The sequence below is a fragment of the Streptomyces sp. NPDC004539 genome (assembly GCF_040610055.1).
GTDB lineage: Bacteria > Actinomycetota > Actinomycetes > Streptomycetales > Streptomycetaceae > Streptomyces.
Genome location: NZ_JBEXLS010000012.1, coordinates 55812 through 286497 on the forward strand (window position 1 = coordinate 55812; position 230686 = coordinate 286497).

General features: G+C 72.3%; 158 protein-coding genes and 3 pseudogenes (2 of these 161 only partly in view). 111 read left to right on the plus strand and 50 right to left on the minus strand.

Annotated features, from left to right (window positions below):
* A protein-coding gene (locus ABZX85_RS24745; RefSeq protein WP_355872473.1) for an SDR family oxidoreductase crosses the window boundary here: on the minus strand, positions 1 to 222 show its start. It extends 540 nt beyond the left edge of the window; only the first 222 of its 762 coding nucleotides appear in the window; it begins with the start codon at positions 220 to 222; its stop codon lies beyond the left edge, outside the window.
* A gap of 3 nt (positions 223 to 225) precedes the next feature.
* Positions 226 to 1746 (minus strand): long-chain fatty acid--CoA ligase, encoded by a 1521-nt coding sequence (locus ABZX85_RS24750; protein ID WP_355872475.1) that lies wholly within the window; start codon positions 1744 to 1746, stop codon positions 226 to 228.
* A 243-nt stretch (positions 1747 to 1989) separates the two neighbouring features.
* Here ABZX85_RS24750 and ABZX85_RS24755 point away from each other — a divergent pair, with 243 nt between their 5' ends.
* From ABZX85_RS24755 to ABZX85_RS24765, 3 genes are read left to right on the plus strand one after another with little or no spacing between them, the layout of a single operon-like run.
* Entirely contained in the window at positions 1990 to 2697 is a 708-nt protein-coding gene (locus ABZX85_RS24755) for an enoyl-CoA hydratase-related protein (RefSeq protein WP_355872944.1), read from the plus strand.
* Positions 2698 to 2728: 31 nt separating this feature from the next.
* Entirely contained in the window at positions 2729 to 3787 is a 1059-nt protein-coding gene (locus ABZX85_RS24760) for an alcohol dehydrogenase catalytic domain-containing protein (protein ID WP_355872478.1), read from the plus strand.
* Between the two features lies 1 nt (position 3788).
* Entirely contained in the window at positions 3789 to 4943 is a 1155-nt protein-coding gene (locus ABZX85_RS24765) for an acyl-CoA dehydrogenase family protein (protein WP_355872481.1), read from the plus strand.
* Here ABZX85_RS24765 and ABZX85_RS24770 read toward each other — a convergent pair.
* The gene (locus ABZX85_RS24770; protein WP_355872483.1) at positions 4912 to 5661 is read right to left on the minus strand and encodes a TetR/AcrR family transcriptional regulator; all 750 of its coding nucleotides are present in this window, start codon (positions 5659 to 5661) and stop codon (positions 4912 to 4914) included. The two genes, ABZX85_RS24765 and ABZX85_RS24770, sit on opposite strands and share 32 nt — an antisense overlap.
* Positions 5662 to 5766: 105 nt before the next feature.
* Here ABZX85_RS24770 and ABZX85_RS24775 point away from each other — a divergent pair, with 105 nt between their 5' ends.
* Positions 5767 to 7764 (plus strand): dehydrogenase E1 component subunit alpha/beta, encoded by a 1998-nt coding sequence (locus tag ABZX85_RS24775; protein ID WP_355872486.1) that lies wholly within the window; start codon positions 5767 to 5769, stop codon positions 7762 to 7764.
* A 154-nt stretch (positions 7765 to 7918) separates the two neighbouring features.
* Here ABZX85_RS24775 and ABZX85_RS24780 read toward each other — a convergent pair whose 3' ends face one another.
* Complete coding sequence (locus ABZX85_RS24780; RefSeq protein WP_355872489.1) at positions 7919 to 8965, minus strand: cyclase family protein; 1047 nt, start codon at positions 8963 to 8965, stop codon at positions 7919 to 7921.
* 164 nt (positions 8966 to 9129) lie between these two features.
* Between ABZX85_RS24780 and ABZX85_RS24785 the strand changes: the two genes are divergently transcribed.
* Both ABZX85_RS24785 and ABZX85_RS24790 read left to right on the plus strand, forming a co-directional pair.
* Positions 9130 to 9528, plus strand: a complete 399-nt coding sequence (locus ABZX85_RS24785) for a nuclear transport factor 2 family protein (RefSeq protein ID WP_355872491.1) — start codon at positions 9130 to 9132, stop codon at positions 9526 to 9528.
* Positions 9529 to 9558: 30 nt separating this feature from the next.
* Complete coding sequence (locus tag ABZX85_RS24790) at positions 9559 to 9951, plus strand: nuclear transport factor 2 family protein (RefSeq protein ID WP_355872494.1); 393 nt, start codon at positions 9559 to 9561, stop codon at positions 9949 to 9951.
* 68 nt (positions 9952 to 10019) lie between these two features.
* Here the strand turns inward: ABZX85_RS24790 and ABZX85_RS24795 are convergent, their stop codons facing one another.
* Positions 10020 to 11648, minus strand: a complete 1629-nt coding sequence (locus tag ABZX85_RS24795; protein WP_355872497.1) for an NAD(P)/FAD-dependent oxidoreductase — start codon at positions 11646 to 11648, stop codon at positions 10020 to 10022.
* 179 nt (positions 11649 to 11827) lie between these two features.
* Here ABZX85_RS24795 and ABZX85_RS24800 point away from each other — a divergent pair, with 179 nt between their 5' ends.
* The 6 genes from ABZX85_RS24800 (at position 11828) to ABZX85_RS24825 (ending at position 16672) form a co-directional block, all read left to right on the plus strand.
* On the plus strand, positions 11828 to 12220 hold the full coding sequence (locus ABZX85_RS24800; protein ID WP_355872500.1) for a carboxymuconolactone decarboxylase family protein: 393 nt from the start codon (positions 11828 to 11830) through the stop codon (positions 12218 to 12220).
* Between the two features lie 63 nt (positions 12221 to 12283).
* A complete protein-coding gene (locus tag ABZX85_RS24805) occupies positions 12284 to 13024 on the plus strand; it encodes an SDR family NAD(P)-dependent oxidoreductase (RefSeq protein ID WP_355872503.1) in 741 nt (246 codons plus the stop codon).
* The gene (locus ABZX85_RS24810; protein WP_355872506.1) at positions 13021 to 14205 is read left to right on the plus strand and encodes an FAD-dependent oxidoreductase; all 1185 of its coding nucleotides are present in this window, start codon (positions 13021 to 13023) and stop codon (positions 14203 to 14205) included. Before ABZX85_RS24805 ends, ABZX85_RS24810 begins: the two co-directional genes overlap by 4 nt.
* Positions 14206 to 14224: 19 nt before the next feature.
* Positions 14225 to 14419 (plus strand): ferredoxin, encoded by a 195-nt coding sequence (locus ABZX85_RS24815; RefSeq protein ID WP_355872509.1) that lies wholly within the window; start codon positions 14225 to 14227, stop codon positions 14417 to 14419.
* Positions 14420 to 14468: 49 nt separating this feature from the next.
* Positions 14469 to 15686 (plus strand): cytochrome P450, encoded by a 1218-nt coding sequence (locus ABZX85_RS24820; RefSeq protein ID WP_355872512.1) that lies wholly within the window; start codon positions 14469 to 14471, stop codon positions 15684 to 15686.
* A gap of 74 nt (positions 15687 to 15760) precedes the next feature.
* The gene (locus ABZX85_RS24825) at positions 15761 to 16672 is read left to right on the plus strand and encodes an SDR family NAD(P)-dependent oxidoreductase (protein ID WP_355872515.1); all 912 of its coding nucleotides are present in this window, start codon (positions 15761 to 15763) and stop codon (positions 16670 to 16672) included.
* A gap of 72 nt (positions 16673 to 16744) precedes the next feature.
* Here the strand turns inward: ABZX85_RS24825 and ABZX85_RS24830 are convergent, their stop codons facing one another.
* Positions 16745 to 18187 carry an MFS transporter gene (locus ABZX85_RS24830; protein WP_355872518.1) on the minus strand — a complete coding sequence of 481 codons (1443 nt, stop codon included), beginning with the start codon at positions 18185 to 18187 and terminating at the stop codon, positions 16745 to 16747.
* 248 nt (positions 18188 to 18435) lie between these two features.
* Here ABZX85_RS24830 and ABZX85_RS24835 point away from each other — a divergent pair, with 248 nt between their 5' ends.
* Entirely contained in the window at positions 18436 to 19836 is a 1401-nt protein-coding gene (locus tag ABZX85_RS24835; protein ID WP_355872521.1) for a carboxylesterase family protein, read from the plus strand.
* Between the two features lie 65 nt (positions 19837 to 19901).
* On the opposite strand, the gene ABZX85_RS24840 is transcribed toward ABZX85_RS24835, so the two are convergent.
* Positions 19902 to 20891, minus strand: a complete 990-nt coding sequence (locus tag ABZX85_RS24840) for a pentalenene synthase (protein ID WP_355872523.1) — start codon at positions 20889 to 20891, stop codon at positions 19902 to 19904.
* A gap of 332 nt (positions 20892 to 21223) precedes the next feature.
* On the opposite strand from ABZX85_RS24840, the gene ABZX85_RS24845 reads away from it, so the two are divergent.
* The 13 genes from ABZX85_RS24845 (at position 21224) to ABZX85_RS24905 (ending at position 34125) form a co-directional block, all read left to right on the plus strand.
* Complete coding sequence (locus ABZX85_RS24845) at positions 21224 to 21934, plus strand: cupin domain-containing protein (RefSeq protein WP_355872526.1); 711 nt, start codon at positions 21224 to 21226, stop codon at positions 21932 to 21934.
* Positions 21931 to 22920: a hypothetical protein gene (locus tag ABZX85_RS24850; RefSeq protein ID WP_355872528.1), complete on the plus strand. Its 990-nt coding sequence runs from the start codon at positions 21931 to 21933 to the stop codon at positions 22918 to 22920. Before ABZX85_RS24845 ends, ABZX85_RS24850 begins: the two co-directional genes overlap by 4 nt.
* Positions 22917 to 24200 carry a hypothetical protein gene (locus ABZX85_RS24855; protein WP_355872531.1) on the plus strand — a complete coding sequence of 428 codons (1284 nt, stop codon included), beginning with the start codon at positions 22917 to 22919 and terminating at the stop codon, positions 24198 to 24200. The genes ABZX85_RS24850 and ABZX85_RS24855 overlap by 4 nt, the downstream gene beginning before the upstream one ends.
* A gap of 1 nt (position 24201) precedes the next feature.
* Positions 24202 to 25023 carry a hypothetical protein gene (locus tag ABZX85_RS24860; protein WP_355872534.1) on the plus strand — a complete coding sequence of 274 codons (822 nt, stop codon included), beginning with the start codon at positions 24202 to 24204 and terminating at the stop codon, positions 25021 to 25023.
* A 35-nt stretch (positions 25024 to 25058) separates the two neighbouring features.
* The gene (locus tag ABZX85_RS24865) at positions 25059 to 25565 is read left to right on the plus strand and encodes a hypothetical protein (protein ID WP_355872537.1); all 507 of its coding nucleotides are present in this window, start codon (positions 25059 to 25061) and stop codon (positions 25563 to 25565) included.
* A gap of 84 nt (positions 25566 to 25649) precedes the next feature.
* Positions 25650 to 27362, plus strand: a complete 1713-nt coding sequence (locus ABZX85_RS24870) for an asparagine synthase-related protein (protein ID WP_355872540.1) — start codon at positions 25650 to 25652, stop codon at positions 27360 to 27362.
* Positions 27363 to 27377: 15 nt separating this feature from the next.
* A complete protein-coding gene (locus ABZX85_RS24875; RefSeq protein ID WP_355872543.1) occupies positions 27378 to 28727 on the plus strand; it encodes an aldehyde dehydrogenase family protein in 1350 nt (449 codons plus the stop codon).
* Positions 28724 to 28918, plus strand: coding sequence for a hypothetical protein (locus ABZX85_RS24880; protein WP_355872546.1), 195 nt, complete (start codon positions 28724 to 28726; stop codon positions 28916 to 28918). Before ABZX85_RS24875 ends, ABZX85_RS24880 begins: the two co-directional genes overlap by 4 nt.
* 74 nt (positions 28919 to 28992) lie before the next feature.
* Positions 28993 to 30186: a prolyl oligopeptidase family serine peptidase gene (locus ABZX85_RS24885; RefSeq protein ID WP_355872548.1), complete on the plus strand. Its 1194-nt coding sequence runs from the start codon at positions 28993 to 28995 to the stop codon at positions 30184 to 30186.
* A 132-nt stretch (positions 30187 to 30318) separates the two neighbouring features.
* A complete protein-coding gene (locus ABZX85_RS24890; protein WP_355872550.1) occupies positions 30319 to 31434 on the plus strand; it encodes a hypothetical protein in 1116 nt (371 codons plus the stop codon).
* 50 nt (positions 31435 to 31484) lie between these two features.
* Positions 31485 to 32843: a histidine kinase gene (locus ABZX85_RS24895; protein WP_355872551.1), complete on the plus strand. Its 1359-nt coding sequence runs from the start codon at positions 31485 to 31487 to the stop codon at positions 32841 to 32843.
* Positions 32844 to 32887: 44 nt separating this feature from the next.
* Complete coding sequence (locus ABZX85_RS24900; protein ID WP_355872554.1) at positions 32888 to 33541, plus strand: response regulator transcription factor; 654 nt, start codon at positions 32888 to 32890, stop codon at positions 33539 to 33541.
* 74 nt (positions 33542 to 33615) lie between these two features.
* Positions 33616 to 34125 (plus strand): MarR family transcriptional regulator, encoded by a 510-nt coding sequence (locus ABZX85_RS24905; RefSeq protein WP_355872556.1) that lies wholly within the window; start codon positions 33616 to 33618, stop codon positions 34123 to 34125.
* Position 34126: 1 nt separating this feature from the next.
* On the opposite strand, the gene ABZX85_RS24910 is transcribed toward ABZX85_RS24905, so the two are convergent.
* Both ABZX85_RS24910 and ABZX85_RS24915 read right to left on the minus strand, forming a co-directional pair.
* On the minus strand, positions 34127 to 34804 hold the full coding sequence (locus tag ABZX85_RS24910; protein ID WP_355872558.1) for a response regulator: 678 nt from the start codon (positions 34802 to 34804) through the stop codon (positions 34127 to 34129).
* Positions 34801 to 36396 carry an ATP-binding protein gene (locus tag ABZX85_RS24915; RefSeq protein ID WP_355872560.1) on the minus strand — a complete coding sequence of 532 codons (1596 nt, stop codon included), beginning with the start codon at positions 36394 to 36396 and terminating at the stop codon, positions 34801 to 34803. The genes ABZX85_RS24910 and ABZX85_RS24915 overlap by 4 nt, the downstream gene beginning before the upstream one ends.
* A 92-nt stretch (positions 36397 to 36488) precedes the next feature.
* Between ABZX85_RS24915 and ABZX85_RS24920 the strand changes: the two genes are divergently transcribed.
* From ABZX85_RS24920 to ABZX85_RS24935, 4 genes are all read left to right on the plus strand, one after another.
* The gene (locus ABZX85_RS24920) at positions 36489 to 37445 is read left to right on the plus strand and encodes a tripartite tricarboxylate transporter substrate binding protein (RefSeq protein WP_355872562.1); all 957 of its coding nucleotides are present in this window, start codon (positions 36489 to 36491) and stop codon (positions 37443 to 37445) included.
* 118 nt (positions 37446 to 37563) lie between these two features.
* The gene (locus tag ABZX85_RS24925; RefSeq protein WP_355872947.1) at positions 37564 to 38547 is read left to right on the plus strand and encodes a tripartite tricarboxylate transporter substrate binding protein; all 984 of its coding nucleotides are present in this window, start codon (positions 37564 to 37566) and stop codon (positions 38545 to 38547) included.
* A complete protein-coding gene (locus tag ABZX85_RS24930; RefSeq protein WP_355872564.1) occupies positions 38544 to 39041 on the plus strand; it encodes a tripartite tricarboxylate transporter TctB family protein in 498 nt (165 codons plus the stop codon). Before ABZX85_RS24925 ends, ABZX85_RS24930 begins: the two co-directional genes overlap by 4 nt.
* 1 nt (position 39042) lies before the next feature.
* Positions 39043 to 40524: a tripartite tricarboxylate transporter permease gene (locus ABZX85_RS24935; RefSeq protein WP_355872566.1), complete on the plus strand. Its 1482-nt coding sequence runs from the start codon at positions 39043 to 39045 to the stop codon at positions 40522 to 40524.
* A gap of 70 nt (positions 40525 to 40594) precedes the next feature.
* Here ABZX85_RS24935 and ABZX85_RS24940 read toward each other — a convergent pair whose 3' ends face one another.
* A complete protein-coding gene (locus ABZX85_RS24940) occupies positions 40595 to 41932 on the minus strand; it encodes a jacalin-like lectin (protein WP_355872568.1) in 1338 nt (445 codons plus the stop codon).
* A gap of 246 nt (positions 41933 to 42178) precedes the next feature.
* Here ABZX85_RS24940 and ABZX85_RS24945 point away from each other — a divergent pair, with 246 nt between their 5' ends.
* Together ABZX85_RS24945 and ABZX85_RS24950 are read left to right on the plus strand one after the other, a co-directional pair.
* Positions 42179 to 42964 (plus strand): GNAT family N-acetyltransferase, encoded by a 786-nt coding sequence (locus ABZX85_RS24945; protein WP_355872949.1) that lies wholly within the window; start codon positions 42179 to 42181, stop codon positions 42962 to 42964.
* A 156-nt stretch (positions 42965 to 43120) separates the two neighbouring features.
* On the plus strand, positions 43121 to 44452 hold the full coding sequence (locus ABZX85_RS24950) for a glycosyltransferase 87 family protein (RefSeq protein ID WP_355872570.1): 1332 nt from the start codon (positions 43121 to 43123) through the stop codon (positions 44450 to 44452).
* A gap of 189 nt (positions 44453 to 44641) precedes the next feature.
* Here the strand turns inward: ABZX85_RS24950 and ABZX85_RS24955 are convergent, their stop codons facing one another.
* On the minus strand, positions 44642 to 45325 hold the full coding sequence (locus tag ABZX85_RS24955; RefSeq protein ID WP_355872572.1) for a LuxR C-terminal-related transcriptional regulator: 684 nt from the start codon (positions 45323 to 45325) through the stop codon (positions 44642 to 44644).
* A gap of 912 nt (positions 45326 to 46237) precedes the next feature.
* Between ABZX85_RS24955 and ABZX85_RS24960 the strand changes: the two genes are divergently transcribed.
* On the plus strand, positions 46238 to 48217 hold the full coding sequence (locus ABZX85_RS24960; protein WP_355872574.1) for a BTAD domain-containing putative transcriptional regulator: 1980 nt from the start codon (positions 46238 to 46240) through the stop codon (positions 48215 to 48217).
* An 80-nt stretch (positions 48218 to 48297) separates the two neighbouring features.
* Here the strand turns inward: ABZX85_RS24960 and ABZX85_RS24965 are convergent, their stop codons facing one another.
* Positions 48298 to 49290, minus strand: a complete 993-nt coding sequence (locus ABZX85_RS24965) for an FkbO/Hyg5 family chorismatase (protein ID WP_355872576.1) — start codon at positions 49288 to 49290, stop codon at positions 48298 to 48300.
* 251 nt (positions 49291 to 49541) lie between these two features.
* Between ABZX85_RS24965 and ABZX85_RS24970 the strand changes: the two genes are divergently transcribed.
* From ABZX85_RS24970 to ABZX85_RS25045, 16 genes are all read left to right on the plus strand, one after another.
* Positions 49542 to 62102, plus strand: a complete 12561-nt coding sequence (locus ABZX85_RS24970; protein ID WP_355872578.1) for a type I polyketide synthase — start codon at positions 49542 to 49544, stop codon at positions 62100 to 62102.
* A gap of 61 nt (positions 62103 to 62163) precedes the next feature.
* Positions 62164 to 68244, plus strand: coding sequence for a type I polyketide synthase (locus ABZX85_RS24975; protein WP_355872580.1), 6081 nt, complete (start codon positions 62164 to 62166; stop codon positions 68242 to 68244).
* A gap of 121 nt (positions 68245 to 68365) precedes the next feature.
* A complete protein-coding gene (locus tag ABZX85_RS24980; protein ID WP_355872582.1) occupies positions 68366 to 74341 on the plus strand; it encodes a beta-ketoacyl synthase N-terminal-like domain-containing protein in 5976 nt (1991 codons plus the stop codon).
* 38 nt (positions 74342 to 74379) lie between these two features.
* Positions 74380 to 80439: a beta-ketoacyl synthase N-terminal-like domain-containing protein gene (locus ABZX85_RS24985; protein ID WP_355872584.1), complete on the plus strand. Its 6060-nt coding sequence runs from the start codon at positions 74380 to 74382 to the stop codon at positions 80437 to 80439.
* A gap of 60 nt (positions 80440 to 80499) precedes the next feature.
* The gene (locus ABZX85_RS24990) at positions 80500 to 86763 is read left to right on the plus strand and encodes an SDR family NAD(P)-dependent oxidoreductase (protein WP_355872586.1); all 6264 of its coding nucleotides are present in this window, start codon (positions 80500 to 80502) and stop codon (positions 86761 to 86763) included.
* Between the two features lie 36 nt (positions 86764 to 86799).
* Positions 86800 to 95199, plus strand: a complete 8400-nt coding sequence (locus tag ABZX85_RS24995; RefSeq protein WP_355872588.1) for an SDR family NAD(P)-dependent oxidoreductase — start codon at positions 86800 to 86802, stop codon at positions 95197 to 95199.
* Between the two features lie 293 nt (positions 95200 to 95492).
* Positions 95493 to 104615 (plus strand): SDR family NAD(P)-dependent oxidoreductase, encoded by a 9123-nt coding sequence (locus ABZX85_RS25000; protein ID WP_355872590.1) that lies wholly within the window; start codon positions 95493 to 95495, stop codon positions 104613 to 104615.
* On the plus strand, positions 104612 to 108196 hold the full coding sequence (locus tag ABZX85_RS25005; protein WP_355872592.1) for an SDR family oxidoreductase: 3585 nt from the start codon (positions 104612 to 104614) through the stop codon (positions 108194 to 108196). The genes ABZX85_RS25000 and ABZX85_RS25005 overlap by 4 nt, the downstream gene beginning before the upstream one ends.
* Positions 108193 to 109059, plus strand: coding sequence for an FAD-dependent oxidoreductase (locus ABZX85_RS25010; protein WP_355872594.1), 867 nt, complete (start codon positions 108193 to 108195; stop codon positions 109057 to 109059). Before ABZX85_RS25005 ends, ABZX85_RS25010 begins: the two co-directional genes overlap by 4 nt.
* Positions 109060 to 109090: 31 nt before the next feature.
* Positions 109091 to 109351 (plus strand): phosphopantetheine-binding protein, encoded by a 261-nt coding sequence (locus ABZX85_RS25015; RefSeq protein ID WP_355872596.1) that lies wholly within the window; start codon positions 109091 to 109093, stop codon positions 109349 to 109351.
* Entirely contained in the window at positions 109348 to 110460 is a 1113-nt protein-coding gene (locus tag ABZX85_RS25020; RefSeq protein WP_355872599.1) for an acyl-CoA dehydrogenase family protein, read from the plus strand. The genes ABZX85_RS25015 and ABZX85_RS25020 overlap by 4 nt, the downstream gene beginning before the upstream one ends.
* Positions 110457 to 111491, plus strand: a complete 1035-nt coding sequence (locus ABZX85_RS25025) for an HAD-IIIC family phosphatase (protein ID WP_355872601.1) — start codon at positions 110457 to 110459, stop codon at positions 111489 to 111491. The genes ABZX85_RS25020 and ABZX85_RS25025 overlap by 4 nt, the downstream gene beginning before the upstream one ends.
* Positions 111488 to 112237, plus strand: a complete 750-nt coding sequence (locus ABZX85_RS25030) for a thioesterase domain-containing protein (protein WP_355872604.1) — start codon at positions 111488 to 111490, stop codon at positions 112235 to 112237. Before ABZX85_RS25025 ends, ABZX85_RS25030 begins: the two co-directional genes overlap by 4 nt.
* Positions 112238 to 112247: 10 nt before the next feature.
* Positions 112248 to 113441, plus strand: coding sequence for a glycosyltransferase (locus tag ABZX85_RS25035; RefSeq protein ID WP_355872606.1), 1194 nt, complete (start codon positions 112248 to 112250; stop codon positions 113439 to 113441).
* On the plus strand, positions 113438 to 114940 hold the full coding sequence (locus ABZX85_RS25040; protein WP_355872609.1) for a glycosyltransferase family 2 protein: 1503 nt from the start codon (positions 113438 to 113440) through the stop codon (positions 114938 to 114940). Before ABZX85_RS25035 ends, ABZX85_RS25040 begins: the two co-directional genes overlap by 4 nt.
* Before the next feature lie 8 nt (positions 114941 to 114948).
* Positions 114949 to 116232, plus strand: coding sequence for a UDP-glucose/GDP-mannose dehydrogenase family protein (locus ABZX85_RS25045; protein WP_355872612.1), 1284 nt, complete (start codon positions 114949 to 114951; stop codon positions 116230 to 116232).
* 50 nt (positions 116233 to 116282) lie between these two features.
* On the opposite strand, the gene ABZX85_RS25050 is transcribed toward ABZX85_RS25045, so the two are convergent.
* From ABZX85_RS25050 to ABZX85_RS25070, 5 genes are read right to left on the minus strand one after another with little or no spacing between them, the layout of a single operon-like run.
* Entirely contained in the window at positions 116283 to 117212 is a 930-nt protein-coding gene (locus ABZX85_RS25050) for an NAD-dependent epimerase/dehydratase family protein (RefSeq protein ID WP_355872615.1), read from the minus strand.
* Positions 117209 to 118354 (minus strand): FAD-dependent oxidoreductase, encoded by a 1146-nt coding sequence (locus ABZX85_RS25055; RefSeq protein WP_355872618.1) that lies wholly within the window; start codon positions 118352 to 118354, stop codon positions 117209 to 117211. The genes ABZX85_RS25050 and ABZX85_RS25055 overlap by 4 nt, the downstream gene beginning before the upstream one ends.
* Positions 118351 to 119358 (minus strand): UDP-glucuronic acid decarboxylase family protein, encoded by a 1008-nt coding sequence (locus tag ABZX85_RS25060; RefSeq protein ID WP_355872621.1) that lies wholly within the window; start codon positions 119356 to 119358, stop codon positions 118351 to 118353. Before ABZX85_RS25060 ends, ABZX85_RS25055 begins: the two co-directional genes overlap by 4 nt.
* A 37-nt stretch (positions 119359 to 119395) precedes the next feature.
* Complete coding sequence (locus ABZX85_RS25065; RefSeq protein ID WP_355872623.1) at positions 119396 to 120184, minus strand: ABC transporter permease; 789 nt, start codon at positions 120182 to 120184, stop codon at positions 119396 to 119398.
* On the minus strand, positions 120181 to 121182 hold the full coding sequence (locus ABZX85_RS25070; protein ID WP_355872625.1) for an ABC transporter ATP-binding protein: 1002 nt from the start codon (positions 121180 to 121182) through the stop codon (positions 120181 to 120183). The genes ABZX85_RS25065 and ABZX85_RS25070 overlap by 4 nt, the downstream gene beginning before the upstream one ends.
* 249 nt (positions 121183 to 121431) lie before the next feature.
* Here ABZX85_RS25070 and ABZX85_RS25075 point away from each other — a divergent pair, with 249 nt between their 5' ends.
* The 8 genes from ABZX85_RS25075 (at position 121432) to ABZX85_RS25110 (ending at position 131176) form a co-directional block, all read left to right on the plus strand.
* Positions 121432 to 122463: a winged helix-turn-helix domain-containing protein gene (locus ABZX85_RS25075; RefSeq protein WP_355872627.1), complete on the plus strand. Its 1032-nt coding sequence runs from the start codon at positions 121432 to 121434 to the stop codon at positions 122461 to 122463.
* 166 nt (positions 122464 to 122629) lie between these two features.
* Positions 122630 to 123688, plus strand: coding sequence for an amidohydrolase family protein (locus ABZX85_RS25080; RefSeq protein ID WP_355872629.1), 1059 nt, complete (start codon positions 122630 to 122632; stop codon positions 123686 to 123688).
* 114 nt (positions 123689 to 123802) lie between these two features.
* The gene (locus ABZX85_RS25085) at positions 123803 to 124879 is read left to right on the plus strand and encodes a hypothetical protein (protein WP_355872632.1); all 1077 of its coding nucleotides are present in this window, start codon (positions 123803 to 123805) and stop codon (positions 124877 to 124879) included.
* 27 nt (positions 124880 to 124906) lie between these two features.
* Positions 124907 to 127645: an AAA family ATPase gene (locus ABZX85_RS25090; protein ID WP_355872634.1), complete on the plus strand. Its 2739-nt coding sequence runs from the start codon at positions 124907 to 124909 to the stop codon at positions 127643 to 127645.
* A gap of 25 nt (positions 127646 to 127670) precedes the next feature.
* The gene (locus ABZX85_RS25095; protein WP_355872636.1) at positions 127671 to 128660 is read left to right on the plus strand and encodes an alpha/beta hydrolase; all 990 of its coding nucleotides are present in this window, start codon (positions 127671 to 127673) and stop codon (positions 128658 to 128660) included.
* A 66-nt stretch (positions 128661 to 128726) separates the two neighbouring features.
* Entirely contained in the window at positions 128727 to 129410 is a 684-nt protein-coding gene (locus ABZX85_RS25100; RefSeq protein WP_355872639.1) for a helix-turn-helix domain-containing protein, read from the plus strand.
* An 82-nt stretch (positions 129411 to 129492) separates the two neighbouring features.
* Entirely contained in the window at positions 129493 to 130452 is a 960-nt protein-coding gene (locus ABZX85_RS25105; protein WP_355872642.1) for an alpha/beta hydrolase, read from the plus strand.
* Between the two features lie 13 nt (positions 130453 to 130465).
* Positions 130466 to 131176, plus strand: coding sequence for an alpha/beta hydrolase (locus ABZX85_RS25110; RefSeq protein WP_355872645.1), 711 nt, complete (start codon positions 130466 to 130468; stop codon positions 131174 to 131176).
* A 76-nt stretch (positions 131177 to 131252) separates the two neighbouring features.
* On the opposite strand, the gene ABZX85_RS25115 is transcribed toward ABZX85_RS25110, so the two are convergent.
* Positions 131253 to 131957 carry an SDR family oxidoreductase gene (locus ABZX85_RS25115; RefSeq protein ID WP_355872648.1) on the minus strand — a complete coding sequence of 235 codons (705 nt, stop codon included), beginning with the start codon at positions 131955 to 131957 and terminating at the stop codon, positions 131253 to 131255.
* Between the two features lie 130 nt (positions 131958 to 132087).
* Here ABZX85_RS25115 and ABZX85_RS25120 point away from each other — a divergent pair, with 130 nt between their 5' ends.
* On the plus strand, positions 132088 to 132909 hold the full coding sequence (locus tag ABZX85_RS25120) for a helix-turn-helix transcriptional regulator (RefSeq protein WP_355872651.1): 822 nt from the start codon (positions 132088 to 132090) through the stop codon (positions 132907 to 132909).
* Here ABZX85_RS25120 and ABZX85_RS25125 read toward each other — a convergent pair.
* Positions 132869 to 133501, minus strand: coding sequence for a TetR/AcrR family transcriptional regulator (locus ABZX85_RS25125; RefSeq protein ID WP_355872654.1), 633 nt, complete (start codon positions 133499 to 133501; stop codon positions 132869 to 132871). The two genes, ABZX85_RS25120 and ABZX85_RS25125, sit on opposite strands and share 41 nt — an antisense overlap.
* Positions 133502 to 133594: 93 nt before the next feature.
* On the opposite strand from ABZX85_RS25125, the gene ABZX85_RS25130 reads away from it, so the two are divergent.
* The 5 genes from ABZX85_RS25130 (at position 133595) to ABZX85_RS25150 (ending at position 138327) form a co-directional block, all read left to right on the plus strand.
* On the plus strand, positions 133595 to 134434 hold the full coding sequence (locus tag ABZX85_RS25130; protein ID WP_355872657.1) for an ABC transporter ATP-binding protein: 840 nt from the start codon (positions 133595 to 133597) through the stop codon (positions 134432 to 134434).
* 26 nt (positions 134435 to 134460) lie between these two features.
* Complete coding sequence (locus ABZX85_RS25135; protein ID WP_355872660.1) at positions 134461 to 135219, plus strand: ABC transporter permease; 759 nt, start codon at positions 134461 to 134463, stop codon at positions 135217 to 135219.
* Between the two features lie 74 nt (positions 135220 to 135293).
* A complete protein-coding gene (locus ABZX85_RS25140) occupies positions 135294 to 135482 on the plus strand; it encodes a hypothetical protein (protein ID WP_355872663.1) in 189 nt (62 codons plus the stop codon).
* Positions 135483 to 135514: 32 nt separating this feature from the next.
* Positions 135515 to 136459: a nitronate monooxygenase gene (locus ABZX85_RS25145; protein ID WP_355872665.1), complete on the plus strand. Its 945-nt coding sequence runs from the start codon at positions 135515 to 135517 to the stop codon at positions 136457 to 136459.
* Between the two features lie 101 nt (positions 136460 to 136560).
* The gene (locus ABZX85_RS25150) at positions 136561 to 138327 is read left to right on the plus strand and encodes a sugar-binding protein (RefSeq protein ID WP_355872667.1); all 1767 of its coding nucleotides are present in this window, start codon (positions 136561 to 136563) and stop codon (positions 138325 to 138327) included.
* On the opposite strand, the gene ABZX85_RS25155 is transcribed toward ABZX85_RS25150, so the two are convergent.
* Together ABZX85_RS25155 and ABZX85_RS25160 are read right to left on the minus strand one after the other, a co-directional pair.
* Positions 138324 to 140555, minus strand: coding sequence for a zinc-dependent metalloprotease (locus tag ABZX85_RS25155; protein ID WP_355872670.1), 2232 nt, complete (start codon positions 140553 to 140555; stop codon positions 138324 to 138326). The genes ABZX85_RS25150 and ABZX85_RS25155 overlap by 4 nt on opposite strands.
* Before the next feature lie 31 nt (positions 140556 to 140586).
* Positions 140587 to 141282, minus strand: a complete 696-nt coding sequence (locus tag ABZX85_RS25160; protein ID WP_355872673.1) for a GntR family transcriptional regulator — start codon at positions 141280 to 141282, stop codon at positions 140587 to 140589.
* 130 nt (positions 141283 to 141412) lie between these two features.
* Here ABZX85_RS25160 and ABZX85_RS25165 point away from each other — a divergent pair, with 130 nt between their 5' ends.
* From ABZX85_RS25165 to ABZX85_RS25200, 8 genes are all read left to right on the plus strand, one after another.
* Complete coding sequence (locus ABZX85_RS25165; protein WP_355872675.1) at positions 141413 to 142762, plus strand: M20/M25/M40 family metallo-hydrolase; 1350 nt, start codon at positions 141413 to 141415, stop codon at positions 142760 to 142762.
* A complete protein-coding gene (locus ABZX85_RS25170) occupies positions 142759 to 143652 on the plus strand; it encodes a polysaccharide deacetylase (RefSeq protein WP_355872678.1) in 894 nt (297 codons plus the stop codon). The genes ABZX85_RS25165 and ABZX85_RS25170 overlap by 4 nt, the downstream gene beginning before the upstream one ends.
* On the plus strand, positions 143649 to 144461 hold the full coding sequence (locus tag ABZX85_RS25175; RefSeq protein WP_355872681.1) for an SDR family oxidoreductase: 813 nt from the start codon (positions 143649 to 143651) through the stop codon (positions 144459 to 144461). Before ABZX85_RS25170 ends, ABZX85_RS25175 begins: the two co-directional genes overlap by 4 nt.
* Positions 144458 to 145486, plus strand: a complete 1029-nt coding sequence (locus ABZX85_RS25180) for a 2-dehydropantoate 2-reductase N-terminal domain-containing protein (protein WP_355872683.1) — start codon at positions 144458 to 144460, stop codon at positions 145484 to 145486. The genes ABZX85_RS25175 and ABZX85_RS25180 overlap by 4 nt, the downstream gene beginning before the upstream one ends.
* Positions 145487 to 145622: 136 nt before the next feature.
* Complete coding sequence (locus tag ABZX85_RS25185; RefSeq protein WP_355872685.1) at positions 145623 to 147236, plus strand: ABC transporter substrate-binding protein; 1614 nt, start codon at positions 145623 to 145625, stop codon at positions 147234 to 147236.
* Positions 147236 to 148180 carry an ABC transporter permease gene (locus ABZX85_RS25190; RefSeq protein ID WP_355872688.1) on the plus strand — a complete coding sequence of 315 codons (945 nt, stop codon included), beginning with the start codon at positions 147236 to 147238 and terminating at the stop codon, positions 148178 to 148180. The genes ABZX85_RS25185 and ABZX85_RS25190 overlap by 1 nt, the downstream gene beginning before the upstream one ends.
* The gene (locus ABZX85_RS25195) at positions 148177 to 149007 is read left to right on the plus strand and encodes an ABC transporter permease (RefSeq protein WP_355872691.1); all 831 of its coding nucleotides are present in this window, start codon (positions 148177 to 148179) and stop codon (positions 149005 to 149007) included. Before ABZX85_RS25190 ends, ABZX85_RS25195 begins: the two co-directional genes overlap by 4 nt.
* Entirely contained in the window at positions 149004 to 150653 is a 1650-nt protein-coding gene (locus tag ABZX85_RS25200) for an ABC transporter ATP-binding protein (protein ID WP_355872694.1), read from the plus strand. The genes ABZX85_RS25195 and ABZX85_RS25200 overlap by 4 nt, the downstream gene beginning before the upstream one ends.
* A 40-nt stretch (positions 150654 to 150693) precedes the next feature.
* Here the strand turns inward: ABZX85_RS25200 and ABZX85_RS25205 are convergent, their stop codons facing one another.
* Complete coding sequence (locus ABZX85_RS25205; RefSeq protein WP_355872697.1) at positions 150694 to 151053, minus strand: MerR family transcriptional regulator; 360 nt, start codon at positions 151051 to 151053, stop codon at positions 150694 to 150696.
* A gap of 115 nt (positions 151054 to 151168) precedes the next feature.
* Between ABZX85_RS25205 and ABZX85_RS25210 the strand changes: the two genes are divergently transcribed.
* Positions 151169 to 152047, plus strand: a complete 879-nt coding sequence (locus ABZX85_RS25210; protein WP_355872699.1) for an NADP-dependent oxidoreductase — start codon at positions 151169 to 151171, stop codon at positions 152045 to 152047.
* Positions 152048 to 152181: 134 nt separating this feature from the next.
* Entirely contained in the window at positions 152182 to 153177 is a 996-nt protein-coding gene (locus ABZX85_RS25215; protein ID WP_355872702.1) for a Gfo/Idh/MocA family oxidoreductase, read from the plus strand.
* An 88-nt stretch (positions 153178 to 153265) separates the two neighbouring features.
* On the opposite strand, the gene ABZX85_RS25220 is transcribed toward ABZX85_RS25215, so the two are convergent.
* Positions 153266 to 154000: a TioE family transcriptional regulator gene (locus tag ABZX85_RS25220; protein WP_355872705.1), complete on the minus strand. Its 735-nt coding sequence runs from the start codon at positions 153998 to 154000 to the stop codon at positions 153266 to 153268.
* Positions 154001 to 154058: 58 nt separating this feature from the next.
* On the opposite strand from ABZX85_RS25220, the gene ABZX85_RS25225 reads away from it, so the two are divergent.
* From ABZX85_RS25225 to ABZX85_RS25235, 3 genes are all read left to right on the plus strand, one after another.
* Positions 154059 to 155198 carry an erythromycin esterase family protein gene (locus ABZX85_RS25225; RefSeq protein WP_355872708.1) on the plus strand — a complete coding sequence of 380 codons (1140 nt, stop codon included), beginning with the start codon at positions 154059 to 154061 and terminating at the stop codon, positions 155196 to 155198.
* A gap of 125 nt (positions 155199 to 155323) precedes the next feature.
* On the plus strand, positions 155324 to 156202 hold the full coding sequence (locus ABZX85_RS25230) for a hypothetical protein (protein WP_355872710.1): 879 nt from the start codon (positions 155324 to 155326) through the stop codon (positions 156200 to 156202).
* Positions 156203 to 156275: 73 nt separating this feature from the next.
* On the plus strand, positions 156276 to 156686 hold the full coding sequence (locus ABZX85_RS25235; protein WP_355872713.1) for a VOC family protein: 411 nt from the start codon (positions 156276 to 156278) through the stop codon (positions 156684 to 156686).
* Here ABZX85_RS25235 and ABZX85_RS25240 read toward each other — a convergent pair.
* Entirely contained in the window at positions 156669 to 157985 is a 1317-nt protein-coding gene (locus tag ABZX85_RS25240) for a hypothetical protein (protein ID WP_355872716.1), read from the minus strand. The two genes, ABZX85_RS25235 and ABZX85_RS25240, sit on opposite strands and share 18 nt — an antisense overlap.
* A gap of 322 nt (positions 157986 to 158307) precedes the next feature.
* On the opposite strand from ABZX85_RS25240, the gene ABZX85_RS25245 reads away from it, so the two are divergent.
* Positions 158308 to 159000 carry an alpha/beta hydrolase gene (locus ABZX85_RS25245; protein ID WP_355872718.1) on the plus strand — a complete coding sequence of 231 codons (693 nt, stop codon included), beginning with the start codon at positions 158308 to 158310 and terminating at the stop codon, positions 158998 to 159000.
* On the opposite strand, the gene ABZX85_RS25250 is transcribed toward ABZX85_RS25245, so the two are convergent.
* On the minus strand, positions 158980 to 159465 hold the full coding sequence (locus tag ABZX85_RS25250; protein ID WP_355872721.1) for a hypothetical protein: 486 nt from the start codon (positions 159463 to 159465) through the stop codon (positions 158980 to 158982). The genes ABZX85_RS25245 and ABZX85_RS25250 overlap by 21 nt on opposite strands.
* Positions 159466 to 159603: 138 nt before the next feature.
* Between ABZX85_RS25250 and ABZX85_RS25255 the strand changes: the two genes are divergently transcribed.
* The 3 genes from ABZX85_RS25255 to meaB are packed head-to-tail and all read left to right on the plus strand — an operon-like array spanning position 159604 to position 164551.
* Entirely contained in the window at positions 159604 to 161394 is a 1791-nt protein-coding gene (locus ABZX85_RS25255; RefSeq protein WP_355872724.1) for a methylmalonyl-CoA mutase family protein, read from the plus strand.
* A complete protein-coding gene (gene scpA, locus ABZX85_RS25260; RefSeq protein ID WP_355872726.1) occupies positions 161394 to 163568 on the plus strand; it encodes a methylmalonyl-CoA mutase in 2175 nt (724 codons plus the stop codon). The genes ABZX85_RS25255 and scpA overlap by 1 nt, the downstream gene beginning before the upstream one ends.
* Complete coding sequence (gene meaB, locus ABZX85_RS25265; RefSeq protein WP_355872731.1) at positions 163565 to 164551, plus strand: methylmalonyl Co-A mutase-associated GTPase MeaB; 987 nt, start codon at positions 163565 to 163567, stop codon at positions 164549 to 164551. Before scpA ends, meaB begins: the two co-directional genes overlap by 4 nt.
* 34 nt (positions 164552 to 164585) lie before the next feature.
* Here meaB and ABZX85_RS25270 read toward each other — a convergent pair whose 3' ends face one another.
* Both ABZX85_RS25270 and ABZX85_RS25275 read right to left on the minus strand, forming a co-directional pair.
* Positions 164586 to 166226, minus strand: coding sequence for an alpha-amylase family glycosyl hydrolase (locus tag ABZX85_RS25270; RefSeq protein ID WP_355872734.1), 1641 nt, complete (start codon positions 166224 to 166226; stop codon positions 164586 to 164588).
* Between the two features lie 110 nt (positions 166227 to 166336).
* Entirely contained in the window at positions 166337 to 168670 is a 2334-nt protein-coding gene (locus ABZX85_RS25275) for a hypothetical protein (RefSeq protein WP_355872737.1), read from the minus strand.
* Between the two features lie 169 nt (positions 168671 to 168839).
* Between ABZX85_RS25275 and ABZX85_RS25280 the strand changes: the two genes are divergently transcribed.
* The 8 genes from ABZX85_RS25280 (at position 168840) to ABZX85_RS25315 (ending at position 178014) form a co-directional block, all read left to right on the plus strand.
* Positions 168840 to 169880: a LacI family DNA-binding transcriptional regulator gene (locus ABZX85_RS25280; RefSeq protein WP_355872739.1), complete on the plus strand. Its 1041-nt coding sequence runs from the start codon at positions 168840 to 168842 to the stop codon at positions 169878 to 169880.
* Between the two features lie 5 nt (positions 169881 to 169885).
* Positions 169886 to 171472, plus strand: a complete 1587-nt coding sequence (locus tag ABZX85_RS25285; RefSeq protein WP_355872952.1) for an FAD-dependent oxidoreductase — start codon at positions 169886 to 169888, stop codon at positions 171470 to 171472.
* A 38-nt stretch (positions 171473 to 171510) separates the two neighbouring features.
* Entirely contained in the window at positions 171511 to 172773 is a 1263-nt protein-coding gene (locus ABZX85_RS25290; protein ID WP_355872742.1) for a sugar ABC transporter substrate-binding protein, read from the plus strand.
* The gene (locus ABZX85_RS25295) at positions 172770 to 173729 is read left to right on the plus strand and encodes a sugar ABC transporter permease (protein ID WP_355872744.1); all 960 of its coding nucleotides are present in this window, start codon (positions 172770 to 172772) and stop codon (positions 173727 to 173729) included. Before ABZX85_RS25290 ends, ABZX85_RS25295 begins: the two co-directional genes overlap by 4 nt.
* Positions 173719 to 174579 carry a carbohydrate ABC transporter permease gene (locus tag ABZX85_RS25300; protein ID WP_355872747.1) on the plus strand — a complete coding sequence of 287 codons (861 nt, stop codon included), beginning with the start codon at positions 173719 to 173721 and terminating at the stop codon, positions 174577 to 174579. Before ABZX85_RS25295 ends, ABZX85_RS25300 begins: the two co-directional genes overlap by 11 nt.
* A gap of 76 nt (positions 174580 to 174655) precedes the next feature.
* Positions 174656 to 176170 carry a M48 family metallopeptidase gene (locus tag ABZX85_RS25305; RefSeq protein ID WP_355872749.1) on the plus strand — a complete coding sequence of 505 codons (1515 nt, stop codon included), beginning with the start codon at positions 174656 to 174658 and terminating at the stop codon, positions 176168 to 176170.
* Positions 176167 to 177225 carry a hypothetical protein gene (locus ABZX85_RS25310; protein ID WP_355872752.1) on the plus strand — a complete coding sequence of 353 codons (1059 nt, stop codon included), beginning with the start codon at positions 176167 to 176169 and terminating at the stop codon, positions 177223 to 177225. The genes ABZX85_RS25305 and ABZX85_RS25310 overlap by 4 nt, the downstream gene beginning before the upstream one ends.
* Positions 177226 to 177471: 246 nt before the next feature.
* A complete protein-coding gene (locus ABZX85_RS25315) occupies positions 177472 to 178014 on the plus strand; it encodes a hypothetical protein (protein ID WP_355872755.1) in 543 nt (180 codons plus the stop codon).
* A gap of 151 nt (positions 178015 to 178165) precedes the next feature.
* Here the strand turns inward: ABZX85_RS25315 and ABZX85_RS25320 are convergent, their stop codons facing one another.
* Complete coding sequence (locus tag ABZX85_RS25320; protein ID WP_355872758.1) at positions 178166 to 178735, minus strand: hypothetical protein; 570 nt, start codon at positions 178733 to 178735, stop codon at positions 178166 to 178168.
* A gap of 228 nt (positions 178736 to 178963) precedes the next feature.
* Here ABZX85_RS25320 and ABZX85_RS25325 point away from each other — a divergent pair, with 228 nt between their 5' ends.
* The 3 genes and pseudogenes from ABZX85_RS25325 (at position 178964) to ABZX85_RS25335 (ending at position 181778) form a co-directional block, all read left to right on the plus strand.
* On the plus strand, positions 178964 to 180373 hold the full coding sequence (locus ABZX85_RS25325) for a hypothetical protein (protein ID WP_355872760.1): 1410 nt from the start codon (positions 178964 to 178966) through the stop codon (positions 180371 to 180373).
* Positions 180374 to 180973: 600 nt separating this feature from the next.
* A pseudogene (locus ABZX85_RS25330) lies at positions 180974 to 181348 on the plus strand (ATP-binding cassette domain-containing protein); the annotation flags it as partial.
* A 307-nt stretch (positions 181349 to 181655) separates the two neighbouring features.
* Positions 181656 to 181778 (plus strand): hypothetical protein, encoded by a 123-nt coding sequence (locus ABZX85_RS25335; RefSeq protein ID WP_355872956.1) that lies wholly within the window; start codon positions 181656 to 181658, stop codon positions 181776 to 181778.
* 486 nt (positions 181779 to 182264) lie between these two features.
* On the opposite strand, the pseudogene ABZX85_RS25340 reads toward ABZX85_RS25335, so the two are convergent.
* Positions 182265 to 182630, minus strand: a pseudogene (locus ABZX85_RS25340) (NAD(P)H-dependent oxidoreductase); the annotation flags it as partial.
* Between the two features lie 156 nt (positions 182631 to 182786).
* Between ABZX85_RS25340 and ABZX85_RS25345 the strand changes: the two are divergent.
* The gene (locus tag ABZX85_RS25345) at positions 182787 to 183563 is read left to right on the plus strand and encodes a TetR/AcrR family transcriptional regulator (RefSeq protein WP_355872763.1); all 777 of its coding nucleotides are present in this window, start codon (positions 182787 to 182789) and stop codon (positions 183561 to 183563) included.
* 135 nt (positions 183564 to 183698) lie between these two features.
* Here ABZX85_RS25345 and ABZX85_RS25350 read toward each other — a convergent pair whose 3' ends face one another.
* From ABZX85_RS25350 to ABZX85_RS25360, 3 genes are all read right to left on the minus strand, one after another.
* Entirely contained in the window at positions 183699 to 184529 is an 831-nt protein-coding gene (locus tag ABZX85_RS25350; RefSeq protein WP_355872766.1) for a class I SAM-dependent methyltransferase, read from the minus strand.
* Positions 184530 to 185110: 581 nt separating this feature from the next.
* Positions 185111 to 186229 (minus strand): acyl-CoA desaturase, encoded by a 1119-nt coding sequence (locus ABZX85_RS25355; RefSeq protein WP_355872768.1) that lies wholly within the window; start codon positions 186227 to 186229, stop codon positions 185111 to 185113.
* 7 nt (positions 186230 to 186236) lie between these two features.
* Entirely contained in the window at positions 186237 to 187301 is a 1065-nt protein-coding gene (locus ABZX85_RS25360) for a ferredoxin reductase (protein WP_355872770.1), read from the minus strand.
* Between the two features lie 542 nt (positions 187302 to 187843).
* Between ABZX85_RS25360 and ABZX85_RS25365 the strand changes: the two genes are divergently transcribed.
* The gene (locus ABZX85_RS25365) at positions 187844 to 188983 is read left to right on the plus strand and encodes a helix-turn-helix domain-containing protein (protein ID WP_355872772.1); all 1140 of its coding nucleotides are present in this window, start codon (positions 187844 to 187846) and stop codon (positions 188981 to 188983) included.
* Between the two features lie 1065 nt (positions 188984 to 190048).
* Here the strand turns inward: ABZX85_RS25365 and ABZX85_RS25370 are convergent.
* From ABZX85_RS25370 to ABZX85_RS25380, 3 genes are all read right to left on the minus strand, one after another.
* Positions 190049 to 190669, minus strand: a complete 621-nt coding sequence (locus tag ABZX85_RS25370; RefSeq protein ID WP_355872775.1) for a HEAT repeat domain-containing protein — start codon at positions 190667 to 190669, stop codon at positions 190049 to 190051.
* 396 nt (positions 190670 to 191065) lie between these two features.
* On the minus strand, positions 191066 to 192526 hold the full coding sequence (locus ABZX85_RS25375; RefSeq protein WP_355872778.1) for an NAD(P)/FAD-dependent oxidoreductase: 1461 nt from the start codon (positions 192524 to 192526) through the stop codon (positions 191066 to 191068).
* Positions 192516 to 193451 carry a patatin-like phospholipase family protein gene (locus ABZX85_RS25380; RefSeq protein WP_355872780.1) on the minus strand — a complete coding sequence of 312 codons (936 nt, stop codon included), beginning with the start codon at positions 193449 to 193451 and terminating at the stop codon, positions 192516 to 192518. Before ABZX85_RS25380 ends, ABZX85_RS25375 begins: the two co-directional genes overlap by 11 nt.
* A 125-nt stretch (positions 193452 to 193576) precedes the next feature.
* On the opposite strand from ABZX85_RS25380, the gene ABZX85_RS25385 reads away from it, so the two are divergent.
* Positions 193577 to 194167, plus strand: coding sequence for a TetR/AcrR family transcriptional regulator (locus tag ABZX85_RS25385; protein WP_355872783.1), 591 nt, complete (start codon positions 193577 to 193579; stop codon positions 194165 to 194167).
* A gap of 477 nt (positions 194168 to 194644) precedes the next feature.
* Here the strand turns inward: ABZX85_RS25385 and ABZX85_RS25390 are convergent, their stop codons facing one another.
* Positions 194645 to 195202, minus strand: coding sequence for a hypothetical protein (locus tag ABZX85_RS25390; protein WP_355872785.1), 558 nt, complete (start codon positions 195200 to 195202; stop codon positions 194645 to 194647).
* 448 nt (positions 195203 to 195650) lie between these two features.
* A complete protein-coding gene (locus ABZX85_RS25395) occupies positions 195651 to 196259 on the minus strand; it encodes an MBL fold metallo-hydrolase (RefSeq protein ID WP_355872788.1) in 609 nt (202 codons plus the stop codon).
* Positions 196260 to 196471: 212 nt separating this feature from the next.
* Here ABZX85_RS25395 and ABZX85_RS25400 point away from each other — a divergent pair, with 212 nt between their 5' ends.
* The 10 genes from ABZX85_RS25400 to ABZX85_RS25445 all read left to right on the plus strand — a co-directional run bounded on the left by ABZX85_RS25400 (position 196472) and on the right by ABZX85_RS25445 (position 205982).
* A complete protein-coding gene (locus ABZX85_RS25400; protein WP_355872791.1) occupies positions 196472 to 198025 on the plus strand; it encodes a helix-turn-helix transcriptional regulator in 1554 nt (517 codons plus the stop codon).
* A 9-nt stretch (positions 198026 to 198034) separates the two neighbouring features.
* On the plus strand, positions 198035 to 198604 hold the full coding sequence (locus ABZX85_RS25405) for a transcriptional regulator (RefSeq protein WP_355872794.1): 570 nt from the start codon (positions 198035 to 198037) through the stop codon (positions 198602 to 198604).
* Positions 198605 to 198684: 80 nt separating this feature from the next.
* Positions 198685 to 199185 carry a hypothetical protein gene (locus tag ABZX85_RS25410; protein WP_355872796.1) on the plus strand — a complete coding sequence of 167 codons (501 nt, stop codon included), beginning with the start codon at positions 198685 to 198687 and terminating at the stop codon, positions 199183 to 199185.
* Positions 199186 to 200658: 1473 nt separating this feature from the next.
* Entirely contained in the window at positions 200659 to 201609 is a 951-nt protein-coding gene (locus ABZX85_RS25415) for a hypothetical protein (RefSeq protein WP_355872799.1), read from the plus strand.
* An 80-nt stretch (positions 201610 to 201689) separates the two neighbouring features.
* Positions 201690 to 202598 carry a hypothetical protein gene (locus ABZX85_RS25420; RefSeq protein WP_355872801.1) on the plus strand — a complete coding sequence of 303 codons (909 nt, stop codon included), beginning with the start codon at positions 201690 to 201692 and terminating at the stop codon, positions 202596 to 202598.
* A gap of 11 nt (positions 202599 to 202609) precedes the next feature.
* Positions 202610 to 203635: an ImmA/IrrE family metallo-endopeptidase gene (locus tag ABZX85_RS25425; protein WP_355872803.1), complete on the plus strand. Its 1026-nt coding sequence runs from the start codon at positions 202610 to 202612 to the stop codon at positions 203633 to 203635.
* 145 nt (positions 203636 to 203780) lie between these two features.
* A complete protein-coding gene (locus ABZX85_RS25430; RefSeq protein WP_355872806.1) occupies positions 203781 to 204065 on the plus strand; it encodes a DUF3892 domain-containing protein in 285 nt (94 codons plus the stop codon).
* Positions 204066 to 204179: 114 nt separating this feature from the next.
* Entirely contained in the window at positions 204180 to 204440 is a 261-nt protein-coding gene (locus ABZX85_RS25435; protein WP_355872808.1) for a multiubiquitin domain-containing protein, read from the plus strand.
* Positions 204415 to 205584 carry a ThiF family adenylyltransferase gene (locus ABZX85_RS25440; protein WP_355872811.1) on the plus strand — a complete coding sequence of 390 codons (1170 nt, stop codon included), beginning with the start codon at positions 204415 to 204417 and terminating at the stop codon, positions 205582 to 205584. Before ABZX85_RS25435 ends, ABZX85_RS25440 begins: the two co-directional genes overlap by 26 nt.
* A complete protein-coding gene (locus tag ABZX85_RS25445; protein ID WP_355872813.1) occupies positions 205581 to 205982 on the plus strand; it encodes a DUF6527 family protein in 402 nt (133 codons plus the stop codon). The genes ABZX85_RS25440 and ABZX85_RS25445 overlap by 4 nt, the downstream gene beginning before the upstream one ends.
* 1436 nt (positions 205983 to 207418) lie before the next feature.
* Here ABZX85_RS25445 and ABZX85_RS25450 read toward each other — a convergent pair.
* On the minus strand, positions 207419 to 207628 hold the full coding sequence (locus ABZX85_RS25450) for a hypothetical protein (RefSeq protein ID WP_355872816.1): 210 nt from the start codon (positions 207626 to 207628) through the stop codon (positions 207419 to 207421).
* A gap of 285 nt (positions 207629 to 207913) precedes the next feature.
* Between ABZX85_RS25450 and ABZX85_RS25455 the strand changes: the two genes are divergently transcribed.
* Positions 207914 to 208873, plus strand: coding sequence for a restriction endonuclease (locus ABZX85_RS25455; protein WP_355872819.1), 960 nt, complete (start codon positions 207914 to 207916; stop codon positions 208871 to 208873).
* A gap of 562 nt (positions 208874 to 209435) precedes the next feature.
* Here the strand turns inward: ABZX85_RS25455 and ABZX85_RS25460 are convergent.
* The 6 genes and pseudogenes from ABZX85_RS25460 to ABZX85_RS25485 all read right to left on the minus strand — a co-directional run.
* Positions 209436 to 209816, minus strand: a complete 381-nt coding sequence (locus ABZX85_RS25460; protein WP_355872821.1) for a hypothetical protein — start codon at positions 209814 to 209816, stop codon at positions 209436 to 209438.
* A 241-nt stretch (positions 209817 to 210057) separates the two neighbouring features.
* On the minus strand, positions 210058 to 210291 hold the full coding sequence (locus tag ABZX85_RS25465) for a hypothetical protein (protein ID WP_355872824.1): 234 nt from the start codon (positions 210289 to 210291) through the stop codon (positions 210058 to 210060).
* A 336-nt stretch (positions 210292 to 210627) separates the two neighbouring features.
* The gene (gene istB, locus ABZX85_RS25470; RefSeq protein WP_355872826.1) at positions 210628 to 211398 is read right to left on the minus strand and encodes an IS21-like element helper ATPase IstB; all 771 of its coding nucleotides are present in this window, start codon (positions 211396 to 211398) and stop codon (positions 210628 to 210630) included.
* Entirely contained in the window at positions 211395 to 212813 is a 1419-nt protein-coding gene (gene istA / locus ABZX85_RS25475; RefSeq protein WP_355872828.1) for an IS21 family transposase, read from the minus strand. Before istA ends, istB begins: the two co-directional genes overlap by 4 nt.
* 58 nt (positions 212814 to 212871) lie before the next feature.
* Positions 212872 to 213093, minus strand: coding sequence for a hypothetical protein (locus ABZX85_RS25480; RefSeq protein ID WP_355872831.1), 222 nt, complete (start codon positions 213091 to 213093; stop codon positions 212872 to 212874).
* A 292-nt stretch (positions 213094 to 213385) separates the two neighbouring features.
* A pseudogene (locus ABZX85_RS25485) lies at positions 213386 to 213924 on the minus strand (ATP-binding protein); the annotation flags it as partial.
* 399 nt (positions 213925 to 214323) lie between these two features.
* Here ABZX85_RS25485 and ABZX85_RS25490 point away from each other — a divergent pair.
* Complete coding sequence (locus ABZX85_RS25490) at positions 214324 to 215475, plus strand: hypothetical protein (RefSeq protein ID WP_355872834.1); 1152 nt, start codon at positions 214324 to 214326, stop codon at positions 215473 to 215475.
* A gap of 137 nt (positions 215476 to 215612) precedes the next feature.
* Here the strand turns inward: ABZX85_RS25490 and ABZX85_RS25495 are convergent, their stop codons facing one another.
* Positions 215613 to 218021, minus strand: a complete 2409-nt coding sequence (locus ABZX85_RS25495) for a UvrD-helicase domain-containing protein (protein WP_355872837.1) — start codon at positions 218019 to 218021, stop codon at positions 215613 to 215615.
* Positions 218022 to 218543: 522 nt separating this feature from the next.
* Between ABZX85_RS25495 and ABZX85_RS25500 the strand changes: the two genes are divergently transcribed.
* From ABZX85_RS25500 to ABZX85_RS25520, 5 genes are all read left to right on the plus strand, one after another.
* A complete protein-coding gene (locus tag ABZX85_RS25500; protein ID WP_355872839.1) occupies positions 218544 to 219920 on the plus strand; it encodes a helix-turn-helix domain-containing protein in 1377 nt (458 codons plus the stop codon).
* 54 nt (positions 219921 to 219974) lie between these two features.
* A complete protein-coding gene (locus tag ABZX85_RS25505; protein ID WP_355872842.1) occupies positions 219975 to 220475 on the plus strand; it encodes a hypothetical protein in 501 nt (166 codons plus the stop codon).
* Positions 220476 to 220525: 50 nt separating this feature from the next.
* Positions 220526 to 221386, plus strand: a complete 861-nt coding sequence (locus ABZX85_RS25510; RefSeq protein WP_355872845.1) for a nucleotidyltransferase domain-containing protein — start codon at positions 220526 to 220528, stop codon at positions 221384 to 221386.
* A 91-nt stretch (positions 221387 to 221477) separates the two neighbouring features.
* The gene (locus ABZX85_RS25515; protein WP_355872848.1) at positions 221478 to 221891 is read left to right on the plus strand and encodes a hypothetical protein; all 414 of its coding nucleotides are present in this window, start codon (positions 221478 to 221480) and stop codon (positions 221889 to 221891) included.
* A 240-nt stretch (positions 221892 to 222131) separates the two neighbouring features.
* Entirely contained in the window at positions 222132 to 223817 is a 1686-nt protein-coding gene (locus ABZX85_RS25520) for a DUF6119 family protein (protein ID WP_355872851.1), read from the plus strand.
* 39 nt (positions 223818 to 223856) lie between these two features.
* On the opposite strand, the gene ABZX85_RS25525 is transcribed toward ABZX85_RS25520, so the two are convergent.
* The 5 genes from ABZX85_RS25525 to ABZX85_RS25545 all read right to left on the minus strand — a co-directional run.
* Entirely contained in the window at positions 223857 to 225704 is a 1848-nt protein-coding gene (locus ABZX85_RS25525) for a hypothetical protein (RefSeq protein ID WP_355872853.1), read from the minus strand.
* A gap of 275 nt (positions 225705 to 225979) precedes the next feature.
* Positions 225980 to 226915 (minus strand): hypothetical protein, encoded by a 936-nt coding sequence (locus tag ABZX85_RS25530; RefSeq protein WP_355872856.1) that lies wholly within the window; start codon positions 226913 to 226915, stop codon positions 225980 to 225982.
* 173 nt (positions 226916 to 227088) lie between these two features.
* Positions 227089 to 228288 (minus strand): endonuclease domain-containing protein, encoded by a 1200-nt coding sequence (locus ABZX85_RS25535; protein WP_355872858.1) that lies wholly within the window; start codon positions 228286 to 228288, stop codon positions 227089 to 227091.
* 144 nt (positions 228289 to 228432) lie between these two features.
* Positions 228433 to 229482, minus strand: coding sequence for a hypothetical protein (locus ABZX85_RS25540; RefSeq protein WP_355872860.1), 1050 nt, complete (start codon positions 229480 to 229482; stop codon positions 228433 to 228435).
* 258 nt (positions 229483 to 229740) lie between these two features.
* Positions 229741 to 230686, minus strand: partial view of an ATP-binding protein gene (locus ABZX85_RS25545; RefSeq protein ID WP_355872862.1) — the 3' portion only. The gene runs 89 nt beyond the window's last position; the window shows 946 of its 1035 coding nt (coding positions 90-1035); its start codon lies off the right edge, out of view; its stop codon occupies positions 229741 to 229743.

Genomic DNA, 230686 nt, shown 5'->3' on the forward strand with positions numbered 1-230686 from the left:
CCGCACGGTGTCCGCGTCCGCGACGGACCCCGGCACGACCAGCACGTCACCGCCGGCCTCCGCGCGCAGGCTCTCCAGGTCACGGGCCGTCCGCGCGGTCGCCGCGACGGTCGCTCCCGCCTGCGAGAGCGCGACGGCGATCGCCCGCCCGAGGCCCTTGCCCGCGCCCGTCACCCAGGCGACCTTCCCGTCCAGCCGCAGCGCGCTGTTGACGTCGGCCACGGCTCAGCCCTCCACGGGAAGGTCGCGCAGGGTCCGCTTGAGGACCTTGCCGGACGGCGTACGGGGCAGCTCGTCCACGAAGTCGAAACGCGCCGGCACCTTGAACCCGGCCAGCCGCTCCCGGCAGAACCCGCGCAGCTCCTCCGCGTCCGCCGAGGCACCCGGCCGCACCACGACGAACGCGCGCGGCACCTCGCCCCAGCGCGGATGCGCGAGCCCCACGACCGCCGCCTCCAGCACCCCCGGGTGCTCGTACAGCACCCGCTCCACCTCCGGCGTCGCGATGTTCTCGCCGCCGGAGACGATCATGTCCTTCTTGCGGTCGTCGACGTAGAGGAAGCCGTCCTTGTCGACGTGCCCGATGTCCCCGGTGTGGAACCAGCCGTCGCGCAGCGCCGCCGCCGTCGCCTTCTCGTCGCGCCAGTAGCCCGCGAACACCTTCGGGCCGCGCAGCGTGATCTCGCCCAGCTCCCCGGGCGGCGCCTCCCGGCCGGTGTCGTCGACGATCCGCACGCGCGTGTGCGGCACGGGACGGCCCACCGAACCGAGCTTGGACAGGGCGTGCTCCCGGTCGAGGAACGTGTCGCCGGAGACGGTCTCGGTGAGGCCGTAGGCGTCCGCGAACCAGGCGTTCGGGAACGCCGTCATGATCCGCCGCAGCACCGGCTCCGGGGTCTTCTCGCCGCCGCCGAGGACGAACCGCACTGAGGAGGTGTCGTACGACGCGCGGTCCGGGACCTCCAGGACCGCGTTCACCATCGCCGGGGCCAGCCACACGTTCGTCACCCCGTGGTCCTGGATCGCGCGTAGGGCGCCCGCCGCGTCGAAACGGCGCTGGAGGACGACGCCGCCGCCCGCGTAGAGCGTCGCCAGGGCGGGCATGTCGAGGCCGCCGACGTGGTAGAGCGGGCCGCACACCAGGGTCGTGTCGGCGGCGGTCAGGCCGAAGTGGACGATGTGCGCGAGGTTCTTGGCCTGCACGTTCCCGTGCGTGATCCGCACACCCTTGGGGCGTGAGGTGGTGCCCGAGGTGTACATCAGGCGCTGGAGGTCGTCGGGGGCCGCGTCCACGGTCTCCTCGTGTCCGGCGCCGAGGAGGTCCTCGTAGCCGGTCCAGCCCTCGGCGGTGTCGTCGTCCACGATCACCATGTGGTCCAGGGACGGGGTGCGCCCGGCGAGGCGGTCCACGGGGCGCACGAACTCCGGTTCCGTGACGATCGCCTTCGCCTCGGCGTTGTCCAGGATGTACGCCCACTCCTCCTCGGAGAGGCGGTAGTTGAGCGGCAGGAACACCGCCCCGATCCGGCTCGTCGCGTACAGCAGCTCCAGGAACTCCGGGCGGTTGTACAGCAGCAGCGCGACGACGTCGCCGCGCCCGACGCCCAGGTCGGTGAGACCGGCGGCGAGCCGGCCGACCCGGTCGTGGAGCTCCCGCACCGTCAGGCGGCGGTCGTCCTGGGTCACGGCCACGGCGTCGGGGCGCTGGGCCAGGTGGTAATCGAGGATGCTCGCGAAATTGTGCACGGCTCTCTCTCGGCTCTGCGGCGGGAATGTCCCGACCGGTCGGTTGCCTGCTCCCAAGATTTAGTGTACCTCTTGGTCTATAAAACTTGTCGCCGCACTGTACGACGGCGTGTACACATCGACAACCGTCCCCGCGGCACCCGACGCGGACCGCTCTCCGCAGCAGAGGAGGCCCCCGTGCCACCACGCATCCGCCTCGGCACCGAAGCGGGCGTCGCCACGCTCCGCCTCGACCACCCGCCGATGAACGCCTTCGACACCCTCCAGCGCAAGGAACTCGCCGCCCGGGTCCGCGAACTGGCCGACACCCGGGACGTCCGGGCCGTCGTCCTGTACGGCGGGGAGCGGCTCTTCGCGGCCGGCGCGGACGTCAAGGCGCTGGCCGCCATGGGCCCCGACGAGGTCCGCGGCTGGAACCGCGCCCTCCAGCGCACCTTCGACGAGGTCGCCCGTCTCCCGATGCCGGTCGTCGCCGCGATCACCGGGTACGCCCTCGGCGGCGGCCTCGAACTGGCCCTCACCGCCGACCACCGCATCGTCGCGGACGACGCGGTCCTCGGCCAGCCCGAGGTGCAGCTCGGCATCCTCCCCGGCTCCGGCGGCACCCAGCGCCTGACCCGGCTGATCGGCCCCTCGCGGGCCAAGAACCTCCTGATGACCGGACGCCGGGTGAGCGCCGCCGAGGCGCTGGCCCTGGGCCTCGTCGACGAGGTCGTCCCGGCCCCGGAGGTGTACGACACCGCCGTCGCCTACGCGCGCCGGCTCGCCGAGGGGCCCGCCGCCGCGCTGGAGGCGATCAAGGAGGCCGTGGACCACGGCGCCGACGCCGGCATGGCGGCCGGGCTCGCCCTCGAACGGTCGCTGTTCACAGGGGTGTTCGGGACGGCCGACGCGGCGCACGGCCTGCGGTCCTTCCTGGAGCACGGGCCCGGGAAGGCCCGGTTCGAGTGACGGCGACGACGACCGAGAGGGGTGGGCGGACATGCGGGCACTGAGATGGCACGGCGCGGGCGACCTGCGGCTCGAAGAGGTGGCCGAGCCGCCCGAGCCCGCACCGCACGAGGCCGTGGTGGAGGTGGCCTGGTGCGGGGTGTGCGGCACCGACCTGCACGAGTTCCTCGAAGGGCCGCACATGATCCGCACCGGGCCGCATCCGCTGACCGGGGCGCGTCCGCCGCTGGCCCTCGGGCACGAACTCAGCGGCACCGTCGTCGCGTTGGGCGCCGAGGTGCCCGGGATCGCGGTCGGGGACCGGGTGGCCGCCGACCCCGTGTGGCGGTGCGGGGTCTGCTTCTGGTGCGTGCGCGGCGAGTACCACATCTGTCCCAGGAGCGGGTCCGTGGGCCTCGCCTCACCCGGCGGCTTCGCGGACCGCGTCACCGTGCCGATCGCCGGTCTCACCAGGCTCCCCGACAACGTGAGTGACGAACTCGCCGCCGTCGCCGAGCCGATGGCCGTCGGCCTGCACGCCGTCACCCGTGCCGGGGTCCGCCCCGGAGACAACGTTCTCGTCGTCGGCGGCGGCCCCATCGGCGTCGCCGTCGTCCTCGCCGCGCGACTCGCGGGCGCCGCCGGGCTGTTCGTCAGCGAACCCGTCGCCGCCCGCCGCGAGACACTCCTCGGCATCGGCGTCACGAAGGCGTACGACCCGCGCGAGAGCGACGTACGCCGCGAGGTCTTCCTGCGCACCGGGCGCATCGGGCCCGACGTCGTCATCGACGCGACCGGGATTCCGGCGCTCGCCGCGCAGGCCGTCGCGACCGTGCGCAGGGGCGGGCGGGTCGTGCTCGCGGGCGTCGGGCACGGCAGCGTGGAGATCGACCTCGGCCAACTCGTCTTCTACGAGCGGTCCGTGCTCGGCACGCTCGGCTACAACTTCGACATCCCCCGCGTGATCGGCCTCATGAGCACCGGGCGCCTCGACGCCTCGCCGCTGATCACCGGACGCCTGCCGCTGGCGGACGGCGCCGGGGTCTTCGCCGACCTCGCCGCCGACCGCGCGAAGCACCTCAAGGTGCTGCTGACCCCGAAGGGACTGTGACATGGATTTCGACCTGCCCGAGGAGACCCGGGACCTCCAGGACATGGTCCGGGAGTTCGCGGCCAAGGAGATCACCCCGAACGCCGCCGAGTGGTCCGAGAACGAGCACTTCCCCACCCACGTCTTCACCAAGCTCGGCGAACTCGGCCTCATGGGCATGCTCGTCCCCGAGGAGTACGACGGCGCCGGCTCCGACACCGTCTCCTACGTCGCCGTCATGGAGGAACTCGGCGCCGCCGACCAGTCCGTGGCCTCCTCCTGGAACGCCCACTCGACGATCGCGACCCTCCCGCTCCTCGCCTACGGCACCGAGGAGCAGAAGCGCCGCTGGCTCGCCCCCCTCGCGCGCGGCGAGGCCATCGGCGCGTTCGGCCTGACCGAGCCCGGCGCCGGGTCCGACGCCGCCGGGATCGCCACCACCGCCCGCCGCGCGGACGGGGGCTGGCTGATCAACGGCACGAAGATGTTCATCACCAACGCCGGCACCGACATCAGCCAGGGCGTCACCCTGCTGGCCACCACCGGCAAGGGGGAGGACGGGCGGAAACGGTTCGCCACCTTCTACGTGCCGACCGGGACGCCCGGCTACACCTGCGGGGCCAAACTGCGCAAGCTCGGCTGGCACGCCATGGACACGCGCGAACTCGTCTTCGAGGACTGCTGGATCTCCGACGACCACCTCATCGGGGAGGAGGGCAACGGGCTGCGGCAGTTCCTCTCCGTCCTCGACAAGGGGCGCATCAGCGTCGCCGCGCTCGGGCTCTCCCTCGCCAAGGCGGCTCTGGGGCTCGCCGTCAAACACGCCACGGAACGGCACCAGTTCGGGCGTCCGCTCGCCGACTTCCAGGCCGTCGCGCACAAGATCGCCGACATCGGCACCGAATTCGAGGCCGCGCGCTGGATGGTGTACCGGGCCGCGTGGCTCGCCGACCGGGGGCGGCCGTACAGCACCGAGGCGGCGATGGCCAAGCTGTACGCCTCCGAGGTCGCGAACCGGGCCGCGTCGCAGGCCGTCCAGATCCACGGGGGCTACGGCTATGTGCGGGAGTCGGAGGTGTCGCGGTTCTACGCGGACGCCAAGATCCTGGAGATCGGGGAGGGGACGAACGAGATCCAGCGGGACGTCATCGCGCGGGCGTTGGTGCGGCGGGGGTAGCGGGGCCGGCGGGGCTGGGTTCGACGGGGTGCCGCCAGGGGGACTCGGGGTCGAGGGGGAGGCCGGGGTGGGCGCGTGTGAAGGCCGCCGCCTCCCGCTCGACGTCGGGCAGGACGGCGCCCGGGGTGCCGAAGCCGCGCATCAGGGTCTCGCAGTACTCGCGGGACAGATAGGCGGCGTCCCAGCGGCCCTCGGGCTTCACCCACTGATAGGTGTGGTTGTGGAGGTTCAGGAACTGCAAGGTGGCCACCCGCGGATCGACCGGACGGAAGCCGCCCGCGGCCACCGCCTCCTCGATCAGCCCCCGCACCACGCGCTCGAACTCGGCCCGCTGCCCGAGCAGGGTCGACAGGGCCTCCCCGGTCAGGCTGCGGTAGTCGTGCTCGTAGACCCAGATGTGGTCCAGACGGCGGAAGATGATCGTCAGGAGCGCCTCCGACAGCAGCCGCAGCCGCACCAGGGGACCGGCGTCCAGGGCCGCGATCTCCCGGGCCCGGGTCAGCAGCGGGGTCATCACCCGGCCCTGGATCTCGATCAGCAGGTTCTCCTTGGAGTCGATGTAGTAGTACAGCGCCCCCTTGGCGAGCCCGACCGCCCGGCCCAGGTCGTTCACCGAGGTCGCCGCGTAGCCCTGGCGGGCGAACAGCTCGGCGGCCGTGTCGATGATCTTCTGCCGCCGGACCTCGAACCCCGGCCCGTGCCCCGGTGGTCTGGGCATCGCCACACTCCCCGCCTCGATAGTTTGCTAGACCAGACGGTACATTAAAAGAACGACTCAGGCGGAGCGGTATGTACCGCCCGCGCGAGCATTGCGAGGACGCGCATGACGACCGAGGCACCGCGGCGCACGACGACGGAATTCGCCCTCCGTCCGGACGAACTCCTGGAGATGTACCGCCGGATGCGCCGCATCCGCCGGTTCGAGGAACGGGCCTCCGCGCTCTACAAGGCGACGGAGATCCCCGGCTTCGTCCACCTGTCGATCGGCCAGGAGGCCAGCGCCGTCGGCGCGTGCTGGCCGCTGCGGCCGGGCGACGGCATCACCTCCACCCACCGGGGCCACGGCCACGTCCTGGCCAAGGGCCTCGACACGGCGTCGATGATGGCCGAGCTGATGGGCAAGGAGGCCGGCACCAACCACGGCCGGGGCGGCTCGATGCACATCGCCGACCCGAACCTCGGCATCTACGGCGCCAACGGCATCGTCGGCGCCGGACTCCCCATCGCCGCGGGCGTCGCGACGGCCGCCCGGCTGCGCGGCGCCGGCGACGTCGTCGTGGCGTTCTTCGGGGACGGCGCGGTCGCCCAGGGCATGTTCCACGAGGCGGTCAACCTGGCCGCCGTCTGGGACCTGCCGGTGGTCTTCCTCTGCGAGAACAACCACTACTCCGAGTTCTCGCCCGCCGAGAAACAGCACCGCGCCCCCCTCTCCGCCCGCGCCGCCGGCTACGGCATCGGCTACGAGTACGCCGACGGCAACGACGTCGTCGCCGTCGCCCGGACCGTCTCCGCCGTCGTCGAACGGCTGCGCCGGGGCGAGGGGCCGGTGCTGGTGGAGGCCGAGACCTACCGCTGGCACGGCCACTACGAGGGCGACCCCGAGCGCTACCGCGACGAGTCCGAGGTCGCCGCCGCCAAAAAGCGCGACCCGCTGATCGTCGTCCGCCGCCACCTTGCCGAAGCGGGCGTCCCGGAGACCGCCGTCGCCGCCGTGGACGCCGAGATCGACCGGGAGATCGACGCCGCCGTCGACCGCGCGCGTGCTCTCCCCGACCCCGCCCCCGAGACCCTCCACGACCACGTCACGGCCCCCCGCCCCGCCCTCCCCGAACCGGCCGCGCCCACCGGTGAGGTGTTCCGCACCATGGACGCCGTACGGCTCGCCCTGGAGCACGAACTCACCACCGACCCGGACGTGTTCCTCGCCGGGATCGACGTCGGCGACGGCGGGAACGTCTTCGGGCTCACCCGGGGTCTCGCCCAGGCGTTCCCGGGACGCGTGCGGGACACGCCGATCAGCGAGAGCGCGATCGTCGGGACGGCCGTCGGGGCGGCCATGGCCGGGATGAAACCGGTCGTCGAGATCATGTACATGGACTTCATCGGCGTCTGCCTGGACATGCTCCTCAACCAGGCCGCGAAACTCCGCTTCATGACCGGCGGGCGGGCCTCGATGCCGCTCGTCGTGCGCACCCAGTTCGGCGCCGGGCGTTCCTCCGGCAGCCAGCACTCCCAGAGCCTGGAGGCGCTCCTCGCGCACATCCCCGGGCTCACCGTCGTCATGCCGTCCAACCCGGCCGACACGTACGGGCTGCTGCGCGCCGCGATCCAGGACCCGAACCCCGTGGTGTTCGTCGAGAACCGGCTCCAGTACGGCTTCAAGGGGCCCAGGCCGCCGGCCGACCACCTGGTGCCGCTCGGGAAGGCGAAGGTCGTGCGGGAGGGGATCGACGTCACGCTCGTCTCCTGGTCGCGGATGGTCCAGGACAGCCTGGCCGCCGCCGAACTCCTCGCCGCCGAGGGGATCAGCGTCGAGGTCGTCGACCTGCGGACCATCGCCCCGCTCGACCGGGAGACCGTCCTCGCCTCGCTCGCCAAGACCAACCGGCTCGTCATCGCCCACGAGGCGGTGCGGGACTTCGGGGTCGGCGCGGAGCTGTCCGCGCTCGCCGTGGACGAGGGGTTCTGGCACCTCGACGCGCCCGTCACCCGCGTCGCCGCACCGGCGATGCCGGCCCCCTACGCGCCGGCGCTGGAGAAGCTGTGGCTGCCGTCGCGGGACACCATCGCGGAGACGGTGCGGAGGATCGCGGCGGTGTGAGAGCGCCTCGGCGGCAGCGCCGGTGACGCCGGGCAGCAGAAGAGGGGTGGCCCCGGGGATCAGGTCCCGGGGCCACCCCTCGGTGCGGTCCGGCGCCGGTCCGACCAGGTCGGCAGGACGGGGCGTGGTCCGGCGGCGGACCGGGTCGGCGCGGTCAGACGGTCGCGACCGGGGTGAGCGGACTGCCCTGGGTGCCGGGCAGGTTGAGCGGGGGAGCGGTGAGAAGGAAGCGGCTGCGCCGGTGCTCGCGCAGCCAGGCCGCCAGCGGGCCCAGGTTCCACATCTCGCCCATCGGCACGCCCAGCTTGAACAGGCACAGGTGGTGCAGCGGGAGGAGGGTGTGCGGTCCCTGGGCCTGGGTGACGCCGACGCCCTCGATCGCGTAGTTGTCCGAGGCGATCGCGGAGATCTGCGAGTCCGCGACCCACTTGAGCAGGTCCGGGTCGTCCGCGTCGAGGTAGGCGGCGGTCTGGTGGATCGCGACCGGGTCGGGGTTCTTCTCCCAGGCGAGGACCTGCGTGGCGAACCCGGTGTGGATCAGCAGGATGTCGCCCGGCTCCACGACGACGTCGTCCGCCGTCATGATCTCCTGGAGCTGCTTGTACGTGACGCCCTGGTAGCCGGTGCCCAGGTGGTGCGCGATGTCGATCAGGACGCCCCGGCCCTGCACGCCGTGCTCCGCCATGTGCTCCAGGCCCAGGTGCCGCGCGAAGCTGAGGCTCCCGCTGCCGTCGCCCTTCGCGTCGTCCTGCGGGCCGACGAGGTCGGAGCCGGGACGGAAGCCGTTGTAGTAGACGGGCTCGGCGACGCCGTCGCCGTCCGCGTCGAACTCGGCGCCCTGGTGGGCGAGGGCGTCCCACTGGGTGGAGTACTGGAGCCAGAGAGTGACGACGTCGTCCGACCAGACGTCGATCAGGTCGGGGGAGAAGTGCTCGCTGGCCTTGATGTTGTAGAAGACGTCCTGCTGGTGCTGGAGGTCCTCGGTGGGCCGCAGGATCGGCGGGTAGCGGCGCTGGTTCAGCGCGGTCCCGCCGGGATAGTCGAGCGGCAGGCTCAGGCTGAAGGTGATGCCGTGCTCGACCTCGCGCACCCCCTGGAGGACCTTCTCGGGGGTCAGCAGGTTGATCCGCCCCAGCTCGTCGTCCTCACCGAAGTCGCCCCAGGTCGAGCCCGGCGGCCTCTGCTTCCAACGCTTCGTCATGACAAACGCCTCCTCAGGCGGACCGGTCCCCGTTGACAGCAATCGCAGCCTATTTAGATTGGACCGTCCGGTCAACAAAGTGGGAATCTCTGTATCGGACCTTCAAGTGAGTGCTCATCGAGTAATAGACTGAGTGGTCGAAACCGCTACCTCGTGGAGAGATGATGAGCGAATCCACACAGGCGTGGGTCGCCGCCGGTGTCCGGGCCGTGATCGGCGCGCACACCCAGGCCCAGGACGCCGGACGCACCGACGAGATCGTCGCCCTGTACACCCTCGACGGCACCCTCGAACTGCCCGGCTCGGACCCCGCCCAGGGCCACGACGCCCTGCGCAAGGCGTTCGAGGGCTGGGCGCCGGAGAAGCCCCAGCTGCACCTCGTCGCCAACACCGTCGTCACCCGCGCCTCCGAGGACGAGGCGGGAGCCGTCAGCGACGTCCTCTTCCTCCAGCGCGGCGAGGACGGCTGGGCACCCCAGGTCGTCGGCCACTACGAGGACACCTTCCACCGGGTCGACGGCGCCTGGCTGCTGCACCACCGCAGGACGACGTACCAGGTCTGACCCCCCATCCACCCTGAGGAGCAACGCCACATGACCATCTCCGCCGAAGCCGCCCTCACCGGCGTCCAGACCGCCATCGCCGCCTACACGCAGGCCCTCGACGCCGGCCGCACCGACGAGATACCCCCGCTGTTCACCGAGGACGGCGTCGCCGAGATCACCGGCCAGGGCACCTTCGAGGGCCGCGAGGCCATCGGCAAGGCGTACGGCGCCTTCACCCCGCAGACGCCCCAGCTGCACCTCGTCGGCAACACGATCCTGACCTCCCCGCCCGGCGAGGAGGTCACCGCCCGCAGCAACCTCGTCTTCCTCGCGCGCGGCGAGCAGGGCTGGACGGTCCAGCTCGTCGGCGCGTACGACGACACGCTCGTCCTCCAGGACGGCGCGTGGCTGTTCCGCAAGCGGGTCACGACGTTCGGCTGAGCGACCCGGGAACGCCGTGACGCCCGTACCGCCGCGCGCGGTACGGGCGTTTCCCACGGGCTCCGCGCTCAGCCCTGCGGCTTCGTGAACCCGAACGCGGGGAAGCCGTCCCCGACGGACTCCCGGATCAGCTCCTGGAGCTTGATGCGGCCCGTCGGGTTGAGGAGCTGGCGGATCGGCTTGCCGGGGATGTTGGCGCCGTAGAAGTAGCTGCTGCGCAGGAACGACGACTGGCCCGCGCTGTCGTTGACGAGGTCCGTCCACTCGTCCTCGGCCTCGACGGTGACCTCGACGACGTCGTGCCCGTTCTCGCGCGCGTGGACGAGGAGGTCCATCACGTACTCGACCTGGTCGCCGGAGTAGCGCGGGTTGTTGCCGAGGGCGCCGTGCGGACCGCCCGGGAACCAGAAGTTGGGGAAACCGGCGGTCGTCACGCCCAGGTAGGTCGAGGGGCCCGCCGCCCAGTGCTCCTCCAGGGCGAGCCCGGCACGGCCGCGCACACCGAGTCGGTTGAGGGCTCCGGTGCCGAAGTCGTAGCCGGTCGCCCAGATGACGATGTCGTACTCCTGGTGGCCCGCCGAGGTCTCGATGCCGGTCTCCGTGATCCGGGTGATCGGCGTCTCGTTGAGGTCGACCAGCTCGACCGTCGGCTTGTTGTACGCCTCGTAGTAGCCGGTGCCGAACGGGGGGCGCCGGCCGCCGTAGCCGTGGCCCTTGGGGATCAGCTTCTCGGCGGTCGCCGGGTCCTTCACGATCGAGCGGATCTTGTCCGCGATGAACGCGCACCACTCGTCGTTGACCTCGGTGTTCGTGGTCATGTCGTAGTAGTGCTCGGAGAGCTTGGTGAAGCCGGGGCCGTTCCACTTCTCCTCGAAGAAGTCCTGGCGCTGCCCGGGGGAGTCCTCCAGGCCCGACCGCATGGTGATCTGGTGCAGGAAGCCGCTCGGGGAGGTGTTCAGCGTCTCGCGGATCGACTCGAAGTCCGCCTTGAGGCGGGCCTGTTCCTCGGCGGTGATCGGCCGGTTGTTCAGCGGGGTCAGCCAGTCGGCGACCTTCTGGTAGACGGTCAGATGCGCGACCTGGTCGGCGATCGCGGGCACGATCTGGACGCCGCTGGAGCCGGTGCCGATCTGCGCGACGCGCTTGCCCGTGAAGTCCACCGGCGTCTTCGGCCAGCGGCCCGTGTGGTGCTGCTCGCCCCGGAAGGTGTCGTGGCCCTCGATCTCGGGGACGAACGGCACGGACAGGATGCCGGTCGCGGCGACGACGTGCCGGGCGCGGTGCTCGGTGCCGTCCTGGGCGGTCACGGTCCAGGTGCCGGAGGGCTCGTCCCACACGGCCGAGACGACCTTCGCGCCGAACACGATGTGCTCGCGCAGGCCGAAGCGGTCCACGACGTGGTTGAAGTACCGCTCGATCTCGGGCTGCCCGGCGAAGTGCTCGGACCACTCCCACTCCTCCCACAGCTCCTTGGAGAAGAGGTAGCCGTAGGTGTAGCTCTCGGAGTCGAAGCGGGCCTCGGGGTAGCGGTTCCAGAACCAGGTGCCGCCGACGCCGTCCCCCGCCTCCAGCAGCCGCACCGAGAACCCGGCCTCCCGGGCCTGGTGGAGCTGGTAGATGCCGGTGACCCCGGCGCCGATGACCAGTACGTCGACGATGCCCTGGTCCGCGCGGCTCTGCTTGGCCGTGTCGCTCATGGTGCTCTCCCGCTGAGCCTTGATTGATATGTCGACCGGTCGATCGAATATTGAGGGCGAGGGTAGAGGAGTGTGGCGAAACGTTCAACGGATGTGAAACTCGCCCTGGAGATTGATTGTACCGACCGCCTGGTCTAACTTTCATCCCAGAGACGCGAGGACGCTGTCAGGAGTCAGTCATGAGCGACGAAGACGTCGAGAAAACCACCGATCTGCGGGCCGCCGGCTGGAAGGCCATGCGCGCCGCACTGCCGGGAGTCTTCCCCGAAGGTGACCTGGACCTGAGGGACGGCCGCCTCGGCGAGGACCTCGTCGACATCGGTCTCACCAGCGTCTGGGGCGCCCTGTGGGGCCGCGAAGGACTCGCCCCGCGCGACCGGAGCCTCGTCACCCTCGGCATCCTCATCGCCCTCGGGGCGGAGACCGAGCTGAAGACCCACGTCAGGATCGCCCTGACCAACGGGCTCACCGAGGACGAGATCGCCGAGGTGATCTACCACTCCAGCGGCTACACCGGCTTCCCCAGGGCCGTCGCCGCCCGCACCGCCGCCCGAGAGGCACTGGAGGGCTGAGAACAGCCCCCGCAGCCGGAGCCTCGGGCGCCGGCTCCCCACGAGCACAACGAGGAGCACACCATGTCACTTCAGGGAAAGGTCGCCGTCGTCACCGGCGGGGCCCGGGGGATCGGCGCCGGCATCGCGAGAGTCCTCGCGGCCAAGGGCGCGGCCGTCGCCGTCTGGGACCTCAACACCGAGGGCGCCGAGAAGACCGCCGCGGAGATCAATGAGGCCGGCGGGAAGGCGATCGCCGTGGGCGGGGACGCCGCCGACGCCGTCGAGATCGCCGCCGCCGCGGCCCGCACCCGGGGCGAGCTCGGGCCCGTCACCATCCTGGTCAACAACGCGGGCACCACCGCCTACCAGCCGTTCACCGACATCACCGAGGACGCCTGGGACCGCATGATCGGCATCAACCTCAAGGGACCCTTCCTCGTCACCAAGGAACTCATCCCCGACATGCTCGCCGCCGGCTGGGGCCGGATCGTCAACATCTCCTCCTCGTCCGCGCAGACCGGCGCCCCCTCCATGGCCCACTACGCCTCCTCCAAGGGCGGCGTCATCGGCCTGACCCGCGCGCTCGCCGTCGAATACATCGAGAAGGGCATCACGGTCAACCACGTCCCGCCCGGCTTCATCGACACCCCCCTCGTCCGCCAGGGCCCCATCGACGTCGAGGCCGCCGCCGCCATGATGCCGATGAAACGCGCCGGCACCCCCGAGGACGTCGCCCACGCCGTCGCCTACCTCGCCTCCGAGGAGGCGAGCTACGTCACCGGCCAGACGCTGAGCACGAACGGCGGGCGCTACCTCGTATGAGCACCGACCACGTCCTGGTCGTCGGCGCCTCGGCGGCCGGACTCACCACCGTGGAGAGCCTGCGCCGCAAGGGACACACGGGACCGATCACCGTCCTCGGCGACGAACCGCACGCCCCCTACGACCGGCCCCCGCTCTCCAAACAGGTCCTCTCCGGGGCCTGGGAACCGCAGCGGGCGGCCCTGCGCCCCGCCGAGGCGCTCGCCGCCCTCGACGCCGAGTTCCTGCTCGGGGACCCGGCCGTCGGGCTCGACCCCGGCGCCCGGACCGTGCGCACCGGGTCCGGCAGGGAACTGCGCGCCGACGCCGTCGTCCTCGCCACCGGCGTACGCGTGCGGCGGCTTCCCGGGCAGGAGGGGATCGCCGGGGTGCACACGCTGCGCACCCTCGACGACGCGCTCGCGCTGCGGGCCGAACTGCGGCCCCACGTACGGCTGATCGTCGTCGGGGAAGGCGTCCTCGGCTCCGAGATCGCCGCGACCGCGCGCACCCTCGGACTGGACGTCACCCTCGTCGGGCCGCTGCCCGCGCCGATGGCGCTCCAGGTCGGCCCGCTGGTCTCGGCCGCGCTCGCCGGCCTGCACACCGGACACGGCGTCAAGCTGCGCCTCGGCGTCGGCGTCGCCGGGCTCACCGCGCACGACGACCGCGTCACCGGGGTCCGGCTCGCCACCGGCGAGGTCCTCCCCGCCGACGTCGTGGTCGTCTCCATCGGCGCCCTGCCCGCGACGGCATGGCTCGACGGCAGCGGCCTCACCCTCGACAACGGCGTCGTCTGCGACTCCCGCTGCCGCGCCGCCGACGGGGTGTACGCCGTCGGCGACGTCGCCCGCTGGCACCACGAGCACCTCGGGCACGCCGTCCGCCTGGAGAACCGCACCAACGCCACCGAGCAGGCCATGGCCGTCGCCGCGAACATCCTCGGCGACGACAGGCCGTACACACCGGTCCCGTACTTCTGGACCGACCAGTACGACGCCAAGCTCCAGGTCCACGGCTTCGTGCCGCCCGACGCCGAGACCGAGGTCGTCGAGGGCGACCGGGCGGCGGGCCGGTTCGTCGTCCGCTACCGCAGCGAGGGCCGGACCACCGGAGTCCTCGGCTGGAACATGCCCAAGCAGGCCCGCCTGCGCCGCCAGGAGATCGTGGACGGCCTCGGCTCTCCCGCCCCCGTCCACTGAACCACCAGGAGAGACCGTCATGAAGGTTGTCGTCGACGAGGACAAGTGTGTCGCCGCCGGACAGTGCGTGGCCGCCGCCATGGACGTGTTCGACCAGCGGGAGGACGACGGCATCGTCGTCCTGCTCGACGCGAACCCGGGCCCGGAGCTGGCCGACGACGTGCGCAACGCCGCCGCCGTCTGCCCCGCCCTCGCGATCCGCATCGAGGAATAGCCCCCGCCCGTCTCCCTCCCCCCTCTCCCCGCCGCTGGAGGAAACCCCCATGACCCAGGCAGAGCAGCTGTACCACTACCAGGACGACCGCGACGCGAAGTGTCCCTTCGCGCCACCGCCCGGACTGCGCGCCCTCAACGACAAGGCCCCCGTCACCAAGGCCCGCATCTGGGACGGCAGCACCCCCTGGCTCGTCACCGGCCACGCCGCGCAGCGCGCCATCCTCTCCGACCCGCGCGTCAGCTCCGACGACAAACAGCCCGGATTCCCCTACCCGAACCGGGCGATGGCCGAGAGCGCGCACCACCACCCGCTCACCATCTTCAACGCGGACGGCGCCGACCACACCCGTATCCGCCGCATGATGACCCGCCCCTTCACCCGGCCCCGGATGGAGGCGCTGCGCCCCCAGATCCAGCGGTTCACGGACGAACTCATCGACGAGATGCTGGCCGGCCCCAAGCCCGTCGACCTCGTCACCGCGCTCTCCCTGCCGCTGCCGTCGCTGATGATCTGCGCCCTGCTCGGCGTCCCCTACGACGACCACGCCTTCTTCCAGGAGCACGCCTCCTTCGCGACCCGCAGCGACAAGACCGCCGAGGAACAGCAGAACGCCAACCAGGCGCTCGGCGGCTACCTCGCGGGACTGCTCCAGAAGAAGATGGAGGAACCCGCCGAGGACGTCCTCTCCGACTTCGCCGTGCGCATCAACGACGGCGACCTCACGCTCCCCGAGGCGACGCTCCTCTCCATGATCCTGCTGATCGCCGGCCACGAGACCAGCGCCAACATGATCACCCTCGCCACCGGTCTGCTCCTCGACAACCCCGAGGAGATGGAGCGGCTGCGCGGCATGGAGGACAGCCGGGACGCGGCCGGCGCGGTCGAGGAGATCCTGCGCTACCTCACCGTCGCCACCTTCGGGCAGCGCCGCATCGCCGCCGAGGACTTCGAGTTCGAGGGCGTCCAGATCAAGGCCGGGGACGGCATCGTCGTCCCGCTGCCCGCCGGGAACTGGGACCCCGACGCGTTCCCCGAGCCCGAGAAGCTCGACCTCACCCGCAAGGCGAACCACCACCACGCCTTCGGCTGGGGCATCCACCAGTGCCTCGGCCAGCAGCTCGCGCGCATCGAGCTCCAGGTTGTCTACAGCACCCTCTACCGGCGTGTCCCCACGCTGCGCCTCGCCGTCGGCCGCGACGAACTCGCGTTCCGGCCGGCCGACGCGCTCGCCTTCGGCATCGGTGAGCTGCCGGTCACCTGGTAGCCCGCCGAAGGGGCGCCCACCGCAGCGGGCGCCCCTCTTCCGCATCCGCATCCGCAGTGCAACAGGAGTCAGGCATGAGTCAGTTCAGCTTCGAGGGACGCGTCGCGGTCGTCACCGGCGCGGGCCGGGGGATCGGCCGGGCACACGCCCTGCTCCTCGCGGAGCGCGGGGCGAAGGTCGTCGTCAACGACCTCGGCGGCTCGATGGAGGGCGACGGCTCCGACACCGGGCCCGCGCAGCAGGTCGTCGACGAGATCACCGGGGCGGGCGGCACCGCCGTCGCCGACACCCACGACGTGTCGACCCCGGAGGGCGGCGAGGCCATCGTCGCCGCCGCGCTGGAGCACTTCGGGCGCATCGACGTCCTCGTCAACAACGCGGGCATCATCCGGTACGCCGGGCTGCCCGGCATCGACGCGGAGAACCTGGAACGGCATCTCTCCGTCCACCTCATGGGCTCCTTCCACACGCTGCGCGCGGCCTGGCCGCACTTCGTGGAGCAGGGGTACGGGCGCGTCGTCCTCACCACCTCCAGCGGGATGCTCGGCCTCGACAACAACCTCGCCTACGCCGCCGCCAAGGCGGGCACGGTCGGCATGGCCCGCAGCGCGAAGCTCGCCGGGGAGCCGCACGACATCAAGGTCAACCTGATCGCGCCGGCCGCGATGACCCGGATGGGCGGCGGTTCCGGCGAGGAGGACCCGGCGATGCCGTCGGCGGCCGTGGCCCCGATGGTGGCCTTCCTCGCGCACGAGAACTGTCCGGTCAGCGGGGAGATCTACACGGCCGGGGCGGGGCGGTTCGCGCGGCTGTTCATCGGGTCGACCGAGGGCTACCTGCACGAGGGGGACGCACCCACGGTCGAGGACGTCGCGGCCAACTGGGACGCCGTCGGCGACGAGAAGGGCTACTACGTGCCGGCCGACCTGATGGCGTGGTCGGGGAACTTCCTCAAGCACCGGCTCGGGCCGGGCGCGGGGCAGTAGCGGGGGGGCGACGGGGGTACGACGGAGCCGGCGGCCGGGATCTCCCGGCCGCCGGCTCCGTCGCGTCGCGCCCTACGCGGGCTCGGTGTGCCGCACCGCCTTGGGGATCAGCGAGACGAGGACCGCGCCGAGCGCGCAGCAGCCGACGACCAGCCACAGGCCGTTCGTGAACCCCTTGTCCAGGTAGAACTGCGTCCCCTTGAGGACCGTCCCGTGCTGGGCCATCACCACGAACGCCAGCTGGGAGACGACGATCTGCGCGACCCCCTGGCCGAGGGTCTGGGCGCCGTTCGCGAGGGCCTGCTCCTCGGGGGAGACCGCCTCGATGATCATGATGGGGACGATCGCGGCGACCATCCCGGTGCCGACGCCCGCGATGAGCCCCATCTCGATGATCTGCGCGGCGCTGTGGTGCAGTTGCGTCCCGATGCCGTACCCGAGCACGGTCAGCGCGGACCCGGTGCCGAGCAGCACCCGGGTGTCGACGCGGCGCGCCAGCCAGCCCGTGCCGACGGCGGCCAGCAGGATCGCGGCGCTGATCGGGCTCGTCACGATCGCGTTGTGCGTACCGGACCAGCCGAGCCCGTCCGAGACGTGCGGGATGGCCGGCATGAGCACCAGGAGCTGGACGACGATCCCGACCGCGCTCAGCGACCCGGCCGCCACCGACGTCGCGAGCAGCACCGTCCACACCGGACGCCGCTTCGTCATCGACGGCGGGAACAGCGGCTCCGCGACACGCCGTTCGACGAACACGAAGACGAGGAGCACGACGGCGGCCCCGGCGACGTAGGTGAGGAACTTCCCGCTGGACCAGCCCCAGTGGGAACCCTGGCCGACGGCGTAGACGAGCGCGGTGATGCCGCCGCCGAGCAGGAGCCCGCCGAGCCAGTCCATCCGGCCGCCGGGCGTGCGCACCGCGCTCTCCGGCACGAACAGGGTGACCAGGACGAAGCTCACCGCGGTGCTGATCGCCATGAACCACAGGACACCGCGGAAACCGTGGTCGTCCAGGAGCCAGCCGGACAGGAACGGCCCGCCGAAGGCGACCAGCCCGATGCCGCCGGCCAGGATCGCGCTCGCGAGGCCGACCCAGCGGCGCGGGAAGATGTCGCGGGTGATGGCGTAGGCGAGCGGCGCGGTGGCCGCGTACACCCCCGCGATGCCGCGTCCGATCAGCAGCGTGCGGTAGTCGGTGGCGAGCGCGGCGACGAGGTCGCCCACGAAACCGAGGCCGGTCGCCACGAGCAGGACCTTCTTCTTGCCGAACAGTGCCGCGGCCTTCACCGCGAACGGCAGGAAGAACGTCCCGGTGAGCAGCGTCATCAGGGTGAACCAGGCGATCTCGGTGGTGCGGAAGTGGATCGCCACCTCGGCCTGCGCGACGCCGGACAGCGCGGCGACGAGCGAGACGAGCTGGACGGTCCACACGAGCGCGACCACCGCGAGGACGTTGCGCGCGGTCGAGGCGGATCTCTCGGGGACGGGGGGCGGTGCGGTCTGCGTGTCGGACATGACGGCCTTCCGGAGGGGAGCGGGGAAAGAGGCCGGTACGGGGAAGCCCGTGAGGAGGGCGGTCCGTGAGGCTGCCCGGTAAAATAGACCTGCCGTTCGGTACAATCAATGATTCGCGCACACCCGACCCCGCCGCCCCGGCTGACCTGCCCTTTCGGTGCCGGAACTTGACCATCGCCGTCCCGTTCAGCGGGATTCCGGACGGTACTCTCGACCGGCACGACAGGCGATCACGTCCGGAGGGCCCCATGACGAGGATCATCGACACCGCCGGCGGGAAGGTGCGCGGCGTCGAGACCGGCGACGGCGTCCTGTCCTGGCGCGGCATCCCCTACGCCGCCCCGCCGGTCGGCCCCGCCCGCTGGCGCCCGCCCCGGCCCGCCGACGCCTGGAGCGGCGTACGCGACGGAGCGCGGCCCGGCAGCTCCGCGATCCAGCCGCCGCCCCTGATACCGGGCGACACCGCGCCCCTCCCGAACGCGGAGGACTGCCTGTACCTCAACGTCACGGCCCCCGCCGACGCCGAGCGCGCCCCCGTCCTCGTCTGGCTGCACGGCGGCGGCTATCACGTGGGGCACGGGCAGGACATGGCCGGCGACGGCGCCGGCTTCGCCCGGGACTTCGGGACCGTCGTCGTCAGCCTCAACTACCGGCTCGGCGCGCTCGGTTTCCTCTCCCTGCCGGACGAGGACCACACCGGCGCGCACGGCACGCACGACCAGATCGCCGCCCTGCGCTGGGTGCACGCCAACATCGAGGCGTTCGGCGGCGACCCCGGCCGGGTCACCGTCTACGGGGTGTCGGCCGGCGCCAAGTCCGTCTCCAACCTGATCGCCTCCCCGCTCACCCGGGGCCTCGTGCACGCCGCCGCGACCAGCAGCGGCGGCGACCACGTCGCGAGCCCGGAGCAGAGCCGGGCCCTCGCCGCGCGCTTCCTGAAGGAACTCGGCGCGCGCGATCCCCGGGACGCGCCCGCCGACGCCGTCCTCGCCGCCCAGAACGCCGTCGCCCAGGGCATCGAGGCCACCTGGGTGTGGCGCCCGGCGATCGACGGGCTCGCCATCCCGCGCCGCCCCACCGACGCGATCGCCGCCGGGGCCGCCGCGGGCATCCGGCTCCTCGCCCAGCACTGCGTCAGCGAGTGCCTCCTCTTCGAACTGGGCGCACCCGGCTCCGCCGCCCGCGCGGTCCAGGTCCTGGAGGACGCCTTCGGCCCCGCGGCCCGGGACGAGATCCTCGCCGCCTATCCCCCCGGCGATCCACAGGCCGACCTCATGACCGACGAGCGCTACGCCGTCCCCACCACCCGCCTCGCCGACGCCCAGAGCGCCCACGCACCCGTCTGGCGCTCCCGGTACGACGGGCCCCTCGCGGTGTACGGGGGCCTGCCCGCGATCCACGGCTCCGACGCGCCGGGTGTCTGGAGCGGTGGGGAGGGGGCGGCCGGCGATCTCCATGCCGCCTGGGGTGCGTTCGTCACCACCGGGACGCCCGGATGGACGCCGTACACAGTGCCCGAACGGTCCACGATGCTGTTCACCGCTGACGGGCCGCGTTCGGAGAACGATCCTGACGCGGGGCGCCGGCGGGTGTGGGAGGGGCGGGAGTGGCAGGCGGGGACTTGGTACGAGGTCGGAGAGGGGTTCTGAGGGGAGGGAGCGGGGCGAGGTCGGGGGCTGGGCCTGGGGCGAGGAGAATCAGGTAGGGGCCGGCTCTAGCGGGCGGGCGGGGTGACCAGGTTCTCCAGGCCCAGGTCGCCGGGGTGGCCGTGGACCGTGTAGCGGGGGGCCGCCGCGCCCCAGTCGCGGTAGCCCGCGATCCATGCGGCGATCGCGTCGGCGTAACGCGCGAGTTCGGGGCCGCCGCCCACCGTCCGCGCGAGCCGGGGCAGTTCCGAGCGCAGCTCCAGGAACGACGCGGCGGCGAGCCGTACCGTCTCCCGGACCTGACGCAGCGCCTCCTCCTCGGACCGGCCCTGGTGGCGCATCAGGCCCAGCACCAGGTTGGGGTGACCGCCCGCCCGGTCCTTCTCGAAGGAGTGCACCTCGTTCATCGCGACGATCGCGTCGCAGGCCGCCACCCGCATCCCCTCGACCTGACTGGAGCACCAGGCCAGCGGCGGGACCTCGAACCGCCCCACCCGCTCCGCCGCCGCCAGCAGCGGACGGACCCCGATCGTCCGGCGCCGCGCCCGCAGGTGGACGTGCGGCTGAGGCATCAGACCGTGCACCCGGTCGGCCACCTTCACGGGCCAGCCGGCGAGATAGTCCACCCAGTCGTGGACCGTCCGGCGGCGCCACTGCGGCGACATCCCCGCGCTCATCCGCCCCCAGCAGTCCATGAACGCGGCCACGACCGGCGCCGACCCCTTTGCCCCGGACGCCCCCGACCTCAACAGGTCCACCAGCTCCCCGCACACGGCCAGCGCGTCGTCCATACGGCCGTCTTGCGCGTCGAACTGGTCGTCGAAGAGGAAGAACCAGCCCAGCAGGTCGAAACAGAGGTCGAGATCCTCCCCGGCCGCCTCCGGGAACCCGTACGCGGCACTGTCGGCGACGCGCGAGAACGCGTAACGGCGCAGCGCCTCCTCGCCGCGCACCAGCCCCGAGTCCCGCACCCACTCCAGGTTCCGCAGCCGGGCCCGCTCCAGTCCGGGGCTGACCCGGCCCTGCACGGGCACCTCGAACTCGACGTCCTGCGGCATGCGCACTCCTGAGACGGCCGGTCACCTCGACGGGTCCACTCTCGTCACAGGCGAACCACCGGCGACAGAGCGGACGGGAGCGTTCCGGTGCACCGAAGTGCGCCCCACACACCTCTCGAGGTGCGGGGCGTCGTCGGGACACGAGATCCGAGGGGGCCTGCATCGTGCTCACGGAGGCTTCGGTGGCGGACAGCGGTCCGTCCCGGCCGTTCACCCAGAGTTCGCCCCGGCGTAGGAAGTTGGTCCGTCCGCGACCTCGTCGCGTTGTGGATCAGCGGCTTACCATGCGCTTACCTGAGCGGCACATGGGGGAGGCGCGCTTGTCCGGTGGTATGCGTGAAAGTCTTGCGGGGGCGGGGGGACCGCCGTCCGGGGAACTGCCGTCCGGGGTGCGGCTGTACCGGCTCGGCGCGGACGGCGGGGTGGTGCTCGCCGACCGCGACGGCGTCCGTGAACTCGGCCCGGACAAGGACCTGTTGAGGTTCATCGACGACGGACAGTTCGCCCACTACCTCGTCGGCGACGCGAAGACGTCACCCGAACGCCCCTCCAACGCCACCGTCAAACTCGGCATCGTCGGCCCGCGCAGCGCCTTCACCCCGCACGCCCACGGCGGCGAGCACTACGTACTCAGCCTCGGCTACGCCTCCTGCGGCCTGTACGACGAACAACGCGGCCGGGTCACCGAAGTCCCCCTCGCACCAGGCGAGTTGATCCGCATCCCGGAGATGATGCCGCACTCCTTCGCCAACCGGAGCGCCGACCCGCTGACCATCCTCGCCGCGAACACCGGCTACGGCATCGACCACGAGGACTACGCGATCACCGCCGACGAGGCCGAACGCCGGGGCAGCGAGGGGTTCGGCCGACTCGCCGCCGCCCTGCGGGACATCGAACGCCACCAGGGCCTCCACGGCGTCGGCGCCACCACCGCCCGCGAACGCCTCGCCGCACGGCTGCGGCGGATCGCGCGGGGGCTGGAGAGCCGGCCGGGGCGGGGACCGGAGAGCCGTCCCGGGCGTGGAGCGGAGAGCCGGCCATGATCTGCCCGCACTGCGCACAGAGCCTCCTGCAGAAGGAGCGCCCCGACCGAAGGTGCAGCATCTGCGGACGCCGGTTCGCCTTCGACCCCAAGACGAACCCCCTGCGCCTCAACGACCTCAGGGTCCGCCGGATCGCCGACCGCCTCACGCAGAACGGTCAACTCCCCTGCACCACCGGCCAGTTGTGGTACGCCCTGTCACGCCGGACGCTGCGGCAACCGGGGGTCGATCTGGACTGGGCGTTCATCCTGCTCCTCGCCGGAGCAGCCGCCGGAGGGATCGGGCTCGCCGCCGGGGTGGGTTTCGCCCAGTTCATCGGACTCCTCGTGCTCCTGGTCGGCGCCGGATTCGTCGCGGCGCACCTCATGGGAGTGCGCCGGGGGCGGCCCAAGGTCGGACGGCAGGCGTTCCGTACCGACACGATGGCCGTCTGGCGGGACGTCTACCACCAGCTGCCGCCCGGTGTCCTCGACGACAGCCGCTACCCGCAGCCGGGGGAGGCGTCGGCCGACGCACCCGTCGTGATCTGCCCCGACCGGTCCATCGGCGTCTTCCTCCACAAGGCGGGCGTCGACGTCTTCGCCGACTGGTCGGGGCTGCCCGGCCGCGGACCCGTACTGGTCCTCCACGACGCCGACCCGGACGGGCTGCTGTTCGTCGACCGGGTCCGCGCCGCCGTCCCCGGGCGGGCCGTCGTCGACATCGGAGTGCCGGTGGACGCCGTGTTCGGGGTGACGAAAGCCGTACCTGTACGGGGGGACCGGCCGGGGCGTCATGTGATCGAGTCGCTCGCCGCGGGCGGGGAGTTGACCCCGGAGCAGCTCAAGTGGCTCGGGAAGGGGTGGGGGTTCCCGCTCGTCGGGGTGCCGCCCGCCAAGCTGCTCGCCGTCGTGAGGGGAGCCGTTGAGGACGCCGAGGCGCGGCGAGGGGCCGCTGCCGTCGGGTTCCTCACCTGGCCCGAGGAGAGGGGAGGGCGGTCCGCGTGATCTGCCCCCACTGCCAGGCGTCCCTCCTGCGCAAGGAACGCACGGGGAACGTGTGCGCCAGATGCTCGCACTCCTTCGCCCTCGACCCCAAGCTGCACGGCCGGGGCATGCACGACACCCGGATACGGCGCATCGCCGAACGCGCCACCGGCTCCGGCCGCCGCAAGGTCACCGTCACCCAGCTCGGGTACCTCGCCCGCACCGCCAACCGGACCTGGCCCGGCGGGCCCGCGAGCGGACGGCGACGCTGGATCGGCTGCTCCGTCGGGCTCCTCCTGTCCTTCGGACTCGTCCCCCTCGGCGTCGTCGCCTCGCGCCTGTCCGCCGGGGGGCTGGTCTGGTGGGCCGGGGTGGGGCTCGTGGTCCTCGGGTACGTCGTCGCGCGCGGCAAGCCGTACCGGCCCGCGTATCCGGCGGGCTCCCTGCTGGCGCCCTCGCCCGCGCACTTCCGGTCGCTGATGAGCGGCGACTGGGTACGGACCTACGGTGGACTGCCGCCCGGGATCGTCGACGACACGACGTACCGGGAACGGCTGCGCCGGCAGTCCGGGCGGGTCGAACTCCTCTGCCCCGACCAGGCCGTTCGCGTCTTCCTCACGGTCAACGGCATGCCGGGCCGCCTCGGCTTCCGCCTCGTCGCCGAGGCGGGCGCGTTGTCCGGGCGGGTGCCGGTGGTGGTGCTGCACGACGCGGGGGCGAAGGGGCTGCGGCTGGTCGCCGAGGTACGGGAGCGGTGGCCCGGGCAGATGGTGGTGGACGCGGGGGTGCCGGTGGGGGCTGTGGTGGGGAATCGGCGGGCGGTGGTGCTGCATGGTCCGGTGGACGAGTGGTTCAGCCAGTTGGCCGACGGGCTTGGGGCGGGTGCGGACGCGGGCGTGGGGGCTAGAGATGGGGCGGGAGCGGGAGTGGGGGCGAAGGCGGGAGTGGATGAGAGGCTGAGCCACTCGACCACCGGTCCACTCACGGAACAGGCCGAGAGGCTCAGCCACTCATCCATCGGACCACACGCCGAGGAGGCCCAGAGGCTCAGCCACTCGACCACCGCCGGCCCACCCGCCGAAGTGGCCGAGAGGCCGGACCACTCCGCCACCGCCCTCCCCGACTGGCTCAGCCACTTGACCACCGAACAGGTCCGCTGGCTCGGCCAAGGCTGGTACAGCCCCGTCGCCGCCGCGCCGCCGGCCCTCGTGGAGTCGGCCGTCGAACGCGCCGTGCGGCGAGCCCGACTCGTACCGCTCGGGTTCATGAGCTGGCCGACCTCCGAGAAAGACGGGAACTGACATGCCGAGGCCCCTCCTGCGCCGGGCGATCACCGAGGCCGCGCGCCGGGCCGCCACCCCCGGGAACCTGCGCTTCACCGAACGGCAGTTGTACTACGAGACGTGCCGCGTCCTGCGCCCCCGCCCGGCCGCCCTGCGCCGCGTCCCGTACAGCCCGCCCCCACCCCTGCGCCTGCCCCGCTTCACCGAGGCCCTCCACGGCCTGGACCTCCCCGGACTCCTCCCCGCCGCCACCCCCGCCCCCACGACCGGCGGCCCGACGAGCGAACCCGACCTGTACGACTACGGCGTACCCCGCCTCCTCGTCTGCCAGGACCGCGAGATCGCCGGCATGCTGCTCGCCAACCACGTCCACCTGGAAGCGGCCTGCCCCATCCTCACCGCACAGGACGACCTCCCCCTGGACCCCCGCCTCATCGGAGCCCTGGCACGCGCCGAGGGCGCCACCGTGCACGTCCTGCACGACGCGAGCCCCACCGGCATCACCCTCCCCGCGAAGGTCCGCGACGCACTCGGCCCGGTACCCGGCGTCAGGGTGGTGTCGCTGGGGATCGTGCCCCGGCACGCACAGACCCTGCACCTCGTCTCCGGCCGCAGGCCCGGCCGCGTACCGCCGATCGGCCCGCTGCCGCACGGCCTCAAGGCGGCCGAGGTGGACTGGCTGGCGCGCGGCCGGTTCGCGGAGGTCGCCGCCGTCCCACCGGCCCGGCTCGTGCGGGCGGTGCTGCGGCTGACCCGGGGCCCCCGCCCCGCCCGCGCCTCCGTCTGGAGCGAGCTGCGCGACCTGCGCACCGCCGGGTTCATGACCTGGCCCGATGCCTGACCCGACCCCGAACCGAGGACCGAGGACCGACACGCATGATCCGGCCACACGAAACCGGCTACACCGACGAGTTGCTCGCCGACGGCACCGTCCACCGCACCTACGAGGACGGCGGCCAGGAGTGGCGCCGCCGATGGCCGGACGGCGTGGTGCGGTGGCGCGACGAGCGGGGCGGCACCGGCACCGACGAACTGCTCGGCGGGGGGATCGTCAAGCGGGTCCTCGCCGACGGGACGGTCACCTACGGGCGGGAGATCGGCTACGGCCGCACGCTGTGGGGGAGGGGCGAGCGGCTCACCGTCAACCGGACGTCGTTCGGCGGGCGGATGGGCGCGGTGCTCGCCGGGATCGGCATCGCGAGCCTCGCCGTGACGGCCGCGCACCTCCCGCCGCTGTCGCTGACGCCGGAGGAGGAAGAGCAGCTCCGGCAGCAGGCGCAGAGTTCGAGCTCCGGCGGTGACGGCGGTGGCGGGGACGCCGGGTGGGACGGCGGTGACTGGGGGGACGACGACGGCGGGTGGAGCGACGACGACTTCGGGTGACACGCCCCGGCAGCGGCCGTCCACCGCACGCCTCGTACACGGCGAAGCCGTACCCCCTGGACCCCTGGAAAGGACCCACTCCCGATGGCGCGTTTCTGCGTCTGCGCGGCACCCGGCGCCGCGCACCTCACCGCGATGGGCGTCACCCCTCTCGCCCCGGGACTCGGCCTCGTACCGGGCGAACCCGGTCACGCGGACGGCCCGTTCGAGGCCGGCGGGCTGCGGGCCGTCGGTGAGGTCACCCTCCACAACCGCCCCGAACTCCGCGCCGCCCTGGCCGCCGACGGCGCCCCCACCGCGCCGGACGTCCCCGACGGCGAACTCCTCCTGCGCTGCTGGAGCCGCCTGGGCGCCCGGGGTGTCGCGCTCGCCGAGGGCATGTTCGCGCTGGCGGTGCTCGACGGGGACGACGTCGTCCTGATCCGTGACCACGTCGGCGCCCGCACCCTCTTCTACGCCCGCGCCGCCGGGACCTGGGCCGCCGCGACCTCGCTGCGCGCGCTGCGCCGCTGGCCCGCGCTCGGCACACGCGTGAACCTCTCCGCCGTCCGCTCCTTCCTCACCTTCGCCTACCTGCCGGGCGACGAGACGCTCCTGGAGGGCGTGCGGGAGGTGCTGCCGGGGCGGGTGCTGCGGCTCGCGGCCGACGGGAGCACGACGGAGACGGTGTTCTGGGAGCCGCGCGAGCGGATCGACGCCGCCGCCGACTCCGCCCCCGTCCTGACGCTGCGCACGCTCCTGGAGGAGGCCACCGCGCGGCGGCTCCCCGAGGCCGAGGCCGTCGCCGTCCTGCTCTCCGGCGGCGTCGACAGCTCCCTGGTCACCGCGCTCGCCGCGAAACTGCACGGCCACCCCGTGCACACCTACTCGATCAGCTTCGGCGACGAACTCCCCAACGAACTCGGCTACTCCGGGCTCGTCGCCGCCCACTGCCAGACCCGCCACCGGGTGCTCACCGTCTCCGGTACGGCCGTCGCCGCCCGGCTCGCCGAGACCGCCGGCCTCCTCGACAGCCCGGTCGGCGACCCGCTCACCGTCCCGAACCTGCTGCTCGCCGAGGCGGTCGCCGGGGACGGGCTGAGCGTCGTCCTCAACGGCGAGGGCGGCGACCCGGTGTTCGGCGGGCCGAAGAACCTCCCGATGCTGGTCCAGGAGATGCACGCTCGCGCCCCCTGGTCCGAGGACCGGGCCACCGCCTACCTCCGCTCGTACCGCAAATGCTGGACCGACCTCCCCGACCTGCTCACCGCCGACGCGCTCACCGCGCTGGAGACGGCACCGCCGCCGCAGCGCTTCGTCGAGCCCTACCTCACCGGCCCCGACCGCATGCCCCACCTCCTCAACCAGCTCCTCCACTGCAACCTCCGCACCAAAGGCGCCCACCACATCCTCACCAAGGTCGAACGCCTCACCGCCTCCCAAGGGCTCCAGGGCCGCGCACCCCTCTTCGACCGGCGCGTCATCGACCACGCCTTCGCCGTGCCGCCCACGCTCAAACTCCGTGGCACGGCCGAGAAATGGGTGCTCAAGGAAGCCGTGCGGGACCTGCTGCCCGAGACGGTCGTGGACCGGCCCAAGAGCGGCATGCGGGTCCCCGTTCAGCAGTGGCTGAGCGGGCCGCTGCGCGAACTCGGCACCGACCTGCTGCTCGGCAGGGAAGCCCGGGAGCGGGGCCTGTTCCGGGCCGACACCGTACGGACCTGGCTGCGCGGCGAGGGCACGCTCCTGCCCCGGCAGGGCGGCAAGTTGTGGCTCGTCCTCACCCTGGAGCTGTGGCTCCGGGCCTATGACCTGTAAGGGAGAACAGCGCACGTGAACACCACCCTCATCGACCCCCGCACCGGCCGCTCCCGAGGCACCTCGCCGATCGGACGGGAGCCCGAGGTCGCCGAAGCCGTCGGCAATGCCCGTACAACGCTGGCGAGTTGGCGGGCGCTCACGCCCAAGGAACGCTCACGGAAGCTGGAGCGGCTGGCCTCGCTGGTCGAGGAGAACGCGGCGGAGTACGTCGCCCGGGAGAACGCCGGGACGGGCAAGCCGGCGAGCGAGACGGCGGGGGAGGTGGAGCAGGTCGCGGATCTCTTCCGGTTCTACGCGTCCGCCGTGCGCGCCCAATCGGCGCCCGCCGCCGGGCGGTTGGTCGACGGGCACGAGAGCTGGGTGCGTTGGGAGCCGCTCGGTGTCGTCGGCGTCGTCGTGCCCTGGAACTACCCGCTGATGATGGCCGCTTGGCGCTGCGCTGCCGCGCTCGCCGCCGGGAACGTCGTCGTGGCCAAGCCCGCCGAGACGACCCCCGACTCCCTGGAACTGCTCGCCCGGCACGCCGCCGAGGCGCTGGGTCCGGGTGTCCTGACGGCCGTTGCGGGGGACCGTGAGACGGGGCGGCTCCTCGTCGCGGCCGACGTCGACATGGTCGCCTTCACCGGCAGCGCCCGCGCCGGCGCCGATGTCGCCGCCCGCGCGGGCGGACGCCGGGTGAGCCTCGAACTCGGCGGCAACGCACCCGCGTTGGTCCTCCCCGACGCCCCCGCCGACACCTGGACCCAGCTCGTCGACGCCTGCGCCTACAACGCGGGACAGAGCTGCGCCGCCCCCGCACGGGTCATCACCCTGCGCGAGAACTACGAACGGGCGGTCGCCGAACTCGCCGAAGCGGCCCGGCAACGCCTCGCAGGCCGTGACTTCGGCCCCCTCAACAACGTGGACCAGGCGGCCCGTTACGACCGGATCGTCAAGTCCTCGGCCGCGCGCCGGAGTCTGACGGGCGAGATCTCCGCCGGGGCGGGCGAGGAGGACGGCTTCTGGCGTCCCGTCCGCATCCTCGCCGACCTCCCCGACGACGATCCGGCGGTCGTGGAGGAGGTGTTCGGACCCCTCCTGACCGTCCAGCAGGCGGACGACCTGGACGCCGCCGTCCACCTCGCGAACGGAGTGCCACAGGCCCTCGCGGCAAGCGTCTGGACCCGGGACCTGACCACCGGCCTTGAACTGGCGGGCCGCCTCGACGCGGGCGAGACCTGGCTGAACTGCCACCTCGTCCAGACGGCCGAACTCCCGCACGGAGGCCGGGGGGCGTCGGGACACGGGACGGACCTCAGCGTGCTGGCGCTGCACGAGTACCAGCGGCCGAAGACGGTGACGGCGAGGCTGGTGCGGGGGTGAGGAAGGCTCTGATCGCCGGCGCACAGGTGGCCGTCGGGTCGACGCTCACGGCGCTGTTGCTCTTGGGAGAGATCACAGAGGTGCCGTACTCGGTCTTCGCCATCATGGTCGGTACGACCCTGATGGTGGACGGCTGCCGAAACCTGCACGCCCTGAGAGCCGACAGTAGGGATAGCCCCCGTGACCGCTGACCGGCCTGTCGGATGGTCGCGGCGGCCTTGATCCAGCAGGTTGGGGGGACACCTCGGACAAGGAGCCCCCCACCATGCTCACCCGCCGCACCGTCGTCCTCTCCGCAGCCGCCGCCACCCTCCTCGCCGCCGCGCGCCCCGCGAGCGCGGCGGCCGGCCTCCGGCTCACGCTGCCCGCGCCCAGCGGCCCCCACCCCGTGGGGACGACGTCGCTGCGCCTGATCGACCGCTCCCGCCGGGACCCGTGGCAGCCGGACCGCCCGTACCGGGAGCTGATGGTCGCCGTCCGCTACCCGGCGAGGACGACGGCAGGACATCCGGCCGCACCCCAGATGCTCCCCGGCGAGGCGGCGGGCTACGCCGCGCTGAACAGCCTCGCGGACATCCCCGCCGACCGGATCGACTGGTCGGCGACCCGCACCCACGCCCACGAGGACGCCCCGGCGGCCCCCGGCCCGCACCCGGTGATCTGCTACTCACCCGGCGCCGGCGACCCCCGCTCCCTGGGCACCACCCTCTGCGACGACCTCGCCTCCCGGGGATACGTCGTCGTCATGATCGACCACACCTACGACGGCCCGGCGGTCCAGTTCCCCGACGGCAGGGTCGAGAAGTCGGTGCTGCCGCAGGAGTACGGCGAGGCGTACCCCGACGAGGCCCGCATCACCGCGCTGCTGAAGAAGACCGTGGCCGTACGGGTCGCCGACACCCGGTGCGTCCTCGACGCACTGCCCCGGAGACTGCGGGGCACGATCGACCCGGACCGCATCGGCATGTTCGGCCACTCCGCGGGCGGCTTCACCGCGTTGCAGACGATGCACGACGACCCCCGGATCACGGCGGCGGCGAACCTCGACGGAGTCACCGCGTACGTCCAGGACGACAGCACCCCCGGCAACCTCTCCACCGTCGCCGCCGAAGGACTCGACCGCCCGTTCCTCCTGATGGGCGAGGACGGCAACGACCTCACGACGGTCCCGTCCTGGAACTCCCTGTGGCACCGCAGCACCGGCCCGCGCCGGGGCCTCACCCTGACGGGCGCCCGGCACGCGACGTTCACCGACGCCGAGACCCTCGTACCGCAGATCGCGCGCCGGCTCGGGCTGCCGCGCGAGACGGTCGTCAAGAACATCGGGACGATCGCCCCGTGGCGGGCGGTCATGGTCCAGCGGGAATGCCTCGCCGCCTTCTTCGACCGGTGGCTGCGCGACCGGCGGACGGAACTCCCGGACGTCCACCCCGAGACACGGCTCTGGCCGATCGGATGAGCCCGACCGCGTGAGAACCCCCTTCGCCCGAGCCGATCGGCACACCACGATGGCCGATCGGCCGATGCGGCGCCCGTTCCGCCCGCCCTAGCGTTGTGGGTGAACGAGGGACGCGTGAAAGGGGAGCCGCAGATGGGGCAGCAGACCGACGGGATGACGACGGAGTTCGGCGGGGACGTCGTGGAGTCGTTGGCACGGGCGCTGAAGGTGACGGTCAGGGTCGAACTGAAGGAGGTCGGCACCGACACGGTGCTGGAGGGCCTGCTGGGCGAGGCGGACTCCGGTGAGGCGATCGCCCAGGGCATGCGGAAGAACGGCTCGCTCGGCGGAGTGATCTGCGCGCTCTCCACCGGCGGGAGGTGGGTGAGCACGGACGAGGCCGAGGAGGTCGTGGACGCAGAGGTGGACGCCGCGTGGAACGAGGCGGTGTGGCAGTACCGCTCCGGCAAACCCCGGGCCGCCGAACTCCCCGGGATGACCGGGGCGTTGCGCGCCGTACTGCACCACGCCCTCGAAGCGGCCCGCGCCGAGGGCACGCTCTCCGTGCGCCGGACGCATGTGGCCCGCGCCCTGCTGGAGGTCCCCGGCACGCGTGCGCGGGAGGCGATGACGCTGGAGCGGATCGACACCGCCGCCGCCCTGGAGCGGCTCGCGGCCCTCGTGCCGGACGAGGCGCCGGAACCCTTCAGCATGCGCGTGCTGCGGATGGGCGGGGCGTTCGGCCGCAGGAGCAACCCCGTGATGCGCGTGCTCGGTTCGTGGATGTCGGGCAGCGGTGTCAACGGCTCGCCGGTCATGGCCGCCGTCAACTCCGAGGCCATGCGCCAGGCGGCCCGGCACGGCCGGGGTGTCTCCGGCCCCGTGGACCTCCTCGCGGGCATCCTCGCCCTCGACCGGACCCTCCACGTCCACGGCCGCACCCTCCCCGCCGAGCTGACGGCCGCCAACTCCGCGGGAGACCTGCTGCGCGGGCTTGGCGTCCGGCAGGCCACGCTCCAGGCCGCCGTCGCCGCCGCCCCGCCCGCCCCCGAGGACACCGGCACCACCGAGGAGGAGCCCTTGGCGCTGACCCCCGCCGCCCAGCGCGCCACCGACGTCGCCCGCCTCTCCGCCGCCGAACACGGCGCCCCCACCACCGGCACGGTCCACCTCCTGGCCGCCCTCCTCGACGACGAGACGGTCGTCGGCCTCCTCGACGTCGACGTCGTCGCGCTGCGGGCCGACCTGACTCCCCTGCTCGGCGCGTGACACCCGACGGCTACCGTTCCCCCTGGGAGAACCCCGCCGGAAGGGAGAACATGCGTCACCTGCTCACGGACGCACGGGTGTCGAGAATGCGCGACGAGGCCACCGCGATCAGGGCAGCCGTACGCGGCGCCGACCGCCGTACGGCCGTCCGCGAGAAGCTCCTCAGCGCGCTCGCCGCGCTCCTCTGCCTGATGCCGCTGTTCCTCGCACCCCCGGTCCAGCTGGTCTGGGCGGTCCTCGAAGCGCTCTGGGCCGTGCTCCTCGTGCCCGCCCGCCGGCTGCGGCCCGGTATCGCGATCATGGGGGCGTCGGTCCTGGTCGTCGGGGAGAACGTGTGGACTATGGCGGTCGCGCCGCTCGTCGTGCTCGCCGCCGCCCGCCGGGTGGAGCGGCTGTGGCGGGTGGTCGGGATCTCCTGCGGCCTCGTCGTTGCCCTCTCCCTGGTGAAGACGGCGTTCCGGCCCGAGGACTGGCTGCTGCAACTCGGCGGCGGCGCGGGCTCCGCGGTGATCCTGCTGGTGCTGCCCGCCCTCGCGGGCCGCATGCTCGGCCGGCGCCGGCCCCTCGTCAGACTGCTCAAGGAGCGCAACGCCTACCTCGAACAGGCCCGCGCCCTCAGCGACGAGTCGGCCCGCATGCAGGAGCGCCACCGGATCGCCGGCGAGATGCACGACCTCCTCGGCCACCGGCTCAGCCTCATCTCCGTGCACGCGGGAGCCCTCGAACTCGCCGCCGGCCGCCAGGCCCCCGGCCTCACCGGACAGGCCGAACTCCTGCGCACCACCGCGGGGACGGCCATGCAGGAACTCCGCGAGATCCTCGGCGTCCTGCGCCACACGGACCTCGCCGGGGAGGAGCGCGGCACCCGCGAGGACATCACCGCCCTCGTCACCGGCTCCCGGGACGCGGGGAGCGCCGTCGAGCTGGACTGGTCCGTGCCCGGCACGGCCGAGGTCGGGTTCCGGACCCGGCAGGCGATCCACCGGGTGGTCCGGGAAGGGCTCACCAACGTCCTGAAGCACGCGGCCGGCGCGGACACGTGGGTGGCCGTCAGGGAGGTGGGCGGCGCGGTCGAGGTGTCGGTCACGAACGCCGCCCCGCGCACGGGGGCGCGCTCGCAGGGCGGGAGCAGCAGCGGGCTGGTGGGGTGCCAGGAGCGGGTCTCGCTGCTGGGCGGCACGTTCGAGGCGGGCCCCCTGCCCGGCGGCGGCTTCCGGGTCGCCGCCCGGCTGCCCGGGGAGGGGACGGCGGTCCTCGCCGAGCCCGGTGGCCGCGAGACGTGGACGCCGGTGCCGGACCAGATCCTCACCTGGCCCCGCGTGCTGGGGTCGGGGTGCCTCGCGGCGACCGTCGTCCTGCCGACGATGGCGCTCCTCGTGATCCTGCTGATCGTGGAGGTCCTGAAATGACCACGCGCGGACGGCTCATGGCGCGCATCTCATAGACTGAGCCGATGATCCGAGTCCTGGTCGCCGACGACGAAGCGCTGATGCGGGCCGGAATCCGGCTGATCCTGGAGAACGCCGACGACATCAAGGTCGTCGCCGAGGCGGGTGACGGCCGCGAGGCCGCCGAGGCGTGCCGCACCCAGGAGATCGACGTCGCCCTCCTCGACATCCAGATGCCGGGCCGCGACGGCATCGCCGCCGCCGAGGACATCGCCCGCCTCGCGCCCCGCACCTGCGTCGTCATGCTGACCGCGTTCGGCGAGGAGGCGAGCGTCACCCGTGCCCTGCGGGCCGGCGCGAGCGGCTTCCTCCTCAAGGACACCGGCCCGGCCGACCTCATCCGCGCCGTCCAGCTCGCGGCCCGCGGCGAACCGGTCCTCGCCCCGCGCATCACCCGGCAGCTCCTCGACCGGCACGTCCGCTCCGGCCGCGACACCGAGACCGCCCACCGCCGCCTCGCCGACCTGACCCCCGCCGAGCTGGACGTCCTGCGCCTGCTCGCCGAAGGGCTCTCCAACGCCGAGATCGCCGACCGGCTCTACCTCAGCGCCGGCACGGTCAAGGCCCACATCAGCCGCATCCTCACCCGCACCGGCTGCGCGAACCGCGTCCAGGCGGCGGTCCTCGCGCACGACGCGGGCCTCGTCGACGAACACTGAGCCGTCACCGCCGACGGCCCTGACCGAACGCTGCCGGGAAAGCTATCCGGACAGCAATGGTCTACAGTGCGAAGGTGACGACGACACCCGACCCCGTGGACACCTGGATCGACGCCTGGCGCACGGAACTGCCCGAGTCCGTGTTCGCCTCGACGGAGCTGACCAAGCGGATTCTGTTCCTCTCCGCCGAACTGGAGGCCGTGATGCGCCGCCGGCTCGGCGACTTCCAGCTCACCCCCGCCGAGTTCGACGTCCTCACCGCGCTGCGCCGCTCCGGCGAGCCGTACCGCATGAAACCCAACCGCCTCGCCCGTGTCCTCATGCTCTCCACCGGTGGTACCACCAACGTCACCCACCGCCTCGTCGCCCGCGGCCTCGTCGAGCGCGAGGCCGACCCCGAGGACGCCCGCAGCACCTGGCTGCGCCTCACCCCCGAAGGCGTCGACACCGCCGAACGCGCCGTCGTCACCGTCGGACAGGCCACCCAGAGCGACCTCTTCGACGGCGCCCCGACGGAACTCGTCGACAAGGCCACCGACACCCTGCGAGAACTGTTCGCCGCCTCCCCCAGACTGCGCGAGTAGCTCACACCCGCCAGCCGTACCGCCGCTCCGGCCGCCCCGTCACCCCGTACCGCAACGACACCTCCGCGCTGCCCGCCGTGTGGAAGTACTCCAGATACCGCCGCGCGCTGACCCGCGAGATCCCGGTCAGCGCCGCGCACTCGGTGGCCGACAGCACCCCCTCGGCCTCCCGCAGCGTCCGCTCCACCAGCTCCGCGGTCTCCACGCTCATCCCCTTGGGCAGCGCCCCGCCGGTCGCCGACGACCCCGCGAGCACCCGGTCCACGTCCGCCTGACCACGGACCACGGCCGCCAGGAGACGCGTCCGGCGCGCCGCGTACCGCTCCAGACGCGGACGCAGGTCCTCGTACTCGAACGGCTTCAGCAGATAGTCCACGACGCCCTGGCGCACCGCGCCGCGCACCGTGTCCGCCTCGCGGGCCGCGCTGATGACCATCACGTCGCAGTCGTGACCGGCGGTCCGCAGCCGGGAGATCACGTCCAGGCCGAACACGTCCGGGAGGTACAGGTCGAGCAGGACCAGATCGGGACGCAGCGCCTCGACCGCCCGGACCGCCTCCTCGCCGGTGCCGACCGCCGCGACCACCCGGAACGGCTCGACCCGCTCGACGAACGTGCGGTGGACCTTGGCCACCATGAAGTCGTCGTCCACCACGAGGACATCGATGACTCGGCTCACAGGCCCGCTCCCTCCGCCGCCCTGACCGTCATACGGGCCGTGAACACCGCCCCGTCGACCTGGATCTCACCGCCGTGCCGCTCGCACACGAGCCGCGTCAGCGCCAGCCCGATCCCGCGCTCGCCACCCTCGGCGGCCTTCGTCGTGAACCCGTGCGTGAACACCTCGCGCGCCAGCTCCGGCGCCACCCCGGGCCCCGAGTCACGCACCACGATCTCGACCCCCGTCGCGTCCTGCCGCACCTCGACCTCCACCCACGGATCGTCGCCCTCCGAAGCCGCCGCGTCCACCGCGTTGTCCACCAGATTCCCCACCACGGTCGCCACATCGGCCGCGTCCTCCGGCGCCAGCCGCTCCAGCGACGTCCGCTCCGACACCCGCAGCGTCACCCTCCGCTCCGCCGCCAGCGACGCCTTCGCCGTCAGCAGCGCCGCGACCGCCGTGTCCCGCACCCGGCGGCTCAACGTCACGTCCAGGGACTGCCGGCGCTGGTTCAACGCCCGGATGTAGCGCACGACCTCCTCCTGCTCCCCGATCTGGATCAGCCCCGAGATCGTGTGCAACTGGTTCGCGAACTCGTGGGCCTGCGCCCGCAACAGCTCCGACGTACTGCGGAACGCCCCGATCTCCCGCTCCAGACGCGCCAGTTCCGTCCGGTCCCGCAACGTCGTCACCGACCCCAGCAGCCGCCCGTCCTTCGCCACCGCCATCCGGTTCAGCACCAGCACCCGCCCACGCCGTACGACGACCTCGTCCCGCCGCTCCGCGCCCTCCGCCAGCACGTCCCGCAGCCGCCCCTCCACCCCCAGCTCGGCCAGACTCTGCCCCACACAGTCCTCCGGCAGATCGAGCAGCCGCCGCCCCACCTCGTTCACCAGCGTCAGGCGGGCCTGCGGATCGAGCGCCACGACGCCCTCCGCGATCCCGTACAGCATGGCCTCCCGATGCTCCGCGAGCCCCGCGATCTCCCTCGGCTCCAGCCCCAGCGACTGCCGCTTCACCCGCCGCGCCAGCAGCCACGACCCGGCGATCCCGAGCACTCCCGCCACCCCGAGATAGGCCAGCAGGTACGACGACGCACCGCTGAGCCGCTGCCACACGGTAGGGGACGCCTCACCGATCATCACCGTCCCCAGATGCGCGCCGACATCGCTGCGCGTCTCCGCCAGCACCGGCACCTGCGCCACCAGCTCACGGCTCCCGTCCAGCGTCAGCGAACCCGACCAGCCCCGGCCCGCCGCCGCGCCCAGCGGCAGCATCCGCCCCACCAGCGTCGGGTTCGTGGCCGCGACGACCCGGCCGCCCGCGTCCGCGACCGTCACCGACGTCACCCCGGACTGCGCCTGCGTCGAGTGGACCAGCGGAGCGAGCGCCTCCTCCGGCGCGGGACGCGCGAGCCGGGAGCGCACCAGCGGGTTCGCGGCGAGCTGCTCCGCGAGCGCGCCGACCCGGCGACCCTCCACCCGGTGGAACGTCGCCTCCGACTGGGAGAGCGAGATCGCCGCCACCGCCAGCAGGACGACCACGACGATCGCCATCTGGAGCACCAGCATCTCGCCCGCGAGGGTGTGGCGACGAAACGTGGTACCCACCGTCCACTCGATCGCACCGGCTGCTCGTTTTCACCGGTTGGCGTGGCGCACAATCATGGCGCCCACCGGGCATGTCGCGGAAGAGAGGTGCCATGAGGAATCGGCTGCGGCTCACGCTGCCGGCGCTGCTGCTGGCCGCCGCGTGCGGCGACGGATCGCGCGACGGACTGCGCATCATGGTCCCCAACACGCCCGGCGGCGGCTACGACACCACCGCCCGCGTCATGGCCCGCGTCATGGACAGGACCGGCATCGCCCCCGACGTCCAGGTGTTCAACCTGCCCGGCGCCGGCGGCACCGTCGGACTGCGCCGCACCGTCAACGAACGCGGCAACGGACGGCTCGCCCTCCAGATGGGCCTCGGCGTCGTCGGCGCCTCCCACCTCACCCGGCCCGAGGCGACCGTCGCCGACACGACCCCGCTCGCCCGCCTCATCGAGGAGGCCAGCGCCGTCGTCGTACCCGACGCCTCCCCCTACCGGAGCGTCGGGGAACTCGTCGACGCCTGGCGCGCCGATCCCGCGCGGGTCACCGTCGGCGGCGGGTCGTCGCCCGGCGGGCCGGACCACCTGCTGCCGATGCGGCTCGCGAAGACGGTCGGGATCGTGCCGAAACGGGTGCGGTACGTGTCGTACGACGGGGGCGGGGGCGAACTGCTGCCCGCGCTCCTCGACGGGACGGTGTCCTTCGGGACCAGCGGGTTCGGGGAGTTCCTCCCGCAGATCGAGGCCGGACAGCTCAGGGTCCTCGCGGTGACCGGGGCCAGGCCGGTCGAGGCGCTGCCCGGGGTGCCGACGCTCAAGTCCGCCGGGATCGACCTGGAGTTCATCAACTGGCGCGGCATCGTCGCACCCCCGGGGATCAGCTCCGGTGACCGGAAACGGTGGGTCGAGGCGCTCACCGCACTGCACGAGACCCCGCAGTGGCGGGCCGAGTTGGCGCGGCGCGGGTGGACCGACGCGTTCTTGACGGGGGACGCGTTCCGGGTGTTCCTGGAGGAGCAGGACGCGTTCGTCGCGACGCTGGTCACACAGCTGGGCCTGGACTGACCACAAAGACCTAAACCTCCACTGCTTCCGCAAGCGCGACACACCCCCGCTGCGCGGGCACCCTGTGGGCACCCCAACTCCCGCACCCCTCCCGTACATCGAACAGGTGGTGGCACACGTGCGCCTGCGCACCCCGCTCGCCCTGCTCGGGGCCGCGATCCTGCTGCTCCTCGGCCCGCCGCTGCTGGCCACCGGCAGCGGCGACGACAGCGGCACCCAGATCCCGGGCCTGCGCTTCATGGTCCCCAACACGCCCGGCGGCGGCTACGACATCACCGCCCGCACGGCCGCCCGCAACGCCGAGGACGCCGGACTCACCCGCAACATCGAGGTGTTCAACCTCCCCGGCGCCGGCGGCACCGTCGGCCTCGCCCGCCTCGTCAGCGAACACGGCAACGGCAGGCTCGCGATGACCATGGGCCTCGGCGTCGTCGGCGCCGCCCGCTCCAACGACGCCCCCAAGACCCTCGCCGACACCACCCCGATCGCCCGCCTCACCGAGGAACAGGACGTCGTCGTGGTCGCCGCGGACTCCCCGTACAAGACCATCGGCGACCTCGTCGACGCCTGGCGGAAGAACCCCGGCAAGCTGCCGGTCGGCGGCGGCTCCTCGCCCGGCGGGCCCGACCACCTCGCCCCGATGCTGATGGCGCGCGCCGCCGGGATCACCCCGAAGGACGTCAACTACATCCCCTTCGACGGCGGCGGCGAACTCCTCGCCTCCATCCTCGGCAGCAAGGTCGCCTTCGGGGTCTCCGGCGTCGGCGAGTACCTCGACCAGATCAGGTCCGGCGAACTGCGTCTCCTCGCCGTCACCGGCCCGAAACGCGTGGCCGGACTGGACGCGCCCACCCTCAAGGAATCCGGATACGACGTGGAGTTCACCAACTGGCGCGGTGTCGTGGCCCCGCCGGGCATCTCCGACGAGGAGCGCGGCAAACTCGTCGCCCTCTTCGAGGAACTGCACGCCTCCGCCGAATGGAAGGAGTCCCTGGAACGCAACGGCTGGGACGACGCCTTCCTCACCGGTGACCCGTTCGGCACGTTCCTCGACGAGCAGGACGCGCGCGTCGTGTCCGTACTGAAGGAGCTGGGCCTGTGAACCGCACCTGGCTGCGCGAGCACTCCGAACTCGGCGTCTGCGCATTGCTGTTGGCCCTCGGCGGACTCGTCCTCACCGACGCGCTCACCATGCACGTCGACATCGCCCAGCGCGGACCCGTCGGCCCGAGGACCGTACCCGTCGTCGTCGGCGCCGCCCTCCTGCTGATCGCCGTCCTGCTCGCCGTGGACGTCCTGCGCGGCGGACGCGGCGAGGCGGAGTCCGGGGAGGACATCGACCTGTCCGAACCCGCCGACTGGCGTACGGTCCTCGGTCTCGCCGGGGTGTTCCTCGCCGCCGCCGTCCTCATCGAACCCGCCGGCTTCCCCGTCGCCGGAGCCCTGCTGTTCTGGGGCGCCGCGTTCGTCCTCGGCAGCAGGCGCTTCGACCGCGACCCGCTGATCGCCGCCGGACTCTCCTTCGGCACCTACATCCTCTTCGACCACCTGCTCGGCGTGCCGCTGCCCGGCGGCCCCCTCATGGGAGTGCTGTGACATGGATTCCCTCACCTCCCTCATGGACGGCTTCGGGACCGCACTGACCCCGGTCAACCTGCTGTGGGCCGCGCTCGGCGTGCTCCTCGGCACCGCGATCGGCGTCCTGCCCGGCATCGGCCCCGCGATGGCGGTCGCCCTGCTCCTGCCGGTCACCTACGGCCTGGAGCCGACCGGCGCGTTCATCATGTTCGCCGGGATCTACTACGGCGCCATGTTCGGCGGCTCGACGACGTCGATCCTGCTCAACACGCCCGGCGAGAGCGCCGCCGTCGTCGCCGCCATGGAGGGCAACCCCATGGCCAAGTCCGGCCGCGGCGCCCAGGCGCTCGCCGCCGCGGCCATCGGCCACTTCGCGGGCGGCATGATCGGCACGATCCTCCTCGTCGTCCTCGCGCCGACCGTCGCCGAACTCGCCGTCGACATCGGCGCCCCCGACTACTTCGCCATCATGGTCCTCGCGTTCATCGCCGTGACCTCCGTCCTCGGCGCCTCCCGGCTGCGCGGCCTCGCCTCGCTCCTGATCGGCCTCACCCTCGGACTCGTCGGCCTCGACCAGATGACCGGCCAGCAGCGCCTCACCTTCGGCTCCCTCCAGCTCGCCGACGGCATCGACGTGGTGATCGTCGCCGTCGGGCTCTTCGCGATCGGCGAGGCGCTGTGGGTGGCCGCGCACCTGAGACGGACGACGGGCAAGGCGATCCCCGTCGGACGGCCCTGGCTCGGCCGCGCCGACGTCAAGCGGACCTGGAAGTCCTGGCTGCGCGGGCCCTTCATCGGCTTCCCCTTCGGGGCGATCCCCGCGGGCGGCGCCGAGATCCCCACCTTCCTCTCGTACGTCACCGAGAAGCGCCTCTCCAAGCACAAGGACGAGTGGGGCAAGGGCGCCATCGAAGGCGTCGCCGGACCCGAGTCCGCCGCGTCCGCCTCCGCCGCCGGAACCCTCGTGTCCATGCTGACGCTGGGCCTGCCCACCACCGCCGTCGCCGCCGTCATGCTCGCCGCGTTCCAGCAGTACGGCATCCAGCCCGGGCCCCTGCTCTTCGAGAACGAACCCGACCTGGTCTGGGGCCTCATCGCGTCCCTGTTCGTCGGCATGGTCCTGCTGCTCGCGCTGAACCTGCCGCTCGCCCCGGTGTGGGCGAAACTCCTCCAGATCCCCCGCCCCTACCTCTACGCCGGCATCCTCTTCTTCGCGGCCGTCGGCGCCTACGCGGTCGGCGGGGAGGTCATCGACCTCGTGATCCTGCTGATCATCGGGCTGATCGGCTTCGGGATGCGGCGCTACGGGCTGCCGGTGCTGCCCGCCGTGATCGGCGTCATCCTCGGGCCCAACGCCGAGCAACAGCTGCGCCGGGCGCTCCAGATCAGCGACGGGAGCGTGTCCGGGCTGGTGAACACGCCGTTCTCGGTGACGGTGTACGCGGTCGTGGTGCTGGTGCTGGCGTGGCCGCTGCTGCGGAAGGTGCTGATCCGACGCTGATCGGTCGGACGGGCAAGAACGGGCAGGGCCTTGGTGGCCCTGCCCGTCCTGCGTAGTGGTGCCCGGTGTGTCAGCGCTTGGTGTAGATGAGGCCGACCTTGTCCAGCTCGTCCGCCGAACGCCCGTGGAAGCCGGCGATCTGCCAGCCGCTGGGCGCGGTGCGGGTCACGCAGTCGGAGGTGGTGGTGCCGCCCGCGAGGGTGCGACCGAGGTTGGTGGTGAACTTCGCGTAGAAGATCCGGGTGTGGTCGTCCTTCACGCCCTGGCAGAGGTTCGCCGACGTCACGTACTCGCCGGACGCCAGCGTGAGGGAGGAGGCGGTGCCGCCCGTACCGCCGTGGGTCAGGGTCGTGCCGTCCGAGAGGGTGAGACCGACCTGGTCGACGCGGGAACCGGCGCGCAGGGAGAGCGTCGTGGCGCGGGCGCCCGCCGCCACCTTCGGGAGGTCCTGGTAGTAGTCGCCGTGCGGGCCGCCGAACTGCTCGCTCAGCTGGAAGTCGGCGCTCTGCGACCAGGTGAACCCGACCGTGATCGGGTCGTGGTCGGAGAGCATCTTGCCGTCGGAGGTCAGGAACTTCGCGTGCTCGTTGTTGTACGAGGTCGCGTTCAGCGTCACCAGCTTGCTGCCGCGGTACAGGACCTTGTCGACGACCTCGCAGGTGTTCGGGACGGTCGCGCCGGTCTGGTCGCAGACCAGGGCGTCACTGCCCTTGGCGGGCGGGGTGCCGCCGCGTACGAGCTTGACCCAGGCGTCCGTGAGGCCGTTGGCGGCGGCGAACTCGCCGATCGTGTCGGCGGCGCGCGTGTACCGGGTGTTCGTGTCACCCATCACGACGACCGCGTTGCCCGCGGAGTGCGTGTTGATGAAGGACGTCAGTTGGCTGAGGTTGTCCGCGCGGGACGCCTCGTCGCCGTCGTTGGTGCCCGCGTTGGTGTGCAGGTTGTAGAAGTCGACGTACACGCCCTCGGCGAGCCGCTCCCGCATGAAGCTGAAGCCCTTGGGGGTCAGGCAGTCGCCCGAGTCGATCTGGCAGGAGTTCCACCGGACCCGCTCGAAGTCGTCGCCGTCCCACGCGTAGTTCGAGACGGTGTTCAGCCCGCTCCCGATCCCCGCGCCACCGCTGGTCGCCGTGCGGTAGGCGTGCGTGTCGGTCGAGTACAGGTAGGCGTGGTAGTTGAAGTCCTCCTGCACGTTCACGATGTCGTACGGCGCGATACGACGGCCGATCTCGGTGGTGCTCGTGTCACGCGGCGTCGAGGCGCTGGACAGCGACTCCGGCAGACCGGCGACGTTGTACGTGAGCACGCTGAAACTGCCCGAAGCCGCCGCCGAGGCGGGGGTGGTGGTCGCGGTGAGCGCGCCCACGGCCGCGGCTGCGGTCGCGAGACAGGCGAGGAGTCTGCGCATGGGAAGGGGCCTCCTGGGGGTGATCGACTGCGACAGTGTCGAGGGCATGTCAGAACGGGGCGACAAGATCGGATGACGAACGGGGCTGAGGTCTGTGAAGCGGAGGTTTCCTGACGGACGCGCGTTGCGGAAGTGCCACGGCACATCAATTGACGTGCGCTTTACCGACCGGCCGTGCTGTGATCGTCCGTCATGGACGCCCCTCTCCCCGCCCGCGCCGCCGCCGACCCCGACCTTCTGGACCGGATGGCCCGCAACCTCGCCGAACACGCCTGCCACCTGCACCGCACACTGCCCGGCGCGCGCGTCCTGGAGACCGCCGATCTCCTCGTCGCCGACAGCGGTCTGGACGACGACACGTTCAACGTCGTCACCTCGGCACGCTTCACCGACACGAACGCCTCGCAGCGCATCACCGAGACGCTGAAGGCGCTGCCGGAGCGGCCGTTCTCGTGGTGGGTGGGGCCCACGTCGACACCGGCCGATCTGGGGGAGCGGCTGGTGGCCGCGGGGGTGTCGGCGTCGGAGCACGAGAGCGCCATGTGGGCGGAGTTGGACGAGGCGCTGCTGGAGGAGAGGGCAGTGGACGGGGGGTCGCCGGACGACGGCTTGGTGCCGAGCGGGGGGCTCGACATCCGTTCGGTGACCACCCCCGCCCTCCTCTCCGACTACGCCCAGGTCCTCGCCGCGAACTGGACCCCTCCCTCGGCCACGGTCCCCCGCTTCTACGCCCGCGCGAACGCCCTCGCCCCGGACTCCCCGGCCCACTACCTGGTCGGACACGCGGACGGCGTTCCCGTCTGCACCGCCGAGGTCTTCCTGCACGCCGGGGTCGCCGGGATCTACAACATCAGCACCCTCGCGACGCACCGCCGACGCGGGTACGGCACGGCCGTCACCCTGGCGGCGCTGCGCACGGCCCTCGCCCGGGGGTACCGGGTCGCGGTCCTCCAGGCGTCCGCGGAGGGCGAACCGGTTTACCGGCGGCTCGGGTTCGAGGTGTGCGGCAGGTTCACCGAGTACGCGCTCTGACAGCACGCGGGGTCACTCCTGGGAGGTCGGTCATTCGGCCGAGGGGGAGACGGGAAACGGCTGCGGAGAGTGGCCGTTCGGCCGATCCGCGGTGACGTGCTGTGACGGGACAGTGGGAGCGGAACAGCCCACGTGTCTCGTCCGAGGAGTACGGCCATGTCGATCCCGTCGCTCGAAGCCCCGCCGGTGCGGGCGGGCGCCCGGCGGATACCCGTAGCCCTGTACTGGTGGGTGTGCGCGGGGTTCGCGCTGGGGCTGGCGTCGGTGACGACGCTGGAGTCGCACCGCATCTGGGGGCTGTGCGCGGCCGTCGGGTACGGGTGGGCGGCGCTGGCCGCGCGCAGGACGGGGCGTCCGTGGGGGTGGGCCGGTGCGGGGCCGGCGCTGATCGGGGCGGTGCTGGTGCCCCTCGCCGTGCTGCTGGTGGCCGGGATCGCCCAGTCCGAGGTGCGGGTGGTCGAGCAGTCGGGGCGTCTGCTGCTGAGCGGCGGAAGCCCGTACCTGGCGCATCCGGTCGAGGTCGGTGACTACAACCCGTATCTGCCGGGGATGGCGCTCTTCGGCCTGCCGCACGCGCTGTTGGGCGATGTCCCGCTCGCCGACGCCCGGTTGTGGTTCGCGGTGGTGTTCCTCGCGTCGTTGGGGCTGGCGGTCCGTGCGGGATCGGGGGCGGGGCCGGGGTCGAGATCCGGGTCGGGGTCGGTGGGGTGGGGGCTCGGGGCCGGGGGCCGCTTGAGGACGAGGTGGGGGATCGCCGGGGACGGTACGGCGATCGTGCCGCTGCTGGCCGCGTTCCCCGCCGTGGCGCTGCCGCTCGCCGTCGGCGGGGTTGACCTGCCGGTGATCGGGCTCATGTGCCTGGCGTTGACGTGGGCGGGCCGAAGGGGTTCGGGCGTCGGGGCGGGGGTGGCGATGGGGCTCGCGGCGGCGTTGAAGTGGACGGCGTGGCCGCTGCTGCCGGTGGGGCTGGTCCTGGTCGCGGCGGTGTCGGGGCGGCGGGCCGCGATCCGGGCCGGGTGGGTGTCGCTGGTGGTGGCGGGCGCGGTCGTGGTGCCGTCGGCGCTGGTCGATCCGAGGGCGTTCGTGGAGCAGGTGGTGATGTTCCCGCTGGGCGCGGGGCATGCGGGATCGCCCGCGGACAGCCCGCTGCCGGGGTACCTGCTGGCGACGTACGTGCCGGGCGGGCGGGTGATCGCCGTGGTCGCGCTGGCGGTGAGCGCCGTGGCCGTAGGGGTGTCGCTGGTGGTGCGCAGGCCGGTGACGGTCGTCGCGGCGGCGGACCGGCTGGCGCTGGGGCTCGGGCTCGCGATGTGCCTGATGCCGGCGACGCGGTTCGGGTACCTGGTCTATCCGATGGTGCTGCTGGTCTGGTTCAGGAGGGGGACGTGGGCGCGGTGGGCGGCGAGGCTGGTGCCCTTTTCCGGTGCGGCGGGCGTTCGCCGAGTTGTCGATCGTCCCGTCGGAGCGCCGGTTTTCGGCAAAAGGTGAGTGGTATCGAGGAGGGCCGGTGAGGATCTCGCGGAAGCCTCGAAAGAATTTTCGCCCGGAGCCTCGATTGATATATCACTCGGCAATTCCGCCGACTTCTCCGGGCGGCGGTTCATGGGGCCGCCACGGCGCATCGCCGGGCGAGCGGGCCGCGACAGGGGCTCGCGGAGGCGATGGGCCGGGACGACTTCAGGCCGGGTCCGTCGGGGCGGCGGCGAGGAGGGCCGGGCCGGGGAGGTCGGGAACGGGGGAGGTACGCGTGGAGTACTGCGGGCGAACCCGAGGCGGCCAGCAGTTGGGGACGAGGATGCCGAGGGCGTAGGCGCGGGCCACGAGGGCCGAGCGGTTGGGTGCCTTGAGCTTCCGGAGCATGCTGCTGACGTGGTACTCGACGCCGTGGCTGCTCAGGCCGAGGCGGGAGGCGAGCTGCTGGGTGGAGAGGCCGGCGGCGAGTCCTTCGAGGACGTGCGAGGGGACCTCGGCGAGCGCGGGTGGTGCCGGGAGCAGGGGCATCGTCGAGCCGTAGGGGGTGTCGGGGCGGATCGTGGCGAGCGCGATGCACTCGGTGCAGGAGAGGTGGACGGTCATGGACATCGCCACGCAGGAGACGAGGCAGTCGACGACCTCGCCCTTGGCGTCCACCATCGGCAGCGGGGCGCTGAACTGAGGCTGGCTGCCCGCGAGCAGTTGGGCGAAGTGCTCGCGGAGGTAGGGCTGGGCCGCCTCGTGGAAGTAGAGGGGGAACGGTCTGCCGACGGTCTCGGGGGAACCGTGCAGGAACAAGTCGCAGAACGGCTCGTTCGCGGCCACGACACGGAGCCGGGAGTCGACGTGGACGACGCCGACCGGGACGTCGGCGTGCTCGGGGGGCATCGGGGACGCTGCGGCTCCGCGGCTCGGACGAGCGGTGGTGTACCTGCCTTTGGGAGCGGTGGGCAAGGCGGTACCTCTTTCGCGGTGGTGGGGGGAAGGTGGGGGGTGCGGCCGGTTCCTCCGGAGTCCTGGGGGCCAGTTTCCACATTCTCGGTCGAGCGGGGCGATGGCTCCGGGATTCCGCGGTTCCTTTCCTTTGAGGTTCCTTTGAGGGTCTGGCCGAAACAGGCGGCATGCGGCCGAAACGGTGCGCCGCGAGCGGCGCCGCCCAGGTCAGTGTGCCTTGTCGTACGGGTGGTTGGTCAAGATCACGGAGAGTCACGCCGGGGTTCTTGGGGAGGAATTGGTCTCAGTCGCTCGGAGGTTCACACGTGTTCACTCTTGCGTGCGGCGAGTGTGTGACAGGTATGGTCGCACGGCTGGCGCGCGTCCAAAAAGTCGGACGACGAATCTCTTGGGCGCTTTTTCACTGAGTGGAATAACGGACACGCTTCAGCAAGGGGTGTTTGACAGTATTTGGGCGATTTGTTGCGGCGGACTACTGGTTCCCCTAGTCGACCGTTGTTGCTTGAACCTTGTAAGGTCAAATCGCCGGACGGACCGCTTCGCCGGTGAACAATTATTTCCCGCGAATTTCATGGAAAAAGGAGTGGTGGCGGTCACGGCCGGAGATATGAAGAATATCTGAACGACGGCACGCTGATTATTTCAGCAGGAACTCATGGAAAGTGCATGAATTTCTTACTGCTAGGACCGCTCCAGGTCCAGATAGACGGTGTAGATCTTCCCGTCGCCGGAAGCTGCCAACGCGCCGTGCTCAGCTGTCTCCTGTTGCACGACAACGAAGCCGTGGCGGTCAGCCGGCTCTTGAAGGCGATATGGGGCGACGACGCTCCACGCACCGCCCGGAAAATGCTCCAGAACGCCGCCTCGGGACTCCGGCAGCTCCTCGCCGCCGACACCGGCCCCGACGCCCCGCTGCTGCTGACGCACCCCCCGGGCTACCTCCTGCACACCGACCCCGCCCGCATCGACCGCCGCCGCTTCGAGGAACTCGCCGAGCGGGGCCGCGGCCTCCTGCGCGCCGGCCGCCCCGAAGAAGCGTCCGGCGTCCTGCGCGAGGCCCTCGCCCTGTGGCGCGGCGACCCGCTCGCCGACCTCGTCGAACTCGGCTACCGCTGGCCCGAGACCGAACTCCTCGCCGAGAGCCGCAGATCGGCCGAGGAGGACCGCTTCGAAGCCGACCTCTCCTGCGGCCGGCACCACGAGGTCATGGGCGAACTCACCCTCGCCGTCGCCGCCGAACCCCTCCGGGAACGGCTCTGCGGCCTCCTCATGCTCGCCGCCTACCGCTCCGGACGGCAGGGCGACGCCCTCGCCGCCTACCGCGGACTCCGCGCCCGCCTCGTCACCGAACTCGGCGTCGAACCCGCCGAGACGGTACGGACGCTGGAGTACGCCATCCTCAACCAGGACCCCTCCCTCCAGCTCGCGCCCCCCGCCCAGGCCCGCCTGAACCCCCCGGCCCCCGAGCCCCGCGCCCCCCTGGACCTCGTCCGCACCCCCGCCCCCGAACCCGCCCCGCAGCCCGCCCCCGCCCGGCCGCAGCCCGCCGCCGAGCACACCCCCGGCCGCGCCGAACGCCGCGACATCACGGTCGTCATGATCACCGCCGACGCCGCCACCGACGCCGTACGCACCTTCGTCCACGACGAGATCCGGCGCTGCGGCGGAGTCCCCGCCCCCGGCCCCGGCTCCACCTGGTGCGGCTACTTCGGAGCCACCCGGCGCCTGACCGACCACGCCGAACGGGCCCTCACCGCCGTCGGCGCCATCACCCGCTGGGCCGCCGACACCTGCCCCGAGGCCGCGATCCGGGTCGCCATGCACTCCGGGGAGGCCGTCGTCTCGCACAACGCCGACGGCCGCAGCGTCCCCTTCATCGAGGCCGGCGTCCTGGACGACTGCCGCCGCCTCGCCGCCGCCACCGTCCCCCGCCCCGTCGTCGTCGACGACACCGCCCCCGACCCGAACCCGCCGCGCCTCACCCTCGCGCCCCCCTCACCCCCACCGCCCACCCCCTTCGTCGGCCGCACCGCCGAACTCGACGTCCTCCAGGGCCTCATGGCCTGGGTCGCCCACAGCGGACGCCCCGCGCTCGCCACCCTCCTCGGCGCCCCCGGCATCGGCAAGACCCGGCTGCTCGCCGAACTCGCCCACCGCGTCGCCGACGAACCCACCCGCGCCCCGGCCGTGCTCACCGCCGCCCCACCGGCCGGCGGACACACCGACGCGACCACCGTCCTCGCCGAACTCGTCCGCTCCCGGACCGGCGTCACCACCCCGGCCGACGCCGACAGCCGGCTCACCGACCACGTCACCCGCCACCACCCCACCCGCCACGACCTCCTGCCCCGCCTCCGCCAGGCACTCGGCATCACCCCGGCCACCACCGGCCGCCGCGACCTCGCCGACGCCTGCCTCACCCTGCTCCGCGACCTCACCGCGGACACCCCCGTCCTGCTCCTCCTCGACGACGTGCACCGCGCCGACGACGACCTCGCGGACCTCCTCGCCGGCCTCACCGGACCGGTCCTCGTCGTGGCCGCCGCCGAACACGACTTCGCCCACCGCCTCCCGCGCTGGGAGACCGTCCACACCAACGCGATGCGCCTCGAACTCCCCCCGCTCGGCGACCAGGCGCTCACCCGCCTGCTCAAGAGACTCCTCTCCGCCACCCGCCGCACCGAGCACCACCCCGGCGACGAGAACTGGCACGCCCTCCTCGGCCACCTCCAGGGCAACCCCCGGCGCGCCGAGGAATTCGCCGCCCGCCTCGACGCCGCACCGGAGACCGCCCACGGCCTCTGGCGCAGGCCCACCTCCGCCTGACCCGTCCCCCCACCCGCACAACAGCCCCGCCCAGGTCACCACGACCGGAGCGGGGCTTCGACACGTACCGCCGCGCGACCTCAGTCCGCGACGCCCTCGATCTCCATCAGCAGATCCTCCCGGCACACGTCCGCGTGCAGATACACCACGGCCCCGTCCTCGGGAAGCACCTTCGAACAGATCTCCCGCACCACCGGAACGTCCTCGGCGTGCCGGACGTACACCTTCGCGCGCCGCAGGTCCGACAGCCCGTACGAGTGCGACACCCCGTAACCCGACAGGTTCTCCGGGCCGATCAGCAGCGACACGTTCTCCAGCGCCGTGTGCGTCTGCGCGCGCACGTCACCCACGTGGACCGTCTCGTGGCCGATGATGCTCGCCGTGCCCGACACGAACACCGTGCCACGGCCCAGCGGATCGTCCGCCGGCGGGACGTACGTCGCCCGCGCGAAGTTCGGGGAGCGCGGACCGTACCGGGGCGGGTAGTGGTAGGCGGGCGTCTGGCGCGGGTTCTCGACGTTCACCGGCTCCGCCTCCCGCGCCGCGAGCAGCGCGATCCCGATACCGTCGCCCTGCGCGCCGATCACCGTCGTCGCCGGCATCCCGTACAACATGCCGAGCTGCTCCAGCGCGTGACTGCGGCCCACACAGAAGTCCCGGTACACCTCCTGGCCGTGCGCGTTGCGGCCGTTGATGTCACCGATGTAGTTCCACACCCGCACCAGCCGCCTGTACCCCAGCCGCGCGAGCAGCGTGAACAGGTCCTCGTACGTCCGGTGCGTGGCCGCCGCGTACGCGCCCGCCTCATCGATCCGGCCGACGCAGAACACGAAGTCCCGGCAGCCCGTGTACCTCAGGCCCGCGTACGCGCCCCCGCACACCGGCTCCCCGGCCACCCACGTCTCCGTCAGAGCCTCGCCGGCCACCCCCATGCGCACCGACAGCTCGGTGCCCTCAGGGCCCTCGGGCACCGGGCCGTTCAGGTAGGTGAGGGCGCCGAGGCGTGGGCCGCCGACGCCTGGGGCGAGGAAACGCGAGGTCAGCGTGGGCGACGGCTGTACCGACGAGGTCATGGGGAGCCCCCAGGGCAGAGTGGACGATGCCGCTACCCGAGGCTAGGAACCCGGCCTGCGCCGCACAGTGCGGCCGTTCCAGCGCCGGCCCATCTGCCGGTAACCCCCCACCCCGGATTCCCCGCCGATGGCCGGTCAGTGGCCCTCTTCCCCTGCATCCGCGCGTGACCCTGTTCGTACGGTGGGCGACGGCCCGCCGCACCCGCGCGGGCCGCCTCGGATGACCGGCCCGAGCGAACGAGGTGTGGCCCGTGCCCCAGTCAGAGCTGATCCGCCCCGTCCACGAACTCCTGCGCGCGCACGCCGAGACCGCCCCCGGGCGCACGGCGTTCCGCGACGCGCGCAGGTCCGTCGACTACCGGCGGCTCGACGAACGGACCGCGCGGATCGCCACCGGACTCGCCGGGGCCGTCGGCGTCGAACCCGGCGACCGGGTACTGATCTGCCTCGGCAACGGCGTCACCATGGTCGAGGCGTACCTCTCCGTCGCCCGCGCCTCGGCGGTCGGCGTCCCGGTCAACCCCCTGTCCGCGGACCCCGAACTCGCCCACTTCCTCACCGACAGCGGAGCCCGCGCCGTCGTCACCGACCCCTCCCACGTCGACCAGCTCCGCCGCGTCGCACACCCGTCGGTCCAGCTCGTGGTGACCGAGGAGGGGGCCGAAGAAGGGTCCGGCGCCTGGTCGTTCGAGGAACTCGCGGCGGGCACGAACGCCCCCCGCGACGAACTCGGCCTCGACGAACCCGCGTTCATGCTCTACACCTCCGGCACCACCGGCCGCCCCAAAGGCGTCGTCTCCTCCGTCCGCAACTCCCTGTGGACCATCGCGGCCTGCTACGCCCCCCTCCTCGGCCTCAGCGGCGAGGACCGCGTCCTGTGGCCGCTGCCCCTGCACCACTGCCTCGGCCACCACCTGGGCACCCTCGGCACCCTCGCCGTCGGCGCCAGTACCCACGTCACCAGCGGATTCGCCCCCGAGGAGATCCTCGGCGAACTGCGCGACGGCGACTACACGTTCCTCGCCGGCGTCCCCGCCGTGTACCAGCAGCTCCTGACCGCCGCCCGCGACGAACCCGGCCTCGGCGGCGGACTGCGCATGTGCCTGACGGCCGGCGCGGTCGGCAGCGCCGCCCTGCGCACCGAGTTCGAGGACCACTTCGGCGTCCCCCTCCTCGACAGCTACGGCACCACCGAGACCTGCGGCCCCATCACCGCCAACACCCCCGACGGCGACCGCGTCCCCGGCTCCTGCGGACGCCCCGTCCCCGGCCTCGACGTCCGCCTCGTCGACCCCCGCAGCGGTGCGGCGGGGGACGCGGGCGAGGTGTGGGTACGCGGCCCCAACGTGATGGCCGGCTACCACGGACGGCCCGACGCGACCGCCGAGGTCCTCGTCGACGGCTGGTACCGCACCGGCGACCTCGCGACCCGCGCCACCACCGGGCACCTGACCATCGCCGGGCGGCTCTCCGAACTCATCGTGCGCGGCGGCGAGAACATCTACCCCGCCGAACTCGACGAGGTCCTGCGCGGCATACCGGAGCTGGCCGACGCGGCGGTGGCCGGCCGCCCCGACGAGATCCTCGGCGAGGTACCGGTCGCGTACGTCGTCCCCCGGGAGGCCGGCCTCGACGCGGACACCGTCCTGCGGCACTGCCGGGCACAGCTCGCGGCGTACAAGGTGCCGGTCGAGATCCGGGCGGTGGAGGCGGTGCCGCGCACGGCGTCCGGGAAGGCGGCGCGGCATTTGCTGGCGGGGGTGGCTTCCAGGGTGCTTGCGGGGGCTACCGGGGCTGCTGGGGCTGGGGCCGGGTCCGGGTCCGGGGCTGCTGGGGTTGCCGGGTCCGGAGAGCGGGGGGCGCGGGAGCGGGACGGCCGCGCGGATTCGGGGCCGGACGGCCGCGAAGGTTCGGGGCGGGACGGCCGTACGGCCCAACTTGTCCCCGCCCCTGCCGTCGGCCCCGCCCCCGACCCCGTCCGAGCCGCCGTCTTGCGTGAACGTCTCAGCTCCCTCTCCGGCGACGACCGGCACGCCGCCCTCGTCGAGCTCGTCCGTGAGGAGACCGCCCGTGTCCTCGACGCCCCCTTCGGGGAGGTCGGCTCCCGGCGGCCGTTCCGGGAGATGGGGCTGACCTCGGTCAACGCGATCGGGCTGCGGGACGCGCTGATCGGGCGCACCGGGTGCGCGCTGCGGGCGACGGTCGTCTTCGACCATCCGACGCCGGGGGCGCTGGCGCGGCTGCTGGGGGAGGTGTTGGGGGAGACGCTGGGGGAGGAGAAAGCGCGGTACGACAATATGCTCGCCACCGCCACCGCCACCGCCACCGCCACCGCCACCACGCCCGCGATTGACACCGCCACCACCACCTCCGCTCCCCCCACCCCCACCGAAGACGACCCCATCGTCATCGTCTCCATGAGCTGCCGCTACCCCGGCGACGTCACCACCCCCGAAGCCCTCTGGCACCTCGTCCGCGAAGGCGTCGACGCCAGCGGAGACTTCCCCGACGATCGAGGCTGGGACACCGACGCCCTCTACGACCCCGACCCGGAACGCACCGGCCACACCACCACCCGACGCGGCGGATTCCTGCGCGGTGCGGGCGAGTTCGACAACGAACTCTTCGGGATCTCCCCGCGCGAGGCCCTCGCGATGGACCCCCAGCAGCGCCTCCTCCTCGAACTCGCCTGGGAGACCCTGGAGCGCGCGGGCATCGCCCCCGACGCCCTGCACGGCGAGAGCGTCGGCGTCTTCACGGGCGTCATGCGCCACGAGTACGGCGCGGCCCTCGACCCCCTCCCGCCCGAGCTGGAGGGCTATCTCGACCTCGGGAAACTCGGCAGCGTCGCCTCGGGCCGCATCGCCTACGCCCTCGGCCTGCATGGCCCCGTGCTCACCGTCGACACCGCCTGCTCCTCCTCCCTCGTCGCCCTCCACCTCGCGGTGCGCGCGCTGCGCGCGGGAGAGTGCACGATGGCCCTCGCCGGGGCGGCGACCGTGATGGCGACGCCGCAGCTCTTCGTCGAGTTCTCCCGCCAGCGCGCCCTGTCCCCGGACGGCCGCTGCCGCGCGTTCTCGGCGGACGCCGACGGCACCGGCTGGGCCGAGGGCGCGGGCCTGCTGCTCCTGGAACGCCTGAGTGACGCCCGCCGCAACGGCCACCCCGTCCTCGCCGTCGTCCGGGGCAGCGCCCTCAACTCGGACGGCGCCTCCAACGGCCTCACCGCGCCCAACGGCCAGGCCCAGCAGGCGGTCATCCGCCTCGCCCTCGCCGACGCGGGGCTCACCCCGGACGAGGTCGACGCCGTCGAGGCGCACGGCACGGCGACCCGCCTCGGCGATCCCATCGAGGCGCACGCGCTCGCCGCGACCTACGGGACGGGCCGCCGAAGTCCCCTGTGGCTGGGCTCGTTGAAGTCCAACATCGGCCACACCCAGGCCGCCGCAGGAGTCGGCGGCGTCATCAAGACGGTGCTCGCGCTCGCCGCCGGCGAACTCCCGCCCACCCTGCACGCCGAGCACCCCTCGACCCACGTCGACTGGGACACCTCCGGCCTCGCCCTCCTCACCGAGGCCCTCCCCTGGCCGCAGACCGGCGACCGTCCCCGCAGGGCCGCCGTCTCGGCGTTCGGCATCAGCGGCACCAACGCGCACGTGATCCTGGAACAGGCTCCCGCGTACGACGCCGCCGAGAGCGGACACCGGCCGCTGGACGTCGTACCGCTCCCGCTCTCCGCGCGGACCGGGGACGCGCTGCGGGCGCAGGCCCGGCAGCTCGCCGGACTCGCCCTGGACAACGGCGACTTGGGGCTGTCGCTGGCGACCACGCGGGCGGCGCTGGACCAGCGGGCCGTCGTCGTCGGCGACCCGGCCGACGCCCTCAAGGCCCTCGCCGAAGGGGGCACCCACCCCGCTCTCGTGACCGGTGTCGCGGGCGAACCCGGCGCCGTGGCCTTCGTGTTCCCCGGTCAGGGCTCCCAGTGGCCCGGAATGGCGACGCGACTCCTGGAGACCTCGCCGGTCTTCCGCGACGCGGTCACGGCCTGCGCCCAAGTCCTCGACGCACACCTCGACTTCGCCGTCCTCGACGTCCTCACCGAGGCCGAGGGTGCGCCCCCGCTGGAGCGGGCCGAGGTCGTGCAGCCCGTGCTGTTCGCGGTGATGGTCGCGCTCGCCCGCACCTGGGAGTCCCTCGGGGTGCGGCCCAGCGCCGTGATCGGCCACTCCCAGGGCGAGTTGGCGGCCGTGCACATCGCGGGCGGCCTCGACCTCGCCGACGCCGCCCGGATCGTCGCCCTGCGCAGCAAGGCCCTCAGGGCGGCGGCCGGACTCGGCGGCATGGCGTCGGTACCGCTGCCCGCCGCCGAGGTGGAGACACGCCTTGGGGACGGTCTCGCCGTCGCCGCCGTCAACGGGCCCCGCAGCACGGTGATCTCGGGCGACGCGGACGCCCTCGAAGCCCTCGTCGACGCCTATCAGGCCGAGGGCGTACGGGCCCGTCGCATCCCCGTCGACTACGCCTCGCACTGCGCCCACATGGACCGACTCCGGGACGCCGTCCTGGAGATCGCCGCCCAGACCACTCCCCGCTCCTCCGGCACCGTCCGCTTCTACTCCACGGTCACCGGAACCCTCACCGACACGGCGACCCTCACCCCCGCCTACTGGTTCGACAACCTGCGCCGACCGGTGCGGTTCCAGGACGCGTTGGAGGCGATGCTCGCCGACGGACACCGGGTGTTCGTCGAGTCCAGCCCGCACCCCGTCCTCGCCGTCGGCCTCGCCGAGATCCTCGAACAGGCCGACACCGACGGCCTGGTGACCGGATCGCTGCGGCGCGGCGAGGACAGTGCGGCCGAACTCCTCGCGGCGGCGGCCCGGTTGTGGGTGCGGGGCGTCCCGGTCGACTGGAGCGCCCACTTCGCGGGCAGCACTGCCCGTAGGGTGCCGCTGCCGACCTACCCGTTCCAGCGCCGCCCCTACTGGCTTGCCCAGCGCGGCGGCGCCGGTGACCTCGCCGCCGTCGGCCTGCGCGCCGCCGCCCACCCGCTGCTCGGCGCCGTGGCCGACCTCCCCGACGGCGGCACGGTGTGCACGGCCCGTCTCGACGGCACGCACCCCGCCTGGCTGGCCGAGCACGCCGTCTCCGGCACCGTCCTCCTCCCCGGCGCCGCCCTCCTCGAACTCGCCGCGCACCAGGGCCGGATCACCGACCTGACGCTCACCGCCCCCGTCGTCCTCGGCGAGCAGCCCCTGACCCTGCGCGCGGTCGCCGGCCCCGCCGACGACACCGGCACCCGCCCCTTCACGGTCCACACCCGCGCCGACGCGGACACCGACTGGACCACCCACGCCACCGGCACCCTCGCAGCCCCTACCCCCAGCCCCGCCACGGCACCCCCGGCCTGGCCGCCGACCGGCGAGGAGCTTCCCCTCGACGGCGTCTACGACCGACTCGCCGACCAGGGCTACGAATACGGCCCCGCCTTCCAGGGCCTGCGCCGCCTGTGGCGCGGCACCGACGTGTACGCGGAGGCCGTACTCCCCGAGGACACCACCCCCGGCGACTTCCTCTGCCACCCCGCCCTCCTCGACGCCACGTTCCAGGCCATCGCCGCCGCCGGCATCGTCACCGGCGCCCCCGGCACCACCCCGCTGCCGTTCTCCTTCGAAGGCGTACACCTCCACGCCACCGCCTCCCGCGAACTGCGGGTCCGCGTCCGGGCCCGCACGAAGGACACCGTCCAACTGACCGCCTGGAACCCGGACGGCCGTCTCGTCGCCCACATCGACACCCTCACCCTCCGCGCCCAGACACCGAGTTCGGGCAACAGGCCGCCCTACCGCGTCGACTGGCTGCCCGTGGACCACGCCGAACCGGCCGCCGTCCGCACGGCGACCGTCGGCCCCCTCGACGTCCCCGGCTCCCCGGAGTACGCCACACTCGCCGACGCCACCGGCCACGACCTCGTCCTCACCACGCTCCCCCCGGCACAGGACCCGGAGACCACCGCCCGCGCAGCCCTCCTGCTCGCCCAGGACTGGCTGACCCAGGAGGAGGACGGCACTCTCGTCCTCGTCACCCGGCAGGCCCTCGACGACCCCGCCGCCGCACCCGCCTGGGGCATCCTGCGCACGGCGACGACCGAACACCCCGGCAGGTTCGCCCTGCTGGACCTCGACGGCACCGACACCCCCTGGGACCAGGTCACTTCGGCCCTGTACGCGGGCGAGCCCCAACTCGCCGTCCGTGACGGTTCGTTGTACGCCGCCCGCCTCCAGGCCGCCCCCACCCTCCCCTTCGACCACGAACCCTGGCTCCTCGAAGTCACCGGCTCCGGCGCCCTCGACGACCTCGCCCCCCGCCCCGCTCCGCACACCCTGCGCGACCTGGCCCCCGGCGAGGTACGCGTCGCGGTCCGCGCGGCCGGGGTCAACTTCCGTGACGTGCTGCTCGCACTCGGCATGGTCGAGGTCGCCGACGACGTACTCGGCGGCGAAGGCGCGGGCGTGATCCTGGAGACCGGCCCCGGGGTGACCGAACTCGCCGTCGGACAGCGGGTGTTCGGCGTGATCCACGGCGCCTTCGGCCCGGTCGCCGTAGCCGACGCGCGCATGCTCGCGCCGGTCCCCGACGGCTGGACGTTCGCCGAGGCGGCCGGGGTGCCGATCGCCTGGCTGACCGCCTGGCACGGCCTGTTCGACATCGCCGGCCTGAAAGCGGGCGACAAGGTCCTGATCCACTCGGCGGCCGGCGGCGTCGGCTCGGCTGCCGTCGCGCTCGCCCGGCACATCGGCGCCGAGGTCTTCGCGACCGCCGCCCCCAGCAAGCACGAACGACTGCGCGCCCTCGGCATCCCCGACGACCACATTGCCGGCAGCCGGGACCTGGAGTTCGAGGGCAGGTTCGGGCGCGTGGACGTCGTACTCAACTCCCTGGCCGGGGAGTTCACCGACGCCTCCCTGCGGCTGCTCGGGCCCGGTGGGCGGTTCGTGGAGATGGGGAAGACCGACATCCGGGACGCCGAGACCGTCGCCCAGCGGCATCCGGGGGTCCGCTACCGCGCGTTCGACCTGCTCGACGCCGGGCCCGAGCGGATCGGGGAGATGCTCGCCGCACTGCTCGCCACGGACGTACCCAAGACCCCGCACCGGGCCTGGGACATCCGGCACGCGCACGACGCGTTCCGGCACATGGCCGCCGCCCGGCACACCGGGAAGGTCGTCCTCACACTGCCCCGGCGGCTCGACCCGGACGGCACGGTCCTGGTCACCGGAGGCACCGGCACCCTCGGACGCCTCGTCGCCCGGCATCTGGTCACCGAGCACGGCGTCCGCAACCTCCTGCTCGTCAGCCGCAGCGGCGGCGACCCCGAACTCGGCGACCTGGACGCCGAGGTGACCGTGGCCGCCTGCGACACCGCCGACCGCGACGCGCTCGCCGCACTGCTCGACACGATCCCCGCCGACCGGCCGCTGACCGCCGTCATCCACGCGGCCGGTGTCCTCGACGACGCGACCGTGGAGGCCGCAGACCCCGACCGGCTGCCCCTCGTGTTCGCGCCGAAGACCCGGGCGGCCTGGCACCTCCACGAACTGACACTCCGTCACGACCTGGCCGCGTTCGTCCTGTTCTCCTCCATCGCCGGAGTCCTCGGCGGCGCCGGACAGGCCGGGTACGCCGCCGCGAACGTCTCCCTCGACGCGCTCGCCGCCCACCGCCGCGCCCTCGGACTGCCCGCCGTGTCCGTCGCGTGGGGCATGTGGGCACCGGACAGCGGCATGACCGGCCACCTCACGCAGGCCGACCGCGAACGCCTCGCCCGCAGCGGAGTCCTCCCCATGGAACCGGAGTTCGCCCTCGGACTCCTCGACGAAGCCATGGCAGGAGCCGAACCCGCCCTCACCGGCGCCCTGTTGGACGTCCGCGCCATGGAACCACTGCCGCCGCTCCTGCGCGCCCTCGCCACCACCAGGCCCCGCCCCCGACGAGCCGACGCCACCGCGGGACAGGCGCCGACCTCCCTGGACGAGGCGGTCCACCTGGTCCGCACGGCCGCCGCAGCCGTCCTCGGGCATGCCTCCGTGAACGCCGTCCCCGCCGAACGGGCCTTCTCCGACCAGGGATTCGACTCGCTGACCGCCGTCGAACTCCGCAACCGGCTGCGCGCGGCCACCGGACTCAGGCTCCCCACCACCGTCGTCTTCGAACACCCCACCCCGGCCGCCCTCGCCGCCCACCTGATCGGCGCCGCCGAACGCCCCGCCACCCCAACCCCCGTGCCCAGTACGGCCGTCGACGGCGACCCGATCGCGATCGTGGGCATGGCCTGCCGCTTCCCCGGCGGCGCAGACAGCCCCGAGGAGCTGTGGCGCCTCGTCGACCAGGAGCGGGATGTCGTCGGCCCCTTCCCCACCGACCGAGGCTGGGACCCCGAACGCCTCTTCGACCCCGACCCGGACCGCACCGGCACCAGCTACGTCCGCGAAGGCGCCTTCCTGCACGGCGCGGGCGACTTCGACGCCGCCTTCTTCGGGATCTCCCCGCGCGAGGCCCTCGCCATGGACCCCCAGCAGCGCCTCCTCCTGGAGACCGCGTGGGAGACCTTCGAGGACGCCGGCATCGACCCCGCCGGACTCAAGGGCACCCCGGTCGCCGTCTACGCCGGACAGATCCACCACGACTACATCGGCCGACTTTCCGACGTACCCGGCGAGTTGGAGGGCTACCTCGGACACGGCACGGCGGGCAGCGTCGCCTCCGGACGGATCGCCTACACCTTCGGACTGGAGGGCCCGGCCGTCACCGTCGACACCGCCTGCTCCTCCTCCCTCGTCGCCCTCCACCTCGCCGTACGCTCCCTGCGCGCCGGGGAGTGCACGATGGCGCTCGCGGGCGGGGTCAGCGTGATGGCCGCGCCGACACCGTTCGTCGAGTTCTCCCGGCAGCGCGGGCTCGCCCCCGACGGGCGCTGCAAGCCGTTCGCGGACGCCGCCGACGGCACCGGCTGGTCCGAGGGCGTCGGCCTGCTCCTCGTCGAGCGGCTCTCCGACGCCCGACGGCTCGGCCACCGGGTCCTCGCGCTCGTCCGGGGTACGGCCGTCAACCAGGACGGCGCCTCCAACGGCCTCACCGCGCCCAGCGGCCCCGCCCAGCAGCGCGTCATCCGAGCCGCGCTCGCGGACGCCGGACTCGACGGCTCCGACGTCCAGCTCGTCGAGGCCCACGGCACCGGCACCCGCCTCGGCGACCCGATCGAGGCCCAGGCCCTCCTCGCCACCTACGGCGCGGACCACCCCACAGACGCCCCGCTGTGGCTCGGCTCCGTCAAGTCCAACCTGGGCCACTCACAGGCCGCCGCAGGCGTCGCCGGACTCGTCAAACTCGTCATGGCGATGCGCAACGGACGCATGCCCCGCACCCTCCACGTGGACCGGCCCAGCCGGCACGTCGACTGGTCCTCGGGCGGGGTCCGCCTGCTCACCGAGGCCCGCGACTGGGACCCGGGAACCCGGCGCTGCGGGATCTCCTCCTTCGGAGTGAGCGGCACCAACGCCCACGTCGTCCTGGAGGAAGCACCCGCCACCGACATCCCCGAACCTGCCGAAGCCGACGGCACGCCCCCGCTGCTGCTGTCCGCACGAGACGCCGACGCCCTGCGCGCCACAGCCGGACGCCTCGCCGCACTTCTCGACTCCGACGAAGCGCCCCCGCTCACCGACACGGCCCGTGAACTCCTTCACCACCGCGCCCGGTTGGACCACCGAGCGGTCGTCCTCGCCGACCACCACCAGGCGTTGACCGCTCTCGCCACCGGCCGCACGACCCCCGGCACCGTCACCGGAACCGCCCTCCCGGACGCCAAGACCGTGTTCGTCTTCCCCGGACAGGGCGCCCAATGGGTCGGCATGGCACGTGAACTCCTGGACCAGAGCCCGGTGTTCGCCCGCCGCATGGCCGAGTGTGGACAGGCCCTCGCCCCGCACACCGACTGGCGGCTCGACGACGTCGTCCGCGACGGAACCGGCCTGGACCGAGTCGACGTCGTGCAGCCGGTGCTGTTCGCCGTCATGGTGTCGCTGGCCGCCCTCTGGGAGGAGCACGGCGTCCGTCCCGACGCGGTCCTCGGGCACTCCCAGGGCGAGATCGCCGCCGCCTGCGTGAGCGGCGCCCTCTCCCTGGCGGACGCCGCCCGCGTCGTCGCCCTGCGCAGCCGCGCCATCACCGCCCTCGCCGGAACCGGCGGCATGCTCTCCGTCGGCCTGCCCGCCGAGGCCGTGACCGCACGGCTGGAGGCATACGGCGAACGGGTCGCCGTCGCCGCCGTCAACGGGCCCCACTCCGTGGTCCTCGCCGGTGAGGGACCCGCCCTCGACGAACTCGCCGCCGACTTCACCGCCGCCGGAGCCCGCGCCAAACGCATCCCGGTCGACTACGCCTCCCACACCCGTGCCGTCGAGACCCTGCGAGACGAACTGGACCGGCAGTTGGCGCCCGTCCGCGCGGGCGCACCCGCCGTGCCGATGCTCTCCGCGTTCACCGGGGAGTGGGTCCAGGACGGCGAACTCGACGGCGGATACTGGTACTCCAACCTCCGGGGCACGGTCTCCTTCCAGCGGGCCACCGAAGCGCTCCTTGCCGCCGGGTACACCGCGTTCATCGAGGTGAGCCCCCACCCCGTACTGCTTCCGGCGATCGGAGAGACCGCCGAACTCGTCGGCGCCGACACCGCGTTGGTGGCGACCCTGCGCCGCGAGGACGGGGGCACGGACCGATTCCTCACGGCCGCCGCCGAGGCGTACGTCCGAGGGATCGACGTCAACTGGGCTGCCCTGATCGGCCCTTCGGGCAACCGGGTCGAGCTGCCGTCCTACCCCTTCCAGCGGCAGCGGTACTGGGCCGAACAGCCCACCGCACCGGCCGGGGACGACCGGCAGCGGGAGTTCTGGGACCGGGTCCAAGCCGGTGACACGGACGCCCTCGCGGCCCAACTCGGCCTCGAAGGGGCCTCCTTGGACGCGCTGCGGGCGGTGCTGCCCGCGCTGGCGTCCTGGCACCAGACCGACGCGGGGGACGCGCTGCGGTACAAGGTGAACTGGCAGCCTGTGAGCGGCCTCGACCGAGGAGCGCGGCTCGACGGGCGGTGGCTGACGGTCATACCGGAAGGGCTGGACCCTGATGGGCTGATCGACGGCACTGAGGTGCTGGTGGTCTCCGAGACGACGACCCGGCAGGAACTCGCGGCTCGACTCGGCCCGGCCGACGGGGTGGTGTCGCTGCTCGCACTTGGCGACACCGAAGACGGGGGGCTCGGCGTCACGCTCCGGTTCCTCCAAGCCCTCGGCGACGCCGGGGTGCACGCCCCGGTGTGGCTTGTGACGCGCGGCGCGGTCGCCGTGCGGGCCGGGGAGGTGGTTTCGTCGCCCGCGCAGGCTGCCCTGTGGGGGCTCGGACGGGTCGTCGCGGCGGAACGGCCTGAATCCTGGGGCGGGTTGATCGATCTGCCGGTGAACGGCCTGAGCGGAGGGCTTTCCGGCAACGGCTCTCCGGTCGATGGCGACTCCCTCGCCGCTCGACCCCCACTCCGACTTGACGACACCAGCAGCCGACGCCTGCTGTCCGCCCTCGCCGGTGCCACCGACGAGGACGAGATCGCCCTGCGTGCCGACCATGCCTGGACGCGTCGCCTGCGCCCCGCCCCGGCGTCTCCGGCCCGCCGCACGTGGAAGCCGACGGGCACGGCCCTGGTCACCGGCGGGGAGACCCCCGTCGGACGGCTGGTCGCCGACTGGCTCACCGAGAACGGGGCCCAGAACGTCGTTCTCCTCACGACCGATCCGGACGTCACGGGGGTCTTCTGCGACCCTGCCGACGACAGTGCCCTGCGTGCCGTACTCGCGGGTCTGCCGCCGGAGTTGCCGCTCCGGACCGTCGTTCATGCGGCGGGCATCCTCGACGACGCGACGATCGACACCGCCGACGAGGACCGTGCGCGCCGGGTGCTCCGCTCGCGGGCCGGTGCGGCGCTCGCCCTCGACCGGGTCACGCGTGAACTCGCCCCGGAACTGGACACGTTCGTACTGTTCTCCTCGCTCGGCGGGACCCTCGGGGCCGCCGGACACGCCACCTACGCGCCCGGCCACGCCGTGCTGGACGCCCTCGCCGCCGCCCGGCGTGCGCAGGGGCTGCCGGCGACGGCCGTGGCGTGGGGGCACTGGGCCGTGGCCGAGGAGGCGGGCGGGGTGACGCGGCCGGGGGTGCGGGACCTGGAGCCCAAGGCTGGACTGGCCGCGCTGCGCCGGGCGTTGGAGCAGGACGACACGGCGGTCGCCGTGTGCGACGTCGACTGGGCGGTGCTCGCCGGGCCCGTACCGCCGCCGCTGCTCACGGAGTTGGTGGAGACGAAGGAGGCCGAGGGGGAGGGGCCCGAGGCGCTGATGGCGCGGCTCGGCGAGGCCGACGGGCCGGGGCGGCGCAGGCTGCTCACCCAACTCGTCCTGGACCTCACCGCCGAGGTCCTGCGGCACGGCGACAGCACGGCCGTCGACCCCCGGCGCGGCTTCCGCGAACAGGGCTTCGACTCGCTGGCCGCCGTCCAGTTCCGCAACCGCCTGTGCGCCGTCACCGGACTGACCCTGCCCGTCACGACCGCCTTCGACCACCCCTCGCCCCGCGCCCTCGCCGACCTCCTGCTCGCCGAACTCGCCCCGCACGAGCCGGAGTCGGCACCGGACGACGTGAACGACGTGGAAGCTGCGACCGACGACGAACTGCTCGAACTCCTCGCCACCGAGTTCGGCATCTCCTGAGCCTGAGCCCGCGCCTCGAGCACGAGCCCGAGCGGCTCCTCACCACTGAAAGGAACACGACGTGGCGGACGACCGCATACGGCAGATGCTGAACAAGGTGACCGTCCAACTCCGTGAGGCCCGTGCCGCGTTGGAAGCGCAGCGCGAGCCGATCGCGGTCGTCGCGATGACCTGCCGCTACCCAGGACGCGCCAACTCACCGGAACAGCTCTGGCAGTTGGTGGCCGACGGCGCCGACGTCATCGGTGACTTCCCCACCGACCGCCACTGGGACGGCCGCGACCTCTACGACCCCGACCCGGACACGCGCGGCGGCATCACCTCCTGCCGGGGCGGCTTCCTCGACGACGTCGCCGGATTCGACGCCGACTTCTTCGGTATCTCCCCGCGCGAGGCCCAGGCCATGGACCCGCAGCAGCGCCTCCTCCTCGAACTCGCCTGGGAGGGCTTCGAACGCGCCGGCATCGACCCGGACACCCTGCGCGGCAAGGACGTCGGCGTCTTCACCGGCATCAGCGCCACCGAGTACGGCGCCCGCTACGCCGGCACCCCGCACGACCTGGAGGGCTACCTCGGCACCGGCAAGGCGGGCAGCGTCGTCTCCGGCCGCCTCTCCTACGTCTTCGGCTTCGAGGGCCCGGCGCTCACCGTCGACACCGCCTGCTCCTCCTCCCTCGTGGCCCTGCACCTCGCCGTGCGCGCCCTGCGTGCCGGGGAGTGCCGGACGGCGCTGGCCGCCGGGGTCGCCGTCATCACCGAACCGGCCGTGTTCGTCGAGTTCTCCCGCCAGCGCGGCCTGGCCGCCGACGGCCGCTGCAAGGCGTTCGCGGCGGCGGCCGACGGCACCGGCTTCAGCGAGGGCGCAGGGCTCCTCGTCCTGGAACGCCTCAGCGACGCCCGGCGCCTCGGACACCGGGTCCTCGGAGTGGTCCGGGGGACGGCCGTCAACCAGGACGGCGCCTCCAGCGGGCTCACCACACCCAACGGACCCTCCCAACAACGCGTCATCCGGGCCGCGTTGAAGGACGCCGGGCTCGGTCCGGCGGACGTCGACGCCGTCGAGGCCCACGGCACCGGCACCCGGCTCGGCGACCCCATCGAGGCGCAGGCGCTCCTCGCGACGTACGGGCAGGACCGGGAACGGCCGCTGTGGCTGGGCTCGGTCAAGTCCAACATCGGGCACTCCCAGGGCGCGGCGGGCATGGCCGGGGTCATCAAGACGCTGATGGCGATGCGGCACGGCGTCCTGCCCCGCACCCTCCACGTCGACGCGCCCACCCCCGACGTCGACTGGACGGCGGGCGCGGTCGAACTCCTCACCGAGGAACGCCCCTGGACGGGCGAGGTGCGCCGCGCGGCCGTCTCAGGGTTCGGCATGAGCGGCACCAACGCGCACGTGATCCTGGAGTCGGCGCCCGACGACGGACCACAGGCCACCGGAGCGACCCCGCCGGTGATCCCCTGGATCGTCTCCGGCCAGGGCCCCGCCGCCGTACGCGCCCAGGCCGCCGCCCTCCGCGACCACTTGGCCACCCACCCCCACCACCCCGAAGCGGCCCACACCCTCGCCACCCGCCGCGCCCTCCTCTCCCACCGGGCCGTCCTCACCCACCCCGACGAACTCGACGCCCTCGCGGCGGGCGACAGCGACGACCGCATCGAGCACGGCAACGGCGGCGGCATCGCGTTCGTGTTCACCGGCCAGGGCGCCCAACACCCCGGCATGGGCGCGGAGTTGTACCGCGCCTATCCGGTCTTCGCCGAGACCTTCGACAAGGTCTGCGCCGAACTCGACACCCACCTCGGCCTCGGCATCGCCGCCGCGATCTTCGGCGAGACGCCGGCCCGCCTCGACGACACCGCGTTCGCGCAGGCCGGTCTGTTCGCCGTGGAGACCGCCCTGTACCGGCTCCTCGAATCGTGGAACATCCGCCCCGACCTCCTGATCGGCCACTCCATCGGCGAACTCACCGCCGCCCACCTCGCCGGAGTCTGGTCCCTCACCGACGCCTGCGCCGTCGTCGCCGCCCGCGCCCGCGCGATGCAGGCACTGCCCCGGGGCGGGGCGATGAGCGCGATCGGCGCGCCCGAGGCGGAGGTGGCCGCGAGCCTCACCGGCGGTGTCGTGATCGCCGCCGTCAACTCCCCCCGCTCCGTGGTGATCTCCGGCGACGAGGCAGACGTCGAGACCGTCACCGCCCACTGGGCCGCCGAGGGCGTCCGGGTGAAACGCCTGCGCGTCTCCCACGCCTTCCACTCACCCCACATGGACGCCGCCCTCGCCCCCTTCCACGCGGTCCTGGAGACGGTCACCGCCCACCCCCCGCGCATCCCGGTCGTCTCGAACCGCACCGCCCGCCCCCTCACCCCCGCCGAAGCCGCCGACCCCGCCTACTGGACCGGCCAGCTCCGCGGAACGGTCCGCTTCGCCGACGGCATCGCGGAACTGGAGCGCCAGGGCGTCACCACCTACGTCGAAGTCGGCCCCGGCGGCGGCCTCGCCTCCCTGATCCCCGACTCGCTCACCCGCCCCACCCCGGCCGCCGTACCCCTCCTGCGCAAGGGGAGGCCGGAGGCGGCCACCACGGTCGCGGGCGTCGGACGGCTCGTCGCCCGGGGCCACGACGTACGCCTCGACGCCCTGTTCGCCGGTGTCGGCCACGCCGACCTCCCGACCTACGCCTTCCAGCGCCGCCCCTACTGGCTCGGCGACCCGCCCGGCGCCGCCCGCGCGGACCGCCTCGGCCTCGACACGACCGGACACCCCCTGCTCGGCGTGAGCGTGCCGCTGCCGGACGCCGGGGACGTCATGCTCGCGGGCCGCGTCTCCCTCACGGACCACCCCTGGCTCGCCGGACACCGGGTCCTCGACCGCGTCCTCCTCCCGGGCGCCGCCCTCGCCGAACTCGCGGTGCGCGCGGCGGACGAGGCGGACGCCGGGGACATCGAGGAACTCGTCCTGCACGCGCCGCTGGTCCTGCCGGACGAGGGGGGCGTACGGCTCAGGGCGATCGTCAACGGCGGCGACCTGCGGATACAAGCCCGCCCCGAGCTGCCGGGGGCGCCGTGGACCACCCACGCGACCGGGACCCTCGCACGAACCTCCGCGCCGGCCGCCGCACCGGCCGCCCCCTGGCCCCCCGCCGGCTCCGACGCCCTCGCCGCCCAGGACGTCTACCAGGCCCTCCGAGCCGTGGGCGTCGACTACGGCCCCGCCTTCCGCGCCCTGCGCGCCGTCTGGCGCAAGGAGGACGAGGTCTACGCCGAAGTCGAACTCCCCGCCGAGGCCGGCCCCGCCGGCCAGGGCTACGGCATCCACCCCGCCCTCCTCGACGCCTGCCTGCACGCCCTGCGGTTCAGCGGATTCCTCGACGCGGACGCCGCGTTCGTCCCGTTCTCCTTCGCCGGGGTCCGCCTGCACGCCTCCGGCGCCCGCGCCCTGCGCGTCACCCTCACCCACCTCGGCGGCTCCGCCGTACGCCTGCGCCTCACCGACCCCGAGGGCACCCCCGTCGCGGACGTCGACGCCCTGACCGTCCGCAAGGTCACCGGGGACCGCCTCATCGCCCGTGACCCCGCGCTGGACGCGCTGTACCGGCTCGACTGGACGCCGCTGACCGCGCCGACGGACGTACCGGACGAGCCGTGGACGCTCCTAGGGGAGGACCGCTTCGGCACCGGGCTGCCGCGAGGGACCGGCGGCGACACCGTCGTATGGTCACCGCCCGAAGGGACCCCGTACGAGGCGACGGCAGCCGCCCTCGAAGTGCTCCAGCGGCAGGCCGGGCGGCTGGTGGTACTCACGCGCGGGGCGCTCGGGGAGGATCTCGGGGCCGCCGCCGTGCACGGGCTCGTCGGGTCGGCGCAGTCGGAGAACCCCGGCCGGATCGCCCTCGTGGACCTCGCGGACGACACGCCGCTGGAGCTGGTGCGGGCCGCCGTCGCGACCGGCGAACCCCGCACCGCGCTGCGCGACGGCCAGATCCTCGCCCCCCGGCTCGCCCGGTACGACGGCCTCGACCCGCTGCCCGCCGAACCCGCCTGGCGGCTCGGCATGACCGGGACCGGGACCGTCGAGAACCTGCGGATCGTGCCGTGCCCGGAGGTACTGGAGCCGCTCGGCGCCGGACAGGTGCGGATCGGCGTGCGGGCGGCCGGGCTGAACTTCCGGGACGTGTTCACCGTCCTCGGTATGTTCCCCAGCATCACCGGCATGCTCGGCGGCGAGGCGGCCGGCGTCGTCACCGAGGTCGGCGCCGACGTCACCGACCTGAAGCCCGGCGACCGGGTCACCGGGCTCGTCTTCGGCGGATTCGGACCCGTCGCCGTAGCCGACCGGCGCATGGTCGTCCCCTTCCCCGACGACTGGACGTTCGCCCAGGCCGCCGCCGTCCCCCTCGTCTACCTGACCGCCTACCACGCCCTCATCGACCTCGCCGCCGTACGCCCCGGCGAGCGCGTCCTCGTGCACGCGGCGGCCGGAGGAGTCGGCACCGCCGCGACCCAGCTCGCCCACCACCTCGGCGCCGAGGTCCACGGCACCGCGCACCCCGCGAAATGGGACACCCTGCGTGCCGCAGGCATCCCCGACGAGCGGATCGCCTCCTCGCGCGACACCGAGTTCGGGAACCGCTTCGGACAGATGGACGTCGTCCTGAACTCGCTGACCGGCGAGTTCGTCGACACCTCGCTGCGCCTGCTCCGTGAGGGTGGACGGTTCCTGGAGATGGGCAAGGTCGACATCCGCGACAACGCGCCCAAGGGGGTGCGGTACCGGGCGTTCGACGTCCTCGAAGCGGGCGAGGACCACATCCAGCGCATGCTGGTCGAGCTGATGAACCTGTTCGGCACGGGCGCCCTCACCCTGCCCCGCGTCACCACCTGGGACGTCCACCGCGCCCCCGAGGCGTTCCGGCACCTGCGCGAGGCCCGCCACACCGGCAAGGTCGTCCTCACCCTCCCACGCCCCCTCGACGGCACCGTCCTCATCACGGGCGGCACCGGAGACCTCGGCGCGCTCACCGCCCGCCACCTCGCCGCCGAACGAGGAGTACGACACCTCGTCCTGACCTCACGCCGAGGCGCCGACACCCCCGGAGCCGCCGAACTCGCCGCAGAACTCCGTGACTTGGGCGCCGAGACACGGATCGTCGCCTGCGACGTGAGCGACCGCGAACAGGTACGCGCGCTGATCGCATCCATCCCGGACCTCACCGGCGTCGTCCACACCGCAGGCGTCGTCGAGGACGGCGTCGTCCCCTCCCTCACCCCCGGACAACTTCAGCGCGTCCTCGCACCCAAGGCGGACGCGGCCCTGCACCTGCACGAACTCACCGACGACCTCGCCCTGTTCGCCCTCTTCTCCTCGGCCGCCGCCGTCCTCGGCGGACCCGGGCAGGGCAACTACGCCGCCGCCAACGCCGTCCTCGACGCCCTCGCCGCCAAACGCCGGGCGCAGGGGCTCGCGGCGACCTCGCTGGCCTGGGGACTGTGGCGGCAGGACGGCGGGATCACCGGGCACCTCGGGGAGGCCGACCTCGCGAGGATGGCGCGGGCCGGGATGCGCCCGCTGGAGCGGGCCGAGGGGATGGCGCTGTTCGACCACGCCACCCTCACGGACGAGGCCCTCTACCTGCCGGTCAAACTCGACCTCGCCGGACTGGACGCGGCACCACCCGCCATGGCGGACCTGGTGCGCCGTACCCCACGCCCCACCGCAGCCGCCCCCACCGACGGCGCGCTGCCCGCACGGCTCGCCGGGCTCGCGCCGGCCGCCGCGCTGCGGGAGACCACCGACCTCGTGCGCAGGCACACTGCCGCCGTCCTCGGCCGCGACCGCGCCGAAGGGATCGACGGAGTCCCGCCGGAACGGCCGTTCAGCGAACTCGGCTTCGACTCCCTCACCGCCGTGGAACTCCGCAACCGGCTCGCCCAGACCGCCGGACTGCGGCTCTCCGCGACTGTCGTCTTCGACCACCCGACCCCGGAAGCCCTCGCCCGCCACCTCGTGACGGAACTCGTCGGAGAACCCCAGACGGCCGACGAGACCCCGGCCGGCGAGCCGGGCAGCGCCATCGACGACATGGACACGAGCGAACTGATCCGCCGGGCGCTCGCCACCTCGCCCGACCCCCTGGACTGACGCTCCGTCAGCCCAATTCGCGGCCAGTGCCCACACCGTGGACCCGCCCCATAAAAAACGCCCCCGCACCCTGCCTAACCTGCGGCTCAGATGTCCGGACCGCCGCCCGGAGGAGACCCGAATGGCTGATTCCCACGAGGAACTGGTGACCGCGCTGCGCGCCTCGCTCAAGGAGAACGAGCGGCTCGCGCGGCGCGTGCGCACGGCGACCGAACCCGTCGCCATCGTGGGCATGGGATGCCGGTTCCCCGGCGGAGTCGACTCGCCGGACGCCCTGTGGCGGCTCGTCGAGGAGGGCCGCGACACCGTCGGCGGCTTCCCCACGGACCGGGGCTGGCCCCTCGACACCCTCTTCGACCCCGACCCGGACACCCCCGGCACCTCCACCGTCGACCGAGGCAGCTTCCTCCAGGAGGCCGCCTCCTTCGACGCGGGCCTCTTCGGGATCTCCCCGCGCGAGGCCCTCGCCATGGACCCCCAGCAGCGCGTCCTCCTGGAGACCGCCTGGGAGACCTTCGAACACGCCGGCATCGACCCGGCCACCCTGCGCGGCAGCCGCACCGGCGTCTACCTCGGCATCTCCGGCCAGGACTACGACCGCGACGCCCGACACGGCGACCCCCGCGTCGAGGGCCTCCTCCTCACCGGCAACACCCCGAGCGTCGCCTCCGGCCGCCTCGCCTACGTCTTCGGCCTCGAAGGCCCCGCCGTCTCCGTCGACACCGCCTGCTCCTCCTCCCTCGTCGCCCTCCACCACGCGATCCGCGCCCTGCGCGCGGGGGAGTGCACGACGGCCCTGGTGGGAGGCGTCACCATCCTCACCTCCCCCCACCTCTTCGTGGAGTTCTCCCGCCAGCGGGGCCTCGCCCCCGACGGCCGCTGCAAGTCCTTCTCGGACGACGCCGACGGCACCGGCTGGTCCGAGGGCGCCGGCCTCCTCCTCGTCGAACGCCTCTCCGACGCCCGCCGCCTCGGCCACCGAATCCTCGCCGTCATCCGGGGCTCGGCCGTCAACCAGGACGGCGCCTCCAACGGCCTCACCGCACCCAACGGACCCTCCCAACAGCGCGTCATCCGGGCCGCGTTGGCGGACGCCGGGCTGTCGACGACCGACGTCGACGTCGTCGAGGCCCACGGCACCGGCACCGCCCTCGGCGACCCCATCGAGGCACAGGCCGTCCTCGCGACCTACGGCCAGAACCGCGAAATCCCCCTGTTCCTCGGCTCGATCAAGTCCAACCTCGGCCACACGCAGGCCGCCGCCGGGATCGCCGGCATCATCAAGACCGTCCAGTCGATGCGCCACGGCCTCCTCCCCGCCTCCCTCAACATCGCCCGCCCCTCCGGACGGGTCGACTGGGACGCGGGAGCCGTCGAACTCGCCACGCGGAAGCGGCCCTGGCCCGAGACCGGCCGCCCGCGACGGGGAGCCGTCTCCTCGTTCGGCGTCAGCGGCACCAACGCCCACGTGATCCTGGAAGAGGTACCCGAGCCGCCCGAGGAACGCGAGCCCACCGATTTTGGGTTCGTCCCATGGATCGTGACCGGCAAGACCGCCCAGGCCCTCCGCGCCCAGACCGACCGGCTCCGCGCCTACACCACCGCCCACCCGGACATCCCCGTCGCCGAGATCGCCCACACCCTCGCCGTCGGCCGCACCCACCTCGAACACCGCGCCGTGTACCTGGGACGAGAGCACGAGGAGTTCACCCTCGCCGAGAAGGACACGACTCCCGCACTCTCCGGCCGCCGCCTCGCGCTGCTGTTCGGCGGGCAGGGCTCCCAACGGCTGGGCATGGGCGCGGAGTTGTACGACCGGTTCCCTGTGTTCGCCGAGATGTACGACCGGGCTGCGGAACAACTGGCGATCTCCCGTGACGTAACGGACCTGGACCGCACGGGCGTTGCTCAACCGGCCTTGTTCGCGCTGGAGGTGGCGCTGTACGAGCTGGTGAAGTCGTTCGGCGTCAAGGCTGACGTGGTGGGCGGGCATTCACTCGGTGAGTTCGCCGCCGCCTATGCGGCCGGGGTGTGGTCGTTGGAGGACGCGTGCCGGATCGTCGCGGCCCGCGCCCGCCTGATGGACGGCCTTCCCGAGGGCGGTGCGATGGCCTCGGTGACGACCTCGGACGTGTCATTGCTCCTCACGGACGGCGTCGAGGTCGGCGCCCTCAACTCGCCGTCGTCCGTGGTGATATCGGGCGACGAGGCCGCCGTGTCCGGTGCGGTCGAGCAGGCGAGGTCGCGCGGCTGGAAGGCCACCCCTCTGCGTGTCTCCCACGCCTTCCACAGCGCCCGCATGGAACCAGTGCTCGGGGAGTTCCGTAACGTCCTCGACCAAGTCGCTTTCCACACCCCCCAGTTGACCGGCCTCTCCAACGTCACCGGCGGCATCGCGGACCGCTGGACCGACCCCGCCTACTGGGTCGACCACCTCCGCCACACGGTCCTGTTCGCTGACAACGTGTCCACCCTCGCCGACCAGGGCATTACCGCCGTCCTCGAACTCGGTGCCGACTCCACCTTGACCACGCAGGCGGGCCTCGCCACCCGCCCCCCGGCCTGCGCGGTCTCCGCCCTCCGCAAGGACCGCGACGAACCCCTGACCTTCCTCACCGCACTCGGAGAACTGTTCACCCACGGCATCCCCGTCGACTGGACCCCCCTGTTCACCGGCGTCGGCCGCGCCGAGCTGCCCACCTACGCCTTCCAGCACACCCACTACTGGCTCACGGGAACCCCCCACGGCCTCCCGGCCACCACCCACCCGCTCCTCGGCGCGAGCGTCGAGATCCCGGGCGGCGACACGGTCCTGACCGGAGTGCTCTCCGCCGCCGAGCGGCCCTGGCTGGCCGATCACCGCGTCTTCGGCGGGATCGTCCTCCCCGGCACGGCACTGGTCGACCTCGCACTGCACGCCGGCCAGGGGCTCGACGAACTTGTGCTGCACGCCCCGCTGACACTTCCCGAACCCGGCGCGGGCAAGGCGGAGTTGCGGGTCGTCGTCGGGGAGGACGGGGCGGTCGCCGTGCACTCCCGTGCCGACGAGGACGCTTCCTGGACCGTCCATGCCTCCGGAACGCTGGGGGACACCGGGGAGGCCCGGCCGGAGTCCTCCGGAGTCTGGCCGCCCGAGGGTGCCGAACCGGTCGAGCTGGAGGGCGCCTACGAGACGCTCGCCGCGCAGGGGCTCGGGTACGGGCCGACGTTCCGTGGGCTGAGGGCTGCTTGGCGACGGGACGGCGAGGTGTTCGCGGAGGTGGCGCTGCCGGGCGGTGATCCCGGCTCGGTCGCCGGGTACGGGGTGCATCCCGCGCTCTTCGACGCCGTGCTGCACGCGACCAAGTACTGCTTCGACGGCGCCGACACGGACCGGACGATGCTGCCCTTCGCCTGGTCCGGCGTGCGGCTGTGGGCCACGGGGGCGGTGTCGGTGCGCGCCCGGATCAGGGCGGTCGGCTCCGACGCGGTGTCTCTCGAACTGACGGACACCGAGGGGCATGCCGTTCTCTCCGTGGAGCGGCTGACTCTGCGGGCTGCTTCGGCTGGTGAACTCGCTTTGACCGACGCCGAGTTGCCGCTGTACCGGACCGAGTGGGTGCGGGTCGAGGCGGCGGTGGGCGAGGGGGAGTTCAGCGAGTGGGAGGTGCCTGAGGGGTGGGGGTCGGGTGAAGTGCTGCCGGTGGTGCGGGAGTTCGTGACGGACGTGTCGCGGGTGGACTCCGTGCTGGTGATCGTGGGGCGGGGTGCGGTGTCGGTGGAGGGGGAGGCCGTCGATGCGGTGATGGCGGGGGTGTGGGGGCTGGTGCGGTCGGCGCAGTCGGAGCATCCGGGGCGGATCGTCCTGGTGGACTCCGACGGGGGTGTGCCGGTGGGGGTGGTGGGGCTTGGGGAGCCGCAACTCGCCCTGCGCGGTGGTGAGTTGTTCGCTCCTCGGGTCGTGTCGACTGCGGGTGACGGGGTGTTGGTGCCGCTGGAGGGTGGTTGGCGGGTCGGGGTGGGGGAGCGGGGTGCTGTGTCCGGGTTGGTCGTCGAGAGTGCTCGGCGTGTGGAGTTGGCGCCTGGCGAGATCCGGGTGTCCGTGCGGGCGGCCGGGGTCAACTTCCGTGACGTGCTGAACGTGTTGGGGATGTACCCGGGTGATCCCGGGTTGCCCGGTCTTGAAGCGGCCGGGGTGGTGACGGAGGTCGGCGCGGACGTGGCCGGTATCGCCGTCGGGGACCGGGTCATGGGGCTGTGCGGTGGGTCGTTCGGGCCCGAGGTCGTCTCGGATTTCCGGACGTGGAGCCTGATTCCGGATGGCTGGACGTTCGCGCAGGCCGCCTCGGTGCCGTTGGCGTTCCTGACCGCTTGGTACGGGCTGTTCGACCTGGGTGGACTCAAGGCGGGGGAGCGGGTGTTGGTGCACTCCGCCGCCGGCGGGGTGGGGATGGCTGCTGTGCAGCTCGCTCGGCATGTCGGCGCGGAGGTGTTCGGGACGGCGAGTCCGGCGAAGCAGCATGCTGTGCCGCTGGACGCCGAGCACATCGGGTCGTCTCGGGACACGTCGTTCGGCTCGGAGTTTCCGCAAGTCGATGTAGTACTGAACTCGCTGGCCGGGGAGTTCATCGACGCCTCGCTGAAGCTGCTCGCCCCGGGCGGGCGGTTCATCGAAATGGGCAAGACCGATCTTCGTGAGCCGGACTGGGTGACATACCGGTCCTTTGACCTCGAGGAGGCGGGGGCCGAGCGGGTTCGGAAGATGTTCGGTGAGTTGAAGAAGCTGTTCGACGAGGGTGCGTTGACCCCGCTGCCGGTGACCTGCTGGGACGTGCGTGAGGCCGTCCCCGCGTTCCGGTACATGAGCCGCGCCCGGCACATCGGAAAGGTGGTGCTGACCGTTCCCCGGACCGCCGCCCTCGGCACGGTGTTGGTGACCGGTGGGTACGGGGGCGTGGGCGCGGAGGTCGTCCGGCATCTCGCCGAGGCCGGGTACGAAGTGGTCGTCGCCTCCAGGCGTGAGGGTGTCGACGTCGCGGACGCGGAGCAGGTGCGGGGGCTCGTCGGGTCGATTCCGGATCTGGTGGGTGTCGTGCATGCGGCGGGTGTGCTGGACGACGGTGTCGTCACGGAGTTGACGCCTGAGCGGATCGCCGGGGTGTGGGCGGCGAAGGCGCGCGGGGCTGCCGTACTGGACGAGGCGACACGCGACCGCGATCTCGCATTCTTCGTGGTGTTCTCCTCGGCCGCAGGGGTGTTCGGCGCTCCAGGACAGGGCGCTTACGCCGCCGCGAACGCCGCTGCGGACGCGGTGGTCGCCGAACGGCGAAGGCTGGGCCTCCCCGGGCAGGCGTTGTCCTGGGGGCTGTGGTCCGGCACGGGTATGGCCGCCGGCCTCACCGACGCCGAGGTCCGCCGCCTCGCCGACTCCGGGTTCCCGCCCCTGCCCGTGGACAAGGCGCTCGCCCTCCTCGACACCGCCATGCGACACCCCGCCGCCCACCTCATCCCCCTCACCATCACCCCCCGCCGCGTCGACGGCGTCGTACCGCCGCTGCTGCGGGAGGTGCAGGGCGCGGTGGCACCCCGGCGTGCCGTCGCCGTCGTGGCGCAGGCGCCGACCGGGCTCGCGGAGCTGCCCCCGGCCCAACGGCTGCACCGGGTCACCGAGTTGGTGGCCGCGCACACGGCGGCCGTGCTCGGGTACGGCGGGTCGGCTGGGGTCGATCCGGGGGCGTCGTTCACGGAACTGGGGCTCGACTCGCTGACCGGCGTGGAGCTGCGCAACCGGCTCGGTGCCGTGACGGGACTGACCCTGCCGGCGACTCTGACCTTTGATCGGCCGACGTGCCGGGACGCCGCCGAGTACCTCGTCGGGCTGCTTGCTCCCGAGACCCCGGCGCAGGACCTCCTCGCGGACATCGAGCGGGTCGGCGCCGAACTCGGCGCGCTGGCACCGGAGGACGACGTGCGCCGGGCCGCCGTCGCCCGCCTCCTCGGGCTGCTCACCGAACTCGACACCACCGTCTCCGACGACGACCGGTCGGTCTCCGAACGCCTCTCCTCGGGCTCCGACGACGACCTCTTCGACTTCATCGACCGGCAGCTCGGCGTCTGAGCCGCGCCGCAGGGCCTGCACAAGGAAATGGCGGAACCATGGACGAGACCACGAAGCTCCGTGACTACCTCAAGCGGGTGACCGGTGAACTCCACCGCACCCGTGGCCTCGTGCGCGACCTGACGGAACGCGACCACGAGCCGATCGCGATCGTCGGCATGGGCTGCCGCTTCCCCGGAAGCACCAACTCCCCCCAGGAACTCTGGGACTTCGTCACCCGCCACGGCCACGCCCTCGGCCCCTTCCCGACCGACCGGGGCTGGGACGCCGACGCCCTCTACGACCCCGACCCGACGGCCTCCGGCAAGACGTACCTGTGCCAGGGCGGATTCATCGACGGCGCCGGCGACTTCGACGCCGGACTCTTCGGGATCTCCCCGCGCGAGGCCCTTGCGATGGACCCCCAGCAGCGCGTCCTCCTGGAGACCGCCTGGGAGGCCGTCGAACACGCGGGCATCGACGGCGCCCGCCTGCGCGGCTCCGCGACCGGCGTGTTCATCGGGGCCTCCGCCCAGGACTACGACCGCGACGCCCGCTCCGGACACAAGGACGTCGAGGGCTACCTCCTCACCGGCAACACCCCGAGCGTCGCCTCCGGCCGCATCTCCTACTCCCTCGGCCTCGAAGGCCCGGCCCTCACCGTCGACACCGCCTGCTCCTCCGCCCTCGTCGCCCTCCACCTGGCCGTCCGCTCCCTGCGCGCCGGGGAGTGCTCGATGGCCCTGTCCGGCGGCGTCTCCGTCATCGCCAGCCCGGCGATCTTCCTGGAGTTCTCCCGCCAGCGGGGCCTCGCCCCCGACGGGCGCTGCAAGTCCTTCTCGGACGACGCCGACGGCACCGTCTGGGCCGAGGGCGCCGGCGTCGTCGTCCTGGAACGCCTCAGCGACGCCCGGCGCAACGGCCGCCGCATTCTCGCCGTGATCCGGGGAACGGCCGTCAACCAGGACGGCGCCTCCAACGGCCTCACCGCGCCCAACGGGCCCGCACAGGAACGCGTCATCCACGCCGCCCTCGCCGACGCCCGCCTCACCACGGCCGACGTCGACGCCGTCGAGGCCCACGGCACCGGGACCTCCCTCGGCGACCCCATCGAGGCGCAGGCGATGCTCGCGACGTACGGGGCCGGACGCTCCGCCGAGGAGCCCGTGTGGCTCGGGTCGGTGAAGTCGAACATCGGACACGCGCAGACCGCCTCCGGGGTCGCCGGCGTCATCAAGATGGTCATGGCGCTGCGCGCGGGCCTCCTGCCCCGGACCCTGCACGTGTCCCGGCCCTCCAGCCACGTCGACTGGAGCAGCGGCGCGGTGTCCCTGCTCACCGAGGACACCCCCTGGCCCGAGACGGGCCGGGAACGCCGGGGCGCGGTCTCGTCGTTCGGGGTCAGCGGGACCAACGCCCACATCGTGCTGGAACAGGCACCGGACGCCGAACCCGCCGCCAAGGGCGAGCCCGGACTCGTACCGTGGATGCTGTCCGGCAGGACACCGCAAGCCCTGCGCCAACAGGCTGACCGCCTCCGGGAGTTCGCCGCCGAGCACCCCGAGGTGCCGGTCGCGGACATTGGCCACACCCTCGCCGTCGGCCGCACCCACCTCGACTACCGGGCCGTGTATCTGGGACGCGAGCACGACGAGTTCACGCTTGCCGAGAAGGACACGACCCCCGCCACAGGCGGACGCCGCCTTGCCCTGCTGTTCGGCGGCCAGGGCTCCCAACGGCACGGGATGGGCGCGGAGTTGTACGACCGCTTCCCCGTCTTCGCTGAGGCGTACGACCGGGCTGCGGAACAGCTGGGGATCTCGCGCGATGTAACGGACCTGGACCGTACGGGTGTTGCTCAACCGGCTTTGTTCGCGTTGGAGGTGGCGCTGTACGAGTTGGTGTCGTCGTTCGGCGTCAAGGCTGACGTGGTGGGCGGGCATTCGCTCGGTGAGTTCGCGGCTGCTTATGCGGCTGGGGTGTGGTCGTTGGAGGACGCGTGCCGGATCGTCGCGGCCCGCGCCCGCCTGATGGACGCCCTCCCTGAGGGCGGAGCCATGGCGTCCATCGCGGCCCAACGCGCCCAGGTCGAGGACCTGTTGACCGACGGCGTGGAGATCGGCGCGGTCAACGCCGAGTCCTCCGTGGTGATCTCCGGCGACGAAGCAGCCGTCGCCGCAGTGGTCGAGAAGGCGCGGGAACGGGACTGGAAGACGACCCGCCTCAAGGTCTCCCACGCCTTCCACAGCGCCCGCATGGAGCCGGTACTCGCGGAATTCCGTGCCGTCCTGGACGACGTCACCTTCAAGGACCCCGAACTGCTCGGCCTCTCCAACGTCACGGGTGGCATAGCGGACCGCTGGACCGACCCCGCCTACTGGGTCGAGCACCTCCGCCACGCCGTCCTGTTCGCCGACAACGTCACCACCCTCGCCGACCAGGGCATCACCGCCGTCTTCGAACTCGGCGCCGACTCCACACTCACCACCCAGGTCGGCCTGGCCCCCGAACCCCCGGCCTGCGCGGTCGCCGCCCTCCGCAAGGACCGCGACGAACCGCTCAGCCTCCTCACCGCGCTCGGTGAACTCCACTGCCACGGCGTCACGGTGGACTGGTCCCCCCTCTTCCCCGGCGCCGAACTCGTCGACCTCCCCACCTACGCCTTCCAGCGCGACCACTACTGGCTCGACGTCCCCCACACCACCGCCGACGCCCGCGCCCTCGGCGTCACCGCAGCCGCCCACCCCATCCTGGGCGCCGCCGTCGAACTCCCCGACACCGACGGCGTCGTCCTCACCGGCCGCCTCTCCCTCGACACCCACCCCTGGCTCACCGACCACCGAGTCCTCGACCAGGTCGTCGTCCCCGGAGCGGCCCTCGTCGAGATGGCGATCCGGGCCGGCGACGAGGTCGGCTGCGGAACCCTGGAGGAGCTGATCTCGTACGCGCCCCTCGTCCTCGCCGAACACGGCGCGACCCAGCTCCGGTTGACGGTCGGGGCCGCCCAAGAGGGTACCGGGGACCGGCCGTTCGCGTTCTACTCGCGCCGCGAGTCCGGCGGCGACGGCACCTGGACCGCCCACGTCACCGGCGCTCTCTCCGGCAGCGACCAGACGGAGGAGACCCTCGCCCTGGCCACCGGCCTCGCCCGCGTCGGCGGGGAGACCCTCGACATCAGTGGCGAGTACGCCCACTTCGCCCGTAAGGGCATGCACTACGGACCCGCCTTCCAGAGCCTGAAGGCGATCCGCCGCAAGCGGGACCACGTCGTCACCGACATCGAACTCCCCGCCGCAGAACACGAACGCGCCACCGGCTTCGGCATCCACCCCGCCCTCCTGGACGGCGTCCTGCACGCCCTCGGCAAGCTCCTTCCCGAGGGAGAGGCGCCCCTCCTGCCGTACTCGTGGAACAGAGTCGTCCTGCACGCGGCCGGGGCGACCGCCGTCCGCGCCCGTATCACCAAGCACAGCGACAGCACCGTCTCCGTCATGGCCGTCGACCGCGACGGCGGACCCGTGCTCTCCGTCGACCGGCTCACCTTGCGCGAGGTCGCGCCGACGGCCGTCGCGGAGGCGTCCGCCGAACAGGCGGCGTCCTCGCTGTACCGGGTGGAGTGGGTGCCGGTCACGGCCGCCGCCGAGGAGGTCGAGTATGCCGAGTGGCAGGTGCCCGACGGGGTCCAGGCCACTGACGCGCTCGCTGTCGTGCAGGAGTTCCTGAGCGGGCCCGGGAAGGTCCTCGTGGTGGTCGGGCAGGGCTCGGACACCGATCCGGCGGTCGCCGGGGTGTGGGGGCTGCTGCGGTCGGCCCAGTCGGAGCATCCCGGGCGGATCGTGCTCGTGGACTCCGACGGGGGTGCGGTCGCCGGGGTCGCCGGGCTCGGGGAGCCGCAACTCCGGCTCCGGGGAGGTGAGTTGTTCGCACCTCGGGTTGTGCCGATCGTCGGTGACGAGGTCCTGGAGGTGCCCGGCGAGGGTGCCTGGCGGGTCGGGATCGGGGAGCGGGGGGCTGTCACCGGGCTGGCCGTCTCCCCCTTGGAGAGGGTGGCGCTCGGGCCCGGTGAGATCCGGGTGTCCGTGCGGGCGGCTGGCGTCAACTTCCGTGATGTGCTGAACGTGTTGGGGATGTATCCGGGTGATCCCGGGTTGCCTGGACTCGAAGCGGCCGGTGTCGTGGCCGAGATCGGGCGAGGGGTCACCGGGATCGCGGTCGGGGACCGGGTCATGGGGCTGGCCACCGGGTCGTTCGGGCCCGAGGTCGTCTCGGATTTCCGGACGTGGAGCCGGATTCCGGAGGGGTGGACGTTCGCGCAGGCCGCTTCGGTGCCGTTGGCGTTCCTGACGGCCTGGTACGGGCTGTTCGACCTGGGCGGGCTCCGGACGGGGGAGCGGGTGTTGGTGCACTCCGCCGCCGGCGGGGTGGGGACGGCCGCCGTCCAACTCGCCCGGCATGCGGGTGCGGAGGTGTTCGCGACGGCGAGTCCGGCGAAGCAGCATGCGGTGCCGCTGGACGCCGAGCACATCAGGTCGTCTCGGGACACGTCCTTCGGGGCCAGCTTCCCCCAGGTCGATGTCGTACTGAACTCGCTGGCCGGGGAGTTCATCGACGCCTCGTTCAAGCTGCTCGCCCCGGGCGGGCGGTTCATCGAGATGGGCAAGACCGACCTCCGTGAGCCCGAAGGGGTGACGTATCGCGCGTTCGATCTGATCGAGGCGGGGCCCCGGCGCATCCAGGAGATGTTCGGTGAGCTGAAGAAGCTGTTCGACGAGGGTGCGTTGACCCCGCTGCCGGTGACCTGCTGGGACGTGCGTGAGGCCGTCCCCGCGTTCCGGTACATGAGCCAGGCACGGCATGTGGGCAAGGTCGTGCTGACGGTTCCCCGCCTCGCCCGAGGCACCGTCCTGGTCACCGGCGGTCATGGCGGGGTGGGCGCGGAGGTCGTACGACACCTGAGCGACGCCGGTCACAGGGTGGTTGTCGCCTCCAGGCGTGAGGGTGTCGACGTTGCGGACGTGGAGCAGGTGAAGGCGCTGGTCGACAGCCTCCCCGACCTCGTGGGTGTCGTGCATGCGGCGGGTGTGCTGGACGACGGTGTCGTCACGGAGTTGACGCCTGAGCGGATCGCCGGGGTGTGGGCGGCCAAGGCGCACGGGGCTGCCGTACTGGACGAGGCGACCCGGGATCGCGACCTCGCGTTCTTCACCGTCTTCTCCTCGGCCGCCGGGGTGTTCGGTGCTCCGGGGCAGGGTGCTTACGCCGCCGCGAACGCCGCTGCGGACGCGGTGGTCGCCGAACGGAGGAGGCTCGGTCTCCCCGGACAGGCGCTGTCGTGGGGGCTGTGGTCCGGTACCGGTATGGCAGCCGGTCTCACCGACGCCGAGGTCCGCCGCCTGGCCGACTCCGGGTTCCCGCCCCTGCCCGTGGACAAGGCGCTCGCCCTGTTCGACGCCTCCCTGAACCACCCCGCCGCCCACCTCATCCCCCTCACCATCGACACCGGCAAGCTCCCCCGCCCCCTGCCGCCCCTCCTCGCCGGGCTCGAACGCCCCGCCGCCCGCCGGTCGGTGAGCGCGGCGGCACCCCGTACGGACACCGCCACCCTGCGCGGGACGCTGGACGCGATGAGCCCGGAGGAGCGGTGGGAGCACCTCACCGACCTGGTCGTCCGCAGCGCCTGCGCGGTGCTCGGGCACACCGATCCGGGCCGCGTACACGCCGAACAGCCCTTCACCGACCTCGGGTTCGACTCGCTCACCGCAGTCGAGCTGCGCAACCGGCTCGGTGCGGCGACCGGGCTCACCCTCCCCGCGACCGTCACCTTCGACCACCCCACCCCCCGGGCCGTCGGCCGGCACCTGCTCGACGCCCTCGGCTCGGACGGACCCGGCTCGGCCGCCGCGCTCCTCGGCCAACTCGACCGGCTGGACAGCGCGTTGGGGGACGCACGGCTCGACGAGGACGACCGCACGGCGACCGTCGCCCGGCTGCGGGCGCTCGCCGCACGGCTGGAGGCGAAAGCCGAACCGTCGACGGAGGAGGGGCTGGGCGAGCAGCTCGCCGACGCCTCCGCCGAGGAACTCGTCGCCCTCCTCAGCAAGGAATTCGGGATCTCCTGACCCCGGCACTTATCGACCAGCCTGTGAATCTGTGAGGTCCCGATGGTGGAACAAGACAAGATGCTCCGGCTTCTCAAGCAGGTCACGACCGAACTGCACGAGACCCGCCAGCGCCTCGAACAGCGGGAGGCCCGCGACGCCGAGCCCATCGCGATCGTCGGCATGGGCTGCCGCTACCCCGGAGGGATCGTCTCCCCGGACACCCTCTGGGACCTCGTCGCCGAAGGCCGCGACGCCGTGGGGGAGTTCCCCGACGACCGGGGCTGGGACCTGGAGAACCTCTTCGACGACGACCCCGGCGCCAACGGCAAGTGCTATGCCAGGACAGGGGGGTTCATCGAGGGAGCCACCGACTTCGACCCCGCCTTCTTCGGGATCTCCCCGCGCGAGGCCCTCGCGATGGACCCCCAGCAGCGCATCCTCCTGGAGACCGCCTGGGAGACCTTCGAGCACGCCGGCATCGACCCGGCCACCCTGCGCGGCAGCCGCACCGGGCTGTTCGTCGGCATCCCCTCCTCCGACTACGGCCACCGCCGGGGTGAACAGGACGACGTGGAGGGCTTCCTCCTCACCGGCAACACGTGCAGCGTCGCCTCCGGCCGACTCGCCTACTTCTTCGGCCTCGAAGGCCCCGTCGCCTCCGTCGACACCGCCTGCTCCTCCGCCCTCGTCGCCCTCCACCAAGCCGTGCGCGCCCTGCGGGCGGGGGAGTGCGCGATGGCCCTCGCGGGCGGCGTCACCGTCATGACCGGCCCCGGGATCTTCCTGGAGTTCTCCCGCCAGCGCGGCCTCGCCAAGGACGGGCGCTGCAAGTCGTTCTCGGACGACGCCGACGGCACCGGCTGGTCCGAGGGCGCCGGCCTGTTCCTGATCGAACGGCTCTCCGACGCCCGTCGCAACGGTCACCGCGTCCTCGCCGTGATCCGAGGGTCGGCCGTCAACTCCGACGGCGCCTCCAACGGGCTCACCGCACCCAACGGGCCCTCCCAACAGCGGGTCATCCGGGCCGCGTTGGCGGACGCCGGGCTGTCGACGGCAGACGTGGACGTCGTCGAGGCCCACGGCACCGGCACCGCCCTCGGCGACCCCATCGAGGCGCAGGCCGTCATCGCGACCTACGGGCAGGGGCACACCGCCGAACGGCCGCTGCTGCTCGGCTCGATCAAGTCCAACATCGGGCACTCACAGGGCGCGGCGGGCGGGGCCAGCGTCGTCAAGGCCGTCATGTCGCTGCGGCACGGACTCGTGCCCGCGTCCCTCAACATCACCGAGCCCTCCAGCCACGTCGACTGGGACGCGGGAGCCGTGGAGCTGGTCTCCGAGGCCACACCCTGGCCGCGTGTCGAACGGGCCCGGCGGATCGGGGTGTCGTCGTTCGGGATCAGCGGGACGAACGTGCACATCGTCCTGGAGTCGGCGCCAGAAGAAGACACACCGCAGGCGGAGGCGGTAATCGGCGGACCGGTCCCGCTCGTCCTCACCGCCAAGTCCGAGGCCGCCCTGCACGCCCGCGCCGCCGCCCTGCGCGACCGGCTCGACGCACCCCTCCCCGACCTGGCCCACTCCCTCGTCACTACCCGCGCCCACCTCGACTTCCGTGCCGTCGTCCTCGCCGACGACCACGAGAGCGCACGCCACTCCCTCGACGCCCTCGCCTCCGGACTCCCCGACACCAAAACCGTCACCGACACCGCCGGCCCCGCCCGCCTCGCGATCCTGTTCGGCGGCCAGGGCTCCCAACGGCCGGGGATGGGCGCGGAGTTGTACGACCGCTTCCCTGCGTTCGCCGAGGCGTACGACCGGGTGACGGAACTCCTGGGACTGCCTCGCGAGCCAAAGGACCTGGACCGTACGGGTGTTGCTCAGCCGGCGTTGTTCGCGTTGGAGGTGGCGCTGTACGAGCTGGTGTCGTCGTTCGGCATCAAAGCCGATGTGGTGGGAGGGCATTCGCTCGGTGAGTTCGCCGCCGCCTATGCGGCCGGGGTGTGGTCGCTGGAGGACGCGTGCCGGATCGTCGCGGCCCGCGCTCGGCTGATGGACAGCCTTCCTGAGGGTGGAGCCATGGCGTCCATCGCGGCCCAACGCGCCCAGGTCGAGGACCTGTTGACCGACGGCGTCACGATCGGCGTGGTCAACTCGCCCACCTCGGTGGTCGTCTCCGGCGACGATGCGGCCGTCCTCACGGTCATCGACAAGGCCAAGCAGCGTGGCTGGAAGGCCACCCGCCTCCGCGTCTCCCACGCCTTCCACAGCGCCCGCATGGAGCCGGTCCTCGAAGACTTCCGTGCCGTCCTCGACCAAGCCGCCTTCCACGCACCCAAGTTGACGGGCCTCTCCAACGTCACAGGCGGTATCGCGGACCGCTGGACCGACCCCGGCTACTGGGTCGAGCACCTCCGCAATGCCGTCCTGTTCGCCGACAACGTCACCACCCTCGCCGACCAGGGCATCACCGCCGTCCTCGAACTCGGCGCCGACTCCACGCTCACCACTCAGCTCGGCCTGACCCTCACCGACCCCGTGTGCGCGGCCCCCGCCCTGCGCAAGGACCGTGAGGAGCCGGTGAGCCTGCTGGCCGCGCTCGCCGAGCTGTACTGCCACGGCGTCCCGGTCGACTGGACACCCCTGTTCGAGGGGGCCCGCCGGGTGGAGCTGCCGACGTACCCGTTCCAGCGGGAGCGGTACTGGATGAGCGGCAGCGGCGGCACCGTGGACGTGCGCGGGCTCGGCCTCGGCGCGACCGACCACGCCGTGCTCGGCGCCTCCGTCGACCTGCCCGAGGGCGCCGGCACCGTCCTCACCGGCCGCCTCTCGCGCGGCGCCCAGCCCTGGCTGGCCGACCACCCCGCCGTACCGGCCGCCGCCCTCGCCGACCTGATCGTCCGGGCCGGCGACGAGGCCGGGTACGACACCCTCGTCAGCCTCGACGCCACCACCCCCCTCGTCGTCCCGCCCGGCACGGACGTCCACCTCCGCGTCGTCCTCACCGCACCAGGCGAGGACGGCACCGGCCGCGTCACCGTGCACGCCCGCCCCGACGGCGGAACCCACGGCGGAACCGACAGCGGCCCCCGTGGCGGAGCCGACTGGACGTGTCACGCCACCGCCGTCCTCGCCACCCGCCACGACACCCCGCCCGCCGCACCCCGACTCCCCGAAGCGGGGGAGGAGTTGGAGGTCCCCGCCGACGGCACCCTGCGCTCCCTGCGGCTCGACGGCGACACCGCCCACGCCCACCTCGCCCTGCCCCCGGCCCACGTCCGCGACGCCACCCGCTACGGCCTCCACCCCGCCCTCCTCGACGCCGCCCTCACGGCGGCCCGCCTCGCCGGACTCGCCCCCGCCGACAGCATCGCCGTCGGCTGGAGCGACGTACGCCTGCACGCCGCAGGAGCCGGCGAGGCCCGGCTGACCGTCCGCAAGGACGACACCGGGCTACGGCTGCACCTCGCCGACACGTCGGGAGCCCCCGTCTTCGACGCGGTCATCAACCGGTTCGGGGACGCCTCCGCCGCGCGCCGAGCCGAGGCCGCGACGCGGGACGACCCGCTGTACGCCGTCGAGTGGACGACCGTCACGGGTACGGCGGACGAGGCCGAGTGGGTCGCGCTGGAAGGCGTGGCGGGGCTCGCCGGGGTGCCGGACGGGGCGCGGACGGTGGTGTGGCGGCTGCCCACCGACGGCGACCCCGCACGGACCGATCCTGCCGACGGCGACCCCGCACCGACCGACCCCGCCGCCCAGGACGCCACCCTCGCCGTCCACAACGCCACCCACACCACCCTCGCCCTCCTCCAGGCGTTCCTCACCGACGACCGCCTCACCGACACCCGCCTGGCCATCGCCACCCGCCGAGCCGTGGCCATCGGCGCCGCCGACCACCCCGTCGCTCCCGCGGCAGCCGCCGTATGGGGCCTGGTCCGCTCGGCCCAGTCCGAACACCCCGGCCGGCTGCTCCTGGTGGACGGCGACGACGTGGCCCGCGCCCTCGCGACCGGCGAGCCGCAGACCGCCGTACGTGAAGGGACCGTCTGGGCCCCCCGCCTCGCGGCCGTCCCCGCGCCCGCGCTCGCCCCGCTGCCCGAGGGGCCCTGGCGGCTGGTGGACGACGGCCGGGGCCGTGTCGACTCGGTGTCACCCCGCCCGGTCGAGGAGGGGACGACGCTCGCCCCCGGCGAGATCCGGGTGTCCGTGCGCGCGGCCGGCGTGAACTTCCGGGACGTCCTCACCGTCCTCGGCATGTACCCCGGCGAACCCCTGCCGCTCGGCATGGAGGCGGCCGGGGTGGTGACCGAACTGGGGCCGGACGTCACGGGGTTCGCCGTAGGCGACCGGGTGACCGGCCTGTCGACCGGCACCTTCGCCCCCGAGACCGTCGCCGACCACCGCACCTGGACCCGCTTCCCCGACCACTGGACGTTCGCGCAGGCCGCGTCCGTCCCCGTCACCTTCCTCACCGCCTGGTACGGCCTCTTCGACCTCGGCGAGCTGAAGCCCGGCGACAAGGTGCTCATCCACTCGGCGGCGGGCGGCGTCGGCATGGCGGCCGTCCAGCTCGCCCGGCACCTCGGAGCCGAGGTGTACGCCACCGCGAGCCCCGCCAAACAGCACGTCCTGCCACTGGACGCCGAACACGTCGGCTCGTCCCGCGACACGGCGTTCGAGGACCGCTTCCCCCAGGTCGACGTCGTCCTCAACTCCCTCGCCGGGGAGTTCACCGACGCGTCCCTCAGGCTCCTCGCGCCCGGCGGCCGGTTCGTCGAGATGGGGAAGACGGACCTGCGCGAGCCCGAGGACATCACGTACCGGGCGTTCGACCTCGTGGAGGCCGGGCCCGAGCGGATGCGGGAGATGTTCGCCGAACTGTCGGAACTGTTCGAGACGGACGCCCTCCAGCCGCTCCCCGTCACCTGCTGGGACGTCCGCCGCGCCGCCGAGGCCATGCGGCACATGAGCCAGGCCCGCCACATCGGCAAGGTCGTCCTCACCGTCCCCCGCCCCCTCGACCCCGAGGGCACGGTCCTCATCACCGGCGGCACGGGCGGCGTGGGCCGTGCCGTCGCCGAACATCTCGTCGCCGCCCACGGCGTACGACGCCTGCTGCTGACCTCCCGCCGAGGCCCCGACGCCCCCGGCGCCGACGAACTGCGCGCGCTGGACGCGGACGTCACCGTCGTCGCCTGCGACGCCGGAGACCCGGACCAGGTACGGGAGTTGATCGCCGCCGTGCCCGACCTGACGGCGGTGATCCACGCGGCGGGTGTCGTCGACGACGGACTCGTCACCGACCTCACCCCCGAGCGCCTCGACGCGGTCCTCGCCCCCAAGGCGGACGCGGCCCGGCTCCTCCATGAACTGACACTCCGTCATGACCTGGCCGCGTTCGTGCTGTTCTCCTCCGCTGCCGGTGTCCTCGGGGCGCCCGGTCAGGCCAACTACGCCGCCGCGAACGCCGTGTTGGACACCCTCGCCGCCGAACGCGGGCGGGCCGGGCTGCCGGCGACCGCGATGGCGTGGGGGCTGTGGGCCGGCACCGGGATGGGGGCCGAACTGTCGGAGCAGGACCTGCTGCGGCTCGCCCGAGGGGGCGTCGTCCCCCTCACCCCCGAACGGGGGCTCGCCCTCTTCGACACCGCCCTGCGGTCCGCCGTGCCCGCCGTCGCGCCGCTCGCCCTCGACGCCGGGCGCCTCGAAGCCGTCGGCGACGCGCTCGCGCCGCTGCTGAGGGGGCTCGTGCGGCGCACCGTGCGCAGGCAGGCCGGGGGTGCGAAGGAGGCGGCCGGCGGCGCGTGGCTGGAGGAGATCAGGTCGGTGACGCCCGCCGAGCGGCAGCGGAAGGTCCTCGACATGGTCGTCTCGCTCCTCGCCCGGGTCCTCGGACACGCGGACGCCCGCCGCATCCGACCCGGGCAGCCTTTTACAGAGCTGGGGTTGGACTCCCTCACCGGTGTCGAGCTGCGCAACCAGCTCGCCGCCGCCACCCGGCTGCGGCTGCCCGCGACCCTCGTCTTCGACCACCCCACCCCGCAGGCCATCGCCGACCAGCTCCTCACCGACCTGTTCGGGGCGGACGCACTCACCGCCGCACCCGCCGAGGCTCGCGACCCGGCCGCACCCCTGCGCGACGGCATCGCACGGCTCCACGAACAGCTCGCCCAGGCGGACCCCGCCGACACGGCGTACGCCGACGTCGAACCGGCGCTGCGGCAGCTCCTCGCCGCGTGGACGGCCGCCCGCACCGCCGACGACACCCACGCGGACGTCAGCGAGGCCAGCGCGGAGGACCTGTTCGCCCTGCTGGACAACGAACTCGGCACCGCCTGAGCCGCACCCGCTCGGAGCCCTAGGAGAGCCCCCACCATGACCACCGAAGAGCAGTACCTCGACTACCTCAAGCGGGCCACCGTCGACCTCCGCGAGACCCGCAAGGAGCTGCGCCGGCTCCAGGACCGGGGCCACGAGCCCGTCGCGATCGTCGGCGTCGGCTGCCGCTTCCCCGGCGGGGTGGGCTCTCCCGAGGACCTCTGGCAGCTCCTCGACACCGGCGGCGAGACCCTCGGCCCCTTCCCCGAGAACCGCGGCTGGGACTTGGAACAGCTCTTCGACACCAGCCCCGACAACCCCATCAAGTGCGCCACCGAACAGGCCAACTTCCTGTACGACGCGCCCGCGTTCGACGCCGGACTGTTCGGGATCTCCCCGCGCGAGGCCCTCGCGATGGAACCCCAGCAGCGCATCGCCCTGGAGGTGGCCTGGGAGGCGTTCGAACGCGCCGGCATCGACCCGACCTCGCTGCGCGGCAGCGACACCGGCGTCTGGATCGGCGCCATCAGCCAGAACTACGCCCACAGCCGCAAGGCCACCACCCTCGTCGGCAGCCTGATGACCGGGACGACCAACAGCGTCCTGTCCGGCCGGATCGCCTACACCTTCGGCCTCGAAGGACCGACCGTCAGCCTCGACACCGCCTGCTCCTCCTCCCTCGTCGCCCTCCACCTCGCCGTGCAGGCGCTGCGGGCGGGGGAGTGCTCGCTGGCACTGGCGGGCGGGGTGACCGTGCTCAGCAAGCCCGAGCTGTTCGTCGAGTTCTCCGCCGTCCGGGGCCTGTCGCCCGACGGACGCTGCCGGGCCTTCTCGGACGACGCGGACGGCGTCGGCTGGTCCGAGGGCGCCGGACTCCTGCTGGTCGAGCGGCTCTCGGACGCGCTCGCCGCCGGGCACCCGGTGCTGGCCGTCATCCGGGGCACGGCCGTCAACGCCGACGGCGCCTCCAACGGGCTCACCGCCCCCAACGGCCCCTCCCAGCAGCGCGTCATCCGCGCCGCCCTGCGCAACGCCCGCCTCGGCCCCGCCGACGTCGACGCCGTCGAGGCCCACGGCACCGGCACCCCCCTCGGCGACCCCATCGAGGCGGAGGCCCTGCTCGCCGCGTACGGCAGGGACCGTCAGGAGCCGCTGTACGTCGGCTCGGTCAAGTCCAACATCGGGCACACGCAGGGCGCGGCGGGCGCGGCCGGGGTCATCAAGATGATGATGGCCCTGCGCAACGGCCGCCTCCCCCGCACCCTGCACGTCAGCGCCCCGACCACCCACGTCGACTGGTCCACCGGGGCCGTCGAGGTCCTCACCGACGCCGTCGACTGGCCCGAGGCCGACCGGCCCCGCCGCGCGGGCGTCTCGGCGTTCGGCCTCAGCGGGACCAACGCGCACGTCATCCTGGAGGAGGCGCCGAAACCGGCGGAGGCACCGCGACAGGACGCCACCGCCCCGCGACCCGCCCCCCGCGTCACCGCCTGGCCCCTCTCCGCCACCACCCCCGACGCCCTCCGCGCCCAAGCCCTCCGCATCCACGACCACCTGGCCGCCGCCCCCGCCCCCTCCCCGGCCTCCGTCGCCAAGGCGCTCGCCACCACCCGTGCCCACCTCGACACCCGTGCCGTCGTCATCGGCCCCGACCACGACACCCTCCTCACCGCGCTCAAAACCCTCGCCGAGGACGAGAGCGCCCCCACGGTCGTCGCCGGCACCGAACTCATCTCCGGCCCCCTGACGGCCGTCCTCTTCGGTGGCCAGGGCAGCCAACGCCCGCGCATGGGCGCCGAGTTGTACGACCGCTTCCCGGTGTTCGCCGAGACCTTCGACGAGGTCTGCGACGCCCTGGAGGCCGAACTCGGCCACTCCGTACGGGACGTCGTCCTCGGCGACGACGCAGAACGCCTCGCCGACACCGGGTTCGCGCAGCCCGCCCTGTTCGCGCTGGAGACCGCCCTGTACGTCCTGGTCACCGACCTCGGTGTGGCCGTGGACGCGGTCGCCGGACACTCCATCGGCGAGCTGACCGCCGCGTACGTCGCGGGCGTCTGGTCGCTGCCGGACGCCTGCAAGGTCGTCGCCGCCCGCGCCCGCCTGATGAGCGACCTCCCGCGCGGCGGCGCGATGGCCGCCCTCGGCACCGACCGGGCGGGCGCGGAGAAACTCGCCCGGGACCAGCCGGACGTGGAGATCGCCGCCGTCAACAGCCCGCGGGCGACAGTGGTTTCCGGCGACGCCGACCAGGTCGAGACGGTCCGGCAGCGCGCCGTGGACGCCGGTCTCAGGGCGACCGCGCTGCGCGTCTCGCACGCCTTCCACAGCGCCCGCATGGACGGCATGCTCGACGCCTACCGCACGGTCCTGGACACGGTCGCCTACAGCGAGCCCCGCCTCACGGCCGTCTCCACGCTCACCGGCCGCCCCGTCGAACCCGGCCACTGGACCGACCCCGCCTACTGGACCGAGCAGGTCCGCCGCCCCGTCCTGTTCGCCGACGCCGTCCGCGCCCTGGAGGAACAGGGCACGACCGCGTACGTCGAACTCGGCGCCGACGCCTCCCTCGCCACCCACGCGAGCCTCACCGTCACCGACACGCACGCCCTCGTCACCTCCGCCCTCGGCCCGGTCCGCCAGGGCCGCCCCGCCCAGGACGAGCCGACCGCCCTCCTCACAGCCGTCGCCCTCCTCTACGGCCACGGCGTGCCCCTCGCCTGGGAGCGCGCCGCCGATCCGGCGCCCGCCGCCCTCGGCCTGCCGACCTACGCATTCCAGCGCGAGGAGTACTGGCTCGCCGACCCCGTCCCGCCGGGCGGCTCGGCATGGTGCCACGAGGAACGCTGGGAGCCGCTCGCCCCCGGCGGCGAACCGAACCGCCCGCTGCTGGTGATCCCGGCCGGGTACGACGACCACCCGTGGGCCCGCGCCCTCGCGGACACCCTCCCCACGGTCACCGTCGACCCAGAACACCCCGACCTCACCGGCCACGACACCAGCGGCGGCGTCCTCTCCCTCCTCGCCCTCGCCGACACCCCCGCCGACCCCGGCCGCCCCGCCCTCACCCCCGGCCTGACCGGCACCCTCGCCCTCCTCCAGGCCACCACCGGCACCCGCCTGTGGTGCGCGACCCTCGGCGCGGTCGCCGTCACCGCCGACGAACCCGCCCCCGCCCTGCTCCAAGCCCCCGTCTGGGCCCTCGGCCGCGTCGCCGCCCTCGAACTCCCCACGGTCTGGGGCGGCGTGATCGACCTCCCCGCCGACCCCACCCCGGAAGCCGTCACCGCCGTCCTCGCCGCACACGGCACCGAGGACCAGATCGCCGTACGCGGCGCCACCGCGTACGGCCGCCGCCTCGCCCCCTCCACCGCCGCCGCACCCGACCGCGAACCCTGGCAGCCGCGCGGCACGGTCGTCGTCACCGGCGGCACCGGCGGACTCGGCACCCACCTCGCCCAGTGGCTGACCGCGAACGGCGCCGACGACGTCGTCCTGCTCTCCCGGCGCGGCCCCGACGCCCCGGGCGCCGCCGGACTCGACGGTGTGACCGTGCTGGCCTGCGACGTCTCCGCCCGGGAGCAGCTCGCCGCCGTGCTGGCCGCGCACCCGCCGACGGCGATCGTGCACGCGGCGGGCGTCCTGGACGACGGGATGCTGGCCGGCCTGACCCCGGAGCGGTTCGCGACGGTCCTCGCGCCGAAGGCGGACGCCGCACTGCACCTGCACGAACTGACCCGGGACCGCGACCTCGACGCGTTCGTCCTGTTCTCCTCCTCGGCCGCCACCCTCGGCTCGCCCGGCCAGGGCAACTACGCCGCCGCCAACGCCGTCCTCGACGCCCTCGCCCGCCACCGGCACACCCTGGGACTGCCCGCGACCTCCCTCGCCTGGGGCCCCTGGGCCGGCGCCGGAATGGCCGCTACCGACGGCGTCGCCGACCAGTGGGACCAGCGCCCGGGGCTCAACCTCATGCGCCCCCGCACCGCCCTCGGCGTCCTCGGCCGCGCCGTCGGCTCGGGGCTCCCCGCGCTCACCGTCGCCTCCATCGAATGGGACCGCTTCCTCCCCCTGTACACGGCCGCCCGGCCCAGCCCGTACCTCGACCTGATCCCCCGCCCCACGACGAGCGCGCCCCCGGTGCCGACGGCGTCCCCGCAGGCGCAGTCCCGGCTCGCCCGCACCGTCGCGGAACTGCCCGAGTCGGACCGCGAGGGCTTCCTCCTGCGGCTCGTCGCCGACCAGGTCGCCACGGTCCTTGGGCACGCCGACGGCAGCGCGGTCTCCGCCCGCCGCTCCTTCACCGACCTCGGCATCACCTCGATGAACGCCGTCGAGATCCGGGGCGCGCTCTGCGAGGCGACCGGTGTCGACCTGCCCGTGACGGTCGTCTTCGACCAGCCCACCCCGCAGGCCCTCGCCCGCCACCTCCTCGACGAACTCCTCGGCACCGGCCAGGAGTTCACACCCGTTCCGGTGCTCGCGGGCCGCGCCGACGAACCCGTCGCGATCCTCGGCATGAGCTGCCGCTTCCCCGGCGGCTCCACCACCCCCGACCGGTTCTGGGACCACCTCCTGTCCGCCACCGACCCGGTCGCCGAGGTCCCCGCCGACCGCTGGGACGCCGCAGACTTCTACGACCCCGTCCCCGGCACCCCCGGCAAGGCGTACACCCAGCAGGGCGCCTTCCTCGACACCATCTCCGGCTGGGACGCCGGCTTCTTCGGCTACACCCCCCGCGAGGCCCTGCGCCTCGACCCGCAGCACCGGCTGCTCATGGAGATGGTGTGGGAGGCCGTCGAGAACGCCGGGATCTCACCCGACGCGTTGCGCGGCAGCCGCACCGGGGTCTTCCTCGGCCTCACCGACTCCCAGTACGACGTCCGCCAGATCGCCATCGAGGGCCCCGGCTGCCTGGACGACCCCAACTTCGGCCTCGGCACCTCCGCCAGCGCCGCCGCCGGCCGCATCGCCTACCAGATGGACTGGCGGGGGCCGACGATGACCATCGACACCGCCTGCTCCTCCGCCCTCGTCGCCACCCACCTCGCCGTGCGCGCCCTGCGCGCCGGGGAGTGCGACTACGCCGTCGTCGGCGCGGCGAGCGAGGTCGTCGGACCCGAGTTCTTCGTTCAGGCGTGCAAGATGAGCATGCTCGCCCCCGACGGCCGCACCAAGACCTTCGACGCCTCCGCCGACGGATACGTCATCGGCGAGGGCGGCGGCGTCGTCCTCCTGCGCCGCGCCACCGACGCCGAGGCGGCCGGCCAGCGCCCGCACGTCCTCATCAAGGGCACCGCCACCAACTCCGACGGCCGCAGCAACGGGCTCACCGCCCCCAACCGGCACTCCCAGCTCGCCGTCATCCGCGCCGCCCACGCCGACGCCGGGGTCACGCCCGACGACATCGCCTTCGTCGAGGCGCACGGCTCGGGCACCGCCCTCGGCGACGCCATCGAATTCGGCGTGCTGAAGGAGGTGTTCGGCAAGCGCGAGGCCGAACAGCCGCTGCGCGTCGGGGCGGTGAAGAGCAACATCGGCCACCTCCTCGTCGCCGCCGGCATGGCCGGGCTGATCAAGAGCACCCTGGCCCTCAGCGGCCGTGAACTCCCGCCCAACCTGCACCTGTCCGAGCCCAACGACACCGTCACGCTCGACGGACCGGTGCGACCGGTCGACGGCCGTGAAAGGCTCGGCGAAGGGCGGCTCCGGGCGGGCGTCAGCTCGTTCGGCTGGTCCGGGACCAACGCGCACCTGATCCTGGAGACGGTCCCGGAGGAGGAGCCGCCCGCCGAACCGGCCTCCCCTGGCAGCCAGTTGCTCACGGTCTGTGGCGCCTCCGAGTCCGGCGCCCGCGCCACCGCCCGGGCCCTCGCCGACCATCTCGAAGCCCACCCCGGTCTGCAACTCGCCGACGTCGCCCACACGTTGTACACCGGGCGCGCGGACCTGCCCCACCGGCGTGCGGTGGTGTGCGGGGACACGGCGTCGGCCGTCGCCGGACTCCGCGCTGACACCGCGATGCCGGCTGCACCGGAGTCGCCGCGCCACACCTTCGTGCTGCCCGGAACAGGCGCGGACCCGGAGACGGTGGCCGCGCTCGCAGCCGCGCACCCGGTGTTCCGGGCGGCATTGGAGGAGCACGAGCAGGCAGAGGGACCGGTGTCCGCGCTCGAACACGCCACGTTCGCGTTGCTGAACGCCTGGGGCATCACTGTTCCCGGGACCGTGCTCACGGCCGGAGCCGACTCGGCGAAAACGGCACTCACGGCGCTCACGGCGCTCGGCCAAGGCCGCGCGGAGATCCGGGACTTGGGCGACGCCCCCGAAGGACCGCTCCTCACCTTCTCCGACCGCCCCGTCACCGACCGCCCCGACGAGGTGCCGCTGCTCGCCGTGCCCGAGGGCGGCGACGCGTCGGAAGCCTGGCTGCGGGTCGTCGGCGGCCTGTGGGAGCGCGGACTCGCCGTCGACCTGGCACCGGCCCACGAAGGGGCACGGACGCTACGGCTGCCGACGTACGCCTTCCAGCACACGCGCTACTGGCCCCGCACACCGGAGAACGCCCCGGAGACCGGCGCCGACCTGCACTTCCTCGCCCCCAACTGGCGCCGCGAACTGTCCGCTCCGGTGACCCCGCCCGCCCCGGCCGGCACCGTCCTGGTCCTCGCCGACCCCGGGCCGCTCGCCGACGCCGTACGCGAAGCCGTCGAGGCGGGCGGGCATCGGGCGGTGCTCGCGCATCCGGGTGAGGTGTACCGGGCGCCCGAAGGCGGGGTGCCGGGGACGGTCGACGTGGGGGAGTCCGGGCAGTTCGCGCGGCTCCTCGGGGACGCGGGGCTCGACGGGAGCGGGCCGGTCCCCGTCGTGCACGCCCTGGCCTCCGAGGGGACGGAGGGATTCTTCACGCTGCTCGCGCTCGCGCAGGCCGCCGCCAAGGCGTTCCCCGGACGCCCGCTCCGGCTGCTCGTCGCGGTGCGCGCGACCGTCGACGTGCTGGGCGGCGAGGAGATCGACCCGTACGCCGCGATGCCCGCCGGTGCGAGCCGGGCGCTGCTGAGCGAGTACCCGACCGCCCGGGTCCGGATCGCCGACCTCGACGAACGGGCGGGCGCCGCCGAACTCGCCCGCGAACTCGCCGAGTTGCTCACCGCGCGCGGTGCCGCCGACCCGGCCGACCCCGGTCTCGTCACCGCCTGGCGGCGCGGGCACCGCTGGCTGCGCACCCTGGAGCCGGTCACCCTCCCCGACGTCGACGACACGGCCGCCTGGAAACCCGGCGGCGTGTACGCGATCACCGGAGGCACCGGCGAACTCGGCCTCGCCCTCGCCGCCCGCCTCGCCACCCTCGGCACCCGGCTCGCCCTGATCGGACGCGCCCCGCTGCCGCCCGAGACGGAGTGGGACACGGTGACCGAGGGGCGCGCGGCGCACGTCGTCACCGAGATACGGCGCCTGCGCGCCCTCGGCGCCGACGTGCTGACCCTCACCGCCGACGTCACCGACGCCACCGCGATCGCCGCCGCCCTCACCGCCGTACGCCGCCGCTTCGGGGCGCTCGACGGGGTCGTCCACGCGGCGGGCGTGCCCGGGAACGGGCTCGTGCAGAGCAAGACGCGGGAGCGGGCGGGGAAGGTGCTCGCGCCCAAGGTGGGCGGGACGCTGGCGCTCGCCGAGGCGCTGCGGGCGGAGCCGGTGGATCTGCTGGTGCTGTACTCGTCCGTGTCCAGCGCGATCGGCGGGCTCGGGGAGTCCGACTACGCCGCCGCCAACGCCTTCCTCGACGCGTTCGCGGCGGCCGAGGACGGCAGGGGGCGCGTCGCCCGGCGGGTCGTCTCCGTCGGCTGGGGGCCCTGGCGGCGCGACCGCTGGCAGACGGCCGTCTTCGCAGACCAGCCCGAACTCCTCGCGCACATGCTGGGACGGCGCGAGGCGCACGGTATCCCCGACGACCTCGGCACGGGCGCCCTCGCCCGGCTGATCACCGCCGGCCCGGCGCAGGTGTACGCCCTCGGCAGGCCCCTCGCCGACCTCGCCGCCGAGACGTCCGCACCGGACGTGACCCCGCCCCCCTCCAACGCCCCCCGACACCCCCGTCCGGAGCTGCGCACCCCCTTCGTCGCCCCGCGCAACGAGGCCGAACGCCAGGTCGCCGAGGTCTGGCAGGACCTCCTCGGCATCGACGCGGTCGGCGTCCACGACGCGTTCTTCGAACTCGGCGGCACCTCCCTGACCGGCCTCGCCGTCGTCGCCCGCCTGGCGGCGGAGTCCGGCGTGGAGCTGGCCGCCGCAGGGTTGTTCGAGCGGCCCACGGTGGCACAGCTCGCGGAGCTGCTGTCCGGGAACGGTCCGGACGGCGGGACGGCGCCCGCGCCCACGGAGGCGGCCTCGGCGCGGGGTGAGAAGCGCCGGGCGGCACGGGGGAGGGGGACGATGCCGCGTCGCCGGGGACGCTGAATCCGTGACGCCGCCCGCCGGGACGCTCGTGCCCGGCGGGCGGCGTCGTCATGATCGCCACGGCCCCGGTGCCCCCGGCGCACGGCCCGGAACCGGACCCCTCCGGCCGCACATCGTGCCTGGTCAACGCGATTACTTCGAGATGGGCGGCCAGTGGACGACCGTCATTGGGGGCCCCTGGCCACCGCCCTAATGTGAACCGCGGGTCGGTGCCCGCCGCCGGAACGCCGCTTTCCCACCCGCCTCCAACGACGCGCCCCCGCACGCAGAAGGACAGGCAAGGTGAGTCACACATGACGGACAGCCAGCAGCCGCCCGAGGACCTCGGACCGGCCGTCGCCCTGGTCGGCATGGCCGGCCGTTTCCCGGGCGCCGACGACGTGCGCGCCCTGTGGGCCGCCCTGCGGGCCGGCCGGTGCACCGTCACCGACTTCGACGAGGCCGAACTCCGCGCGAACGGCGTCCCCGACAGCCTCCTCGCCGACCCCGCCTACGTCCGCGCCGGATCGGTGATCGACGGCATCGACCTGTTCGACGCCGGCTTCTTCGGCTACACCCCCCGCGAGGCCCAACTCCTCGACCCGCAGCAGCGGCTGTTCCTGGAGACCTGCTGGCACGCCCTGGAGGACGCCGCCGTCGACCCGGCCCGCTACGACGGAGCCGTGGGCGTCGTCGCCGGCTCCGCGATGAGCTCCTACCTGCTGCACAACCTCGCCGCGCACCCCGCCGTCCTGGAGACCGCCGGCGAGGTCCAGATCGGCATCGCCAACGACAAGGACTCCCTTGCCACCCGCGTCGCCCACGCCCTCGACCTGACCGGGCCCTGCTACAGCGTCCAGAGCTACTGCTCGACCTCGCTCGTGGCGGTCGCCGCCGCCTGCTCCGCCCTCGTCAGCGGCGAGGCCGACGTCATGCTCGCGGGCGGCGTCACCGTCGCCGTCCCCCAGCGCGTCGGCTACCTCTACCAAGAGGCCGGCATGTCCTCGCCCGACGGCAGGTGCCGCGCCTTCGACGCCGGCGCGCAGGGCACGCCCGTCGGCAGCGGCGTCGGCGTCGTCGCCCTCAAGCGGCTGGAGGACGCCGAGGCGGACGGCGACCGGATCTACGCCGTGCTGCGCGGCTGGGCCGTGGGCAACGACGGCTCCGACAAGGTCGGCTTCACCGCGCCCGGCGTGCGCGGACAGGCCGCCGTCGTCGCCGAGGCCCTAGCCAGCGCCGGACTCGGACCCGCCGACATCGACTACGTCGAGGCCCACGGCACCGGCACCCCCCTCGGTGACGCCGCCGAGATCTCCTCCCTCCAGCAGGTCTTCGACGTCGACGGCGTCGACCGCACCCTCATCGGCTCCGCCAAGAGCAACCTGGGCCACCTCGACCGCGCGGCGGGCGTCACCGGCCTCATCAAGGCCGCCCTCAGCCTCCACCACGAGGAGATCCCGCCCACCCTCCACCTCGACCGCCCCAACCCCCAGCTCGCCCGCTCCGGCGACCGCCTCACCCCCGTCACCGACCTCACGCCCTGGCAGCGCGGCGAACGCGTCCGCCGCGCCGGGATCAGCGCCTTCGGCATGGGCGGCACCAACGCCCACGTCGTCGCCGAGGAAGCCGCACCCCCCGCCCGCGACGGCCGCACCGCGCCCCGCCGCCACCAGGCCCTGCTGTGGTCGGCCCGCACCGAGGACGCCGCCCGCGAAGCCACCGCCCGCCTCGGCGCCCACCTCACCACCCCCGGCGACTGGGACCGGACGGACACCGACCTCGCCGACACCGCCTACACCCTCCAGACCGGCCGCGCCGTCTTCGAACACCGCCGCGCCCTGATCGCCGGCACCGCCGAGTCCGCCGTACGCGCCCTCACCGGCGACGAGACCCACCGCGTCCTCGCCCGCCGCGACGGCACGACCCGACGCCCCGTCTCCCTGCTCCTCGCCGGGGTCGGCGAGCACTACCAGGGCATGGTGGCCGGACTCTACGGCTCCGAACCCGTCTTCGCCGAAGCCCTCGACGAGGCCGTCGCCCACCTCACCCCGCACCTCGGCGAAGACCCCCTCGCCGACCTCGTCGCCACCCGCGACCGGGGCGCCGACAACCTCGCCCGCCTCCTCGGCCGCACCGGGCCCGACGACGGCCCCGCACGGCTCGGCCGCACCGAGATCGCCCAGCCCGCCGTCTTCGCCGTCGACTACGCGCTCGGCACCCTCCTCGAAGCCTGGGGCGTACGCCCGCGACTCCTCCTCGGCTACAGCGTCGGCGAGTTCGCCGCCGCCGCCCTCGCGGGAGCGCTCACCCTCCCCGAGGCCGCCGGACTCGTCGCCGTCCGCGCCAAGCTGATCGCCGCCCTGCCCACCGGCACGATGGCCGCCGTCCCGCTCTCCGCGACCGCCCTCACGGCCCGCTACTCGCCGCGCACCCGCTTCGGCGTCGACATCGCCGCCCACAACGGACCCACGGTCAGCGTCGTCTCCGGGCCCGCCGACCACGTCCGCGCCCTCTCCGAGCAGCTCCTCGCCGACGGACTGCCCTGCCGGCCGCTGCGCACGACGCACGCCTTCCACTCCTCGATGCTGCGGCCCGCCGCCGAACCCCTCACCGAGTGGGCCCGCGAGAACCTGCGTCCCAGGGCGCCCCGCGTCCCCTACCTGTCGAACGTCTCCGGCGCGCCGATCACCGAGCAGCAGCTCACCGACCCCGGCTACTGGGCCCGGCACATGTGCTCCGCCGTCCGCTTCTCCGACATGCTCAAGCACGTCCTCACCGACAGTCAGGACGTCCTCCTGGAGATCGGCCCCGGCCAGTCCCTGGGCGCCCTCGCCCGCAACCACCCCGACTGCCCGCCCGACCGCTGGCCCCTCCTCGTCCCCACCCTCCCCGCCGAGGCCGACCCGACGTCCGACGAGGAGACCCTCGCCCACGCCGTCGCCCAACTCTGGCTCACCGGCGCGGAACTGGACTGGGAGGCGTACCACGAGGACCGCCGACCCCGGAAGGTCTCCGTACCGGACTACCCGTTCCAACGCGAGCGGTACTGGATCGACCCGCCGACATCAACAGCCGCACCCGCCAAGCCCGTTCGCCCCCGGACCCGGCCGCGCGAGGAGATCCTCGTCCCGCACTGGGCACCCACCCCGCTCCCCGCCACCACCCCGGCCCCGTCCGGCCCGGTGTGGCTGCTCGCCGACACCGGGGGAGTGGCGGCGGCCGTCACGGAACACCTCGCCGCCCCGCCGGTCCTGATCCGGCCGGGCGAGACGTACGAGGCCCTCGGCGGCGGCGAGTTCACGCTGCGCCCCACCGAACCGGCCGACTGGGAAGCCCTGTTGACGGAGGCCGGAGCGCCCTCGCTGGTCCTGCACCTCTGGGGCGCCGACCCCGGCACGGCCGACGACGCCGAGCGCGCCCTCGAACTCGGCTTCGCGAGCCTGTGCGCACTGGCCCCGGTCCTCGGCGACACCGGCGCACGCGTCGTGACCGTCACCGACTCGGCGCGGGCCGTCCTCCCCGGCGACGTCCCGGTACCGGCGCGCGCGGCGGCGCTGGGCGCCTGCCTCGTCGTACCGCAGGAGTACCCCTCGCTGAAGGTCCGTTCCGTGGACGTCGCGCTCGTCGCCGACGGCGTGCAGGCCGTCGCGGAGGCGGTACTGCGCGAGACGGACCCGGCGGCGCAGGGGCGTGCCGTCGCCTGGCGCGGCGGGAAACGCACGGCGCTGGAGTTCCGGCCCGAAGAACCCACCGACACCGAGAGCTTGACGATCCGTCAGGACGGAGTCGTCCTCGTCACCGGCGGCCTCGGCGAGGTCGGACGGATCGTCGCCCGGCATCTCGGCGCGGACGGCGCGACCGTCGTCCTCACCGGCCGACGCCCCGCCGCCGAGGCGGACGCGACCCTGGAACGGCTCGCGGAACACGGCGTCACCGCCGAGTACGCCGTCATGGACGTCACCGACGAGACCGCCCTGCGCCGCGTCCTGGCCGACCTCACCGACCGCTTCGGCCACGTCGACGGCGTCGTCCACCTCGCCGCCGTCACCGGCGCCGACCTCTTCGGCCCCCTCGCCGTCCTCGAACCGGACGCGAGGGACGCCCACTTCGCGCCCAAACTGCACGGAACGGCCGTCCTGGAACGGGTGCTGGCCGACCTCCCCGCAGGGTTCTGCCTCCTGTTCTCCTCCGTCTCCACGGTCCTCGGCGGCATCGGCTTCGCCGGGTACGCGGCGGCCAACTCCGCCCTGGACGCCTTCCCGCACCGCAACGAGCGCTGGTACGCGGTGAACTGGGACACCTGGGCCCCCACCGCCGCAGCCCTCGACGGCCAGGAGATCGGTGCGACCCAGGTCGAGCACTCCCTCACCGAGGCCCAGGCCCTCGCCGTGCTCGACCGGATCATGGCCCGGCCCGCACCCCGCACGATCGTCAGCGCGGGCGACCTCCAGGCCCGCGTCGAACAGTGGCTCGACCAGGACGGCGACGACGAGGAGGAGCCGGCGCGTCCGGCCGGGGACCGCTTCCCGCGCCCCGCGCTCGCCCAGTCCTTCGTCCCGCCGAGCGGCCCGCGCGAACGCAGGCTCGCGGAGGTCTGGGAGGACGTCCTCGGCATCGACGGCGTCGGCTCCCGCGACAACTTCGCCGACCTCGGCGGCACATCCCTGATGGCGCTGCAACTCGTCAAACGCATCCAGAAGGCGTTCTCCGTCGCCGTCTCCCCGGTCGCCCTGTTCGAGGCACCGACCGTCCACACCATGGCCGCGCTCCTCGACCGCATCGCCGGCCCGGCCGAACCCGCGCAGACCCCGCGACCCGCCCCGAAGCCGGCCCCCGCCCGCACCCACGACGGCCACGAACCCATCGCCGTCGTCGGCCTCGCCTGCCGCTTCCCCGGCGCCAAGGGCCCCCAGGAGTTCTGGGCCAACCTCCGCGACGGCGTCGAGTCCGTCAGCCACTTCACCGAGGCCGAACTCCGCGCCTCCGGCGTCCCCGCCGAACTGATCGCCCACCCCGACTACGTCCCCGCGAAACCCGTCCTGGACGACATCAGGGGCTTCGACGCGAACTTCTTCGGCTACAGCGCCCGCGACGCCGTCATCACCGACCCCCAGCACCGCCTGATGCTGGAGATCTGCTGGGAGGCCCTCGACGACGGCGGCTACGGCGCCGCCGACACACGCGGCCGGGTCGGGGTCTTCGCGGGCTCCAACATCAGCTCGTACCTGAGCAGTTACCTCATGAGCGGCGCCATCGAGGGCGAGGCGGACATCTACGCCTCGGTCATCGGCAACGACAAGGACTCCCTCGCCACCGGCGTCTCCTACAAACTCGGCCTCACCGGACCCAGCCTCAGCGTCCAGACGTTCTGCTCGACCGCGCTGGTCGCCACCCACCTCGCCTGCCAGAGCCTGCGCTCCGGAGAGTGCGAACTCGCCCTCGCCGGGGGCGTCGCGATCCACGTCCCCGACCGGGTCGGCCACCTCCACCAGCCCGGCGGCATGGAGGCCCGCGAGGGACACGTCCGGACCTTCGACGCCGACGCCTCCGGCACCCTGTTCGGCGACGGCGCCGGCGTCGTCCTCCTCAAGCGGCTGAGCGACGCGCTCGCCGACGGCGACCACGTGTACGCCGTGATCCGGGGCTCGGCGGTCAACAACGACGGCTCCCTCAAGGTCGGTTACACCGCGCCCAGCGTCGTCGGCCAGGCCCGCGTCGTCTCCGACGCCCTCGCCGCCGCCGGCGTCGACCCGGCCGACGTCGGCTACGTCGAGGCGCACGGCACGGCCACCGAACTCGGCGACCCCATCGAAGTCGCCGCCCTCACCAAGGCGTTCGGACCGGGACCGCGCCGGCAGGGCACGCCCATCGGCTCGGTGAAGACCAACATCGGCCACCTCGCGGCGGCGGCCGGCGCGAGCGGCCTCATCAAGACGGTCCTCTCCGTCAGCCACGGCCAGCTCCCGCCCAGCCTCAACTTCGAACGCCCCAACCCCGAGATCGACTTCGCGTCGACCCCCTTCCACGTCAACACCCGCCTCACCGACTGGACCCCGCCCCCCGGCAAACGCCGCATCGCCGGCGTCAACTCCCTCGGCATGGGCGGCACCAACGTCCACGTCGTCGTGGAAGAAGCCCCGGAGACGACCAACGCTCCGCGCACGGGCCGCCGTTACGAGGTCGTCCCCCTCTCCGGCCGCACCCCCGAAGCCGCCGACTCCGCCGTCCGGCGCCTGCGCGACCACCTCGCCGCCCGCCCCGAACTCGCCCTCACCGACGTCGCGTTCACCACGCAGACCGGCCGCGCGACCTTCGAGCACCGCCGGACCCTGGTCACCGACGGCGACCTCGACGGCCCGGTCCTCGGCCGCGCCGAACCGCTGGTCGACCGGCCCGCCGCCTTCCTCGTCGCGGGCGTCGGCGAGCAGTACCCCGGCATGGTCCGCGAACTCTACGCACGCGAACCGGAGTTCAGGGCCGCCGTCGACGAGTGCGGGGACGTCCTGCGCTACCTCCTCGACACGGACGTGGTCGCCCTTCTCACCGGACCGCGCGAGACACGGGAAGACCCGTTCGCCGCGATGCTCCGGGCCCGCGAGGGCGAACCCGCCGACGACTCGCCGCTCGCCCGCACCGAGATCGCCCAGCCCGCCGTGTTCGTCGCCGAGTACGCGCTCGCGAGACTCCTCGTCTCCTGGGGCGTCGAACCCGCCCAGATGCTCGGCTACAGCCTCGGCGAGTACGTCGCCGCCTGCCTGTCCGGCGTCCTCACCCTCCCCGACGCGCTCCGACTCGTCGCCTTCCGCGCCCAGTTGATCTCCCGGCTGCCCGAGGGCGGCATGCTGGCCGTCGCCCGCACCCCCGCCCAGCTCACCGGTCTCACCGAGGCCGGCCTCGAAATCGCCGCTCTCAACGGGCCCGACGTCACCGTGGTCGGCGGCGAGAACGCGGCCGTCGACGCCTACGCGGCCGAGCTGGAGCGCGCCGGGATCGCCCACCGCAAGCTGGCCACCACCCACGCCTTCCACACCAGCATGCTGGAACCAGCCCGCGCCGAACTCACCGGCTGGGCCCGCGCCAACCTCCGTCCCGCCGCCCCGAGTCGGCCGTACGTCTCCTGCCTCACCGGGCAGCCGGTCACCGCCGAACTCGTCGCGGACCCCGAGTACTGGGGACGCCACATGGTCTCCCCGGTGCGCTTCGCCGACGGCCTCGCCCACCTCCTCGCCGACCCCGACCTCGCGCTCCTGGAGATCGGCGCCGGACAGTCCCTCGGCGCGATGGCCCGCAGCCACCCCGACTGCCCGCCCGCACGCGGCCCCCTCATCGCCGCCACCCTCCCCAACGCGGCCGACCCGACCCCGGACGACCGCACCCTGACCGACGCGCTCGCCGCGCTCTGGCTGGCCGGCGTACACGTCGACTGGGCCGCGCACCACGCGGGGCGCGACCCGCGCCGGGTGCCGCTGCCGTCGTACCCGTTCGAACGCACCGACTACTGGATCGTCCCCGACGGAGCGGCGAAGAAGCCGGCCTCGCCGGTGCCCGAGGCGCTTCCGCTCCTGCCGGAGGAGGAGTGGGTGCAGGCCCAGGTGTGGCGGCGGACCGCGCCCCGCACCGGCAGTCTGCCGGCGGCGCGCTGGCTGCTGCTGGCCGACGAGGACACCCTCACCGCCGACCTCAAGGCACTGCTGGAGGCGGCGGGCGGCACCGCCGCCGTGGTCCGGCCCCAGGAGTCCGGCGCACAGGACGGTCTCTGCGTCCGCCCCGGCGACCCCGCCGCCTTCCGCGCCCTCCTCAAGCGCCTCAAGGACGAAGGCCCCGGCCTCCCCGAACGCGTCGTCCACCTCTGGTCCCGCGAACCCGGCGACTCCCTGACCCGCGGCCTGCACACCCTCGTCGCCCTCACCCGCGCGATGGCCGACGCGGGAGCCGCCAAATGGGCCCTGGACGTGGTCACCTCGGGCACCGCCTCGGTGACCGGCGCCGAGACCATCCACCCCGAACTCGCCACCCTGCTGGGCCCGGTGCGGGTGATCCCGCTCGAATACCCGGACGTCACCTGCCGGCTGATCGACCTCGACGCGGCCGACCCGGTCACGGCCCGCACCCTCGCCAGGGAACTCGGCGACGGCGGCCACACCCCCCTCGTCGCCCTGCGCCGGGGCCGCCGCTGGCTCCCCGACTACGAGCCCGTACCGGCGGGCGAGAGCGCCGACGTCCTGCGCGAGGAAGGCGTCTACCTCGTCACCGGCGGACTCGGCGGCATCGGCCTCGCCATGGCCGAACGCCTCGCCCGCGACGTACGGGCCCGCCTGGTCCTCGTCGGCCGCACCGGACTCCCGCCCCGCGACACCTGGGACACCGTCCTCGCCGACCCGGCCGCCACCGACGAGGTCCGCCGACGCCTCACCGGCGTCCGGAAGATCGAGCAGTACGGCGGCCGAGTCGCTGTCGTCACCGGCGACTTGGCCGACCCGGACACCGCCGCCCGCGCGGTCGCCGAAGCACACGACCGCTTCGGCGCCCTGCACGGCGTCCTGCACGCGGCCGGCCTCCCCGGCATCGGCCTCATGCAGTTCAAGACCGAGACCGAGATCCACAAGGTCCTGGCCCCCAAGACCGCCGGAACGGACGCCCTGCGCACGGCACTTGAGGGCACGGACCTCGACTTCCTGGTGCTGTTCTCCTCCATCACCTCCGCCACCGGCGGCGGCCCCGGCCAGCTCGACTACTGCGCAGCCAACGCCTACCTCGACGCCACCGCGCACGCCGCCGCCCAACAGCCCGGCACCCCGCGGACGATCGCGGTCGGCTGGGGCGAGTGGCGGTGGAACGCCTGGGAGGCCGGACTCGCCGGATACGACCCCGAGGTCCGCGAGTACTTCCGCGAGACCCGCAGGAAGTACGGCATCGGCTTCGACGAGGGCTGGAACGCGCTCAAGCGCGTCCTGTCCCTGGACGAACCCCATCTCGTCGTCAACACCCAGGACTTCGCGGCGATGGCCAAGGACGCCACGCGGTTCAACGTGGACGCCATAGGCAAGGCCCGCGACACCTGGCTCGAAGGCGCCCGCCACCCCCGCCCCGACCTCCTCACCCCCTACGTCGCGCCCAGCGGCGAGACCGAGTCGGCGATCGCCGAGGTGTGGGCCCAGATGCTCGGCCTCGAACAGGTCGGCGCCGGCGACAGCTTCTTCGCCCTCGGCGGCAACTCGCTGACCGGCATGGAGGTCATGGCCCGCATCCGCCGCCGCCTCGACATCGACGACCTACCGCCGCACGTGCTCTACGAGGCGCCCACCGTGAGCGCCCTCGCCCGGCACGTCACCGGCTCCACCGAACAGGACCCCTCCGCCGACGAGTCGGAACGCGGCAGGCAGCGCCGCTCCGGCCTGAAGCGGGCCCGGCAGAACAGGAAGACGGCGGGCGAATGAGCGACGACACCTACGACGCCTACGACAGCGACGACAGCGACGCCGGCGACGACCTGGAGTCCCGGGTGGCGGTCATCGGCATGGCCGGCCGCTTCCCCGGCGCCGCGAGCCCCGAGGAGCTGTGGCGGGCCCTCGGCGACGGCGCCGACGGGCTGCGCGAGATCACCGACGAGGAACTGGCCGCCGCCCAGGTGCCCGCCGCCGTCCTCGCCGACCCGCGCTACGTCCGCCGGGGCGCCCCCCTCGACGGGGTCGAGGACTTCGACGCCGCGTTCTTCGGCTTCAACCCCCGCGAGGCCGAGGTCACCGACCCCCAGCACCGGCTGTTCCTGGAGTGCTGCTGGGAGGCCCTGGAAAGCGCCGGCTACCCGCCCAACCGGATGCCCGGCACGGTCGGCGTCGTCGGCGGCGTCGGCTTCAGCCACTACGGCCTGCGGCACGTCCTGCCCCGCCCCGACGTCATGGCCACCATCACCAGCGGCCAGTACGGCATCGGCACCATGTCCGACTCGCTGTGCACGATGGTCGCCTACAAACTCGGCCTCACCGGACCGGTGCTGAGCGTCCAGACCGCCTGCTCGACCTCGCTGGTCGCCGTCCACACGGCCGTCCAGAGCCTCCTCACCTACGAGTGCGACACCGCGCTCGCCGGGGGCGTCTCCATCGAGGACCCGCTGCCCGCCGGCTACACCTACGAAGAGGGCTCGATCGTCTCGCCCGACGGCGTCGTCCGCAGCTTCGACGCCGACGCGGAGGGCAGCGTCTGGGGCAAGGGCGTCGGTGTCGTCGCCCTCAAACGCCTCGCCGACGCCCTGCGCGACGGCGACCACGTCCACGCCGTGATCCTCGGCTCCGCCGTCAACAACGACGGCGCCGACCGGGGCGCCTACACCGCCCCCTCGGCGGCCGGCGAGCGCACGGTCATCGGGACGGCCCTGTCGGTGGCCGGCGTCGACCCGGGGACCGTCGACTACGTCGAGTGCCACGCCACCGGCACCCGCCTCGGCGACGCCATCGAACTCGCCGCCGTCGACCGGGCGTTCCCCGGCCCGCGCGCCGAGAAACTCGTCCTGTCCTCCCTGAAACCGTCCCTCGGCCACCTAGACCGAGCCTCCGGGGTCACCGGCCTGATCCGCGCGGTCCAAGCCCTGGAACACCAGGAGCTGCCGGGCACGCGCCACTTCCGCACTCCCAACCCGGCGCTCGCCGCCGACCGCTTCGAGGTCCTCACCGCGAACCGTCCCTGGCCCCGGCGACCGCACCCCCGCCGCGCGGGCGTCAGCTCCTTCGGCGCGGGCGGCACCAACGCGCACGTCGTCCTCGAAGAGGCACCGCAGCGCGAGACCCGCCCCGCCGACGGGCCGTACGTCCTCACGCTCTCCGCCCGCACCCCGACCGCCCTCGCCGCCTCCGCCGAGCGCCTGCGCGACCACCTGGCCGCCGACACCGCCGATCTCGCGGACGTCGCCTACACCCTCCAGGTCAGCCGTACGACGTTCCCGTACCGCATGGTCGTCGTCGCCGAGGACGCCCGGGACGCCGTCGCGGCGCTGGCCGACCCGCAGCGGGCGCGGACCGCCGGCCCGGTCACCGGGGCGCCGCCCGCCGAGGCCCCCGCCGACGCCGTCGCCGCCATCGGACCCTGGCTGGAGGGCGCCGACGTCGACTGGGCCGCCCTGTACCGGCCGGGGGAGCGCGGCAGGGTGCCGCTCCCGGCGTACCCCTTCGAACGGCAGCGGTACTTCCTCGACCGGGTGCCCTACCCCGGCGCGGGCGCCGCCGCGGCCGTGCAGGAGGCCCCCGGCCGTATCCCGGACCCCGCCGACTGGTTCGCCCACCCCGTCTGGCACCGCCTCCCCACCGCCGCCCCGGCCGGCCCCGAGCGGCTGCGGGAACTGGGCCCCTGGTGGGTGTTCGCCGCCGACGAGACCGGGTACGCCGCCGCCCGCACCTTGCACGAGCGGGGCGCCGAGGTCGTCGTCGTGAGCCCGGACGACGCCGAGGACACCCCTGACCCGGACGGGCCGGCCGTCGTGCGCGTCGACCCCGTCTCCCGGGACGGGTACGCCGCACTGCTCGGCGAGCGGGGGCGGCCGGGCACCGTCCTGCACCTGTGGAGCCCCGCCGCGCCCGAGGGCGACTTCGACGCCGCCCAGCGGTACGGCTACTACGCCGTGCAGGCCCTCGCGGGCGCCCTCGCGGAGGACCGCACGCCCGGGGCCGTCCAGCTCGTGGCGGCCACCTCGGGGGCGGTGAGCGCGGTCGGGGACGATCTGACGCGGCCCGAACAGGCCACGCTCCAGGGGCTGTTGCGGGTGGTCTCGCAGGAGATCGGCGACATCGGCTGCCGCCTCGTGGATCTCGCGGACACCGGCGCCGGACCCCTCCTCGACGAAGCCGCCACCCTCGACGCCCCCACCGAACCGGTCGCCCTGCGCCGCACCGGCCGCTGGGTCCGCTCCTTCGCCCCCCTGCGCCTGGAGACCACCGGCGAGGACGTCATCGCCGTCGGCGGCACCGTCCTCATCACCGGCGGCCTCGGCGACGTCGGCGCGGTCCTCGCCGCCCACCTCGCCGCGACCAGGGGCGCGAACCTGGTCCTCACCGGCCGCACCCCCCTCCCGCCGGAGGAGGAGTGGCCCGCCCACCTCGTGAAGGAACCCGACGGACGCGCGGCCCGCCACATCCGTACCGTCCACCGGCTGCGAGAAGCCGGCGCCGAAGTCCTCGCGCTCGGCGCCGACGTCGCCGACCGGGACGCCATGGACGCCGTCCTCGACGCCGCACGCGACCGGTTCGGCGGGATCGACGCCGTGATCCACGCGGCCGGCGTGCAGTCCGAGGACTGCTTCGGCGCCGCTGTGAACCTCGCCCGGGAAGCCTGCGAACCGCACTTCCGCGCCAAGACCGGCGGTCTCCTCGTCCTGGAGGACCTGCTGCGCCCCGGCGAGGCCCCCGTCCGGCTCGCGGTCTCCTCCGTCTCCTCCCTCCTCGGCGGCCTCGCGCACGCTCCCTACGCCGCCGCGAACGCCGCGCTGGACGCCTACGTCCACACCCTCGCGGGCTGGCTCGCCGTCAACTGGGACTCCTGGCTCGTCGGCGACCGCACCGAGGACTCCCTCGGCGCCACCGTCAAGGGCTACGGCATGGACGCCGCCGAAGGCACCGACGCCTTCGAACGCACCCTGTCCCTGTACGGCCGCACCCGCCAGCTCGTCGTCTCCGTCGGCCCCCTGGACCACCGCCTCGCGCAGTGGACGACCTCCCCGGCTGACAGTAGTTCCGGACAGGGCCCTCGCCACCCCCGGCCCGCGCTGACCGTGCCCTACGAAGAGCCCGCCGGCGACGTGGAGACGGCGCTGGCCGGGATGTGGGGCGAGATCCTCGGCATCGACGGGGTCGGCGCACACGACAGCTTCTTCGACCTGGGCGGCCACTCCCTGGCCGCGGTGCGGCTGATGGCCCGCATCAGGGCGAAGTTCGGCGGACTGCCGGTGGACGTCCTCCTCGGCAACCCCACGGTCCGTGCCTTCGGCAAGGAACTGATCGCCGCGAAGGCGGCGGAAGGAGCACAGCGGTGACGAACGTCGCAGTGGTCGGCGCGGGTGTCATGGGCATCGGCGTCGCACAGAACCTGGCGCAGAGCGGCCACACGGTCACGCTCGTCGACCGGGACCAGGAGACCGTCGACCGGGCGATCGCCCGCATCGGCCTCAACTGCCGCATGAGCGCGATGCTCGGCGGCCCCGAGATCGACTCGGACGCGGTCCTCGCCCGCATCACCGGCGGCACCGGACTGGCCCTCCTCGCCGACGCCGAGGTGGTCATCGAGAACATCACCGAGAACTGGGACCTGAAGAGCGAGCTGTACCCGCGCCTGGACGCCGCCGCCCCGCCGGACGCGGTGTTCGTCGCCAACACCTCCGCGATCCCCATCACCCGCATCGCCTCCCTCACGAAGCGGCCCGCGCAGGTCGTCGGCGTGCACTTCATGAACCCGGTCCCGATGAAGAAGGCCGTCGAGCTGATCCCCGGCCACCACACGTCCGAGGAGTCCCTGAAGAAGGTCCGCGAACTCCTCGACTCCATGGGCAAGAAGGCCATCGACGTCAATGACGCGAGCGGCTTCGTCTCCAACCGGGTCCTCATGCTCACCGTCAACGAGGCCGCCTACCTGGTGTACGAGGGCGTCGCGACCGCCGAGACCGTCGACGAGGTGTTCCGCAGCTGCTTCGGCCACCCCATGGGCCCGCTGGAGACCGCCGACCTCATCGGCGTCGACACCATCCTCTACAGCGTCGAGGTGCTGCACGAGCACTTCGCCGACAGCAAGTACCGGCCCTGCCCGCTGCTGAAGAAGATGACCGACGCCGGCCTGCACGGGCGCAAGACCGGAGAGGGCTTCTACCGGTACGGCGACAGCGGCGCCCTCCTCCCCAACTGACCCCCGTTTCCCGGCAAGGAGAGAACAGACCATGAGCAGCACCGACGCCCGTGCCCAGATCCGTGAGTTCATCAGCGGCCGGTTCCCGCAGATCACCTTCGACGACGACCAGGACATCTTCGAGCTGGGCTTCGTGAACTCCCTGTTCGCCATGGAACTGGTGATGTTCGTGGAGCGCGCGTTCGGCGTCCGCGTCCCCAACACCGAACTGCGCCGCGAGAACTTCCGCTCGGTGACGGCGATCACCGGCGTCGTCGAGCGCATCACCGCGGCCACCGCCACCGCCGGATGACCGCCACCGACAGCCCACAGCTCCTCGCCGCCGTCCGCGCCTTCGTCGACGGCGAACTCCGGCCGCGCGCAGAGGAGTTCGACCAGGACGAACGCCTCCCCGACGACCTCCTGAAGCGGGTCGCGGAACTCGGCCTGTGGGCGCCCTTCCTGACCGGCACACCCATGGTCACCGTCGGCGAGATCCACGAGGAGATCGGCCGCGGCTGCTCCTCCCTGCGCAGCCTCCTCACCGTCCACGGCATGGCGTCCTGGTCGGTGCGGCACTGGGGCGACGACGCCCAGCGCGCCCGCTGGCTCCCCACCCTCACCGACGGCTCCCTCCTCGGCGCGTTCGCCCTGACCGGCCCCGAGGGCGGCAGCGACCCCGGCGTCTCGGAGACCACCGCCGTACGCGACGGCGAGGGCTGGGTCCTGAACGGCCGCAAGAAGTGGATCACCGGCGGCCAGATCGCCGGGCTCTACCTCCTCTTCGCCCGCACCGACGGCGGCATGACCGCCTTCCTCGTCCCCCGGGACACCGAGGGCGTCACCGTCGAACCCCTCACCGGCATCCTCGGCACGCGTGCCAGCATGCTCGCCGAGGTGATCCTCGACGACGTCCGGCTCGGCGACGACGCCGTCCTCGGCCCCCTCGGCTGGGCCACCGGCACCGTCATGACCTCCGCCCTCGACTTCGGCCGGTTCAGCGTCGCCAGCGGCAGCGTCGGCATCATCCAGGCGTGCCTGGACGCCACCGTCGCCCACACCACCACCCGTACGACCGGTGAAGGGCCGCTGTTCGAACGCCAGCTGGTCCGGCAGAAGATCACCGACATGGTCACCGGCCTGCGCACCGCCCGCCTCCTGTGCCGGGAGGCCGGACGCCTCAAGGACGCCGACGACCCGGCCGCCATCATGGCCAACTGGATCGCCAAGTACCACGCCTCGACGACCGCCGCCGCCTGCGCCTCCGCCGCCGTCCAGCTCCACGGCGCCGCCGGCTGCTCCCCGGAGCACCCCGTCGCCCGGCTCTACCGGGACGCCAAGGTCATGGAGATCATCGAGGGCTCCACCGAACTCCAGCAGATCACCATCGCCGAACAGGCACACCAGGAGGTGACCCGGTGACCGGGCTCAAGCGGGGCCAGATCAAGTGCGTCGTCTGGGACCTCGACCACACCCTGTGGGACGGCATCCTCCTGGAGGACGCCGACGTCACCGTCCGCCCCGAGGCCGTCGCCCACATCCGGCGCCTCGACGAACTCGGCGTCCTGCACTCCGTCGCCAGCCGCAACGACCCCGAAGCGGCCCTGGCCCGCCTCCGGGCGGAGGGCCTCGACCACTACTTCCTGTACCCGCAGATCGGCTGGAACCCCAAGTCGGCCTCCGTGAAACAGGTCGCCGCCTCCCTCAACATCGGCCTCGACGCGATCGCCTTCGTCGACGACCAGCCCTTCGAACGCGAGGAGGTCACCCACGCCCACCCGGCCGTCACCGCCGTCGACGCCGCCGACCTCTCCGCCCTCGACGGCGAAGGGTTCACCCCCCGCTTCGTCACCGACGAGTCCCGGGTCCGCCGCGAGATGTACGCCGGCACCGTCGTCCGCGACCAGGCGGAACAGGAACACACCGGCACCAGCGAGGAGTTCCTCGCCACCCTCGGCATGCGCTTCACCATCGCGCCCGCCCGGACCGAGGACCTCCAGCGCGCCGAGGAACTCACCGTCCGCACCAACCAGCTCAACTCCACCGGCCGCACCTATTCCTACGAGGAACTCGACGAACTGCGCCGCTCCGACGACCACCTCCTGCTCGTCGCCTCCCTCACCGACCGCTACGGCGGCTACGGCAAGATCGGCCTCGCCCTCGTCGAACTCGGCGCCGAGCACTGGCACCTGCGGATGATGCTGATGTCCTGCCGGGTCATGTCCCGGGGCGTCGGAACCGTCCTCCTCAACCACATCATGGGCCTCGCCGCCGAAGCCGGCACGGGCCTGCGCGCCGAGTTCGTCGAGACCGGCCGCAACCGGATGATGTACGTCACCTACGCGTTCGCCGGGTTCACCGAGGCCGACCGCGACGGCGACCACGTCGTCCTCGAAGCCGACCTCGCACGGGTCCAGTCCCCGCCCGACTACCTCACGGTGGAGGTCCTGTGACCACCGCGTCCACCCTGCGCGCCTGGCTCCCGCTGGGCACCGCCGCACCCGAGCGGCCCCGCCTGTTCTGCTACCCCAACGCGGGCGCCGGAGCGGCCGTGTTCGCCCCCTGGCGCGACCTCGCCCTCCCCGGCGTCGACATCTGCCCCCTCCAGCCGCCCGGCCGCGCCGAGCGCTACCAGGAGAAACCCCACCGGCGGCTCGACACCCTCGTCGACGACCTCATGGACAGCCTCGCCGGCCAGTTCGACGGCACCTACGCCCTCTACGGGCACAGCCTCGGCGCCCTCGTCGTCCACGAACTCGCCCGCCGCCTGCGCGCCGAGGGCGCCCCCGAACCCGTCCACCTCTTCGTGTCCGGCCGGGCAGCCCCGCACCTGCCCGACGTCCGCCCCCAGCTCTACGGGCTGCCCACCCCCGAACTCGTCCCGCACCTGCGGGAGATCGGCGGCACCCCCGAGTCCGTCCTCGGCGAACCCGACCTCCTGGACGTCTTCCTGCCCACCCTGCGCGCCGACTTCGAGGTCAACGAGACCTACCGGTACGTCCCCGAGGCAGCCCTCACCACCCCGCTCACCGTCTTCGGCGGCACCCGCGACCCGCGCGCCGACGAACGCGAACTGCACGCCTGGTCCGGGCTCACCGAGGCCGAGTTCAGGCTGCGGACCTTCGACGGCGGCCACTTCTTCATCACCCCCCACGCGCAGGCCCTCGTCACCGAGATGACCGGCGCCCTGCGCACCTGAAAGGCACCCCATGCGCGTCCTGTGCACCCTGACGGGCACGCCCTCCCACGCCCGCGCCATGCTGCCGCTGGTGAGGGCGCTGGCCGACGCCGGGCACGACCTGCTCGTCGTCGCCCCGCCCCGGCCCGCGAAGGTCTTCGCCGGAGAGGACGTCCGCACCGCGCCCGTCCTGCCCGAACTCGCCGACCAGGTCATGGGCGCGCTGCGGGACGGCACGGTCGCCCTGCCCGCCGACCTCGACCTGTTCGACCAGCGGCTGTGGGTCCTCACCGGCTGCGGACCCCACGTCGTCGACAACTACCGGACCGTCCTGCCGATCGCCGAGGAGTTCGCGCCCGACCTGGTCCTGCGCGACGGCACCGACATGGCCGGGTTCCTCGTCGCCGAGACCCTCGGCGCCGTCCACGTCCCCGCACCCTCCGGCACCGGCCAGTTCCTCGACGCCGACGCCGTCACCGAAGCCCTCGCCGCACACCGCGTGACACTCGGCCTCGCGCCGGACGACGACCCGGGCGCCCTGTACCGGCACGGCCGCCTCGACTGCGTCCCCGCGAGCCTCTCCTTCGCCCGCCCCGGCGCCCCCGACGCGTTCGCCTACCAGCAGCCGCCGACCGTCACCCGGGGCGAGACCCTCCCCGCGTGGATCGCCGAACTCCCCGCGGACAAGCCCCTGGTGCTCGCCGCCAGCGGCACCCTCCTCACCGGCTTCACCCCCGAGGAGGGCACCCTCCCCGACGCGGCCACCGAGAACCCGCTCTCCATCGTCCCCGAGGCGTACATCGCGGGCCTCTCCCAGCTCGACTGCACGGCGGTCGTCGCCACCGGCGGCATCCCCGTCGACCCCGGCCTCGCCGCCGGCCACGTCCACGTCGTCGACCACTTCCCGCAGCCCCTGCTGCTCCAGTGCGCCGACCTGTTCGCCACCCACGGCGGCTACAACAGCGTCCGGGAGGCCCTGCGCTCCGGCGTCCCCATGGCCGTCCTGCCGCTCTTCGGCGACCAGATGCACAACGCCGAACGCGTCACCGGACTCGGGCTCGGCCTGCGCGTCGAGGAGGCGGAGGCCGACGAGGTCGCCAAGACCTGCGCCCGCGTCCTCGAAGACACCGACACCGCCGTGCGCGCCCGCACCGCACAGCGCCACATGCTGACCCTGCCGCCCGTCGAGGCCGCGGTGGACCATCTGGAAGGACTCGTAGGATGACCGCGCCGCCCGAGCCCCGCGTCCGGGGCAACGACCACGGAACTCTCACCCCGCCCCCGCTGGGCGGCTGGCAGCCCCGGCTCACCGCCAGCGTCGTCGTGCCCGCGCACGGCGGCCAGGACGCCCTCGACCTGACCCTCGCCGCCCTCGCCGCCCAGTCCTACCCGGCGCACCTCACCGAGGTCGTCGTCGTGGACGACGGCAGCAGCCCGCCGATCCGGCTCCCCGAACTCGCCCCTGACCACACCCGGCTGATCAGCTCCGCCCCCGGCGGCTGGGGCCGCAGCCACGCCGTGCGCAGCGGCTCCGAGGCCGCCGACGGCGACGTGATCGTGTGGATCGACGCCGACACCCTCGCCTTCCGCGAGCACCTCGAAGCACAGCTGCGCTGGCACCACCTCGCCCGCTACCTCGTCGTCCTCGGCAGCCGCCGCGTCGTCGACTTCGTGCCCGGCGACCTCACCGCCGCCGAGGTCCACGCCGCCGTCACCGAAGGCGCCGAGGACCGCCTGTACACCACCGAGGCCAGCCGCCCCAACCACTGGATCGAGACGGTGTACAAGGCCACCGACGACCTGCGCCGGGCCGGCGCCAGCGTCGGCACCACCCTCGTCGGCTCCACCGCCTCCGCCCACCGCGACCTGCTGCGCGCCGCCGGCGACTCCGACCCGCGCCTGATCCTCGGCGAGGACAGCGAACTCGGCTACCGCCTCTCCCAGGCCGGCGGCGTCTTCGTGCCCGAGCACGACGCCCGCTCCTGGCACCTCGGCGCCCCCACCATCGAACGCGACCAGCGGCGCCTCCTCGGCCACATCCGCCCCCACCTCACCGACCGCATCCCCACCATGCGCCTCGGCCGCACGGCCCGCCGCCAGTGGCTCGTCCCCTACGTCGACGTCGTCGTCGACACCACCGGCGCCTCCCACGACGCCGTCCGCGCCAGCGTCGACGCCGTCCTCGAAGGCAGCCTCCCCGACACCCGCGTCACCCTCGTCGGCGCCTGGGACACCCTCACCGACGGCCGCCGCAAGGTCCTCGCCGACCCTCTCGCCGACCTCCGCCTGATCCGCGCCGAGTACGCGCACGAAGGCCGTGTCCGCTTCGTCACCGACGCCGGCGACACCTCCTTCCCGGCCCCCTTCCGGCTGCACTGCGCCCCCGGCTGGCGGCTCGCCCCCGAGGGCCTCGCCGGCCTCGTCCGCGAAGCCGACGCCGAGGGCCTCGGCCTCGTCGAACTCACCGACGGAGAGCGGGTCGCCCGCCTGGAACGCACCTCCGCCGTCCGCCGCGCACACTTCCTCGCCGGCCCGGGCGACGACCCCGACACCCTGATCGGCGAGGTGTCGGGGACACTGGAGGCCGACGCCGGACGCTGGGGATCGTCCCTCGCCCCGGACGACGACGGCCAGGTTTCCGTGGACGGACTGCTGGCCATGCTGGAGGAACAGGGCATGAGCAGGCCACGGGCAGCGGGCCCGGCCGAATCGGCGGAGAGGTAGGACGGGCCATGCGGGTGGGCGTATTCGGCGCGGGCTACATCGGTCTGGTGACCGGTGCCTGCCTCGCCGCGCTGGGACACCGGGTCGTCGTGCGCGACATCGTCCCCGAACGGGTCGACATGCTCAACGCCGGACAGATCCCCATCTACGAACCCGGACTCGAAGACCTGATCCGGGACCACCGCGACCGGCTGACGTTCACCCTGGACGCCGCCTGCGCCCTCGACGGGACGGACGTCGCGTACATCTGCGTCGACACCCCGCCCACCGCCTCCGGGGACGCCGACCTCTCCCGGGTCTGGTCCGTCGTCGCCGACCTCACCGGCGCCGGCCACCTCAAGGCCGTCGTCCTCAAGTCGACCGTCCCCGTCGGCACCGGCGAGAAGGTCCGCCGCGCCCTCGACGCCGCCGGACTCGCCCACGTCGGCTACGCCGCCAACCCCGAGTTCACCGCCGAGGGCCGCGCCGTCGAGGACTTCCTGCGCCCCGACCGCGTCGTCGTCGGCTCCTACGACGAGGCCACCGCACAGCTCGTCGCCGGCCTGCACGACGGCGTCGACGGGCCCGTCGAGATCATGACCGTCCCCTCCGCGGAGATGGTCAAACTCGCCGCGAACGCCCTCCTCGCCACGAAGATCACGTTCATCAACGAGATCGCCGCCGTCTGCGAGAAGACCGGCGCCGACGTCGTCGAGGTCGCCCGCGCCGTGGGCATGGACCACCGCCTCGGCCCGCACTTCCTCAAGGCCGGCCTCGGCTACGGCGGCTCCTGCTTCCCCAAGGACTCCCGCGCCCTGCGCGCCATGGCGTCCAACAGCGGCTACCCCTTCCAGATGCTGTCGGCCGTCATCGAGGTCAACGACCTCCAGCCCCGCCGCGCCGTCCAGCGCGTCAAACAGGAGCTCGGCGGACTCGAAGGCCGCCGTGTCGCGCTCCTCGGCCTCACCTTCAAACCCGACACCGACGACATGCGCGAGGCCCCCTCCGCCGTGATCGCCTCCCGTCTCCTCGCCGAGGGCTGCGAGGTCACCGGCTGGGACCCGATGGCCCGCCTCCCCACCACTGACCCCTGGACCCGCGTCCGCCGCGCCAAGACCGTCGCGGAGGCCGCCGAGGACTGCGACGCCCTCATCGTCGTCACCGAGTGGTCCGACCTCCAGGACACCGACTGGGCGGAGGTCGCCGAGCGGATGCGCGGCCGGCTCCTGTACGACGGCCGCAACGCCCTCGACCGCGAGCGGCTCAGCGCGCTCGGCTTCCGGTGCATGGCGGTGGGCCGCGCCACCGTCTGAACACATGGGGAAGGGGGCCCGGACCGAAGTCCGGGCCCCCTTCCCCATGGTCAGCGCAGGGAGTCGAGCACTCCCGGAATCCCGTCCTCCAGGGACATCCGGGGCCGCCACCCGAGCTCCCGCTCCGCCCGCCCCACGGCGAGGCAGATCCGCCGCACCTCACCGGGCAGCGCCGGCTCGTGGACGGGGGCGGCGTCGCGGTCCAGCGACTTCGCCAGCGCCGCGTGGATGTCCAGCACCGAAGTCTCCACACCGGTACCGACGTTGATCAGCCCGGTGCCCCGCTCCAGGGCGCGCACGAACGCGTCGGCGACGTCGTCGACGTACACGTAGTCCCGCGTGTTGTGCCCGTCGCCGAAGACCAGGCACGGGCGGCGGTCCAGGAGCCGCTGGGCGAAGATCGCGATCACCCCGGCCTCGCCCTGCGGGTTCTGGCGCGGCCCGTAGACGTTGCCGAGGGCGAGGGCGGCGTACGCCATGCCGTGCTCCTCGGCGAACAGGCGGACGTACTCGCTGCCCGCCTTCTTGGACAGGCCGTAGAACGACCGGGGGGACAGCGGGGCGTCCTCCGCGATCGGCAGCGAGTCCGGCTCGCCGTAGATCGTGCCGCCGCTGGACGCGAACACCACCTTCCGGGTACCCGCCTCCTGGGCGGCGACCAGGACGTTCAGCAGGCCGGTGAGGTTGCTGTGCGCGTCGAGGCGGGGGTCGCGCATCGACACCGACACCGAGGGCTGCGCGGCGAGATGCAGCACCGCCTCGGGACGCACCCGGCGGATCACCTCCGCCGCCTCGGCGGACGCGATGTCCAGGACGTGCAGACCGGCCTCCGTGAACCCCAGCTCCCGCGCGGTGTCCAGGTTCTCGACGAGACCCGTCGACAGGTCGTCGATCACGTCCACCGCGTGGCCCGCCCGCAGCAGCGCGTCCACGAGATGCGAGCCGATGAAACCCGCCCCGCCCGTGACGAGAACGTTCACGACGCCCCCTTCGCGGAGAAGAAGCCGTGCACCTCGTCCGCGCACGCCATCGCCTGGGCGATCGCCTCGTCCTGGTTGATGTACACGTAGTTCGCGAGCCGCCCGCAGTAGAACACCGGCAGCGGGGCGTTCTCCCGGATCGACTCCTGGAGCGAGACGTTGAGCTTCTCGTACCGCGAGTCGACCGTCGGCACCGGATAGTGCCGGTACGGCGCCCCCGGGTACTCCTCGCTCACCACCGTCGCCCCGATCCGCTGGCCGGTGGCGTGCTTGGTCTCGATGGTCCGCGTGTAAGGGCGGCGCAGCGAGGGCCGGTTGACCTGGTAGCCGGGGGTGAGGGTGGCCGCCGGGTCGTCGAGCGGGACATAGCGGGAGACGGTCCGGATGCCCCGCCACTCCAGGGCGTCCGGCTGCCCGGCGAAGTCGTCCAGCGCGGCCGTGACGACGACCGCCGCGTGCTCGCGCGCCAGGTCGTCGAGGTCGGTGTGGTCGAGGGTCGCGCCGACCGTCACCGGGACCGGCTCGGCGATCCGCTCGATGATCTCCTGGAAGCCGCGCTCCGGGTAGAACTCCCAGGTGTCGCGGAACAGCCGCCGGTTGCCGTCGGTGCGCAGGTCGAGCCGCTTCGGCGCGAAGTCCGCGGACAGCTCGGCGGGTTCACGCCCCCACTGCTTGATCGTGTAGTCCCGCACGAACAGGTCGTACAGCGTCGAGCCCATGACGGATTCGGAGTACGCCTGGAAGTTGGCGGTCGACGGGGTCTCGGGGAGGTTCGCCAGCTCCTTCTCGATCCGCCCCCACAGGGGGAGTTCACGCATCTCCTCGACCTGCGGCGGCCACGACAGGTAGCGGGGCTCCTCCTCGTCGTCGAGGAAGATCTCGGTGAGCACCCGGTGCTCGAACGCCCGCCGCATGCCGTACCGCTGCACGAACTCACCGACGGCCGTGTTCGACGTGTGGAAGATGTGCGGCCCGTTCGGCTCGAACACGACCCCGCCGAGGACCTCGGACCGGGAGTGGCCGCCGAGCTGCTGGTCGCGCTCGTACAGGTGGACGCGGTAGCCCCGGTCGAGGAGGAGCCGGGCGGCCGTACAGCCGCTCCAGCCGCCGCCGATGATCGCGATGCTGGGGGTGGTGGTCATCGGGACGTGCCTCCGGAAACGGTTTCGGTGACGGCTTCGTTCTGGGCGAACCACTCGACGGTCCGCTTCAGCCCGTCGGACAGGGCGACGCGCGGCTCCCAGCCGAGTCGGGTCCGGGCCCGCCCGATGTCCGGCTTACGGCGCCGGGGGTCGTCCGGGTGGGGCGCGATGTACGTCAGCGGGGAGTGGCTGCCGGTGATCTCCACGATCAGCTCGGCGAGTTCGAGGACGCTGATCTCGTTCGGGTTGCCCAGGTTCACCGGACCCGCCTCCGCGCTGTCCAGCAGCGCGAGCAGGCCCTCGACCGTGTCGTCCACGTAGCACAGGGACCGTGTCTGACGGCCGTCGCTCATCACCGACAGCGGCTCACCGCGCAGCGCCTGCGTGATGAACGTCGGGACGACCCGGCCGTCGTCGGCGCGCATCGACGGGCCGTAGGAGTTGAAGATGCGGGCGATCCCCGCGTCCAGCCCGAACTCCTTCCGGAACGCGACCGTCATGGCCTCCGAGAACCGCTTCGACTCGTCGTACACCGCGCGCGGCCCCACCGGGTTGACGTTCCCCCAGTACTCCTCGGTCTGCGGGTGGACCAGCGGATCGCCGTACACCTCGGACGTGGACGCGAGCAGGAAGCGGGCGTCCTTGTCGCGAGCCAGGGTCAGCATGTTGTACGTGCCGTGGCCGCCGGCGCGCAGCGTCGCCACGGGGAGGTTGAAGTAGTCGACGGGGGAGGCGGCGCAGGCGAGATGGGCGACGGCGTCGACCGGACCCGCGACGGTGAACGGCTCGGTGACGTCCGCCTCCAGGAACCGGAACCGGGGGTGCCCGCTGAGGTCGGCGACGTTCGCCAGGCGGCCCGTGCACAGGTTGTCGACGCAGATCACCTCGCTGCCCGCGGCGAGCAGGGCACGGCACAGGTGGGAGCCGAGGAAACCGGCGCCGCCGGTCACCACGACCCGTTCGGGCCCGGGCGAGGCGCCCGTCGGTCGAGCAACGTCGCTCATGGCCAACTCCTTAACGTTCCGGTGTGGGGCGAGGGGGTCAGTCCAGCGCGCGCCGGTAGAAGCCCCGCACGGCCAGCGCCCCGAACAGCAGGACGGAGAGCGCGAGGACGGCGACGTCGACGGACAGGGCGATGTGCGGGACCTGGGGGGCGGTGACGGCCCGCAGGGCTTCGCTGAGGTAGGTGAGCGGGTTGACGGCGCACAGCACCTGGAACCAGAGGGTGTGGCCGAGCGCGGGCCACGGGTACTGCGTGGCGCCGGTGAAGGTGAGCGGGGTGACCGCGATCGCGAACCAGACCGCGATGTTGCGGGACTCCACGCTCGTCCCGAGCAGCAGCCCGGCGGCGGCCCCCGACAGCGAGCCGAGGACGATCAGCGGCGCCACCGCCAGCAGGTCGCCCGCCGACCACACCGTGTCCAGGAGCAGGAACCCGACCGGCAGGATGACGACCGCCGACAGCACCCCGCGCAGCGCGCCGAACGCCATCTTCGCGAGCGCCACCACGTACAGCGGCGCCGGCAGCAGCAGCCGGTCCTCCAGCTCCCGCGTCAGGTCGAAGTCGAAGACGAGCCCCAGCGCGGTGTTCTGGAGCGCCCCGAGGAACGCGGTCAGGGCGATGATCCCGGGCAGCAGCACCGCCCCGTAGTCCTCACGGACGTACCCGATCTCGGTGAGCACCTTGCCCATCACGAGCAGCATGAAGAACGGCTGGACGACGGTCTGCGCGAGCACCCTCGGCAGTTCGCGGACCATGATGAACAGGTCCCGCCACAGCGTCGTGCGGAACCCGTTCCAGGCCCGCGTCACCGATGTCGTCGCGCTCAACGCAACCCCCTGCCGGTCAGCCGGATGAAGACGTCCTCCAGGCTCGGCCGGCGCACGCCGACGTCGCGCACCTCGCAGCCGTGCTCGCCGATCACCCGCAGCACACGTGCCAGGAGGGGGGTGGGATCGGCGGTGGTGTGCAGCCGCAGCCGGCCCGTCGTGTCCTCGCCGGCCGAACCGACCGACCCGGCGGATGCGGCCGACCCGACGGTTTCGACGGAGGAGACTCCGGGCTCCCTCGCCAGCGCCGAGGCCAGTTCGCGGACGTCGCCGTCCACCGCCAGGTCGACGGCGGTGCCGCCGGGCAGGGACGCGGTGAGGGCCTTCGGCGTGTCCAGGGCGATGAGCCTGCCGTGGTCCATGATGCCGACGCGGTCGCAGAGGCGGGCCGCCTCCTCCATGTCGTGCGTGGTGATCACGACGGTCACGCCCCGGGCGTGCAGCGCGGTCAGCTTGTCGTACACGAACAGGCGGGACTGCGGGTCGAGGCCGGTGGACGGTTCGTCGACGAACAGGACCGACGGCTCGTGCATCAGCGCGCGGGCGATCTTCACCCGCTGCTGCTGGCCGCCCGAGAGCTGGCCGACCTTCGCGCCGGCCCGGTCCGCGAGGCCCATCTCGTCGAGCAGACCGTCCGCGCGCCGCCGCCGCACCGCCCTCGACAGCCCGTGGTACAGGCCGTGCATCAGCAGGTTCTGGTGGATCGTCAGGCCGCGGTCGAGGTTGTTGTACTGGCTGACGACGGCCAGCCGGCGGCGGGCCTCGGCGCCGTCGCGCAGCAGGTCCACCCCGCCCACCGACACCTCGCCCTCCGTGGGCACCACCCGGGTCGTCAGCACGCCGATCGTGGTCGTCTTCCCCGCGCCGTTCGGCCCCAGCAGCCCGAAGATCTCGCCCCGGGCGACGGAGAACGTCAGCCCGTCGATCGCCGGACGGTCGCGCTTCGGGTACCACTTGACGAGGTCCCGGGTCCGGACCGCCTCCTCAGCGGACGCCACGGCACAGCCCGTCGCCACCGGCAGTCATCACCCGCATCGCACTTCCCTTCGAACGCCCCGCAGCCTGTGTGCAGGCTCGCCGCCGGGCCCCCGCGCGGGCCAGGGAGCAGCGCCATCGACCGCTCATCCGCAGGTAATCCGCTGGCCGCCACGCTGCGAAAACCCCTAGTTCTGCCCGGAGTTCCTGGCTTTCGCAGGTGAGTTCGCGTTCTCATGCGGAGGACAGAGATCACGAGAGGACCCCCACCGATGCTCGTGCGCACACTGGAGACCGTCGACCTCACCGTGGCCGGCGCCTCGCTGCCCCTGGGCGGCCCGAAACACCGGGCCCTGCTGCACTACCTCGCCCTGCGGGCCAACACGGTCGTCGCCGTCGACGAACTCCTCGCCGCCCTCTGGGACGGCCCCCCGCCCCGTACCGCCCGCAAGATGGTCCAGAACGTGGTCTCCGAACTGCGCTCCGGGATCGCCGCGCAGGAGTGGTACGCCACGGACGCCAACTCCCTTACCGGAGGCGCCGGACGTATCGGAGGCACAGGTCACGCCGGAGGCGCCGGAGGAACTGAGGGAACCGGCGGCACCCGCACCCGCCGGTTCCCCCAAGCCGTCCTGCTCACCCACGGCCCCGGCTACGTCCTGCGCGTCGACCCCGCCGAGGTCGACGCCCTCGCCTTCACCCGCCGCGCCCGCGAAGGACTCGTCCTCCTCGAAGCGGGCGCCGAACCCGAGGCCCTCGACCTCCTGCGGGCCGCCCTCGCCCTGTGGCCCCACCCCGCCCCGGCCCCCGGACCCGCCGCCCGCTGGCCCGAACGCCGCGCCCTGGAACTCCTGCGCGAACAGGTCGTACGCCACCTCGCCGCCGGCGCCGGGACAGTGCTCCTGCTCTCCACCGAGACCCGCCGCGCCGCCGCCGACGCCGGTGCCGCCTTCGGGCACGAGATGCGTCTCGCCCAGGAGATCCGCGCCCAGATCGACCGCCGGCAGGGCGCCGTCTGCACCGAGTTCGGGTCCCTGCGGGTCGCCGTCTTCCCCGAGGAGCCGTCCGCCGTACTGCCCGGACTGGAGCGGGCGCGGGCCGCCGCCGACGCCGTCCGCGAGACGCTCGGCGCGGAACGCCGGACGACCGTCACCGCGCTGCTCATGCCGGACCGGACGATCGGCGGGGGACGCGAGCGGGTCGCGCCGGCCGTCGTCGACGAGGGACTCGCGGCCCTCGCGGCGATGTCGCCGGGGACGACACGCGTCCACCTCTCCGGGGCGGGCACGGAGAACGTGGCGTGACACCGCCGGGCAGCTGCCCCGGGCCCGCGAGACCCGGCCCGCCTCCCCGTCCCGTGAGGTGCGCCCCGCCTCCCCGGCCCGCGCCGCACGGCCCGCCTCTCCCGCCGGACACCGCGACCACGTGCCCGAACCGCCCCAACCCCACCCCTCAGGACCGGAGCCACCCATGACCGTGCTGCGCATCCGCGGCCGAGCCCTCCCCGACGGCGAGTACGTCGACCTCTACGCGGACGGCGACCGCTGGACGACCGACCCCGTCCCGAACGCCGAACTCGTCGGCGAGGGCTGGCTGCTCCCCGGACTCGTCGACGCACACACCCACCCCGGCCTCGCCGAGGAGTACGGCAGCGCCCTGGACGCCGACCTGCTGCGCGAGGACCTCCACCGCCACGTCGACGCCGGAGTCACCGCGATCCGCGTCCCCGGCCTGCCCGGCGACCCGCCCGACTGGTTCGGCACCGCGCCCGACGTCCCGCGCGCCTGGCAGGCCGGACGCTGGATCACCCAGCACGGGCAGTACTTCGAGGGCTGGGCCCGCCGCCTCGACCACGCCGAGATGGCCGAGGAGGCCGCCGCGCAGGCCCGGCGCACCGGGTGGGTGAAGTTCGTCGTCGACTGGGTCCACGAGGGCAACCCGATCCCCGTGGACGTCCTCACCGGAGCGGTGGACGCCGTCCACGCGGCCGGCGGCCGGGTCGCCGTGCACTCCATGCACGAGGCCGGGGGAGAGGCCGCAGTCCTGGCGGGCGTCGACTCCATCGAGCACGGCATGGGCCTGGACCCCGGCCTCCTGGACCGGATGGCCGCCCAGGGCACCGCCCTCGTCCCCACGCTGGCCATGGTCGTCGCCCCCGCCGAGGGCATCCGCGCCCACGCCCCCGAGGGCGCCCCGCGCGAGTGGTACCTGCGCGGCGCCGACGCGCACCCCAAACTCGTCGCCCAGGCCGTCGAAGCGGGCGTCACCGTCCTCGCCGGCACCGACACCCGCCCCCATGGCGGGGTCGCCGGCGAGATCCGCGCCCTCGTCGACGCCGGCCTGCGCCCCCACGACGCCCTCGCCGCCGCCTCCTGGACCGCGCGCGCCTGGCTGGGCCTGCCCGGCCTCGTCCCCGGCGCCCCCGCCGACGCCGTCCTCTACGACCGCGACCCCCGCACCGACCTGAGCGTCATGGACCGCCCGACAGCGGTCGTCCTGCGCGGACGCCGCGTACGGCCCCGGATCTGACGCCCCCGCACCATGCGCTGTGCGCCATCTGTCCGTGCGCTGTGAGGCAACCGCCCGCAGCGCTCCTCCTCGATCATTCCGACGGAAGAAGGCAACCGAGAGATCGAGGAACCCATGCGCACCATCCGCCGACGAGGGACGCTCACCGCGTTCGTCGCCGCCCTGTTACTGCTGTTCGGCGTCTCCAGCCCGGCCTCGGCGGGGGAGGGGAGCTGGTTCAACCTGGGCGGTGACGCGCGGGCCCAGTCCGCGTCCTACTCCGTCGTCATCGGCGGCAACCAGTACGAGGTCGTCCGGGGCAGCGACAACAACATCTGGGTCCGCTACAACAACGGCGCCTGGCGCCCCCTCGGCAACTTCGAGGCGGCGCGCACCGCGTCCCCGCCGCGCATCATCGAGTTCCCGGCGGGCCGCGCGCTCGTCGTGATCCGGGGCATGGACTCGGAGATCTGGTACAGCCAGGTCAACAGCGGCTCCGCGAACTTCTGGACCAACTGGCGCCAGCTCTCCGGCACCGCCTGGGCCATGGGCAGCCCCTGGCTGTCGCTCAGCGTGATCGCGGGCAGCACCGGACTGCGCATAGACGTCCCGCGCTACGACGGCCGCCTCAACTACCGCTACATCTACGACTTCAACCTCCCCGGCAACGGGGACATCGCCCCGACACAGGGCCGCGAGTGGACCTACAGCCAGGGCTTCCAGCTCGCCGGCACCTCCCGCGACATCGAGGGCGAGAGCCAGATCGCCCTGTGGGGCTACGAGTACCCGGAATGGGTGGGCCACTTCACCGGCGGCAACGGCCATGTCTTCCAGGCCCGCACCGACATGCGCAGCGGCCAGGTCACCCGGGTCGCCGAGGTCCCCGGCGGCGCGGTCTGCAACAGCGGCGTCGGCTCGGGCCGCCTCGGCAACCCGAACCGTGTCGTCCAGCCCGGACAGGGCGGCTACACCGAACAGCAGACCGTCCTCATCACCTGCGTCGGCACCGACGGCCTCGTCTGGATCAACAGCTCCTACGACGGCGGCCAGAACTGGCACGGCTGGCGGCACGCGAGCGGCTCGGCGGCCCCCACCACCGCCACCCCGGCCGTCAACTCCACGTTCAGCGAGTTCACCCTGACGATCCGCTGGAACGGCGCCCGCAGCACCCTCTACCCGAACAACGCGATCGTCGGGAAGAAATTCGGCTGACGTGGGACGACAGGCGATGATGGAGGGGTGGCTGAGAACACCGAAGGGCAGCTGAGCGGCCGTAGCGCCGAACTCGCCCGACTCCAGGACGCCGTATCGGGCGGCAGGACCCTGCTCCTGCTCGGCGAAGCGGGCACCGGCAAGACCCGGCTCCTCGCGGTCGCCGCCGACGACGCGCGCCGCGCCGGCGCCACGGTCCTGACCGCCCGGGGCAGCGAGGCGGAGGCACACCACTCCTTCGCCTCGCTCCACCAGCTCCTGCTGCCCGTCCTCACCCGCGCCGACGCCCTCCCCGAGCATCAACGCGCCGCCCTCGACACCGCGTTCGGCATCACCCCCGCCGACACCCCGCCCGCCCCGATGCTCCTGCGGATGGCCGTCCTCGCCCTCCTCACCGAGGCCGCCCGCCACGGCCGCCTCCTCCTCACCGCCGACGACGTCCAGCACGTCGACGGCGACTCCCTCGACGTCCTCGGCTTCGTGCTCCGCCGCACCCACGGCATCCCCACCCTCCTCGCCGCCCGCGGCCAGACACCCCCCGACGGCCTCCCCACCGACCTGCCGACCCTGCTGCTCGGCCCCCTCGACGCCCGCGCCGCCGCCGAACTCCTCGACGCCCAGCCGCACGCCCCCACTGGCCGGGCCCGCAGCGAACTCCTGCGCCAGGCCCACGGCAACCCCCTCGCCGTCATCGAACTCTCCCGCGCCGCCGAGGCGGGCGTCCTGCCCGGCGGCGGCCTCCCGCAGCCGGAACGCATCCAGCGCCTCTACGCGGCCCGCCTGCCCGCCCTCCCCGCCGCCACGCGCCGCCTCCTGCTGTACGCGGCGGCCTCCCAGGCCGAGGACCTCGTGATCGTCATGGAGGCCGCCGGCGCCGGCACGGACCTCACGGCCTGGGCCCCCGCCGAGGAGGCCGGCCTCGTCACGGTCGCCGCCGGCCGCGTCCTCTTCCGCCACCCCCTGGCCCGCGCCGGCTGCTACCACGCCGCCCCCGCGCACGAACGCCAGCGCGCCCACCGCGACCTCGCCGCCGCCCTCACCGACGACCCCTCCCGCCGGGCCTGGCACCTCGCCGCCGCCTGCCCCGGCCGCGACGAGAGCGTCGCCGCCGCCCTGGAGGACACCGCCCTCCTCGCCGAACGCCGCGGCGGCTGCCACGCGGCGGCCCGCGCCCTCCAGCGCGCCGCCGAGTGCAGCCCCGCCCCCGCCGACCGGGCCCGCCGCTACGCCAAGGCCCTGCACGCCGCGACCAACGCCGCCGACCCCTCCTGGGTCCGCGAACTGTACGACCGGATCACCGCCCTCACCGACGACCGCGACGTCCTCGCCATGGCCGCCTGCGGCGTCGGCATGGCCCTCTCCCTCGGCGGCCACCAGCGCCAGGCGTCCCAGGTCCTCACCGCCGCCCTCGAACAGACCCCGCCCGCCTCGGGCATGACGACGTTCGCCCTCACCAGCGTCCTCGGCGCCGTCGCCTACCAGTCGGGACTGCCCGAGGCCCGCCGCCCGATCGCCCCCGCCCTCGCGGACGCCGGAGCCCGCCACGCCGACACCCCGTACGCCGAACTCTCCAGCGACGGAAGCTGGGCCGCCGTCCGCGCCACCACCCTCGCCGCCGCCGACCCCACCACCGCCCCCGACCTCCTGCGCGCCCTCCGCCGCCGCCCCGCGACCCCCGCGCCCGCCGACCAGGTCGCCGACATGACCTGGACCCTCGGCGTCGGCGGCACCGCCTGGTACGCCGACGAGTCCGACCTGTGCGTCGAGACGTTCCGCCAGGTCTACGCGGGCGTCAGCACGTACGGCGCGATGGGCCCCGCCGCCCCCACGCTCACCGCGATGGCGGGCGCCCTCATCGACACCGGCCGCTGGGCGGAGGCCGACGCCCACCTGGAACGCACCGCCGCCCTCGCCGCCGTCCACGCCCTGCGGTTCGTCGCCGCCGACGTCGAGGCGCTGAGCGCCACCCTGCGCGCCCTGCGCGGCGAACCCGCAGGCCCCGAACCGGCGTGGACGGCCGTCGGCCTCGACGAGAACCGGGCCACCCACGCCCGCCTCCTGCGCGCCGCCGGCACCGCCGCGACGGCGAGCGGCGACCACGAGGCCGCCCACCGGCACTTCCGCCGCCTGTTCCACGACGACGGCACCCCGCTGCACTACTTCCTGTCGCCCCGCTCGATCGCCGACCTCGCCGCGGCGGCCCACCGCACCGGCCGCCAGAAGGAGACGGCCCCCCTCGTCGAGGCCGTCCGCGCCGCCCTCGGCCCCCGGCCCACCACCCGCACGACCCTCCTCCTGCACCACGCCGCCGCCCTCACCGGCGCCCCCGCCGACGCCGAGCACCACTTCCGGCTCGCGATCGTCAACCCGGCCGCCGACCAGTGGCCCCTGGCCCGCGCCCAGGCGAGGCTCCACTACGCGCAGTGGCTGCGCCGCCGGCGCCGCCCCCTCGACGCCCGCCCCCTGCTGGCCACCGCCCTGGAGACGTTCACCCGCCTCGGCGCGGGCGCGCTCGCCGAGGAGACCCGCGTCGAACTGCGCGCCAGCGGCGTCGCGACGGCCCCGGCGCGCACCGACCCGCTCGCGGAACTCACCGCCCAGCAGCGCGAGATCGTCCGGCTCGCCGCGAAAGGGCTGCGCAACCGGGAGATAGCGGAACATCTGATGGTCTCGCCGCGTACCGTCAGTTCCCACCTGTACCAGGTGTATCCGAAACTGGGGGTGAGCAGCCGCAACCAGCTCCGGGACCTCGTCGAGGACCTGTGACCCCCGTCACGTCGCAAGGAGGCGCGTGCACCCGGACCGTGTAGTCCTCGACCCCCTCGTCCAGCGCCTCGTCGACGCCTCGGCCGGGCCGCCCTACCTCCACCAGATCGGCCCCGTCGACGGCCGCCAGGTCCTGCTGGAGATGCAGGGCCACCCCTTCGACGACCTGGACGCCGAGTTCCGCGTCGCCCCCGTCGGCCCCTCCGGACTCGTCGGCTTCTGGCTCTTCCGCCCCCGAAGCGCCCCCGCCGCCGACTCGTCCGCCTCCTCCGAGTCCTCTCCCGTTCCCGTCGTCGTCTACCTGCACGGCGGCCGGTGGATGCTCGGCGACGCCCGCACCCACGCCCGCCTGATCGGCGAACTCGCCGACCTGAGCGGTGCCGCCCTGGTCGTCCCCGAGTACACCCGCACCCCGGAGGCCCGCTACCCCGTCGCCCTGGAGGAGTGCTACGCCACCCTCACCTGGATCACCGAACAGGCCGGCACCCTCGGCCTCGACGGGCGGCGGATCGCGGTCGCCGGGGACTGCGCCGGGGCGACCATGGCGACCGCCCTCACGATGATGGCCAAGCGGCGCGCCGGCCCCCGTGTTCGCGCCCAGGTCCTGTACTGCCCGATGACCGACCCCGACGGCGACACCGCCTCCGCCGCCCGGTTCGCGTCCGGCTACTTCCTCACCCGCGACGCCGTCGCCTGGTACTGGCGGGAGTACGCCGACGACCCCCACGACCTCACCGAACCCACCGCCGCCCCGCTGCGCGCCACCGGCACCGACCTCGCCGGCCTCCCGCCCGCCCTGGTCGTCTCCGCCGAGGCCGACGTCGTCCGCGACGAGGGCGAGCAGTACGCGCGCCTCCTGCGGCGGGCCGGCGTACGGGTGACCGCCGTGCGCTACCTGGGCACGGTCCATGACTTCGTCTCCCTGAACTCCCTGCGCGACAGCCCGCCGACCCGGGCCGCGATCCGGCAGGGGGCCCGCTTCCTGGCGTCGGCACTGACACCGTCAACTTACTGATGCCTCGGGACACCGGTGCTTGCGAGGCTGACGGGGAACACCTGACACGTCGCCGGAGAAGCATTCATGACCCTGCCGCCCAGGCACATCGAGATCGTCCCCGTTCCCCCGCGCACCAAGGACGGTGACTTCCTCCATCTGACCCTGGCCGGCCGGTGCCTCGCCTTCTGGGACGGGACCCCGCTCCCCGAGGACACGACCTGCTTCCGCGTGCCCCGCCGCCATCTCGCGGTCCCGGCGGCCGGCCTCGACACCCTCGCCGGCACCACCGCCGACGGCGACCTCGCCGGCCTCGTCGCCGACTGCCTCACCGTCCTCGCCGCCGAGACCCGGCGCCCCGGATCGGCCGTCGCCGGACACCTCGCCCGCAGCGCCGTCGACCTCCTCGGCGTCCTCGTCCTCGAACTCCTCCAGCCGCACGGCGACCATCGCGACGCGATGCTGCCCCGCATCCGGACCTTCATCGAGGACCACCTCGACGACCCCGCCCTCTCCCCGGAGGCGATCGCCCGCGCCCACCACATCTCCGTGCGCTACCTGCACAAGCTGTTCCAGAACGACGGCACCACCGTCGGCCGCTGGATCAGACGCCGCCGCCTCGACACCTGCCGCCACGAACTCGACAACCGGCGCGTCACCGTCGCCGCCGTCGCCCACCGCTGGGGCTTCACCAGCCCGTCCCACTTCAGCCGCACCTTCCGCGACGCCTACGGCATGTCCCCGCGCGAATGGCAGATCCGTGCGCGCTGAGACCGGCACCAGTGCGCGCCGGGACAACTCCGCGGGCCTCCGTCGGCCTACGGTGCAGTCACCTCACTCAAGGGAGAACCCCATGTCCGATGCCGTGGACCCGGTACTGGAACCCGCCGCCCGCGCCTTCGCGGAGGCCACCGCGAACCCGCCCTTCCTCTTCGACCTGCCCCCGGCCGAGGGCCGCAAGGCCGTCGACGACGTCCAGTCCGGCGAGACCGACAAGCCCGACGTGGACGAGGAGTGGGTGACCGTCTCCGGCGGCCCCACCGGCAGCGTCCGCGCCCGGATCGTCAAGCCCGCAGGCAGCGAAGGCGTCCTGCCGGTGATCGTGTACATCCACGGCGCCGGCTGGGTGTTCGGCAACGCCCACACCCACGACCGGCTCGTGCGCGAACTCGCCGTCGGCGCGGGCGCGGCGGTCGTCTTCCCCGAGTACGACCTCTCGCCCGAGGCCCGCTACCCGGTCGCCGTCGAGCAGAACTACACCGTCGCGAAGTGGGTCGTCGAACAGGGCGCCGGGCACGGCCTGGACACCGGGCGGATCGCCGTCGCCGGTGACTCCGTCGGCGGCAACATGACGGCCGCGCTGACGCTGCTCGCCAAGGAGCGCGGGGAGATCCCGCTGGTCCAGCAGGTGCTGTTCTACCCGGTGACCGACGCCGGCTTCGACACCCCCTCGTACCACCAGTTCGCCACCGGCTACTTCCTGCGCCGCGACGGCATGCAGTGGTTCTGGGACCAGTACACGGTCGACGCCGCCGACCGCGCCCAGATCACCGCGTCCCCGCTGCGCGCCACCACCGAGCAGCTCACCGGGCTGCCGCCCGCCCTCGTCATCACGGCCGAGGCGGACGTACTGCGCGACGAGGGCGAGGCGTACGCCGCGAAGCTCCGCGAGGCGGGCGTTCCGGTCACCGCGGTGCGTTTTCAGGGCATCATCCACGACTTCGTGATGCTGAACGCCCTGCGCGGCACCCAGGCCGCCGAGGCCGCCATCACACTGGCGACGGACACCCTGCGCACCGCCCTCCACTCCTGAGGAGAACTCCACCATGTCCACCCCCACCGTCGTCCTCGTCCACGGCGCCTTCGCCGACGCGGCCAGCTGGAGCGGCGTCATCGCCGAACTGCGCGGCCAGGACATCCCGGTGATCGCCCCGCCGAACCCGCTGCGCGGACTCGCCTCGGACGCGGCCTACATCGCCTCCGTCGTCGCCCAGATCGGGGGCCCGGTCGTCCTCGTCGGCCACTCCTACGGCGGCGCGCTCATCACCGTCGCGGGCACCGCCGAGAACGTCGTCGGGCTCGTCTACGTCGCCGCGTACATCCTCGACGAGGGCGAGAGCCTCGGTGAACTCCAGGGCCGCTTCCCGCTGTCGCCGCTGGTCAGTAACCTGCGCGAGTGGTCGTACCCCACCGGGTCCGGCACCGCGACCGAGGTGACCATCAAGGCAGACAAGTTCCCGGAGATCTTCGCCGCCGACGTGCCCGCCGCGACCACCGAGATCCTCGCCCTGGCCCAACGCCCCCTGGCCGCCGCCGCGTTCGCGGAGCAGGCCGCGGGCGCGGGATGGCGTACGACGCCGTCGTGGGCCGTCGTCGCCGACGCCGACCAGGCCATCAACCCCGACGTCCAGCGCTTCGGCGCCGAGCGCGCGGGCGCCAAGGTCACCGAACTCGCGGGCGCCTCGCACGCGGTCGCGGTGTCCCGGGTGAAGGAGGTCGCGGACGTCATCGTGGAGGCGGTGCGCTCGGTGAGCTGAGCCTTTCGGGGTGAGCCTCGCGAGGTGAGGTGAGCCTGGGGCAGGCAGGCAGGCAGGCGGGCGGTGCCGGCCGACCTCAGGCCAAGGCCCGTGGCCGTACGACGAGTTCGTTGACGTCCACCCCCTCCGGCTGCCCCACCGCGTACGCCACGGCCGCCGCAATGGCGTCGGCGGGCAGCGCCAGCGCCCGGTACGTCCGCATGGCCTCCCGGGCGACCGGGTCCGAGATCCCGTCCGCGAGCTCGGACTCGGTCACCCCCGGGGACACCAGCGTCACCCGCACACCCCCGGCGGCCTCCTGCCGCAGCCCCTCCGAGATCGCCCGCACCGCGAACTTCGTCGCGCAGTACACGGCCGCCGTGGGGGAGACCTCATACGCCCCCACGGACGCGATGTTCACAAAGTGCCCGCCGCCCTGCTCCCGCATCACCGGCAGCGCGGCGGCGATCCCGTGCAGCACTCCCCGGACGTTGACGTCGATCATCCGGTCCCACTCCTCGACCCGCAGCGCCTCCAGCGGCGACAGCGGCATCACCCCCGCGTTGTTGACGACGACGTCGACCCGCCCGTACGCCTCCCGGGCGGCATCCACGAACGCCCGCACCTCACCCGCGTCCGTCACGTCCACCCTCCGGTACCCGCCGCCGATCTCCTCGGCCAGCTTCGCGAGCCGGTCCACCCGCCGGGCCCCCAGGAACAGACTGTGCCCGTCGGCGGCGAGCCGCCGCGCGGTCGCCTCCCCGATACCGCTGCTCGCTCCGGTGACCAGTACGACCTTCATGCGCTTCTCCTGCCGTGTCGTTGAGGTACGGCCCCGAGTCTCGGCAGCCCGAACGCACGCCACCAGGACGGCCGTTGCCTGGGTACGGCACACCCAGGCACGGCACCCGGAGACCCCCTAGCCTGGAGGCATGACCGGCAATCACCTGGGGGAGTTCCTCCGCGCGCGCAGAGCGGCCGTGGGGCCCGAGGACGTCGGCATGGCGAGCCACGGCGTCCGCCGCGTCGCGGGGCTGCGCCGGGAGGAGGTCGCCGTCCTCGCCGGGATGAACGCGGACTACTACACGCGCCTGGAACAGGGCCGCGAACGCCGCCCCTCACCCCAGGTCGTCGACGCCCTCGGCCGCGCCCTGCGCCTCGCCCCGTCGGCCCGCACCCACCTCCACCACCTGGCCGGCACCACCCCGACACCCCGCCCCACCGCCGACGACGGCCGCGAGGTCGGCCCCGCCCTGCGCCAACTCCTCGACGCCCACACGGAGTTCCCGGCGTTCGTCGTCGACGGCGCCCTGGACGTCCTCGCCGCCAACGCCCTGACCCGAGCCCTCTACGCACCCTTCGAGCGCCTGGACAACCTGGCCCGCATGACGTTCCTCGACCCGGCGGCCCGGCACGTCCACACCCACTGGGAGAGCACCGCCGAGTCCGTCGTCGGCCACCTCCGCGAGGCGGCCGGCCCCGACCCGGAGAACCCCCGCCTGCGCGCCCTCGTCCGAACCCTCTCCGCGCACAGCGCGGACTTCACCCGGCTGTGGAGCACCCACACCGTGCACGGCAAGACGTCCGCCGAGAAACACCTCCGCCACCCGGACGTCGGCCACCTGACCCTGACGTACCAGTCGTTCGACGTGCGCGACGCCCCCGGCCGGCAGTTGATCGTCTACCAGCCGGAGCCGGGGAGCCCCAGTGCGCTCAGGCTCGCCGCCCTGCGACCGCCTCGACCAGCCGTCTGACGTCGGCGAGGTCCGCCTCGAACTCGGCGGTGAGGTCGAGCGGCAGATCCAGCCACGGCGCCAGCCTGTCGTGCGCGGGCAGAGCGCCCTCCGGGAGCTGACCGCGCCGCGCGCGCGGGTCGACGGTGCCGGGGGAGAAGCGGCCCGACGCCTCCGACGCCGCGAACCCGATCACGAACGTGCTGACCAGCCGCTCCAGACGGGGGACCTCCGACTCCGGGACACCGGCCTCGACGAGCGCCGCGTAGATCAGGTCGACCGCGCGGACGGCGTCCGGGGTGACGGCGGGACGGGAGAAGACGAGGTGAGCGGCCCAGGGGTGACGCCGGATCACCTCGCGGGTGGCGTGCGCGAGGAGGGTGAGCCGTTCGTCCCAGGGGCGCTCCTCGACGGGGTCCGGGGGCAGCAGGTTCGCCAGGAGGCGGCCCAGCATGCCGTCCAGGAGGGCCGCCTTGTCCTTCACGTGCCGGTACAGGGCCATCGGCGTGACCCCGACGCGGTCGGCCAGCGCCCGCATCGACACCGCTTCCAGCCCGTGCTCGTCGGCGATCGCCAGCGCCGCGTCCAGGATCTCTTCCCGCCTGCCACTCATGGGTCTACAGTGTAGACGTATACGCCGTATACGCAGGGGTCGTGTACGAGGAAGTCGTGCACGGAGAAGTCGTGCACGCGGAAGGAGACGGCCATGCTGACCGTGACAGGACTGGTGAAGCGCTACGGCCCGCGCCGCGCGCTCGACGGCTTCGACCTGACCGTCGCCCCCGGCGAGATCGTCGGCCTCATCGGCCACAACGGCGCCGGCAAGACCACGTTCGTCGAGACGGTCACCGGTCTCGTCGACCCGGACGAAGGGCACGTGCGCATCGGCCCGTACGACACCCCCCGCGCCGCCCGGCACCTCCTCGGCGTCGCTCCCCAGGAACTCGCCCTGTACGGCACCGTCAGCGCCCGCGAGAACGTCCGCCTCCTCGCCGGACTGGCCGGCCTGCGCGGACGGCGGCGGGACGCGGAGGTCGCCCGCGTCCTGGCGGAACTCCACCTCACGGACCTCGCCGACCGCCCCGTCGGCGCCCTCTCCGGCGGCCAGCGCCGACGCGTCCAGGCGGCGACGGCGATGGTCGGCTCGCCCCCGCTCCTGCTGCTGGACGAGCCGACGGCGGGCGCCGACCCCGAGACCCGCACCGCTCTCCTGGACGCGGTGAAGGCCCGCGCCGACGCCGGGGCGGCCGTCGTCTACACGACCCACTACCTCCCCGAACTCGTCGACCTCGGCGCCACGCTGGCACTCGCCCGCGACGGCTGCGTCATCGCCAGGGGCACCCAGCGGGACCTCACCCGCGACCTCCCCGGCGAACTCCGCGTCACCTTCGCCGACCCCGGCGAACCCGAACTCCGCCTCCCCACCAAGGACCCCGGCGCCGACCTCGCGGCCCTCCTCGCCGCCGGCCGCACCCCCGCCTCCGTCGACATCCGCCGGCCGAGCCTCGACGACCTCTACCACTCACTGGAAGCCGCAGCCCTGTGACCCGAGTCAACGGAAGCCACGGCCCTGTGGCCCGCGCGTCCGCCACCCGCCTGAGCGTCCTCGTCCGCCACAACGCCCTCCTGATGTTCCGCGAACCCGGCCCCCTCCTCAGCCGCCTCGTCCTGCCGCTCGTCTTCCTCACCCTGCTGCGCCCGCTCTACGTCGCCGCCCAGGGCCGCACCGAGGGCACCGAACAGGCGGTCGTCAGCACCCTCGTCACCTTCTCCCTCCTCGCCCTCAGCATCTCGGGCAGCGCGATCCTCACCGAACGCCTCGGCCGCACCTGGGACCGTCTCCGCGCCACGCCCCTCCACCCGGCGGAGATCCTGGCCGGCAAATCCCTCCCGGTCCTCGCGGCCCTCCTCACCCAGCAACTCCTGATCATCATCACCGGCATCCACCTCTTCGCCCTCTCCGTCCCCCACCCCTTCCTCCTCCTCGCCGTCCTCCTGGCCTGGAGCTGCACCCTCCTCGCCCTCGGCGCCCTCCTGGGCGTCCTCGCCCGCACCATGGGCGAACTCTCCGCCGCCTTCGACATCGGCGGCATGCTCCTCAGCAGCCTCGGCGGCGCCCTGGTCCCCCTGTCCGCCCTCCCCGGCTGGGTGGCGTCCATCGCCCCCGTCTCCCCGGGCTACTGGGCGGCCCAGGGCCTACGCGCCGCCTTCTCCGGCGACCCGACCACAGTCCTCACGACCTGCGCCGTCCTCCTCGCCATGGCGACGACCTTCGCGGCCCTGGCCTCGGTCCGCCTGCGGGGCCGGAGCGGACGCATGGTGGCACTCTGACGCCCTTTACCTCTCCTTGACCTTTGGTGCAGGGTGTTCCTGACACCCGTTCACGGCAGAGAGAGTCCTTCGTCATGCTCCGTCGCCACGCGGCCCCCTTCGTCCTCGGCTATCTCTTCGCTCTCCCCATCACCCTCATCATGTTCCGCGAGGACGGCCGACTGACCGCGCGCAGCTGGGCCTTGGCCCCGATCTTCGCCGTCAGCATGGCCATGATCGTCGCCATCGCCTTCGGCCGGAAACGGCCGGAGGACGGCGGCTGAGGAGGGCCGTCCGCCCGCCGTAGAGTCGGACGATGCTGACGACCACGTTCACCCGGATGTTCGGCCTCCGGCACCCCATCGCCCTGGCCCCCATGGGCGGTTCGGCGGGCGGTGCGCTCGCGGCGGCGGTCAGCCGGGCCGGTGGGCTCGGGATGGTGGGGAGCGGGGACGGCGAGGCCGAGTGGCTGGCGCGGGAGGTGGCGATCGTCGCGGAGACCGGTAAGCCGTGGGGTGTGGGGTTTCTGACCTGGGCCGTCGATGTCGCGGCAGTGGAACGGGCGTTGGAGTACGCCCCCGACGCGGTGATGCTCTCCTTCGGCGACCCCACCCCCTACGCGGACCGCGTCCGCGAGTCCGGCGCGTGTCTGATCCTCCAGGTCACCGACCTGGAGGAGGCCCGGCGGGCGGCCGACCTCGGCGCCGACCTGATCGTGGCGCAGGGCACCGAGGCCGGCGGGCACGGAGCCCTGCACGGCCGCTCCACCCTCCCGTTCGTCCCCGCTGTCGTGGACCTGGTCGGACCGGTCCCGGTCCTCGCGGCGGGCGGCATCGCGGACGGCCGAGGCGTGGCGGCGGCCCTCGTGCTGGGCGCGGCGGGCGCGGTCGTCGGCACCCGCCTCCAGGCCACCACCGAAGCGCTGGTCATCCCGGCCGTCACCGAAGCGATCCTCGAAGCGCGAGCCGAGGACACCGAACGCAGCACGGTCCTGGACCGGGCGAGAGGCTCCGCCTGGCCGTCCCGCTACTCCGCCCGCACCCTCGGCCACCCCCACCTGGACCGCTGGCGGGGGAGAGAGGCCGAGGCGGACACACCCCGAGCCCGCCAGGAATACCAGGACGACCTGGCCGCCGGCACGATCCCCCCGAGGCCGGTGTGGGCCGGAGAGGCCGTCGACCTCATCGACGACCTGCCGTCCGCCGAGGAGCTGGTCACCAGGATGGGCGAACAGGCGCAGGAGACATTGGCCCGATTCTAACGGTGTTTCACGTGAAACACGGCTTACAGCCCATCTGGGCGCTCCTTGCGGGGCGTTAGTGTGCGGGTCCGCCACCCCCCCCACACGCCCCCAGGACCCCTATGCGCGACGTACGACGCCGAACCCTCCTCGCCACCGCCCTGGCCGCCGGCGCCGTAGCCGCAGGACAGACCCCCACCACGCGCCGCCGCCCCGACCCCGCCCACACCGACGTCCTGTTCGTCGGCGCCCACCCCGACGACGAGGCCCAGAACCTCTCCACCTTCGGCCAGTGGCGCGAACGCCAAGGGCTCAGCACGGCCGTCCTCACGGTCACCAGGGGAGAGGGCGGCGGAAACGCGACGGGCACGGAGGAGGGCGCGGCGCTCGGCCTGATCAGGGAGACGGAGGAGCGCGCGGCGACCGCGTACGCAGGCATCGAGAACGTCTACTACCTCGACAAGCCCGACTTCTGGTACACGCTCTCGGCGCCCCTCACCGCAAGGATCTGGCACGAACAGGACACCCTGAAGCGCATCGTCCACCTGATCCGCCGGACCACCCCGCACACCGTCGTCACCATGGACCCCCGCCCCTTCGGCCAGCACGGCGCCCACCAGCTCTCCGCACGGCTCGCCATCGAGGCGTTCTGGAAGGCCGCCGACCCCACCGCGTTCCCCGAAGAGGGCCTCACCCCCTGGCGCCCCCGCCGACTCCTCGCCCAGAACCCCCACTTCACGCACCTCCTGGGCCCGGACGCCCCCAGCGCCCGCCGCACCGACCCGCACATCGGCCTCCCGGTCCTCGGCGTCTGGTCCGGCACCCCCTCCCACACCCACGGCACCACCTGGGCCCAGGCCGAACGGCACGCCTCCCGCGCCTACCGCACCCAGGGCTGGGCCACCCTCCCGCCCCACGTCCCCACGGACCCGGCACGGCTCGACTCCGACTGGTTCACCGTGCTCGCCGACAACACCCTCCCGATCGAGGCCCCGGTCCGCCCCCACCCCGAACTCCGCCCCCTCTACGCCGAGTTCCGCGACTGGACCCACCGCGTCGGCCTCCCCTGGCTGGCCAACGACGCCCAGCCCGCCTACCCCCGCCGCCCCACGACCACCGTCCCCGCCGTCACCGACCCCCCGACCCTCGACGGCACGGAGCACGTCGGCGAATACCCCGGCCCCGAACTCCCGCTCACCCACTGGCAGGGCGACCCCGCCACCCCCGCCGACTGCTCCGCGACCGCCAAACTCGCCCGCCACGGCGACGACCTGTACGTCCTCGTCCACGTCCGCGACGACCGCGCGGGCGCCGCCCTCGCCCGCGACGACGTCAAACGCCACTGGCGCACCGACGCCGTCGAGATCGCCATCGACCCCCGAGGAACCGCCGACGACACCTCGACCACCTTCAAGATCGGCATCGTCCCGCACACCACCCCCGACGGGGCGCCCGCCGCCGCCCGCGACGCCGACAACCGCCAAGGCCCCCCGCCCGCCTCCCTCCGGCTGGCCTCCACGGTCACCACCCCCTACCGGGGCTACACGGTCGAAGCCAAGATCTCCCTCACCGACCTCCCCGCACCCCCCGACCCCGACCGCCTCACCCTCAACATCCTCGTCTACGACTCCGACACCGACGACCGCACCACCCAGACCCGCCTCGCCTGGTCCCCCTACAACTCACCCCAGGCAGACCCCTACACCTGGGGAACAGCCCGCCTCCCCGACCACACCCCGCGAGCCCGGCCCCCACTGCCCCCGCGCATCCCCACGGAATCCACCCGCAGCACCGACTCCCCGGCCTCCCTCGCCCAGGCCCACCGCACAGGCATCCCGGTCGCACACACCGCGCGACCGGACGCCCGACGACCCGACCGGCGCTCCTAGTTGGGCGCCCCCGCCGGCACCCGAGGCAACGGGTCCAGCCGCACCGACCCCGGATCGGCCAGATAGGCGACCGCCAGCTCCCCGCCCGCACGCCGATGCTCGTCCCCGTGCCCCAGCACGACGGCGAACTCCCGCACCACGGACCGCACCTCGGCCCGGACCGGGGCGTGCAGCCCGCCCTCGCCGAGGACCCGCAGCACATGGTGGAGGACCGCCCAGTCGGCCGTGCGCTGGACGACCGTCCCGGCGGGCACCTGCGCCGGCACCGCGTCCGTCCGCAGCCAGGTCGCCGACAACAGCGCCCTCACCACCTCGCCCACCCCCGGCACCGAGGCGTCCGCCGCATGCTGCCACGCCAGCCGGTGCAGCCGGGCCGGCTCCAGCAGCGCCTCTGTCACCAGCGTCGCCGCGACCCGGACGGCACTGAAGGGGTCGAAGACGGGCCCGGCGGACGTGTCGTAGTACTGACCGCTGCGCTCGTACCGGATCGCGGGCGGCGTCAGCACCTCCAGCACGCTCTCCGGCAGGGCGAGTTCCTCCGCCCGCAGCAGCCCCGCGAGCCGCTCCAGCGCCGCCCGCTGCACCCCCGCGTCCACAGGCACCGCCCCCGCCCCGCCGTCACCGGCGACGCCGTACTCGTACCGCACCCCGCCGACCAGCCGGGCGGCGGCGGTCAGTTCGTGGCGGTGGAGGAGATGCAGCAGGACCGCGCGCTCCTCCAGCTCCCCGGTCTGCCGGTCGGGCGGCAGCACGCCGTGGGAGAAACCGGCCAGCGCGATCCGCCGGACCTGGAGAATCCGCTCCAGCGCGGGGAGCGCGTCACCCGAGGTGACCCACGGCACCCCGTAGGCGTGGGCCGCCTCGGAGCCGTTCCCGTCGTCGGTGACGTACGCGAGGTGCCCGAACTCCGTGCGCAGCTCGGCGAGTTCCGGGTCCGTGAGGTCGCCGTACGCGTGCCGGACGAGGTAGTGGTCCCAGGGGCCGAGGCCGACCGCGTACGCCTGGGAGAGGTCCAGGGCGCCGTCCGGGGTCACGGCGATGCGGGCGTGGGGGTAGTCCATCACCGACGGGTGGTGGTGGCGGGTGCTCGCGAAGTTGTGCATGAAGCCGAGCGCGTGCCCGATCTCGTGCGCGGCGAGCTGCCGGATACGCGCGAACACCAACTCGTCGACGGCGGCCAGCCGTTCGGCCTCCTGCGGATGCCCGTAGGGGGCGAGGAGCGCCTCGCCGAGCGCCCGCACCTGCTCCACCCGCTGCGACCCGAGCCGCACCCGCGCGTGCAGCACCTCCCCGGTGCGGGGATCGGTCAGCCCCTGCCCGAGCGACCACCCCCGCCCGGCCCGGTGCACCCACACCACCCCGTTCACCCCGGGCTCGTACGGATCGAAGTCCGCACTCCCCGCCTCCACCCGGTACGCCTCGGGCAGCCCGATCCCCGCGAACCCCTCCCGCCACCAGTTCCCGCCCTCGACGACCGCCGACCGCAACGGCTCCGGCACCGCCGGGTCCACCTGGAACACCACCGCCGGCGCCCCGCCGCCGACCCGGAAGCGGGGCTGGAACTTCACCTGCCGCCCACCGAGCCCGTGATCGACGTACCCGACGCCGTACCCGCCGGACCGGGGGTGATAACTCCGCACAGGGAGCGCGGAGTCGGGCAGCGGCACGAGGTTGAGCTGCTGGACGACACTGAGGGCACGCGGATCGGCGGCCACCACCCGGACGGCGGCACCCCGCCCCGGCCCCCGGAACGTCAGCAGCGCGGGCAGCCGGACACCGCCCGCCGACGCGGACGGAGCCAACGGGACGCTCGCCGCGTCGTCGAGGACGTAATCGCCCTGCCCCCGCTCGGCGAGATGCCCGGCGACCTGGTCGTGGTCGTACAGCGCGAGGCCCGTCGCGTCCACGACGACCAGCCCGCCCTCCTCCCGCAGCACCGGCCCGCTCCACACCACCGACACCGCGAACGACTCCGCCCCGGCCCGCACGCTCGCGGCATCCCCCGTACTGAGGAAATGCTTGTTCCGCACGACGAACAGCACCCGCTGCCCCACCCGCCGGAACTCCACCAGCCGCGCCTTCCCCGCCCGCCCCCGGTCGAGCCACAGCTCACTGGAACCGAGCCCCTGCGACAGGGAGACCGTCAGCAGGAACGGCTCGTCGAAACGGCGGACGCCCAGCAGAGGGCGGCCGTCCGGGTCCGGGACGAGTTCGAGGAAACCGGGCATGACAGAGCCTTTCATCAAATGAACGAGACGATCACAGCGGCGTACGAGCCAGCGCGGCGAGCCGCACATCCCGGTTGCGTCCCAGATGCGCGGCGAGTTCACTCCGCGCCGTCTGCGGATCGTGCTCCCGCACGGCACGCAGGATGCGCTCGTGCTCCTCGTGCGTGATCTCCTTGTTCTCCGGCGTCGAGGTCGACTCCCGGTCGAACAGCCGCATCTGGGTCACGAGCCGCTCCAGCAGACCCGCGATGGTCGTGTTGTGACTGGACAGCCACAGCGCCTCGTGGAAACAGGCGTTGGCGGCGGTGATCTCACCGGGTTCACTCACCTCGGCGAGCAGTTGATGGTGATGAGCGAGCCGCGCCAGATCGAGGTCGGTACGGCGCAGCGCGGCGGACGCGGCGGCGGCCGACTCCAGGGCGATCCGCGCCTCGTAGATCTCCAGGATGTCCTCGGCCGTCGCCGCACGGACCCGGTAGCCGCGCGCGACCCGCTCGACCAGGCCGTCCTGTTCGAGCCGGCTCAGCGCGTCCCTCACCGGGGTGCGGGACACCCCGTAACGGGTACTCAGCGCGGTCTCCAGCAGCAGTCCCTCGGGGTCGATGGCGCCACTGACCAGGTCCTTGCGGATCAGCCGGTAGTAGAGGTTCCCCGAGTCCGCGAGCGGCTCACGGTCCTGACCGCCGGCCTCGGACTCGGCCTGCGGCGGCGCCTTGCGTGGACTCATGGGAACCCTCCTGTCACGAACCATTTCTACTGCGCCGACCGGCTGAAAGCGGCGCGCTCCCGGCTCAGTTCACACAGTTTACATATGGATGCGCTTGTATCCGTGTGGATACACAACCACGATGAAGTGCATGAGCCTTCACCGGCAATCCACCCCGGACCCCCAGGAAACGGTCGACCTGCTGTCGGCGCTGATCCGCAACGCCTGCGTCAACGACGGCACCCCGACCCCGGAGTCCGGCGGCGAGGCACGCACCGCGCACACCCTCGCCGACTATTTCTCCGGCTCCGCGGTCGAGACCGAACGCGTCGAACCCGTCCCCGGCCGCGTCACCACGCTCTTCCGGGTCCCCGGACACGACCCGAAGGCTCCCGCGCTGACCCTGCTCGGCCACACCGACGTCGTCCCGGCCGACCCGCGCACCTGGAGCCGGGACCCGTTCTCCGGCGAGGTCAGCGACGGCATCGTATGGGGGAGGGGAGCGATCGACATGCTCAACCTGACCTCCGCGATGGCCGTCGTCACCAAGGCCGTCTCCCGCGCGCCGCACCGACTCGCCGGTGACCTGGTGTTCGCGGCCGTCGCCGACGAGGAGGCCGGCAGCCGCTACGGCGTCGGCTGGATCGCCGAGCACGCACCCGGCCTGCTCCCTTGGGACCACGCCCTCACCGAGAGCGCGGGAGCACACGTCGGACCCCGCGCGGTCACGGTGACCGTCGGCGAGAAGGGCGCCTTCCCGCGCCGCCTGCACCTGCGGGGGAGCGCGGGACACGGCTCGATGCCGTGGGGAACCGACAACGCTGCACTCCTCGCCGCCGAGGCCGCGCTCAGGGTGGCACGCCACCGCACCCCGGCACGCACCGACGAACGCTGGCACGACTTCGTCCACGCCTCCGATCTCCCGGCCGACGTCACCGCCGGACTCCTGAACCCCGACACCCTCGACGACCACCTCCACCACCTCGGCGACAGCGCGCGCTTCGCCCACGCGCTCACGCACCTCACCTTCGCGCCGACCGTCCTGAGATCCGGCGACAAACTCAACGTCATCCCCTCCACGGCTGTCGTCGACGTCGACGTCCGCTCCCTGCCGGGGCAGGACGACGACGAGATCGACGCCGAACTCCGCACCGCACTGGGCGACCTGGCCGACCGCGTCGAGATCGAGCGACTGCTGCGCCGCACCGCCTCCGCCTCACCCGCGGGCCGCCTCTACGACGTGGTGGGCGACGCGATCCGCCACCAGCTCCCCGGCGCCGAGATCCTCCCCACCCTCACCGCCGGCGGCACCGACGCCCGCTTCGTCCGGGACGCCGGGGGAGTGGCCTACGGCTTCGGCGTGTACGCGCCCGGCTGGGACGTCGGCAAGACCCGCAAGCTCTTCCACGGCGACGACGAGCACATCGACATCGAGAGCCTCCACCTCACCACCCGCGCGCTCGACGAGGTCGTCCGCGTCTTCCTGGACGGAGCGGCATGACCGAGCCCTGGCAGTGGGACGAACCCCGGTGGCGCTCCGCCGTCGAACACGTCCGCGCCGGACGCGACCTGACCCCGAAGAGCTGGCCGGACGGCGCCGCCGTCGCCGTCGCGATCTCCTTCGACAGCGACCACGAGACACCGGCACTGCGCGACGGCCACACCGGACCCGGCGTCCTGTCGGCCGGGGAGTACGGCGCCCGCGTAGCCGTCCCCCGCATCCTCGGCCTCCTCGAACGCCACCGCGTCCCCGCCTCGTTCTTCGTCCCCGCCGTCTCCGGACTCCTGCACCCGCAGGAGGTCAAGGCGTACCGCGCGGCAGGACACGAGGTCGGCGTGCACGGCTGGATACACGAACGCAACTCGCTGCTCGGGTACGCCGACGAACGCGAACTGACCCTCCGCAGCCTCGACACCCTCGAACGACTCACCGGCGGCACACGGCCGGTGGGTATCCGCACCCCCTCCTGGGACTACTCGCCGCACACCCTCGGCATCATCCGCGAACTGGGTTTCGCCTACGACTCCTCGCTGATGGCCGCCGACGAACCGTACGAACTCCTCCAGAACGGCGAGGCCACCGGCATCGTCGAGATCCCCGTCGAGTGGATTCGCGACGACGCGCCCTACTTCGGCATGGCCCGCTTCGCCGGACTGCGCCCCTACACCCCGCCGCACGAGGTCCTGCGCATCTGGCGGGACGAGTTCGACGGCGCACGCGCCGAAGGCGGCCTCTTCCAACTGACCCTGCACCCCTCGATCACCGGCCACCGCTCCCGCATCCACCTCCTCGACCAACTCCTGCGCCACATCACCGAATCGGGACCGGTGTGGTTCGCGACCCACGAACAGATCGCCGCACACGTCACCGCCGAGGGGACCGTCCGATGACCGCACGCCACGCTCTCGTCACCGGCGCCGCCTCCGGACTCGGCGCGGCCGTCGCCGCCGAACTCGCCTCCCACGGCTGGCGCGTCACCGGCGTCGACTTCCGCGCGGACGCCCTGACGGCGACCCTCGACAGCCTCCGGGAGCGGTACGCGGTCCCCGCCGAACCCGTCGTCGGAGACCTCGCCGACCCCCGCTTCCCGGCTCAAGCCGTGGACCGCGCCTGGGAGCTGGCCCCCGTCGACGCACTGGTCAACGCCGCCGGCATCTACCCCGCGATCCCCTTCGCCGACCTCACCGCCGAGACCTGGGACCGCGTCCAGCACGTCAACGTCCGTGCCGCCGTCCTCACCGCACAACGCCTCGCCCACCACGCGGTCCCCGCCGGACGCACCCCGTCCGTCGTCAACATCGCCTCGGGAGCGGCGCGTCGGGCCCGGCCCGGCGCCGCGCACTACGCCACCTCCAAGGCGGCGCTGGTGATGGCGACCAAGGCGACGGCCGTCGAACTCGGCCCGCACGGCATCCGCGTCAACACCGTCTCGCCGGGATTCGTGGACGTCGCCAGTCCCGTCAACCCCGTCACCCCCGAGTACGCGGCGGCCGTCTCCGCGTCCGTCCTCCCCGGCCGCGCACAGCCCGTTCATGTCGCGACGGCCGTGCGGTTCCTGCTCGGTGACGACGCGGCCTGGATCACCGGCGCCGAACTCCCCGTCGACGGCGGCGGATCGGCCGGGACGACCGCGCTGCCGCAGCACTGGCCGCAGGAGACGTCGCTGCAACAGGGTTCCACGAAAGGAGAGTTGATATGACCGCGTACACCGTCGTCGGCGCCGGAGCGATCGGCGCGACCCTCGGCCACGCGCTCACCGGCGCCGGTCACGAGGTCACGCTCGTCGACACGGACGCCGAGCACATCGCCGCGATCCGCGCGCACGGACTGCGGATCAGGCGTCCCGACGGGACCGACGACACGGTCCGGGTCGCCGCCGCCTTCACGCCGGACGAGACCCAACCGGCGGATCTGCGCCGGGTGTTGCTCGCCACCAAGTCCCAGCACACCGCGACCGCCGCCGCCTGGATCGCTCCCCGTCTCGCCGCCGACGGCTGGGTCGCCTCCGTCCAGAACGGCCACAACGAACCCGTCCTCGCTCAACACGTCGGTGCCGGGCGGACGTTGGGTGTCTTCGTCAACATCTTCGCCGACCACCTCGAACCCGGCGTGATCCGCGACGGCGGCACCGGCGCCCTCGCCGCGGGCCTCCCCGACGGCGGCGCACCCGACACCCGCGTCCTCGAACTCGCCGCACACCTGCGTGCGTACGGTCCCGTCACCGCCACCGCGAACCTGACCGGCTTCCGCTGGTCCAAACGAGGCTTCGCCACCATCCTCGGCGTGACCACCCTCGTCGACGCGCCCATCGCCGAAGTCGTCGACCGCCACCGCGAGCTGGCGGCGGCAGCGGCACGCGAGAGCACCGAGACCGCGATCCGCGAGGGGATCACCCTGGAGGCGTTCGACGCCTACGAGCCGTACGCGTTCGGCGCGGCGGCGACGGAGGAGGTCCGCCGGGCCGCACTCGACCGCCTGGTCGCGTGGCTGCGGACCCAGCCGAAGGACCGCAGCGGAGTCTTCCGGGACCTCGCCGTCCGCCACCGGCCCCGCGAACACCCCAGCACACCGGACAGGTTCCCGGCCCTGGCCGCGCGGCACGGCGTCCCGACACCGGTGACCACGGCCCTCGGCCGGCTGCTGGGAGAGATCGAAGCCGGGGTGCGCGGATTCTCGTACGCCAACGTCGAGGAACTGCGGGAGGAGGTGGCCGCCGCTCACTGAACGCACGTAGGCACCACCGCAGTTGTCGCTCGACCCACGCCGCTCACCCCCCGCCCGGCGGCTCTTCGCCTCGTCCCCACCCGTGGCTCCCCTTCACCCCCGCGTCTCTTCAGCACGCCCGAAAGGACCCACCCGTATGCCTTCGCGCACCCGCCCCCGCGGAGCCCGCGCCGTCGCGCTCGCCGCAGCCGCCGGCCTCTCCCTCCTCACCGCCTGCTCCACCTCCAACACGGGGAACACCTCGGCCTCGGGCGGCACCCTCAAGATCGCCATCGACTCCGACCCGGTCTGCCTCGACCCCGTCCAGGCCACCCTCATCGCCAGCTCCGTCATAGGCCGCCAGCTCGTCGACTCCCTCATCGACCAGGACCCCGAGACCGGCGAGTTCGTCCCCTGGCTCGCGGACAAATGGCAGGCCAGTCCCGACGCGAAGACGTTCACCTTCCACCTCCGCGCGGGCGCCACCTTCGCCGACGGCACCCCCATCGACTCCGCCGCCGTGAAGGCCAACTTCGACGCGGTCGTCAAGGCCGGAGCCAAATCCGCGTTCGGCGCGCAGTACCTCCTCGGCTACACCGGCACGACGGTGAAGGACGCGCAGAACTTCACCGTCACCTTCGGACAGCCCAACGCCCAGTTCCTGATGGCCGCTTCGACCCCCACCCTCGGCCTGCTCTCCCCGGCGAGCGTCAAGACCTCCCTGGCCGACCGCTGCACCGGAAAGGGACTCATCGGCTCCGGGCCGTTCACGTTCACCGAGTACCGCAAGAGCGCCAGCATCACCCTCACCCGCCGCACGGGGTACGACTGGCCGTCGAAACTGGCGACACACACCGGCCAGGCCCACCTGGAGAAGGTCACCTACAACGTCGTCACCGAGGCCAGTGTCCGGTCCGGAAGCCTCAAATCCGGTCAGGTGGACGTCGCGACGACCCTCCTCCCCGAGGACGAGCAGACCCTGAACGGCAACGGCTTCCACATCCTGGCCCGCGTCAACCCCGGTGTCGTCATCGGCGCCTCACCCAACCTCAAGCACTCCACGATCCTGCGCGACGCGACCGTCCGCGAGGCGATCCAACTCGCCGTGGACCGCAAGGAGATCGCCGACTCGGTCCTGTCACCGTCCTACGGTGTCGCGGGGAGCGTCCTGAGCACCACCACCCCCGGATACAGCGACCTCACCGCCGCACTCAAGACGGACCCGGAACAGGCCAAGTCCCTCCTGGAGAAGGCAGGTTGGAAGGCCGGCCCGGACGGAATCCGGGAGAAGGACGGCAAGAAGCTCACCCTCAGCCTCCTCTTCTTCTACCAGGCCAACGTCCAGGAAGCCGTCCAGCAGCAACTGCGCAAGGTCGGCATCGACCTTCGGCTGAAGCAGGTCACCCCCGCCGAGTTCCAGGCACTCTCCCCGAAGGGGGACTACGACCTGCGCGCCAGCTCCACCAGCCGCCCCGACCCCGACATCCTGCGCTCCATCTTCAGCCCGAAGGCCGGCAACGCCGCCTGGCTCTCGGACACCGACCCCCAGGTCCCGCAGCTCGAACAGCTCTACACCGGCATCCGCCAGACCACCGACACCACCAAGCGCGCCGAACTCGCCGCACAGGCCCAGAAGCTGCTGGTCGAGCAGAACTACGACTTCCCCTTCAGCCAGGTCACCCAGGTGATCGGCGCCGCCGACCGGGTCACCGGACTGCGCTACGACGCCGCCTCCCGCTTCGTTCTCTACGACACCGCGCTGGGCCGGTGATGACCCGCTACCTCCTACGCCGTCTGGTGTCCGCCGCCCTCGTGCTGTGGGCGGCGTTCACCGGCGCGTTCCTGCTCCTGTTCATCGTCCCCGGCGACCCGGTCGAGATGATGCTCGGCCAGGAGGCCCTGGACACCACGCCTCCCGCACAGATCGCGGCCCTCAAAGCCGAGTTCGGCACTGACCGGCCCCTCGCCGTCCAGTACGCCGACCAGCTCTGGCGGCTCCTCCACCTCGACCTCGGCACCTCGTTCCAGCAACGCGTCCCGGTGGCCGACCTGCTGGGCGGAGCCCTCCCCTCCACCCTCCAACTCGCCGCCTGCGCCCTCGTGCTGGGAGTCGTCCTCGGCGTCACCCTGGCCGTCCTCATCCAGGCAGCGCCCTACCCGTGGCTGCGGGCCTTCCTCGACTCGCTCCCCGTCCTCGGCGTCTCCATGCCGAGCTTCTGGACCGGCCTGATCCTCCTCCAGCTCCTCTCCTTCCGCTGGGACCTCTTCCCCGCCTTCGGCGACCAAGGCGCGAACACCCTCGTCCTGCCCTCCATCACGCTCGCGATCCCCCTCGCCTCGGTCACCGCACAGGTCCTGTCGACCGGCATCGCCACCACCCTCGCCGAGCCGTACGTCCAGCAACTGCGCGCGAAAGGAGTGAGCCCCGTGCGCCTCCACCTGCGCCACGTACTGCGCAACGCCTCCCTGCCGACCCTCACCACCGTCGGCGTCTGGACGGCACAGCTTCTCGGCGGCGCCGTCCTCACCGAGACGGTCTTCTCCCGCCACGGCCTCGGCCAGACCGCCGAACTCGCCGTCTCCTCCCGGGACATCCCCGTCGTCCAAGGCATCGTCCTCCTCTCAGCGGCGGTCTTCGTCACCGTCAACCTGGCCGTCGACCTCCTGTACGGCGTCGTCGACCCCAGGGTCCGGATACGGGAGGTGACGGCGTGAACGCCCTGCAACGCGCCACAGCACTGCGGGTACGCCTCCCACGCCCCGCTCCCGGTCTCGCCCTCGCCTGGGCCGTCATCACCCTCGTCCTCCTGTGGGCCCTGGCCCCCGCCCTCTTCACCTCCGCCGACCCCCTCCTCGGCGACCCCTCCGACAAACTCCTCCCCCCGAGCGGCACCCACTGGTTCGGCACCGACAGCCTCGGCCGCGACCTCTACGCCCGCGTCGTCCACGGCGCCTGGCTCTCCCTGAACAGCGTCCTGCTCGCCGTGGCCCTCGCCGTGGTCACCGGCTCACTCCTCGGCCTGATCGCCGGCTACTTCCGGGGCATCGCCGACGACATCGTCATGCGGGTCTGCGACGTCCTCCTCGCCATCCCCAGCCTCCTGCTGTCCATGGCCATCATCACCGTCCTCGGCCACGGCTCCGTCAAGGTCGCCGTCGCGGTCGGCATCGCCGGCGTCGCGAGCTTCGCCCGCACCGTACGCAGCGAGGTCCTGCGCGTCCGCGAGGCCGGGTACGTCGAGGCGGCGCGCGCGGCGGGAGTCGGCGCCCCCACGATCCTGGTCCGCCACATCGTCCCCGGCGCCTACCGCGCCGCCCTGGTCCTGGCCACCGTCGAGTTCGGCACCTCGCTGCTCGCCGTCGCCGGACTCAGCTTCCTCGGCTACGGCGAACCACCACCGCAACCCGAGTGGGGCGCCCTCATCTCCGGCGGCCGGGACTTCCTGGGCACCGCCTGGTGGCTCACCACCATCCCGGGACTGGTCGTCGTGGCCGTCGTCCTCGCCGTCAACCGCATCTCACGCTCAAGGAGGCAGGGGTGACCTCGAAGCCCGCGCCGACGGAATCCACGCCGCCGGAATCCGCACCCTCCAAAACCGGCCCCGTCCTCTCGATACGGAACCTCACCGTCACCCACGGCCCCACCCGCACCGTCCACGGCATCGACCTCGACGTCTTCCCCGGCCAGGTCGTCGCCCTCGTCGGCGAGTCGGGCTCCGGCAAGACCACCACCGCCCTGGCCGCCCTGGGACTCCTCCCGCCCGGCGCCGACGTCGCCTCCGGCAGCGCCGACTTCGACGGCACCGACCTCCTGGGACTCACCCCCGCCGCCCTGCGCAGGCTACGCGGACGGGACATCGGCTACGTCCCCCAGGACCCCGCCGTCTCCCTCGACCCCACCCAGCGGATCGGCGCCCAGGTCGCCGAGGTGCTGCGCGTCCACGGCCTCGCCACCCGCGCCGAAGCCGCCGTACGCGCCGTCGAGATCCTCGGCCACGCCGGACTGGACGACCCCGCACGCCGGGCACGCCAGTACCCGCACGAACTCTCCGGCGGCATGAAGCAACGCGTCCTCATCGGCATGGCCTGGGCCTGCGGGCCGCGCCTGATCGTCGCCGACGAACCCACCAGCGCCCTCGACGCCACCGTGCAGCGCCAGGTCCTCGACCACCTGGACACACTGCGCGCCGAGTCCGGGACGGCCGTCCTGCTCATCACCCATGATCTGGCCGTCGCGGCGGCGAGAGCCGACCACATCGTCGTCCTCTCCCAAGGCCGAGTCGTCGAACAAGGCCCGCCGGTACAGGTGCTGACGACGCCCGAGCACCCCTACACCCGGCTGCTCGTGGAGAGCGTGCCGCAGCGCAGACACGCACCGCGGACCCTCAAGGAACCACTCGTCCAAGTCACCGGCCTCGTCAAGGAGTTCGACTCCCGCAGACCGGACGGCTCCCGCTTCCGCTTCCGCGCCGTCGACGGTGTCTCCTTCGACATCCGGCGCGGCGAGACCTTCGCGCTGGTGGGGGAGTCCGGGAGCGGCAAGTCGACCACCGCGCGCCTCGTCATGGCCCTCACCCGGCCCACCGGCGGCGAGGTCACCTTCGACGGCACCCCCGTCCACACCGCCGCCCGCACGCTGCGCCGCCGCTTCCAACTCGTCCAGCAGAACCCCTACAGCTCCCTCAGCCCCCGCCTCAGCATCGAGGACATCATCACCGAACCCCTCAGAGCCTTCCGCGTCGGCGACCGCCGCACCCGCCGCACCCGCGCCGCCGAACTCCTCGACCAGGTCGGCCTGTCCGCCACCCACGCGCCGCGCCGGGCCCGCGAACTCTCCGGCGGCCAGCGCCAGCGCGTCGCCATCGCCCGAGCCCTGGCCCTCCACCCCGACCTGGTCGTCTGCGACGAACCGGTCTCCGCGCTGGACGTCACCACACAGGCCCAGGTCCTCGACCTCCTCGCCACCCTCCAGACCGAACTCGGCCTCAGTTACCTCTTCATCTCCCACGACCTGGGCGTCGTCCAGGCGATCGCCGACCGCGTAGCCGTCATGCGAACCGGCCAGATCCTCGAAACCGGCACCACCGACGAGGTCTTCACCCACCCCACCCATGACTACACCCGCCAACTCCTGGCCGCGATCCCGACCCCGCTCACCCCCCTGACCCGGCCGGCGCACGACGCGTGACCTCGGACGGAGCAGCCGAGACAGCGGCGGCGTGCGGGCCTCACGCCATCGGCGGAGCCGCCGCGATGACCTTGTCCAACGCCCCTAGGGACGCCCGGAGTTCGTCGATCGACCCCGCTATCCGCTCCCGTTCCCGGCGCAACTGGGCCACCAGATCGGGGCAGGTCGGCGCCAGCCCGTCGGCCGAGTCCCGCAGGCACGGCAGGATCGCGCCGATCGTCGCCGTGTTCAGCCCGGCCGCCAGCAGGGAGCGGATACGGCGGACCGCGTCGACATCGTCGTCCGCGTACTCCCGGTAGCCGCTCGGACACCGCCGCGGACACAGGAGACCCTGCTCCTCGTAGTACCGCAGCAGCCGCTCGTGCACCCCGGTCCTGCGCGACAACTCCCCGATCCGCACCCGCCGTTCGCCTTCCGCTTGACTCTCACACCGATGTCAGAGTCTAACGTCCGTGATCAGCGACGGGTCCGGGCACGAACGCCCGGACCGGCACGCGGACCCGAGGAGACGGACCATGCGCGCAGTACGGATCGACCGCCACGGCGGCCCCGACGTCCTCACCGTCGAGGAGATCCCCGACCCGGCCCCGGCCCCCGGCGAGGTCCTCGTCCGGACGGCCGCGAGCAGCCTCAACCCCGTCGACCACAAGACCCGCGCCCAGCACATCGGCCCAGCCCTGCCCGCCACCCTCGGCTGGGACCTCGCCGGCACGGTCGTCGCCACGCACGGCACCCCCTTCCGGCCCGGAGAGCAGGTCATCGCGATGTCAGCGCAGATCGCCACCGGCCGCGGCACCTGGTCCGAACTCGTCACCCTCCCCGCCCACCTGCTCACCCACGCCCCCACCACGATCCCCCTCACGGACGCCGCCGCCCTCCCGCTGGCCGGCGTCACCGCCGTCCAGGCCCTGGAGAAGACGGCCCTCACCGACGGCGACCGCCTCCTCGTCATCGGCGCGACCGGAGCCGTCGGCGGCATCGCCGTCCAACTGGCCCTGCGCACCGGCGCGACCGTCGACGCCCTGGTCTCCCGCCCCGCCCACCACACCGAGGCCCGCGCACTCGGCGCCGCCCACGTCACCCACACCCTCACCGACCTGCCGCCCACCGCCTACGACGCCGTCCTCGACACCGCCGGACTCGACGCCGGCCACCTCCTCGCCCCCGGCGGACGCTACGTCTCCATCGCCGACGAACCCCTCCCCGACGTCCCCGGCGCGGTCAAGAGCTACGTCCAGGAGAACAGCGACCACCTCGCCGACCTCGTCGCCCTGGTCGACAAGGGCGCACTGCGCCTGCGCATCGCGGCCCGCCATCCTCTGGACGAGGTCCGCGCCGCGCACGAGCGGTTCGAGGCAGGGGGAGTGCTCGGCAAGATCCTCCTCACGTTCTGAGGCCACACCGCCACCTCCCACAACGGCATGACCATGAACACGTCCCCGGCCACTTCGGGCCGCCTCCGGCACGCTGCTAGGTTGGCCGTTCACGGCACCAGCACCCGTTGGTGCCCTGGACTGGGGGGTCACCCGTGTCGTTTCGCTGGGGCATCGCCGGAACCGGCAGCATCGCGCACGGCTTCGCCGACGCGCTCGGCCGGCTCCCCGACGCACACCTCGTCGCCGTCGCCTCCCGCAGCCGCGAGAAGGCCGAGGAGTTCGGCGAGAAGTACGCCGTCCCCGCCGACCGCCGCTACGCCTCCTACGAGGACCTCGCCGCCGACGACACCGTCGACCTCGTCTACGTCGCCTCCCCCCAGTCCCACCACCGCGAACACACCCTGCTCTTCCTGAACTCCGGCCACGGCGTCCTGTGCGAGAAGCCGTTCGCCCTCGACGCCGCCCAGGCCGCCGACATGATCGCCGTGGCACGCGAACGCGGACTGTTCCTCATGGAGGCGATGTGGAGCCGCTTCCTGCCCGCCTACGTCAAACTCCGCGAACTGATCGCCGAGAACGCCATCGGTACGGTCCTCTCCGTCGACGCCGACTTCGGGTTCCCCTTCCCGCCCGGCGGACGCCTCTTCGACCCGGCCCTCGGCGGCGGCTCCCTCCTCGACCTCGGCGTCTACCCCGTCTCCCTGGCCAGCATGCTCCTCGGTGAACCCGCCCGCGTCACCGCCACCGGCCTCATCGGGACGGCCGGAGTCGACGACCAGATCGCCGTCCTCAGCGGCTACACCAACGGCGCCTTCTCCGTCGCCCGCTCCTCCCTGCGCACCCAACTCGCCTGCACGGCACGCATCGCCGGCACCGAGGGCCACATCGAACTCCCCTTCCTCATGCACTGCCCCGACTCCCTCACCCTCCAGGCCAAGGGCACCACCGAGACGTTCACCCTCCCCGCCGCCCGTGACGGAGACGCCCCCGAGACCGCCGGCGGCGGCCTCCACCACCAGGTCCGCCACCTCCACGCCCGCCTCACCGCCGGCCACCTGGAGAGCGACGTCATCCCCCTCGACGAGACCCTCTCAATCATGCGCACCCTCGACACGGCCCGCGCCGAGATCGGCCTCGTCTTCCCGTAACGGACACACGGGGACGGCAGGTTCCCGCCGAGGGCCACCAGGGGTACGACAGTCTCAGCCGGAGGGCCGCTGCCGTACCCCTCGCCCACTACCCCTGAGCCCCCGCCGCCCTCTCACGCGCCCGCACATACCCCTCCAACTCCGCAGCCCCCGCCAGCAACGCCCGCCCCCGCACCGCGAGCCGCCCCCGCCACTCCCGCAGCACACCCCCCAACGGCTCCACCCCGCCCGCCGCCCGCACCTGCGAGATCAACGGCGCGATCCGCTCCAACAGATAGCCGCCGCGCCGGAGCTGACCCACCAGCCGGGCGTCCCGCACCGCCGCCTCGTCGTACACCCGGTACCCGGTCACCGGATCACGCCCCGGCCGCACCAACCCGGCCCGCTCCCACTTCCGCAACGTCGCCGGCCGCACCCCGAGCCGCCGGGCGAGCACCCCGATGAACACCCCGCCCGGCTCCGACACCGCCACCGGCGCCAGATCACGCAACGCCGCCTCCACGGCCTCAAGCGTCCGCCGGTCCTCCAGCAACTGCGCGTGACTCGCGTCGATCAGCCGGAACGCCTCGTCGTCCGCCCCCTCGTTCACCGCCCGCATGATCGCCGCGGCGGTCCGATGCCCGTGCCCCGGCACGAGCGCGAGAAACGCGGCCAACGCCCGCGCGTGCAACGGCGTGTAGACGCGATACCCGTGCGCCGTCCGCCCGGCGGCCGGAAGGATGCCGTCCTCCTCGTAATTGCGGACCGCCTGCGCGGACAACCCGTGCCCCCGCGCCAGATCCACCGGCCGCAGCCGCTCACCGCTTTGAAGGTTACGCCCCACGAGACCGCCGATTCCGTGCTGAAGTCTCCACCGAAGGTTCAAAGATACCGTTGAGGCCATGGCAACGGACATCAAGGACGCCGCCCGCCCCGTCGACGCGCGGACCCTCATGGACCTCCTCCCGAACCACCCACGACTCCTCGCCCTCGGCGAACCCACCCACGGCCAGGACACCCTCCTCGACCTCCGCAACGACGTCTTCCGCGACCTCGTCGAACAGGAGGGCTACCGCACCATCGCGATCGAGAGCGACTGCCTCAAAGCCCTCCTGGTCGACGACCACGTCACCACCGGCGCCGGCACCCTCGACGACGTCATGACCCACGGCTTCAGCCACGACTGGGGCGCGTTCGAAGGCAACCGCGACCTCGTACGGTGGATGCGCGCCCACAACGAGACCCGCCCGGCCGCCGACCACGTCCACTTCGCCGGCTTCGACACCCCCGTGGAGATCACCCACGCCGAAAGCCCCCGCGCCCCCCTCACCGCCCTCCACACCCACCTCGCGCCACCGGACATCGACGCCGACACCCTCGACCGCCTCCTCGGCCCCGACGACCGCTGGACCGACCCAGCCGCCATGTTCGACCCCACCCGCTCCACCGGCCGCACCCCGGAAGCCCGGCAACTCCGCGCCCTCGCCGACGACTTGATCGCCCTCCTCGACCAGCACCCCCACACGCCCCGCGCCAGCCTCCACGCCCGCACCGCCACCGCCCTCCTGCGCTACCACCACTGGATGGCCGACCCCACCCCCGCCCGCATGACCCGCCTGTGCGCCCAGCGCGACGCCGCCATGGCCCACAACCTCCTCGCCCTCGCCGCGCAAGGCCCGACCCTCGTCCACGCCCACAACGCCCACCTCCAGCGCGAGCGCAGCAGCATGGACCTGTGGCAGGGCCGCGCGGAGTGGTGGAGCGCGGGCGCCCTGGCCGGCGCCCGACTCGGCGACGACTACGCCTTCGTCGCGACAGCCGTCGGCACGATCCGCCACCAGGGCGTGGACACCCCACCCGCCGACACCCTCGAAGGACTCCTCTACGACAACCCCGCCCCCCACCACCTCATCGCCCCCACCCACCTCCCCACCACCACACCCCGAGTCTCCCCATGGTTCGGCTACGCCCCACTCGACCCGGCCCACCTCAAGACCATCGACGGGCTCGTATACGTGAGGGATGTGACCACCGGCCACTGAACTCGCCCCCGGAACCGGGGGAGTTCACCGCCCGCCAGGCAACCCCGTCGGCCCCGGACACCGACGCCGCCGCACGTACCGTAGGGGCGCATCGCCACCCGCCCGACCAGCAGGGAGCCGCCCCGATGAACGTCGAGATCCCCCCGTTCCTGATCGAGACCGCCACCCAGTACGGCTCCGGCGTCCCCTACGCCCTCAAAATCATCGCCGCCCGCCTGGCGGACGACCCCGACCTGGGCCACCCCTCACCCCTCCCCGGCATCCTCACCGTCCACTTCGAGGACGACCTGATCGAGGACTGCCCCGCCCTCACCATCGGCTACATCCGCGAACCCGACCGCGTCGAGATCCGCCACGTGCGCCCGACGACCACTCCCACGGCACCGGCCGACACCACCGCGGAACCCGAACCCGCCCTCACCGATCCCGCCACCGACGCGCTCACCGCACGCCAGATCGCCGACGCCTGGCACCGCGTCACCACCTGGCTCCGCCTCCACGCCCCCGACTCGTACGCCGCACTGCGCCCTGGCACCACCCCGCCCCCCGACCTCGGCATCCGCGTCCCCCTCGAACTGCGGGCCCTGTGGCTGCTCACCTCCGGCGACGACGAGGGATGCCTCCCCGGCGCCATGGCCCTGATGTCCCCGGACGCCGTGACCGCCGAGTACCGGCGTCGGACCGAGGAACAGGCCCGTACGCCGGAGGAGGACGGCATCACCCGGTGGAAACCGTCCTGGATTCCCTTCGCCACCGGCCCCCGAAACAGCATGCGCGGCCTCTACCTCGACACCGACACCGGATTCCTGGGCCACTGGTCCCGCTACGACGACGGCCACCCCGACGGCGAACTCGACACCCTCGTCACCTACTTGGAGGAGGTCGCCGACACACTCGAAGCCCCGGCCCTCGCCACCCGCGACCAACCCGGTCTGATCGGCGGCAGGCTGGTGTGGCGCAGCGGCATCGACCCCGCGGCACCGGACGGATGGCGGCCCATCTAGGCCAGAACCCGACCCAGTTGACCCCTACCTTCACTCGTACGGCCACAGGGGCCGGCCGACCGAAGGAGTCTCCATGCTGCGAGGCGTCACCACCGTCCGCTTCCACACCGCCGACCTCGACGCCGCGAAGGACTGGTACACCGAACTCCTCGGCACCGCCCCCTACTTCGACCGCCCCGGCTACGCCGAGTACCGCATCGGCGACTACCAGCACGAACTCGGCCTCCTCGACACCAAGTTCGCGGGCACCCTCGGCTCCCACGACGACGTCCCCGCCGCAGGAGCCGTCGTCTACTGGCACGTCGACGACGCCGAGTCCGCCCTCACCCGCCTCCTCACCCTGGGTGCCACCCTCCACGAACCCCTCCGGGAATTCGGCGAGGGCTTCACCGGCGGCTCGGTCGTCGACCCCTTCGGGAACGTCCTCGGCATCATGCAGAACCGCCACTACATGGAGATCCTCACCTCACGGCAGCAGCCGTAGCATCACGTCGACCGGGAGCGAAGGGTTGGCGGCGGCGCTCTGTACGACGTCCTCGTCGTCGTCGCCGAGCAACCCGACGAGAACCTCCACCGGCAGGGCGGGGTGCGCGGCGGCGACCGGCCGCGCCCGCGCATTTCCCAGACACGCGACCAGCGCCGCCGCAGGCGCATCGACGCGTCCGGCGATCGCCCGCAATACGCCGCCCACCGGCGGCTCGCGCAGCGCCAGGTCTTCCAACAGGGCCGCCGGGGCGTCAGGGTTGAGCGCCACCTGCGCCATGACCTGGACGCCGTGCCGCTCGACCATCCTCCGCAACTGCCCCTCGGACAACCCCGGATGAGGGGCGACCGACTTCACCACCTTCGCATCCGGGTCGACGGCCAGCGCGTCCCGCACCCCGTCGGGCAGATCACGCCGCCGAGCCACCAGCGCCCGCACCGACGAGTCCTTCGACGCCGCCAGCTGCGCGACCTCGGCGGGACTGGCGGAGGCGACCCTCGGCAGCAGGTCCGCACCGACCTTCGGGAGACCGGCGAGCGGGACGAGCACATCGAACGGGACACCCGGATTGCGCGCCAGCTCCCGTCGTATCTCGACATCGTCGTCCCCGGCGAGGACCCGTGCCACGGTTTCCCCGATCGAGGGGTTGCCGGCAACCGCCTTCCGTACACCGTGATACGGGTCCACGGCGAGCCGCGCGTACACCTCCTGCGGCAGATCCTCCCGCTCGGCCAGCTCCTGCCGGACCCACACCACCGGATCGTCGGCGAACCCCACGACGGCATCGACGGGCGTGGCCGGATTCCCCGCGACCGCCTGACGGACGGCGGCGAGCGCCGCCCCATGAGCCCCGTCGCAGGCCCGCCCGAAGAACGCGCCGCCGTCATCCTCGGGAGAACCATCCGATGCCTCGGGACAGCCGCCCGAGTGGAACGGCGGAACGGCCCCTCCCTCACACCCCCGACACCACTCCACGGTCGACACCCCCTCACCCGACGCCAGCACGGCCAGCACCTCGGGCGGTGCGCCCCGGTTCTCCGCCACCATCCTCCGCACCCCGGCATGCGGATGCCCCGCCAGCCCCGCCACCACCTCCGACGCCCCGCACCACGCGAGCTCCGCGACGACACACACGTCCGCATCCCCGGCCAACGCCCGGACGACACCATCCGGGAGCCCGGCACAACGCGCCAGCTTCTCCCGATGCCCGACGACACCCCCCGCCACGATGCCCCACGCCCACTCCACGTCCCCCCGCCCCTCATCGAGCAGAGCGAGCGCGGCCTCCGGCTGCCTCACCGCATCGACATCCCCAGCCCTCAACTTCCCCGCATACGCCAACGACACATCGACCCCCTCGACCCGACCCGCCAACGCGACCGCCTGCGCGTGCCCGAGGTCCTCCCGGTGAGCGAGCACCCACCCGAGCCATTCATCCGCCCACCCGACCAACCGATCGACCCCCCACCCTGGCAACGCCGGATTCTCAGCAAGTCCGCACAACACAGAGTCCACACCCGCCATGGTCCCCGGAACCCCCGAAGACTTCCCCCGATTTTCCCCCGCCTCCCACAGCCCTCTGGTGTGATCACCTCACCCCCTCCCACCCCGGAAGGCACCGATGAACCTCCACACCCACACCTGGGGGACCGGCCCCCGCACCGCCGCCCTCGTCCACGGCATCATGTCCGACCACACCACCTGGCACCGCGTCGGCCCGGCCCTCGCCGCCCAGGGCTACCGCGTCACCGCCGTCGACCTCCGAGGCCACGGCGCAAGCCCACGCGGCCCCTACAGCGTCGCCGCCTGGGCCGACGACCTCACCGAAACCCTCCCGCGTGACCTGGACCTGGCGATCGGCCACTCCCTGGGCGCCCTGGCCCTCTCCCTCGCCGCCGACCGGCTCACCCCCGCCCGAGCCGTCTACGCCGACCCCGCCTGGGCCCTCCAAGGAGCCAAAGGCATCGACGCGTCCGTCTTCACCGACCTCAAACACGCGACCCCCGAAACCCTCTCCGCCCTCAACCCCCGCTGGGACGCGACCGACATAGCCCTCGAACTCAAGTCCCTCGCCCGCTGGGACCCCGACTCGGCCCACGCCGTCTTCGGCGAACACGCCCTCGACCGCACCCCCACCCACCCGACCGTCCCCTCCCTCGTCCTCACCGCCGACCCCAGCCCCCTGATCTCCCCCTCCCACGCAGCCCGCCTCCGACAACAAGGCTTCGAAGTCCGCCCCGTCCCCGACACCGGCCACACCATCCACCGCGACGACCTCACCGCCTTCATGACCTCACTGACCACCTGGCTCTGACCCCGCCCCCACCTCACCCAAAAACCTCCGCACCCCACCCTTCCCCCGCAACACCACCACACGAGCACCCCCGGCCTCCCTTGCCACCACCGCCATCAGGGCCACCAGACTCCGCCGCCGGTACCCCCACACCCACCGCCAGAAATCCGCCCGCTCCCAACCCCGCAACCCCGCCCGCCACGCACACAGCCAGAACGGGAAGTCCAGCACCACGACGGTGTCGGCCCGCCGCAGCCGCACCTCGGGAACGTCGTAGGGCCCGAGATCCCCGTCCATGATCCAGCGGTCCTCGCGGGCGAGCCCGGCCTGCACGACGGCCCACCGCCCGGGAGACATCCGCTCCAGCCCCTCACCCCAGAAATACCGGTCCAGTTCCACCACCGGAAGCCCGGTGAGCCCCCCGAGCCGGCGAGCCAGTACCGACTTGCCCGCCCCACCCCGCCCGAGCACCACGACACGCCGCACAGAGACCACCCCCACCCCTATATGACCCCTCATCAGAACCCCCCACCCCCTGAAGAGATCACGATCACAGTTACACCGAGGGCAAGGTCACAGCCGTGCCCTCTGCGCTCCTCCGCGCCGGTGTCCTAGCATCCGAGCATGACGGTCCTGCCTGACGACGGGCTCGAACTGGCCGGTGAGTTCCCTGACGTGTCCCATGAGCAGTGGCAGCGCCTGGTGGCGGGTGTCCTGCGCAAAGCGGGCAAGGACGTCGAGGGAGACGCCGCCGAGGAAGCCCTGTCCACCGCGCTGGAGGACGGGCTGCGCACCCGCCCCCTCTACACCGCGCACGACACCGCCCCCACCCCCGGCCTGCCCGGATTCGCCCCCTTCACCAGGGGCTCCCGCCCCGAGGGCAACACCATCGGCGGCTGGGACGTACGGCAGCGACACACCACCCCCGGCAAGGACGCCGTCCTCACCGACCTGGAGAACGGCGTCACCTCCCTGTGGCTGGACGGCGTCCCGGTGGAAGCCCTCGCCGACACCCTGGACGGCGTCTACCTGGACCTCGCCCCCGTGATCCTGGACGCCGGCGCCGACACGGCCCCCGCCGCCCGGGAACTCCTGCGCCTGTACGACGAGAAGGGCATCGCCCGGACGGCCGTACGCGGCAACCTCGGCGCCGACCCCCTCGCCCACGAGGCCCGCACCGGCGAACCCGCCGACATCCCGGCCTTCCACCTCGCCCGCCTTTGCGCCGACGAGTACCCCGGCCTGCGCGCCCTCACCGTCGACGCCCTCCCGTACCACGAGGCCGGCGCCTCCGCCGCCCAGGAACTCGCCTGCTCCCTCGCCACGGCCGTCACCTACCTCCGCGACCTGACCGCCGCCGGTCTGGACATCGCACAGGCGACCGCCCAGCTCGAATTCCGGTACGCGGCCACCGCAGACCAGTTCCTCACGATCGCCAAACTCCGCGCCGCCCGCCGCCTCTGGTCCCGCGTCACCGACGTCTGCCAGGGACCTCAAGGCACCGCCCAGCTCCAGCACGCGGTCACCTCCCCGGTGATGATGACCCGCCGCGACCCCTGGGTGAACATGCTCCGCACGACGATCGCGACCCTCGCGGCCGGCACGGCCGGCGCCGACGCCGTCACCGTCCTCCCCTTCGACGACGCCCTCGGCCTCCCCGACGCCTTCGCCCGCCGCATCGCCCGCAACACCTCCACGATCCTGATCGAGGAGTCGAACCTCGCCCGGGTCATCGACCCGGCCGGCGGCTCCTGGTACGTCGAGCGCCTCACCGACGAACTCGCCCACGCCGCTTGGGACTTCTTCCAGGGCATCGAACGCGACGGCGGCATGCCGGCGGTCCTGCGCTCCGGCCGCCTGAGGGACGACCTCGCCACGACCTGGGCGGAACGCACGAAGAAGCTCGCCACCCGCCGTGAACCCATCACCGGCGTCAGCGAGTTCCCCCACCTCGCGGAGAAACCCGTCACCCGCACCCCGGCCACCCCGCCCCCCACCGGCGGCCTCCCGCGCGTCCGCCGCGACGAGGCGTACGAAGCCCTCCGCGCCCGCTCCGACGCCCACCTCGCCACCACCGGCACCCGCCCCCGCGTCTACCTCGCCGCCCTCGGCCCCGCCGCCGCGCACACCGCCCGCCTGACGTTCGCCGCGAGCCTCTTCCAGGCCGGCGGCATCGAACCCGTCACCGAGGGCACGTTCGAGGACAGCGGCGCCACCGAGGCGTGCCTGTGCTCCAGCGACGCCGTCTACGAGGAACAGGCGACGTCCACCGCCGAAGCCCTCAAGGCCGCCGGCGCCCGCCACGTGACCCTGGCCGGCCGGGGCACCCACCCCGGCGTCGACACGTACGTCTTCGCGGGCTGTGACGCCGTCGCCGTCCTGACCGCCGCCCTCGACCGACTGGGAGTGTCGTGATGGGAATCCCCGACTTCTCCGGGATCGACCTGGGCGTCCCGACGCCCGACAGCGTCCCCGCCGACTGGGACGCCGCCCTCAAGCGCGCCGCGGGCGGTGACGACCTGCTGTGGGAGACCCCCGAGGGCATCCCGGTCAAACCCCTGTACACGGGCCGTGACCTGGAGGGCCTCGACTTCCTGGCCACCTACCCCGGCGCGGCCCCCTTCCTGCGCGGCCCCTACCCGACGATGTACGTCAACCAGCCCTGGACGATCCGCCAGTACGCGGGCTTCTCCACCGCCGAGGAGTCCAACGCCTTCTACCGCCGAAACCTCGCCGCCGGCCAGAAGGGCCTGTCGGTCGCCTTCGACCTGCCCACCCACCGCGGCTACGACAGCGACCACCCCCGCGTCACCGGCGACGTCGGCATGGCGGGCGTCGCCATCGACTCCATCTACGACATGCGCCAGCTCTTCGACGGCATCCCGCTCGACAGGATGACCGTGTCGATGACGATGAACGGCGCCGTCCTGCCCGTGCTGGCCCTCTACATCGTCGCGGCGGAAGAACAGGGCGTACCGGCGGAGAAACTCGCGGGGACCATCCAGAACGACATCCTCAAAGAGTTCATGGTCCGCAACACCTACATCTACCCGCCGAAACCCTCGATGCGGATCATCTCCGACATCTTCGCGTACACCTCCCAGCGGATGCCCCGCTACAACTCGATCTCCATCTCCGGCTACCACATCCAGGAAGCCGGCGCGACGGCCGACCTCGAACTCGCCTACACCCTCGCCGACGGCGTCGAGTACATCCGCGCCGGCCGCGAAGCGGGCCTCGACGTCGACGCGTTCGCACCCCGCCTGTCGTTCTTCTGGGCGATCGGCATGAACTTCTTCATGGAGGTCGCGAAACTCCGCGCGGCCCGCCTCCTGTGGGCGAAACTCGTCAAGCAGTTCGACCCGCAGAACACCAAGTCGCTGTCCCTGCGCACCCATTCGCAGACCTCCGGCTGGTCGCTGACCGCCCAGGACGTCTTCAACAACGTGACCCGCACCTGCGTCGAGGCCATGGCCGCCACCCAGGGCCACACCCAGTCCCTGCACACCAACGCCCTCGACGAGGCCCTCGCCCTCCCCACCGACTTCTCCGCCCGCATCGCCCGCAACACCCAGCTCCTCATCCAGCAGGAGTCCGGCACCACCAGGGTCATCGACCCCTGGGGCGGTAGCGCCTACGTCGAACGCCTCACCTACGACCTCGCCCGCCGCACCTGGCAGCACATCCAGGAGGTCGAGCAGGCGGGCGGCATGGCCCAGGCCATCGACGCGGGCATCCCGAAACTCCGCGTCGAGGAGGCCGCCGCCCGCACCCAGGCCCGCATCGACTCGGGCCGCCAGCCCGTCATCGGCGTCAACAAGTACCGGGTCGAGAACGACGAGGACATCGAGGTCCTGCGCGTAGACAACTCCTCCGTGCGCGCCCAGCAGATCGAGAAGCTGCGCCGCCTGCGCGCCGAACGCGACGAACAGGTCTGCCAGGACGCCCTCGACGCCCTCACCCGCGCCGCGTCCGGCGAGGGCAACCTCCTCGAACTCGCCGTCCACGCGGCCCGCGCGAAGGCCACGGTCGGCGAGATCTCCGACGCCCTGGAGAAGGTGTACGGGCGCCACGCGAGCCGTATCCGTACGATCTCCGGTGTGTACCGCAACGAGGCGGGGGAGTCCGCGAACGTGGAACGCACCCGCACCCTGGTGGACGCCTTCGCCGAGGCCGAGGGCCGCCGCCCCCGCATCCTGGTCGCCAAGATGGGCCAGGACGGCCACGACCGCGGCCAGAAGGTCATCGCGACCGCGTTCGCCGACCTCGGCTTCGACGTCGACGTCGGCCCCCTGTTCCAGACGCCGGGCGAGGTCGCCCGGCAGGCCGTCGAGGCGGACGTCCACATCGTCGGCGTGTCCTCCCTCGCCGCCGGGCACCTCACCCTCGTCCCCGCCCTGCGCGAGGAACTCGCCCGGGAGGGCCGCGAGGACATCATGGTCGTCGTCGGGGGAGTGATCCCCCCGCAGGACGTCCCCACGCTCCTGGAGATGGGCGCGGCGGCCGTCTTCCCGCCCGGGACGGTGATCCCCGACGCGGCGTACGACCTGGTGGAGCGACTGGCGGCCGGCCTGGGACTGGAGCTGTGACGGACGTCGACGCCTACGTCAAGGGCGTCCTGGACGGGAAGCGGGCGGCGATCGCCCGCGCGATCACCCTCGTCGAGTCGGTGAGCCCCCGTCACCGGGCCCCGGCCCAGGAGCTCCTGACGGCGCTCCTCCCGCACAGCGGACGCTCCCGCCGCATCGGCGTCAGCGGGGTCCCCGGGGTCGGGAAGTCGACGTTCATCGACGCGTTCGGCACCCTGCTCACCGGCCTCGGCCACCGCGTCGCCGTCCTCGCCGTCGACCCCTCCTCCACCCGCACCGGCGGCTCCATCCTCGGCGACAAGACCCGGATGGAACGCCTGTCGGTCGACCCGTCGGCGTTCGTCCGCCCCTCCCCGACATCCGGCACCCTCGGCGGCGTCGCCAAGGCCACCCGCGAGTCGATCGTCGTGATGGAGGCCGCCGGGTACGACGTCGTCCTCGTCGAGACCGTCGGCGTCGGCCAGTCCGAGACGGCCGTCGCGGACATGACGGACTCCTTCCTCCTGCTGACCCTCGCCCGCACCGGCGACCAGCTCCAGGGCATCAAGAAGGGCGTCCTGGAACTGGCCGACGTGATCGCCGTGAACAAGGCGGACGGCCCGCACGAACGCGACGCCCAGGCCGCCGCCCGCGAACTGGCGGGCGCCCTGCGCCTGATGCACGGCCGCGACGCCGCCTGGACCCCGCCCGTCCTCAGTTGCAGCGCCCGCGAGTCCACCGGCCTCGACACGGTCTGGGAGCGCCTGGAACAGCACCGCACCCTCCTCGACTCCACGGGCCGCCTCACCGCCCGCCGCCAGGAACAGCAGATCGCCTGGACCTGGGCGATGGTCCACGACACCCTCCTGACCCGCCTGCGCACCGACCCGGCGGTCCGCGCCCTCACCCCGGGCCTGGAGAACGACATCCGCGCGGGCGCCCTCACCCCGGCCGTCGCGGCGCAGCGCATCCTGGACGCCTTCGGCGGGGAAATCCCCAAGTAGAGAGGGCGGCGGCCCGACGGCCGCCGCCCTCTTCCTACACGTCGAGCCAGACCGCCTGGTCCACCCCCACCCTCCCGTCCTCCACCGCACCGCTCCCCAGCAGCACACGGACGTGCTCGGGCAGCTCGTACGGGACGCCGGAGAGATTGACGACGCACACGAACCCGGGTTCCCGCCGGAACGCCAGCACACCCGGCGGCGTCTCCAGCCACGTCAGCGTGCCGTCGCCGAGCGCGGGATGTGCCCGCCGCAGCCGCAGCGCGGCCCGGTACAGCTCCAGCACCGAGTCCGGTTCACCGCTCTGCGCCTCGACGCTGAACCGCCCCCAGTCGGCGGGCTGCGGCAGCCAGGGCGTCGCGCCGTCGGGCCCGAAGCCGAACGGCGGACGCCGACCGGACCAGGGGATCGGCACCCGGCACCCGTCCCGCCCGGCATCCGTGTGCCCGGAGCGTTCCCAGATGGGGTCCTGCCGCACCTCCTCCGGCAGATCCTCGACCTCCGGGAGGCCCAGCTCCTCGCCCTGGTAGACGTAGACGCCGCCGGGCAGCGCCAAGGTCAGCAGCGCGGCGGCCCGCGCCCGCCGCGTCCCCAGTTCGAGGTCGACGGGACCGCCGGGCTCGTACCGCTGGCCCGCCACCCAGCGCCGGGCGGCGCTGCGGCCGTACCGGCTCGGGTGGCGGACGACGTCATGGTTGGACAGCACCCACGTCGCGGGCGCCCCGACCGCGCCGAGCATCGCGAGCGAGTCGTCGATCACCCCGCGCAGCTCCTGCGCCTCCCAGCTCGCCATCAGGAAGTCGAAGTTGAACGCGGTGTGCAGGGCGTCCTCGCGGACGTACGCGGCGAGCCGCTCGGGGGTGTCGGCCCAGGCTTCGGCGACGAAGCACCGGTCGCCCTCGAACTCGTCGGCCACCTTCCGCCAGGCCCGGTAGATGTCGTGCACCTCGTCACGGTCCCAGTGCGGGTGGTCGACGTGCGTACGGGGCCCCTCGGCCGGCGTGTCCGGGCGCGGCGGCACGTCGGGCAGCCCGGCCTGCTTGACGAGGCCGTGGGCGACGTCGATCCGGAACCCGTCCACACCCCGCGCGAACCAGAACCGCAGGATGTCCTCGAACTCGGCGTGGACGTCGGGGTGGTCCCAGTTCAGGTCGGGCTGCTCCGGGGCGAACAGGTGCAGGTACCAGTCGCCGTCGGGCAGCCGCGTCCAGGCCGGCCCGCCGAACTCCGACACCCAGTTGTTCGGCGGCAGATGCCCGCCGGGACCGCGCCCCGCCCGGAACACGTACCGCTCCCGCTCCCGGCTCCCCGGCCCCGCGGCCAGCGCCGCCCGGAACCAGACGTGCCGGTCGGAGGTGTGGTTGGGAACGAGGTCGGGGATGACGCGGATGCCGTGCGCGTGCGCCTCGGCGATGAACTCCTCGGCCTCGGCGACCGTCCCGAACAGCGGGTCGATCGCCCGGTAGTCGGCGACGTCGTACCCGTGGTCCGCCTGCGGCGACGCGTACCAGGGGTTGATCCAGACGGCGTCGACACCGAGCGACGCCAGATACGGCAGCCGGGAGCGGACACCGGCGATGTCTCCGACGCCGTCGCCGTTCCCGTCGGCGAAACTGCGGATGTAGACCTGGTAGATGACGGCGCTGCGCCACCACGGCGGGGTACCGGGTTCGGACATGGTGCTGACTGCTCCTCGCAAACAGGGGAAACACACGGAAGGACGGACCTGCCAGGGTTGATACCCAGGAGGGGGCGGCCCGCCTCGGACGGCCCGCCCAGGACGGCCGGTCAGAGGGCCAGGGAGTGGACGCCGCCGGCCCCGGTCACCGGCGTCAGACCGCGGAAGACACGCGGCGCCCCGTCGAGCGTGAGCGTCACCCGCCCCTGCGCCGGCGCCAGCGAACGGCAGCGCCCGACGGCGTCGACCTCCCGCACGGGGCCGCCGGCCGCCACGGTCAGGGACGTCTTCGTCGGCCAGGGATCGACCCAGACCTCCGGCGCCGGGAAGTGTGAACCGGTGCGCGTCCCGGCCGTGTTGAGGACGTACCCGTCGGCCCGGTTCCACAGGACCACCACCGGCCCGTCGGGCGTGTCGAACCACAGGCCGAACGTCAGCGGATCGGCGAAGGACAGCTCGCCCCGGAACTCGGCCCGGTCCAGGACCCGGGCGGCGTTCGCGTACGCGAGGAGCGACGGCTTCGGGCTGAGGTCACGGTTCATCAGCCCGTAGTGGTACTCGACGTCGTCGGGGTCGGCGACCTGCGGCATCCCCAGCACACTGTCGTGGAACTGGTACCAGCACACGCACGTCACCCCCTCGGCCTTCGCCAGCGCCAGCGTGAGCAGGACGTTCTCGGCGGCGTGCCGGTAGGTGTCGTGCCACCAGCTGTTCGGCTTCGTCGGCGCGTACGCCTCCGTCAGCCAGATCTCCTTCTCCCCGTGCTGCGCCATCAGCGCCTTGAGCTGCTTGAGCCCGCCGTAGAAGTTCCAGTACGTGCCCTCGGCGCCGGTACCCCAGCTGCTGCCCGGCGGAACGTAGTCCGGGGTGAAGTTGCCGCGCCCCGGGTGGTAGGCGAACGCGTCGATGAGATCCCAGCCGCCGGCCGCGACGAAGTTCTCCACCCACGGCTTGTCCATCCCGGCGAGCCCGTTGTTCATCAGCTTCACGGCCGCCCCGGTCGCGGCCCGCCGGTCGAACACCGGACGCAGCACGGTGTCGAGATACGCCTGCGCGGCGACCCCGGTGTTGAACGGCCGGTTCAGCTCGTTGCCGACCTCGAAGTACCCGGCCCCGGCCGCCACGGCGACGGCCAGCTTGTCGGCCGCCCACTGCTTCGCGTCGGTGTCGCTCATCGTCAGGGACGGCGGCTGCAACTCGACGTTGTGCCGCATCCCGCGCGCGTCGAACGCCGAGGGCGGCAGTCCCGGCCCCCCGTCGTAGGCGATCCGCACCAGCGAGATGCCGGCCCGCTGCCACAGATCGAGTACGGCGCCGGCGCTCGGCCGCTGCAACCAGGGGTAGTTGGCGATGCCGAACATGCTGTCCGCACCGGCCTGGTAGGTGAACGGGGGCAGCGTGGCCAGGTTGGTCCGGGCGAACGCCTCGTCGCTCCCCGACTCCACGGTCACCTCGGCGAACACGACCCCGGCGGCCGGGGCGGGCACGGTGAACGTGTGCTGCCAGGTCCCCGCCGCCGCGACACTGCCGGTCACCGTGGCGGCGGCGACCTGGACGCCGTCGAAGTCACGCACCGACAGCCGGAGCTGCGCCGTACGCGCCGCCCCGCCGTTGGCGACCAGGGCGGTCAGCTGCATCGGCTCGCCGGGGACCTGGTAGAGGTTGAAGTCGCGGTCGGTGGTCAGCTCCAGGCCGAGTTCGGTGCCCCGGCCGATGGTGGCGGTCGCCGAGGGCCGGGTCTCGGAGAAGAAGAAGTCGGCCTGGCTGGTCCAGCCGCCCGCCGGATCGACGGTCCCCGGCGCGTGCACCCAGGTCGAGTTCGTCCACGCCTGCCGGGAGCGCTCCAGCAGGAACAGCCCGTGCAGACCGCCCCAGGTGGAGGTGTGCGCGACGCCCACGGTGTCCTCGTAGGGGATGCCGCCCCCGGAGTCGCGCACCCATTCGGTGACCGCGATGTAGTCGTCCGGCGCGGTCGGTGCCTGGATCGCCCGGCTGAACAGGAAGCCGTCCGGCACCAGCGTGTCCGCGCCGGTGACCCGCCACTCCAGGCGGGCGTGCCCGGTGGAGACGCTGAACCAGCCGGTGACGGCCGTCGGACCGGCCGCCGCGTCGAAGACGTAGTCCATCCGGATCGCCGGCGTCCCGTCCGCCAGCGTCGCCGCGACCGGGGTACCGCCCGTCGACAGGTGGATACCGGTGTTGCGGTCCTTGACCTGGAACTTCGACCCGGCGCTGCGGGTCACCCCGGCCGCGTCCCGGATCGCGAGCCGCCCGCCGACGCTCGCCAGCAGGCTGATCCCGCCCGCCGTCAGCGTGACGTCGCCGTCCGCCGCGTACGCCGTCACAGCGGACGGCTCGGCGATCAGTACGACACCGGCCGCGAGCGCCGCGCCGAGAAGACCGCGGCGACTGAGGTGGGCGCCTTCGGCATGGGAGGTTGTCATCGTCTGCTCCTGTCTGGCCACACACCGTTGTGATAATGCCTATCTTCAACGTCGTGACACGGACGGTCTCAACGACCGAGCCGGTTGGTCAAGGGGTATTGCGCTCTTGTTTCCGGCGGTTTAACGTCGTCGGCGTCCGCTGAAGTTACGCATTATCAACGGAGGATCGATGCCAACGAAGCCGCGCCGGGTCACTCAGCGCGAGATCGCCGAGATCGCCGGGGTCAGTCAGACCACGGTCTCGGTGGTGCTGAACGACCGCGACGGCACGAACGTGCGAATCCCGGAGGAGACCCGGGCGCGGGTCAAGCGGGCGATCGAACAGGCCACCTACGTCGCCGACCCGGCGGCCCGCAGACTGGCCGGCCTGGACAACCAGATCATCGGCGTCTTCACCTACGAGGAAGCCCTCTCCCCGGAGAGCCTCGACTTCTACGGCCCCCTCCTCAACGGGATCGAACGCGCCGCCGAGGAGATCGGCTGGGACCTGCTGTTCTTCACGTCCTCCCCGGTCGAGAACGGCACCCGCAGCCTCTTCCACCGCAAGACCCGGCTGCGCCTGACCGACGGCTGCGTCCTGCTCGGCCAGCAGATGGTCGGCTCCGAACTCGAACGCCTGGTCGCCGAGCAGTTCCCGTTCGTCGCGGTCGGCCGCAGGGACGAGACGGCCGCCGCCGTGCCGTACGTCGGCGTCGACTACGTCACTCCGGCGAACGCCGTCATCGACCTTGCCGCGAGCCACGGCCACACCCAGGCCCTCTACGTCCACCGGGGCCGCGACACCGCGACCGCCCGGGACCGGCGCGGTGCTGTCGAGGCCGCGTCGGCGGCGGGCCGGATGGCGTTCATGCTGGTGGGGGAGGAGCGCGTCGCCGACCTGCCCCGCCTCGCCCGCGCCACCGAGGCCACGCTGATCATCGCCGAGGACGCCTTCCTGACCGAGGACGTCGTGCTCGCCCTCGTCGCCGCCGGTGTCGACGTCCCCGGGGAGGTGTCGGTGGCCGCGTTCGGCGAGGTCCGGGGCCATCGCACCGACGGGCGGGCGCTGACCGGGTTCCGGGTTCCGCGCAAGCACGTCGCCGCCGAGGCGCTCGCCCTGTTGCAGCAGCTCGTGACGACCGACCCGCAGGAGTGGCCCGGTCTGGACATCCAGCGGCTGCTGACCGCCGAGGTCGAGGCGGGCGAGACCATCGCGGCGGTGCGGCCGTGAAGCGGATCACCACGGACGTGGCCGTCATCGGCGGCGGGCTCGGCTCGGTCGCGGCGGCCCTCGCGCTGCTGCAACGCGGACACCGGGTCGTGCTGACGGAGGAGTACGCCTGGCTGGGCGGCCAGCTCACCTCCCAGGCGGTCCCCCCGGACGAACACATCTGGGTCGAGCAGTTCGGCGTGACCGCCCGCTACCGCACCCTGCGGGAGAACATCCGCCGCTACTACCGCGACCACTACCCCCTCTCCGCCGAGGCCCGCACGGACCGTGAACTCAACCCGGGACGCGGCCGGGTGAGCCGCCTGTGCCACGAACCGAGGGTCGCGCTCGCGGTCATCGAGGCACTCCTGGCCCCCTACCGCTCCAGCGGCCGGCTCACCGTCCTGCAACCGGCGGTCCCGGTCGCCGCCGACACCGCCGACGGCGTCGTCCGCACGGTCACCGTCGAGGACCCCCGTACCGGTGTGCAGACGGAGATCGCGGCCGAGTTCGTCCTCGACGGCACCGAGACCGGCGACCTGCTCCCGCTGACCGGCACCGAGTACGTCGTGGGCGCGGAGGCCCGCTCCGACACCGGTGAACCGAGCGCTCCGGAGACCGCCGACCCGGCGAACGTGCAGTCGATCGCCTGGTGCTTCGTCTTCGACCACGTCGCCGGGGACCACACGATCGAGCGGCCTGACGACTACGACGACTGGCGTGCCTTCGAACTGCCCTACTGGGGCGCCCCGATGCTGTCGTTCACGGCCCCCGACCCGCGCACGCTGGTCCCGGAGCAGCGGACCATGTTCGTGAACCCGGAGAGCGACGTGTCGGGTGATCCCCGGTTCGACGCCGGTGACCGCGACCTGTGGCAGTTCCGCCGGATCGCCGCCCGCCAGACCTTCGCCGAGGGCCTGTACGACAGCGACATCGTCCTCGCGAACTGGCCGCAGCTGGACTACGTCGGCGGCTCGATCATCGACACCGACGACCGGGCGCTGCATCTGGCGGCGGCGAAGGCGCAGTCGCGGGCGTACGTGTACTGGTTGCAGACCGAGGCTCCCCGCCCGGACGGCGGCCGGGGCTGGCCGGGGCTGCGGCTGCGCGGTGACCTGGTCGGTACGGACGACGGGTTCGCGCAGGCTCCCTACATCCGTGAGTCGCGCCGTATCAGGGCCTTGACGACGGTCCGTGAGCAGGACATCTCCATCAAGTCCCGCGGGTTCGGGGGCCCGGCCCGTTTCGAGGCGTCGGTGGGTGTCGGGATGTACCGCATCGACCTGCACCCCTCCACCGGCGGCGACAACTACATCGACGTCGAATGCGCCCCCTTCGAGATCCCCCTCGGCGCCCTGGTCCCCGTCCGCACCCAGAACCTGCTGCCCGCCGCGAAGAACATCGGCACCACTCACATCACGAACGGCGCCTACCGCCTGCACCCCGTCGAGTGGAACATCGGCGAGTCCGCCGGCGAACTGGCCGCGTTCTGCCTGGACCAGGGGCTCGGCGCCCAGCAGGTCGCCGCCGACCCCGCACTCACCGAACGCCTCCAGCGCCGCCTCACCGAGGCCGGCATCGAACTCCACTGGCCCGAAGTCGTCGGCTACTGAGCCGCAGCCGTCGACCCGCACATCGACAAGGAACCATCATGAACAGATCCAGAAAGACGCTGGGAGCCGCAGCCCTCACGACGGTCCTCACCCTGAGCGCCGCCTGCGCCGGACCCGCCTCCGACACCGGCAGCAAGACCGCCGAGCTCCGCATGACCGTCTGGACCTCCGACGAGGCCCAGCTGAAGCTCTTCAACACCATCGCGGACGCCTACCGCGCCGAGCACCCCGACGTCACGAAGATCACCTTCGAGAGCCTGCCCTTCGCGGACTACAACACGACCCTCACCACCCAGATCGCGGGCGGCAACGCACCCGACCTGGCCTGGATGGGCGACCTCTCCCGCGACCTCATCGCCGCCGGCGCCCTCGTCGGCCTCACCGACAAGTTCAAGGCCACCCCCGGCTGGAAGTACGACGACCTCCTGGGCAGCGTCACCGCCGAGTTCAGCCGCGACAACACCCTCTACGCCTACCCGTTCTCGAACTCCCCGTACGCCCTGTACGTCAACACCGACCTCCTCGCGAAGGCGGGCCAGAAACTCGACGCGGCGGGCCTGACCTGGGACCGGGTCGCCGCCGCCGGAGCCGCCGTGCACGCCAAGACCGGCAAGGCCGGTTTCGTCGTCCGTGACTTCGACTACAAGGCGTGGAACACCCTGGCCACCGTGTGGACGGGCTGGGGCGCCTCGGCCTGGAGCAAGGACGGCAAGACCTGCACCTTCGACAGCCCCGAGATGCAGCAGGCGTTCACGTTCCTGCACGACGCCGCGTTCAAGACGAAGGCGATGCCGGGCCCCGGCACCACCGCCGACTTCTTCGCGGGCGACGCCGCCTTCACCGTCGCCCAGGTCTCCCGCGCCTCCCTCCTCACCGGCTCCTTCAAGTACCAGCTCCTTCCCCTGCCCGCCGGCCCGAAGGGCACCTACTCCGTCCTGGGCCAGGCCGGCATGGGCGTCCTGGCCTCCAGCAAGCACAAGGAGCAGGCCACCGACTTCCTCGCCTACCTCACCGACCCCGAGAACGCCGCGAAACTCGCCCAGTACTTCCCGCCGCCCCGCAAGTCCCTCCTCACCGGCGACAAACTCGCCGCGAACAACAAGGTCCTCAACGCCTCCCAGCTCCAGACCGCGGTCGTCGACCAGCTCCCCGACGCCGTCACCCTCCCCAACCACACCAACCCGGCGGAGATCGCCCAGAAGGGCAAGACGGCCCTGGACGCGATGTGGCGGCCGAACGCGGACGTCCCGGCCGTGCTGCGCTCGGTGTGCGCGGCGATCGATCCGATCCTGGCGAAATGACCGGCACCCAGGCCGCGCCGCGCTCCTCCGTGGCGCGGCCCGCCGCCAAGACCGCGCCCCCGCCCGGCCCGGGGTTCTGGACGACCCGCCGCCGCGACGTCCTCACCGGCTACCTGTTCGTCCTCCCGCAGCTCGTCGGCGTCGCGGTCTTCGTCCTCCTGCCGGTCGGGATGGCGATCTGGTACAGCCTCCACGACCGCAACGTCTTCACCGGGGAGCAGACGTTCGTCGGCGCCGACAACTACGCGGCCCTCGCGGACGACCCCCAGCTCCCGAAGGTTCTGCTGGCGACGCTCCTGTTCTGCGGGGGAGTGGTGGTCGTCAACATCGCCCTCGGCCTGCTGATCGCGGTCCTCCTGAACCGGAAGTTCCGGGGCGTCACAGTCTTCCGCACCCTGTTCTTCTCCCCGGTGGTCGTCTCCGTGGTCGCCTGGACCCTGGTGTGGGGCTTCCTCCTCCAGGACAACGGCGGCATCAACGGCCTCCTCGGCACGGTCGGCATCGACGGCCCGAACTGGCTCCAGGAGGGCGACACCGCGATGGTGTCCGTCATCCTCACCCAGGTCGTGCGGAGCGTCGGCGTCAACATGGTGCTGTTCCTGGCCGCGCTCCAGGGCGTGCCGCGCGAACTGTACGAGGCGGCCCGCATCGACGGCGCGAACAGCCGCACGGTCTTCACCCGGGTGACGCTCCCGATGATCTCGCCGACGGTGCTGCTGACCGTGATCGTCACGATCGTCGGCGCGCTCCAGTCCTTCGCGCAGATCGCCGTCCTGACGGGCGGCGGGCCGGGCCTGTCGACGACGGTCCTCGTCTACTACGTGTTCCAGCAGACCTTCGAGTTCAACGACATCGGCTACGGCTCGACGCTGGCTCTCATGCTGCTGTCCTTCGTGATGCTGCTGACCCTGCTGCAATGGCAGCTGCGCCGTAAGTGGGTGTTCTATGAGGACTGACCGCACCCCCTCCGTCCTGAGGTCCGGCCGCGCCCGTGCCGTCCTGCTGGTCGCCGCCCTCGGCGTCCTCGCGATCCCCTTCGTGGTCCCGACGGTGTGGATGGTGGCCGCGTCGGTGAAACCCCTCGCGGAGATCTTCCAGTCCCCGCCGTCCCTGTGGACCGACCACCCCACGCTGTCCGCGTACCGGGAGGCGTTCACCTTCCAGCCGTTCGCCCGCCAGTACTTCAACAGCGTCTACATCGCCGTCCTGGTCACCCTGATCACCCTCGCGGTCTCCAGCCTGGCCGGCTACGCCTTCGCCCGTATCCGTTTCCCCGGAGCCAACGCCCTGTTCCTGGTGGTCCTGACGGGAATGCTGGTACCCAGCGAGGTCACGATCGTGCCCCTGTTCCAGCTGTTCAAACAGGCCGGCCTGGTCAACACGCACTGGCCGCTGATCCTGGTCACGGCCCTGGCAGGCCCCTGCGTCCTGGCTACGTTCATCATGCGCCAGTTCTTCATCGCCCTCCCCGTCGAACTGGAGGAGGCGGCCCGCCTGGACGGCCTCGGCCGCCCCGCGATCTGGTGGCGGATCTGCCTCCCCCTGGCCCGCCCGGCCCTCTCGGCGGTCGCGATCCTCACCTTCCTCGCCTCCTGGAACCTCTACCTCGAACCCACCGTCTACCTCACCTCACCCGACCTCTTCACCCTCCCCCAGGCCCTGACCCGCTTCGCGGACGCCTACGGCGGCCAGATGTGGAACACCCAGCTCGCCGCCGCCTCCATGACGGTCCTGCCGATGCTGCTGGTCTTCGTCCTGGCCCAGCGCCACTTCGTGGAGGGCCTCTCCCACTCGGGCCTCAAATGAAGCCCTTCCCGGCAACCGCCCCCGGGACAACGCTTCCGGGCCCCGGCACTCCCCACCCCCTCCCGAGCATGTGAGGATGCGTGAAGTCTCTTCCAGCGACGGGGGGTCGGGGATGGCGCGACGGGCATCCGCACGCGTATGGCCACTGGCGGTCACCATGCTGGCGCTCGCCTGGTGGCCGTACGCGGCGATCGCGGCGGCGGCCCTGTCCTTCGCCGCGTACACCGAGTGGTGGCCGCTCGCCGCCCCGCTGATGTTCCTGGCGACGGGCGTGACCGTCGCGGCCACCCGCCCGACGGCGCTGCCCGGACACGCGGTCCGCCCGGACGACGAACCCGAACTGGCCGCCCTGGTGGACACAGTCGCCCGGCATCTCGGCTTCGAGGGCCCCCTCCTCGTCCGCATCACCCCCGACCCCTGCGCCGCTCTCGCCCGCATCCGGGTGGGTGGTGTCCGTACCTGCGTCCTGGTCCTGGGCCTGCCGCTGCTGCGGACCCTTACGGAGGCGCAACTCGCGGCGGTCGTCGCCCACGAACTCGCGCACGAGCGCCACACCCGCCGTCCCGGCGCGGCCGTGCTGCACTTCGCCCGCGACACGCTGGGCGCCTGCCTGGACAGCCCGTTCCGCCGCCGTCTGATCCCCTTCGCACCCCGCCTCCTGCGTGCTTCCCAGCCGTCGGCATGGCAGGCGGAAACGGCGGCCGACGCGGACGCGGCCCGAGTCGCCGGCACCACCGCGACCGCCGATGCCCTACGGCACACCCACACCCTGGCCGCCCTCTTCCACGGCCCGGCTACCGACTGGTGGTGCGCCCTGGAGCAGACGGGCCGCCGTCCGGAGGACTTCTACGACGCCCTCGACATCGCTCTCAAGAATCCGTACGTGGCCCGCCGTGCCGCCGACCGGGTAGCGCAGGACGACGCGTTCGACCCGTACGCCACCGACGACCACCCCCCTCTCGCGTCCCGTGTCGCCGCACTCCCGCCTGCCGACGGTGCTGCGGCCGTCTTCCGTGCCGTCCCCGTCTCCCTGCGCACCGCGGCCGATGTCGAAGACTGGTGCGTGGAGCGCCTGGGCTCGGACATGGGGGTGACCCTGGACGGCCTGTGGGAGGAGCACCGCGCTCACCTGACCGGCGACGTCCCCGCCTGCGTCCCTGTGCGTCTCCTGGACATGGACCCCGACGAACTGCGCCGCCAGGTAGACGATCTGGTCGAGGACCCTGACCTGCGGACGGCGACGGGCCGGGCCGCCCCCGCCGAGGCGTTGGCGGCGGCTCTAGAGGCGCTCGACGACGGTTCCTGGCCGTCTCTCGCCGACCGGTGCGACGGGCGGATACGTACAGCACCTCCGCTCGCCCGCCCGGAACTGCGCCGTGACACGTTCCGCGCGGCCGTGGTGTGCGGCCTGGAGGGGGTCCTGCGCGGTGCCGGATGGACTTCCACGGTCCGCTGGCTGGGCACGGTCCTGACCGCCCCCGACGGCAGGGTCGTGGACCTGGACGCCCTGGTCACCGGGGCACTCGCGGGCGCGGACACGACCGCTTTGCGGGCCCTCCTGGCGGACGCACGGACACAGGAGCCTGCATGAGGAACGACGTGCCGGCAGCCCCGGCCGCCCGCCCCGCCCTGCGTGTCGCTCTGCTGGGCCTCACCGTCACGGTGACCGGCTACGCACTCTTCGCCGCCTGGCTCCTGTTCCACCTGGACCGCTACGAGAGTGCCCGCGAGCGGGCTGTCGCCACGGCGGCGGGGGTCGTCGTCGAGGACGGTATCGGCGACGGCGAGGACATCCGTGTGCGGTGGACCGACGCCGCCGGCCGGACCCACGTCCAGCGGTTCGCCGTCTACGAGACAGGCGGCTACGAGAAGGGCAGCCTCTTCCCGGTCGCCTACGACCCGGCCCGCTCCGACCCCTTGGGCTTCCCCACCGACCCGGACGAGACCGCCGCCGAGGACGACCTCCTCGTCCCGGTCCTGCTCGCCGGCCTCGCCGCGGCGGCCGTCTGCACGGTCTGGGCCTGGCGCGGCCTGCGTTTCCGCCTGCTGATCCGCCGTCCTGGGACGGCACTGACAGCATCGGTGCGGCACGGTCCTCACGGTGTGACCGAGGCGTACTGGCTCGTGGTGTCCGACGAACGGGAGGGACGGGGTCGCTGGCAGCGGGTGATGTGGCATCCGGCGCTGGACGATGTGACCGATGGTGTGGTGGTGGCTGTCCACGGGGGCGCCCGCTGGACGCGGGCGGTTGTGGTGGTCCTGCCGGACGGCTCCCGTCTTGTACCGGTGGGCCGTCTGCGCCGCCGTCCGCCCCGCCGCGCCCCACTCCCGGCCGGCCCGGTGGCCCGCCTGAACCTGCGTGACGCTTTCGTCCTCCCGTCCGGTCCGCTGCCGGTGCGGCCGTGGTGGTGTACGGCGGTGGTCTTGGCCGGGGTCGGTGCCGTTCTGGGTGTTCTGGCGGCGGTGTTCTTCGCGGACGGTGCCCCCACCTTTACGGCCTCGGTCGGGTTCGGTCTGTTCCTGGCGACCGTATTCCCGGTTTTGTGGGCGTTGTCCGCGCCGCGGTCTGATAGGGCTCCTGAAAATCGCAGCTCCTCATCAGCATCGGTATCTGTGGAAGATCCTCTGCGACCGCCGACGATGTGACCGCCTTCGCCGTCCAGATCCTGCTCGCCGCGCGGACCATGGGCACGGCGGCGATGACAGCCCGTGAGCCAGGCCAGGAACGGAGGCCCGGCGTTGGCCGAGACGGGCCCCTCCCAGGGAGTTGCCGGAGTGGCACAGGGCCGGTGCGCTTCGCCGCTCAGAGCCACGCCTCGCGCCTGCCGGGTGCGGGACTCGGTGGTGCGAACCTGGCCCATGGAGCTCTCGGTCTCGCCGTAATGTTCGGCCATGAACGACGACTGGTTCGAGGTGGAAGAGGGCGAACTGAGCCCCGCGCACACTGCTCTGGTGGGTATCGTCCGCAAGCGTGCACGCCAGTGGCCGGAATGTCCGCCGGACGCGACCGCTGTGCTCGTCTTTCCCGCCGATGAGGAAGGAGACGAGGAAGAGGACGCGAGTGACCCTCGCGACGCCTACGATGCGGCGTGGGACGAGGCGTTCGCTGCCGGGCAGGATGTGCTCACGCTGATCGTGGACCTCGAACACCGGGACCGGGAGCTGGTCGTCATGACGTTGGGTGCGACCGTGGCCGGTGACCGTCTCTTCTGCAGCGAGCGGAGCAGCAGCACGTACCATCCCGAGCCGCACACGGACATCGAGCCGCTGGAGGCGACCGGGTCGCCCGAGGAGCTGGGCAGGATCGCCGCCGACTGGTTCGCGGAGATTGTCAGCCGTTCCATGATCGAGCTGGACCGTAAGCCCTGGCCGCGCTCCTTCGTCGCGAACGGTACCTCGCTTCCGGACGGCCATCGCTGGGTGCGCAATCCGTGACGCCGCCCGCGAGGCGAGAGGGAGAAGGACAGCTGGAGGGTGGAGGCTGCTGCGGTAGTCGTTCGGAAGGGCTCTGGCATGCGCGAAGGTGTGGTCAGTCGGCCGTTGTGGGGGCTGACAGTCGAGGTCGGTACCTGGTGCTGGTGGGCGTCTATCTCCAGGTGTAGGTGAACTGCGCGGTGTCGTCTCCCAGGAACATCTTGAAGTCGAAGTTGACGTAGGACGGTTTGGACTCCGTGCTGAAGCCGTACTTGAGGGTGGAGGTCTGTTGCGGGGCCAGGCGCCCGGCGTCCAGGGACATTCCCACGTCGTTGGCGGAGTCGTTGATGGTGTGTGTCGCCCCGCCGTCGGTGTTGGCCTCCGTCATCACGTCGGAGAGGTCGATGTTCTTGTTGCTGTTGTTGGTGAACTTCACGGTCACCAAGTAGTTGAATCTGTCGCTGCCCGCGGACGTGTCGGCGGGTGTCCACGGCCTGGGGGCCGACGGTGTGATCTGGAGGCCGTCCAGGGACCGGGTGTCCTGTCCGAGGACCGCCGTGTCGTCCGGGCCGGCCATTGCCGGGGCCGGGGCCACTGTCCGGGGCCCGGTTACGGAAGGCACTGCGGGCTGCTGCGTGGTGGCGCCTGCGGGGTGTGGTCCGAGGACCGTGAGCATGGCCCCGAGCGCGAGGGCCGTGACGCCTACGCCGGCTGTGCGGGTGGAGCGGGCCTTGTTGTCCATGGTGGGACTCCTTGGCGGAGGAGGCCGGACGGTCTGCCTGGGAGCGGCCGACTGGAAACAGCTCCACATCCACGGTCATCCCGGTTGCGGAATCTCTCAACCTGATCACCGATGGCTTTGCTCACTAGGCCGGGGGCTCGGCTCAATTTCTCTCGCGTGTGCACTGCTGCGCCCTACACGAACCCCGCCCTCTACGATCACCCACTAAGGTTGCTGGAGGGGGCGGTAATGCTTGAGGACATCGAAGGTGGGACAGCGGCAGCGACGCTGCTCGCGGCAGGTGCGCCGCTTCACAGCACGCTTGATGTCGACGCCCCCGGTGACTGGCTCGCGCTGGACGCAGGAGTGCGTGAGGTGGACCGGTACTGGTACCGCCCGCAGTTCCTGCCGGAGTGGGAGCACTCCGCCCCGCTGCCCGCCGAGCTGACCCAGCTCGATGAGTCCCGGCTCGCACTCGCCCTCTGCCACCGCGACGGGCGGATTCGTCAGGAGGCGCTGTCCCAGTCTGCCCGATACCCCGCTCTGCTGCCGTTGGTCGTGATCCGCTGCGCCGACTGGGTCGGCCCGGTGCGCGAGCACGCGCGGCAGATGCTGCGCGAGACCCTGGACGTAGACTCCGCCCTCGTCCTCGCGCCGCTCATCCTCCGCGTCGGCCGCCGCGACAGGGGTGCCTTCGGCGTCGACGTGCTCGGACAGGTCCTGCGCCAGGCATCTTCCGGGCAGCTCGCTGTGCTCTTCGCCGACCCCGACCGCGTCGTCCGGCGGTTCGCGTACCGGCTGGCCGTCGAGGGCCGGCTCCTCCGTCCCGCTGAGCTGGCCCGCGCTGCGGCCCAGGACGAGGACACCGTGGTCCAGGACCTGTGTGCCACAGCGGCGCTCACGGTTCTGGAGGATAGGGATGCCTACGAGGATGTGCTGCCTCCCCTGCTGTCCGCACGCAACCCACGTACCCGTTCGGCCGGCGTCACCGCGCTGAGACGGGCGGGGCGGTCGGAGCAGGCGGAGCCGTTTCTCAGCGACCGGTCCGCGCTCGTGCGTGCTTGCGCCCGGTATGTCGTACGCCAGCAGGGAGGTGACCCGGCGGCCTGGTACCGGGAGCGATGCACGGTACTGGGCGACCCCGAGCTGCCACCCGGTGCGGTCATCGGGCTGGCCGAGTGCGGGAACCGCGCGGACGCCGGGCTGCTGTGGCCGCTGCTCCTGCACCCGGCCGCCGGAGTGCGGGCGCGAGCGGTGGCTGGGCTGCGGACACTGGACTGCACGGACGCGAAGCAGTTGCAGCCGCTCCTCGACGACCCTGCCGCCGGTGTCGTCCGCGAGACCGTCGTCGCCCTGCTGCCCTCGGCCGAGGAACTGCCCGCCGACTTGCTGTTGGAGCGCACCGGCTCCGGGCACCCGCGGCACGTCCGCGTCGGCGCATTCCGGCTGCTCGACGCGCGCGGCGGCATCGTGGCGCTACGGGCGGCGGTCGGTCTGCTGGAGGACCCGGACGTGAAGCTACGCACCTGGGCCGGCCAGTCGGTGCAGCGCTGGCATCCGTCGGCGGGTGTGCGACGCGGTGATGCGGAGGTGGGGGAACTGCTCGACCGGAGCCGGCATCTCTTCAGCGACTATGTGCTGCGTCGGCGCAAGTGGTAATCCGGGGTGGACGGTTAAGACCACACCGCGGTCCGGTTGTGCCCCTTGGAGTTCGTCTGTCGAATGGCGAGCCGCTGATCTGGTGGGGTGCGCGGTGATCGCCATGATCAGCGGCTCTGTGCCGATACGGCTCATCTAGCTGTTCGTCTGGTGTTTGCCGAGGTGCGGGGTGTAGACCGTGCTGATCGGCTGGCACCGGCTGTGATGGCCTGCGGATGCAGTGTCCGGTGGAACAGTGTCGTGGCCATCGTGATCGATGACGCGGTGCGGAGCTCAGGCGGCTCGCCTTCCGTGCCTGGTGTGTTCCGCCCGTTCCGGCTCCCCGTCGGCCACAGCGCGAGCACCACGAACCCCGACGCCGCCGTGATCTCGCGGGTGCCCGGCCTTGCTTGTTGGTGACGGTGCTGGCGGTGTCCCTCGGCGGCCTGTTCACCTTCGGTGTGTGGGTGTCGCTGGGGGGCCTGGTGCCGGCCGGTGTGGTGGGGGCTGCGCTGGCGGGTACGGTTGTCGTCGTGTCCCGGGCTGCGGGCCGGGTGCTGAACGGGGTTGTCCGCTGCGGCGTGGTGATGTTCCGCTGCGGTCTTTGCCTTTCCGGCTGCCATGGCTTCGTCGGCGAGGTCCGGGCCGCCGGCACCGGCACGGGGCCCGGCCCAGGCCGTCCCGTCCCGGCGGGTTCGCCTGGAGGGCGCCTCGTTCACATGCCCGGGCCAGGCCAGCCCCGTCCTGCGTCCTGTGACGCTCGCCCTGGACCGGGGCGGGGTGGTCGTCCTGGTCGGTGGGAGCGGTGGGGGGAGGTCGGTGCTGGTTCGGTTGCTGAGGGGGCTGACTGTTCCGGCCGGGGGCCGTGTCCTGTGGGGCGGTACCGGTCTCGCCGGCACGGACGCCGGGTCGGTGTGGCGGTACGTTGGGCTGGTCTCCCGGAGGAACGGCCGCCGGCCGCTGGCGGCCCGCGAGAACGTGGCTCTCGGCCGGCCCCGTGAACACGGCGACGAACGGGTCCCGGACGCCGTGCACCGGGTCGGCGTGACCGGGGTGCTGGAGGCTCTGCCCGGCGGTCTGGACGTCCTCCTGGCCCGCTCGGTGTGGGGCGGTCGTGAACTGTCTGGCGGTCCGGGTAGCGTCTGGTCTGTGCCCGTGCCTTCTGCCGTGAACCTGCTGTCCTGGTCCTCGGCGGGCCCGCCGGCGAGGTGGACGCCCGCGGCGACCACCCCTCTCTCGCATCCCGTACCGGCGCGCCCGGCCGTATCACCGTTTCGTCACTCACCGCCTCGGCAATGTCCGTATGGCCGGCCGTGTGATCGTCCTGGACCGGGGCCGCATCTGCGGACAGGGCGCCTTCGACGAACTCGTCGTCCGGGAAGGGGGCCTGCCGGCCGGGCTCCGCACGCTGTCCCGGGACCGCTGACGACCCCAGCGGATCCGGGACCGCACCGACGGACCGGCCCAGCAGACCGGCCTCGTCACCGGCGACCACCCCCCTCTCGTGTCCCGTGTCGCCGCTCTCCCGCCCGCCGACGGTGCTGCGGCCGTCTTCCGTGCCGTCCCGGTCTCCCTGCGCACCGCGGCTGTTCGTGCCGGGTGGTGTGTGGTGTGTTCTTGTCGGGGTGGGCTGGGGGGTGGGGTTCGTGTCGGTGGTGCCGGGCGGTCTGGTGTCAGGCGGGGGGCGGGTGGTCCGGGGGCTGTGGCGGGGGTTTTCCTGCCGGTGTCGTGTCGGGCGAGGCTGGTCACGTGTGTCGGTCATTTGGCCCGTGTGGTGTCGGTCGATGCTTTCACGGGGCCGGTCCGGGTGGTGGGCGCCGGGCTGTTCCCGGTGTATTGCAGGGTGGCCCGCCGCTGGTGTGTGACGGTGGTGTCTCCTCATGAGCCTGAGGTGCCGCCACGGCGAGTCGGTGGTGACGGTCAGGCGTCCTGTCCTGCCCTTGAGCAGTCCGGCGGGCAGGCCGTTGGGGCGGGTCGTGAAGGCTCTTCCGGGGAGCAGGACGCGGTCGGGGAAGCCTTTCAGCAGAGCGGGCACCGAGTCCCGCCGGATCGGGGTGACGAGGACGGCGTGGCCGGCGTCGAGGATGCGCTGCCAGGCGTGCTCGGGGTCGGGTTCGAGGTCCTGGTGCTCGCTGTGGCCGGTACGGGGGCTGGGGTCGAAGGCGAGGTCCCGCAGGGCGAGGACTTGGGCGTCGCCGTGGGTGTCGGCGTAGCTGCGGGCGATCGCGGCGCAGAGGGAACCGGGGTGGGGGTGGCCGTCGATGACGAGCGTGGGCATGGTGCTCCTGTCGTGGGCGTCCGGCGGAGCCGGCGAACGGAAGCGGAATGGGATTCCGGTTCCGGTTCCGGTTCCGCTTTGTGGTGACTGTGCGTACCCGTCTTCGGTCCGTCAGGCGGTAGCGGAATCCGGTTCCGCATGGGTGCGGTGGCGGGTGTGACCAGCCGGCCGTTCCCGCCCGTCCCGCGTCCGATGTGCAGGGATGCGCGGCGCAACCACGGACTCGTCCTGGCCGCGGCCGGGAAGGTGTTCTCCGAGGCCGGTGCCGCCGCGCAGATCGAGGACGTGGCCCGCGCCGCGGGCGTGGGCGTCGGGACGGTCTACCGCCGTTTCGGCTCCCGGGAAGACCTCGTCGCCGCGGTGGTCGCCCACCGCCTGGCGGGCTGGGCCGCGGAGGCCCGCGCTGCTTTGCGCAGGGCGGAGTCCGATCCGTGGGAGGCGTTCTCCGGCCTCCTGTGGTCCTACGCCCGCTCCTGCGTGGCTGATCACCGGCTCCTCGACCTCGGCTGCGCCGGCGTGCTGGACCTCCTCACGGCCGGGGACGGCGAACACCCCGGCGGCCTCGTCGCCCTGGTGGAGGAGGTCATCGGCCAGGGCGTCGCCGCGAGGGTCCTGCCGCCGGAGCTGACGGCCCGCGACGTCATCGCGCTCATGACGGGCATCGGCGGCGTCGCGGCAGTCCCCGGCCCGGACCGGCGCCCCTGCTGCGCTACGCCCTCGCCGGCATCCGCGATGCCGCCACCGCCGCTGCGACTCCCGTCCCTGGCATCGGGCTTGAGGCTGACGGGCATGCGGAGCACGTCCCGTCCGGGCACCGCCGCGCGGAGCACGGCACCCTCACCGCGGACCGCGCGGGGGACGCCACGGGGTGACGGCGCCGGGATGGACGCAGGGGCGGGGCAGGGGCAGGGGCGGGGCGGGGACACCCGCTGACGCTCTCGCCGTCCGGCATCTCGGCTTCGGGGACCCCCTCCTCGTCCGCAGCACCCCCGGCCCCTGCGCCGCCCTCGCCCGGATGGGTGGTGTCCGCACCTGCGTCCCGTTCCCGGGCCCGCCTCTGTTGTGGGTTCAGTTTTGTGCGGCGTGTTGGAGGGTGTAGAGGTTCATCCGGTAGGTGTTGACGGTGGACGGGGTGAGGCGTGCCAGCAGGGGCACGCCGTAACGGTGGCGCCACGGCCAGGTCCGGGCGACGTCCGGCTGGGGGGTGGCGAACGTCCTGCTCTCCCGCAGTCCCAGCCCCCAGGCTTCGAGGGTTTTCGGGTCGTCGCAGGTCCAGGTCATGCGTGCGTCGACGGTCTTGAACACCGGGTTGCGGTCCTGGTTGCGGATCATGGTGCTGCCGCCGGTGTCGAAGCTCAGGCCGGCTCCGGGGAATCGGTCGCCGAGGGCCTGCACGGCGGAGCGGACCTGTTCCTCGCCGAGGTAGAGGAGGACGGCCTCGCTGACGAAGAAGTACGGCCCGCCGGTCTCCGCGACCTGTTCGAACCAGCCGGTCTCCAGTACCGAGGCGGCGATGGTCGTGGTCCGCGGGGAGTCGCTGAAGAACCGTCGCCGCAGCTCGACCGTGTCCGGCAGGTCGAGGTCGAACCAGCGGGCCCGCCCGTTGTCGAGTCGCTGCGAACGCGTACTGAGCCCGGCCCCGAGCTCGACCACCGTTCCGCCGGGGTGTTCCGCCAGGAAACGCCGCACCCACCCGTCGAAGATCGCGCTGCGCAGCACGGAGCCGCTGAGCGAGGGCCCGCGGAACTTCGCGAAGTCGTAGTCGATGCGCTCGACCATCGTCGGCGCCTTGGCGTCCCCCAGGACCGGCCGGCGGGCCTGCGCGTCGAGCGCGCGGCCGTACAGCGGGATGAGCAGCGTCTCCTGCACGGTGCCCAGCTGCACGCTCTTCTTGGTCACTCGACCACCATCCAATGTTGGTTAGGCTTACCTAAGTAACCCTATGGTGGTGTTGATGAAACCTCAATGCCCGTGTCCGGTGCGGGCGTTGAGGTTTGTTCGGGCTGCCGGGCCCGCCCGGTGGGCGGGGGCTGCTGCGGTGGTGGTTCTGCCGGACGGCTCCCGCCTCGTGCCGGTGGGCCGTCTGCGTCGTCGTCCGCCCCGCCGTGTCCCGCTCCCCGGTCCGGCTGGTCGGGCGGTGCGTCTGGACCTGTGTGATGCTTTCGTCTTCCCGCTGCGCCCGCTGCGCCCGCTGCGCCCGCTGCGCCCGCTGCGCCCGCCGGGCCCGGTGGGCTCGTCGGGCTCGTCGGGCCGGTTGTGGCCGCGGCTTCTGCTGCGACTGTGGTGGGGGAGGGCGGCTGCCCTCGCCGCGCTCGGCGCCGCACTGGGCGTCCCGGCGGCGTTCCTCTTCACGGACGGCGCCCCCACCCTCACGGCCCTCGTCGGATTCGGCCTCTTCCTGGCGGCCACGCTGCCAGCCCTGTGGACGCTGTCCGCACCGTGGCTCCAGGCGGGCGGGAGACCTGAGGCGGTAGCGGGACTCAGGCGGCGACGAGTTCCTTCTCGCGGTCCGGCGTCCTGGCCTTGGGCTTCTTGTTCGGCAGCGAGAGCCGGATGACCTTGTGCCACGCGGAGAACACCTGCTTGGGCAGCGGCCCGGTGACGTACTCCAGCTCGTACTTCTCGAACAGCGCGCGCACCTTCACGGAGACTTCGGCGTAGCGGTTGCTGGGCAGGTCGGGGAAGAGGTGGTGCTCGATCTGGTGGGAGAGGTTGCCGGTCATGAAGTGCATGGCCTTGCCGCCGCTGATGTTCGCGGAGCCCATCATCTGGCGCAGGTACCACTGGCCGCGCGTCTCGCCCTTGATGGAGCGGCGCTCGAAGACCTGCACGCCCTCGGGGAAGTGCCCGCACATGATGACGGAGTGGGTCCAGAGGTTGCGGACGAGGTTGGCGGTGAACGTGGCGGCGAGGGTGGTGAGGAACGACGGGCCGGACAGCAGCGGGTGGATGACGTAGTCCTTGAGGACCTGCCTGCGGATCTTGCGTCCGACGGCCCTGGCCCGCGCACGGAACTCGGGGTTGTTGCGGCGGCTCTTGCGCAGGTTCTTCCCGAGCTCGAGGTCGTAGGCGGCGATGCCGTACTCGAAGAAGCAGGCGTTGATGAGGTTCCACAGCGGCTGGCCGAGGTGGAAGGGGTGCCAGCGCTGGTCCTCGTCGACGCGCATGATGCCGTATCCGAGGTCGTTGTCCTTGCCGATGACGTTGGTGTAGGTGTGGTGCAGCTCGTTGTGGGAGTGCTTCCACTGGTCGGCCGGCGAGACGTGGTCCCATTCCCAGGTGGTGGAGTGGATCTTGGGGTCGCGCATCCAGTCCCACTGGCCGTGCAGGACGTTGTGGCCGATCTCCATGTTCTCCATGATCTTGGCGACGGAGAGTCCGGCGGTGCCGATCAGCCAGGCGGGCGGGAAGAACGAGAACAGCAGCACACCCCGGCTGGCGAGTTCCAGCTTGCGCTGCGCGGAGATGACCTTGCGGATGTAGGCGGCGTCCTTCTCGCCGCGGCCGGCGATGACTTCGTCGCGGATGGCGTCGAGTTCGCGGCCGAGTTCCTCGATCTGCTGCGCGCTGAGGTGGGCGGTGGGGTCGATGGCGGTCAAGGTGTTCCTACCGTTCGATGTCGCAGTCGCCCGCCGCGGCGGACACGCAGGTCTGGATGAGGACGCCGGGTGCGGCCTCGGTGATCTCGCCGGTGCGCAGGTCGCGGACGGCGCCCGCCCTGAGGGGGGTGACGCAGCCGAAGCAGATGCCCATGCGGCACCCGGACGGCATGAGCACACCGGCCTGTTCGCCGGCGTCCAGCAGCGGCGTGGCGCCGTCCGCGCGGGCGGTCTTGCCGGTGGTGCTGAACGTGACCTCACCGCCCCCGCCCCCGTCGCCCGTGACGGCGATGGCGGGACGGAACCGTTCGGTGTGCAGGCGGTCCCGGACGCCGTGCCCGGCCCAGTGCTGTTCGGCGGCGTCGAGGAGGCCGGCGGGCCCGCAGGCCCAGGTCTCGCGCTCGGCCCAGTCGGGCACGAGTTCGCCGAGGCGGGTGATGTCGAGCCTGCCGTCGGTGCCGGTGTGGATCTCGGTGAGCCGCAGCTTCCCGTCGGCGGCCAGGCCGTGGAGTTCGCGGCGGAAGATGACGTCGTGCGGCTGTGGCGCGCTGTGGACGAGGACGGCGTCGTCGAGCTCGGTGTCGCGCAGCATGCCCATCACGGGCGTGATGCCGCTGCCGGCCGTCAGATAGAGCACCTTGGCGGGCCGGGCGGGCGGCAGGACGAAGTCACCGGCCGCCTGTTCCAGCTGGACCAGCGTGCCGGGTTTCGTGCGGCGCACCAGATGGCTGCTGACCTTGCCGTCCGGGACCGCTTTGACGGTGATCGTGACGCGGCCGTCGGGCCGTCCGGCCGGCGAGGTGATGGAGTAGGCGCGCCACAGGCGTACTCCGTCGACGTCGACCCCGACGCGCAGGTACTGGCCGGCCGTGTGGCCGCGCCAGCCCCGCCCCGGCCTGATCACGACCGTCGCGGCGTCACCCGTCTCGGGGCGCACGGCCTCGACGCGTCCGCGCAGGTCGGCGCCCGCCCGCAGGGGGCCGGCCAGGTCGAGGTAGTCCGACGGCAGCAGGGGCGTCGTGACCATCTCCAGCAGTTTCCACGCCCTGCCGCGGAGGGCTGCACTCGTCATGGTTCCAGCTTGCTGTGCGGTGAGGCGTAAAATCCTGACCGCAGGATGTGAACTCCTGCGGCTGTTTTGTTCGCAGAGAACAAAAACGGGACAGGGCCCGAGCAGGGACCCGGAACGGAGCCCGGACAGGGGCCCGGGACAGGGCCCGGAACGGAGCCTGGAGCAGGTCCTGGAACGGGACAGGTGACGGGACCCGGGGACAGAGCCGGAACCGGACAGGTGACGGAGCCCGTAGCAGGGCCCGGAACGGGGCACGGAACAGTACAGGGAGCAGGGCCTGGGACGGGACAGGGAGCGGAACCCGGAGCGGGGTCCGGAGCAGGACAGGCAGTGGAACCCGGAGCAGGGTTCGGAACGGGGCCCGGAACAGGGCTCGGAGCGGAGCCTGGAGCGGGGCGCGGGACGGGTCCTGGGACGGGTCAGGCGGTCGGGACACGGCGCGGAGCCGGGAGCAGGACCGGGACGAGGCCCGGGACCGGGACGGGGACCGGGTCTGGGTCTGGGTCTGGGTCTGGGTTCGGGGTCCGGGTGGGGAGCAGGGTATGGGTGATGTGGTCCGCAAGGCCGGTGAGCTGGCCCTGGACGAGGCGACGGTGGCGGCGCTGCGGGCGGTGCTGAGGAGTACCGCGGACGAGGTGGTGCAGGCGATCATCGATGAGGTTCCCCCCTATGCGGGCGCCCTTTCGGGCCGCATGGGCGGCACGATCCGCGGGGCGGTCCGTACCGCCCTGGGGCATTACCTGGATCTCGCGAGCGGGAGTGCCGAGGGGGGTGGTGCCGGTGACGCGGCGTACGAGCTGGGCCGGGGCGAGGTCCGTGACGGGCGTTCGATGGACGCGCTGCTCAGCGCCTACCGTGTCGGCGCCCGGGTGGCCTGGCGGTGTCTGGCGGCGGGCGCCGTGCCTGCGGGTCTGCCTGCGGCGGAGGTCGCGAAGTTCGCGGAGCTGACGTTCGCGTACATCGACGAGCTGTCCGCCGCGAGCGCGGCGGGCCATGCGGACGAGCTGGCCGCGCGGGGCCGGGCCCACGAGCGTCATCTGGAACACCTGGCCCGTGAACTTCTCGCGGGCGCGGGCCCGGACGTGCTGCTGGCCTCCGCCCGGCGGGCCGGCTGGCAGCTTCCGGTCTCGCTGACCGCGGTCCTGCTGCCCGCCGCCCAGGCCCGCCCCGCCTACCGGGCGCTGGACCCGGGCACCCTCGTCCTCGACGACCTGCCGGAAGCGGCCGGCGTCCTGCTGGTCCCCGATGCGGACCGGCCGCGTCTCCTGCGGCAGCTGGCCGGCCGCGGCGCGGTGGCGGGCCCGGCCCGTCCGTGGACCCGCGTGTCCGCCTCCTACGCACGCGCCGCGCGCGCCCGTTCTCTCTCCTCCGGCATCCGGGACACCGAGGACCACCTGCCCGAGCTGGTGCTGAGCGCGGACGCGGACGCCCTCGCGGACCTGCGGGCCCGGGCCCTGGCACCGCTGCTGGCTCTGCCGGCGGCGACGGCGCGGCGGCTGGAGGAGACGCTGCGGGCGTGGCTGCTGCACCAGGGCCGGCGCGAGGAGGTCGCGGCGGCCCTGTTCGTCCACCCCCAGACCGTCCGCTACCGGATGTCACAGCTGCGGGCCCTGTTCCCGGACCTCGCCTCCCCGCATCGCGTCCTCGAACTGACACTGGCGGTGGGCCTGCGCACCGGCTGACGCCCCCACCCGCCCCCCACCCGCCCCCCACCCGCCCCCCACCCGCCCCCCACCCGCCCCCGGCCGCGTCCGCGGACACCCGGGAAAATCCTGTCCCGCGTCGCCCCCCCCCGCGCCGTCCTTCGCATCGGCCCCATCCGTGGCTGCTCCAGCTCCCGCACGGGCAACGTGCCGGGTACGACGCCGTCGTGCACGTCGACACCGTGTACGGCGAGACCGCGTACGGCGCCGGCGACGCCCCCGGCACCGGCTCCCGCGTCGACGTCCCCGTCAGCCCCGGTCCCGTCGGCTGCGCCCTCGCCCGCCGTCCTCCTGGTCTCCGGCCGGGAGCCCTCATCGCCGCTGCCCGCCCCGTCCGCTCGCCCGCCGCCCCTCCTTCCCCGCTCGCCTTTCCTTACTGCCTGCCCGTCTCCCTCCCGCCCTGCCCGTCTGCTGCTCCGCCCGCCTCCCGTCGCCCTGCCTGCTCGCTCGCCGTCCTCCCCGTGCTGTCTGTCGGCCAAGCCCGCCTGCTTGCCGGCCTCTCCGCCTGCCTTGCCCCCCCCGCCCGCCCTCCCGGGGTAACCCTCCCTCCCCGCGCGCCCGCCGCCCTGCCCTCCCGCTCGCCCTCCCGTGCCTGTGGCACGCCCCGTGCCTGTGGCACGCCCCGGGCCCAGGCCGGACGGCATGCCTCCCACGCTTGCCGCACCCAGGGCTGGGTCACCCTCCCGCCGCGCCTGCCTGTCGGCCCCGCCTCTCTGCCCGCTCACCCTCCTTCACCGCCTGCCCGCCTGCCGCTCACCCCGCCCTCCCCGCTCGCCACTGCCTGCCCGTCCCCCTCCTCCCTCCCTCCCCCTCTCTCTCCCGGCCTCCCGGCCTCCCCGCGCGCCTCCCGCTCCGCCCGTTCGCCCGCCCTGCTCGCCCGCGCCTGCGGCCCGTCCCCCCTCCGCCGCTGTTCCCCGCCCCGCCGGGCCCCGTGAGTTCGTGGAAGTGGAAGCTGAAGGGCTCTCGGCAGGAACCCGCGGGTCCGGCAGCGGATTTTCCGGTGAGGAGGTACGGGTCCGTGGCGGGCCCGGGGTGCGGGGCCGGTCACAGAGGCCGGTAGGTGCCGTAGTTCCCGGCGAGGGAGCTGGCGGCGGCTTCGGCGACATCGGATCGGGGGCCGGAGACGCACGAGGTGAGGAAGTCGTGCACGCGTTGCCCTGTCCAGCCGGCCGCGGCGACCGCGGGCCAGAAGTAGATCCCGTCGTGCGGGGACCTGGCTTCGACGAAGTCGAGGATGCCGGTCACGGTTTCCTGGTCCGGGACGAGCCGGAGCATGGCCACGGCCTGCAACGCTCCGTCTGCAAGCGTCTCGTTGCCGGTACTCAGGCACCAGCGGATCGCCTCGGTGTGGGAGTGCTCCATGTGGCTCAGCCGGATGACGGCGTCGCCCCCGGCCGTGTGGACCGCATGGAGAGTGCCGTGCCGAAGGACGAGATCTCGCAGGTAGGAGAGGTCGGACGGGGAGCCGCACGTACCGAGTGCCATCGTCATCTGGTACTGGGTTTCCCAGGTCCGCGTGTCCCTCACCTCATTCTTGAGGGCTTCGAGCAGGGCAGGACCGGCGGATGGGTCGCCCAGTTCCCGAAGCCGTTTCGCGGCCGAGCGGCGCTTGGCGGAACGCCGGTCCTGAAGCTGGTCTATCGCCTGGACGGTGTCGGGAGCCACGGTCTCTCCTGCTGGTTGCGGACGTCACCGGACCCTATGCGGCCTCTCTGGCAGTCCCTCTCTCCGGCAGTCCCGCCGGGGGTCTCACCGGGCGGGGCCGCAAGCGGCTGACGGGCTCCGCGTCGACCGGCAGGGCAGCCCGGAGAAGCAACGACGCAGGGTCCGGACCCGCTCCGCCTCGCCGGGGGTGCTCGGGCCCGATGGGAAGACCGCGACGGGCTGCGCGGACCCGGCCGCTCCGGGGCTGCGGCCTGTCCGCGCATCACGGCACCGGTCCGGTGGCCGCCGGCCCGGGTGGTCCTGTCCGCCGGTCTGGTTCGCGGTCTGGTTGTCGGCCGGCAGGTGGAGGTCCGCCGTGCCCGGCCGGCGGGTGCGCGTGCGGTCCGTGCCGCAGCGTCAGACAGGTGTGGCGGTGTACGCGTCGGGGTCGAAGACGGCGAGCCGGCGCCGCATCCGCCCGGTGGACCAGGGCCAGCTGAAGCTGTTGCGGCCGTTGGCGTCGTGGTAGTAGCTGCTGCACCCGCCCGTGCTGTACACGGTCCGGGCGAGGGCGTCCTGGACCTCGGCGGCGAACGCCGCCTGGACCTCGGCCCGCACCTCCATGCTCGCCCACCCGGCGGCCCGTGCGTGCCGCACCGCACCCGCCAGGTACCCGAGCTGCGCCTCCAGGACGGTGTAGGCGGAGGAGTGCCCGGTGCCGAGGTGGGGGCCGAGGAGCACGAACGCGTTGGGGAACCCGGCGACGGTGGTCCCGAGGTAGGCGTCGGGGCTGCCTTTCCAGTGGTCGTCGAGGCTGGCCCCCGAGGCGTCGAACACCCGCCCGGCGATGGGCAGGTCGAGGATGCGGAACCCGGTGGCCAGGACGATGGTGTCGACGTCGGCGCGGCTCCCGTCGGCGCCGGTGATCCGGCTGCCGTCCACGGAGGCGACGGCGGTGGGGTGGACGGTGACGTTGGGCCGGGCCAGTGCCGGGTAGTAGCTGCTGGACAGCAGCAGCCGTTTGCAGCCGGGTGTGTAGCCGGGGGTCAGGGCCCGGCGCAGGACGGGGTCGCGGACCGCCGTCCGCAGGTGGAGCCGTCCCGCCGCGGACACCGCGCGCAGCAGGGCGGGACGGCGGAACCCGGCGCCGAGGGCTTCGAGCGCCGCGTACTGGGCTGCGCGCAGGGCCTGCTGGGCGGCGGGCAGCCGCAGCAGGGCCCGCTCGGGGCGGGTGATGCGCCGGTCGGGTTTGGGCAGCACCCACTGCGCGGTCCGCTGGAACAGGTGCAGCCGCCCGACGGCCGGCTGGATCGCGGGCACGAGCTGCACGGCCGAGGCCCCGCTCCCGACGACGGCGACCCGCGCGCCGGCCAGGTCGTGGCCGTGGCGCCACCGGGAGGAGTGGAACACGGTCCCCGGGAACCGCGCGAGCCCCGGTATGCGAGGCACCGAGGGCTCGTGCCAGGGCCCGGCCGCAAGGACCAGGAACCGTGCGGCGTACCGGCCCCGCGCGGTCTCCACCCGCCAGCGTGCCGCCCCGGCGTCCCACCGCGCCGAGGTGACCTCCGCACGGAACCGGATCAGCGGCGTCACCCCGAACCGCCCGGCGGTCTCCCGCAGGTACGCCCGGATCTCCTCCTGCCCCGCGAACGCCCGCGTCCACCCGGGATTGGGCGCGAAGGAGTACGAGTACAGGGCGGACGGCACGTCGCACGCGCACCCCGGATACGTGTTGTCCCGCCAGGTCCCGCCCAGCTCACCGGCCTTCTCGACGACCACGACGTCCCGCACCCCGGCCCGCCGCAGCGCGATCGCCGCCCCGATCCCGGACATCCCGCTCCCGACGACGAGGACCTCCACCGCGTGCTCAGCGCCCACCGCGCACCGCCGCCCGCGTCGTGCGCAGCGCCGTCTCCAGCACCGCCAGGCGCCGCCGCCCGTCCATGAAGTTGCCGCCCGCCGCCCGCAGGCACTCGCCGGTCGGCTCGATCCGCACCACCCGCGTCCCCGCGGCCCGCAGCACGGCGCACTCCGCGTCGAGGGTGCGCGTCATCACCCGCCGCAGCAGCGCCTCCGCCCGGCCGAGCCCGGTCCTGCCCGCCACGGGAGGCGAACTCATCGGCGCGATCACGTACACCTCGTCGAGCCCCAGGGGGACGACGAGGTCCGCGGACGCGGTGGAGACGATGCCGCCGTCGGCGTACCGGCGCCCGCCGACCGCGACAGGCGCGAACCAGCCGGGTACGGCCCACGACGCCCGCAGCGCCTGCCCGAGCGTGGCCTCCGGCGCCCCCGGGGACCCGAACGCGGTACGGCGCCCGGTGGCGAAGTCCGCCGCGACGAGCCAGGTCGCCGGATGCGCCACCCACGGCGCGCCGGGCGCCAGGAGCCCGGCGAGCGCGGTGAGCCGGCCCCCGCCGCCGCGCCCCCGGGGCAGCGCCCCCGACAGTCCCGCCAGGACCGGCACGGCCCCGCGCAGCGCGAGCCGGGCCAGGCCCGGCGACCCCGGCAGGAGAGCGGGCTGCGGCGGCACCCGGCGCGGCGGCCGGGCGAAGTGCCGCACGAGCCCCGGACGGGCCTCAGGGGCGCCCAGCTGCGCGGCGAGGAGTTCCTCCGCCGCGATGCCGGCGCCGAGCATCGCGGCGGTCTCGGCCCCGCCGGAGGTGCCCACCAGGACGTCCGCCTTGCGGGGGTCCCAGTCCAGGGCCCGGCTCAGCGAGTGCAGCGCGGCGACGGTCCAGGCCGTGCCGAGCGTTCCCCCGCAGCCCAGCACCAGGCCGCGGGAAGGAGATGACGGGATCACGGAACCGCCCTTCGGAATACCAGAGGAATCGGGATACTAGCGGTATCCGAAACGGGTGGACAGCCCCCGCGCGGCTAAGATCCCGACAGCCACCGCACCGCGCGAGAGGAAGAAGCCGCCCCCGCATGACCCGCCTCACCCGCGCCGAGACCCAGGAACGCACCCGCGAACGCCTCGTCACCACCGCCCGCGGCCTCTTCCTCCGCAACGGCTACGCCCTCACCTCCCTCAGCGACGTCGCCGAGACGGCCGGCTACTCCAAAGGCGCCGTCTACTCCAACTTCCGCAGCAAAGGCCACCTCTGCCTCGCCGTCCTGGACACCATCCGCGCCGAACAGGTCGCCCTCCTCACCGCCTCCGTCCTGCGCGACGCCCCCGTCGAGGACCGCCTGGCCGCCTTCACCGCCTGGGCCGAGACCCACATCGGCGACGAACACTGGACCGTCCTGGAAGTCGAGTTCCTCACCAGCACCCGCCACGACCCCCAGCTGCGCGAAGAGACCGCCGCCCGCGCCGCCGCCGCCCGCACCGCCCTCACCCACCTCCTCACCGCCCTCGCCCACGAAGTCGGCGCCGAACTCCCCCTGCCCGCCGACCACGCCGCGATGACCCTCCTCAGCCTCGGCATCGGCCTCGGCATCCAGCGCGTCACCGACCCCACGATCCCTACCACCCCCCTCACCGACACCCTGCGCCTCCTCCTGCACACCCCCTGACCCCCCGCCCCCGGACGGACCCCCGCCCGCCCCCTGGGACGGACCCCCGCCCGCCCCCCCCCGGGACGGACCGCCGCCGGGCCGCCCACCTTCGCTCACCCGCCCTCCGGCCGTCCACCTCCGCCCACCCGCTCCCGGACGGGCCGCCCTCCGGCCGCCCACCTCCGGCCGTCCGCTCCCGGCCACCTGCTCCCGGACGGACGGCCCCCGCAACGCCCGTCCCGGGACAGGCGCCCCCGGGACGGGCCGTCCGCGGACCGGCCCCGGCCAGACCCGGGCCACGCCCGCCACGAGCCACCCGCAGGCACCCCCTGCGCCCGGCCTGACATCCCCGCACCCGCTCCTGCGCACAGCTCCCTCGACGCCCGCCCGCTGACGCCCGCCCGCTCCCCGGACGGGGCACGCCCGCCCGGCCGGGGCCCCGCGCCCCCCTCTGCGGGCCGGGAACGCCTGCCCGCCCCCCAAGGGGCCGGGCCCCTACCAGGTGTGGGCGACGTCCACGACGAGCCGCCCGTCGAGCTGGAGCACCCGGAACGGCAGCCGCGCCCGCACCCCCACCCCGAACTGGCTCTGCCCCTCGAAGCTCCCCGCGTACACGGCGTCCCGGAACGTCGGATACCCGACAGGCTTCGGCGCCGGCCCCGGATACGTCGGCGTCCCGGTCTCCGGGTCGTAGGCGGGCGCCCGCACGATCACTTCCAGGATCGCCCCGCCGGCGACCGGCACGACCTCCCCGCTCGGGTCCCCGACGAGCCGGTCGACGTACCGCACGGTGTACCCGAGCCGCGCGGCCGCAGCCCCCGGCACATCGACCACGAACCGGTCGTAGCACTCGTGCGTCCCGATCCTGACACCGGTGACGGACTCCCCGGCCGTACTCGCCCAGTCGTTCTTCGCCAGACTTCCCCACCCGGTGGCACAGGCGGCGACACCCCGCCCCGCCACGTCCGCCGCGACGGCGGGCACCGCGCCGGCGGCCGTGAACACGACGGCCCCGACCGCACCGATCACGAAGAAGGCACTGCGTCGTAACATTTCTTCCCCCAAGCGTCGATTGCCCTGCTGTGGGATGAGACCACCGGCCCGCCCCGAAGGTTGCCCCCACCCACCGCTACCGGCCCCCACACACCGCCCCGACCCAGCCCCCGAATCTCCACCAACCCGCGCCCGCATCTGTGCCCGCCCCCGCCAACCCGTCCGGCCCGGCTCTGCGCCCGGAGCCTGCCCTACACCCGTGCCGCGCCGCAGCGCAGGCGCCCGTACAGGGCTGCGCAGGGAACTCTTCACCCAACCCCCTCCCGCACAGAGCCGACGGGCACACCACAGCCGAGACGGACGACGCGGACACGACGGCCGACCCTGACGGCGAGGCCGAGGCACCGGCCAGCCCGGGGCGATGGACGAGGGCGTGGGGGAGACCGCTCCACCGCCCGCCGCAACGGACAGCCACGACCGCAACGGCCGGCCACCACATGAGACGGCGTCAGGCGCTTTCCCCGGGCGCCAGCCACCGGTACCGCCCGCCGCACCCACGGGCCAGCCACCCGTTGAGACTGCCGAGCCCCCGCTCGTTGAGCTGCCCGTCATGAATACCGAAGGCACGCTCCGCCCCGACGGCCCGCACGAAACCGATCGCCTCGTCCGTCTTCATCCACGACCCCTGCAAAGGAACCAGCAGACTCTCCACCGCCCGCCCGGGCCGGTGGAAGGAATCCCCCGGATGATAGACACGCCCCTCCACGAGATACCCCAGATTGACGCAGTCCGGCATGCCCCCGTACACATGCGCGTGCCGCCCGCCGTGCGCACTCACCCGCATCCCCGCCGCGACGAACTCCTCACCCGCACCGACCCCGGTGAACTCCACCCCCGGCATGTCCGCCGCCCCCGGGGCGTAGACGGCCACCCCCGCCCCCCTGAGCCGCAGCACATCGGCATGATCACTGTGCTCGTGCGTCACCAGCACCGCATCCGCCCCGTCGAGCGCCTCCGGCTCGCTCCACACACCGGGATCGATGACCAGCACCCCACCGTCATGCTCCAACCGGACACAGGAATGGGTGTACTTGATGATCCGCACCCGCGCGAGCATAGCCCGCAGGCCCCATCCATCCGCACGGAGAAGAACACGGAACCACCCCGTCGACATGCCCCGATTCCCGGTCGCGGGCGAGGGTAGGGTCGGACGTGACGGGGCTGCCGTCGGCGGTGCGGACAAGAGGTGACGGTCACAGTGCTGTACGGAGCGACAACCAGCCACACGCGTACGCGTCCCGCCGACGCACAGCACAGGAGTACAGGGCGTTGACCGACTTCTCCGCGATCGACGCACTCCTCTCCGGCATCCGCCCCCGCACCGAACTCCCCCCCGCCGAAGAACGCCGCGCACTACGGGAGACCCTGGGCCTCTCCCGCGCCCAGGTGGCCGAAGCCCTGGGAGTGAGCCCGTCGACCGTACGCGGCTGGGAATCGACCCGCGAACCGACAGGCGACCTCCGCGAACGCTACGCATACTTCCTGGACGCCGCCCGGCACAGACTGCACACACCCCCCACCGACGAGAACAGCACGCCCCCCGCCGAACCCCCAGCCGCCACACGGACTTCCGCAGCCCAACCGCCGGTACCGGACGACGACATCCCCCCCGCCCCCCCGACGGTTCCCCGCCCCTGCGTACTGTGCGGCGGCCCTGCCCACGACGAGGTAGAGGGCTACCCCCAGCACCTCGACCCCGCAGCCTGCACCCGCCCCGCTCCCACCACACCAGCCGAACCCCCCACCCTCACCCCCCACGCCCCTACGCCCGTTCCCGCCGCCCCGCCCCCCACAGCAGACGTCCCCACCGCACCCGCCGACGGAACCCCCTCACCCCGCCCCGCTTCCCGCTCCGCCCCTCGTGCCGCCTCCAGCCGCGACAATCCAGGAACATTGATCACCCACGCGGTCACGGAATCCCTGGAAACCCACGCAGGCGACCTGACCGCAGCGATCGCAGACCTGCGCCGCCGCGCGATCCCCGACGCGATGGCACTCCTGGACGCCTGCCGCGTAGGCGCCCGCTACGACGTCGTGGGCCACCCCCCGCTCCCGGACATCCTCCGGAAGAAAACCGCACACGGCGCGGACAACGTCTGGGAAGCCCGCCCGCACTGGACCCGCCCCACCACACCCGTGACGACCGGCGAAGTCACCGCCCTCGACATCAACGGCGCCTACCTCTCCGCCCTCAAAACACACCTCCCGCTCGGCGCCCTCGAACACTCCACCGGCGACGTCCACTCCCGCCGCCGCTCCGGCATCCACCTCATCACCCCACCCCACTGGGACCACCACGACCACCTCCCCAACCCCCTCGGCGACCGCGAGGAACCAGGCCCCGTATGGGTGACCGAACCCACCCTCCGCCTCCTCCAACGCCTGGCGACCGACTCCCACGGCCCCCTCTGCGCCCCGCCCGTGATCCACGAATCATTCACATCCGGCGCGACGGAACAGCTATTCGAGAAATTCCGCCAGACCCTCCGCGACGCACGAGAAAAAGCCATCACCGACAACGACGAAACCACCCTGGAATACGTGAAGTCCATGTATTCTAAGTTCGTGTCGACCATGGGTGAATCGAACTACAACCGGGAAATCTACCGCCCGGACTGGATGCACATCATCCGCTCCCAGGCATTCGTCAACCTATGGCTGAAAGCCCACAAAGCACACACCGCCGGACTCACCGTCATGCGCGTCATGGGCACCGACGAACTCCACCTCGCAGGAAACTGGCGACAAGTATTCACCGAAGGCCGCGGCGTCTCCGAAGTAAAAATCAAAGACACCTACACCCCCCGCACCGGCAGGCGGTGACAGGCGGCCATGCCCGACAGAACACACGACTTCGGCCACTACGGCGCCCACGGCGAACGCGGCAGCGAAGCCGCCGCCCGCGTCCTGGACTCCCTCGCCGGCGGCATCACCTCCCCCGTCACCACCCCCCGCGGCCTCGCCGCCCGCCTGCGCTACCTCACCCGCTCACCCGCAGGCCACCGCGCCATGCAAGACGCCGGAATCACCGTCACCCCCCGCACCCTCAAAGCCTGGCTCGACGGGAAACAACGCCCCAACAACAAAAACCTCACCAAGATCGACACCGCCTACCGCACCCTCCGCCGCCACAACGTCGCCCGCTACCTCCTCCACCGCCTCAACTCCGGCGGCGGCACCCGCGTAGAAATCCACCCCCTCGACCAGACACACGTCCCCTCCCCCCACCGCCGCGTCCTCGAACACCGACGCCTCAACATCCGCCACTGGGACGCCATCATCCACGCCTGGTCCCGCAACAACCCCCAAGCCCTCGACGACGCCTGGATCGACCAGATCACCGACCTCGGCTCCCAATGGGGCAAATACGAATACGTCACCTCCGTCGGCTTCGCCGCCTGACACCCCACAACCCGAGAACAGCCGGCGCCCCCACTCGCGACCCGGACAGCCTGTCAGCACCAGCTGCTACGAATACCGGCATGACCGACGACGAGATCATCCACAGAATCAAACAGCAAGCCTCAGCCGGCAAACTGCCACCACCCGCACCACCCAAGGCCGCAGCCGAACTGGAAACCGCAGTGGGCCACCCGATGCCACCGCTCCTCAAACGTATCCACCTCGAAGTCGCCGACGGCGGATTCGGCCGCCAAGGCCAGGCACTGTCCCTGACCGACACGGCCTACAACTACAGCGACAGCAACCGCCTACTGGACGCATACGCCCTCTGGCGCGCACTCCCCGGCCACCCACCGTCCGTCGTACCACTCCTGACCTGGGGCTGCGGAATCTGGTCCCTCGTCGACCACAGCACACCAGAAGGCCGCATGTGGGCCTGGGACCCCCACACCCACTGCCCGACCCACGGGCACGCCCTGTTCCCCGAAGACCTCACCCTGGCCGAACGGCTCCGCGGATGGCTCGACGGACAAGACGACTTCCCCAAGGCACCCGCCGGCCCCTACCGCCCGGACTGCTGAAACCACGACATGCCCGTGCGGCCACCACACCAGCGATACGGGCGAGCCGACAGCAACCGGAGACATTCCCGGCCGAAACGCCGTCCCCCTTCGCAGATGCCCCGGAAGCCGCCGAAACACTGGCCGGCACTGCTGCTCCTCCCATCCCGTCCGTCGCAGCGCTGCTGGAGCTCTTCTGACCGGGCTTCACAGGGGCTGAGCCTGAGTGTGGTGGGCCGGAGCATGGCGGTCGCCGCGGTTCAGGGGAAGACAGATACGTGTACGTCGGCAGCTGGAAGCAGTGGGTCAGCAGGCGTTCTTCTCGATGAGCTCTTGTACGTCTGCTGCCAGCTGGACAGGTGCCGTCAGGAACGGCCAGGCCGTCGAGGCGGATGTGGGCGTGAGGTCCCGCAAGTTGAAGCTCATTGGGCTGTCCGACCGCCCCGAGTCGCGCGGGCTGGCCGACTGCGGCAGGTAATGTCAGTTTTCTCCTTAAAAATCAGCGGTAAGCCACGGCGAACAGATTTCCTTGGGGGAGTGGCCGGACGGAATAAAAAAAGAAACAAAGGTGAGATAGTGATGGAGTTTCACGAAATCCAGTGCCGGGAAATTATCAGCACAAAGAAAACAGAGAAACGAATTGCTTAATTCACTCAGTAAAATCCTTGACGGATCGTCAGAAAAGAGCGGGGAAGGAGAGCGAGGCGCCCTTCTCGGTGCGTTTTTCAGGAATTCGCGGAGCGAATTCCGTAGGCGTCACGGAGTGACGCCGCATCAACTTCCTTGCGGAGCAAGGAAGTTAGCCCGCGGAGCGGGCTGGGGGCTTCCGGCCCGTAGGTGTCGCGGCTCTCCTGTAAGTGAGCAGTCCCTGGGTGCTGAACAGGGTGTTGCTCAGATCTGGGGAGTGGAGTTCAGTATAAGTTACTCATTGGTAACTGTGATGCTGGGTTGAGCGCAGGGCTCGGCAAGGCGGTTTGACGTGCTCTTTGGCGGAAGGTGTGTGTCGCCTGCTCAGTGGGAGCGTTGACTGCTCAGGGTTGGGGCGCCGCCGGTAGTGGTGGTCGAGGGGGCGCCGGTGTTGAAGGCGTGTGGTGCCTGCAGCGCAGGCTGTGGCAACAAGCTCCAAGTGCTCGCGGATGATCAGTGGTTGCTGGCCGATGGCAGGATCGACGTCTTGAGGTACGGGACTACGTGGCGCCGGGCGGTGGCGCGACGGCGAGAACGATCCCACCGGAGAAGGCCTTCACCCAGTGATGGGGCCGCTGGCGGATTCCCGGAGAATGCTCATCGGGAACGGTCTGGGGGTGCGGGGGCTGATGGCGTCGGTCGATCGTTCGGAGGCGCCCAGATGGGTTGGTCGGCTGGTGGGGCTGTTCCGCGAAGCGAGGGGACTTTGGGCGCGTTGCGCACCCGAGGGGTGGAGGTTGGTGTATGTAGACCCGGAGCCCCGCGGCTGCAGGCGCCGAGCGGGGAGCATGTGATCGGGGGTGGCTCGTGGCCAGCGGGGCTTTCGAGGAGCTGCAGACCGGCGGGTTCGGGCCGGCCACGTTTGATCTGTTGCGGCGGCTGGTCCACCAGGTGCGCCGTGCCTCTGGCTTTCCGCCGCCTGAAGGGCACACGGTCTGGAGCGATGACGCGGCTTACGACGTGATCAGTGCGATGTTGTCTCAGGAAGGAGCGGGACAACGGTTCGTGACTGTCTGCTTCGCCCAGGCCGCCGACGAGGCCTCCCTGGAGCGGCTGTTCCTCACGTCGATCAAGAACTTCCTCATCGATGAGGCGAAGAGGACGCCGCGGGGCAAGCTCCGGCGTCGTATCGCCCGCTTGATGGGCGAGGACGCGGCCTACCGCAAGAACAGCGGCTCACCGCCGCGCTGGGCGCTGGCCGAGCATGCCGAGGGAGTCGTGTGGCAGGGAGATCTCGGCGATCTCATCGCAGAGGCGGCACGAGTGGAAGGGGTCGGTATCACCCGCTGGAACCATTCCGGCCCCACCCCCAAGCAGACAGTCCATGCCCTCAAGACCATCCTCTCGTGCGTGCTCCAGTACGCCCAGGGAGCGGTGCGGGAGGAAGACCTCGCCAAGGTCCTCGAGGCCCGGTTCGAGCTCCTGGCGCCGGCCCGATTCACCGCGCTGTACGCCGATGAAGGGAGTGTCGCCGAACTCGTCGAGCAGCACGCTGCCGCCACCGCACCGGATCCCACGGGTGTCGACGGAGTGGCCGAGGACATCTGGCAGCGCCTGTCACCCAACGAACGCCTGCTGCTTCCCTACCTCGACGAGGACACCCATCACGCGGCGCAGCTGCTGGAGATCCGGCAGGCCCATGCGGCGGCCGTCCTAGAGAACCTGAAAACACTGCTCCGTACCGCTCTATCCTCGGACAGCGACCCCCACGCGGTCATGACCGCCCTGCTGCGGCGCTGCGGCGACGCTCCGTCGTGAACAGCCCCAGTTACGTCGTCTGGACCCAGTGAGAAGAGAATGCGCTGATGGACCACAGCCGAGGAGACGGGGGAGACGGTATGAGCTCTGCCCACACCACTGCCTACCAACGGCTGGTGGCCGCCGCGGCGGGACTGAAAGTGCCCGACGCCGTCCGCCAGGTCGCCACCGCACCACCCCAGGACCCCCAGCCGCGCCAGATCTGGCGCGCGGTATGGCAGGACACCATCCAGCTGCTGCTGATCACCGCGGCTGGCGACGACGACACCCTGCGCGCCGTGCCCGCGTCCTTCGAGCGGTATGCCGACGCCGACACCGTGCTCCTGCCCGCCCAGGCGACCACCCTGGAACAGCCACTGGCACTGTGGTGGGGCCTGGAGACCGTCCTTCCGTGGTGCGTGCTGGACCGCCAGGTCAGCGAACTGACCAGCCGCCCTCCCGCCCTCACCGCCCGAGCCCTCGCCGACGCCGTGCCCGGCACGCAGTGGGGGAGCGGCACAGCCCTCTCCGCATCGGCCGTCGAGTATCGCGCCATGGTGGCAGGCAACCTTGAGTGCCTGGCCTCGGCACAGTGGGCCCCCCAGGGATCAGGAGACCTCCACCAGCTGTTTCGTGACCACGGTGTCACCGTCCCGCAGCTGGGGGCCGAACTGAAACTGCCGCCACCCCAGGCACTCGCCGTCTGGAGAGGACACCAGGCCCTGACCGCCGACCAGGCCGCCACACTCGCCGACCGCCTCGGCCAGCCGGCCAGCCACCTCCTCGCGGCCAACCCCGCCCTGCCGGCCGCCATCGTGCACGAACTCAACCGCCCCCTGCGCCGCAAACAAACCAAGGCGCTCGCCGCTCAGCACGACGAGAGCGAACACGATGCCCGGCTGCGCGCCGTCTACGGTATCTACGCACTCGCGGCACGCGACGACGACCGCACCCGACCGAACTGGACGGCACGCACAGACCGCTACTTCGAACTGTGCCTGGACCAATAGGGGACCGCCGCGTGGTCAACTACGTGCTCGCCGGCGCCGCCCGGACTCAGGCCGCCGCGATGATCCAGGAACTCGAAACGACCCGTCCCGGCGCGCTCGAACGCCTGGCACACGGCGCCCTCGCCGAGTTGAAAACCTGGCCCGATCTGACCGTCCTGCAAGTCGAGGAGAACCAGACGGAACAAGGATGCAGCGTTGCCGGCGCATACAACGAGGGCCCGCCGCCGCGCCTGTCCGTCGCCACGTCCGCCAGCCGTGCGCGGCGGGACTTCACCGCCCTGCACGAACTGGGCCACCACCTGCAAAAAAGCAGCTACGACCTCATGGAGCCCTTCGCCAGGGAACCCGACGGCGGCGTCCTTTTGGAGGATGCCGCCTGCGACGCGTTCGCCGCCGAGATCCTGCTCCCCGTGCCCCTCGTCCACCGGCACCTGGACGCCAAGGGCCCCACCGCTGTGGCGATCACCCAGCTGTGGCAGGCGAGCAACGCCTCCCGCATGGCGGTCTGCGTACGAGCGGCCCAGCATCTCCCCGCGCCCGGCCACATCCTGCTCCTCGACGCCGCAGGGCATCTTGCCTTCGCCGCCTCCCACGGCCTTCCGCCCCTGCGGCGCGGCAGTTTCCAAGGCGACATAGCCGTCATCGACCGCGCGCTTTCCGGCTCCGGCCACGCCCGAGGGCTGACCCAGGTCCGCTACCGCGACGGCATCCTCGGACGGGAGCTGCACACCGACACCGCGTCCATGGACGGCTACCTCGTCGCCGTCCTCGTCGCTGACTCCGCCCCCTGGCGCGCCTTCACCCCGCCCACTTCCGACACCGGCCCCCAGTCACGCGACTACATCTGCGCGAACTGCGACGAGGAGTACCGCTCCTTCGACCCCGCCTGCGAGCGCTGCCGCATCTCCCCGTGCCCCGACTGCGGCCGCTGCGCCTGCCCGCCCCGTGTCTCCGAGCACCTCTGTCCGGGCTGCTTCATCCGGCACCCGCCGTCGATGTTCCGGGCGGGCAGCGACCGCTGTCTCGACTGCGACTGACGCTTCGACACCCCCATCTGCACCACGTTCACCCCTACCCGCGAGTTACGTCGTCCGTCCCAGGCGAAGCACCCCACTCAGGGGTGAACGGAACCCGGGCGCCGGCCGCGGGCGCCGTCGGAACCTCGCCGGCAGGAACTAAACGATGGCCATTCAGATCACCGCGGTGCGCCTGTCGACCGGCGGCACCACCCACGAACACATCACCCACCTGTGGTGGACCAACCAGGCCTCCAGCGAGACCGGCCACAGCACACGTGCGCAGCTCGTCGACTGGATCGAGAACCAGGGCGGCAAGGCCTACACCAGCGACCGAACCGGACACCGCACGGAGGTCGCCGTCGTGACGCCCGCCCGCGGCGAAAAGTACCTGCGCACCCGCGCCGACGGCGTGTGGACCAACAACCTCCTCGCCCTTCCCCGGCGCTGACACCGCAACAGCACGCCTGTCTGCCGCGCCGCTGCTGCGGCGGTGCGGCAGACACCCCAGCCCCGCCCGGGGGAGCCCGGGCGAACACCCGACACCCTCACTCCAGGAGGACCCATGTCCCAGGACAGCCACGGGCCCGCGCCCGTCACGATCATCGTCAACGCCCGCCTGCACACCTGGGCGGCGAAGGAGATCACCTTCGAGCAGGTCGTCGACCTGGCCTACCCCGGCCAGCCGCCGAACGACCAGGACACCTACACCGTCCAGTACAGCCGCGGCCACGACGGCCACGGAACGGGCAGCCTCACCGCCGGCCACAGCGTCCAGGTGAAGAAGGGGATGGTCTTCGATGCCTACCGCACCTCTCGCTCGTGACCGGGACCTGTCCCGCCTCCTCGACGACGGCTACGACGTCGTCGTCCACGCGGGCCACATCATCGTCCGCCACATCCCGTACGTCACCGAGAACCGCACCGTCGAACACGGCTTCCTCGCCTACCCCGTGACCATCAGCGGGGACCGCCTGGCCTCCGCGACCGACCACCGCATCTGGTTCAGCGGCTCCGCCCCCTGTGACGAGCACGGCCGCCCCCTGACCCTCGCCCATCCGGAGACCCGGGTGATCGCCGAGGGCATGCAGGCAACCTTCATGCTCTCCAGCAAACCCAGCCCCGACGGCTACCCCGACGAGTACACGAAGATCACCGCGTACGCGAGGATCATCGCCGACCAGGCACAGGTACTCGACTCCTCGGCCACCCCCACCCCCGGCGCAGCGTGGCAGGAGACCGAGGACGACAGCCCCTTCGTCTACCGCGACACCGCCACCTCCCGCGCCGGTATCGCGGCCGTCCACCGCCGCTTCCGAGGACAGCGCATCGTGATCGTCGGCCTCGGAGGCAGCGGAAGCTACATCCTCGACCAGGTCGCCAAGACCGAGGTCGACTCGATCCTCCTCATCGACGGCGACACCTTCGACAACCACAACGCCTTCCGGGCCCCCGGCGCCCCCACCCTCGACACCCTCCGCGCCCGCCCGCCCAAGGCCACCCACTTCGCCTCGGTCTACGCCAACATGCACCGCGGCGTGTCCGCCTGCGAGCAGTACCTCGACGAGGACAACCTCGACCTGCTCACCGGGGCCACGTTCGTCTTCCTCGCCTCGGACGACGCCGCCGGCAAGCCGGCGATCATCGACTGGCTCGAAGCCCACGACGTACCGTTCATCGACGTCGGCATGGGCATCGAAGAGATCGACGGCCGCCTCAGCGGACTCCTGCGCGTCACCACCAGCCTCCCGGGCCGCCGGGACGCAGCCCGCCGCCGCATCCCCCGGCCGGCACCCGAACGCGACGCCTACGCACGCAACATCCAGACCGCGGATCTCAACGCGCTCAACGCCGTCCTGGCCGTCATCCGCTGGAAACGCTCCATCGGCATCTACGCCGACGCCGCCGACGAGAGCCACGCCACGTACTCACTGATCACCAACCAGATCGCCAACGAGGACCTGCCGTGACCGCGCACGACACCCTGCGCCCGGTCTTCACCGAGACCTTCCCCCCAACGATGGACGCAGGGGTTTTGTACGTCTCGATTCCTTACCGCACCTGCGGCCACCTCTGCTGCTGCGGATGCGGCCACGAGGTCATCACGCCGCTCTCCCCGGCGCAATGGTCCATCACCTATGACGGCGAGAACGTGTCCCTCGCCCCCTCGATCGGCAACTGGGCGCTGCCGTGCCGCTCGCACTACTGGATCCATGACGGCCGCGTCCGATGGAGCCGCCGCTACTCGGCGGCAGAAATCGCCCAGAACAGGGATCGTGACCGTCGCCTGCTCGCCCGGAATCCCGAACAGGACAGGCCAAGGGCGCCGGCCAGGCTGCGTCGCCTCCTGCAGTGGCGGCGCCGGTAGGCCGACAGGGGGCCACCAGCCCCACGCGCGGACACCGCCCTGCCGAGCACCGGCAGGCATTTTGCGGAAGGGCCCCGGATATCGCAGAACGTGCGGGCCCCCACCGGGTGGGGCAGAAGACGGGATGAAGACGGTGCGCGACAGATGCCCATCCGGTACGGCCAGGCCCGGCCGACCCGGGGAGTTCAGGGATGTTGCTGCCTGCCGGCCCCGCCGAACAGATCATCATGCCAAGCCCGGTGATGAGCGCTTCCCAGCACGAGGGGCAGCCGCATCTGCCGCCGTCGCGGTGCTCGGCGGCGCTGCGGCTTACCGCTGCCTGAACCTGGCTGGCCAGAGCCTCGAAGGCAGCCTTCCACCGGTCGGCCGCCGCCCTGTGGGTCGCAGCCTCGCCAGCGACCGATCTCGCTGTTTCCTCGGCTCGCCGCCGGGCCTGGATCATCGGCCAGTTGGGCCCGCCGCCGTACCCGTACGACATGCTCGTTCCTCTCGCGTCGGATTGTTGTCTCCAACAGCACACCGGCCCGAAAGGACACGACGGAGGGCTTGGCGGCCTCGGCTCAGATCGCGTGGCGCGGCTCACTAGCCCGCGCAGCGGTCACCGGGGCGGGGTGGGGGTTCCATCAGGGTCAAGTCGGTAGCTCCACATGCTGAAGACATCCCTCCCGGTTCCGCCCCAGGCTTTCGCGGCGTTGAGGGCGCGTTTGACGGTGTCTTCGGCGCGGGCATCGTCTCCTGCCGCCGTCAGGAACAGGAAGAGTTCGATGAGAGCTTGCGGATGACCGCTCTGGTCGGCCCGGTTGAGGGCCTGTTCCGCGCCGGGTAGGCCACCGACGGCTCGGCGGATCCGGGCAGTCTCGAAAAGGGCGGTTGGCTCACCCCTCTCAGCGCCCTCTGCCAGGAGCTGCTCGGCGCCCTCATGGTCTCCGGCAGCGTGCCGGAGACGGGCAAGCTGATTGATGGCCCACTGATGATCAGCCGCAGCCGCGTTGGCGAGGAACCGCTCGGCGCCTTGAGGGCCCCGGCCTGCTGCCGACGACGGGCGAGTTCGATCGTGGCCCATGGCTGGCTTGCCTCGGCAGCCTCGGCAAGGAACAGGCCGACCGACCGATTGTCTTGAGCCCCCGCCTCGGCAAGCGGCGCATCCGCTTCGGCCGAGGCCTCAGCGCGATGGCGGAGCGAGCTTGTCAGTTCCTGCGGTTCATCTTGCATGCGCTCGTTCAGGAGGAGTTGAGCGAGGGCATCGCCTGCGGCGGCAGCCTGAAACAGAAGGCGTTCGGCACCCTTGTCATCGCCGGCGGCACGACGAAGCTCCGACAGGTCGAAGAGGGCTTGCGGATCGCCGCGTCGGCGGCTTCGGCCAGCAGCTGTGCGGCAGTCTTGGTATCTCCCACACTGCGGCCCTGCGGCCGGATCTCTCAGCAGCAGGCTCTGTGTCAGAGGTCGCTGTCGGTGGGGCTTCCGCGGCGTACCAGTTCCTCGGCTGTCTGGCCGTGCCGCCGTGCCAGGGCCTGGAAGGCTGCTCGCTCGCCTTGCCAGGCCACGGCTCGCTCGGCTGCCGTCCGGTGAATGTAGTCATCCGGGGACAGTCCCAGGGCGGACCCGTGGGCGGCGATGGCGTCCCGCTCGCCGGGGGTGAGATCCACAACGGCCTCCTTGGGCTGGTCGGTTCGTTCGGCGGCAGCCGGACCCCGGCAAGGCCCGCGCCGGCCATGACGCTATCGCGGTGCGTCTGGCCCGGGCCATGCCGCGACGGCCCGCCGCGGAGCGCTCTTCGGCCTCACAACCCCTGTGCCTGAAGCGGGAGCCCGGATCCGTCTCCGGCCTGACGTGTGGGGGCGCTCGCGGAGAGCAGGGACGGCACGCTCTGCGCACCGGGTGGACCTCTGACCGTCCTTCCCGGAGATCCCGCCGATTGAGAGGATGCCCGGGTGACGGAGCGTATCGAGCAGATCTACGACCGGGCGATCGCCGAAGAGAAGCTGAAGGACGGCACCAAGTACGAACGCCTGACCGCCCTTGTCTTCAAGATCCTCGACGACAGCGGCCTCGTGGTCCACGACGTGAAGCTGAGCGGTGACGGCAAGGAGGCATTCCACCAGATCGACGTCAGCGCCAGTTACCACCAGGTGCAGCAGCGGGTGTTGGTGGAGTGCAAGGACTACGGCAGCGAGAGCGTCGGGATCGGCATCGTCCGGGACTTCAACGGTGCTCTGGTCCAACTCCAGCCGGTCCAGGGCATCGTGGTGACGACCACACGGTTCACGGCCGGGGCATGCGCATACGCCCGCGACGAAGGCATCGCTTTGGTGCAGTTGCGGCCGTTTACCGACCACGACTGGAACGGTCGGGTCAGAGCCGTCAAAGTCACGGCCACCGGATACGCCCTGGGCGAGCCGCACACGAGGTGGCAGGCCACCGGCCAGGTCCAACCGGCGCCTGCCGAAGCAGAAGACAGCACCGGCAGAGTGTCCGTGCACGAGGTCTCCTACTACGACGCGTCGGGAACAAGGCAGGGACCGCTGTCTTCGCTCCTCGCCCCCTGGCACGCCGAACTGTCCCGTGCCACGCCCTCGGACGGCTCCACGGACACGGTCACCGGACACCACCAACTCGAGCATCCGGTCTGGCTGAGGCGAGAGCACGAACTGGTCGAGGTCACCGGCTTCACCTGGACCGCCCCCGTCGTGTCCATCGACCTCGATCTTCACGTCACCGCCGGCCGCATCGCCGAACTCATCGCCCACGCAGTTCAACTGCCCGCCACCACGACCCTGACGGAATCCCTTGCCGCGGCCCTCGGGGCACCCGGCGCCGTGATCTTTCGTGACCAGCTCGCACACTGGAACGTGGACGAGGACGGTGTCATCACACCGCGGCCGCTGATCTGAACACACACAGCCCAACCCCGGGGCCGCTCGTGTCCCACGAGACGGCCCATGGCCTCAATGTCTGGACGGAACGGGAGAATCAGGCATGGGGCGTGATGCCTGCGCGGCGCGATACGCAGGGGACGATCTCGGTGGGATGAAGCAGGCGTGCTAGTGGCCGGAACCGATTCCGTGGCGTGAATCGGTTCCCAGACACACGGTTTCAAGCCCGCGCATGGGCGGCAGAAGCACCTGCGACCCTGCCGTTTCCACGAGGGAGAGGGCGTCAACCTCAAGGCCGCCTCCGCGGCCGCGTCTCCTCCTGGGCGGGAGCTGCAACCTGTCGGCGGACGGACACGCCGCCCAGGCACACGGGAGTGTCAGTGCCTGCGCCTAGCGTTGCCTTGGCCTGAACCGAGAGCAGGGAGCAGCGATGTCCGACCAGCACGTGAAGCCCCCGTGTGCTGTTGCCAGCTACGACCGCGAAGGTGTGGACGCGGCCATTGCCTGGTGCCGTGCCCACAAGGAGCAAGGCGACACCATCACGGTGTGGAGCAGCCTCAAGTCCAACCTCGCCAACTCCTCACAACTGCAGCATTTCGTCGATGGTTCCCCGGACGTTGAGCATGTCACCGGCAGAGGCGGTGGGTTCCTCCGCGCGAGCGGTCCCGTGCTGATGGCGTGGCCGGATATGGAAGATCTTGGACAGATCGCGCAGTGCGGCAGTGGGCATATCCGGGCCCTGTGCGTCCTCACTGGTACCGAAGACGGGATCAGGCCGTGGGTGACGGCCGTGAGTCCTGATCTGCTGGGCGATGCCTCGGCGTGGCGGGTGCTGACACCCGCGCTCGATCCGGTCGTCGTTGAGGCTCTGGAAGATCTGACGACGATGGTCAATCTCAGTAACGCGATCACGGCAGGCCGGGACAGGGACTTGGTCGTCAGTAGTCTTCTGGCCCTGCACGCCGCGGGCATCCGTATGGACGGTGAAGCCATGCGGGGTGGGTGCTCGCCCACGGCTGGTCAGGCAGCAACCCCGGGAGCCTGGCCAGGTACGTGCAGAGCATCAATGCGGGGAGGCGTCCCCGCCACCGTGCCGCGCTCCGCCCCGACTACGTCGAGAGTCTTCGGAGCCGGGTCGCGGACGAGGCATAGAAGCCCCTCATCCAGGCCAGCCTGGCCGCGCCGCACGGGAGCGCAGTGGATCACGGCACGTCGTCCTCGGGGCCGTCGGCCAGGCCGAGTTCCGCGTCGGTGAAGGGTCCTCCCAGGTCGGGCATCGCGAAGAGACCTATTGTGGTGCTGGTCTCGACGAAGCGGACGATCCGGTCGACGGGCCGGTGGACTTGTTCTCGCTCCAGCAGCGCGCGGCAGGCGCGGCAGCGCCACGGGCGCCGGAGGGTGATCCACTGCGCTCGTGTGCATGCGGGGCAGGTCACGAAGTACGCTGCTGGCCCGAAGGCAGCGGCCCAGTTCGCGTAGCCGCTGCGAGGGCGGTGGCCGGGCTCGTTCCAGTCGGAGGCCAGGGACGGCTTGCCGAGGAGGACGAACTCGCCTCCGGGCCACTGGCAGGTGCAGGAGCCTTGGCAACGGCAGGCGCGGGTGCGGGCCAGTTCTTCCGTTTTTTCGGTTCGCGGTATGCCGGGGCCTTTGACCTCGATCCAGGTGCCGAGTTCGGGCAGCCAGAAATCGGGGAGGTAGAGGGTGCCGGAGTCCAGGGTTGTCCGCGTACTCGTTGAAGTGCTCAGCCAAGTACAGATAAACGTGCTCAGCTCTCAAGCCACTTCAGTCTCGCGCTCGATGGCGGCGAGGCGGTTCTTCAGCCGGTAGCTGGGGCCGTTGATCGCGATGACGTCGCAGTGGTGCAGGAGGCGGTCGAGGATCGCGGTGGCGAGGACTTCGTCGCCGAAGACCTGGCCCCATTCGCTGAAGGTTTTGTTCGAGGTCAGGATGATCGAGCCCTTTTCGTAACGCTTGGAGATCACCTGGAAGACCAGGTTGGCCTCAGCGCGCTCGAGGGGCTGGTAGCCGACCTCGTCGACGACGAGAACGCTGGGCCGCAGGTAGGAACGGAGCTTGCTGGTCAGCCGGCCCGCGGCTTCGGCGGTCTTCAGGTGGCGGACCATGTCGTCGAGCGTCGTGAAGTAGATCGAGAACCCGGCCCGGCAGGCTGCGACGGCCAAGGCGACGGCGAGGTGTGTCTTGCCTACTCCGGGCGGGCCCAGAAGAGCTGCGTTGGCCTTCGCCTCGACGAACGAGAGGGTGGCCAGGTCCTTGACCTTGCGCGGGTCGAGTTCGGGCTGGAAGGAGAAGTCGTAGTCGTCCAGCGTCTTGTGGTGCGGCAGCTTCGACAGTCGCAGGCCCTGTCGGAAACGTCGGTCATCGCGGACCGCAAGCTCTTCGGCCAGGACCAGGTCAAGGAAGTCGAGGTAGCCGAGCTTGCCCTCCTCGGCCCGCTCGGCGTACTGGTTCAGGCTCTCGGCCAGGTGGGGCAGGCCGAGCTTGGCGGCCGTGCTGCGGATGCGGGCGGTGACCAGCTGGCTCAACGGGCTTCCCTCGTCGTCGAATTGGGGGTGAAGGGGCGGGTGCCGGTCAGCTCGTCATAGACCGACAACGGGCGCCGGCTGACCTCGATGCGGCTGGCGGCGGACCGGTTCAGCAGGGCCTTGAGCGGTCCGGCCTCCTCGCCCAAGGCGTCTTGGCGGTGGGGCCGGGGCATCACGTCGCCGGTGGTGACGCGCCGGTTGTCGCCCCTGGGCAGTCCGTCCCAGTGCCTGTCATCGACGACGCGGGCGCCGCGGCCAACAGCCCGCGGGTGGACGGCCAGGAGGGTCTCGCCATTGGCGTCGACGATGGTGGAGTGCAGGCTGATCTGCGACTTTGTGGCCCGGATCTCGACCAGCTGACGGGCACGGACCTTGCGGGCCGGCACCGAGTAAAGGTTCGCGTCGAAGGCGACCAGGCAGTCCTTGCCGACGTGCCGCAGATGCCGCTGGGCGACCACATACGGTGTCTGCGGCAGCGGCCGAAGGGCCATGTGGTCACGGACGGCGCGATGCCCGATGACCTCGCCATGGGTGCCGTGGACCTTCGCCCGCCGCATCGGCACCCAGGCGGTGAAGGCGGCATCCATCTCCTCGACGGAGGAGAACGCCCGGCCCGCCAGAACATGATCGCGGACGATGAGGACTTGGCGCTCGACCCGTCCTTTCCCGGTCGGGCGGTAGGCGGCCAGGACGTCGATGTCGAAGTCGTAGTGCCCGGCGAAGGCCACCGCTTCAGGATGCAGCGGAACCGCCTCACCAGGAGCGACGTGGCGACGGACAACCGTCTTGGTCCGGTCGTAGACGATCGTCATCGGCACCCCGCCGAAGTGCGCGAACGCGCGGCGATGGCAGTCGAAGAACGTCGCCAGGTCCTGGCCGGTGGTAAAGCAGCAGAACGGATCGCGCGAGTAGGACAAGGTCATGTGGAACGAGTAGACCTTCGGGATCCCGACATGGGCGAGGATCTTGCCCTCGTCGCCCCAGTCGACCTGCGCCTGAGCACCGGGGATGACCTCGAACCGGCGGTGCAGACCCGCGAGTTCACCGGGGCTGATGCCCAGCTCGTCCGCGATCCGGGGCCGGGCTTCCTGCAGGTAGATCTTCACACGCTGGTAGTTGCCGGTGAAGCCGTACTCCTTGACCAGACGCTCGTGGACCACCGCCCCTTTGATGAGGATCTCGGCCCGCAGCATCGCGTCGATCAGCGGCGCGACCTCGTCCACCACCCGAGCCTTCGGCTTCCCGTTCGGCGCCCGCTTCGGCGGCGCGATCGGTGCCTGCCCCGACAGGTACTTACTGACCGTGCGACGGTTCAGCCCGGTCGCCTTGGCGATCTCTGACAGGCTCATCGCCCCGGACTCGTAAAGACCGCGGAAACGCCTCAACTCCAGCCAGCGATGCGGGTCCAGGACCACCGTCAGCCGCCTCTCTGCCACCCCGAAGACACAGGAGCAGAGTGCCGACCCACCGGCCTCACCGCATCAAGAACTGAGCACGTTCATCCGTACGCGGCTGTGCACGTTCACCTGTACGCCGACACAGGGTGATGGTCTCGGGTTCGTACTCCCACCGGATGCCGTTGCCGTCGAGGGTGGCGGCCCAGTCGGCTTCGAGCCGGGAGCGGAACGTGGTGTCGCCGTAGCGGGTGGGGACAGCATCTATGGAGGCATCGGGGACGTCGGGCGTGCTGACCAAACCGGGCTCCTGTCCTGCTTCTGCGACTGCGTCGATTATGCCGGTGACCGGCAGACACACGGCGCAGCTGGCTTGAGAACCAGAGACACCGGGCCGACGACGGTCCCGCGACGCCGGCCGGGCGAGGGACTCCATCCGGTTGCGCAGCACCGACTTCGACGTGCCTCCACCCGAAGACCTGTGTCAACGGCCATTTGTAATCCCCGGTGGCGGCCAGATGTCCCTCGCACTCATGGCCGACTCGACGTCCCCGGCAGCGGCCAGATATCTCCCCGCCGTTCTGAGGATTCGTTCACCTCAGAGGCATCACCCCCTTCCCGGTGGTGGCCTCGGTGAGCCGGAACGATTCACCCTGCGTGACCACGACGTGAGCGTGATGAAGGAGGCGGTCGACGGTGGCGGTGGCCAGGGTCTTCGGCATGATCTCGTCGAAGCCTGACGGGTGGAGGTTCGAACTCACGGCCAGTGCCCGCCGTTCGTAGGCGGCATCCACCAGGCGGTAGAAGCCCTCGGCGGCGTCCGGCGAGACGGGCAGGAGCCCGATGTCGTCGACGATGATCAGGTCGGTCCGGATCAACCGCATGGTGGCCCGGGCCAGGGAGTCGTCGGCTCGATGACGGCGGACCAGAGCCCCAAGGTCTTCGATGGTGAACCATGCGACGGTCAGGCCGGCTTCGACCGCGGTCTGCCCCAGCGCCTCCGTGAAGTGCGACTTTCCCGTCCCGGACGGGCCGCAGATGCAGAGATTCTCCCGCGGCCGACCCACTCCAGCGTCTTGAGCGAGTCCTGGACCTGGCGGGTTATGGACGACTTGGTCTCGTCCCAGTCGCCGGCCAGACCCAGGAGCCTGGTGGTGTCGGCGCCGGGTGGCAAGGCGGCGATACCGGCGGCCAGGTCACCTTCGCCGGTTCCCCAGCTGGCTACCAGTTCGTGCCGGTCGGACGCGACGCTGTAGCGGGTCATGAAGCTGCTCCTCCCGGACATGCGATGCCATGGTGCTGGGCTAAGCCTATGGGGAGGACCGGATCCGGAGCATGCGATGATCCAGATCCGGTCTGAGGTGGCCGCAGCCGTGTAGCCTCCCGGTACGAGGCTCCCTGCTGAACTCGCGGCGCTGGCCGGTGTCTTGCGACCCTCCGACAGCCTGTCAGTTCTCGTCCCGGGGGAGCCCCGCGCGGCCCGAGGTGACGCGCGTTGTCCAGTTGGCGTCGTGTGCCGCATCATCACGCCATGAGTGATCCCTCCCGCCGCCCCAACCAGGGCACAGGCCTGCTCGGCCCGAACTACGCCCGCCGCAACCAACCCGGCCCCACCGCGGACATCGAGGGAGGGGGACGGTGGGTGGCCGTCGACGAATCGGGATGGGACGGTGACCAATTGCACGGCGAGCAGCGCAGCCGCTACCTGTCGATCGGATCAGTCGCCATCAGCGACGCCGACGCCGAGCCCATCGTCGATGCGATCCGCACCGCCAGCCGCCTGCAGGCACCGGAGCTGAAGTTCTCCAAGGTCTTTGCCGGCCCGAAGAACGGCCAGCGGCGCTCGGTTCTGTCCGCGCTGCTGGCACCGGGCGGTGCCTTGCATGAGAGGGCATCGGTCTATCTGATCGACAAGCACTACTTCGTCGTGGGCAAGCTGATCGACCTGTTCGTCGAGGAACAGGCTCACAAGCAGGGCCGCAACATCCGCAACGCCGGCCGTGCACGCAAGATGGCCCGCAGCCTGTTCGATGAGGGGCCGCGCGCCCTGGGGCCGGCGCTCTTCGACCGGCTGCTGTCGTCCACCGTCGCGTTCACCTCCCACAAGAACCGGGACCAGCAGGTCACCGTCGACGACTTCTATGAGGTCGTGGAGGAAGCCTGGGCGCGTTCCCGTCGGCGCAATGTCACCGAGACCTTGGCACTGCTGCGCACCACACGGGAGGAAGCCACCGAGTACCTCCAGGACGCGCACGGCCCGGACGCGGCCCTCCCACAAGCTCTGGAGCCCCTGATCCCGGCCGTTGCCGCGATCACCGCGAACTGGTCCCGGAAACTGGGCAGGGTCAACATGCTGGTAGACGACCAAAGAGCCCTCACCGATACGAACCTGGACGACATCGAGAGGGAAGCACGTGACCGTGGACACCCCGAGTTCCGCTACCTGTCCAGGGGAGTGCACCTGGGACACCTGCTGCGGGGACAGTCCACACAGCACCCCTCGCTGCAGCTCGCAGACCTGATCTCGGGCGCGGGGTTCTCCGTGGCGCAGCGCCACAGCGGGCTCGCCAACCCCGCCGGAGAAGACCTGCACACCGTTGTAGTGCCCCTCATCGACGTGGCGGGCATGCTCCCTCACGACGAGCCTGCCCGGGTGGCCCACCCTGCTCCTCCAACAGCTTGACCTTCGGCGCCGCGAGGCCACAGAACGGAGGTTGCCTGACGGCCACAGGCCGTGCCGACCACACAGGAGGACAACCCGAAACCAGAGCAGGTAACCATCCTGTGGCAGGACGCAGACAAGATCAACCAGGAGCCCAGTCAGGACGCCTTTGACGCCGAGTGCCGTGCTTGGCGAAGGTGATCGCGCAGCAGCGCGCGCAACTGGGGCAGCGGAACGCGAGCGCCCAGAGCGGTAAGGAACGCCGGAACGCTCCATGTGATCAGGGCGCCCTGGCGGGACAGGTAGAGGCCGACCCGGTCGATGGCGTACGCGTCGTCGTAGTCGAGAAGCAGGTATCCGGCGAGTTGCTGTACCGCGGGGCGGTTGATCGTGTGGGGGCGGGTGGTGGCCTTGCAGTCGATCAGCAGCCCGCCCACGATGAAGTCCGCGTCGGCGCCGCCGAGGTCACTGCTGCCGGTGAACACCGGTCCGCACACCCGCTGTTCGCCCGGTAGCCGCCGAAGCGGCGCAAAGGGTTGTTCGGCGAGCGCCATCTGTTCGGCGATGTCTTCCAGCACATACAACGGGACCGCCGCCGTCAGCTGATCGAGGGTGGTGCGTGCGTCGGCCAGGGCGAGCAGGTTGCGGCGCCGGGCGAACACGCCGTTGCGGTAGACCGCCTCGTAGAACCCCGCCACGTGACACAGCCGGGTCAGCTCCTGCTCATCCAGCCGGGGTGCACCCTCCAGGTGGGAGTGGAGCCGGGCGAGTAGCCGGGTGCCGGCCGTGTGCAGGGCCGCTCGCACCTCGGGCGCGGGCGCACCGTCGAGCGGGTAGGTGCTGCCGAGCAGGTGAACGCCGGTGGTGACGGCGTCTCCGGGGCCGTGGCCGAGGGCGAGCCGCAGGCGGTAGTCGATGGTGCGTCCGAGAGCCGCGTAGTCGGGACGCCGCTCGTCCATCGGCTGCACCGCAGGAGGAAGTTCCCGCGACCACTGCTGGTATGAGCCGACCATACGCTCCGTGCGCGGCAGATGCCGGGCCAGGAATGTAGACATGGGTGAGCGCGGGTACTGAAGCTGCCCCGTCAAAGGCAGCGCGGCCAGCGGCACACCCTCCGGGGTACTTGTCACCGAGGTGCGAGGGTTCTGCCGGATCCGGGCCTCGGCCCACTGGATCCCAGCGGTGTCCAGCACTTCGCGTGCCCGCGTCACCGCCACGTAGATCAGCCGTGCTTCTGCCGGATGCACGCCCCGTTCCTGGTGCTCGTCCGCGGGCGTGAAGCCGTCCCCGATCCGTACCCGCCGCCACTCGCGGCCCTTGGCCTTGTGCACGGTGGATACCACCACACGCGCCTGGTCCTCGTCGACCATCCGCTGGACGGCCGTGATGATCTGCTGCGGCCCGTAGGTGTCGACGAGTTCCACGATCGCCTTCAACTCCGCTGCCGCGGAATCCTGTTCGGCGTACTCCTGCACCTCACCCCAGGACGAGAACAAGAACAGCTCATGATGCGAGGTCCGTCGGCCCGCCTGAAGGTCGATCGCCGCCTCAGCGATCTTCAGCAGCGGCTTGCCGCCGCCGGCCAGCGCAACCGGCACCCCTTCCTCGAGGAAGCGCAGCACCTCGGCGAGCGCGTCCGCGTTGCCCCGGCACAACACCGCATCGGGGACCTCGACCTGCCCCAGCCCGGAGGTTCCGCCGGCGTGCCCGGTCAGCTGCATCGTCGACGAGGCGGCCCGCAGCCACCGGTTCGCCACCGCCGCGATCGCCGGGCCGAACCGGAACGACTGCGTCAACTCCAGCTGCTGTCCCGGAAAACCGCTCATGATGTCCTTGGCGTGTCGCCACTCATAGATCTGCTGCGCCGGATCCCCGACGCACACCCGCTGGGCGTCCTGCTGCAGGAATATCTCCTCCAACACCGGGTTGGTGTCCTGAGCCTCGTCCAGCAGCACGAAGTCCGCCGGCAGCGTCGGCCGTGTCAGCGCCCACATCTTCAGATAGTGGTCGTGCTGAAACGGCAGCTTCCCCTCAGGTAGGCAGATGTCGTCCCACGCCCACCGCGCCCGCTTCAGCAGCACCTCCGCCAGATACTGCGCGCCCTGGTCGTCCAGCCCGTTCACCGGCCCCAGATGCCGTGCCGCCACCTGTTCATCCGTGCTGTAGCAAAAACGCCGGACCATCTCCATCACGAGCCGCGCCTGCGTCGTCGCCCTCAGCCGCCGCTTGCCCACCGCCAGGTCCCGGTCCAGCCCCAGCAACTGCGCCGTGCGCTTGAGCGGCATATGGCGAGAGGCGTCGAGACGATCCTGAAACCGGCGGCCTACCGCGCGGTGCGCCAGCGAATGCGACGTACGGCATTCCACGTTCCGCCCGAACCGGCCCTTGGCTTCTTCCGCGATCGGCCTGTTGAAGGCCACGTACAGGCCCCGCCGCCGCGTCGCCGAGCCCATCATCACCAGCGTGGACGTCTTTCCCGTACCGGCGCCGGCCACCAGGGCCAAGTCCTGGCCCGCGGCGAACGCCTCCCGCGCCGCCTCCTGTTCAGCCGTCGCCCTCAAGGCCACGCCGCACGTCCCTTCCACCCGCACTGCGAGTCATTTCACCCTCGGTCCTGGTTCCGGCCGCGAGCGATCAGCATGGCAGCGCCCACTGACACCAGGTCGCTTCACATAAGACATGCGCGCGAAACATCGGAAAGGCGGCCGATTCCGATGCGACGGCCCGTCCGTCTCGCCGCCGACGCACCGATGCCGCGGTCGCCGGGTTCACGGTCAGTGCGGTGCGCAGGGAGAAAGGGAATCTCGGCATGTGCCAATCCGAACCAGGCCGGCCACGTGCCGGCTATCTGACGAGAAGAACTGCCGACGTCCGGTGGTCGGCAACCCGGTGGGGAAAACCTGCGTGTGCTTTTCAGTCTCCGTGCGCCGCGGACAGGGCTGTTACTTCGGCCTCCGGGTGACGCTCAGTTGGGCAGCCCAGCAGACTGCGGGCCGGATGTCCGAGCCCTGGTGCAGGATGGGGGCACTGCGCTCCACGTCCCTGCGGGGAGCCAGGGCCGGGGTCTGTTGCGTCAATGGGGGGCGTTCGTGTTCCAGCGTCATCTTCACCGTCACGATGACGTCAATCTGGTGATGTCCGCGCTGGGGGACGATCCCCAGTGCCTGCCGGTCCTGATCGCTCTGGGTGCGACACTGCGCCGGGACGTGGCTTCGGCGCTGCGGGAGGTCATCGCGACCGGGGCGTGGCAGGGCGACTTCCGTGTCCGCAGCGCCGCGGCCCACTGGCGTGAGGAACCCCGCTTCCAGGTCTTCCTCGAGCACGGGCTCGAAAAGCGCCGCAACCGCGGTCCCAAATATGAGCACCTGAACGCCGCTCTGCTGACGTTTCCCGAGACCCGTGCCGCCCTCTACCGGGTGAGCGCGGCGGAATGCCCGCAGCACTGCCGCACCAAGACCGCCACCTTTGCCGAGGACCGGCATGTGGATGACTACCGCCAGGCACTGTTCGGCTGGTACGCCGCCATCCAGCACGCGCACGCCTGCGTCGTGAGGGCGGCGCGCTGGTTCGCGAACGCGCAACCGCCCGACTCCCGCCGGCCGGAGGCCTTCACCGACTGGATGACGGGAACCCGGCGCCGACACGGCAGCGGTACCGTCCAGGAGACGGAGCCGGCCGCCCAGCGCGCCCTGCAGGAAACCATCCTGATGATGCACGCCTGGAGCCCGCACACCTTCGAAGCCATCGACGTGGCCTTCCAGAAGGCGGAGGGAGGAGACGCATCCCACGGCTGGGGCGGCAGCTTCGAGCCCGCCGGCCGGCCCGAAGCCCAGGCGGCCGCGGAGGCACTCGCGAGCGTCCTTTCCCCACAGGAACGCCAGCATGTCCGGGACGTCATCGACGGGATTGAGACCGACGACGAGCACCGCGACATAGACCTCGCGAAGGACAGCACTCTGCCCTGCACCAGCGACCGCCACCGCACCTACGGCGCCGACCCCGGCGAACGCGAGGACTGCGCCACGGCCCGACGCCGCGTATACGAGGAGGCCTCCCAGCCCTGGAACGAGGGCGTCGACCGCGCGGCCGACGCTGCCCGGCTCGCCCGGTTCCTGCTCGGCCCCCGTACCGACCGAATCCAGGCCGCCCTCGCCACGGCCCGTGCAGCCGTTGCCCGTGACACCACCGAGAGGGCGCCGCAGGTCTGGCACGACAACACCGAAACCCTCCGAGAAGCCCGCGAAGCCGCAGGACTCGATCTCCACGACGCCGCCGGCCACCTGGGCATCAAGCCCGCCACACTCCAGCGCTTCGAACAGGCAACCGGCAAGCTCCCCGGCCGCCCGGTCTCCCTCGGCTACCTCCAACTCCTCACCCTGACCTGCACCCAAGCGGGCCACACCGCCCCCGGCTGCATCCCGCACGCCATCTCCCAGCCGGTGGTCTCGCTGCCGACCACCCTGTAGTACGCCACCGCGCCCACACCCCTGCCGCACTCCACCACCCTGTGAGGAATCCCCGTGTTCGAAGACGTACACCAGCGGCCCTGCGGACGCCCCACCAAGTCCGGCAACCCCTGCCGCGCGCAGTTCTCCGGCCCGGGCTTCGCCTGCAAACTGCACACCACCGACCACGAAAAAGCCCTTGTGGACGCCTACCGGCAGGGCCTTGAGACCGGCCGGGCGCAAGAAAGAGAGTGGAGACAACGCACAGAGGCCGCACAGGTCGAACGCCTTGAGCGCCAGATACGGACCCTGCGGGAAGAACTCGACGCCAAGAACCGCCGCTTCGAGGTCGACGGCGACCAGGCCGTCACCGTCGACGGCTACGGATACCGCTGGAGCGGCCCCGGCACACTCGAAGTCGGCGACCGTGTGCTCCTGCCCGAGAACTACGTCAGCGCCCTGCGCCACGGCCCGGGCCCCTTCCCCGGAACCGTGACCGAACTGGGCACCACCTACACCGGGACCCTCAGCACGATCATCTCCCGGGCCCCCGCCACCCCACGGCAGACCGGCTGAAACCACAAGCCCAGGGCACCGGCATCCGAACCGACCAGCGGAGGTCTTCCGTGAAACGCGAGCGCGCCACCACGCTCCTGAACGACATGCTCGACCGCCTGGAGGAGGGAGGCTGGCCGCTGGACCTCGTCGACGAGATCCTCGTCTTCGGCTCCTACGCACGCGGCGCACTGAACCCCTCAGACGTCGACATGGTCGTGGAACACCGCAGAGACGACCGCCTCACCTCCGAATTCCTTCACGCCCTGTCCTACGGCCGCGACCCCTCCGCCTCGATGAAGCGCGCCCTGAAGGGCAACAGCCGCGGTCTGCAGATCCACTTCGGCGAACGCAAGACCCTCGAAGCGGAAGGATTCGAACTGACCCCGCTGTGGAGGCGGGGCGAACCCGTCGACGCCGCCCGCGCCCGGCTCACCGCCATCACCCCCGACCCCGCGGCAGGCCGGGCCCCACGCGACCACATGATCGAAGCCTTCGACGGCATCGACCGCTGGGTCCCGCGCCCGGTCCGCATCACCCTCACCGAACTCGTCGACCGCAACGCCGTCACCATCCGCCAACTCCAGCTCCCCGACGTCCAACCCGCCCACCCCGCAGCCCACGAAGCACTCACCCGATGGACCGACACCAGCCCGCTGCGCCGCGCTGCAGCAGCCGCCCTCGCCCATCTCGAAGCCACCTCCCGACCCCTCGACTCCGTCTACCTGCACGGGGAACCGGTCATCGGCAGCCGCTACAGCGACACCACATGGCAGACCGGCATCGGATTCGGCTGGAGCCACTACCGCAGCATCTCCCACCACCTGCAGGAGGGCACCGACTGGTTCGAGGTCGTCCGCCCCACACGGACCCAGCCCCTGCACACCCTCCACATCACCGTCCAGGACCGCTCCGCCCTGCCCCGCCGGTGACGCACACCCATGCCGGGGGAAGCTTCAGGGCCGCCCGCAGGACGTGGACCGGAGTGTGCCAGGGTGAGCGGGGAGGAGGAAACGGTGCCGGGTGAGTACGCTGCGGGTGGACGTGTTCGCATACGACATGCCGTGCCAGCAGTGCTCGATGCCCTTGCGGTGGGTGTTCGGTCTGCTGCCTTCGCACCGGCTGGACGGCAGCGAGTTCACCACGACCGACTTTCCCGAAGCCGTCGATGTGGCACGCCGGATCCTGGCCGACCCCACCGGCGACACCATGGACCTGGCCGCGCAACTGCACGACCGGCCCGCCTGGCAGAAGGGGCGCAGCTTCAACCCGAACACGTGCGGCCACTGCGGGCACCAAGCCGACTGGCACGTTCTCGACGACGTCATTCACCATGCCCTCCACGGGCGATGGATCCGCGCGGCACAAAGCCGGGTACCGGTGCCGCAGTGGCGCGCGATCCGCGGTCGCGGGCAGGGAATCTCCTGGACACCGTGAACCACCCCGGCCCGCATGCTGAGCAGCCGAAGACAACTGGCTCCTTTTCCTAGCTGCCGTAGGGGACGGGGCGCTTCCCCAGCAGATGGTCCGGGCTGGTCCGGTGACACATGGCGGAGGCTGTGCAGATTCCGGCCGTCCGGCATTCCCCATGGGCCGGATAGATCTGTTCGGCGGTGAAGACGGCGCCCTGTCTGCTTTCGTGGTGTCTTCAACTGCTTCGCGCATGGGGAGGCCGTCTTGGGCAGCACCCGCACATCCCGATCCGGCACCCGCAAGTCCACCCTCCACCGGCTCAAGCCCCCCGAGGGCACTACCCCGGAACTGCGCAAGTTCGTCCGCGAGAGATACCTCGACAGTGAGGACTACCAGGCCAGGGAGTTCACCCGCCAGGGGATGGAGGGCCTGCTGATCACCGGAGGAGTTCCCCGAGAGCGTGCCGACTGGTGCAGCGCGGTGGAATCCATCACCGGCCTGGAAGTCAGCGAACGCAGCCGTGCCGCGGCGGGACTCATCCTCATGCGTACCGGCCGTGGCACCTACGCGCTGAGCTACGGAGTCGGGCAGCACATGCTGGACCCCTACTTCCGTGACGACGAGTTCGGACTGGAGTTCGCGACCCGCTGTCTCAACGACGACGGAGTCATAAAAATCCGCAACCAGATCATGGACGGCAGAGGCCGGGTCGACGAGTACTCGGTGTCACGGGGCGAGCGGATCGACGACTTCGGCCTGGACCGTTTCGGAGCCGTCGTCCGCCGCATCTGCGGCACCGTCAGCGGACTGTCGCTGACTTCCCTGGAGACGGGCAGGACACGACAGGTCCGCGTCGAGTGCTCACAGGCCACCATCAAGCTCCCCCTGGCCACCACCGTGGAACAGTTCCTGAGCGACCTCCAGGCGATCGAGGACGTATGCGCGAGGCCCGATCCGCTGCCGCAACTGCGTTTTGTCAGCAGGGTCCACACCCTCGACAACCGCAGCCACAAGGCCGTGCAGGCCCAGGCGATCCTGGAAACGCACCTCACGGACCCGAAGAGCCCCCGCTTGACCATCGGGGTCCCCGACTCCTGTCAGGAAAGCTACAGCTCGGCCCAGGCATTCCGCGCCAGACGAGGCACCCGCACGATCGAGACAAGCGATCTCGAACTGCACCACCTGCTGCAGCTCATACAGGACAAGCCCGCAGGAGAACGACTCAAGGCCCTCGGCGACGTACGGGTCACCATGTTCAGCGACGACGACTACCAGACACCCGCCGGCGTCACCACCAACGGAAAAGAGTGGCTCATCGCCGACATCACGATGGGCACCGACCGCCTCTTCTACGGCAACGGCAAATGGTTCGAGGTAGGTGCCGGCTTCCTTGAGACCCTGGAAGAAGAACTCACCGCCCTGTTCGCCCAGCCGCAGACGGTCACCCTGCCGCCATGGCCCAAGGGCCCGCCCAACTCCAAGGGCCACGACTCTCACGACGAGGACTGGTTCAACCACCAGGCAGCGAAGCCCGACGGGTATCTCCTGTTCGACAAAAAGGACATCGTCACGGAGAAATTCAAGGGAGGCGGACTGGAGATCTGCGACGTCCTCGGCCCCGAGAACCAACTGATCTGCATCAAGAAGGCACCCGCCAGCACAGCCCCCCTCAACCACCTCTTCGCCCAGGGCGTGGTCGCCGTCGAGACGCTGCGCAGCGACCTCGACGTACGGACCAAATTCCTGGAACAAGTGGCCGCGCACACACCGGACCATCGCCTGCTCCACGACTTCGGCACACTCCGGGTGGTCTTCGGGATCCTCCTGAAGGACGGCCAGGACATCCGCGTCGACTCACTGTTCGCCTTCGCCCAGGTCTCGCTGCTCCAAGCAGTCAGACGGCTGCGCGCGATGAACGCGGAGGTCGAAGTCGTCGCCATCCACCGCTGAACCAAGGAGAGCCTCACCGGTACGGATGCGGCACCGCGGTCAACTGGTGTGCACCGGGGCGTGGTCGAAGAACCTGTGCTCGTCGTCGATATGGATTTCTCGCACGCCGGGGTAGGCGCGGGGGAGCGGGTCGTTGGTCGCGGCGATGACCTGGCAGGCGTAGCCGTCGGGTGAGGGGTCGTCGGCGATGGAGATGAGGGTGTCGATCAGCCGCACACTGGTTTCCTGGTCCAACCCGGTGGACCCCAGGCCCGCGAGCGGCGAGTCGATGATCAGCAGCGGCGGAACCTGTACCGCAGGGTCCGCCCGGCCCACGTCGCGCAGGGACAGGAGCGCCGCGATGTTGGTGGCAGCCTTCGGGCTGCCACCAACCGAGATGTCCGTGAACGTCTTGACGGGTTCATGGTGCTCCTTCACCCGGACGGTGAAGTCCTGCGGATCGATGGAGGCGGTCTCGACGGCAGGGTTGATCTGCCGCAGCCGGTCGAGGAGGAACGCCGACCACCGGCCGGTGACATCCTTGCGGCGGACGTCCTGCGCGGTCTTGGCTGCATCCCGGGCGGCCTGCGCCGCTTCCATCGTTTGCTTCGCCGCCTCGACCACCTTCTCCTGCGCCCGGATGAAGTCGGCGTCATCCAGCCTCCGCTTGAGCTGGGCGACGTCCCGGCTCAGACCATGAGCCTCCTTCTCCGCCTGCTGTGTCGCCTTGCGCGCAGGAGCGAGATGATCGTGCTCGTACGCGTCGCGGGCCGCGAGCGCCTCCCCGGCGGCCCTCTCCGCCTCCTCGACGGCCCGTGCCGCGGCCTGGGCGGCCTCACCCAGCCCCTTGTTCCGCAACTTCAACTTCTCCACCCTGGCGCGAACAGCCGCGATCTGCTGCTCCCGGTGGTCCTCGCCGCCGGAGTGGGTCTGACCGCACTGACGGCACAACCCGGGATCACGCTCGGGAAGAGCCTGCCCGCAGCGGGTGCAGCCCTGTGGCCCCGGGTTCAGCAAGGCGATGAGCTCGCCTTCTCCCCGTGCCTGATCGGCCACGGCGCCGCTCAGCTCGGCCCGGGCCGCCTCGGCCTGCTTGGCGGTCTTGCGGCGTTGCTGTTCGGCCGCCTTGTGCAAGGCGACGAGCCGCCCGTGCTCCCCGACCGAGACGGTCAGGAGGTCGGAGGCCTTCTTCCAGCGATTGGCCGCCGCGAGGTGCTCGCGCTGCTTCTGCTCGTACTCGGCGCGGACACTGTCCGGGTCGGCGACGGCGCCGGTGTCGCGGAGCTTGTTGAACTGGTTCAGCGCGGAACGGGCGGCACGGTAGCGGGACTCGGTCTCCGAGGCGTTCTTCTCCAGCCCCGCAAGGTCCTCGTTCCACAGCCCGAGGATCACCTCCAGGGCCAGAATCCGCGCCGTGTCCTTCTCTCCACCAAGGAACTCGGAGGAGATCGTGTTCTGCCGCAGAGCCATCGCGGTGCCGTAGAACTCGTCCAGTCCGACACGGGTCGTGCCCCGGGCCGCAGCGGGAAGGCCGAGCAGATCCTGGATGAACGCGCCCGCCGTGATCCCCCCAGTCTTGGCCGCGGTCACGGGCAGCGAGTGTTCGAACTCGTCACGGGCGTCGAGATTCTTCACCAGGACCCGCGCCCGGGGATCGGGCCCGCTGCGGGTCGCCTGCCAGCGCGTCCCGGCGACCCGGAAGACCAGGCGGACAAACTGGCAGGCGCGCACCTCCGGCATGACCGTCGCGTTCGTCAGCCCCAGCGGATACAGCAGGGCCTCGATGGCAGTGGACTTGCCCGATTTCGAGTGCCCGACCAGGAAGGTCACCAGGCCCTTGAAGTAGCGGGCATACCAGACGCCGTCCCGCTGGAATTCAAGTCTTTCGATGACGAACGACGGACCCACGGGTGCTCCTCGGCTCGGCTGTGCTGCTCTCCCCGTGAAAACGAGCGTCCGCCGAACGGGTGACGCCCCAAGGTCTTTCGGGCGGAGCCTCCTCCGGGGCAAGGCACCCTGGCGGACGCCGAGTTGGCCACCGGCACCGTAAGCCGGCCACCGTTCCGCTTTTCCGGGAGCCGGCCGCTGCGTGCTCCGGGGAGCAAGGCCGCCCGGAGTACGCAGCGATCTGGTCAGCTGTCTTCCCGGAGCTCGGACGGGATGTGGCGCGGCGGGCCTCGCCGCTACCCCGCTTCCGGGGAATCGGCCAGTGCGGTGCGGCACGCTCGCCTCAGCTCGGGCAGTGTCCTGCGGGCGCCCAGCAGTTGCAGGAAGTGCCCGGTCTCCCAGTCGATCAGTCTGCCCTGCCGCGACAGGTACAGGCCGACCCGATCGATGCCGTAGGCGTTGTCGTAGTCGAGGAGCAGGTAGCCGGCGAGCTGGTACAGGTGGGACCGGCCGATGCGTTCGGGATGGATGGTGGACTTGCAGTCGATGAGGCATCCTGCGGCGATGAAGTCGGCGTCGCCGCCGCCGACATCGTGGCTTCCGGCGAAGACCGGCCCGCACACCCGTTGCGGGAGAGGTATCTCCAGGACCCATCGCAGGGCGCCGGGACGGTCGGCGAGCGCTGCCTGCGCGGTGAGGTCGCCCGGCACATAGGAGGGGACCTGGTCGAGGAGCCCGTCGAGGCCGTGGGAGAGGTCGGCGCGCAGCAGCGGGCTGCCTTGCCGCAGACCGGCGCGAGCCACCGCTTCGAACCAGGCTGCGACAAAGCACAGCCGGGCAAGGTGTTCCTCCGCGGCGGCCTCGCCCAGCAAGGCTCCGGGGAGCGCGGGCGGCTGTGAGCTGAGTTGGGCGAGGAGTTCCTTGGCTGTTTCGGCGAGGGCAAGGGCGGCTGCGCAGGAGTGCGTGTCGGCCAGCTGCATGGCTGCCAGTCCGATTCCGGTCACCACGGTCGAGGGCACTGGTGAGCCGAACGCGATCCGCAGCCGCAGGTCGATGGCCTGCCCCAGGCTCTGGTGGTCGATCGGCCCGCTGCTGTGCGGCCGGAGCACATCGGGGAGCTGCGGCAGGCGGGAGCGGTAGTCGCCCACCGGCGCCGCAACATCGGGCAGTTCCGTGTCCAGGAAGAGGCGAAGGGGCGAGCGGCGGTCATTCAGACAATGGGTGAGGCTCATGCCGTCACCTGCGGACGGATTCCGGCAGGAGCGGGCAGCGCGTACACCATGATGCGTCTCGTTTCGTTGGTGCCCGGCGGAAGGCGGATCTGTGCCGCCTCCCGGGCTCCCCGGTTAACGGGCGGGCTCGGGAAGGAGAGAAGTCCAGGCGATGAGATGAGGGGGACGGGCCGTCATTCGGAGTCCTGGCCGGGGGTGTCGACACCGGCTTCCAGGGCCTTGTCGACGAATTCCCGTACCAGTTGCCTGACCTGAGCAGCCAGCACGACCTGCTCCCACTGGGGTGCGAACGCGCACTGCCAGCACTGCATCCGCAAACGGACCGATCCGTCTTCCTCCACCGCTCCCCACGCGGAGTGGGGTGGCTGCGCGCACGGGCCGTGAGGGGCGAGCACGATCGTCTGCAGCACGATGTCGGGCTGGTGGCGCGGCGGCACGGTCCTGTTGCGGCGGCAGCCGTCGCACAGCAGGAGATGGCGGACCGCGCCCGGCCGGTGGATGAACCGGTGACCGCTGCCTTCGTAGGTGTTGCAGCTGGCGCACACCGGGCCGCGCACGAATCCGTGCGTGTGGCAGTGGTCCCAGTACAGGGCCTGCCGCGGACTGGGGCACAACCGGCACAAGAACGCCTCGGGCTCCGAGTTCTTCGGAAGCGACGCGTACAGCCTGCCGCGCAGGTGGTTGTTGTAGGGGCGTGCCAGGGTGGTGGTGCACGTGGGGCACAGGGTGGTGTAGCCGCTGTTGCTGGATGTGCGCCACGCCCAGACGTCTCCGGTGGCGTTGCAGCGGCTGCATCGGGCGGCCTGTTCGGCGCACTCGGCGGCGATCCGGTCCGCCCGGTCGAGGAGGGCGGCGTAGGCGCGCGGGACCATCCAGGCGGTGCCGGACCATGTCAGCAGCGGCAGGGGGCTGGTGCACGCGATGGGCCACCGGCCGTAGCGTTCCTTGACCTGCTCGAGGGTTGCTCCGCACCCCAGCCCCTGGCGGTTGGGCCGGGTGCGGCTGCATGGCTGCTGTCCTTCACAGCGGCAGCCGTTGGTGCTCTGGTCCTGGTAGGAGATCCAGTCGAACCAGCGACGGATCTGCGCGCGCCACGTCCGGTCGTGGTCGGCGGAGGAGAGGCGGGCGTCGACCAGATCGTCGGGGTCGAACGGGACTGAGGCAAGTCGTTTGCCGGCCGTGCGGATGTCCCGGTCGTCCAGCCGCCACCGGCCCTTGTACTTGTGGCCGCGGACAGCGGTGTCTCCAATGAGGACGTGGTTGCTGATCTGAAAGGTGTAGCGGGACAGGGAGGCGGGGGCTGCGGGAACGGGACAGCCCTCGGTGAGTTCTGCCAGCAGCTGGTTGGCGTAGTCCGGGCTGATGGGTGCCATGAGCGTGTTACTCCTTGCAAGTGTGAGGTGTTCAGGGGTGGGGCGGCAGATGCGCCGTGAGGACCGGGGGTCCGCGCATGTCGGCGCTGCGCAGCTCAAGCCGCAGGTGTGAAGCGGATGAGCCGGGTACGGTGATGGAAGGCGCTATGGGTGTGGCGCCTCTGAAGTTCGCGGCCAGGACATGGGCTCCCAACCGCCGGTCAGGAAGGCGGATCTGGCTTCTTCGACCAGGGTGCGAGGACGGCGGTCGGTGAGGAAACTGGCGCGGTCGCTGTATTCGGCGGGCCGGGCTGCCGCCTGGTGCACCGTCCACAGCACATCACCGCCGGCTCCGTCCGCGGCCGTGAGCAGCCACCGCTGGAGCGGATCCGTCCGTGCGGCCTCCCGCGGGCCGATCCGGGCACAGGCAGCGAGCCAGTCCGCGAGCCATGGCCGACCGACCCGGCGGCCGATCTCCCCGAGCAGCATCGTCGCGGCGGCAGCCGTTCCCGCCGCCGCGGTGGTCGCACGCAGCCGTTGCTGCCAGCGCGAATCGCCCAGCAGCCGAGCGACGGCAATCGTCTCCGGATAGGTCAGCAACGCGTGCGGCACGACGGCCGCCGGCGTGCATCCCGTGACCGCGGCCAGCCGGCGCACACGGTCCTGCCAGACCGTCTCGGAACGCCACCCCTGCACCTGCCACGACCACACCACCGCCGCGGCGAGGGCCACCACCTGTCCGGCCCACGGGTGAGTCCTCACGAGAGCGGCATGACGCCGATGAGCCGTGAGCACTTCGGGCAGCGTCTCCAGCGCAATGCTCGCCGGCCGTTCCGCGTGCGCGAGGAGCCAGCGACCGTGGCGCCGGCACACGTGCCCGGCCGCTCCCGGGTACACCAGCACGGTCTGCCCGTGCCGCCAGGCCCGCCCGGTGCACGGGGGACAGGCCCCCACCCACGCCTCGCACGGTGCGTACCAGGCGGCCCGCCGGGCCTCGTCGTCCACGAGCCGGCTGTGATGGGCGGCGAGGCTGGGCAGCATGGTGGTGAGCCGGGGCAGGGGCAGGCCAGCGAAGTGAGCCAGCTTTGCCTGCGCGGAAGGATTGAGGAACAGTTCGAGGCCGGTAGCCGGGGTGCCTGTCACCTGCACCCCGTGCGGGCCGCCCAGGATGCCCCGCAGCAGGTCTTGGGCCGGCAGCCCGAACCAGGCGGTCATTCTGCGCATCCATGAACCGGTCAGTTCCCGCTCGACGGCCCGCAGCTGAGCGGGCCTAGGTTCCGGCAGAGGAGATGCCACCGAGAGTGTCCTTTCGAGCAGACAGCAGAAAAGGGCAGGGCGTGGACCGGGGCCGGGTCAGACAGATGTGTGTTCCGCCGCCCCAAAAGGAGGGGAAGCCACGGGACCCCGGGGGAGCAGGCTCACGGGGATGCAGCCATGAGGCCGTATCACCGTGAGCCCGCCCGGCCAGGCCGGCTAGCGGTTGGGGTTCTGTCTACGCGTGGCGCGTGCCGCGTTCGTGGCCTGTACGTCGAGCACCACTTGCGACAGCAGGCTCTTCGTGATCCTGTAGCTCCCCTCCACGATGGAGCGGATCGCGGCCTCCCGGATCACGAGGGAGAGACTGGCCATCACACCGCCGGTGAGCAGGTGAATGTAGTTGGCGTGACGGACCAGCGTCCCGGGCCGGTGCCGGGCCAGTCGCAGTGCCCCCTCCATGTCGCTGAGCAGCTTGCGCCACGTGGCCTTCTGCTCAGGGGTGCCGTTGAGCAGTGGGGGAGTACGCAGGATCTTGAACCGGGCAGAGAGCTGGGCGCCGCGGGGCCCGGTCAGCAGCGGCGAGTTCTCCACATCGACACCGGCCAGTACGAACGTTGCGGGTACCCGCTCAGCCAGGGTTTTGACCTGGTCGGAGGTGTCGGCGCCGGGCTGAGTGCGGGTGTTGAGCAGATGGACATCGTCGAGGAACACCAGACGGGTGCCCCGCTCGCACAGCACATGGCACACGGCGTCGGTGATCGTGTTCTCGGTCATCCGGTCGTGAACAGGGATACAGGCGAACCGGGCCAGCACCTGGGCCAGGCTCTTGGGCGTGTACGTGGGCGGGATGGAGGCGAACGCCACGGGCATGCGGTCTTCGCGGCCTGGCCGGCGGCGCCGCTCGCTCAGCTCGAAGGACCGGCCGAGCTCGGCGAGCGTGGTCGACTTTCCTGCTCCGGGAGGCCCGGACACGATCAGGCCGCGCCGGGCTGTGCCCCGCTGCCGGTTGTTCACCAGCAGCGTGTACCTGAGCTCGGTCTGCGCCCGTGCCATGGCAGGTGACTTGAGGATGACGAACTCGGAGTGGTAGTCCAGCAGCCCTTTGTCGGTCCAGGACGGATCGTCCACCGGCGGCGCGGTCACGCGCGGGCGCAACACGTCT

What these genes read in the sequence shown, in the direction of transcription:
- ABZX85_RS24755 (WP_355872944.1), top strand. Translation starts at nt 1,990, where the DNA reads ATGAACGCCTTCGACACCCTCCAGCGCAAGGAACTCGCCGCCCGGGTC.
- ABZX85_RS24760 (WP_355872478.1), top strand. Translation starts at nt 2,729, where the DNA reads ATGCGGGCACTGAGATGGCACGGCGCGGGCGACCTGCGGCTCGAAGAG.
- ABZX85_RS24765 (WP_355872481.1), top strand. Translation starts at nt 3,789, where the DNA reads ATGGATTTCGACCTGCCCGAGGAGACCCGGGACCTCCAGGACATGGTC.
- ABZX85_RS24770 (WP_355872483.1), bottom strand. Translation starts at nt 5,661, where the DNA reads ATGCCCAGACCACCGGGGCACGGGCCGGGGTTCGAGGTCCGGCGGCAG.
- ABZX85_RS24775 (WP_355872486.1), top strand. Translation starts at nt 5,767, where the DNA reads ATGACGACCGAGGCACCGCGGCGCACGACGACGGAATTCGCCCTCCGT.
- ABZX85_RS24780 (WP_355872489.1), bottom strand. Translation starts at nt 8,965, where the DNA reads ATGACGAAGCGTTGGAAGCAGAGGCCGCCGGGCTCGACCTGGGGCGAC.
- ABZX85_RS24785 (WP_355872491.1), top strand. Translation starts at nt 9,130, where the DNA reads ATGAGCGAATCCACACAGGCGTGGGTCGCCGCCGGTGTCCGGGCCGTG.
- ABZX85_RS24790 (WP_355872494.1), top strand. Translation starts at nt 9,559, where the DNA reads ATGACCATCTCCGCCGAAGCCGCCCTCACCGGCGTCCAGACCGCCATC.
- ABZX85_RS24795 (WP_355872497.1), bottom strand. Translation starts at nt 11,648, where the DNA reads ATGAGCGACACGGCCAAGCAGAGCCGCGCGGACCAGGGCATCGTCGAC.
- ABZX85_RS24800 (WP_355872500.1), top strand. Translation starts at nt 11,828, where the DNA reads ATGAGCGACGAAGACGTCGAGAAAACCACCGATCTGCGGGCCGCCGGC.
- ABZX85_RS24805 (WP_355872503.1), top strand. Translation starts at nt 12,284, where the DNA reads ATGTCACTTCAGGGAAAGGTCGCCGTCGTCACCGGCGGGGCCCGGGGG.
- ABZX85_RS24810 (WP_355872506.1), top strand. Translation starts at nt 13,021, where the DNA reads ATGAGCACCGACCACGTCCTGGTCGTCGGCGCCTCGGCGGCCGGACTC.
- ABZX85_RS24815 (WP_355872509.1), top strand. Translation starts at nt 14,225, where the DNA reads ATGAAGGTTGTCGTCGACGAGGACAAGTGTGTCGCCGCCGGACAGTGC.
- ABZX85_RS24820 (WP_355872512.1), top strand. Translation starts at nt 14,469, where the DNA reads ATGACCCAGGCAGAGCAGCTGTACCACTACCAGGACGACCGCGACGCG.
- ABZX85_RS24825 (WP_355872515.1), top strand. Translation starts at nt 15,761, where the DNA reads ATGAGTCAGTTCAGCTTCGAGGGACGCGTCGCGGTCGTCACCGGCGCG.
- ABZX85_RS24830 (WP_355872518.1), bottom strand. Translation starts at nt 18,187, where the DNA reads ATGTCCGACACGCAGACCGCACCGCCCCCCGTCCCCGAGAGATCCGCC.
- ABZX85_RS24835 (WP_355872521.1), top strand. Translation starts at nt 18,436, where the DNA reads ATGACGAGGATCATCGACACCGCCGGCGGGAAGGTGCGCGGCGTCGAG.
- ABZX85_RS24840 (WP_355872523.1), bottom strand. Translation starts at nt 20,891, where the DNA reads ATGCCGCAGGACGTCGAGTTCGAGGTGCCCGTGCAGGGCCGGGTCAGC.
- ABZX85_RS24845 (WP_355872526.1), top strand. Translation starts at nt 21,224, where the DNA reads ATGCGTGAAAGTCTTGCGGGGGCGGGGGGACCGCCGTCCGGGGAACTG.
- ABZX85_RS24850 (WP_355872528.1), top strand. Translation starts at nt 21,931, where the DNA reads ATGATCTGCCCGCACTGCGCACAGAGCCTCCTGCAGAAGGAGCGCCCC.
- ABZX85_RS24860 (WP_355872534.1), top strand. Translation starts at nt 24,202, where the DNA reads ATGCCGAGGCCCCTCCTGCGCCGGGCGATCACCGAGGCCGCGCGCCGG.
- ABZX85_RS24865 (WP_355872537.1), top strand. Translation starts at nt 25,059, where the DNA reads ATGATCCGGCCACACGAAACCGGCTACACCGACGAGTTGCTCGCCGAC.
- ABZX85_RS24870 (WP_355872540.1), top strand. Translation starts at nt 25,650, where the DNA reads ATGGCGCGTTTCTGCGTCTGCGCGGCACCCGGCGCCGCGCACCTCACC.
- ABZX85_RS24885 (WP_355872548.1), top strand. Translation starts at nt 28,993, where the DNA reads ATGCTCACCCGCCGCACCGTCGTCCTCTCCGCAGCCGCCGCCACCCTC.
- ABZX85_RS24890 (WP_355872550.1), top strand. Translation starts at nt 30,319, where the DNA reads ATGGGGCAGCAGACCGACGGGATGACGACGGAGTTCGGCGGGGACGTC.
- ABZX85_RS24895 (WP_355872551.1), top strand. Translation starts at nt 31,485, where the DNA reads ATGCGTCACCTGCTCACGGACGCACGGGTGTCGAGAATGCGCGACGAG.
- ABZX85_RS24900 (WP_355872554.1), top strand. Translation starts at nt 32,888, where the DNA reads ATGATCCGAGTCCTGGTCGCCGACGACGAAGCGCTGATGCGGGCCGGA.
- ABZX85_RS24920 (WP_355872562.1), top strand. Translation starts at nt 36,489, where the DNA reads ATGAGGAATCGGCTGCGGCTCACGCTGCCGGCGCTGCTGCTGGCCGCC.
- ABZX85_RS24935 (WP_355872566.1), top strand. Translation starts at nt 39,043, where the DNA reads ATGGATTCCCTCACCTCCCTCATGGACGGCTTCGGGACCGCACTGACC.
- ABZX85_RS24940 (WP_355872568.1), bottom strand. Translation starts at nt 41,932, where the DNA reads ATGCGCAGACTCCTCGCCTGTCTCGCGACCGCAGCCGCGGCCGTGGGC.
- ABZX85_RS24945 (WP_355872949.1), top strand. Translation starts at nt 42,179, where the DNA reads ATGGCCCGCAACCTCGCCGAACACGCCTGCCACCTGCACCGCACACTG.
- ABZX85_RS24950 (WP_355872570.1), top strand. Translation starts at nt 43,121, where the DNA reads ATGTCGATCCCGTCGCTCGAAGCCCCGCCGGTGCGGGCGGGCGCCCGG.
- ABZX85_RS24955 (WP_355872572.1), bottom strand. Translation starts at nt 45,325, where the DNA reads ATGCCCCCCGAGCACGCCGACGTCCCGGTCGGCGTCGTCCACGTCGAC.
- ABZX85_RS24960 (WP_355872574.1), top strand. Translation starts at nt 46,238, where the DNA reads ATGCTCCAGAACGCCGCCTCGGGACTCCGGCAGCTCCTCGCCGCCGAC.
- ABZX85_RS24965 (WP_355872576.1), bottom strand. Translation starts at nt 49,290, where the DNA reads ATGACCTCGTCGGTACAGCCGTCGCCCACGCTGACCTCGCGTTTCCTC.
- ABZX85_RS24980 (WP_355872582.1), top strand. Translation starts at nt 68,366, where the DNA reads ATGGCTGATTCCCACGAGGAACTGGTGACCGCGCTGCGCGCCTCGCTC.
- ABZX85_RS24985 (WP_355872584.1), top strand. Translation starts at nt 74,380, where the DNA reads ATGGACGAGACCACGAAGCTCCGTGACTACCTCAAGCGGGTGACCGGT.
- ABZX85_RS24990 (WP_355872586.1), top strand. Translation starts at nt 80,500, where the DNA reads ATGCTCCGGCTTCTCAAGCAGGTCACGACCGAACTGCACGAGACCCGC.
- ABZX85_RS24995 (WP_355872588.1), top strand. Translation starts at nt 86,800, where the DNA reads ATGACCACCGAAGAGCAGTACCTCGACTACCTCAAGCGGGCCACCGTC.
- ABZX85_RS25000 (WP_355872590.1), top strand. Translation starts at nt 95,493, where the DNA reads ATGACGGACAGCCAGCAGCCGCCCGAGGACCTCGGACCGGCCGTCGCC.
- ABZX85_RS25005 (WP_355872592.1), top strand. Translation starts at nt 104,612, where the DNA reads ATGAGCGACGACACCTACGACGCCTACGACAGCGACGACAGCGACGCC.
- ABZX85_RS25015 (WP_355872596.1), top strand. Translation starts at nt 109,091, where the DNA reads ATGAGCAGCACCGACGCCCGTGCCCAGATCCGTGAGTTCATCAGCGGC.
- ABZX85_RS25020 (WP_355872599.1), top strand. Translation starts at nt 109,348, where the DNA reads ATGACCGCCACCGACAGCCCACAGCTCCTCGCCGCCGTCCGCGCCTTC.
- ABZX85_RS25035 (WP_355872606.1), top strand. Translation starts at nt 112,248, where the DNA reads ATGCGCGTCCTGTGCACCCTGACGGGCACGCCCTCCCACGCCCGCGCC.
- ABZX85_RS25040 (WP_355872609.1), top strand. Translation starts at nt 113,438, where the DNA reads ATGACCGCGCCGCCCGAGCCCCGCGTCCGGGGCAACGACCACGGAACT.
- ABZX85_RS25045 (WP_355872612.1), top strand. Translation starts at nt 114,949, where the DNA reads ATGCGGGTGGGCGTATTCGGCGCGGGCTACATCGGTCTGGTGACCGGT.
- ABZX85_RS25055 (WP_355872618.1), bottom strand. Translation starts at nt 118,354, where the DNA reads ATGACCACCACCCCCAGCATCGCGATCATCGGCGGCGGCTGGAGCGGC.
- ABZX85_RS25060 (WP_355872621.1), bottom strand. Translation starts at nt 119,358, where the DNA reads ATGAGCGACGTTGCTCGACCGACGGGCGCCTCGCCCGGGCCCGAACGG.
- ABZX85_RS25075 (WP_355872627.1), top strand. Translation starts at nt 121,432, where the DNA reads ATGCTCGTGCGCACACTGGAGACCGTCGACCTCACCGTGGCCGGCGCC.
- ABZX85_RS25080 (WP_355872629.1), top strand. Translation starts at nt 122,630, where the DNA reads ATGACCGTGCTGCGCATCCGCGGCCGAGCCCTCCCCGACGGCGAGTAC.
- ABZX85_RS25085 (WP_355872632.1), top strand. Translation starts at nt 123,803, where the DNA reads ATGCGCACCATCCGCCGACGAGGGACGCTCACCGCGTTCGTCGCCGCC.
- ABZX85_RS25100 (WP_355872639.1), top strand. Translation starts at nt 128,727, where the DNA reads ATGACCCTGCCGCCCAGGCACATCGAGATCGTCCCCGTTCCCCCGCGC.
- ABZX85_RS25105 (WP_355872642.1), top strand. Translation starts at nt 129,493, where the DNA reads ATGTCCGATGCCGTGGACCCGGTACTGGAACCCGCCGCCCGCGCCTTC.
- ABZX85_RS25110 (WP_355872645.1), top strand. Translation starts at nt 130,466, where the DNA reads ATGTCCACCCCCACCGTCGTCCTCGTCCACGGCGCCTTCGCCGACGCG.
- ABZX85_RS25115 (WP_355872648.1), bottom strand. Translation starts at nt 131,957, where the DNA reads ATGAAGGTCGTACTGGTCACCGGAGCGAGCAGCGGTATCGGGGAGGCG.
- ABZX85_RS25120 (WP_355872651.1), top strand. Translation starts at nt 132,088, where the DNA reads ATGACCGGCAATCACCTGGGGGAGTTCCTCCGCGCGCGCAGAGCGGCC.
- ABZX85_RS25125 (WP_355872654.1), bottom strand. Translation starts at nt 133,501, where the DNA reads ATGAGTGGCAGGCGGGAAGAGATCCTGGACGCGGCGCTGGCGATCGCC.
- ABZX85_RS25130 (WP_355872657.1), top strand. Translation starts at nt 133,595, where the DNA reads ATGCTGACCGTGACAGGACTGGTGAAGCGCTACGGCCCGCGCCGCGCG.
- ABZX85_RS25140 (WP_355872663.1), top strand. Translation starts at nt 135,294, where the DNA reads ATGCTCCGTCGCCACGCGGCCCCCTTCGTCCTCGGCTATCTCTTCGCT.
- ABZX85_RS25145 (WP_355872665.1), top strand. Translation starts at nt 135,515, where the DNA reads ATGCTGACGACCACGTTCACCCGGATGTTCGGCCTCCGGCACCCCATC.
- ABZX85_RS25150 (WP_355872667.1), top strand. Translation starts at nt 136,561, where the DNA reads ATGCGCGACGTACGACGCCGAACCCTCCTCGCCACCGCCCTGGCCGCC.
- ABZX85_RS25155 (WP_355872670.1), bottom strand. Translation starts at nt 140,555, where the DNA reads ATGCCCGGTTTCCTCGAACTCGTCCCGGACCCGGACGGCCGCCCTCTG.
- ABZX85_RS25160 (WP_355872673.1), bottom strand. Translation starts at nt 141,282, where the DNA reads ATGAGTCCACGCAAGGCGCCGCCGCAGGCCGAGTCCGAGGCCGGCGGT.
- ABZX85_RS25165 (WP_355872675.1), top strand. Translation starts at nt 141,413, where the DNA reads ATGAGCCTTCACCGGCAATCCACCCCGGACCCCCAGGAAACGGTCGAC.
- ABZX85_RS25170 (WP_355872678.1), top strand. Translation starts at nt 142,759, where the DNA reads ATGACCGAGCCCTGGCAGTGGGACGAACCCCGGTGGCGCTCCGCCGTC.
- ABZX85_RS25175 (WP_355872681.1), top strand. Translation starts at nt 143,649, where the DNA reads ATGACCGCACGCCACGCTCTCGTCACCGGCGCCGCCTCCGGACTCGGC.
- ABZX85_RS25180 (WP_355872683.1), top strand. Translation starts at nt 144,458, where the DNA reads ATGACCGCGTACACCGTCGTCGGCGCCGGAGCGATCGGCGCGACCCTC.
- ABZX85_RS25185 (WP_355872685.1), top strand. Translation starts at nt 145,623, where the DNA reads ATGCCTTCGCGCACCCGCCCCCGCGGAGCCCGCGCCGTCGCGCTCGCC.
- ABZX85_RS25190 (WP_355872688.1), top strand. Translation starts at nt 147,236, where the DNA reads ATGACCCGCTACCTCCTACGCCGTCTGGTGTCCGCCGCCCTCGTGCTG.
- ABZX85_RS25210 (WP_355872699.1), top strand. Translation starts at nt 151,169, where the DNA reads ATGCGCGCAGTACGGATCGACCGCCACGGCGGCCCCGACGTCCTCACC.
- ABZX85_RS25225 (WP_355872708.1), top strand. Translation starts at nt 154,059, where the DNA reads ATGGCAACGGACATCAAGGACGCCGCCCGCCCCGTCGACGCGCGGACC.
- ABZX85_RS25230 (WP_355872710.1), top strand. Translation starts at nt 155,324, where the DNA reads ATGAACGTCGAGATCCCCCCGTTCCTGATCGAGACCGCCACCCAGTAC.
- ABZX85_RS25235 (WP_355872713.1), top strand. Translation starts at nt 156,276, where the DNA reads ATGCTGCGAGGCGTCACCACCGTCCGCTTCCACACCGCCGACCTCGAC.
- ABZX85_RS25245 (WP_355872718.1), top strand. Translation starts at nt 158,308, where the DNA reads ATGAACCTCCACACCCACACCTGGGGGACCGGCCCCCGCACCGCCGCC.
- ABZX85_RS25255 (WP_355872724.1), top strand. Translation starts at nt 159,604, where the DNA reads ATGACGGTCCTGCCTGACGACGGGCTCGAACTGGCCGGTGAGTTCCCT.
- scpA (WP_355872726.1), top strand. Translation starts at nt 161,394, where the DNA reads ATGGGAATCCCCGACTTCTCCGGGATCGACCTGGGCGTCCCGACGCCC.
- ABZX85_RS25270 (WP_355872734.1), bottom strand. Translation starts at nt 166,226, where the DNA reads ATGTCCGAACCCGGTACCCCGCCGTGGTGGCGCAGCGCCGTCATCTAC.
- ABZX85_RS25275 (WP_355872737.1), bottom strand. Translation starts at nt 168,670, where the DNA reads ATGACAACCTCCCATGCCGAAGGCGCCCACCTCAGTCGCCGCGGTCTT.
- ABZX85_RS25280 (WP_355872739.1), top strand. Translation starts at nt 168,840, where the DNA reads ATGCCAACGAAGCCGCGCCGGGTCACTCAGCGCGAGATCGCCGAGATC.
- ABZX85_RS25290 (WP_355872742.1), top strand. Translation starts at nt 171,511, where the DNA reads ATGAACAGATCCAGAAAGACGCTGGGAGCCGCAGCCCTCACGACGGTC.
- ABZX85_RS25295 (WP_355872744.1), top strand. Translation starts at nt 172,770, where the DNA reads ATGACCGGCACCCAGGCCGCGCCGCGCTCCTCCGTGGCGCGGCCCGCC.
- ABZX85_RS25300 (WP_355872747.1), top strand. Translation starts at nt 173,719, where the DNA reads ATGAGGACTGACCGCACCCCCTCCGTCCTGAGGTCCGGCCGCGCCCGT.
- ABZX85_RS25305 (WP_355872749.1), top strand. Translation starts at nt 174,656, where the DNA reads ATGCGTGAAGTCTCTTCCAGCGACGGGGGGTCGGGGATGGCGCGACGG.
- ABZX85_RS25310 (WP_355872752.1), top strand. Translation starts at nt 176,167, where the DNA reads ATGAGGAACGACGTGCCGGCAGCCCCGGCCGCCCGCCCCGCCCTGCGT.
- ABZX85_RS25315 (WP_355872755.1), top strand. Translation starts at nt 177,472, where the DNA reads ATGAACGACGACTGGTTCGAGGTGGAAGAGGGCGAACTGAGCCCCGCG.
- ABZX85_RS25320 (WP_355872758.1), bottom strand. Translation starts at nt 178,735, where the DNA reads ATGGACAACAAGGCCCGCTCCACCCGCACAGCCGGCGTAGGCGTCACG.
- ABZX85_RS25325 (WP_355872760.1), top strand. Translation starts at nt 178,964, where the DNA reads ATGCTTGAGGACATCGAAGGTGGGACAGCGGCAGCGACGCTGCTCGCG.
- ABZX85_RS25335 (WP_355872956.1), top strand. Translation starts at nt 181,656, where the DNA reads ATGGCCGGCCGTGTGATCGTCCTGGACCGGGGCCGCATCTGCGGACAG.
- ABZX85_RS25360 (WP_355872770.1), bottom strand. Translation starts at nt 187,301, where the DNA reads ATGACGAGTGCAGCCCTCCGCGGCAGGGCGTGGAAACTGCTGGAGATG.
- ABZX85_RS25365 (WP_355872772.1), top strand. Translation starts at nt 187,844, where the DNA reads ATGGGTGATGTGGTCCGCAAGGCCGGTGAGCTGGCCCTGGACGAGGCG.
- ABZX85_RS25385 (WP_355872783.1), top strand. Translation starts at nt 193,577, where the DNA reads ATGACCCGCCTCACCCGCGCCGAGACCCAGGAACGCACCCGCGAACGC.
- ABZX85_RS25390 (WP_355872785.1), bottom strand. Translation starts at nt 195,202, where the DNA reads ATGTTACGACGCAGTGCCTTCTTCGTGATCGGTGCGGTCGGGGCCGTC.
- ABZX85_RS25395 (WP_355872788.1), bottom strand. Translation starts at nt 196,259, where the DNA reads ATGCTCGCGCGGGTGCGGATCATCAAGTACACCCATTCCTGTGTCCGG.
- ABZX85_RS25405 (WP_355872794.1), top strand. Translation starts at nt 198,035, where the DNA reads ATGCCCGACAGAACACACGACTTCGGCCACTACGGCGCCCACGGCGAA.
- ABZX85_RS25410 (WP_355872796.1), top strand. Translation starts at nt 198,685, where the DNA reads ATGACCGACGACGAGATCATCCACAGAATCAAACAGCAAGCCTCAGCC.
- ABZX85_RS25420 (WP_355872801.1), top strand. Translation starts at nt 201,690, where the DNA reads ATGAGCTCTGCCCACACCACTGCCTACCAACGGCTGGTGGCCGCCGCG.
- ABZX85_RS25430 (WP_355872806.1), top strand. Translation starts at nt 203,781, where the DNA reads ATGGCCATTCAGATCACCGCGGTGCGCCTGTCGACCGGCGGCACCACC.
- ABZX85_RS25435 (WP_355872808.1), top strand. Translation starts at nt 204,180, where the DNA reads ATGTCCCAGGACAGCCACGGGCCCGCGCCCGTCACGATCATCGTCAAC.
- ABZX85_RS25440 (WP_355872811.1), top strand. Translation starts at nt 204,415, where the DNA reads ATGCCTACCGCACCTCTCGCTCGTGACCGGGACCTGTCCCGCCTCCTC.
- ABZX85_RS25490 (WP_355872834.1), top strand. Translation starts at nt 214,324, where the DNA reads ATGAGTGATCCCTCCCGCCGCCCCAACCAGGGCACAGGCCTGCTCGGC.
- ABZX85_RS25530 (WP_355872856.1), bottom strand. Translation starts at nt 226,915, where the DNA reads ATGAGCCTCACCCATTGTCTGAATGACCGCCGCTCGCCCCTTCGCCTC.
- ABZX85_RS25535 (WP_355872858.1), bottom strand. Translation starts at nt 228,288, where the DNA reads ATGGCACCCATCAGCCCGGACTACGCCAACCAGCTGCTGGCAGAACTC.
- ABZX85_RS25540 (WP_355872860.1), bottom strand. Translation starts at nt 229,482, where the DNA reads ATGACCGCCTGGTTCGGGCTGCCGGCCCAAGACCTGCTGCGGGGCATC.